Origin of the sequence: Comamonas sp. A23 (assembly GCF_004522605.1) — a bacterium.
GTDB classification, from domain to species: Bacteria; Pseudomonadota; Gammaproteobacteria; order Burkholderiales; family Burkholderiaceae_C; genus Comamonas; species Comamonas thiooxydans.
Genome location: NZ_RSDT01000007.1, coordinates 1 through 220,963, shown reverse-complemented (window position 1 = coordinate 220,963; position 220,963 = coordinate 1). Strand labels below are relative to the sequence as shown.

The window sequence follows — 220,963 nt, the reverse complement described above, 5'->3', positions numbered from 1 at the left end:
GATGAATGCAATGTACATGTTTATCAGTGCCTTGCCCGTGGCCACCGTCATCGCCGTCCTGCTGGCGGGCTGGCGCTCGCTGCATGCAGCAGCGCTGGGCGTGGCGGTGGCGCTGCTGGTGATTGCTGCAGCCTTTGCGCAGCCCGCTTCAGCATGGCTGGCCGCGGGCATGCACTGGGCGCCGGTGCTGCTGGAAGTGCTGCTGATCGTGGCAGGCGGGCTGCTGCTGTCCGAGGTGCTGCGCGAGTCGGGAGCGCAGAAGGCCCTGGCCGACTGGCTGCTGGCCAGGGCCGGCAGCGGCACGGGCGCCGTGCTGCTGGTGGTGCATGGCATCACGCCGTTTGCCGAGTCGGTCACCGGCTTTGGCGTGGGCGTGACCATAGGCATACCGCTGCTCGCGCACTTCGGCTTGCCGCCGCGCAAGGTGGTGCTCATCGGCCTGCTGGGCCTTTGTGCCGTGCCCTGGGGCTCCATGGGGCCGGGGACGCTGGTGGCGGCCACCATGGCGGGTCTGCCGTTCAAGGAGCTGGGTCAGGCTTCGGCCCTGGTCAGCGTGATTCCGTTTGTCATCTCCGGCATGGCGGCGGCGACTCTGGCGAGTGCGCCGGGCCGTCGCTGGCCGGCTCTGCTGCAGGGCCTGCTGTCGGGCTTGTCGCTGACGGCGGCCGTGGCTCTGATGAATACCCTGGCAGGCACGGCGCCAGCGGGGGCACTCGGTGCCTTGCTGGTGGTGGGCTGGCATCTGCTGCGCCTGCGCGTGTCGCGAGCGGACGCGGGCAAGCCGCCCCTGAGCGCACCGGGGCGGCGTGCGCTGGCGGCCTATGCGCTGCTGCTGGGTGGCGTGCTGGCGGCCGCAGCGCTGCTGCGTACCCTGGATCTGCCCGCTGCCTGGCATGGGCTGGCTTCGCCGGGACTGTGGCTGCTGGTGGCGGCGGTTTTTTTCACGCGAGGCCGGCCGGCGCGCCCATCGCTGGCAAAGGTCTGGCGCTCCTGGCTGCAGGTGGCGCCGGTCACGGCGCTGTTCATTGTGCTGGGCGTGCTGATGGCGGTTTCGGGCATGGCCGCGCAACTGGCCCAGGCGCTGGCCCGCAGCGGGCCGCTGTATCTGCTGGCCGCACCGTTTGTGGGAGCGCTGGGCGGCTTCGTGACCGGCTCCAATACCGGGGCGAATGCCATGTTCGCGGCCACGCAGGCCGAGATAGCCCATGCGCTGGGCGCGCCGCTGCTGCCATTCATGGCGGTGCACAACGTCAGTGCCTCGCTGCTGCTCATGGCTTCGCCCGGCAAGGTGGAGATGGCGGTGCAGTTGCTGGCGCAGGGGGCTGACCAGCGGCGCTGGGTGCAGCAAAGCGTGCTGATGCTGGACCTGGCCGCCGTGGCGCTGATGGGCGTGCTCAATTGGAGCTGGGCGCGGGCCTGACCGGATGCCGGCCCGCCCCCGGTGCCTGCCTCAGGTCACGGCGTGCACGGTATTGAACTCGGGCCGTTGCCATTCGCCCGATTCCAGCACCTGGCGCAGATGCTCGACGGCGTTCCAGACATCGGCAAAGCCCACATACAGCGGCGTGAAACCGAAACGCAGAATGTCCTTGTGCCTGCCCGTGCCGCCGTCGCCCTTGCGGAAGTCGCCGATCACGCCGCGTGCAATCAGCGCCTGGACAATGGCGTAAGCGCCGCTGCCCTGGCCATTCACGCCCAGGCCTTCTTCCCGGGTCAGGCAGACCTGGGAGCCGCGTGCCACATGCTCGCGCGGTGTCGCCAGACCCAGGCCGTGGCCCTGGCAGCGCTCTTCCACGAGCTGGATGAACAGATCGGTCAGCGCCAGCGATTTCTTGCGTAGCGCGGCCATGCCGCCGAAAGCCTCGGCCTCGGTGTAGATGTCGATGCCGCATTGCAGCACGCTCATGCTGATCATGGGCTGGGTGCCGCAGAGATAGCGCTGGATGCCCTGGGCGGGGTGGTAGTCGGGCACGAACTTGAAGGGCTCGGCGTGGCCGAACCAGCCCGACAGCGGTTGCCAGAAACGGTTGATCAGACGCGGATGCGCCCAGACAAAGGCCGGCGCGCCGGGGCCGCCGTTGAGGTATTTGTAGCTGCAGCCCACGGCGAAGTCGGCATCGGCGCCCTTGAGGTCCACGGGCACGGCACCTGCGCTGTGGCACAGATCCCAGACGCAGAGAATGCCTTTGGCATGGGCGGCGGCCGTGACGGCTGCCATATCGTGCATGGCACCCGTGCGGTAGTTGACATGGGTGAGCATCGAGATCGCCACATCGGTCTGCAGCGCGCCGGCGATTTCCTCGGGCTCGAGCAGCACCAGCTCCAGGCCGTATTCCTGGCAGACGGACTGGGCGATATAGAGATCGGTGGGGAAGTTGCTGCGCTCGCTGATCAGCTTTTTGCGGCCGGGCGCATCTTCGCGGGCGATGCGTGCAGCAGCGCTCAGCACCTTGTAGAGATTGATGGAGGTGGTGTCGGTGAACACCAGCTCGCCCTGGCCCACGCCCAGCCAGGGTGCGAACTGGTTGCCAAGGCGCTCGGGCAGCGTGATCCAGCCCGCCTTGTTCCAGGAGGTGATGAGGTCCTGGCCCCATTCCTGCGTCACCACTTCGGCCGCGCGCGCGGCGGCGGCCTTGGGCTGGGCGCCCAGGGAATTGCCGTCCAGGTAGATCATGCCCTGGGGCAGGGCAAAGCGTTCGCGCAGCGCGCGCAGCGGGTCCTGGGCGTCCAGAGCCTGGCAATCTTGCAAAGTGGTCATTGTCTTCCTTCTCTCATTTTGATAGCTACTGACGATGATTGTGTCTACGCCAGAGCCGGTTCTGATTCAAATATGGCTGGACTCGAATTCGCCCATTGTGTCCGAGACCGGGGCGGCCCCGCTGCCTCGCACCAAGCGCATCAGAGCAGGCTGCGCAACACGGCACGCACCGGCGAGGCATCGGCTTCCGTGAGCTTGAGCGGCAAGGCGATCAGCTCATAGTCGCCTTCGCTCACTGCATCGAGCACCAGGTTCTCGAGCACGCGCAGGCCGCGCTGGCGGATCACCATATGGCTGTCCAGGCTCTTGCTGCTGGCGGGGTCTATGCTGGCAGTGTCTATGCCGATCAGCTTGACGCCGAGGTCGGCCAGCTTTCGCACGGTTTCGGGGGCATAGGCGGCGAGGTCGGCGTCCCAGCCGGTGGGCGCTTTCTCGTAGGTGCGCACCAGCACGCGCGCGGGCAGGCCGGCATCGATGGCGTGCGCTATGTGACGCCATTCGATCAGCGGCCCGCAGCCCATGGCGTGGATCACGCGGCAGGGGCCGAGAAAGGCATCCAGATCGACAACGCCAATGGCCGCGCCCTGCGCATCGTAGTGCAGCGGCGCATCGGCATGCGCGCCCACATGGGGCGAGAGATGAATGGCGCTGACATTGACCGGGCAGCCCGGGCCAATGCTGGCCACCCATTCCTGGCTATAGGGCGTGTCGCCCGGAAACACCGGTGCGGCAGGATGAATGGCAGGAGAAATATCCCAGATCTGGCGTGTCATGGTGTGTATGAATGGGTTCGGTCGCTCTTGATCGATAACAGGCCCGAGTGCGGGACAGCCAGCAAGGGCCGCCCCGCAGCAAAGGCTGTCGTCCCCCTTTGGGGGAAGGCGCGCTAGCGCCTCAGGGGGACACCTTCTTCTTCCTATACCAAAGAGCATAGACCAGTACCAGCACGATCAGAAACGGCACGCCCACCAGCACGGTGGTGTGGAACTCCTTGGTAAACAGCGTGGTGACGATCACGCCCGCCATCAGCAAGGCGCCTACCAGGGTCAGCACGGGAAAGCCCCACATGCGGAACTCCAGCTTCTGGCCCGGATGCTCGCGCTGCCAGCGCGGGCGGAAGAACAGATGGGTCACGAACACCATGAACCAGGCAAACATGGCGCCGAACATGGCGATCGACATCATCAGCTCCAGCGACTGCTCGGGCTTGAGCACGTTGAGCACCATGGCCACGGCCATGCCCAGGCAGGAGACGGCAATCGCGCCCAGCGGCACGCCGCTTTTGCTGAGCTTGCTCAGGCCCTTGGGGGCATAGCCGCCGCGCGAGAGGCTGAACATCATGCGCGAGGTGACGTAGAGCTGGCTGTTCATGGCCGACAGCGAGGCCAGCAACACCACGAAGTTGAGGGCCGCGGCCGCGCCGGGGATCTGCAAAATCTCCATCACCTTGACGAACGGGCTCTTGTCCGTGCCCGCATGGCTCCAGGGTACGACGGCCAGCATCAGTGCCAGCGACAAGAGATAGAACAGCACCAGGCGCAGCACCGTGGTGCGGAAGGCGCGGGTCACGGCCTGCTTGGGGTTCTGGGCTTCGCCGGCCGCAATGGCAATGGATTCCAGGCTCAGATAGCTGAAGATGGCCACGATCACGCCCACCCAGGTGCCCCACCAGCCGTTGGGGAAGAAGCCGCCATCGACAAAGTAGTTGTCGAAACCCACGCCCTCGGGTCGGGTGCCGAAGACCACATAGGCAGCGATCAGGATGAAGGCCACGATGGCAATCACCTTGACCATGGAGAACCAGTACTCGACCTGGCCGAAGGCCTTGACGCTGGTGGCATTGACGGCGGCCAGCAGGACCGAGAACAGCGCCACCCAGATCCATGGGTCCACCGTGGGGAACCAGTAGGCCATGTACTTGCCCACGGCCGTGACCTCCATGCCCACGGCCAGCACCACGGCTCCCCAGTAGGCATAGCGCACCACAAAGCCGGCCAGCGGACTGATGTAGTGCTCGGCGTAGGCGCCGAAGGAGCCCGAGGTGGGGTGGGCCACGGTCATCTCGGCCAGGCATCCCATGAGCAGCAGGCCGATGAAGGCGCCGATGGCGTAGCTGATGAGCACGCTGGGACCGGCAAAGCCGATGGCAAAGGCGCTGCCCATGAAGAGACCGGTACCGATGGCGCCACCGATGGCGATCATGGTCATCTGGGCCGAGTTCAGGTGCTGCTGCAAGCCTGTCTCGCGTTGCTGAATACTGTCAAAGTTGGCCATTGCTGACTTGCGCGTGCGAAAAATCGAAGCGGCAAGTATCCCGCGAATGACCGGCTGCGGCGGCGTGGCGGCGAATGTCCCTGACCCAGCCGGCTTAGCGCTGCGTGCCGGCGTAGTTGCCGGGCGTCAGCGCATGATGGGCCTTGAAGGCGCGCTGCATATGGGCCTGATCGGCAAAGCCCATCTGGTGAGCGACCGAGGCCAGGGGCTCACCCTGGGCCAGCAGGTGGCGCACGCCATTGAGGCGCAGGTTGAGGCGGTAGGCCCCGGGCGTGACGCCGGTGACGGCCCTGAAGCGGCGGATGAAACGGCTGGGGCTCATGCCGCAGCGCAGGGCCAGGGCCTGGACGCTGGTTTCGTCTTCGGGGCTGCGGTGCATGTGTTGCAGCGCAGGCAGGACGGCATCGGGCGGCTGGGGCTCTGGGGCAGGGGAGTCGGCGGCACGGCCCAGCAGCTGCAGGAAATCCGTCAGCGATTGCTCGTGCTGCCGCAGCTGCGCATCCGTGGCGCTGCCGGCAAGCGGCTGGCAGAGACGGTCTGCCCAGCGCGAGATTTCTGGCTTGTGCAGCGCGCGCCGTGCAAAGCGCAGGCCGCCGACGCCGAGCCGCTCATGAACCCAGTCGGCCTGCACGAACAGCATGCGGTAAGACCAGGGCTGCAATGTCTCGGGGTTGCAGGCATGCCAGTGGCCGGGCTCGATCAGCACCACGCTGCCAGCACTCAATGCTTCGGGGCCATCGTCATGCAGAAACAGGGTCTCGCCCTCATCCACGATGCCTATGGAGTACTGCGCGTGCGCATGCAGCCGGTAGCTGTAGCAGGACTGGCGGCTGATGCGCAGCTCGGCCCAGGGCAGGGCCGGGTGGCGGTGGAAATGGTGGCTGGGGGCTGGCATGACGGCCTCATCATGCCAGCATGCTGACCACGCTTGCCACCAGCACCATGGCCAGGGCCTGGTTCAGCCGCCGCTGACGCAGGGGCGTGCTCAGCCATTGGGTCAGTGCATGGCCCAGCGCGGCCCAGCAGCCAACGCCGAGCAGGCAGGCCAGCAAGGAGACGGCGCAAAACAGCAACAATGCAGCAGACAGCGAGACCTGCTGCGCCGCCAGAGGGGCCACAAACATGCCGATGCCCGAAAGCGCCACCAACCAGGCCTTGGGGTTGAGGCTCTGAATGGCAATGCCTTGCACGAACGCTCCGCCTGGACCGGCCGGCAGTGACGAGGGCACGCTTTCCCTGGCTGCCCGGCCATGGGCCCCGGGGGCATTGGCCAGCTGCCAGGCCAGCCAGAGCAGATAGAGAGCACAGACACGCGGCGCCCAGCGCAGCAGCTCGGGCTGCTTGAGCAGCCATTGCCCGCTCTGGCCCATCAGCCAGACGATGACGGCGTAGCTGACGCTGGCTCCCAGTACATAGCAGAAGGCGGCGCCAGCGCGGCCGTTGCCATGGCGCAGGGCCAGCACGTTCACCGGCCCTGGCGTGATGGCGCCGGCGAGTGCAAATCCGGCCATGGCCAGAACAGAAGAAAGCATGGACAAACCTGAAACAAGAGATCGCCAGTCTGAGTCCTTGGCCTTTCCAGGTATTGAACAAAATTGCGCCTTTGCTTGGTTAACAAGTGCAAAACGGTGTCTTTTTCAGACAAGGAGCGAAGCTAACTTGCGTTACGCTTGAATGCTTTCGCGAACCTGACCCCGTCCCATCTTCCATGTCATCCGCAGCAGCTTCTAGCCCATCCCGAGTCTGGCCGGCCGTACGCATGGTGGGGCGTGCCGACATGGGTCGCCAGCGCAGCAATAACGAAGACTCGGTGGGGCTGGAGCCGCAGGCCAGGCCCTGGCCGGTTGCAGTGCTGGCCGACGGCATGGGCGGCTATAACGCGGGCGAGGTGGCCAGCGTCATGGCCGTGGAGCTGATCACGACCAGCGTGCAGCACGGTCCGGCCGCAGATGATTCCATGCTGGCAGCACAGTGCGAGCTGACGGACTCTCTGCACATGGCCAATACGGCCATCTATGCCGCCGCGCAGTCCACGCCCGGCTGCAGCGGCATGGGCACCACGGTGGTGGCCGCCCTGGTGCTGGCGAGCGAAGTGCTGATCGCCCATCTGGGCGACTCCAGGGCCTATGCCTGGCGTGCCGGCCGGCTGCAGCGCCTGACGCGCGACCATTCGCTGGTGCAGCAGGATATCGATGCCGGCCTGATCTCCGAGGCCGATGCCAGGACCTCGCGCTACGGCCATCTGGTGACAAGAGCGCTGGGCGTGATGCCCCAGGTGGAGCCGGAGCTGAGCCACTGGCCGCTGCAGCAGGGTGACCGCATCTTGCTGTGCTCGGACGGCCTGACCGATATGCTGAGCGACGCCAGCCTTGCCTCCCTGTTCGAGGAAAACCTGCCGCTGGAGCGGTTGCAGGAGGCCTTGATCGAGGCGGCCAATGCCGCAGGAGGCAAGGACAATATCGGCGTGGTGCTGATTGAGCAGGGCGCCTGATCCCCGGATCTGACCGGGACTCTTAGATCAGACCGCTTTCCAGCGGAGGCAGCTGATGGCGCTGGCGCACGCGGTTGCAGGCGTCCGAGCCCGCGGCGAACTCCCGGCAAGGGGAGGGGCGCCATTCATAAATGCCGCAGTACGCCTTCTCTCCCACCTTGCCCACCAGAGCTGCACAGCGTGGCCTGGCCCAGTCCGTGCCACGCATGCGGCACGTGTAGTCGGTGACTTCCTCAACCAGCCCTGCGGGGACACTGCCCCCATGCTCCTGGGACTCGTGCACGGAAAAATCGACACGAAAGGACGCACAGCAGGCGCCGCAGCTAAGGCAGGGATGGGTCATGGGAAGGCGGAGTTTTTCCGGTGGGGCGGCGATTTTCGCAGCTGTGCAAATCCTTTGGTTGTGCCGGGCCGCAGATTTGTCAACCGCGCCGTTCAATACCCGCCCAAAAGTCCATGCTGCTGGTGCCAATTCGCCACCGTTGTGCACCAATCGCCTACAGTAAATGGAAAATGAGAATCAAAATCAATTAATAATGCGCTATGAGTTCTTTGCAGTCCCCCTCGGCGAGGTCTGAGGCAGTGTCAGTTACTTCGTCCATGAATGCTCTTTCTGTTCAAGCGTCTGAATCCGGCGTGCCATCTTCCAGCGCTGCCGCCACGGCCACCGGGCCCATCATGGGCCTGGATCAGCTGGTGGTGAATCAGCCGGCCCGGGTGGTGGATCTGGCTTCCTCCGAAGGCGAGGATGAAAGCCTGTTGCTCAGACTCATGGAAATCGGCTTTCTGCCCGGCGAGTCCGTGCGCGTCGTTGCCACCGGCTTTCCCGGCCCCGACCCACTGGCCGTGCGCATAGGCCAGGCGACGTTTGCGCTGCGCCGCCACGAGGCGTCGCAGGTGCTGGTGCAGCTGGAGGCCGCAGCATGAACGCGCGCGAATCCCAGATCACCATGATGAGCCCTCAAGCTGCGGAGCAGGCGCCCCTGCGTGCCGCGCTGCTGGGCAACCCGAATTGCGGCAAGACGGCGCTGTTCAATCTGCTGACCGGCGCGCGCCAGAAGGTGGCCAACTACGCGGGCGTGACCGTGGAGCGCAAGGAAGGCTGGCTGAGCACGCCCGGCAAGCGCCGCGTGCGCGTGCTGGACCTGCCCGGCACCTACAGCCTCGATGCGCACAGCGAGGACGAGCGCATCACGCGCGACATCGTCAAGGGCCAGCATCCGCGCGAAGCGCCGCCCGAGCTGCTGGTCTGCGTGACCGATGCCACCCATCTGCGCCTGAACCTGCGTCTGGTGCTGGAAGCGCGCGCCCTGGGCCTACCCATGGTGGTGGTGCTCAATATGAGCGATATGGCGCGTCGCCAGGGCCTGGTCATCGACAAGGCCAGGCTCAGCGAGCTGCTGGGCGTGCCCGTGGTGGAGAGCGTGGGCGTGCATCTGTCCGGCGCCAAGGATTTGCTGGCCTGGCTGGACAGCGATCAGGCCAGGCAGCTCAAGGCGCCGACGCTCGAAGGCCAGTTCAAGCCCGTGACGGGCAGCAATTCGCGCGCCCAGCTGCTGGCCCTGCACCAGCAGGTAGCCGAGATCATGCGCCAGACCGTGCAGGAGCCCGCGGCTCCCACGCAGCGTGACGATCGCATCGACTCCGTGGTGCTGCACCCGCTGTGGGGCACGCTGCTGCTGGTGGTGACGCTGTTCCTGATGTTCCAGGCCGTGTTCAGCTGGGCCGAGCCCCTGATGGACGGCATCGAAGGCCTGGTCAGCGACTTCGGCCAGTGGGTGCATGGCGTGATGCCCGATGGCGTGCTGCGCAGCCTGCTGGTGGACGGCGTGATTGCCGGCACAGGCTCGGTGGTGGTCTTTTTGCCGCAGATCCTGATTCTGTTCTTCTTCATCCTGGTGCTGGAAGACTCGGGCTATCTGCCGCGCGCCGCCTTTTTGCTGGACCGTATCATGGGCAGCGTGGGCCTGTCCGGACGCTCCTTCATCCCGTTGCTGTCCAGCTTTGCCTGTGCCGTGCCCGGCATCATGGCCACGCGTTCGATCTCCAGCTGGCGCGACCGTCTGCTGACCATCATGATCGCGCCGCTGATGACCTGCTCGGCACGCCTGCCCGTCTACACGTTGCTGATCGGAGCCTTCATCCCAGAGCAGACCGTGGCCGGCTTCTTCAATCTGCAGGGCCTGGTGCTGTTTGCCCTCTATGTGGGCGGCATCGTCAGTGCCATGGCCGTGGCCTGGGTGGGCAAGCTGGCCACCAAGGTCAAGACCCGCACGCCGCTGCTGATGGAACTGCCTTCCTACCGCATCCCCAGCCTGCGCAGCCTGGTGCTGGGCCTGTACGAGCGGGCCATGATCTTCCTGCGTCGCGTCGGCGGCATCATCCTGACCGTCAGCATCGTGCTGTGGTTCCTCTCCAGCTACCCAGGTGCTCCCGAGGGCGTGACCGAAGGCGCGATTCGCTACAGCTTCGCGGGCCAGATCGGCCGTGCGCTGGAAGTGGTGCTGGCACCCATCGGCTTCAACTGGCAGATCGCCATTGCGCTGGTGCCCGGCATGGCCGCACGCGAGGTGGCCGTGGGGGCGCTCGGTACGGTGTATGCGCTGTCGGCCGTGGGCGATGACGCCATGGCCCAGCAGCTGAGCCCGCTGATCGCCAGCAGCTGGTCGATGGCGACCGCGCTGTCGCTGCTGGTCTGGTTTGTGTTTGCGCCCCAGTGCATCTCCACGCTGGCCATGGTCAAGCGCGAAACCAATGGCTGGCGCTATCCGCTGCTGATGGCCGGCTATCTGTTTGCTCTGGCCTATCTGGCCAGCTTTGTGACCTATCGCGTCGCCGTGGCCCTGGGCTGGGGCTGAGAAAGGATTGTCTATGTGGCAGGAACTGATAGTGGGCGCCATCGTGCTGGTGGCCGCCGTGTCGCTGGCCTGGCGTTTCATGCCCGCCGGTCTGCGCAGCAAGCTGACTCGGGTTCATCCTTCGCTGGCGCCGGCGGGCAAGAGCGGCAGCTGCGGCGGTTGCAGCGCCTGTGGTGGCGACAGCTGCTCGGATACCCGCAAGGCCTGAACACAGACGAAGCCAGACCGCATCAGCTAAAAATATAGCTGCCTGCGATTGTCATCTATGCATTTCAGATGCTTTTATATCTGAAGTCATTGATTGGCAAGCGCAGGCAGCTTTTTATTTGATAGCAATAGTGCTTTCCGGTTTGTCGAAAGCTCAGGCGGCTTCCAGCCAGGGCTGGACTTCTTCCTCGCTCAGTGCCGACAGGCCGAACTTCTCGCGTGTGTCATGGCAGCCGTAGGAGGCAAACGGAAAGTCGCGGCAGGGGCGCGAGCGCTGCTCGTAAATGCCGCAGCCTATGCAGCCAGCGCCGACCTCGGGCAGCTCGCGCAGCGCCACGCAGCGCACCGGGTGGCGCTCCGTGCCGTTCATGCGTGCGCGATTGCCTTTACCGGGCACTTCATGGGCAAGCTCATCGGGGACGGTGCCGCCCATGGATTGCAGCTCGTAAATGGAAAACTCAACGCGGTAGTTCTGGCAGCAGGCGCCACAGCTCAGGCAGGGGTGGACGGATTCGGACATCGGGTTTCTTCAAGGGTTCAGGCATCGGGGTCGCGCCGTCCTCCTTGGGCAAGGACGGCTTTTTGAGGTCTGGAGGAGAAGCCGGCACGCAGGGCGGCCTCCGGCTTCCGGTGCCTGGGCCACTAGGTATGGCCTTGAAGAAACTTCAGATAGAAGGTGTGGATGCGTACATAAAGCGCACGCACGCGCGCGGCAAAGGATTTGCGCGGGCCGAAGAAGGAAGGCACGCGCGTGTGGCGTGCCATATGCGGCTGGCGCAGCGCCAGCAGGCCGCCGCGCTGGCCGTAGCGGGCGTCGCCCTGGGTGGGGCGCAGCGGAAACAGAAACACCGCCAGCTGGCGCAGGGCCCGCTGGCGGTGTGGGGATGTGATGTGGCTCAGGTGCATGGGTGTGGTGGTATGCAGATGAGCCCGGACGTGCCGAATCAGCCTGGCTGGCGGCCCAGCAGCAGGTACTCCATGAGCGCCTTTTGCACATGCATGCGATTCTCCGCCTCGTCCCAGACCACGGATTGGGGACCGTCTATGACTTCGGCTTCCACTTCCTCGCCGCGGTGGGCGGGCAGGCAGTGCATGAACAGGGCATCGGCCTTGGCCGAGGCCATCATCTCGGCATCCACGCACCAGTCGGCAAAAGCCTTCTTGCGCGCTTCGTTCTCGGCCTCGTAGCCCATGCTGGTCCAGACATCGGTGGTGACCAGATCGGCGCCCTTGCAGGCTTCGAGAGGGTCCTTGAACACCTTGTAGCAGCCGGGGTTGACGGGCTTGCCGTTGAAGGCCAGCTGCTCGTCCACCTCGTAGCCGCCGGGTGTGCTGACATGGACTGTGAAGCCCAGCAGATCGGCGGCCTGCAGCCAGGTGTTGGCCATGTTGTTGCCGTCGCCCACCCAGGCCACTACCTTGCCCTTGATCGAGCCGCGGTGCTCGATGAAGGTGAAGATGTCGGCCAAGATCTGGCAGGGGTGGAACTCGTTGGTCAGTCCGTTGATGACGGGCACGCGCGAGTACTGGGCAAAGCGCTCGATCTTGTCCTGACCGAAGGTGCGGATCATGACCAGATCGGTCATGCGGCTGATGACGCGTGCGCTGTCCTCGATGGGCTCGGAGCGGCCCAGCTGGCTGTCGCCCGTGGTCAGATGCACCACGGAGCCGCCGAGCTGGTACATACCGGCCTCGAAGCTGACGCGGGTGCGCGTGCTGGCCTTCTCGAAGATCATGGCCATGGTGCGGTCGGTCAGCGTGTGGTGCTTTTCGTAGCCCTTGAACTTTTTCTTGATCAGGGCTGCACGTTCCAGCAGGTAGTCGTATTCATCTGCCGTGAAGTCGCTAAATTGCAGGTAATGCTTCATGCGGAATTCCTTGGAGGATCAGGCAGCCAGAATAGCTTGAACCAGGGGCTTGAGCCTGGCGACGATTTCGTCGGCTTCGGCCTTGCTCAGGATCAGCGGCGGCACCAGGCGAATCACGGTGTCGGCGGTCACGCTCAGCAGCAGGCCGGCTTCTGCGGCCTGGCCAATCAGCTCGCCACAGGGCTTGGTCAGCTCCACGCCAATCATCAGGCCCTGGCCGCGCACTTCGACGAAGCCTTCGAGGCTGCCCAGTTCAGCCTGCAGTTTAGCTTTCAGATATTCACCCACTTCAGTGGTATGAGTCAGCAGGCCGTCTTCCTCCATGATGCGGATGGTTTCCACCCCGGCGCGCATGGACAGAGGGTTGCCGCCAAAGGTGGAGCCATGGTTGCCTGCCTTGAGCACTTCGGCAGCTGCTTTGTGCGCCACTACGGCGCCCACGGGCACGCCAGAGCCCAGTCCCTTGGCCAGGGTCATCACATCGGGCGTAATGCCGGCCCACTGGTGGGCAAACCATTTGCCGGTGCGGCCCATGCCGGCCTGCACCTCGTCCATGATCAGCAGCCAGCCCTTGGCATCGCACAGCTCGCGCACCTTCTTGAGATAGTCGGCGCGCATGGGGTGCAGACCGCCTTCGCCCTGGATGGGCTCCATCATGATGGCGACGATGTTGGGATTGCCTTCGGTCGCGTCGATCAGGGCTTCGTAATCATTGGGTGCGATGCGGGTGAAGCCAGCGAGCAGATCGCCAAAGCCGTTGCGTACCTTGGGGTTGGCCGTGGCGCTCATGGTGGCGATGGAGCGGCCGTGGAAAGCATGGTCATAGACCACGATTTCGGGCTTGGCAATGCCCTTGTCCACGCCGTATTTGCGGGCGATCTTGATCGCGGCCTCGTTGGCTTCCAGGCCGGTGTTGCAGAAGAACACATTGGTCATGCCCGAGCGCTCGGTCAGCAGCTTGGCCAGGGTTTCCTGGCCGGGCACATGGTAGTAGTTGCTGGTGTGGATCAGCTTGGCCACCTGCTCTTGCAGGGCAGGCACCAGCTTGGGGTGGTTGTGCCCCAGGGTGTTGACGGCAATGCCGCCCAGCGCGTCCAGGTATTCCTTGCCGTTCACGTCCCAAACGCGGCAGCCCTGGCCGCGCTCCAGCGCGATGGGTACGCGGCCGTAAGTGGGCATAACGTGGGGCGAAGCTGCCTCGATGAAAGCGGTCATTGCAAGAATCTCCTGAGAAGGAAGGTCAACGGTGCACGGCGGCACCTGAAAAATGAGAGCTTTGATTCTAGAGTGCCCGGATAACCCCAACATTGCGGATTGCGCATCGCTGCCATGCAATCAACCTACGCCATTGTGGGGTTGACAGCATGGCTCTTATACAAGAGTTAGAATGCTTGTTTAGGCATGTTGGCGGGGATCCCGCCTGGTTGCCGGATCTTTTTGGCGAATATTTGATGGTTACCCCTTCCAGCAAAGAACTGTTCATCATGGGTATGACCCATGCCGGAAAAACCTTTCGACCCAGCGACTGGGCCGAGCGCTTGGCCGGGGTCATGAGTCAGTTTCGCCCTGGTGGTGCCTGCGCCGGGAGCCATCTGAGCTACTCTCCCTGGTGCGTGCCTACGGTGATGAACGGCACCAAATGCGTGGTCATCAACCGGGATCTGCGCGACTACGAACCCATGGCATGGGACTTCTGCCTGAATTTCGCCAAGGACAACGATCTGCAAGTTGCCGAGGCCTGCCTGCTGCCAGACGAGCTGCCAGCCGGCAAGAAGTGATTTTTCAGGTGCCCAGAGGCGCCGCGCAAACGACAAAGGCTTCCACGGGAAGCTTTTTTTGTATCTGTGCGCTGCGGGTCTAGCTCTGCGCTGTCGTGCTGTCCAGCAGCCGTGACCGGCGCCACGGGCCCCAGCGGTAGTAGGCGATGGACAGCAGCATGGATGCCAGCGCGCTGAGCGGAAAGCTCCACCACAGCGCATCCTGCCCCCACAGCGGCTGCAGACCCCAGGCCAGGGGCAGGCGCAGCCCCCACAGCGTCAGGGCCAGGATGGCCAGGGGCGCCAGCACCGCGCCCGTGGAGCGCACCACGCCGGCCAGCACGCTGCTCACGCCCAGCAGCATGAACGAGCCCAGCACGATGCGGTTGAGATGGCGTGCAGGCTCCAGGGCCGTGCTGCCCTCGGGCAGGAACAGGGCCAGCACGGATCGGTCGCAGGCCAGAATCAGGGCCACGCAGGCGCCGGTCAGCAACAGGTGGCAGGCTACGCCGGCACGCGCCGTACGCGCCACGCGCGGCCAGTGACCGGCGCCCACGTTCTGGGCGGCGATGGTGGTGCAGGCCGAGGCCACGGCAATGGCCGGCATCTGGACATAGGCCCACAGCTGCAGGGCTGCGCCGTAGGCGGCCGAAACCTGGGCGCCATGGGTGTTGATCAGGGCCAGCATCAGCACCAGGGAGAGTGAGACCAGCAGCATCTGCAGGCCCATGGGCAGGCCCTTGATGACCAGGCAGCGCAGCAGCTCAGGCACAGGCCGCCAATGGCGGCGCTGGCGCCAGCCTATCCACAGCGGCAGGCGCTGCCAGCGCAGCCAGGCCAGCAGGCCCGCAAGGCCGAGGCTGTTGGCCACCAGAGTGGCCAGGGCCGAGCCCGCCATGCCAAGGCCTGGCAGGGGGCCGGCGCCGAAAATGAACAAGGGGTTGAGCAGGGCATCGCCCAGGGCCACGCCCAGCAGGGCCACGAAAGGCGTGCGACTGTCGCCTGTGCCGCGCAGCACGGCGGCCACGAAGATCAGCAGCAGCATGGGCGGCAGCGCGAGAAAGAGCACGCGCAGATAGTCCACGGCCAGTGCGGCGGTGGCAGGCTCGGCCCCCATGATGCCCAGCATAGGGGCGGCCAGCGGCCAGCCCAGGGTGGCCATCAGCAGGGACATGCCCAGAAACAGGCTGGCACTGGTGCCTGTGATGCGGCGGGCCAGGGCCCAGCGGCCCGCGCCCACGGCCTGAGCCACCAGCAGATTGGCGGCCTGGCTGATGCCGAAGACCAGAGCAATCAGCGCAAACAGCAGATTGTTGGCATGCACGGCTGCAGACAGCGCACTCTCGCCCAGATGGCGTCCGATCCAGAAGGCATTGATCGAGGTATTGAGCGACTGCAGCACATAGCTGCCCCACAAAGGCAGGGAAAAACGCAGCAGGGCGCGGCCTATCGGTGCGTGAGTCAGTGGCTGGTGCATGGGGAAAAGGAAGTTGCAGAGCACCAAGCGGAGGGACTCTGCAAGAAAAAACCCCGCGCGGCACAGGCCGGCGGGGCGGGCACCAGCGGGGCCGGTGCGGGGAAGGCTGGGCTTAGAGCGCCTGCATTTCCTTGTTCAGCTGGGTGGGGTTCTGGGGAGCGGCAGCAGGCGCGGGAGCCGCTTCGACCTTTTTGCCCAGATCGGCAGGAACATCCACATAGGGCAGCTTCAGGGCCGAGCTGGTCATGCGGCGGATCTCGTTGGTATAGGCGGCATCCTCGTTGATCTTGCGGCCGTAGGAGGGCACGATCTGCTGGATGTGAGCCTTCCACTCGGTGCTGGCCATCTGCTCGGGGAAGGACTTCTTGAGCAGGTTCAGCATGATGTGGGGAGCGGTCGAGGCGCCGGGCGAGGCACCCAGCAGGGCGGCAATGCTGCCGTCTTCCGAGCCCACGATTTCGGTACCGAACTGCAGCACGGCGCCTTTTTCAGGGTCGCGCTTGATGATTTGCACGCGTTGGCCGGCGGTGACCAGCTTCCAGTCCTCGCGCTTGGCTTCGGGGAAGTACTGGGCCAGCACGGCCTGACGGTCGGCGTCGGTCAGCTCGGCCTGCTGCATCAGGTACTGGACCAGGTCCAGGTTGTGGATGCCCACGCGCAGCATGCCCATCAGATTGTCATGGGTGACCGAGGAGAACAGGTCCCACCAGGAGCCGTTCTTGAGGAACTTGGTGGTGGCCAGTGCAAAGGGGCCAAACAGCACCACGGGCTTGCCGTCGAGCTGGCGGGCGTCCAGATGGGGCACGGACATGGGAGGCGAGCCGGTGGAGGCAATGCCGTAGGCCTTGACGTCGTGGCGCTTGGCCAGCTCGGGGTTCTCGATGGCCAGGAACTGGCCGCCCACGGGGAAGCCGGCGTAGTTCTTGGATTCGGGGATGCCCGAGGCCTGCAGCAGCTTGAGTGCGGCACCGCCGGCACCGACGAAGACGAACTTGGCCTTGACAGTCTTTTCCTGGCCGCCCTTGGCCAGATCGGCCACGGTCACGTTCCAGGTCTTGTCGGCGTTCTGGCGCAGGGCCGTGACTTCGCTTTGCAGGTGCAGCTGGAAGTTGGGGCCCTTCTGGAGCGAGGCCATCAGCTGCTCGGTCCAGACGCCATGGTTCACGTCGGTGCCCAGGGGCATATAGGTGGCGGCGATCTTCTGGGCCGGGTCACGGCCTTCGATCATCAGCGGGGCCCACTTCTTGATCTGTGCCTGGTCTTCGGAGTACTCCATGCCGTAGAACAGGGGGTTCTGGACGAGGGCTTGCTGGCGCTTCTTGAGGAAGGCGATGTTGTCATCACCCCAGACGAAGCTCATATGGGGCGTGGCGTTCACGAAAGTCTCGGGCGACTGCAGGTGGCCGCGGCCGACCTGGTGGGCCCAGAACTGGCGCGTCACCTCGAACTGCTCGGCAATGCTCACGGCACGCTTTGTTTCCACGCTGCCGTCGGGCAGCTGGGGCGTGTAGTTGAGCTCGGCAAAGCCGGAGTGGCCGGTGCCGGCGTTGTTCCAGCCGTTGGAGCTTTCCAGGGCCACGCCGTCCAGGCGTTCGAAGACCTCGATCTTCCAGTCGGGCTGCAGTTCCTGCAGATAGGTGGCCAGCGTCGTGCTCATCACGCCGGCGCCTACCATCACCACATCGACGGGCTGCTCGTTCTCGGCCTTGGGCACGGAGCGAGGGAATATTGGCCAAAACAAAAATAACAGCGCGGCCAGGACCAGGGCCGCGACGGCTCCCAGTCCTGCTTTGATCGACTTTTTCATGACTTTTTCTAGACTTGACTATCAAAAAAGCCTGCGGGTAGGCGGCAGGCTTTTTGCGAAGATACGGGGCAAGTCCTATAAAAGACATGAGACTCCCCGACCTGGGGATTGTCCTAGGGAAGTCAAAATCTGACGCTAATCAATTCGTATTAGGGCGCTTTGTGCTAGGCGTGAGGCGCGTCTGTGGATGCCTTGATGAGGCAGCCATGTCGGGTACAGGCAACAAAAAAACCGCCCTGAGGCGGTTTTGATGTTTTTGCTGACAGCGCACCCGTTACAAACGGCAGATGACCGAAGTCATCCGTGCTTGAGGGAGGCTGGTATTAAGCAGCCAGAGCCAGGGTCTTGACCTTGGCGGACAGGCGGCTCTTGTCGCGAGCTGCCTTGTTCTTGTGGAAGATGCCCTTGTCAGCGATCGCGTCGATCACGGACTGAGCCTTGGCAAACAGTTCAGCTGCCTTGGTCTTGTCGCCGGCCACAACAGCCTTCTCGACATTCTTGACAGCAGTACGGTACTTGGAACGCAGCGAAGTGTTCGCAGCGTTCAGCTTGACGTTCTGGCGGGCGCGCTTGCGGCCAGAAGCCAGGCGGGGGTTCTTTTTGGCTTTAGTTGCCATGATTTATTTCCTTGTGTGTCTGAGGATGATGTCAGCAAAACAGTGGATTCTAGCATACCCCCTGAGCGGCTGCGCCGCTTCCCCCCCAAAGGGGGACGACAGCTTCGCTGCGAGGCGGCTCTTGCTCGCTGTCCTGGTGTGAGGGTGTGCCTGGTCGAAGAGTGTGGTTTGCTACAGAGTGCAAGGCACCGCGATCTGTGCAAGCAGCGGCTGGCGTGAACGCATACACTTCGCTGCGTGTCACTGTTCAAAGCCGCCTCCACCGTATCCCTGATGACGCTGGCCTCCCGTGTTTCGGGGCTGGTTCGCGATCTGCTCATGGCCTCCATGTTTGGAGCCAATGCCCTCACAGACGCGTTCAATGTCGCCTTCAGAATTCCCAACCTGTTCCGGCGCCTGTTCGCCGAAGGGGCTTTCAGCCAGGCCTTTGTGCCGGTGCTGGCCGCCAGCAAGACCCGGGATGGCGAGGAGGCCACGCGCCACCTGATCAGCCATGTCGCAACCATGCTGTTCTGGGCTCTGCTGGTGGTCTGCGTCTTGGGCGTGATCGGCGCGCCGCTGCTGGTCTGGCTGCTGGCCAGCGGCATGCGCCAGTCACCCGACGGCTATCACGCAGCCGTGGTGATGACGCGCTGGATGTTTCCCTATATCGGCTTTATGTCGCTGGTGGCTCTGTCGGCAGGCATTCTCAATACCTGGAAGAAGTTCGCGGTGTCGGCAGCCACGCCCGTGCTGCTCAATATCAGCATGATAGTGGCGGCTCTGCTGGGAGCCCCCTGGTTCGAGAAGCAGGGCATAGAACCCATCTATGCCATGGCTGGCGGCGTGATGCTGGGCGGCGTGCTGCAACTGGCGGTGCAGATTCCTGCGTTGCGCTCCATGGGGCTGATGCCGCGGATCGGCTTCTCGTACCCAGCCATTCGCGCAGCCTGGGACGAGGCGGGTGTGCGTCGCATCCTGGCACTGATGGGGCCGGCGCTGCTGGGGGTAGGGGTGGCCCAGGTCTCATTGATGATCAACACCCAGATAGCTTCCTATATGGCGCCCGGAAGCGTGACCTGGTTGTTCTATGCCGACCGTCTGATGGAGTTTCCCACGGCCTTGCTGGGCGTGGCTCTGGGGGTGGTGCTGACGCCGCAGCTGGCTTCAGCCAAGGCGGCAGGTGATGGCGAGCGCTATTCCAATATGCTGGACTGGGGTCTGCGCCTGGTTGTGCTGCTGGCCGTGCCCTGCGCCGTGGGGCTGCTGACCTTTGCCACGCCGCTGGTGGCCACGCTATTCCATCGCGGTGCCCTGCATGACAGCGATGTGGGGCAGATTGCCCTGGCGCTGATGGGCTACGGCGCCGGCCTGCTGGGCCTGGTGGCCATCAAGGTGCTGGCGCCCGGCTATTACGCCAGCCAGGACATCCGCACACCCGTGAAGATCGCAATCGTGGTGCTGGTGATTACGCAGTTGCTCAATCTGGTGCTGGTGCCCTGGCTCAAGCACACCGGGCTGGCCCTGTCCATCGGTCTGGCTGCACTGGTCAACGCGAGCTGGCTGCTCACGGGTTTGTTGCGTCGCGGTACCTACAAGCCCAGGCCGGGCTGGTTGAAGTTCATCGTGCAGGTGATTGCGGCCAGTGCCTTGCTGGCGGTGCTGTTGCTCTGGGGCAGTCAGCACTTCGACTGGGTGGGCTTGCGCAGCAATGGCTTGCTGCGCGCAGGTCTGCTGGCTGCCATGATGGTTGGTGCTGCCGTGCTTTACTTTGGCGTGCTGATGCTGTCGGGCCTGAATCTGCGTCAATTGCTGCGCCGTTAAAGCTTGAGCTGCTCATGGAAAAGTGAGCGGTCAGCGCAGGTTTTACAGGCGTATCAAGGGGATTTCGCTTGCATGACCTGCCAAGGCGGCTTACAAATCAGCCTATGAGCTGGACGATAGACGAGTACCCCACGGCCCTGCAGTATTTTGCGTCTTTGGTGCAGAGTGATGAAAACTTTGCCTTGATGGAAGCCGCCATCAGCATTGCTCAGGATGCAGAACCTGATCTTGACCTGCAGGCCGTGCTGGCCGAGCTGGACAGGCTGCAAGTGCGTTTGGTGCAGCGTCTGGCCGGCGAGGAGGACGGTTTGCGCAAGCTCGGTGCGCTCAACAAGTTCTTCTATGGCGAGCTGGGCTTTGCCGGCAACCTCAACAACTATTACGACCCTGCCAACAGCTACATCCACCATGTGCTGCAGACAAGGCGCGGCATTCCCATCAGCGTGGCACTGGTCTGGCTGGAGCTGGCTGCCGGCATCGGTCTGACGGTGGAGGGCATAGGCTTTCCAGGGCATTTTCTGGTCAAGGTCATGCTGCCGCAGGGGCAGGTGGTGCAGGATCCGTTGACAGGCGACTCCTACTCCGCAAGCGCCTTGGCAGAGCGCCTGCAGCCGTTTCTCGATCAGGCCGGCATTTCACCCGATGATGCGCCGCCGCTGGGGCTGTATCTGCAGGCCGCTCATCCGCGAGATGTCGTGGCGCGCATGCTGCGCAATCTGCAGGAGATTCATCAGGTCCAGAAAGACTGGCCCATGCTGGTGGCCGTGCTCAATCGCCTGATCCTGCTGCAGCCTGGCCGCGAGGAGCTGTTCCGGGACCGCGGCATGGCGTATGCCCAATGGGGAGTGATTGAAAGAGCGCTATCGGATCTGGAGCGTTATGCGCCTGCCGCACAAGGGCAGGAGGCCGATTACATCGCCAAAACCATTGCCCGGCTGCGCCGCGCAGGTTGAGCGTCTTGGTGGCAAGCAGCTTGCTTACACCAGTTGTGCGGCTTCCAGCTCTTTCTTGAGATAGGCATAGAACAGCGGCGCTGCCACCAGGCCTGCTGGGCCGAAGACGGACTCGGCCACAAACATCACGGCCAGCAGCTCCCATACGCCCATATGCGTGCGTGTTCCCACCACCTTGGCGTTGATCACGTATTCAGCCTTGTGAATCAGGATCAGAAAGCCCAGGCAGGCAGCAGCAGCTATGGGTGATACGGACAGGCCGACCAGTGTCAGCACGGCATTGCACAGCAAGTTGCCGACGATGGGGATCAGCCCGGCGATGAAAGTCAGCGTGATCAGCGCGGGGGTGTAAGGTAGTTGCAGCTTCCAGATCGGCAATATGGCCAACAGGAAGACGGACGTCAGCAGCGTGTTGAAGGCTGCAATCCAGAACTGGGCGGCCACGATCTGCTTGAAGGCCAGGGCAAAGTGACCGATGCGCTGCTGTAGGGCCTGCACCAGCGGCGGGTGACGCGTGGCGATGGGGCGAACGGCTGCCAGCGCGCCGATGATCAGGCCCACATAGGCATAGAGCAAGCCAGTGAGCCAGGCTCGGCCTGCAGTGGCTAGCACACCGGCCTTGGCGGCCAGATAGCCGGCCAGCTTGCTTTGAATTTCCTGAGCGCCGTCAGGCAATTGGTCGGCAATGTCCGAAGGCAGTTTTTCTCGCAGCTCAAGCACCGTGGCCGCCAGATAGTCCAGCAGTTCCTTGTACTGGGCGGGGGCTTCGGTGATATAGGTCCGGGTCTGGGAGAGTGCGCCGCTGAGCAGGGCCAGCGGTGCCAGAATCACGATGGTGGTGGCAACCACCTGGGCCCAGCGTGGCAGCTGGTTGCTGGCAAAGGCGCGAGGGTTGGCGCGTGACAGCAGGCGCGACAGCGAGCGAGTAAGCATGAAGCCTACGCACACACACAGCAGGCCGGGGAGTATTCCCTGATGCATGACGAGCAGCAATGCTGCTCCCATCAATATGTAACTGGCCAGTATGACCTTGGGCGAAGGGCCCGGTTGCGTAGTGATGGGGGCGGGCAAATGCTGCGTCATTCAGGCTCGGGGTAGAGGGGCTGTGATGAAGATCTGCTTAGCGCACTTCAACGGGCTTGCCGGAGCCGATTTCCGTGATGGCGCCGATGCTGTAGACCTTCTCGCCCAGCTCGGCCAGTGTGGCTGCCGTGGCTTCTGCGTCTTCAGCGGCAACCACCACCACCATGCCGATACCGTTGTTGAACGTGCGGTTCATCTCGATGTCGTCAATGCCGGCGGTCTTTTGCAGCCAGGCGAACAGCTCGGTCTGGGGCCAGCTGCCGGCCTTGAGATGGGCTGCGGTGCCTTCGGGCAGCACGCGGGGAATGTTCTCCAGCAGGCCGCCGCCCGTGATGTGGGCCAGGGCCTTGATGGGGTGCTTGTCCAGTGCGGCCAGCACGTTCTTCACATACAGACGGGTGGGCTCCATGATGGCTGCCTTGAAGGGCTTGCCGTCCAGAGTCGCGGGCACGCTGCCCTGGGCTTCGGCGCGCTCGATGCACTTGCGCACCAGCGAGAAACCGTTGGAGTGCACGCCGTGCGAGGCCAGACCCAGCACCACATCGCCGGGCTTGACGTTCTGACCGCTGAGGATCTTGGACTTTTCGACCGCACCGACGGCAAAGCCGGCCAGATCGTATTCGCCATCGGGGTACATGCCGGGCATTTCAGCGGTTTCTCCACCGATCAGTGCGCAGCCGGACAGCTCGCAACCCTTGGCGATACCGCCCACCACGGCAGCGGCCGTGTCCACATGCAGCTTGCCGCAGGCGAAATAGTCGAGGAAGAACAGGGGCTCGGCGCCCTGCACCAGCACATCGTTCACGCTCATGGCCACCAGGTCGATGCCCACGGTGTCGTGCATATTCCACTCGAAGGCCAGCTTGAGCTTGGTGCCCACGCCGTCGGTGCCGGACACCAGAACGGGTTCCTTGTAGCGCTTGGGCACTTCGAACAGGGCGCCGAAGCCGCCGATGCCGGCCATCACGCCTTCGCGCATGGTTTTCTTGGCCAGGGGCTTGATGCGTTCGACCAGGGCGTCGCCTGCGTCGATGTCAACACCGGCGTCTTTGTAGGAAATGGGGGTAGAGGAGGATGCGGAAGAGCTCATCGATGGATCCGGTGCGGGGGCGCCCTGCTGGGCGGAAACCCCGGGATTCTACGGCGCTTGCCCGTGCAGCGGGGGCGCCCGGACATGCGTCAAAGGGTTTTGCTGGAGCATTCATGGCCTGACTACAACAACGGCAGTAGGCAAAATCAGCCCGAAGCCGCTCGGGGGCTGCGAGTGCAGACTAAAATTGGTGCTTTTGTTACCGAGTGATCACGCTAGGGCATATTGCAGGGCCTGATCTAAGTGCGCGTCCGGGCCTTTGTATCTTCCACCATTGATGCTGATGAATCTCCTGCCAGATTTCGCCGCATGGGCTGTTGAATGCCCAGGAAAGGGGGCGCTGCGCGTATGTCGCAGATGAAGCAGCTGGCTCTGGATATCAGCATGGCGCCCGGCCCGACGCTCGCGCGTTTCTTCGTCGGCCCCAATGCTGCGTTGATCGATCACCTGCGTCACTGGGTGGGCGATGGCCAGCTGCAGCAGTCGCGCACGCCGGTGCCCACCTATCTCTGGGGAGAGGCCGGGTCCGGCAAGAGTCATTTGCTCAAGGCGGTGCGTGAAGCCCTGCGCGAGCAAGGAGCCATGGTGGGCTGGATGGATGCATCCACACCGTTCCCGCCTGAGTTCGACGAACGCTGGGCCGCCGTGCTAATGGACGATGTGGATATCTACACCCCGTTCCAGCAGGCGCGTGCCTTCAACTGGTTTGTGAATGCCACCAGCCCTGCCACCGGCCTGCCGCGCTGGGTGCTGGCTGCGGGCCAGCTGCCAGTCGCCGATCTCAAGATGCGCGAGGACTTGCGCACCCGCCTTGGCTGGGGTCATGTCTATCAGCTGCATCTGCTCGACGAGTCGGCACGGCGTGCCGTGCTGCGTCAGGAAGCCGATGCCCGTGGCGTGTTTCTGAGCGACGAAGTGATGGATTACATGCTCAGGCGCTTTTCGCGCGATCTGGGCTCGCTGATGCAGCTGCTGGACATGCTGGACGGTTTTGCCTTGCGCAACAAGCGCGCCATCACCATCCCGCTGCTCAAGACCATGCTGGAAACCGAGTGAGGCCTGTGCTCACGCTCCCCGCTTTGGCCATGCCACAGCACTTTTTGTTGGATTTGCATGTCGACTTCTGAATTGGCTATCAAGCCCAGGCTGGCCCTGTTTGACCTGGACCATACGCTGCTGCCGCTGGACTCCGACCATGGCTGGGGTGAGTTCTCCATTGCCATCGGCTGGTGCGACCGCGAGGAGTTCGGGCGCCAGAACGACGCCTTTTTTGACGACTATCTGGCCGGCCGTCTCAACATCCCCGACTATGTGCGCTTTGCCACGGCTGCCGTGGTTCAGCGCGGCGAGGCTGCAGCCACGGCTGCGCACCAGCGCTTTATGGACGAGGTGATTCGCCCGGCGATCAAGCCTGCCGCCCTGGCCCTGGTGCAGCAGCACCTGGATGCGGGCGACACCGTGGTCATCACCTCGGCCACCAACGAGTTTGTGACGCGCCCCATCGCCCAGGCCTTCGGCGTGCAGCATCTGCTGGCGACCGAGCTGGTGCGTGATGGCAGCGGCTGGTTCACGGGCGAGATTGACGGTATTCCCAATATGCGCGAGGGCAAGGTCGTGCGCATGACCGAATGGCTGACCCAGCGCGGCCTGCGCTGGGAGGACGTCGAGGCGACCTTCTACAGCGACTCCATGAACGATGTGCCCCTGCTTGAAAAAGTGGATCACCCGGTGGCCACCAACCCCGATGCGCGCTTGCGTGCCCTGGCCGAGGAACGCGGCTGGCGCATCGTGGACCTATTTAGCGAAGCACCATGATCAAGACCATTATTGACAAGCTGCTGGGCAAGGCGCCCGCAGCCCCCCGCTCGCGCAAGCCCAAGTTCGGCAAGCGTGAGGAAGTGCCGGTTCAGGTGCATGGCATAGACCCGAATCTGGTGGACCGTCGCGCCATCGATGTGGTGCAGACCCTCAAGCGCTCGGGCTACGAAGCCTATATCGTCGGCGGCGCCGTGCGCGACCTGTTGCTGGGCCTGCGTCCCAAGGACTTCGACGTGGCCACCGATGCCACGCCCGAGCAGGTCAAGAACCTGTTTCGCCGCGCCTTCATCATCGGCAAGCGTTTTCGCATCGTGCACGTGGTCTATGGCCGCGGCCGCGAAAACGAAGTCATCGAGGTTTCCACCTTCCGTGCCTTTCTGGACAACAGCGCGGCCGAGCAGGTCAGCGGCAATGAACGTACCAGCAAGAATCAGCTCGCAGGACTGAAGCATGCCGTGGATGCCAGCGGCCGCGTGCTGCGTGACAACGTCTGGGGCCCGCAGGACCAGGACGCCACGCGCCGCGACTTCACCATCAACGCCATGTACTACGACCCCGAGACACAGATCGTGGTCGACTATCACGGCGGCATTGCGGATGCCAAGAAGAAGGTGCTGCGCATGATCGGCGATCCGGCCACGCGCTACCGCGAAGACCCGGTGCGCATCATTCGGGCCGTGCGCTTTGCCGCCAAGCTCAGCGGCAAGGGCTTCAAGCTCGAAGCCAAGACTGCCAAGCCCCTGGTCGAGTGCGAGCCGCTGCTGCAGGAAGTGCCGCAAAGCCGCTTGTTCGACGAAATGCTCAAGCTGCTGCAGACCGGTCACGCGCTGGCCTCGGTGGCTCAGCTCAAGGAATTGGGTCTGTCGCGTGGCATCTATCCGCTGCTGGACGTGGTCATGGAGCGTGCCGACCATCCCTTCGTGCAGGCCGCACTGATGGATACCGACCGCCGTGTGGCCGAAGGCAAGCCCGTGGCGCCCAGTTTCTTGCTGGCCTGCGTGCTGTGGCAGGACGTCAAGCAGGGCTGGGAAAAGCGTCTGGCCAAGAGCTATCACCCTTTCCCTGCGCTGCAGGAGTCGATCGACGAGGTGTTCGATCAGCGCATCGGCGATGTCTCGGGCCGGGGCAAGCTGGCTGCCGATATGCGCGAGATCTGGGTCATGCAGCCGCGCTTTGACAAGCGCACCGGAGCCACCCCGCACTCCATGGTGGCGCAGCCGCGCTTCCGCGCCGGCTTTGACTTTATGCGCCTGCGTGCCGATATCGGCGAGGTCGAGGAAAGCCTGGCCAGCTGGTGGCAGGAGTTCCAGCAGGCCGATGATGCCCAGCGCGATGACCTGATTGCCCAGGCCCGCGACGAACAGCGCGCCCGTCAGCGTGCCCAGCAGCAGACGGCGCCCAAGGTGCATCGCGTGACCAAGAAAAAAGCTGAAGGCGAGCAGGACAGCCCGCTGGATCAGGTCGCCGCAGAAGGCGATGCCGCCGCTCCCAAAAAGCGCCGTCGCCGTCGCCGCAAACCATCCGCCGGTGCTGCTCCGGTCGCCGGTGGTAATGAATAAACCGGCCGCGCTGGCGTCCGACACGGTTGCGGTTGGTCTCGGGGCCAACCTCGGCGATGCACGCCGGACCCTGTCCTGGGCCGTGGCGGCGATGGCCGGGCTGGCCCGGACCGAGCTGTTGGCGGTGTCCTCGCTCTACAGCAGCAAACCCATTGACTCGTCCGGGCCTGACTATCTGAATGCGGTGGCGTTGCTGCGTACCGGGCAGGAGCCGCTGGATCTGCTGCATGCGCTGCAGGCGATCGAGCTGCAGGCCGGACGCGAGCGCCCCTACCGCAATGCACCGCGCACGCTGGATCTGGATATCGAGCTATGGGGCGACCGGCACTCGGATGCTACCGAGCTGACCCTTCCCCACCCGCGCATGTGGCAGCGTGCCTTTGTGCTGCTGCCGCTGGCCGAAATTGCGCCCGGCTGCGTGAGTGCCGAACAACTGCAGGCAGTGGCAGACCAGGGCATAGAGCGCAGCCTGGCCCAGGGCTGGTGGATAGAGCAGTCAGCGTAGTTTAGATTTGATAGCTTCTTGCGCTTGCCTGGCAAGCGATTGAGGCTGAAATTAACTAAAAAAGCCCCGGAGCCGTCAGGCTGCCGGGGCTTTTTTTATCAGTGCCAGGACTCGTCAGTCGACCTTGGCTCCGGAGGCCTTGACGATGGGCTGGTACTTGGCGCGCTCGGCGGCCATGAACTTGTCGAATTCGGCGGGCGTGGAGCCCACGGGTTCGGCCATCAGGGCGTTGAAGCGGGTCTTGGTTTCCGGTGCTTGCAGAGCATCATTGAAGGCCTTGCTCAGCTTGTCCAGCACGGGCTTGGGGGTGCCGGCCGGGGCAACCAGTCCCCACCAGGTGTCGATGGCAAAACCGGGGTAGCTCTTGGACAGCGCGGGCACGCCGGGCAGCAGTGGCGAGGCATTGAGCGAAGTCACAGCCAGAGCCACCAGCTTGCCGCTCTTGATATTGGGCGCGGCCGCAGCCAGGTTGTCGATATTGAAGTCCACCTCGCCGGACAGCAAGGCCAACTGGGCGGGGTTGGCGCCACGGTAGGGAACGTGCAGCGCAAAGATGCCGGCCTTTTGCTTGAGCATCTCGCCTGCCAGATGACCTGCGGAGCCATTGCCGCCGCTGCCGTAGTTGAGCTTGCCGGGATGGCTCTTGGCGTAGGCGATCAGATCGGCCACGCTATGGATCTTGAGTTGCTCGGCCTTGGCGGCATTCATCACCAGCACATTGGGCACGCGCACCATCTGGGTGATGCCGGCAAAGTCCTTGCCCGCGTCATAGGGCATCTTGGTGTAGAGCCAGGGGTTGACGGCATGGGTGGCCGTGGCGGCCAGGCCTATGGTCAGGCCGTCGGGTTGTGCCTTGGCAATGGCGTCGGCGCCGATGTTGCCGCCAGCGCCAGCCTTGTTGTCGATGATGACGACGCCCAGGGAATCGCGCACTCGCTCTGCCAGCGCGCGGGAGGTGATGTCCAGCGGACCACCGGGCGCATAGGGCACGATCAGACGGATGGGTTCTTGGGCCTGGGAGAGGGGAGAGGCCAAGGCAGCAACGGCCGCCATGACCGAGAGAAGGCTGTTTCTACGGTTCATAGAGCTCTATTGTGCAAAAAATTGCAGCGGCTCCGGAACTGGCGGTTACTTGTGCAAGAAAATTGCGCGTAAACCCTGATACGGCATGGAATGCATCGGGGTTTGCGCAAAACAGCGTTCTTACTTGTCCGCTTCGGAGGTAAAGGCGTCGGCGTAGAACTCTTCGGCAGGCAGCGCGCGTTCGCTGGTATAAGCGGCGCGGGCCGAGTCCACGACGATGGGAGCGCCGCAGGCATAGACCTGGTAGCCGGACAGGTCGGCAAAGTCGTCCAGCACGGCCTGGTGGACAAAACCGGTACGGCCCGTCCAGGCATCCTCGGCCAGGGCATCGGAGATCACGGGCACATACCTGAACTGGGGCATGGCGGCCGTGTGCTCGGCAATCCAGCTGGCGTCATACAGGTCGGTGGGGCGGCGGCCACCCCAGTACAGCGTGACGGGGCGGTTGATGCCCTTGTGGCGCATATGCTCGATCAGTGCCTTGATAGGGGCAAAGCCCGTGCCCGAGGCGAGCAGGATGATGGGCTTGTCCGAGTCCTCGCGCAGGAAGAAGCTGCCGAACGGGCCCTCCACACGCAGGATTTCCTTTTCCTTCATGCCACCGAAGACATGATCGGTGAACTTGCCGCCTTCCATGTGACGGATATGCAGCTCGATGCCGGGCGCCGTCTCCTGCACATGGGGCGCGGTGGCCATGGAATAGGCTCGGCGGGCACCGTCGCGCAGGATGAACTCCACATACTGGCCGGCGTGGTAGCGGAACTTTTCGCTGGCTGGCAACTGCAGGCGCACCTGCATCACGTCATGCGACTTCTTCTCGAGAGCGGCCACGCGCACGGGCATCTTCTTGATGGGGAAGGAGCTGGCGTCCGTGACCTGGCGCGACTCCAGCACCACATCGCTGTGGGGCGTGGCGCAGCAGGTCAGCACATAGCCGCCGGCTTCCTCTTCGGCTGTCAGAGCCTTGTCCGAGTGAGTACCGTGGCTGACTTCGCCGCTGAGCTTCTTGCACTTGCAGGAGCCGCAAGCACCGTCCTTGCAGCCATAGGGCAGGCCGACGCCGGTGCGAATGGCCGCGGCCAGAATGGTTTCAGCGCCCTGAGTGGCAAAAGCACGTCCGCTGGGCTGGACGGTAATTTCAAACGAAGCGTGGGCAATCTCGGTCATGACGTTTTGGTTATCCTTGAAGGCGTATCCGGCAGCCTTTTTTGTCGGCGCTGCTGCTGTCGCAGCAACGCCAGTGGCTCCTTAGATCTTGTACGCAGCAGGTCCCGATTTTGCCTTCAAACCAAAGCCCATTGGGCGCGCTGCCAGCGCGCTTTCGTCGTGAACGCTTATTGATCGTCGGCCACGGCGATGTGGGTCAGCGCGTGGCCCGATTGCTGGTCGCTTCAGGCCGTGGCAGGCACGGCATTCAGGTACTGGCCTTGAGCCGCAGCCCAGGTCGGGCCGAGCAACTGCATACCCATGCCGTGAGGCCTTTGTGGGGGGATCTGGATGATCCGGCAGGCCTGCGCAGGCTGGCAGGCATTGCGACGCGGGTGCTGCACCTGGCGCCGCCTCAGGCACCGGCTGCCGGGGATGAATGCTCGTGGCTGGACTCCCGCACCACGGCTCTCATGCGGGCACTGCGCCTGCGCAGCCTGCCGCGCAGTCTGGTCTATGCATCGACTTCGGGGGTCTATGGCGACTGCGAGGGGCAGTGGGTGGCCGAAACCCGGTCCGTCGCGCCGACGACTGCCAGAGCTCAGCGCCGCGTGAATGCCGAGCTTGCGGTGCGCTTTGCAGGGCGCTTGGGCCTGCGGGCCAGCATATTGCGCATTCCCGGCATCTACGCACCTGATCGTGAGGGCGGTACGCCCCGCGCCCGGCTGCAGCGTGGCACGGCCGTGCTGAAGCCCGAGGACGATGTCTATACCAATCATATTCATGCCGACGATCTGGCGCGTGCCTGCCTGCTTGCGCTGTGGCGCGGCAAGCCGCAGCGCATCTATCACGCCAGCGACGACACGCAGTTGAAGATGGGAGATTACTTCGATCTGGCGGCCGATCTCTACGGCCTGGGCAGGCCGCCGCGCATTTCGCGCGAGCAGGCGCAGACAGAACTGCCCGCAAGTCTGCTGAGTTTCATGAGCGAGTCGCGGCGGCTGTCGAATCAGCGGCTCAAGCACGAATTGCGGCTCAGGCTGCGCTATCCCACGGTGACCGAGGGCCTGCAAAGCTAGGCAAAGCACAGAGCACGATCCTCAAAAATTCACGTGGCCAGGCAATGGGCGGCAAGCAAGCGCCGCCGCGCAGCTAAGCTGTCGCCCCCTGGGGGAAGGCGCACAGCGCCTCAGGGGGATTACGGTATCGGATGCACGCCGCCGCGGTTGTCATAGCAGCGAAAGACATTGCAGTTGACGATCTTGGCGGGCGGCTGCGATGGCGTGGGACGTGCCGGCGGGTAGCGGTTGGGATAGCCATAGCCCCACTGCGGGCGGTTGATGGCATTGGGCTGCAGCGCCCGGCTTTGCTGCAACTGCTGGTAGGCGGCTGCGCCCAGGCAGCTCATCTCCATCTGGGCCTGAGCCGCCTGGCTGCGCTCACCCCAGGTGGCCGGGTCGGGGCTGGCTTCGGCCAGTATGGCGTTGTAGCGCTCGCGGGCCTGGCGGCAGGCGGGCGTGTTTTCCAGATTGGCTACGGCCCGGGCCTGGGCTTTCTCGGCGGCCTCGCGTTCCTTGCGCTCCTGCTCTTCACGCTGGCGGCGCTGGGCTTCGTCGCGCGCCATCTGGGCCTTGCTGCGTTCCCGCGCCTGGCTGGCATTGGCACGCTCGGCCGCAATTTCCTCGGCGCTTTGCGCCGCCTGAATCTGTGTGCTCATTTCGCCCGAGATGCAGCGGCCGTTGGTATAGGTCACCTCGCCGGTCTTGGCATCGACACAGCGCATGACCTGAGCCTGGGCCGTGCCTGCGATCAGCACCCAGCCCAGCAGCAAGCCCAGCGGCAGTTTGCGCATGGTGACGGCGGGAGATAGGGGCTCTGGCATGACCGCTCCTTCAAAGGCGTTTGAGTGCCTGCAAATTATGAAGTGGCGGCAAGAAAAGCAGAAGCGGCGCCGTGCCGCAGCATCCGGTCAGCGCCAGTCACCGCGAGGAGGAAAGCCTTGCTGCTGACCTTCGCGCTGGCGTTGCTGCTGGCGCTGATCGCGCTCACGTTCGCGGTCTTGCTGCTGGCGGTCGCGGGCCTGTTGCTGGCGATCACGTTCGGCCTGCATGCGGTCACGCTCGCGTTGCTGCGACTGCTGCTGTTGTTCGCGCTCCTGCTGGCGGCGCATCTGGTCCTGATCGCGGCGATTCTGGGATTGCTGACGATCCCATTCGCGGCGCTGCTGGTCCCGGTCGCGCTCCATCTGACGCTGCCATTGCTCGCGATCACGCATGTTCTGGGCGCGCTCGCGTTCCAGCTCGCGCTGGCGCTCCCATTGACGGCGCTCACGCTCGCGCCATGCCCAGTCATTGCGGTCCTGACCCTGGTAGACCGGGTAGGCGGGATAAGCGGGCTGGGTGCTGTAGATGGTGGTGGAGCCATAGCTGCCACCGTAGCCGCCGCCATAGCCGGAGTCGTACTCGCCGGGAACCGCGCAGGCAGTGCACAGCACAGCCAAAGCCCCCATGCTGGCCCAGCGCGTGGAGGTGGACATCATTGCCTGCAGGGATGGTTTCATGGCGTGTCTGGTGAGGTGTGGGTGGGCGTAATGCCCTGTGCTCTTAACGTCCGGCAATTGTTCCGGGTTGACTTCGCTACGTTGTATGCTCATTAAATGAGAGCTAGTTTCGCTTTGTGGCTGTGCGTTAAGAGTGGTTTTTTCTTGATTTTTCAGATTGACGCCATAGTGACCCTTTTGGCAAAAGCGCAGCCAAAGCCTCGCTAGAATGACTTCGTCTTGCGGTGAATTCCGGTTCACTGCAAAGCAGCGTTCTCAGGGCGGGGTGCAATTCCCCACCGGCGGTATCTGCGGCAATGCCTTGCATTGACTGCAGCAGCCCGCGAGCGCCTGCAGTCTCGCCAGAGCCTGCAGGGTCAGCAGATCTGGTGAGATGCCAGAGCCGACGGTCATAGTCCGGATGAAAGAGATCGCGCAGCATCGGTCCGTGATGCAGCTATCGCTGCCGCATGGGCGGGTGTATCAGCGCACGCCCTGATTCATTGGAATTTTCTGGAAATACCACCATGAATCAGACCCCCATCTCCATGAACTTTGCCACTCACGCGACTTCCGAGGGGACACCCTGGAAGGCTGTGGCCGGCCGCAGCCGCATTGCCATCATCAGCGCCAGCTGGCACACCGAAGTGGTCTATCAGGCCCGCGATGCCGCTCAGGCCGAACTCCTGGCACAGGGCGTGCAGGCCGGCAACATCACGCATTTCAGCGTGCCCGGTGCCTTTGAAATCCCGCTGCTGGCCAAGAAGCTGGCGCAAAGCGGTCGTTTCGATGCAGTGATCGCCACGGCACTGATCGTCAACGGCGGCATCTATCGTCATGAATTCGTGACCACGGCCGTGATCGACGGCCTGATGCGCGTGCAGATGGACTCCGAAGTGCCCGTGTTCTCCGCCGTGCTGACGCCGCGCGATTTTCACGAGCATGGTGATCATGTGGAGTTCTTCCGCCAGCACTTCGTGAAGAAGGGTGTGGAAGTGGCCCATGCCTGCCTGAGCACGCTGGACCAGCATGCCAAGGTGGATGCGCTCCTGCAGGCCAAGGCTGCCTGAGCGGCAGGTGTCAATGAAGGAACGCCCCAGTCTGGGGCGTTTTTCTTTGGCGCTGCTGCCATTTCGCGAGCAAGGGCTTGCGGCGGGTTTTTCCAGCACAGCCCGGGGCGCTTGCCGATCCCTGAAAACACTGATTGTTGTGCCGGTGTAGCACTCGCTGCACCTATGTGATTGCCTCATTGCCAATTGCCTGTCGCGGGGCATAAGGTTGCGTCTTGTCTCAACCGAGTGGAGTGCGCAATGAAGAATTTTGGCAAGTTGTGTATCGCGACAGTCGTAGCAGGTATGGCTGGGGGCGTGATGGCCCAGGAGCAGATCATCAAGATCGGTCATATCGGCCCGACCTCCGGCCCTCAGGCTCACTTCGGCAAGGACGATGAAAACGGCGTGCGCATGGCCATTGAGGACCTGAACGCCAAGGCCATGGAAATCGGAGGCAAGAAGGTCAAGTTCGTGCTGGTGGCCGAGGACGATGTGGCCGATCCCAAGCAGGGCACGGCGGCTTCGCAAAAACTGTGCGATGACAAGGTGGCCGGTGCAGTGGCCTTTGTGAACTCCGGTGTGGCGATTCCTTCTTCCAAGGTGTTCCAGGACTGCGGCATTCCCATGATCACGGGCGCTGCGACCAATCCCGATCTGACCAAGCCCGGCTGGAACACCACCTACCGCGTGATTGCCAACGACAACGCCCTGGGCGCGGCGCTGGCTAGCTATGCGGCCAAGAATCTCAAGCTCAAGAATGTGGCCGTGATCGACGACCGCACGGCCTATGGCCAGGGCCTGGCCAATGTGTTCAAGAAGGATGCCGCAAAGCATGGCATCAAGATCGTGGCCAACGAGTTCACCAACGACAAGGCCACGGACTTCATGGCCATTCTGACCTCCATCAAGGCCAAGAAGCCCGATGCCATCTTCTACGGCGGCATGTATGGTCAGGCCGGCCCCATGCTGCGTCAGATGGCCCAGCTGGGCATGAACGACGTCAAGATGTTTGGCGGTGACGGCATTTGCGTGACCGAGCTGGCCAAGGTGGCTGCCGGCGCCAAGCCGCTGGAGAACGTGGTCTGCGCCGATGGCGGAGCCTCCATTGCCAAGATGCCTGGCGGCACGGAGTGGAAGAAGCGCTATGACGCCAAGTATCCGGGCCAGTTCCAGGTCTACAGCCCTTACTTCTATGACGGCACCATGCTGCTGGCCGACGCCATGAAGCGTGCCAATTCATGGGACCCCAAGGTCTATATCCCCTTCCTGCAGAAGTCCGACTATTCGGGTGTGACCTCCAAGATCCAGTTCGAGAAGAATGGCGAGATGAAGAACCCCAGCTATACGCTGAGCCGCTATGTGAACGGCAACAAGACGCCTATCGACCTGAACTGAGTGCCTTGAGTGCACCAGGCCATGTGGTGTGGCCTGTTTTGCAAAGCCTGCGGATGCCTCGCATTTGCAGGCTTTTTTGCTTTCGGTCTTTGGGGGGCAGGCATGGATGGCTGCTGGCTGGGGCGTTGCACGCGAAAGGATTGCGCTAGTTCTGCATGCCCTCTAGCTGCGCGAAATACTGGCGCAGCACCTCGATGGCCTCGCGCACCTTGGCGGGCAGGCTGTCGCGGCTGGCGGTGACGGCCCAGATATCCAGCATGCCCATGTCCCAGTCAGGCAGCAGGCGCACCAGGCTGCCCGTCTCCAGACTTGCCGCCACGTCATGGGCCGAGAGCAATGCAAGTCCCAGGCCTGCTTCACAGAACTGCTGCACCGCGCTGCGATGGTTGCTGACCATGAGCGGCCGCACCTGCAGCCGGTACTCCTGCGCCGTGTCCTGCTGGCGCCATAGAAAGTCGGCCTGGGCGTCGTCGCTGCGGCTCATTTCCAGCCAGGGCAGCTGTGCCAGCTCGCTGGGGTGTCGAGGCGTGCTGCCGTGGGCCTTGATCCAATGCGGCGAGGCGCAGAGCAGGGTGGCGCTGCGTCCCAGATGACGGGCCACCCAGCTGGAGTCCTGCAGATTGCCGAAGCGCAGCGCCAGATCCACGCGCGCCTGGATCAGGTCTATGGGAGCGTCATCCATGAGCAGGCGCAGCCGCAGCTCAGGATGCATGGCCAGCCACCGGCCCAGCGCCGGGGCAGCATGCTGGGTGAAACCTGCCGGGGCAGCCAGACGCAGCTCGCCGCTGGGGCGCTGATGCTCGGCGGCCAGCTCGGCGCGCGCCCGGCTGGCGGCCTCGCACATGGCGGCGCACTGGATGTAGAAGCGCTGGCCGGCATCGGTCAGCGTGAGTTGGCGCGTGGAGCGGTGCAGCAGCGTCAGGCCGGCCTCCTGCTCCAGTTGACGGATATGCTGGCTGACGGCCGAGGGCGTCATGTCGAGCTGGCGGGCGGCCGCGCTCATGCTGCCGCGCTCCACCACGGCGGCAAAAATGGCCATGCGTCTGAAATCTTCCATGAGGCTATTTTGAAGTGCTGCTTCAAGGTCATGGTGGCTGAAAGGGGTTTTTCTCGCGATTAATGGCGATTAATCTTTAGCCCTGTTGAAGATACAAGGAGTTTTCCAATGAAAGTCGCATTGATTGGCGCCACGGGTTTTGTCGGTGCCGGATTGCTGGATGAGCTGCTGCGTCGCGGTCACGAAGTCGTGGCCCTGGTGCGCAAGCCCGAGGTCGCTGCAGCGCGCGAGCATGTGCAGTTCGTCAAGGCCGACGTGCTCAAGGCCGACGAGGTGCAGCGCGCCGTGACTGGCTGCGATGCGGTGGTCAGCGCCTATAACGCAGGTTGGAGCAATCCCAATATCTATGACGATTTCATGCGGGGCTCGCGTGCCATCGTGCAAGGTGTCAAGGCTGCGGGCATCAAGCGTTATCTGGTCGTTGGCGGAGCCGGCAGCCTGTATGTGAATGGCCAGCAACTAGTGGATTCGCCCGATTTTCCGGCCTTCATCAAGCCCGGCGCCTCGGCGGCGCGCGACATGTTTGCCGAGCTGCAAAAGGAAGCCGCTCTGGACTGGACCATGCTGAGCCCGGCCGTGGGTTTTCATGGCGGCTCCGATGCGCAGTCCAGGGGCCGTACCGGTCACTACCGTACAGGCAAGGACGAACCTTTGGTGCAGGCCGACGGCCAGCCCGGCGATATTTCGGTTCAGGACCTGGCCGTGGCATTGGTCGATGCCCTGGACAGGAACGAACACGTCAAGGCTCGTTTCACCGTCGCGTATTGATCAAGCCCTGCCGTCGCCCGGTCCGACCCCATTGATTGATGGGGAAAGGTCGGGCTGTCTGTCTGCTGTCATGCTGCAAGCGCACAATTTCGGGTTTTGCGGCGCCAGACGCCTGCACGCCTTGATTGCATGACAGAAACCTTGACTGCCCCTATCGAATCGACCCGATCTCCCGCCCAGGCCTGGCTCAGCGTGATTGCGCTGGCGCTGGGTGCTTTTGTCTTCAACACCAGCGAGTTTGTGCCGGTCGGTCTGCTCAGCAGCATTGGCGCCAGCTTTGACATGCAGGTGGAGCAGGTGGGGCTGATGCTCACCATCTATGCCTGGGTGGTGGCGCTGGCTTCGCTGCCCTTCATGCTGCTCACGCGCAAGGTGGAGCGGCGCAAGCTGCTGATGGGTGTGTTTGCGGTGTTCGTGCTCAGCCATCTGCTCTCGGGCGTGGCCTGGAGCTATGCATCCCTGGTCATCAGCCGCATCGGCATTGCGCTGTCGCATGCGGTGTTCTGGTCCATCACGGCCTCTCTGGCCGTGCGGGTGGCGCCTCCGGGCAAGAAGGCCATGGCGCTGAGCCTGCTGGCCACGGGTACTTCCGTGGCCATGGTGCTGGGCATTCCGCTGGGCCGCATCGTGGGTGAATGGCTGGGCTGGCGCATGACGTTTCTGGCCATCGGTGGGGTGGCGGCGGCGGTGATGCTGGTGCTGGGCAAGCTCTTGCCTCTGCTGCCCAGCGAGAACGCAGGCTCCCTGTCCAGTGTGCCCATGCTGTTCAGGCGCCCGGCCCTGGTCGGCATCTATGTGCTGCTGGTGGTGGTGATTACCGGCCAGTTCACGGCGTATAGCTATATCGAGCCCTTTGTGCAGGACATCGCCGGCCACGCCGGCGATGTGACCACAGCTGTGCTGCTGCTGTATGGCGGCATGGGCATTGTGGGCAGCGTGCTGTTCGGCTGGTTCGGTCTGCGCTTTCCGCGCGGCTTTCTGCTGGCATCCATCGGCGTGCTGGCGCTGAGCCTGTTGCTGCTGGTCATGAGCAGCACGCATGTCTGGAGCCTGTATCTGCAAAGCTCGGTCTGGGGCATCGCCATGATCTGCTTTGCGTTGTCCATGCAGTCCAAGGTGCTGAATCTGGCGCCCGATGCCACCGATGTGGCCATGTCCATGTTCTCGGGCATTTTCAATATCGGCATTGGCGGCGGCGCACTGCTGGGCAGCATCGTCAGCCAGCAATGGGGCATGACGCATATAGGCCTGGTGGGCGGCCTGCTGATTGCCATGGGCGGCGCGCTCTGGTTGTTCATGATGCTCAAGCTGGCCGACAGCTTCCGTTTGAAGTCCTAGTTTTGTATACAAAACTGGCCTGACTCTTGCATGGGTGGTTTGTCTCAAACTTTTTAGAGAGGAAACCACCCATGAAAGCGTTTGCCGCTACCTTCACCACCATCGCCCTGGCTGCGGCCAGCCTGTCGGCCCAGGCCCAGAGTTCCGTGCAGCTCACCGGCACCATCGATAGCTATGCGGGCTCCATGAAGCTGGCAGGGCAAGAACGCGTGGCCTCGGTCGGCTCCGGCGGTCTGACCACTTCCTGGTGGGGTGTGAAGGGCGTGGAGGATCTGGGCGGAGGTCTCAAGGCCGACTTCAATATCACCAGCTTTTTTCGTGCCGATACCGGTACCCCCGGCCGCTTTGATGCCGACCCCTTTTTCTCGCGTGATGCCAATGTGGGTCTGGCTGGCAGCTTTGGCCGTGTGAGCCTGGGTCGTGGCCTGGCGCCTAACTTCCTGCCCACGGTGCTGACCAATCCGTTTGGCGACTCCTTCACGGTCTCGCCGCTGGTGCTGCATGCCAATATGACGACCGCGGCCTGGGGAGCGGACAGCCTGACCACGGCCTCCAACACCGGCTGGAGCAACCAGATCCTGTATTCCACGCCCAGCTTCGGCGGTCTCAGGGCCAATGTGCATTACCAGTTCGGCGAGCAGACCACCAGCGGCAACAAGGGCAAGAAGAATGTGGGCCTGAACCTGATGTACTCGGGCGGACCGCTGAGCCTGACTGCGTTCTACGAGCGTGCGCAGATCAGCAATCCGGTATCGCTGGCGGTGATGCCGACCAAGAGCAACTGGATGGTGGGCGGCAGCTACGACTTCAGCGTGGCCAAGATCTATGCCACTTACGGCCAGGCCAGGATCGACGCCCAGGACCGCGAGAACACCACCTACTCGCTGGGTCTGGATATTCCTGTCAGCGGAACGCCTGGAACCTTCAAGGCTGCGGCGGCGCGTACCAAGTCGGAAGTGGGCAATGTCAGCGGCACACGCACCACCGTCAGCCTGGGCTACGACCATTTCCTGTCCAAGCGCACCGACGTCTATGCCGTGGCCATGTATGACCGCGTGAGCATGGACATTCCCAACAAGTCCGGCACCAGCGCCCTGGTGGGCATCCGTCACCGTTTCTGAGAACAGGTCTTGTACTGCACCAGTTTCATGCATGAGCACCTGGCTTGTGCATGAGGCGGGCAAAGAAAAAGCCCTCGCCGGTATGTGCCGGCGAGGGCTTTTTTCATGTGCAGCAGACGCTTATTCGTCCATCTTCAGATTCTGCTTTTGCACCACGTTCTTGTAGACGGCCAGCTCTTCGGCCATCTGCTTGGCAAAGGCTTCGGGGGTGTCGGCCATGATGATGGAGCCGCTTTCCTCGATGCGCTTTTTCACATTGGGGTCCTGCACGGCCTTGCGCACGGCGGCATTGATCTTGGCCACGACATCCTTGGGCAGGTTCTTGGGGCCGACGATGCCGTAGTACGCCATGCGGTTGACCTGGGGCAGACCGATTTCCTTGAAGGTGGGCACATCAGGCAGGGCGGCCACGCGCTGAGGGGCGGCGACGACCAGGGCCGTGAGGCGCTTTTCCTTCACAAAGGGCAGGGTGGAGGGCAGGTTGTCGAAAATCAGCGGCACCTGGCCGGCCACGGTGTCGTTCAGCGCAGGGCCGGAGCCACGGTAGGGAACGTGGGTCATCTCGGTCTTGGTTTCCAGCTTGAACATTTCCATCATCAGGTGGGTGATGGAGCCCAGGCCGGGCGATGCGTAGGAGTACTTGGCGGGATGGTTCTTGATCTCGGCCAGGAAGCTCTTGTAGTCCTTGCCGGCAAACTTGGGATTGGCCGCAATGATGTTGGGCGTGGCCGCAATGTTCACGATGGGCGTGAAGTCGGTGGCCACGTTGTAGGGAATCTTGGGATTGATGGCCGGGTTGGTTGCCGTGGTGGACACGGTGGCAATGCCGAGGTTGTAGCCATCGGGCGCAGCTCGGGCGGTTTCAGAGGCACCGATGCTGCCGCCGCCGCCGCCCTTGTTTTCCACCACCACGGACTGGCCCAGTTCGCGGCTCAGCGGCTCGGCAATGATGCGGGCGATCAGGTCGGTCGTGCCGCCAGCAGCAAAGGGAACCAGCAGGCGGATGGGCTTGTTGGGATAGGCGCTTTGTGCCTGTGCAGCGCCGCAAAAAGCCATGGCAGCCAGAACGGTGGCTGTGAACTTGAACATCAATGTCTCCTTGGAAAGTGTGATTGGCAGTGCATCTCTGGTGAAATTGCCTGCAGTTTTCGGGGCTGGGGCCCTCTTTTGTTGTCAGGAGTTTGCTTTGGCCGTGAAGGCTTCAAACCACTCCTTGCTCATGCAACGCAGCAATGGCGTTGTCATCAAGTCCGAATTCGCGCAGCACCTCATCGGTGTGCTGGCCGAGGGCTGGCGGGGCGTTGCGGTAAGTCACCGGCGTGGCCGACAGACGTATGGGGTTGGCGACGGTGGCGATATGGCCAATGCCGTCACTGGCGTTGCGCGGCAAGCTTTGCTGAATGCCGCGTGCCTTGACCTGAGGGTCTTCAAAGGCCTGGGCAATGGTGTTGATGGGGCCGCATGGCACGGCTTTGTCTTCCAGCAGCGCAATCCAGTCAGCCGTGCTGCGCTGAAGCATCTGTGGCTTCATCAACTCCAGCAGTGCCGCACGGTTCTGTACACGGGCGGTATTGGTGGCAAAGCGTGCATCCAGGGCCCAGCCGTCCTGGCCGATGGCTGCGCAAAAGCGCGCGAACTGACCGTCATTGCCTATGGCCAAGAGCACATTGCCGTCCAGCGTTGGAAAGTCCTGATACGGCGCCAAGCTGGGGTGGATATTGCCGGCGCGGCTCGGCGCCTGGCCGGTGGCCAGAAAGCCTGCAGCCTGGTTGGCCAGCACGGCCATGCCCACGTCCAGCAGCGCCATATCGATGTACTGGCCCTGGCCGGTGCCGTTTCTCGCATTGTCGCGGGCGTTGAGTGCAGCCAGGATGGCATTGCTGGCATAGAGCCCCGTGAACACGTCGATCACGGCCACGCCAACCTTGAGAGGGCCTCCGCCGGGTTCGCCATCTGCATGGCCGGTGATGCTCATCAGGCCGCACATGGCCTGCACCATGAGGTCATAGCCGGCGCGCTCGGCATAAGGGCCGTCCTGGCCAAAACCCGTGATGGAGCAGTACACCAGGCGCGGGTTCAGCGCCTTGAGACTCTTATAGTCCAGACCGTATTGAGCGAGCCCCCCGGTCTTGAAGTTCTCCACCACCACATCGGCCTCTTGCGCCATGCGCTGCAACAGGGCCCGGCCCTCGGGGTGTGCCATGTCCACGGTGAGGCTGCGCTTGTTGCGGTTGCAGGCCGTGAAGTAGCTGGCTTCGCGCGTGTCGTTGCCCGCATCGTCCCTGAGGAATGGAGGGCCCCAGTGGCGCGTATCGTCGCCGGCAACCGGGCGCTCCACCTTGACCACATCGGCCCCTAGATCGGCCAGCATCTGCGTGGCCCAGGGTCCCGCCAGCACGCGCGACAGATCCAGCACCTTGATACCTGCCAGTGCGCCCGTGGAAGTGCTTGTCGATGCGTTCATGTCGGAGGTGTCCAGAAACCGGGTAAGGGAACTATGAAAACAGAAGCGTCTTGCGCTTTATTGGTATGAGTTTTGATATAAAAACTATTCAAAACTCATACGAATCAAGCGGTGGAAGCTAATAAATAGATAGCGAAAAAGAGGCTCGAATCTCTGCCATCGCCCCACGTGAAGGGCAGCAAGCAAGAGCTGCCTCGCGGCGAAGCTGCCGTCCCCCTCCCATAGCGCAAAGCGCGTAGAGAGAGGGGGCGCCCGGCCAGGGGAAGCGGCGGGGCCGCCCAGGCGGGGCCGCCTAGGCACAGCGGCTCAGGGGGTGTCAGTTAAATGCAGCGATGCCGGTCTGGGCACGACCCAGAATCAGTGCGTGCACATCGTGAGTGCCTTCGTAGGTGTTCACCACTTCCAGGTTCACCAGGTGGCGAGCCACACCGAACTCGTCGCTGATGCCGTTGCCGCCCAGCATGTCGCGCGCCATGCGGGCGATGTCCAGCGACTTGCCGCAGTTGTTGCGCTTGACCAGAGAGGTGATCTCGATCACGTTCTGGTGTTCGTCCTTCATGCGGCCCACGCGCAGCGCGGCTTGCAGGCCCAGCGTGATTTCGGTCTGCATATCGGCCAGCTTCTTCTGGATCAGCTGGTTGGCGGCCAGGGGACGGCCGAACTGCTTGCGGTCCAGTGTGTACTGGCGGGCGGTGTGCCAGCAGTCTTCTGCCGCACCCAGCGCGCCCCAGGCAATGCCGAAGCGGGCGCTGTTCAGGCAGGTGAAAGGGCCCTTGAGGCCGCGCACGTCGGGGAAGGCGTTTTCTTCGGGGCAGAACACATCGTCCATCACGATTTCACCAGTGATGGAGGCGCGCAGACCCACCTTGCCGTGAATGGCAGGGGCGGACAGGCCCTTCATGCCCTTTTCCAGCACAAAGCCGCGGATCTGGCCCACAGTGCCGTCTTCGGAGACTTCCTTGGCCCAGACCACGAACACGTCGGCCACAGGGCTGTTGGTGATCCACATCTTGTTGCCCTTGAGGCGATAGCCGCCGTCGACCTTGTAGGCGCGTGTAGCCATGGAGCCGGGGTCGGAGCCGTGGTCGGGCTCGGTCAGGCCGAAGCAGCCGATGAACTCGCCCGAAGCCAGCTTGGGCAGGTATTTCATCTTCTGCGCTTCGGTGCCGAACTCGTTGATGGGCACCATCACCAGCGACGATTGCACGGAGGCCATGGAACGATAGCCCGAATCAACACGCTCGATCTCGCGCGCCACCAGGCCGTAGCTCACATAGTTCAGACCCGCGCCACCGTATTGCGTGGGGATGGTGGGGCCCAGCAGGCCCAGCTCGCCCATCTCGCGGAAGATGCTGACGTCCACGGACTCGTTGCGGAACATGGCTTGCACGCGAGGCTTGAGCTTGTCCTGGCAGTACTCGCGCGCTGCGTCGCGGATCATGCGCTCGTCTTCGGTCAGTTGCTGGTCGAGCTGGAAGCAGTCGTCCCACTGGTAGCCATTGGCCATGTTCATCTCCTGAATGCAAGGTGTCGGGTTGCAGGCGCATTTCCGCCTGAGTGCTTGCACACATATTAGATTTGCAGAACAGGGGCTGGCAAACGATGAATAATCATCTATGGATGAGTAAAACGCATGTATAAGCGAATTATTCAGGGTTTCCCCTTTGTTTTGAGATTGATTGATGCGTTCTAAGCACAAAAGATATGCGTAGAGTTCTCCCTTCCACCCAGGCCCTGGCCTGCTTTGAATCGGCCGCCCGCCATGTCAGCTACACCAAGGCTGCGCAGGAGCTGTCGCTGACGCAAAGTGCCGTCTCGCGCCAGATCATTGCGCTGGAGGAGTTTGTGGGCGTGGCGCTGTTCAAGCGCACACGCCACGGCGTGCTGCTCACCGATGCGGGGCTGCATTATGCCAAGCAGGTGGGACGCTGGCTGCAGGGGCTGGAGCGCGACACGCTGGATCTGATGAGCCATCAGGGTGAGGGCGGCCCCATCAATCTGGCGGCCGTGCCCACCTTTGCCACGCGCTGGCTGCTGCCACGCCTGCCGCAACTGGCACAGCAGCACCCCGACATCACTGTGCATATCGATGTGCAGACCCGGCCTTTCCTGTTTGCCGACACGGTGTTCGATGCCGCTCTCTACGCGGGCACGCCCGAGCAGGTGGCCCGCTGGCCCGGCGTGCAGGCGCAGTGGCTGATGGACGAGGAAGTCGTGCCCGTGTGCAGCCCGCAACTGCTGGCCACGGCCCAGCAGCGTGATCCAGGCCGTGCCTGGCTGCCGGTCGGCCCCGAGGTGATTGCGCGCCTGCCGTTGCTGCAGCAAAGCACGCGTCCCCAGGGCTGGCGCCAGTGGTTCGACGCGATGCATGTCGATGCACCGCGCGCGCTCGACGGCATGCGGCTTGAGCTGTTTTCCATGCTGGCCGTGGCTGCCAGCCAGGGTCTGGGCGTGGCGCTGATCCCGCCCATGCTGATCGAGCAGGAGATTGCGCGCGGCGATCTCATCGTCGCCTGTCCCCAGCCGCTGCGCGGCAACCGCGCCTACTATTTGGTCACGCCCGAGCTGGCGGCCGAGGCACAACCGTCGCCGGCGCTGCGGGTGTTCAGCCAGTGGTTGCAGCACAAGGCGCAGGAGGCTGCAGGTCGCAAGCCAGAGCGCCATCCTTGAAATACAGCTTTGACCGCATGGCCGCCGGGCTTTGGGCCTTCGATGCAGGTATCTAGGCAAGAATGATTGCTTGCCTGGCCAGTAAAACGCTGGCTGCTATGAATTCTTGCAGTGGAGAGTCGAATCATGTCATTCAGCCAAAGCCTGTGGAACGCCAACCAGGCACTGTTTCAAAGTACCCTGGAGCTGCCCTTCAACCAGGAGCTGGCGTCCGGCACGCTGAGCCGGGAGCGCTTTCGCCACTACATGATTCAGGATGCGCACTACCTTGTCGCCTATGGCCGAGCGCTGGCCGTGACGGCGGCCAAATCCGATAACGCCGAAGGCGTGGTGCAGTTTGCCAATGCCGCCAATGAGGCCGTGGTGGTGGAGCGCGCCCTGCATGGTGGCTTTATGCGCGATTTCGGCGTGACGCCCGAGCAGTTCGCGGCTACGCCGCTGACGCCGGCCTGTCATCACTACACCAGCTATCTGCTGGCCACGGCCTGGAGCACCACTTACCCGGTGGCCGTGGCCGCGCTGCTGCCCTGCTTCTGGATTTATGCCGAGGTGGGGCGCGACATTCACGCGCGCTCGGCCAAGGACAATCCGTATCAGGCCTGGGTGGACACCTATGCCAGCGAGGAGTTTCATGCGGCGGTGCGCGGCGTCTGCGCCACGGCGGATCGCCTGGCCGAGGAGGCCACCGAGGCCACGCGCGCGGCAATGCATGCGGCCTACAAGGATGCGGCCCGGCTGGAATGGATGTTCTGGGACAGTGCCTACCGCCTGGGAGATTGGCAAGGGCCGTTGCGCTGAGTCGCTGAGTTTTAGTGCATAAACGGGGTGCTGATTAAAAAATAATCAGCACCCCGTTTTCCCTAATGTGACAAGGAGTTAAGTCGCTTATTCAAGTGCTTGCTCCGGTTTGTCCACAAGCTTGTAATGATTTAGTGGGGAAAACTGGGCTACAGCCCAAGTTGAGTAGGCGTGAGCTGCTATGAAATGCGGAGTTTGTAGGCTTTAAGAGCCGTATAGTGTGATTTGCTTAAAAATTAAGCAGGCATTGAAAAGTCTTTGCAGAACAATGGCTTGATACGCTTATCCCGTTGAGTGGTTGGTATTGTCCACAAGCTTGTAGCGGGCGAATGGGGATATCCCGATACGATGCGCGGTAGAGCATCGAGGGAGAGGGAAGTGAAGAAATCAACATACCGGGCCATTGTTCTTGCCTCCATGCTCATCCCTGTGGCGGGCCTGTGCCTGGATTCCTTTTGTCCGCTGATCCCGGCGAGTCTGAAGTCGGTGTATGACAGCATGGTGCAGTTTGGCGGCATCAAGAGTTATCCGCCAGGGGTATGGCTGGCCATGGTGGTGGTTGTTGTGACTACGCTGGCTTCTTTTTACGGGCAACTGCGCTTCAGGAGCTGGGCGCCGAGTCTGGCTGTGAGCTCGACGCTAGCCGGCTTGCTGTTGTCCTGCTTTACGGGGCCGATTTTGCAATCGGGTGTGGGTGATGCTGCTGCTGGTGCGGGCGCCATGTTGAGCGGGATGGTGCTGATCCTGCCTTATGCCAGCGCCGAAGTGCGGGCTCTTTTCTGGCCGCAAACCGCCGCAGCGACTGTCGATACGGCTGGCCTTCAGGTTGCTGGAACTGAGCCGGTTTGAGTCATGGACTCAGCGCTTGCCGGCCTCGACCAGATGGTCGATCAGCGCCCGCACCTTGAGCGGCAGGTGGCGCGATGGCATATACAGTGCATAAGCGGTGCGCGGCGCGTAGTTGCCCGTCAGCAGCCAGTCGGGCAGTACCTGTACCAGTGCGCCGCTGCTCAGCACGGCCTGGGCGGCAAAGTCTGCCACCAGACCTATGCCCTGGTGCTGCAGCGCCAGATTGATGATGCCCGTGCTGCTGTCCATGGACAAAGGAGAGTGAACGGCGACTTCGGTCACGGCAGCCTCTGGGCTGCGGGTTTGGCCGTGCACCCATTGCAGCCGGCTCTGAAAGTCGCCATAGCCCAGCGTGATGCATGCCACGCCATGCTCGCGTCCCAGCTCCTGTGGATGCTCGGGAGGCTTGATCAGACCCCTGAGGTAGGCCGGCGAGGCCACGGCGATGTAGCGCACCTGGCGCAGCTCGCGCGCCACCATATGCGGTGGTAGCTGTTCTGGCCGGGTCAGGCGGATGGCCAGATCCAGACCTTGCTGCGCCAGGTCCTGCATCTGGTCGCTGAGGCTGACGGCGACCTCAAGCTCGGGCCATTGGCGGCGCAGCGCAGGCAGCTGTGCACTGAGCCATATTTCACCAAAGATGGTCGGTGCCGTCAGTCGCACCGTGCCGCGCGGCACGCCGCTGTAATGGCCGGCAATGGCGTGGATATCGCTGGCCGTCTGTGCCAGCTGGCTGCAGGCGGCATAGACCTCGGCGCCCAGCTCGGTCAGGGACAGGGAGCGGGTTGTGCGGTGCAGCAGCTGCACGCCCCAATGGGCTTCGAGCCGGCCCACGCTGCGGCTGACGGCCGAGGTGGTCAGATCCAGTTGCCGTGCGGCGGCGGCAAAGCTGCGCTGCTCCACCACCTTGGCGAAAACCAGCATTTCAGGAAGCAGGCCGGACTCTGTGCTCATGGTTCAGCTTGATTGTTGATCTTTGGGTAATAGTAAGTGGAATAGAGCTGTATTGATGCTTAGAAGTGATTGAAGGACCATGCCATCATGACTTCCCAGACATCTTCCTCTTTACAAGTGCTGGCTTCCAAGCCGGCTTTGGCCGCCACCTCGCCGCCCAAGGCTGCAGCCGGCGGTAGCTGGCGCATGGTGCTGGCCATGGCGCTTTCCGGAACCATCGGCCTGCTGGTGGTGGAGAGCGGCCTGCCCGTGCTGTGGGTCGTGTGGTTGCGTTGTTTGCTTGGCGGACTCGGGCTGGCGGCCTGGGTGCTTTGGTCGGGCCAGTGGTCCCGGCCGACCTGGCGCGAGAGCGGCTGGCTGCTGCTGGGGGCTGTGGCGCTCATCGTCAATTGGCTGTGCCTGTTTCGTGCCTATGAATACAGCGGCATTGCCATTGCCACGGTGGTCTATCACGTACAGCCCTTCTTGCTGTTGCTGCTGGCAGCTCTGCTGCAGGGCGAGCCTCTGCCGCTCAATCGGCTGCCCTGGCTGCTGCTGGCGCTGGTAGGCGTGGGCTTGAGCAGCGGCCTGGTAGGGCTGACTGATCAGCAGGCGTCGCAAGGGCAATCCTTGGGCATTGTGCTGGCACTGCTGGCAGCCAGTCTTTATGCCCTGGCCACCTTGGCCACTCAGCGGCTCAGGCGGCTTGCGCCGGCGCAGATCGCCATGCTGCAGATGCTGCTTGGTGCGCTGAGCTTGCTGCCCTGGGTGTGGGAGCTGCGCGCCCAGGCACTCTTCAGCCCCAAGGTCTGGGCTGCGGTGCTGGTGCTGGGCCTGGTGCACACGGCCTGGATGTACACACTGATGTACACGGCATTTCAAAGACTGCAGGCGCAGGCGATCGCCGGCTTGTCCTTTATCTACCCCGTCATGGCTTTGCTGGTGGATCTGCTCTGGTTTGGTGCCAAGCCGCAGCCGGCGCAGTGGCTGGGGATGGTGCTGATTCTGGGGGCGCTTGCAGCTTACCGGCGTAGCGAGCGCAAGCCTAATCAAAAATAGCTGCCAGCGGTTATGCATCAAGCGCCAGCAGCTATTGTTTTAAATCCAGGGGGTAATGGCCAGCACCAGTGGCATCAGCACCGCCGTGGCCACGCCGTTCAATCCCATGGCCAGAGCGGAGAACGCAGCGGCTGTGGGGTTGAGCTGGATGGCGCGTGCCGTGCCAATCGCATGGGCCGTAAGTCCGATGGCAAAGCCTTGAACCGCTGGATCCTTGAGACGCAGGACGCGGCACAGCAGCGGTGCCATCATGGTGCCGCTGATGCCGGTAATGGCCACGGCCACGGCGGCCAGCGAGGGTGTTCCTCCAAAACGCTCGGCCATGGGCAGGGCGATGGGAATGGTGGCCGACTTGGGTGCCACGGCGATCAGCGTAGCTTGCGAGCCGCCAAAGGCCCAGGCAATGCCCAGCGCCGAAAACAGAGCGACCAGACAGCCCACCAGCAGCGCCACGCTGATGGGCAGCCACAGCTGACGGATGCGCTCGCGTTGGGCGTAGAGCGGGATGGCCAGTGCCACGGTAGCCGGGCCTATCATCAGACCCAGCAGGGATACGCCGCTGCGATAGGTTTCATAAGGCGTGCCTGTGAGCAACAGAATCGCGACGATGACGACCACGCCGGTAAACACCGGAATCAGCATGGGGCGGTTACCGCTTTTCCTGTAGATGGCCATGGCCGCCAGATAGACCAGCATGGTCAGCACCAGCCAGGGCAGGGGCGAGCCTTGGGCCAGGCTCAGCCAGGCGGTGTGCAGGCGTTCAAGCAGGGGTGTGCTCATAAGCTCTGCTCCTGTCTTGCCGCGGGCTCGTCATCCGACTTGAGAGTGCGCTGGCGCTGCAGGCAGAAGCGGAAGGTGAGGGCGGTTGCGGTGAATGTGATGGCAGCTCCGGCAATGCAGGCCAGCACAAACGGCAGCCATTCGCGGCGCAGGTGGTCGAATTCCAGCATTACGCCTGCAATGACGGGGATGAAAAGCAGCATCATGTTCTGCAACAGAACCTGAGCAGTATCTTCCAGTGTCTTGGGTAGGCGTTTGTAAAACAGCAGGCCCAGCAGCAAAAGCAGGATGCCGATCAGCGCGCCGGGCAGAGGCAAGCCCGTGACGCGGGCCAGGAACTCTCCCAGTAGCTGAAAGGCAAAAAGTACGGCAAGCGCATACAGCATAAAGGTGGTCAGCTCCTGAATAATGAGTTGGCAGCCTGTTGTCAGGCTGCCAACTCTGTAAGGGTGGGGTATGGCTTGGGTGAATAAAGGTAAAGCAGGCGGGTAACTATTGCGTGTCGCGGATGACAGGTTTATCTTGGATCTCAGGCGCTTCGGAGCCGAAGCGGCCAGTCATCGCACGAGCTTAGGAGAAGTCACCATGCAAACCGCAGTCTATCGCGCACCTGTGTATGAACCTACGGTCGATGAATTGGAAACACTCAAGAAGCTGGAGCTGGGCGAGGATGTCTCCCTGTGGTCTGCCGCCAAGGAATATCTTTCCAAGCGCCTGCTGGAGCGGGGCCTCGTGGAGCAGGATGCAGAAAAGCACTGGCATATCACCGAGTCGGGGCGTATGGTGATCCGGCGCCAGCTCTGAAATGCTCGGGGTTAACCCTTGGATTGCAATTGCCTGATTTGGAGGCAACCTACCTTTCAACCCGCAAGTACAAGGGCTTGTGTGCTGTTATCACCAGGATTTCACTGGATATCCACAATTATGTCCACATGATCTGTGGAAAAAAGCGCTGTCATGGACAGCGCTTTTTTTGTGGCTTGACTCAAGCCAGGGTTGCTCGGATTGACAGCAAAGGCTCTCGTTGACAGTACAAGTGCAGCGATGCTCAAAAGGCATTTTCCAGAGAGAAATGTCCCATGTGACCTGCTGTGTGCTATGGGCTTGAAGCGAGTGGATGTTTGACAGATGGGCGATGCTGCCGGTGCCTGGCATGGTATTGCAAGGCATAGATCCGCACCAGATTGTGCAAAGTTATGCACAGTGACTGTGCAACTTCGAAAAGATGAGCGAGCAAGAGAGATCCTGCCTTATCCCGGCAAAGGAAAGGCATGGGGCTGTGGCGTAATTGATGCGCCGGCTTTTCGCGTGGAGAACGGAAGGCTGGATGGCAGCGAAGCCGCCTTTTCGGCTTGGGTATGTAGTGCCGGATTGGACCGGAACGCCCTGCTGCGGGGATTTCAATTCCCAGCACTCACCCTGGAGGGATGCGGATTGTATTCGATATTCAGGCGCAAAAAATTGTCGCAGCGTTCCTTTGGACAAAAACGCGTTGCGCCCATGATGCCGACATGAGGTCGAAGCTGGGTCGATTTGTCAGCAGGTACTTCGCTTGGTGTTGCTATCAGTGCTGAGTGGCTGCATATTTGCAGAGCACAAATCAACAAGGGCGGGTTGAAGCCCGCCCTTGTTAGGTGAGTTGCTGTCAGCACCAAAGAAGTGCTGCCGTCCTGTTATGCCTTTGACCAGTCTATTCGCTTGTAGGCACGAAAAACAGGTACTCACCTGGCCCCATCTGCGGGGTAATCACATAGCCTTCGCATTGTCTGTCCTTGCATTTCACAGGGATAGCGCGGGGCCAGATAGTTGCTGCAGTAGGGTAACCAGGCAGGTACTGCGGCACATGCCATACCCCATAGTCCCCCACTGGCTCTGCTTGCTGCGAGCCTGCTGCACCTTGCTCGCCACTTCCGAAGATCTGGCGTTGAATGCTCAACGGTTCATTGATGGCCCTGGAGTCGGGTGCAGCCAAAGACGAAGCGCTGCATAGTGCAATCGCTAAAAGAGCTAGAGTCTTGCCCATAGCGGCCTCCTAGATTAGGAATCACGCCCACTAATTGTCATACAGCTGTGCTGTACGTGGATCTTCCATCACAGATGTTACAAGCGAGGGGCGAGGGGCTTCAGGTGTCAAACTTGACTGAACCTCTGTGGGCGCTGAAGCGGGAGTGGGGCTACCTTGTGCCGAAGCATCCGGCCCGTAGTTGTTGCGGCGCTCGTCTGCAGTCATGGATTGCGGGCATTTAGAACCCGTGATCTCCAGTGCCACGCGAGCGGCGGGATCCATGCAGTCCATTGCCAGCGAGGCTGCCTTCATGCCCTTGTTCCAGAGCTCACGGCTCATTTTCAGGCGCTTGCAATGCTCGTCCGTCCAGGTTGTGCCGAAGCTCACGCCAAAGCCAGGTCCGTTGGCACTGCCGCTGCTGCTGCCCATGCAGGTGTCATTGCTGGTAGTGAGATTGGGGCCGTTCACGCTGGGAACGTTTTTCATGGTGTAAGTACCTGTGTACTCCACAATGTTCTTGGACGTCCCGGATACCGTGCTGTTCAGGTTCTGGGTGGTCGTGCCGTTCGTTGTGATGTTTTGATCGGAGGTTGAAGTGGATCTGCTGTCCATCGTGGATACAGATCGACTTTCCGCCGGGGCAACGACCGGATTGACAATGGTGACCGACTGATTCTGTTGCGCCCCCACGGAAGAGGAGCTAGAGGAGCTTTGCGCGCTGCTGTCGGCACTTTGCGCATAACTGCACAAAGGAACGCAAAGACTTAACAGAGCTATTGAGAATTTCATGCTTTGCTCCTACGTTGCCCGAGCCCGGCCAGGCAGCCAGGCCCGGGACAAACACAACTATCTTGGGACAGCTGCCTTAGTTGGCATTGGCAGCGGAGCCTGCACCGGCAGTACCGGAGGTGCCACCACCGTTGGAGAAGTAGCCAGCATTGCCAAATGCTCCAGCGTTCTGATGGACGGTACCCACCGAGGTTGCGCCCGATCCGGTGTTGGTCCATGCACCGCTAGGCCCAGAGATAGCAGCCGAAGTTGCGCCATAACCGGAAGTCGTGCCAGCATTGCTGTTCACATAGGACAGTCCGCCACCAGGGCCAGCGCCAGTGGCAACTTGGTTGGCTGTGTGCGAAGTGGCCACACCAGCTGCTCCGCCGCTGACGGGGCCTGCGCTGTAGCCAGCCAGGGCCGCAGAACCTGCGTTAGCGTTGGTCGCAGCACCGCCACCCGCAACAGCATTGCCCGAAGTTGCAGAAAGGCTCTTCACGTTACCGTAGGTAGTTGCGCCACCGCTGACCGCTGCACCACCGGCGCCGTAAGGGCCTACAGCAATGCCGCCACCAGCAGCATTGGCGTTGGAGGTTGCACCGGAGGTTGCACTATTCATGCTCAGCGCAGCACCGTTGCCCGAGCTGGCAGCACCCGACACCGTAGCTGAAGATGCGCTCGACGTCGTGTTTGTGGCAGCGATGCTTGAGCCGCTCACAGCAGCAGATGCAACACCAGCCAACGCAATAACCGCCATGGCAATCAGAGACTTTTTCATGATCATTCCTTTGAATAGCGAGTTCTCAGACAACTGAGAGTGTGTGAGCGAAAGACCGATGCAATTTCGCAAAGGCCAGTGTTAACCGTCAACAAGTTATGGAGTGCTTTGTTACGTTCCAAAACTGCTTTCGGTGAAGGCAGTTTCAGAAAACGACGGAGAAACAGTAATACCCCATTCAAAGATATTTTTTGAAGAATTTAAAATGATGAGAAAAATGAATGATTTGTTGTGGCTTGTGGATGTTGTGCTATTGAAAGAATAGTGCTTGTTGGAAATTTCTTACAATGCTAAAAAATGTAATCTGTATTTCTTTTTATTTTATATGTCCATTGTTTCAAAAATAAAGGGTTTACATCTATTTTTCTGATGAAAAGAAGTTAATACCTCGTATTCCAGTATTAATTTGTAAAAATTTAAACCTTATTTTTCTTTATTTGTTTTTTGTAGATTTTCAATGGAATGAATTCTATTTTTCGCGAGATTCCAAAGAAATCGACTCATCAAATGGAGTGTCACATGTATCTATCCGACGCATTTATGAGCTCACGGTTTGATGATGCTGGCAGTACAGAAGTCACATCTACTGTCTTTGGGCGCATGTGGCCGTCCGACATGAAGGGTCAGCAGAACCAGCCGGTGCGAGTCTTTCTGGTTGACGAAGACAGCCATGTCAGGAATGTGATCTCGCAGGAACTCATGCGTGATCCGCGCACTCTTCTGGTAGGGCAGGCCTCCAGCTATAGAGAGGCTCGTAAGAACATCTTTTTGCAAGATTTCGATGTGCTCCTCATTGACCTGTCTCTTGGTGAAGGCCAAGGAATCGAGTTGCTGGAATCGATCCAACTAAAGAGGCCTGACGTGCTGAGCATTGCAATTTCTGCAAGTGAAAACGACGACGCGGCCATGAATGCTCTTAAAAGAGGCGCTGTTGGGTACCTAGTGAAGAACTCATGGTTTGGAAGCTACTCGCAAGCTGTGCTGGAAGTTGCGAATGGTGGAGCCGCTATATCTCCAGTAGTGGCAAAGAAAATCATTCCAAAAATATTCAAGGCCAATTTTCATGAGGAAAGTATCTTCAAACACAAGAGCTTTGAGTCGCTGACTGAAAGAGAAGTGGAAATATTGAAATTGATAGCCCAAGGAAAAAACTCTCTAGAGGTCGCGTCCTACTTGCAAATAAGCCCTTTGACAGTGTCAACGCATATAAAAAATATTTACGGAAAGATGCAAGTAAGAACCAGGGCGCAAGCCGTCAGATGTGCAATATTGATAGGTATTATTTGAATACTGTTGTTAAGTGTGCTCTAGGTCTTAAAGGTGAAAATACTCCGTCTTAAATCTCATATTGAAATGATATTTGAGTCTGAAATATTTTTTGCAGATTTCTTTATAGAGAAATTTCTTTCATGAGGTGGAAGGAGCTTTTACCTGGTCACTTTCAAGCATGTGCTCCTTGTTGGGCAAAGCGTGCGTGCTGTTTTCACATGGCTGCGATCCAGCAGCTTTGATGCTTCATCGATGTCATGGATGGGCCGGCCGCGAAGTTGCGCATGTCGCACATAGGCATGGCGCGCATTCGTTTGCCAGCCTCTTTATTGCCGGTGACAAGAGTGAGGTTGCCCCGTTGCAAGAGCTGTTCGATACATTCAAAGAGTGGGCGGGACGGGAGGTTGTGAGGCAGCCTCCTTATGAAGCAAATATGAGCTGACCACTGCACTCTATTCGGCGGCACTGGGAGGGGGAGTCAATGAATGGGGATACCACTCCGAAATGACCGATGCTGCATGCGCATGTGCTGATCGCCAGAGGTCGTTCTGGCTGGAGCCAGGATGGTCTGGTAGTTCGATGTGTCTATCAGCCGCGCGAATAGCGAACCAAATGCCATGCTCCCAGTCCTGGTCTCGTTGCAGTTTCTTGAGGGCAGGTGCAGTAATCACGATCACTCTCTTATTGCCCGCTCTTGCATAGCCGATCTCAACCAGCGTTCCAAAAGCCTCCAGGTCTTCGAGATAGGCGACAACAACGTCGGCCCGTGAGATGCCTTGAAGAGCTCCGCGATAGGCAGCGCTTTGTGGATTGGAGGGAGAGTAAGAATTCGCGCCATGCATGTGTCCATGGCTGCCATTTTTCGCTTTCCATGGACCTGAATACATGAACCTCGTACGAGTTCCGTGAAATAGCATTTCTTCCGGCGGCGCGATCAGCACATCGGTATCTGAATTCTCGATCCCTAGATCACCAAGTGCCTTGGATCTGGATACGTCGAAGATTCGCCAACAGGAAAACTCTCTGCCCGGGTCCTCATTGTCTAAATCTGTCCCCATTTTTCCCGCCATGTAGACGACAGGTAGAGCCAGTTTCGCTTGGCGGATTGCTTTGCTCGCCTGCAGCCAGTTTTCGACATCCGTTTCAAACCAGCCAATGGCTCTGTTGCTCATCGGTGTGGGATGAGGAAACTTGTCCTTGCGCAACAGCTTGTAGAGCATCGATCTTGATAACCCAGTCCGTGTCAGAACCTCATCCATAGGGATGACATTCTTCGTGAAGCGTGACTTGCTATCCGTAGGCATGTGGTTTCTTGAGCTCGTGTGCTAGGTGGATGAGCTGGCGTTAATTAATGCAATAAGTATTAATTTCCGATAGCCATACCCAATGTAGGATTGGCTCTGACATTGTTGTCGAATACGAACGATTTGTATTAATTTTGTATTTTGATCTGCTTTCACTCTTCGGAGGGACATGACGTTACCGCCGAGCCTGCCTGCTTCGTGGAGGCAAATTACGAGCCGGTCGGCATGTCGCGAACCCGCAGCATGGGATGCAAGGTATTGGGGAGGGAAATTACGAGGCTTGTGGGGCGCCAGGCAGACTGAAGCCATCGCTGGATGGGGGCGCCTCTGTCCAAGGCGAGAGCTGCCATCTCGCCACGCAAGCGGGAGGACACTGGCGTGCTTTCGGATGTCGTCGCATGGTTTTTGCGCCAATCGTTTTTTTGAGATGCGCCAAATCGCAAATTGCGAGGGGACCATTGCGGCAAAGAAAAAAGCCGTTAAGTCTTTGAGACTTAACGGCTTTTTGTATGTGGTGCCCGGGGCCGGAATCGAACCGGCACGCCTTGCGGCGGGGGATTTTGAGTCCCCTGCGTCTACCAATTTCACCACCCGGGCTTCGCTTAGCGCAGACGCGAATTATGGCACAGTATTGGACATGAAAACTTATTCGACCATCGAACATGCTATCGGTCACACGCCGCTGGTGGCATTGCAACGCATCGGCGCGGATGCAAACCGTGAACGTGCAAACGTAGTGCTGGGCAAGCTCGAAGGCAACAACCCGGCTGGCTCCGTCAAGGACCGGCCTGCGCTGTCCATGATCCAGCGTGCTGAAGAGCGCGGCGAGATCAAGCCGGGCGACGCGCTGATCGAGGCAACGTCGGGCAACACCGGCATTGCCTTGGCCATGGCTGCAGCCATCAAGGGCTATCGCATGATTCTGATCATGCCCGAGGACCTGTCCATCGAACGCGCACAGACCATGAAGGCTTACGGCGCCGAACTGATTCTGACGCCCAAGAGCGGTGGCATGGAATATGCGCGCGATCTGGCCGACCAGATGGTGGCCCAGGGCAAGGGTGTGCTGCTGGATCAGTTTGCCAACCCCGACAATCCCAGGGCCCACTATGAAACCACAGGGCCGGAGCTGTGGGAGCAGACCGGTGGTGAGATCACCCACTTTGTGAGTGCCATGGGTACTACCGGAACCATTACCGGAGTGGCCAGGTTCCTCAAGGAAAAGAACCCGAACATCAAGATCATCGGCGCTCAGCCTTCCGAGGGATCGCGCATTCCTGGCATCCGCAAGTGGCCCGAGGAGTATCTGCCCAAGATCTATGACGCTTCGCTGGTCGACGAGCTGGTCTATGTGACGCAGGACGATGCCGAAGACATGGCCCGCCGCATGGCGCGCGAAGAGGGCATCTTCGCGGGTATCTCGGCTGCCGGTGCCCTGTGGGTGGCCCAGGAAATTGCCAAACGCGAGCAGAACGCCACCATCGTGTTTGTGGTGTGCGACCGTGGTGATCGCTACCTCTCTACAGGCGTGTTTCCGGCTTGAGCAATGTCTTTTGCGTGATAGCGCAAAAGAGAATCAACGCTCCAAATGACAGTCAGCGCTTATCCATCAAGCGCTGGCTGCTATCAATATCAAGAATAGGACTTACGCAAACAAGAATGCAACAGCGGCCTGCCTTCTGAGACAGACGCCTCGCCTGAACCCGTTTTGCGTAAGTCGTGAAGAATACGGAGAGCCTCATGGCTTATGAAGTCCGCTTTTGTTCCAACTGCGCGACTGAGCTGCAATGGATTGTGGCCAGCGAGGACAGCGGTGAGGTACAGCGTCTGCGCTGCCCGAGCTGCGGGTTTACGCATTGGGGCAATCCCACGCCGGTGCTGGCGGCCGTGGTGGAAGGTGATGACGGCCGGGTGCTGCTGGCGCGCAATGCGCTGTGGCAGGAGGGCGTTTTCGGTCTGATCACCGGCTTCATGGAGGCTGGTGAATCGCCTGAAGCCGGTATCTGTCGCGAGGTTCTAGAAGAGACGGGGCTGCGCGTGAAGGCACTGCGTCTGCTGTGCTGCTCGGAGTTTCTGCGCATGAATCAGGTGCTGATTGCCTACCATGTGCGCGTGCAAGGCCGGCCTGAGGATGTGAAGCTTTCTCCCGAGTTGCTGGAATACCGTTGGCAGACAGCCCAGGAGTCGCTGTGCTGGCCTGCGGGCACCGGCTATGCTCTGGCAGAGTGGATCAAGCAAAAAGGCTTCGAGCCACGTTTTGGTGCTTTTCGTCCCGGCCAGAATCCCGAGCCTGACCCTGCCAAATGGCCTGTGCGACGCTGGGCTGAGGACACTCGCTTTACGGTGGCACCGGCTCTGGATTGAGCAAAGACCGCGCTGGCGCTGCCAGCGCCCGGTTTTTCTACAATCGGTGCTGACGAGGAATCCACCCCATGTACGTAGACCAAGAAGTTGACACCCGCGGCCTGAACTGTCCGCTGCCCATTCTCAAGGCCAAGAAGGCGCTGGCTGCCATGCAAAGCGGCCAATTGCTCAAGGTCGTGGCCACGGATACCGGCTCCATCCGGGACTTTCAGGCCTTTGCCAAGCAGACCGGCAACGAGCTGGTCGAGCAGCAGACGGTGGGGGATGAGTTCATCCATATCCTGCGTCGGCGCTGAGCGCTGAATCGGTCTGAGAGCATTGGACGGACAAAAGGCCTGCAAGCGCAGGCCTTTTGTCATCAGAGCGGCTTTGGCCGATCTTGCTTATAGGCTCAAGCTCTTGAGGTATTCGCGAAAGCTGTCGCCCACATCGGGGTGCTGCAGCGCCAGCTCCACCGTGGCTTCCAGAAAGCCTTCCTTGCTACCACAGTCATAGCGCTTGCCTGCATACTGGAAGGCATAGACGGCTTCATGAGCCATCAGCCGTTCGATGGCATCGGTCAGCTGGATCTCGCCACCCACACCCTTTGGCTGGTTGCGGATCTCGTCGAAGATGGCGGGAGTCAGCACGTAACGGCCCGCCACACCCATGCGCGATGGCGCTTTCTCGGGAGCGGGCTTTTCCACGATCTCATCGATGCGCATCAGTGGGCCGCCCGCAGGCTCGCCCTTGACGATGCCGTAGCGCTTGGTGTGCTCGAGCGGAACTTCCTGAACGGCCAGCAGGGAGCGGCCCTGTTTCTGGAAAGCGGCCGTCATCTGCGCCATCACGCCGGGGCCGCCATTCTCTCCTGTCATCAGGTCGTCGGCCAGAATGACGGCAAAGGGTTCATTGCCGACCAGGGGTTGCGCGCACAGAACGGCATGGCCCAGGCCCAGGGAGCGGGGCTGGCGCACGAACAGGCAGTTCATATCGGCCGGGCTGACGCTGCGCACAAGGTCCAGCATGGCCTGCTTGCCGGCATTCTCCAGCTCGTTCTCGAGTTCGTATGAAGTGTCGAAATGGTCTTCAATGGCCCGCTTGCTGCGGCCGGTGACAAAGACCATGTCGCGGATGCCTGCCTCGTACGCCTCTTCCACGGCGTACTGGATCAGCGGCTTGTCCACCACAGGCAGCATTTCCTTGGGCGAAGCCTTGGTGGCGGGCAGAAAACGGGTGCCCAGGCCTGCAACTGGGAACACGGCTTTGCGGACGCGGGTTTGATTGCTCATGTGCTTGTCTTTTCTGGATGGAAAAAAGGCGCAGTTGCCTGCGCCTTGTTTTTGGAGGGAGTTTAGCGGGGTTTAGCCCAGACGAGCGAGCTGCTCGTTGATGCGTGTCAGTGTCGCGCCGAAGTCGGCCAGGCGCTTGCGCTCCTGTTCCAGCACTGCGGCTGGAGCCTTGGCGCAGAAGGCCTCGTTGCTCAGCTTGCCGTTGGCCTTGACGATCTCGCCTTCGAGGCGCTTGGCTTCCTTGGACAGGCGGGCCTTCTCGGCTGCAACGTCGATTTCGACAAACAAAGCCATGCGGATGTCGCCCAGGACGTTGACCGGAGCAGTCTGTGCGGCGGTGGCCCATGCGGCTTCGTCATCGAACACCTTGACTTCGCTGAGCTTGGCCAGGTTCTTGAGTACGTCGGCATTGGCGCGCATAAATGCCGAGTCCTCGGCATTGCCGGCCACGGTGAGCAGCGGCAGGCGTTGAGCGGGCGACACGCCCATCTCGCCACGCAGCGCGCGGCAGGCATCCACCATCTGCTTGATGCGGCCCACGTAGGCGATAGCGGCTTCGTCGATCTTCTCCGGCTGTGCTTCGGGGTAGCGTGCCACGGCGATGGAGTCGCCCTTGAGGCCGGCCACGGGCGCAACCTGCTGCCACAGTTCTTCCGTCACAAACGGAATGATGGGGTGGGCCAGGCGCAGAATCGCCTCCAGCGTACGGATCAGCGTGCGGCGCGTGGCGCGCTGCTGGGCCTCGTTGCCGGTCTGGATCTGCACCTTGGCGATTTCCAGATACCAGTCGCAGAACTCGTTCCAGACGAAGTCGTAAATCGTGTTGGCGACATTGTCCAGGCGGAACTCGGCAAAGCCCTTGGCCACTTCTGCCTCGACCTTTTGCAGCTGCGAGCTGATCCAGCGGTCGGGCTGGCTGAAGTGCATATAGCCGGCGAACTCGCCGCCCGGTTGGCACTGCTCCTTGGTGTGGGGTGCCAGACCGCAGTCATGGCCTTCGCAGTTCATCAGTACAAAGCGCGAAGCATTCCAGAGCTTGTTGCAGAAGTTGCGATAGCCCTCGCAGCGCTTGCTGTCGAAGTTGATGGAGCGGCCCAGTGACGCCAGGGCCGCAAAGGTGAAGCGCAGTGCGTCCGCTCCGTAGGCGGGGATGCCTTCGGGGAATTCCTTTTGCGTGTTCTTGCGCACCTGGGGCGCGGTCTCGGGCTTGCGCAGGCCGGTGGTGCGCTTTTCCAGCAGCGGCTCCAGCGAGATGCCGTCGATCAGATCCACGGGGTCCAGCACATTGCCTTCGGACTTGCTCATCTTCTTGCCTTGCGCATCGCGCACCAGGCCGTGGATGTAGACATGCTTGAACGGCACGCGACCCGTGAAGTGCGTGGTCATCATGATCATGCGGGCGACCCAGAAGAAGATGATGTCGTAGCCGGTCACCAGCACCGAGGAGGGCAGGTAGAGGTTGAAGTCGTCATCGGCCGCATGGCCCTGCTCGGGCCAGCCCATGGTGCTGAACGGCACCATGGCGGAGGAGTACCAGGTGTCCAGCACGTCGGCATCGCGGGTCAGCTTCTTGCCGGGGGAAACCTTGTCAGCTTGTGCCTGGGCTTCGGCTTCGTTCTTGGCAACGTAGATATTGCCTTCTTCGTCATACCAGGCAGGAATCTGGTGGCCCCACCAGAGCTGGCGCGAGATGCACCAGTCCTGGATGTTGTTCATCCACTGGTTGTAAGTGTTGACCCAGTTCTCGGGCACAAACTGAACTTCACCGGAAGCGACGGCGTCGATGGCCTTCTGGGCGATGGACTTGCCGCTCGGGTCCTGGTCGCTGACCTTGCTCATGGCAATGAACCACTGGTCGGTCAGCATGGGTTCGATCACCTGGCCGGTACGGTCGCAGATGGGCACCATCAGCTTGTGCTTCTTGATCTCGACCATCAGGCCCAGCTCTTCCAGGTCGGCCACGATGGCCTTGCGGGCCACGAAGCGGTCCATGCCGCGGTATTTCTCGGGCGCCTCGTCGTTGATCTTGGCGGTCAGCGTCAGCACGCAGATCATGGGCAACTTGTGGCGCTGGCCCACCTGATAGTCGTTCTGATCGTGGGCAGGCGTGACCTTGACCACGCCGGTGCCGAACTCTCGGTCCACGTATTCGTCGGCGATGATGGGGATCTGGCGGCCCACCAGGGGCAGGGTCACGGTCTGGCCGATCAGGTGCTTGTAACGCTCGTCTTCGGGGTGGACCATCACGGCCACGTCGCCCAGCATGGTTTCGGGGCGGGTGGTTGCGACCACCAGATTGCCTTCGCCGCTGGTCAGCGGGTAGGCGATATGCCACAGGCTGCCGTCCTTTTCCTGGTTCTCGACTTCCAGGTCGGAGACTGCAGACTGCAGCACCGGATCCCAGTTCACCAGGCGCTTGCCGCGGTAGATCAGGCCTTGCTGGTACAGCTTCACAAAGGTCTCGGTCACCACCTTGGACAGCTTGTCGTCCATGGTGAAGTACTCACGGCTCCAGTCCACGGTGTCGCCCATGCGGCGCATCTGGGTGGTGATGGTGTCGCCGGACTTTTCCTTCCACTCCCAGACCTTCTTGGTGAACTCGTCGCGGCCCAGGTCATAGCGGCTCACGCCCTGGGTCTGCAGCTGGCGTTCCACCACGATCTGGGTGGCGATGCCTGCGTGGTCGGTTCCGGGAATCCAGGCCGTGTTGTAGCCCTTCATGCGGTGGTAGCGTGTCAGCGAGTCCATGATGGTCTGGTTGAACGCGTGGCCCATGTGCAGCGTACCTGTCACATTGGGTGGGGGCAACTGGATGGAGAAGTTGTTGCCTGCAGCGGTAGCTTCGGTACCGGGCTTGCCTGTGCCGCGATAGCCGGCATTGCCGTAACCGCGCTTTTCCCACTCAGGGCCCCAATGGGCTTCGATGGAGGCAGGTTCAAAAGACTTGGAGAGGCTGTCGAGGCCGGGCTGTTGAATGGTGTCGCTCATGGCTGCGTTACAAGAACTCTGGAAATGAAAACGGCATCCTGAAAAGGGATGCCGTCTGCATGAAAGATAAGGACGGATTGCCAATGATTTTAGCGATCCGATCCAGTGATGAGCGCGGTAGGTCTTATTTCGTCCTCTTGCGCTTATTTATCAAGCGCTTGTAGCTATTGAATTAGCGAGACTGCGCTTGAACAAGCATGTACCACGCCAGAGACGTCGAGTAAGGCCTGGGCAGCCCCAACCGCCCCGCAGCGAGGGCGTCGTCCCTCTTGGGGGAAGCGGCGTAGCCGCTCAGGGGAGTTACTTACCAGGAACAAACTCCGGCCGGTCGTTGTTCTGCGGCTTGAGGGGAGCGCTGGACTTGCCCTCGGCACGTTCCTTGCGCCACTGCTCCTTGCGGGCCGTCCACTCGTCCAGGCGCGCATGGGCGGTCTTGCTTTCCTTGAGCATCTGCAGCTCGTCGGCCAGCTGGGCCGTCAGCTCCAGGCGGATGCCGTTGGGGTCGAAGAAGTAAATGCTCTTGAAGATGTGGTGATCTGTCACGCCCAGCACTTCCACGCCGCAGGCCTGCAGGCGGGCCTTGGTGTTTTCCAGCTCCTGGACGGAGTCCACTCGGAAGGAGATGTGATTGATCCAGATCGGAGTGTTGGGTGAGGGCAGGGCCGCTTCGTCGTCGCCAATGTCGAAGAAGGCAATGAAGGAGCCGTCCTTGAGGCGGAAGAAGAAATGGGTGTAGGGGCAGTATTCGCCCGTGGAAGGGACATAGTCGCTCTGGATGATGTGGTAGAGCGGCAGGCCGAGGATGTCCTCGTAGAAGTGACGAGTCTCTTCCGCATCCTTGGCCTTGTAGGCGTAGTGGTGCAACTGCTGCACGGCGGCAGGTGCGGGCAGCTGGCTCATGTCCGCACGCCGGGGCTGGGAGTAAACCGGGGTAGGGGCGGCTTGGCTCATGCGATGTCTCCTTCAATTGTGTGAGTGGATTGATTCTACTATTCGTAATTGATTAACCTAAAGTAAATTTTTTTGATGAAGGGGATTTGTGTCTGAAGCATGCCGCAGACGCAAAAAAGCCCGGACCGCTTGCACGGGCCGGGCCAAAGAGAGAGCCCGCAAGGGGCTTCACTCGAGAGTCTTTGCGGACCTGGATTACTGCTTCACAGCTTCGATCTGCAGGACCAGGCGCACTTCCTTGGGGAAGCCATAGGGGATGCCGTAGTTCACGCCCCACTGGGTGCGGTCGATGGTGGCCTCGAAGTCGCCGCCGCAGACTTCACGCTTTTGCAGCATGGGGCTTTCGTAGCAGGTGAACTTGTTGGCCTTGACGGTGATGGGGGCGGTCTTGCCCAGCAGGGTCAGCTGGCCGGTCACTTCCTTGAGCTTGTCGCCGTCAAACACGAACTTGTCGGAGACAAATTTGGCTTCGGGGAATTTTTCCACGTTGAAGATGTCGGCGCTTTGCAGATGCTTGTTGAAGGAGGGCGTGCCGGAGTTCACCGAAGTCATGTCCAGAGTCACTTCGACCTTGCCGGTCTTGGCTGCCTTGTCGAACTGAACGTTGCCGCTTTTCTTGTCGAAGCGGGCACGGTTGGTGGAGGCGCCAAAGTGGTCGATCTCGAAAGTCGCAAACGTGTGTGTGGGGTCGATGGCGTAAGTGGCTGGTGCCGCCTGGACAGCGGTGGCAAACAGGGACGCAGCGGCCAGAGCGAACAGAGTGGAACGCATGGTGAATACTCCTTCAGGGATTGGAACTATCAAAACATGAGCTTTCAGCGCTTGCCTATCAAGCACTGGAGCCGAAAAACGCTTAAAGCTTGCCGACGCCAGTCAGAGCCAGCTTGAATTGCACATTGACCTCGTCGGCCACCATGGAGGTGTCCTTCCAGTCGCCATCGCCGATCTTGAAGTTCAGACGCTTGAGCGCCAGCGTGCCGGCGGCCGTGGTGGTGGCGCCGGACTGGGTCAGCGTCACGGGCAGGCTCACCTTCTGTGCATTGCCCTTGATGGTCAGCGTGCCGTCCACCTGGAACTTGCCACCGCCCAGAGCCTTGACGGCGCTGGAGTCAAAAGTGGCCTGAGGGAATTTGGCAACGTTGAACCAATCTGCCTTGGGCAGTTCGGCATCGGTTTCCTTGGCGCCCATGGTGGCGCTGCCGGTATCGACCGTGAAATGGATCTTGCTGCTCTCGGGTTTGGCGGCGTCGAAGGCAATCTGGGCGTCGAACTTCTTGAAGTGGCCCTTGAGCGGCACGCCCATCTGCTTGGCTTCAAAGTTGACGGCGCTCTGTGCGGGCACCAGGGCTTGAGCGGCCTGTGCGGTGTTGCCCAGGAAAGCGGCTGCAATCAGTGCAGAGGAAAAAAGGACTTTCATCAAAAACTCCTTGTGATGAACATACAAAAAACTCAAAAGCCGGTACGGCTTGAAGGAGCGAGACAGCAAGCAAGCGCCGCCGCGCAGCAAAGCTGTTGTCCCCAGGGGGGAAGCGGCGGGGCCGCCCCGGCAACGCCGCTCAGGGGGACTATTGGCCAGGAACCATGCGTGACAGCAGTCCGTCGCGGTCAATGACCTGATGCTTGATGACGGCAGCGATATGCATCACCACCAGGGCTGCCAGCGCATAGGCCAGATAGCCATGCCAGGGCTTGAGCGATTCGGCCAGCTCGGGGCTCTTGCTCACCAGGTCAGGCAGGGGCAATTGTCCGAACAGCACGATGGGAAATCCTGCTGCCGAGCTGTACATCCAGCCCACCAGCGGGATGGCAAAGAACAGCGCATACATCAGGTGATGCACGCCATGGTGGGCCAGGCGCTGCCAGCCCGGCATGGTGCGGGTGACGGCTTCGGGCAGCTCCGGTGGTCGGTGGGTGATGCGCCAGACCAAGCGCAGCACGGACAGGATCAGAATCGTCATGCCGGCCCATTTGTGCCAGTTGAAGTACTTGAGGCGTGTGGGCGAGAAAGGCAGGCCTGTCATATAGAGGCCAAAGGCGAAGATGCCGGTCAGTGCCAAGGCCAGAACCCAGTGCAGGGCGATGGCGGTACCGGTGTAGCGGGAGCTTGAGTTCATGGAAACTGCAATCAGAAAGTGCGGGTCGCGGGCGCTGGGGACCCGCTGAAATTGATATGCAGTGTATGAAGCGGCGAATGCAAAAAGGTTCAGCAGGATTGAGGGCTCGATTCAAAAAAGCTGAATGTCCGAACCAAAAAGCGCTGGCTTCAGCAAGGTCGTCGAACATTCGATGCACAGCGAAGTGGGCGCATGCCGTTTTGCATGGCAAGCACTAATAAAGGAAGTTGGTATTGATGGGTATCAATTTTCCGAGTATTTAACTTGTGAATTTAGGTGGCAACAAATCATGCAGGCTGCTGTTTCTATACTCCGCGCCTCTTAGTCTTTTCAAAGACCAAAGCGTGGCGGACGGCCAAGGCTGGCGATATGTGGGTAGAAATGCCGACAACAACTGCAGCCGTTATCACCTGCTTTTTGACTCTCGGACGCATACAACGTTCGGGAATACATAGTCATCTAGCGATGTGCCCACGCCAGTCCTTGCTGTTGTTGTGCGCATTGCAGCAAGGAGTTGGAACCGTGTCCAAACTGGACTTGAATCGGCGCAGTTTTCTGAAGGCTGCCGCCGCCATGGGCGTGATTGCGAGTGTGCGCCCGGTCAAAGACGCACTTGCGGAATTGATAACGCCCGCCAGCGGTCAGGAGACCCACTGGATCAATGGCAACACGCTCAACTACCGCCGCGACGGCATGGCCAAGGTCACCGGGCAGAAGGTCTTTGCCATCGACCTGCGCGCCAGGGACATGCAGGGCTGGCCTGCGCAGCAGTCGCATGCGCTGACCATCCATATCCCGCGCGCCGACCGCATCTACGAAGGCCTGGATCTGTCGGTGCTGGGCAGCGACTACCAGCCTGATGTGCTGATCGACGCCGAGTCCATCGCCGCCGACGGCGTTGGAATGCCCGAGCCGGGCTTCTATGGCGAGTTCTTCGTCAAAAAGGGCCAGGTCTCTCCCATGCTGGGCCACCCCGTGGCCGTGGCCATCTGGCACGACTACGAGAAGTTCCGCGTGGCCAACCAGCGCCTGCGCTTCAATGACGCGATCTTCCGCTTCGGAGCCGAGGCTGCCCAGCCGCCACGCGCACCCTATGTGGCCGCGCGCTACGTACGCGTGCAAGGCGAGGACGGCTATGGCGAGGACAGGTTCTCGCCCATGAAGAACACCGTCATCTGGCCGCAGCTCGATGAAAAAGGCGTGCACTGGCCCGACAGCAGCCATCCCGCCTTCGGCGCGCTGATGGGCGAGTCGGCACGCATCCAGGCCGAGATGAAACAGCCTAGGGACGGCTTGCGCGCGTTTGCACGCAAGTACTACAGCCAGTCCATCGAGCATGTGGCCATGGAAATGGAAAACGGCCTGGCCTGGTATGAGCGCGATAGCGGTGCGCTGCATATGGTTGCCGCGAGCCAGGCGCCCTACGGAACGGCCGAGCATGTGATGCACATGCTCAAGGACAGCAAGCTGCCGCTGAACCAGCTCGACTACATCAGCTCCTACACCGTGGGCTACGGCCAGAAGGAGCACCATCCCTTCCCGTTCTACGTGGCACTGGCGTCGCTGTATGCCCAGGGCCGCCCGGTGCGGCTGGCGCTGGACCGCTGGAAGCACTTCCAGTTCGCTCTCAAGCGCCACCCCTTCGACGTGGAGACAGCGATCTCGGTGGACAAGGACGGCAAGTTCCATGCGCTGACCTGCCATATGGTGGGCGACGGCGGCGGCGTGACCAACTTCAGCCCCTCGGTGGGCACGGTGGCAGTGACGGCGGCGCAATCCATTTACTACTTCCCCGAGAGCGACCTGTCGACCGAGGTGTACCCCTCCATCGGCGTCACGGCCGGCTCCATGCGCGGCTACGGCACGGTGCAGTCCATGGCCTACACCGAGATGCTGGTCGACGAGATCGCCCAGGAGATCGGCCTCGATGCCATCGAGCTGCGCCGACGCAATGTGCTCAAGAGCAGCATGAAGAACACCCAGGGCGCCTCGCCCTCGGGTCATTTGCGTATCGGCGAGATCCTCGACATGGCCGCGAAGGACCCGATGTGGACCGAGCGCGCCAAGCGCAAGGCCGACTTCGAGGCAGCCAACCCCGGCCTGCGCTACGGCATAGGCTTCGGTGCCGTGCAAAAGGACTTCGGCACGGGGGCAGAAGCCTCGATCGCGCAGCTCGAGATCACGCCCGAGGGCCGCATCAAGATGCGCCACATCGCCACCGAGATCGGCACCGGCAGCACCACGGCACAGCTGGTGGCGGTCGAGCCCTTCCTGGGGCGCCCGGCGGACGACGTGGACTTCGCGGTGAACCACTGGGACAACCTGCCGCTGCACACCAAGGACGAGCCCTACACCACGCCCCAGGCCAAGGAAGACGAGCTGGCGCGGGACCCGACCTGGACACCGCGCCTGGTCTCGCCGGTATCGGCCTCGAACTCGGCCTACTACTTCCGCCACGCCACGCAACAGGCGGCGCAACTGCTGCTCAAGCTCTGCCTGTGGCCTGCTGCCCAGTCAATCTGGTCCGGCAAGGAGGGTGGGGGGCAGATGCTGCCCAGCACCGTCACCGAAGACATGCTGGAGTGGCGCGATCGCATGCTCGTGGCCGAGGGCCTGGAGCCGTTGAGCCTGGAGCGCCTGGCCGAGCGCGCACACGAGCTGGGCATCGTGACCGGCGTCTGCGTGCACGCCTTCAATCGCTGGGCCTGGGCCAAGGCCGACTTCACGGTCGAGGGCAGGAAGTTCCAGGCCATGATCGACGCCCTGTCCGTGCAGTACGGCAAGGGAGCTAGCGAGGCCAAGAAGGCCGCGATGAAATCCGGTGGCTATGCCTTCATCGCACGCGACAAGGTCTATTACCCGCCGGTGCAGCGCACCAATGCGGGCACAGTGTACTACGCGCCCTGCGCCACCATGGTGGAGCTGTCCGTGTCCCCGGGCACGGGCAAGGTGAACCTCCTCTCGCACAAGACCTGGCTGGAATGCGGCACGCAAATCGTGCCCGAGCTGGTCTCCGGCCAGATCCAGGGCGGTGTGGCCATGGGCATTGGCCATGCGCTGTACGAAGACCTGCCGCGCCATGAGAGCGGCCCCGGCAACGGCCAGTGGAACCTGAACCGCTACCACGTGCCGCGTGCCAGCGAAGTGGCCGTGTGGAAGGCCGAGGGCGTGGTGCTGCCGCCGCTGTCGCGCACCGATCCGCCCAAGGGCATGGCCGAGGTGGTGATGATCCCGGTGGTTGCCGCCTGCGTCAACGCCATCGCCCATGCTACGGGCAAGCGCTTCCATGCGACCCCCGAGACCCCCGACAAAATCAAAGAGGCACTGTGATGCAGGACCGTATTCAATTTTCCGCCACTATCAATCGCAAACAGGTAGGCCCCGTCGACGTTCCCAAGGACTTGATGATGATCGAGTTCCTGCAGGAGTACGCGGGCATGAACGGCACGCGCCTGGGCTGCGGCCAGGGCGTGTGCCGCGCCTGCACCATCATCGTCGACGATCCGGAAAAAGGCTCGATCACCGTGCCCGCCTGTGTGACCGGCGTGACCTGGCTCAACGGCAAGACCATTCGTACCGTGGAAGGCATTGCCTCCGTGGACGACAAGGGCGTGGTCCATCCCTCGCCGGTGCAAAAGGCTTTTCTCGAGCATTACTCCTTCCAGTGCGGCTACTGCACGCCCGGTTTTGTGAACTCGGCCACCGTGCTGGTGGAAAAGCTCCAGAAGCAGCCCGTGCCAGCCGATGAGGTGGAAAAAGCCATCGAGGAACAACTGGAGCCCCATATCTGCCGCTGCACCGGCTATGTGCGCTACTACAACGCCGTGCGCGACGTGATCCTGAAGACGCCGGGCCTGACCACAGGCAAGCGCAGCAAGGAGGTCGTGAACAATGGCTAAGACCTGGATCAAGGGCCTGGGCGCAGCCGCCGTGCTGGGTGTGCTCGTGGCCGGAGGCATGTATCTGTACGGCAGCGCAAGCGGCGACGTCCCGCCGGCCACGGTGGACTTTGCCAAGCTGGGCCCGCAGGAGTTCGATGCGCTCTACAAGCGCGGCGAGCAGGTGTTTCGCGGCGGCGACTGCGCGGCCTGTCACAGCTCGCCCGCCACGGGGGCGGAGCTGGCGGGCGGTGTGCCCATGGTCACTCCCATGGGCACGCTTTACGGTAGCAATATCTCGCCTTCCAAGGAGCACGGCATCGGCGGCTGGACGGCCGACGATCTGTACCGCGCAGTGGCCGCCGGCATGGCGCCAGGGCGCAAGAACCTGTATCCGGCCATGCCTTATGCCAGCTACCACCAGATCACGCGTGCCGATGTCGATGCACTCTGGGTGTGGCTGATGAAGCAGCCGGCCGTGGAAGTCGCCAACAAGCCCAGCGAGATGAACTTCCCGTTCAGCATCCGTCCTGCCGTGGCCATGTGGAATGCGCTCAATCGCCCCGCAGCCAAGGAGTTCGACATGTCGGTGGACGAACTGGTGCGCGGCAAGTATCTGGTGGATGTGCTGGGTCACTGTGCCGAATGCCACAGCCCGCGCACCAAGGCCACCTTCGCCATGGATGGCTCGCGCTATCTCGAGGGCAATACCATCGAGGGTTCCTACGCTCCGGCGCTGACCCCCGATGCCCTGAGCGAGCGCGGCTGGACCAAGGACGATCTGGTCAAGTTCTTCCGCACCGGCCTGTCGCCGCAAGGGGTGATGACTTTCCGCATGTCATCGGTGCTCGAGCATTCCACCTCGCGCATGGCGGAGGCCGATGTGCGCGCCATGGCCGCCTATCTGACCCAGAACCGCGAGATGCCCGGGCCGAAGGTCAAGTCTGCCGAGGGGCAGACCAGCGTCAAGGGCGAAAATCTGTACCTGGGCTTGTGCGCGGGCTGCCACGGTGCGCAGGGCCAAGGCCAGCCGCATTCGTCGGTGCCCATGAGCACCAACACCACGGCCATGTTCCCCACGCCCATCAACCTGATTCGAGTGATCCGCGAAGGCGTGCACGAGCGTGACCTGGCCCATGGCGAACGCATGCAGACCATGCCCGGCTATGCCGACAAGCTCAGCAACGAGGAGATGGCCGACCTGGTCAACTACATGCGTCAGACCTGGGGCGGCCGCCCTGGCGACGTGACCGCCGCGCAGGTGGCAGAGCATGTGAAGACCATAGAGCACAGCAAGTAAGTCCAGACCTGGCTTGAGGCCACGGTCGCTCGCGGCTTGCCGCGGCGGCCGTGGCCTTTTGCTTTGCGCTCGGCGAGAGCAGGGTAGTTGGCCGCACAGCGTCCGCGCAACTCAGTGCCGCAGTAGCGGCTGGCCTGTTGCTTGTAAGCCGTGTCGGAGCGCGCCTATTCGTCCTGCGCCGGATTGTCCGGCAGCACCACCATGGCCTGGGCTGCGAGCTTCCAGGCGATGGCCGAGGCCTCCATATCGCCACGGTGCTCGGCCATCAGCGCCAGGCGCTGCCAGGCGCGCGTGCGCAACTGGGGGTCTTGCAGCAGCGGTGCGGCGCGGGTCAGCAACTGCTGGGCCTTGCCCCATAGCTCACGCTGCACGCAGGCCACGCCGGCCAGGTATTGCAGGCGCGATTCGCGCGGGTTGGCATTGGCTGCGGCTTCCATGCGAGCCAGCCAGGCTCCATCCAGCTTGCCCAGGCTTGACTGCAACACTTCCACCAGCTTGGGTAGATGGGTTTCCGTGCGTGGTCCGGGCTGAGTCAGCAAATGCTCCCACACGGGCAGCAGCCAGGCGCGTGCCTGCTGGGCTTCGCCACCCAGCTCGATCAGGCGTTCCGTGGCAGGGATGGCCACTTCGGGCATGGCACGCTCGTCTTCGTCCAGCGACAGCCAGAACTGCTGCAGCGACGAAGTGTCACGTGCGTCGCGAATGCTGGCAAGCAGCAGGCCGCGCACCACGCTGGCCGAGGCCGCGGGAGAGAAGGCGCGGTGCTTGGCCAGCAGGCGGGCGGTGTCGAGCGCAGCCTGCGTGTCGCCGGACAGGCGTGCGGCCTTGAGCTTGATGCGCAGGGCAATCGTGCGGCGGCCTGCGCCCAGCGGCAACTCGCCCAGGCGGCGAATCGATTCGGCGGCATCGCGGTCATCCAGTGCCCAGCGGGCCGCGCGCATCTGGGCGCCTTCGCGAATTTCCATGTCCTGGGTGTTGCCGGGGATGGGCAGCACGTCCAGAGCCTGTTGCCAGTGCTTGTCGCGCAAGGAGGCATCCTGCAGGGCGTGGGACGCATCGGCGGCGATCAGATGGGCCGTGGCGTTCAGGCGTTCGCCATAAGGCAGGCCGGCCTTTGCTTCGCGCAGCGATTGCTCGGTGGACAAGGCGGCCAAAGCCGATTTGCGGGCGCGCAAAAAGCGGCCGGCCTGCAGATGCGAGAGCGCTTCGAGCAGGCTCTGGTTCATGCCGCGCTCTTTTTGCTGCATGCGCCAGCGGCGTGCCTGATGCGGCATCTGCAGCAGCACTGCCAGGGCACGCAGCGCGGCATAAAGCAGCACAAATGCCAGAAAGAGCAGAACCAGGGCCAGGTTCAGCGACATGTCCACCCGGTAGGGCGACCAGAACCAGGTGACCGAGCTCTGGTTATTGCCGGCAAACAGTGCCATGGCCACGGCCACGGCAAACAGACCCATCAACCACAAGGCGGCGCGCATCTCTGTGTCCTCCTCGATTAGCGGCCGGCGGCCGCTGTGGTCAGAGCGTTCAGCGTGTCTTCAAGTTCCACGCGTCCGCCCGAATGCAGATTGGCCTGAATCTGCTGCAACTGCGCCTGGGCGATCTGGGTACGCCGCGAGCGTGCGTCAAAGTATTTGTTGAGCAAGGTGCCTGCAGCGCTCAGGTCGGCGCGCGCCGATTCCCACTGGCGCGACAGCAGGGCCAGACGGGCATTGAGCAGTTGCAGCTTGAGGTTCTCGCGCAGGAAATAGCCTTGCTCGGGGGCCAGCAGGGCCACCTCGGGGTGATCGATGCGGCGCACGCGCACCAGATCGGCCGCGCCATCCTTGAAGGAGTCCCAGACCCGCTGACCCTGGCCCTGCCACCAGGCCAATTGAGTGAGGGAGAGGCTGGCGTCCTCGGGAGTGTCATGAGCGGCCGCCGTCTTGCGGGGCTGAGCATCGCGCGCACGCGGGCGACCCACATCGTTGATGAGAGCCAGGTCGTCCACCTGACGGATCAGGTCTTCGATACGGCTGAGTACCCCTGTGGTGTCCGTCACGCTCATGCGTGAGAGCTTGTCCAGATCCAGATCAATGGCGCGCACGACGGGCGCCAGACGCGGCTGGGACGTGCTTTCCACGCGCTTTCTGGCTGATTTGAGGCTCGCCACCAATGGCTGCAGGCTGCCCGAGAGTTCCGCCTGTTGCTGGGCCATGCGTATCGAGGATTCGATATCGGCCACGAGGTTTTCATCGCGCGAGCGCGACATGCTTTGCATCAGTTCTTCAAGCTGGTTGCGCTGCAGGCTGAGTTCTGCCACACGCGCTTCCATCACGGAGACACGTGCTGCACTGTCGCGAGCCAGATCCTGAGCATCCTTGGCCAGGGTGCGAGCCTCCACCGACTGAGCGCCCGACTGCGCCGACTGGCGGGCCAGCTGCTCCTGCATATTGCCCACGCGCTGCCACAGCATGCCGCAGGCGACCAGGGCTGCGGCAGCCACCGCTCCCAGCGTCAGCACCAGAGCCGTGGGGGCACCACGCCCGGTCTGAGCGGGCGCGGAAGGGTCCTGGCTGGGGGGGGAGGCTGAGGGTTGGTTGTCGGAGGTGGGGATGGCATCGGAGCTCATAGAGCCGATTCTATAGACGCCACCACATCATCCAGACTTGGGCGACTGTGCAAAACCCGACCGAAACCTGCTGAAAGTGCTTTGCTGGCAATGCGTTCATGGGTGGTGAGCGCTAACCCCGAGTGCCATTGCTGCTGGGGCAGCAGCTGTTGCAGGTTGGCAACAGCTTCCGAGCTGCTGAACAGCCACAGGCTGCTGTCGCTGGCGGCTTGCCGGGCCAGATCCAGCTGTTGCGCCGTCCATACGGGAAGCTGGCGCTCATACACGGCCAGCAGTTCCACCTCGGCTCCGGCTTCGCGCAGCCGGGTTGCCAGCCAGTCACGGCCTGCGCCTTGTGTGGACGGGATTGGCATGCCGGCATTGTCGGCGACGGGGGCGGTCGCAGGGCTGGTGCCGCGCACGATCAGCACGCGGTCGCCAGGGCGAACCTGGCCGTGGACGTTCTGCCAAAGCGCTTCGGACTCGAACTGAGTCGCGTCAGGCGAAGGACCGTCCATCTGGAGAGAGGCCAGTCCTGCTTCGAGCAGGGCGCGCTCTGTGCCCGGGCCGGGGGTCCACGCCCTGGTATCCGGCGCTAGCAACGCTTCAGCATCGAACGCTGGAGTTTGACCCCGGGCAAAAAAATACTGCACCGCATTGCCGCTGACAAACATCACGGCCCGGTAGTGACCGGGCTTCAGCGCCAACTGGCGCGCCCTCAGCAGAGCCTGGTGTGCAGCCGGGTCTGTGCAGGGCCCTATGCCTATCAGCGGCAAGGCCTCGGCCTGCAGGCCGCGGGCGCGAAACGCATCGACCCAGGGTTTCGCATCATGCAAGGGGCGGGTGACCAGAATGCGGCGCATGGGCAGGCGCGGCTCAGTCCTGCTTGGGCGCCGCAGGCACGGCACCCGCGGCTTGCAGCTGCGTGGCCAGTTGCTCGCCCAGGGCGTTGGCGCTGGCAAAGTCCGTCACGCTGGCGCTGGCCTGCACGCGCACCAGGCCCTTGCTGCCCTCCATATCGCCCCAGGCTGCATCCATGTGCAGGGTGTCGCCTTCAAAGCGGCCGTAGGCGGCCAGCGGCATGGAGCAGCTGCCGCCCATGCAGCGGCTGACGGCTCGCTCGGCAGTCACGGTCAGCCAGGTGGGCATATGGGCCAGCGGAGCCAGAGCGTCGATGATGTCCTGGCGATCCGCGCGCACCTCGATGCCCAATGCGCCCTGACCGGCAGCGGGCAGCATCTGTGCCGGGTCGAACTTGGCGCGGATGCGCTCGCTCATCTCCAGGCGCATCAGGCCGGCGGCTGCCAGCACGATGGCGTCGTACTGACCTTCGTCGAGCTTGCGCAGGCGGGTGTTGACATTGCCGCGCAGGGCCTCGATCTTGAGATCGGGGCGCAGCGCCTGCAGCAGGGCCTGGCGACGCAGGCTGGAGGTGCCGACCACGGCCCCCTGGGGCAGCTCGTCCAGCGACGCATATCGGTTGGAGACAAAGGCGTCGCGCGGGTCTTCGCGCGTCATCACGCAGGCCAGCACAAAGCCCTCGGGTAGTTCCATGGGCACATCCTTCAAGGAATGCACGGCCAGATCGGCGCGCCCTTCCTCGAGAGCCACTTCGAGCTCCTTGACGAACAGACCCTTGCCGCCCACCTTGGACAGGGCTCGGTCCAGAATCTGGTCGCCCTTGGTCGTCATCCCCAGCAGATCGACGCTGTGGCCGCGGCCGCGCAAGATCGCCTGCACATGCTCGGCCTGCCACATGGCCAGCTGGCTCTCACGTGTGGCAATGACGATGGATGTGGGTGAGGATGCAGAAAATTTCATGACGGCGCGGTCTCAAGCGGGTAACGGGGAATGCTAGCATGGCAAGTTGCCCTACACCGTGCCCAAGGAGAATAGTTCATGCCTTCCGCCCGCCCCAAGAGCGCCGCACATACAGACAAACATGGCGACAAGCCGGTGCGCAAGACCGACAAGGATTTGCCGCTGATCGAGGACATACGGCTGCTGGGGCGCATTCTGGGCGATGTGATTCGCGAGCAGGAAGGCGGGCCGGCCTACGAGCTGGTCGAGCAGGTGCGCCAGCTATCGGTGGCCTTCAGGCGCGATGCCGACGAGGCGGCCGACAAGGCGCTCAAGAAGCTGCTCAAGGGACTGTCCAGCGATCAGACGGTGAGCGTGATTCGCGCCTTCACCTACTTCTCGCACCTGGCCAATCTGGCCGAAGACCGCCACCACATCCGCCGCCGCGCCGTGCACGAGCGCGCCGGCAACACGCAGGAAGGCAGCATCGAGGTGGCACTGGCGCGCCTGCGCTGGGCGGGCATCTCGACTGCCACCGTGGTCGATACGCTGGCCAAGAGTTTCATCTCGCCCGTGCTGACTGCCCACCCCACCGAGGTGCAGCGCCAGAGCATTCTGACGGCCGAGCGCCGCATCGCCCAGTTGCTGGCCGAGCGCGACGATATCCTGATGCGCGCCCAGCTCTACAACAGCGCCAAGGACGCGCTGACCCCACGCGAGCTGACGCGGGTGGAGGCGCAGCTGCGAGCCTGCGTGGCCCAGCTGTGGCAGACGCGGCTGCTGCGTCATTCCAAGCTGACGGTGGCCGACGAGATCGAGAACGCTCTGTCCTATTACGAGGCCACGTTCCTGCAGGAGATCCCCAAGATCTATGAGCAGCTGGAGCAGGAGCTGGGCGAGAAGCTGCCCGAGCAGAGCTTTTTGCGCATGGGCCAATGGATTGGCGGTGATCGCGACGGCAACCCCTTTGTGACGGCCGAGAGTCTGGAACTGGCCCTGTCGCGCCAGGCCGATGTGGCACTGCGCCACTATCTGCGCGAGGTGCACTATCTGGGCGGCGAGCTGTCGCTGTCGGCCAATCTGGTGGACATCACGCCCGAGATGCAGGCACTGGCCGATGCTTCGCCCGACCACAATGTGCACCGCAGCGACGAGCCTTATCGCCGGGCGCTGACGGGCATTTATGCGCGGCTGGCCGCGACGCTCAGGCAGCTGACGGGCGGCGAGGCGGCACGCCATGCCGTGGCGCCCCAGAATGCCTATGCATCGGCCGACGCCTTTCTGGCCGATCTGCAGATCATCGACGACTCGCTGTCGCGCTATCACGGCGATGCCCTGGCGCCGCAGCGCCTGCGCCCGCTGATGCGTGCGGTGCGGGTCTTCGGCTTCTATCTGTCCACGGTGGACCTGCGCCAAAGCTCGGACAAGCATGAGGAAGTGGTGCGCGAGCTGCTCTCGGTCGCCAAGGTCGAGTTCGATTACAGCCTGCTCGAAGAAGACGCCAAATGCGCGCTGCTGGTGCGCCTGCTCGAAGACGCACGACCCTTGCGCGTGATGGGCGCCGACTACGGCGACCACACCCGCAGCGAGCTGGCCATCTTCGAGACCGCCAGACGCCTGCGCGAGCGCCTGGGCAGCGAGGCGATTCGCCACTGCATCATCAGCCACACCGAGACCGTCAGCGATCTGCTCGAGGTGCTGCTGCTGCAAAAGGAAGTGGGTTTGCTGCGCGGCACGCTGCAGGACGGTGCGCAATGTGATCTCATCGTGGTGCCGCTGTTCGAGACCATCGAGGACCTGCGCAATGCCGCGCCCATCATGCGCCGCTACTACCAGCTGCCCGGCATTGCCGAGTTGGTCCGAAAAAGCGGTGGCGAGCAGGACATCATGCTGGGCTACAGCGACAGCAACAAGGACGGCGGCATCTTCACCAGCAACTGGGAGCTGTACCGGGCCGAGATTGCGCTGGTCGATCTGTTTGACGATCTGGCCGATCACTACGGCATCCGGCTGCGCATGTTCCACGGCCGCGGCGGCACCGTGGGACGTGGAGGCGGCCCCAGCTACCAGGCCATTCTGGCGCAGCCGCCAGGCACGGTGCGCGGTCAGATCCGCTTGACCGAGCAGGGCGAGGTCATCGCCTCCAAATACGCCAACCCCGAGATCGGACGCCGCAATCTGGAGACCCTGGTGGCCGCTACGCTGGAGGCCACGCTGCTGCAGCCGACCAAGCCGGCGACCAAGGCCTTCCTGGAGGCTGCGGCGTTTCTGTCCGAAGCCAGCATGGCGGCCTATCGCGCCCTGGTCTACGAGACTCCGGGCTTTACCAATTACTTCTTCAGCAGCACGCCGATTCGCGAGATCGCCGAACTCAATATTGGCTCGCGCCCCGCATCGCGCAAGGCGACCCAGGCCATCGAGGACTTGCGCGCCATTCCCTGGGGCTTCAGCTGGGGCCAGTGCCGCCTGACGCTGCCGGGCTGGTATGGCTTCGGCTCGGCGATCCAGGCCTTCATCCACCGTCCGGGCAAGGATGCCAAGGCGCAGCTGGCGCTGCTGCAGAAGATGTACCGCCAGTGGCCGTTCTTCCGCACCTTGCTCTCGAACATGGACATGGTGCTGGCCAAGAGCGACCTGAACCTGGCCTCGCGCTACAGCGAGCTGGTGACCGACACGCGCTTGCGCCGCCGCATCTTCGGTGCGATCGAGGCCGAGTGGCAGAGCACGGTGGAAGCGCTCAACCAGATCACGGGCGACAAGCAGCGCCTGGAGCACAACTCCGCGCTGGCGCGTTCCATCCGCCACCGCTTCCCCTATATCGACCCGCTGAACCACCTGCAGGTGGAGCTGGTGCGCCGCTGGCGTGCGGGACAGACCGACGACAGGGTCAAGAACGGCATCCATCTGTCCATCAACGGCATCGCCGCCGGAGTGCGCAACACGGGTTGAGGTCGCTGATGGATGCTCCTGAATTAGGAGCTTATGTCGCTAATGAATAAAGGGTTTGAAGCAGATAAATGCTTCAAACCCTTTGTTGTTTGGCGCTGTCAGCTATGGAAGTTGAAGAGCCCTCAAGCAAGCGCGCTTGCACAGCGAGCCATCCAGCAAGCGCTGTCGCAGTTTCTCGGCCATCAAGGCCGGACACGTTGAAGCCGCCGCAGCAGATCACGGAAGATAAGCAGCAACTTTAGTAGCTGCATGCGCCAACGCATAAAGGGCTTGAAGCAGATAAATACTTCAAACCCTTTGTTGCATGGCGCTAGCAGCTATGAAAGTTGAAAAGCCTTCAAGCACTCATGCTCCAAAAGCGAGACATTAAGCAAGCGCCGCCGCGCAGCGAGGATGTCGTCCCCCTCAGGGGGAAGCCGCAAAGCGGCTCAGGGGAGTCAACCCCTCAGTGAAGCATTAAGGACCCGGCGGCCTTGCTCTTGCCGGCGCGCGCGGGAGGATTGCACAGGCCGCACTGGTAGTGGCGCGCATTCTCGTAAGGCTCGGTCACGAACTGGCCCTTGCAGACCGAGCACTGGGTGCGCGTCAGCATCTGCGCATCGACGAACTTCACCAGGCGCCAGGCGCGGGTAAAGGACAGCAGCACCTCGAGTTCGGCGGCCTGAATCTGTTCGGTATAGAGGCGGTAGGCCTTGGTCAGCTGCTCGGCCGAGTCCAGCTCCACGCCCTTGGACAGGTATTCGTAGATGTTGAGGAACAGCGAGCTGTGGATGTTTTCCTGCCAGGTCAGAAACCAGTCCGTGGAAAACGGCAACTGGCCCTTGGACGGAGACTTGCCCGAGATTTCCTTGTACAGCCGGATCAGGCGTTCATAAGACAGCGTGGTCTCGGACTCCAGCACCTGCATGCGGGCGCCCATCTCGATGAGCATGGCGGCGCGCTCGATTTGCTTGGATTCGTTCAGAACGCTTTTGGTGGCAGTCTTGGCGGCGGGCATCAATCTCTCCTTAAAACCAGGTAGTCGCTAGCGGGTGCTCAGAGCACTTCGGAGACACGGCTGGCCATCAGGATGTTGGCGTGCAGCGTATTGGTGGCGGCATTGCCGATCTTGTTGCTGCTGTGGTTGGTCAGCAGGCTCCAGACCATTTCGTCGTCGGCGCGGAAGCTGGCCAGCAAGGTGTTGCGCGATGCCAGCTTGAGCACCTGGGCCGAAGACAGCGAGCCCAGCAGGTCGCAGGACTCTTCGTTCAGACCCAGACGGAACACGGCCTCGGCCTTGTCCTGGCGGATCAGGGTCTGGGCCAGCATCAGATAGGTGAGGTTGGCTTCGCGGATCTCGGCAAGCAGTTGTTCGTTGTTCATGGGTCCAGTCCTTTCAATCTCGACAGACCGTCACGGCGCACACAAACAAGACGTTAAAAGTGTTTCGATCTGTTGAAATGAATTGTGTTTCAAGCCCTGATCGAACTGAAGTCGGGGAGCGTCGGTATCGCCGGTCTGGTTTCACAGGCAGGCATGTAGGATTTCCCTTACTGCTTTGCCGTCCTTCGGGATGACTCGGAGTGCCGGGTGGGGGCTGACATTGCGTCAGGCCGGATTCCGCTGGTGCATGTATTGTGAATCTGTCCGAAAGATGACAAACGAGCAAATAGGCGGCTTTTTATTCGGTATCTGATCGCCTATGAAAAAGGCCGCTGGGATTTCCTGTGATAGCGGCTCGAATCCGGGTTGCCAAGCTGCATCGACATGCGATTGCGGACATGGGCATCGGCCATTTCGCCAAGGCCCGGAGCACCGAGAAGGAGCGGGCTTGGTCTGGCCTGGCTTGGCACTGATCAAGCGCGCCGCACCGCGCTTGCGCCTGTCCACGGTGATCACGGGGCGCTCCGGCCGTGGCCCAGGGAGTGAACCCGGCAAGCGCGGGGGCGCGTACCTGTTCAAAGCCGGTGCCTGACGCGACACCGACATGCTGAAGCTCAGCCCCGCTCGGCTGGCCGGGAAGGCTGGCTGCACCACTCGCTCCAGCTTCCGGCAAACAAGGCCGTTGGCGCAAGGCCGGCAATGCGCATGGCCAGCACATTGGGGGTGGCGCTGACGCCGCTGCCGCACTGGTGCACCACGCTGGCGGGATCGCGTCCGGCCAGCAACTGCTCGAACTCGGCCTTGAGCAGCGCTGCGGGCTTGAAGCGTCCATCGGCGGCGATATTGCTGCTGAACGGCCGATTCAGCGCGCCCGGGATATGGCCTGCCACGGGGTCCAGGGGCTCGACCTCGCCGCGGTAGCGGGCCGGGGCCCGGGCATCGATGAGGGTCTGGGTGGCCTGACCCAGATCGGCCTCGACCTGATCTACGGTCTTGAGCGTCTCCAGCGGCTGGCCCAGTTCAAAGTTGGACTGGAAATGGCGGGGCTCTTCCCCGCTGCCCACCGCCTGGCCGGCCGTCTGCCAGGCCTGCAGTCCACCATCGAGCACCGCCACGGCATCGTGGCCGGCCCAGCGCAGCATCCACCACAGGCGACCGCAGTAATTGGCAGCGTTGCGGTCATAGACCACGGCTTGCATATCGTTGGCAAAGCCTATGGACGACAGCCAGGCGGAAAAGCGCTCGCGCGTGGGCAGGGGGTGGCGGCCGCCGGAGGCCGACTGCACGCTGGTGGCGACCTGGCCGTCTTCGCCGGGGGCTCCGTGCGGTGCGCTGAGGTCTTTGTCCAGATTGGCGAACAGGGCGCCATCGATATGGACCTGCAGATATTGCTCGTGGCCGGCGGGCGGATTCATGAGGTCAAAGCTGCAGTCAAACACCATCAAGGGCTTGCCGCTGGCCTTGAGTCTGGCCAGCTCTTCGACGGAAATCAAGGTGTTGTAGTGCTCGGGCGTCGAGTGGTTCATGGCTTGCTGCTCCAAAGATTGAACGGCTGCAGACGGCATGGCGTGCAGTCTTGCGGCATGCAGAGCATTATGCGATCGGGCCGTAGCGCCGGTGCCCCGCCGCTTCATTGTTTGGATATGGCAAGCCGCGCAGATCCGGCGTGGACTGCGCGGCAGGCTGGGGCTGCTGACGTGCATGGCGAAGGCGCAGGGCGCCCCCTGCCATGGCTAGCCCCTGGAGCGCAAGGCGGTTGCTGCGGCTCCGCTGGCGACGATGAGCACAATGCCGACCCAGCCGATCAGAGGGATGCTTTCGCCAAACAGCACCAGGCTGAGCAGGGCGGCAAACACAATGCCCGAGTACTGCAGATTGGCGACGACCAGGGTGTTGCTCTTGCTGCCGGCCGAGGCATAGGCCTTGGTCATGCAGACCTGGGCCACGGCGGCCAGCACGCCCACGGGCAGCAGCCACAGAGCGCTCCAACCGGGGAAGGGCGAGATGCCGGTGAACAGCATGGTGATGCCGCCGGCAATGGCCGAGCCCACCGAGAAATAGAATACCACGCGAGTTTCAGGCTCGCCCAGGCGCGACAGGGTGGTCACCTGCATATAGGCCATGGCCGCAAACATGCCGCCAAACAGGCCGCCAAGCGCCGCCACCCATTCGCTGGCCGGTGCGCTGCTTGGGCGCAGCACCAGCAGCACGCCGACAAAGCCCGCCACCACCGTGGACACCAGGCCCCAGGGGAAGGGCGGAATGGCGCGGCGGGTTTCGGGTTCGGCCGCATAGGATTTGCGCAGCGTGTGGCGCATCCACAGGCCCTGGGCGATCAGAAACACCGCCATCCAGATGCTGCTCATGGAGTTGAGCGTGGTGGCCGTGGCCAGCGGCAGATGGCCGATGGCATAGAACCAGGCTCCCATGGAGATCACGCCGACGAAGCTGCGCCATGCATGTTCGCGCGAGTACTGGGTGGTCAGCGTCACGCCGCTGCGTCTGGCCAGCCAGACCAGCAGCGCCATGCTGACCAGGCCGCGGTAGAACACGATCTCCGCCGCATTGAAGTCCTGGGAGGCAAACTTCACACACACACTCATGACCGCAAAAATCAAGGCGGCCAACACCATCCACAGGGCTTGCATATCTCACTCAATTCAGCATAAAAAATAGCTGCTGTGCTAAGAACGTGTTTACGATCTCCTCGCGCCGCGACAGAGGCTTTGCGGGATGGGATGCAAGGCGCGATACCACAGCAATAGCCGCGCTATTGCGAGGATTCGCAACGTCGCAGACCGCTCGCAAAGCCCCTGTCCCGAAGGGTTGGAGCGAAATCGGGCGATTTCTGTGCGCTGTCTCTTGCTTGCACCCCGGTGCAAGCAGCGAGCCATCGCTTCGAACTCATCCCGATTGCGCTCCAACGCGGCTGCGTAGAGATCCTAAACACGTTCTTGGAGGGTAAGCGATAGCAGCTATCAGTCTTGAGGCTTACCTCATTCAGCGTTGGGGGACGCTGTCGCCCATGATGCGGCGATACCACTCGTGGAAATGCTGCATGCCGTCTTCCATGGGGCTCTGATAGGGGCCGACCTCGTTGTCGCCGCGTTCATAAAGCGCCCTGCGGCCGCCGTCCATGCGCTCGGCGATCTCGTCGTCCTCGATGCAGGTTTCCATGTAGGCGGCCTTCTGGGCCTGGACGAACTCGGGCTCGAAGGCGGCGATTTCCTCGGGGTAGAAGAACTCCACCACATTCAGCGTCCGGTCCACGGCCAGCGGGTGCAAGGTCGAAACGGTCAGCACATGCGGATACCACTCCACCATGATGTGGGGGTAGTAGGTCAGCCAGATGGCGCCGCGATCGGGCAGCTCGCCGTTGCGGTAGGCCAGCAGCACCTCGTGCCACTTCTTGTAGATGTCCGAGCCCGGATTGCCGAAGCCCGGGGCCACGCCCACAGTCTGCACCGAGTACTCGCTGGCGAATTCCCACTTCAGATCGTCGCAGGTGACGAAGTTGCCCAGACCGGGGTGGAAGGGGCCGACGTGATAGTCCTCCAGATAGACCTCGATAAAGGTCTTCCAGTTGTAGTTGCACTCGTGCATCTCGACATGGTCGAGCACGAAGCCGTCGAACTGGAGCTGCTCGCGCAGCTTCATGCCGGCCAGATCGGCCTCGATGTCGCGGCCGTTGTCCTCGAACAGCAGTCCGTTCCACTCACGCAGCTTGTAGTTGTTGAGGTTCAGGCAGGGGTCGTGGCTGAAATGCGGGGCGCCCAGCAGCTCGCCGCTGGTACTGTAGGTCCAGCGGTGCAGCGGGCAGACGATGTTGCCTCCGGCATGGCCCTTGCCTTCGGACAGCAGATTGCCGCGTCCCTTGAGCATCACGGCCTGGCGGTGGCGGCAGACGTTGGAGATCAGCTCGATCTCGCCTTTGGCATTGCGTACCAGCGCCCGCCCCTCTTTTTCCTGAGGCAGGGCGTAGTAGTCGCCTATCTCGGGAACGGCCAGCTGGTGGCCCACGTAGCGCGGGCCGCGCTTGAAAATCGTTTCCAACTCGCGCTGGAACAGCGCCTCGTCGAAATAACTTGAAACTGGTAGTTGGCTTGCGGCCTGCTGCAGTTGAAGACTTAAATCAGTCATGGATGACCTGACCTAAAGACTCCCCACAGGGAGGGTGCACGTGCGCACACGGTAAAAAACGAAACCGGCCTTGTCTGGACACGGGCCTCAGGCAATGGGCGGTGGCGCATGGCCAGCCGACTCGTTTGCCCGACCGGATGACCAGGCACGTGGCCGGCTTGACGGGAATGGGATTATAGGCTGTGGGGTTATTTCCGTTTTTCTGGTACGTGTATTGACGTTATTTCGACGCTGTAGCGATTGATCCTGTCAGCAAGCTGCCAGCCGTCCGCAAACCGTGGCAGGTCGTCAAAAGGGCCGGCGCGGACGGCATCGACCTGGCCGGAAGTCACAGCCAAGACATCTCCCGCCTGCCGGCTTTGCGGGCATTGCACGCCAATGGTGCAGGGACGCCTAAAATCGTCGTTTTCGTCCAACATCGCCCACACCATCCATGCCCAAGGCCGCTGCCGCCAAAAAATCCGAACAGCCTGTCAGCTATGAAGCTGCTTTGCAGGAGCTGGAACAACTGATTGCGCAGATCGAATCGGGTCAGCTTCCGCTGGAGCAGATGCTCAGCGGCTACCAGCGTGCGGCCGAGCTGCTGGGCTTTTGCCGCAGCCAGCTCGAAGCCGTGCAGGAGCAGGTCAAGGTACTGGACGAAGGCAAGCTGTCTGCCTGGACCCAGGACTGATCCCGGTGTCCGCGCTTTGTGCTCTGAAGATGCAGCCCATGAATGAATCAATGATTGCCGAACCATCGACGCCTTTGAACGAGGGCAAGCCTGCCCTGGATTTTTCCGTCTGGATGCAGGAGAGACTGGCGCGCACCGAAGATGCGCTGTCGCGCTGGGTGGGCATCAATGCACCTGCGGGCCTGGGCGAGGCCATGCGCTACGCCGTGCTCGATGGTGGCAAGCGCTTGCGACCGCTGCTGGTCTGGGCGGCCGCCGAGGCGGTGGGCGGTCTGGCTGCGGCCACACTGCGCGCAGGTTGTGCCGTAGAACTGATTCACGCTTATTCCCTGGTGCACGACGACATGCCATGCATGGACAATGACACCATGCGCCGTGGCAAGCCCACCGTGCATGTGCAGTTTGGCGAAGCCTCGGCCCTGCTGGCCGGCGATGCCCTGCAGGCTCTGGCGTTCGAGCTATTGCTGCCTGAAGACGACGGCATTCCCTGTTCCATGCAGGCCAAGCTGTGCCGCCTGCTGGGCGCAGCGGCGGGCAGCCAGGGCATGGCCGGCGGCCAGGCCATCGACCTGGCCAGCGTGGGCAAGCAACTGAGCGAGGCGCAACTGCGCGAAATGCACCGCCTCAAGACCGGTGCGCTGCTGCTGGGCAGCGTGCTCATGGGGGCTGCCTGCAATGCACAGACCGATGCCCGGGCGCTGGCCGCGCTGACCGACTATGGCCAGGCACTGGGCGTGGCCTTCCAGGTGGTGGACGACATTCTGGATGTGGTGGCCGACTCCGCAACGCTGGGCAAGACGGCCGGCAAGGATGCGGCCAATGACAAGCCCACTTTCGTGTCGCTGCTGGGGCTGGAGGCTGCGAGAGCCCATGCCGAGCAGCTGCGCCAGCAGGCCCATGCAGCCTTGACGCGCAGTGGTCTGGCCGACACGCAGGCCCTGGGTGCACTGGCCGATATGGTTGTGCAGCGCACCCACTGAGATTTAATAGAGAAGCCCTGTAATCCAGTATTGGTAAACACTAGCAGCTATTAAAAATATAGAACATGTCCACGAATACCTCTTCCCTGCTGCACAACATCAACGATCCCGCAGATATGCGCGGTCTCTCGCGCTCCCAGCTCAAGAGCCTGGCCGCAGAGCTGCGCACCTATGTGATCGACAGCGTTTCCAGGACCGGCGGGCACCTCAGCTCCAATCTGGGGACGGTGGAGTTGACCGTGGCGCTGCACTCGGTGTTCAACACGCCCTATGACCGCATCGTCTGGGATGTGGGCCATCAGACTTATCCGCACAAGATATTGACCGGTCGCCGCGATCGCATGGGCACGCTGCGCCAGTTCGGCGGCCTGTCCGGCTTTCCCCAGCGGGCCGAGAGCGAATACGACACCTTTGGCACGGCGCACTCGTCCACCAGCATCTCTGCGGCGCTGGGCATGGCTTTGGCCGCCAAGCAAAAAGGCGAAGACCGGCGGGCCATTGCCGTGATCGGTGACGGCGCGATGACGGCAGGTATGGCTTTCGAAGCGCTGAACAACGGCGGCGTGCATGACGCCAACCTGCTGGTCATCCTCAATGACAACGATATGAGCATCAGCCCGCCCGTGGGCGCGCTCAATCGCTATCTGGCCCAGCTGATGAGCGGCCAGTTCTATGCCAAGGCCCGCGATGTGGGCAAGAGCGTCCTGAAGCAGGTGCCGCCCTTGCTGGAGCTGGCCAAGCGTCTGGAACAACAGGCCAAGGGCATGGTCGTGCCTGCCACCATGTTCGAGCAATTCGGCTTCAACTACATCGGTCCCATCGATGGCCATGATCTCGATTCGCTGATTCCCACGTTGGAGAACATCAAGGGTCTCAAGGGGCCTCAGTTCCTGCATGTGGTCACCAAGAAAGGCCAGGGCTACAAGCTGGCCGAGGCCGACCCCGTGGCCTATCACGGCCCCGGGAAATTCGACCCGGCGGTCGGTCTGGTCAAGCCAGCCACGCCTGCCAAGCAGACCTTCACCCAGGTGTTTGGTCACTGGCTCTGCGATATGGCTGCCAAGGACCAGCGTCTGGTCGGCATCACACCCGCCATGCGTGAAGGCTCGGGCATGGTGGAGTTCCACAAGCGCTTTCCCGGCCGCTACTACGACGTGGGCATCGCCGAGCAGCATGCAGTCACTTTCGCCGGCGGTATGGCCTGCGAAGGCGTCAAGCCCGTGGTGGCCATCTATTCCACTTTCTTGCAGCGTGCCTACGACCAACTGATCCACGACGTTGCGCTGCAGAACCTGCCCGTGGTGTTTGCGCTGGACCGCGCCGGTCTGGTGGGCGCCGACGGTGCCACGCACGCCGGCGCTTACGACATCGCCTTTGTGCGCTGCATTCCCAATATGAGCATGGCCTGCCCGGCGGACGAACGCGAAACGCGCCAGTTGCTGACCACGGCCTATGAGCAGGATCACCCTGTCTGCGTGCGCTACCCGCGCGGCGCCGGTGTTGGCGTGACTCCGCTGGAAAGCCTGGAAGGCCTGCCCTTTGGCAAGGGCGAGATGCGCCGTGAATCAGCTTCCAAAAAGGTGGCGATTCTGGCCTTTGGCAGCTTGCTGTACCCTGCCTTGCAGGCAGCCGAAGCCTTGGATGCCAGTGTTGCCAATATGCGCTGGGCCAAGCCTCTCGATGAAGAGCTGTTGCTCCAGATCGCTGCAGATCATGAGCTCATCGTCACGCTGGAAGAAGGCTGCGTCATGGGCGGCGCTGGCAGTGCCGTCATGGAGAGCCTTGCCGCCCATGGCCTGAGCAAGAGCGTGCTGCAGCTGGGTCTGCCCGACGAGTTCATCGAGCATGGCGACCCCGCCAAGCTGCTTGCGCTGCAGGGGCTGGATGCCGCAGGCATCGAGGCCTCCATCCGAAAGCGTCTGGCTGCGGGCTGATGCGATAGGGACATCGTTTACGCAAAACGGGTTCAGGCAGATGCCCGCTCCAGGGAGGCAGGCCGTTGCTGCATCCTTGTTTGCGTAAGTCATGATGGACTGAAACCAGGCCCTTCATCGAAGGGCCTTTTTCTTTGCTTGCCGTCAAGAAAACTGACGGCAACCGCGAATCGCCACACGGCCGGCGTCTGCGTTCCTAGAATGCCTGTGGCTGCCGGCCTGCGATCAGGCTGCTGCAGCCGGCTTTGCAATGGACAACTACTAGCGGAGAAATATTCATGGATCGTCGCTCACTCGTCAAACATGTGGGCATGGCCGGTGTGCTGGCAGCGGGCGTGGCTCCTGCGGTGCGCAGCCAGGAGCTGCTGCGCTGGCGCTTGGTGACGAGTTTTCCCAAAGTCCTCGACGCCATCTCTGGCGGGGCCGAGAAATTTGCCCAGTCGCTGCGGCTTATGTCGGGCGGCCAGATCGAGGTCAGCGTGCACTCTGCAGGCGAGCTGATGCCTGCCTTTGGCGTGATGGAGGGGGTGCAGAACGGCTCAGTCGAAATGGCTTTGACCGCTCCCTACTACTTCACCGACAAGGACTACTGCTTTGCACTGGGTTGTGCCGTGCCCTTCGGTCTGACGGCGCGGCAGATGGATGCCTGGATGGAGTATGGCGGTGGGCGCAAGCTCATGGATGATTTCTACGCCCAGTACAACATCAAGAGTCTGAGTGCCGGCAATACCGGCACGCAGATGGGGGGCTGGTACCGCAAGGACATCAAGACCGTGCAGGATCTGCACGGGCTGCGCATGCGCGCCGGCGGCGGCTTGCTGGGCGATGCGCTGCAAAAGCTGGGAGTGCAGGCCGTCAACATGCCTATTGGCGACGCACAGCAGGCGCTGGAAAAAGGTCGTCTCGATGCTGTGGAGTTTGTCGGCCCCTATGACGACCAGAAGCTGGGCTTCGGCAAGATCGCACCTTACTACTACTATCCGGGCTGGTGGGAGGGAGGCGCCGAGCTGGCCTATTTCATCAATGCCAAGGCCTTTGCGGCCCTGACGCCCGAGCTGCGCGCCATGGTGGAGGCAGCAGCGGCGCTGGCCGCCAAGGATCTGACTGCCAAGTACCTGGCGTACAACCCCGCTGCGCTCAAGAAGCTGCTCAGCGAACGCGTGCAACTGCGAGCCTTTCCGCGCGAGCTCATGGATGCTGGGTTCAAGGCCGTGATGGCCACCATGGCCGAGCATGAAGGCAAGTCGGCACAGTTCAAGAAAATTCACAGAAGCATGCGCGGATTTCAGCACGACCAGTTGCTCTGGGATCGTTTCTCCGAGTTCCGCTATGCCAGCTATATGAGTGCGGTACGGCTGTAGTGAGTGATTGTTTTCAATTGGGTGCCAGACTTGATGCGCATCACTAGGTAGAACTTCTTAAGCGAACGGTCACTTTTTAGCGCTTGTGAAACGGTTGGCTCGTGTACATTTTGTGCCTGTTGCATAAAACAAGCTGGCATAGATCAGTGGTCTGTATCAGCTCAATTCGTTCCTCAAGGAGACTAAAGTGGATCGTCGTTCCATTCTGAAAAATGCCGGTATCGCCGGCGTGCTGGCCGCGGGTGCAGCACCTGCTGTTCACGCCCAGGCCGCTGTGCGCTGGCGCCTGGCCTCCAGCTTCCCCAAGTCGCTGGACACCATTTTCGGCAGTGCTGAAAAGCTGTCGCAACTGGTCAAGGCCATGTCGGGCGGCAAGTTCGAGATTTCGGTGCACCCCGCTGGCGAGCTGATGCCCGCTTTCGGTGTGGTGGATGCGCTGCAGGGCGATACCATTGACATGGCACAGACCGCTGCCTACTACTTCACCGGCAAGGATCCCATCTTCGCCTTCAGCTGCGCCGTGCCCTTCGGCCTGACCGCACTGCAGATGAACGGCTGGAAGGATCATGGCAACGGCCGCAAGCTCCTTGACGCCTTCTTTGCCAAGTACAACTTCAAGACCGCATCGGCCGGCAACACCACGACCCAGATGGGCGGCTGGTACCGCAAGGAAATCAAGACCGTGGAAGACCTCAAGGGTCTGAAGATGCGTCTGGGCGGCGGCGTGTTCGGCGAGGCCATGGCCAAGCTGGGCGTGGTGGCGCAGAACATGCCCGCTGGCGATGTTTACCAGGCTCTGGAAAAGGGTACGCTGGACGCCGTGGAATTCGTCGGTCCCTACGACGATGAGAAGCTGGGCTTCAACAAGGTTGCGCCTTACTACTATTACCCCGGCTGGTGGGAAGGCTCTGCCGAGCTGGAGTTCTTCATCAACATCAAGAAGTACAACGCGCTGTCGCCCGAGAACAAGGCGATCCTGGACGCGGCAACCCGCGTGGCTGCCGCCGACATGACCAGCAAGTACCAGGTGCTGAATCCTCAGGCCATCAAGCGCCTGGTGGCCAACAAGACCCAGCTCAAGATGTTCCCCAAGCCTTTGATGGACGCAGGTTTCAAGGCCTCCATGGAAGTGTTTGCCGAGCACGAAGCCAAGTCGCCAGAATTCAAGAAGATCCACCAGGACATGCGTGCCTTCCAGCGCGACCAGATTCTGTGGAACCGCTTCTCCGAGTATCCCTTCAATCAGTACATGGCGACTGCCAAGATCTGATTTCGGTCAGACTCAAGACTGCCGGCGCCATGCGCTGGCTGCAAAAAAACCGCAGCTTGCTGCGGTTTTTTCATGCGCCCGAAATTATGCGAGCCTGAGTTGGGCGGCTCCTGCATCGGACAGCGCAAACAGCAAATCCTCCAGGGCTTCGACAGGTGCAGAGCCAAGATCTATGGTCGCTTTCACTCCTCCTGCCAGGACTTGCGGGTCCGACATGAAGTGAACGACTTGCTGCAGCCCCGCTGCATCCGGCTCGTTTTCATCATCCCCATCAAACCAATCGTTGAACCAGTCTATGAGCGCCTTGGAGGCCTTCTCTTCTGTCAGACCTTGCACTTCCAGCGACAGCCAGTCCCAGACAAAGGGCTGCAGCTCCACTGCGGAATCACCGATGCGGAAATGAATGGGTTCGAAATCGAGCCGCGTCTGTGAATCCACTTGTACAGGTTCTGCGCTGTCTTCCGATACGGGGATGGCATCGACCCTGCAGGGCAGATTCCATGCACCTTCGGTGGCCAGCGTTCCATCGCTGTTGCGATAGGCCGGCTCTACATAAGAGTCCTGAGCATTGGCTGCCTGTGACAGCAGGTCTGCGTATGGTTGACGGATGGCCGTCAGCAATTCGGCGATGGTCATTGCGGTTTCCTGGGAAAGCAGCAAATCTATCACTCAGCAATCTCTGCTCAATGAAAAAGCCCCGGCTCTGGTGAGCCGGGGCTGTATCAGCGGAGGGGCGAAGATTTACTTGCTCGCAGGAGCTGCGTTCAGTGAATCCTGCAAGGCCTTGGCAGGGTCATCCGAGCCATAGCCGCCTGCATCGGGTGCGGCCGGGGTAGGCTGGTTGCCTTCGGCAGGGGCCGCTGGCACTGCAGAGCCTTCTTCGCCGCCCTCAGGGGCCCCGAAGGGGTTGTCTGCGCCATAGCCTCCGCCAGCATCGTTGAGCTGGTTGAGCATCTCGTCGCCCACCTTGTTCATGTCCACGACCACCGGTTTGTCGAGCGCGCCGGTCACGATGCCGGGGAAGGCGATCAGCACACCCACCATCACCAGCTGAATCAGCACAAAAGGCACGGCACCCTTGTAGATCTGCATGGTGGTGACGGGCTCGATGACCTTGTGCGTGACCTTGTCGACGTACTGCTTGTCCGGAGCGACCGAGCGCAGGAAGAACAGTGCAAAACCGAAGGGCGGATGCATGAACGAGGTCTGCATGTTCACGGCCAGCAGCACGCCGAACCAGATCAGGTCGATGCCCATCTTCTCGGCCACGGGGCCTAGCAGCGGCACCACGATGAACGAGAGTTCAAAGTAGTCCAGGAAGAAGGCCAGGAAGAAGATCATGATGTTGACCACGATCAGGAAGCCCACCTGGCCGCCGGGCAGGCTGGTCAGCAGATGCTCCACCCACTTGGGGCCGTCGGCGGCCTGGAACACCAGGCTGAAGGTGGTGGCGCCGATCATGATGAACATCACGAAGCTTGCCAGCTTGGTGGTCGAGGCCAGGGCCTGCTTGAGCAGATCCATGTTCAGGCGACGGCGGGCAAAACCCATGATGAGGGCAGCCATGGCTCCCATGGCGCCGCCTTCTGTCGGAGTCGCAATGCCCAGGAAGATGGTGCCCAGCACCAGGAAGATCAGCAGCAGAGGGGGGATCAGCACAAAGGTCACGCGCTCGGCCAGCTTGGACAGCAGGCCCAGCTTGAGGACCCGGTTGAGCGAGGCGATCACAAAGGCGATGAACGTGCCGCCGCACATGGCGGTGACGATCTTCTCGTCAGTGGGTACATCCAGCACTTCCTTGCCCTGCCACCAGGTGTGCAGGTCGGCCATGTGATTGGCCAGGAAGATGGCCACGATGGTCGAGATGCCCATGACCACGGCCAGCGAGGTATAGCCACCGTTGCCATTGGCCTCGCGGTAGATGCGTGCCTCCACAGGCAGGGCAGGCACCATCTTGGGCTTGAAGATGGCGAGAATCACCACCCACAACACATACAGACCCATGAGCATGAAGCCGGGAATGAAGGCGCCCTTGTACATATCGCCCACGCTCTTGCCCAACTGGTCGGCCATCAGAATCAGCACCAGCGAGGGAGGAATGATCTGTGCCAGCGTACCCGAGGCTGCAATCACGCCCGATGACAGACGACGGTCATAGCCATAGCGCAACATGATGGGCAGAGAGATCAGGCCCATGGAGATCACCGAAGCGGCAACCACACCGGTGGTGGCGGCCAGCAGCGCGCCCACAAAGATCACGGCCAGCGCCAGACCGCCGCGGATGGGGCCGAACACCTGACCGACTGTGTCGAGCAGGTCCTCTGCCATGCCTGAGCGTTCGAGAATCAGGCCCATCAAGGTGAAGAAAGGCACGGCCAGCAAGGTGTCGTTGGCCATGATGCCGATCAGGCGCTGGGGTAGCCAGGCCATCACGGAGGAGGGGAAGACGCCCAGTTCGATGCCCAGGAAGCCGAAGGCCAGGCCTGCTGCACCCAGGCTGAAGGCCACGGGAAATCCCAGCAGCAAAAAGCAGATCAGCCCCGCGAACATGATGGGGGCGTAGTTGGTAGCGATAAATTCCATCGATTGTCTCCCGCTACCGTTAGGCCTTGGCCTGGGCGGCCAGCGCCTCAGCCTGCTTGCGATCGGCTTCGGCACGCAGGGCCTCGGCCAGCTCTTCCTCGGCGCTCTTGTCGCTGAGCTTGCCCATGGGGTCGGGGCCGTCACCGGTCAGGAAGGCAATGCGCTTGATCAGCTCGGAGATGCCCTGCAGCAGCAGCAAGGTGATGCCCACAGGAATCGCCGTCCATACGGGCCAGCGGATCAGCCCGCCGGGGTTGCCCGACATTTCGCCGGACTGGTACATCTGAATCACCACCGGCATGCTCAGCCACAGAATGGTCAGGCATAGCGGGGTGAGAAAGAAGGCAAAGCCGATGATGTCGATCCAGACCTGGGCCTTTTTGGACAGGCGGCTGTTGATCACGTCGATGCGCACATGCTCGCGATGCAGCAGGGTGTAGCCCGCAGCAATCAGAAATGACCATGCGAACAGATACCACTGGACTTCCAGAAAGGCATTGGAGCTGGTGTCAAAGGCCTTGCGAACAATGGCGTTGGCGGCGCTGATGAAGGTGGCGGCAAATATCAGCCAGATGGAATATTTGCCGACAAAGGCGTTGAGCCTGTCGATAGCCCTGGACAGGGCGAGTAAAGCCTGCATGGTGTCTCCAAAAAGTAGGCTGTGTATGCGTCGCGCTGTTGGGGCTGGTAAGCCTCAGGGCGATCTGAGTTTTTGAACCAAACTGGAGATTCTACGGACGCAGGTATGGTGTTTTTTACAAATACGCACGCAAATGTGGCGTCCGAGCGTCAGTTGTGCCTGCTATGTGTACGATAGCTGGATATGCATGGCTGGTGCGGCTTAGATGATTGTTTTATTGAGGTATTTTGTATTTGTCATGGGCTTGCTTGCTAGTGTGCGCCTGCTGTCGTGGAGGGCGTTTTCGCGCTGAAACTAGGGCAAATCCGTAGAGAGCCAAACTGCATCAGATCCGGTTCAAGACCTCTTATTTGCTGGCCAGCCGGCGATAGAGCGTGGCCCGGCTCAATCCCAGGTTGCGGGCTGCGACGGTTACATTCCCGTGAGCCTCCTGCATGGCTTGCTGAATCAGCAGCAACTCGCTGGTGCGCAGCGGCGTGGTCATGGCATTGGCAGATGTTGCCCGACAGGCTGCGCCGGACCCCGGCATGATGGGCGCGCGCAGCAAGGGACCGGCCTGTGCCAGCGCCAGAAGGCGCAGGCCGGACCACAGCGGCAGTTGCAGTGGCGCCTCGGGCCGCTGGCGCGCATGTTCGATCAGATGACTCCAGGGCAGGGCCAGCAGCTCATGGCTCTGGATGAGCGAGTCCTCCCCAGGGGCTTGCAGAGGACGCGGCACCAGTTGCCTGGCCATGGTATTGCTGCCCAGCAATCGGCCTTCGGCATCAAATACCATCAGGCCTTCGCCTTCCTGGCCGAGAGGTCCGCCGGGCCAGTTCACGCGCAGCAGCAGGGTATGAGGCAGGGCCCGCAGCAATCGATCTTCGATGGCGCGTGCGCAGCGCAGTGCCAGCAGCAGCAGTTCGGGGCGCTCTGGTACATCAATGCCGGTGATGTCCAGCATGCCCAGGCACTCGCCCTGAGGGCCGAATACCGGAGCGCCTGCGCAGCTGTAGTCGCGCAGGTCGTCAAAGAAATGCTCCTGCCTGTGCAGCCATACCGGGCTGAGTTCGGCCAGTGTCGCGCCTATGGCTGAGGTGCCCACGCCGCGCTCGGACAGATCCACGCCGACACGGCCTACGGCCAGTGCGCGCAGATCGCTGTGGTCGACGGGGCCTTGCACTTCAAGTGCCAGTCCCTGGGCATCGGTCAGCAGGCAGAAGTAGCGCATGGCACCCACGGCCGCGACCAGCTGCGTCATGACCGGACGTGCGGCCTGTAGCAGCAACTGGTGCTTGTCCTGGGCGTGGCGCAGCGCGTGAGGTCCGACGGCCTCGAACTCCACTTTTTGCGCGGGATGACGGCCCTGCGCCACGCAGCGCTGCCACGAGCGCCAGAGCCAGGGAGCCAGGCCAGACGGTGCCAGCGCATGGGATGAGTCCATCGCCAGCAACTGCTGCCTGGCTAGTACAAGCAGTGAATCGCGTGCACCTGGATGGGCTGCGGCTTGCGCAGAAAGGGCGGGGCTGGCGGGCGACATGCGGACTCCGGACAGTGTTTCATTTTGAGAATATCTGTGCGTGTTTCGCCTGGCTTGGGGGTCAACCCTAGCGCCTTGCATCGCGGTAACTGCCCACCATAGAGAGTGCGGTTGTGCTTTGTTACCCAATTCTTCGGATAAAGGCAGGAGGCATCACGATGAATGTTCAGTTCCTGGTCAATGGCCGCGCGGCCAGCATTGACGTCCCCCCCAATACCTTGCTGGTGCAGGCGCTGCGTGAACAGCTGCGCCTGACGGGCACCCATGTGGGCTGCGATACCAGCCAGTGCGGAGCCTGCACGGTGCTGGTCAATGGCAAGGCCATCAAGTCCTGCACCATGCTAGCCGTGCAGGCTCAGGGTGCGGAGGTGCAGACCATAGAGGGCATGGCCGCTGCCGATGGAACCATGCATCCCATGCAGGCGGCCTTCAAGCAGTGTCATGGCCTGCAGTGCGGCTTCTGCACGCCCGGCATGGTGATGAGTGCGGTGGATCTGTGCCGCCAAAAGCCTCAGGCCACCGATGCCGAAATCCGCGAACTGCTCGAAGGCAATATCTGCCGCTGCACGGGCTACCAGAACATCGTCGCCGCTGTCAAAGTGGGTCGCGACGGCATGAGCGCCAGCTGAGCAGCGCATCACAACTAGAAGAGGAGACACACCATGGGTGCATCTGACTTTTCCAAGCTGCCGCATATCGGCGAAGCCGTTCTGCGCCGCGAGGATGATCGCTTTCTGACCGGCTCAGGCCAGTACACGGACGACATCACGCTGGGCGCGCAGGCCTATGCGGTATTTGTGCGCTCGCCCCATGCCCATGCCAGATTGCGCAGCGTCAACGTGGATGCCGCCAAGGCAGCGCCAGGCGTGGTCGGCGTGCTCACGGGTGCCGATGTGGCGGCCGCCGGCATCAACGGCCTGCCCTGCGGCTGGCTGATCACCAGCACCAATGGCGAGCCCATGAAGGAGCCGCCGCACCCGATTCTGGCCCTCGATACCGTGCGCTATGTGGGCGACCAGGTGGCCATGGTGGTTGCCGAGACCCTGCAGCAGGCACGCGATGCGGCCGAGCTGGTGGAGGTCGATTACGCGGTGCTGCCTGCGGTCGTGAACGTGGCCGATGCGGCGGGTGGCAAAAAGCCCGGCGCCGTGGTTCACGATATCGCCCCCGACAACCGCTGCTACCAGTGGGCGATAGGCGACAAGGCAGCCGTGGATGCCGTGTTTGCGGGCGCGGCCCATGTGACGCGGCTGGACCTGGTCAACAACCGCCTGATTCCCAATGCCATGGAGCCGCGCGTGGCCATCGGCAGCTACAACCGCGCCATGGATGAGTACACGCTGTACGTGGCCAACCAGAACCCGCATGTGGAGCGGCTGCTGATGACGGCTTTCGTTATGGGCCTGCCCGAGAGCAAGGTGCGCGTGATTGCTCCCGATGTGGGCGGCGGCTTCGGCTCCAAGATCTTTCTGTATGCCGAGGATGTCTGCCTGACCTGGGCGGCCAAGAAGCTCAACCGCAATATCAAGTGGACGGCCGATCGCAGCGAGTCCTTCCTGACCGATGCGCATGGCCGCGACCATGTCAGCCATGCCGAGATGGCCATGGACGCCGATGGCAAGTTCCTCGCCATGCGTGTGCACACCGATGCGAATCTGGGCGCCTATCTGTCCACTTTCGCTAGCGCCGTGCCCACCATTCTTTATGCAACCTTGCTGGCGGGTCAGTACACCACGCCGCAAATCCATATTGAGGTCGATGCCTGGTTCACCAACACTTCGCCCGTGGATGCCTACCGGGGTGCAGGCCGCCCCGAGGCCACTTATCTGCTTGAGCGCCTGGTTAGCCGCTGTGCCTGGGAGATGAATCTGTCCCAGGCCGAGATCCGGCGTCGCAACTTCATCACCAGCTTTCCCTATCAGACGCCAGTGGCGCTGCAGTACGACACCGGCGACTACAAGGCCTGCATGGATCAGGCCGAGCAACTGGCCGATGTGGCGGGCTTTGCGACCCGGCGCGCAGCCAGCGAGGCCAGAGGCCTCAAGCGCGGCCTGGGCTACAGCAGCTACATCGAGGCCTGTGGCCTTGCTCCCAGCAATATTGCCGGGGCGCTAGGCGCACGTGCCGGTCTGTTCGAGTGCGGCGAGGTGCGCGTTCATCCCACGGGCAGCGTGACGGTGTTTACGGGCTCGCACAGTCATGGTCAGGGGCATGAGACCACTTTTGCCCAGGTGGTGGCGGCCCGACTGGGCATTCCCGTCGAGCATGTGGAGATCGTCCATGGCGATACGGGCCGCGTGCCCTTTGGCATGGGCACCTATGGCTCGCGCTCCATCAGCGTCGGAGGTGCGGCCATCATGAAGGCGCTGGACAAGATCGAGGCCAAGGCCAAGAAGATTGCCGCCCACCTGATGGAGGCCAGCGATGCCGACATCGACTTCGCAGGAGGCGAGTTCACGGTACGCGGCACCGACAGAAAGCTGCCGTTCGCCCAGATTGCGCTGACGGCCTATGTGCCGCACAACTATCCGCTGGACAAGCTGGAGCCGGGGTTGGACGAGACCGCTTTTTACGATCCCACCAACTTCACTTTCCCGGCCGGCACCTATATCTGCGAGGTCGAGGTGGACCCTGCCACGGGCGTGGTGCGTGTCGACCGCTTCAGTGCCGTGGACGATTTCGGCACCATCATCAACCCCATGATCGTGGAGGGGCAGGTCCATGGCGGACTGGCCCAGGGCATAGGCCAGGCGCTGCTGGAAAACTGCGTCTACGACCGTGACTCGGGTCAGTTGCTGACCGGCAGCTTCATGGACTACGCCATGCCCCGCGCCGACGATCTGCCCGATTTCAAGCTGGGTACGGTCTGCACGCCATGCACCCATAACCCGCTGGGTACCAAGGGCTGCGGCGAGGCCGGGGCCATAGGCTCGCCGCCAGCCGTCATCAATGCCGTGCTCGATGCTCTGCATTCGCTGGGTGTCAAGGATCTGGACATGCCTGCCAGCCCGCACCGCGTGTGGGAAGCCATCGATGCTGCACGCCCCTGAGGCACCCGACTGAGAGGAAGAGAGGACAACACATATGTATGCCTTCAGTTACTCCAATCCCCGGACGCTGGATGAGGTGAGCGCTGCCAGCGGTCAGTTTCTGGCCGGCGGCCAGAGCCTGATTCCTTCCATGAAGCTGCGCCTGGCCCAGCCTGGTGCGATCGTGGACCTCAACCAGGTCGATGGTCTGGCGGGAATCCGCGTCAGCGGCGATCAGGTCGAGATCGGTGCCATGACCCGTCATGCCGATGTGGCTGCCAGCCGCGAGGTGCAGCACGCCATTCCTGCGCTGGCCGAGTTGGCGGGCGGTATTGGCGATCGCCAGGTGCGGGCGCGAGGCACGATGGGCGGATCGCTGGCCAACAACGACCCCGCGGCATGCTATCCCAGTGCGGTGCTGGGTCTGGGCGCCACCGTGCTCACCCAGCGGCGCGAGATTGCGGCCGAGGACTTCTTCCAGGGCATGTACACCACGGCTCTCGAAGAGGGCGAGCTGATCAAGGCCGTGCGCTTTCCGGTGCCCAGAAGGGCCGCCTATATCAAGTTCAAGCAGCCCGCTTCGCGCTTTGCGCTGGTGGGCGTGTTTGTGGCGCAGACGGCGCAGGGCGTGCATGTGGCCGTGACCGGCGCGGGACTATCGGTCTTCCGCCACGCAGGCCTGGAAGCGGCGCTCAACCAGAGTCTCACGGCCGCTGCGGCGGCTGCAGTGCCTATCGACGACAGCGAGCTCAACAGCGATCTGCACGCGAGTGCGCGTTACCGGGCGCAGCTGATCAGCGTCCTGACGCAGCGGGCGGTTGATCAACTGCTCTCAGTCTGAGCGGCTTGGCCGCTTTCCCCTCTCTCGCTTCGCGGGAGGGGGCAACAGCCTCGCTGCGGGGCGGCCCTGGCTTGCTGTCTCGTTCTTGTATTTTGAAGAAAAGTGGCTCTGGTCTATATGGATAAAGCGCAGGCAGCTATGAATACTGATGTGAACAGCGCTTTGGAGTCGGTGGATGGGCTGCTGGCCGCCTTGCAGGAGGTGGGCTATTTCGCGGACCGGCGTCTGGCTACGGCCGTGTTTCTGGCGCTCAGGCTCCAACGCCCCCTGCTGCTGGAGGGGGAGCCGGGCGTCGGCAAGACCTCGCTGGCTCAGGCGCTGTCCCAGGTGCTGGCGCGGCAACTGATCCGGCTGCAGTGCTATGACGGCCTGGAGCAGCGTGAAGCGCTGTATGAGTGGAATTACGCCGCGCAGCTGCTGCATCTGCGCGCGGCCGAGCTGCGTGGTGCGGCGGAACTGGAGGCTGTCGAGCAGGAGGTCTATCAGCCTCGCTATCTGGTACGCCGGCCTTTGCTGCAGGCCCTGCAGGCGCCCGCGCCCGGCGCGGTGCTGCTGATTGACGAGGTGGACCGGGCCGACGAGCCTTTCGAGGCCTTTTTGCTCGAGTATCTGGGGGAGTACCAGGTCAGCATTCCCGAGCTCGGGGTCATCAGGGCCCAACTGCCGCCGGTCACCATTCTTACCAGCAATCGCACGCGTGATCTGCATGACGCGGTCAAGCGCCGCTGTCTCTATCACTGGCTGGACTATCCCGAGCGCGAGCGCGAGCTGGCCATTGTCCAGTCCAAGGTGCCTGAGGCCGCAGCGGCCTTGACCGAGCAGATCGCGCGCTTTGTGGACCGGCTGCGCAGCCGCCCGTTTGCCGATGCCTTCGAGCGCACGCCCGGCATTGCCGAAAGCGTGGAGTGGGCCAAGGCGCTGGTGGCGCTCGACACCCTGGTCATAGACCCCGAGCTGGTGCACGAGACGGCGGGCATTCTGTTCAAGCAGCGCGAGGACGTGACCGCGCTCACGCCAGAGCGTCTGCAGCAATTGCTGGAGCCCGATGCCACAGCTTGAGCTGCAGGCGCAGGCGCAGTCGCCAGCCCGTTCCGCAAGCGCGAGCTGGTGGGGGGACGCGCGCAGCGGCAAGCTGCCCATCAATCTGCTGGGGTTTGGCCGAGCCCTGCGCCGCGCGGGGCTGGCGGTGGATGCCGAGCGCCTGGCGCTGGCCCAGCAAGGCCTGATGCTGGTGGGCATGAACCGCGAGGACGTGGCCGCTGCGCTGGAGGCCGTGCTGGTTTCGCGCGAACAGGATCTGGCGGTCTTTCGCGAGCTGTTTGCGGCCTACTTTCGCAACCCCGAGGTGGCCCAGCAGCTTCTGAGCCAATTGCTGCCGGGCGCGCCTGAGGCTGCCAGGCCGCGTCACAGGCCGCGTGTGCAAGAGGCCTTGTCGGCGATTCGCGCCGCACGGCAAAAGACCGCGAGCGAGGAGCTGACGCTGGATGCCGCCATGTCGGCCAGCGACCGGCGCAGGCTGCAACACGCGGATTTCAACCAACTCAGTGCCAGCGAGTACCGCCTGGTGCAGCAGCTGGCGCGCGATATCCGCTTGCCGCTGCCAAGCTATCGCAGTCGCAGAAGCGAGCTGCGCGCCTCGGGGCTGCGCGTGCACTGGCCCGCCAGTCTGAAGGCGGCGGCAGCCACGGGCGGCGAGCTGGCAAGTCTCAAATGGCGCAGGCGCAAGCGGCTGCCCATGCCCTGGCTGGCACTGGTCGATGTGTCGGGCTCCATGGAGCGCTATGTGCGTCTGCTGCTGGCATTTCTGCACCAGGCCACCAGCCCCAGGCGATATCCGCAGCTGCACCGCCATGTCTACAGCATGGGAACCGGCCTGCAGGAGCTGAACCGGGCTTTTGCCCACAGCGACCCCGATGCCATGCTGGCCCAGCTCAATCGCGACATTGACGATTTCGGCGGCGGTACCTGCCTGGGGGAATGCCTGGCGCAGCTGCGCCGGCAGCAGGCGCGCCATCTGGTGGGCAGGCGTACCCTGGTGCTGCTGGTCAGCGACGGGCTGGATACCGGCGACAGTGCGCTGCTGGAGCGGGAGCTGCAATGGCTGGCCCGACACAGCGCGCGCATTGTCTGGCTCAACCCCTTGTTGCGTTTTGACGGGTATGCCCCGCTGGCCAAAGGCGCGCAGGTACTGCATCGTCACAGCCATGCCATGCTGGCCGTGCACAACCTGCAGTCGTTGCAGCAACTGGCTGTCCACCTGGCGAAGCTGCTGCAACTGCCTCACCGAGATTGAAAAGGAGAACACCATGGAAATGCATGCCAGCCGTCTTCTTGCCGTGAGCCAGCAGCAGGCCTGGGAGGCGCTCAACGATCCGCAAACCTTGCAGCAATGTCTGGCCGGCTGCGAGAAGTTCGAGGATGCAGGCGATGGCTCCTATGCGGTGACCATGTCCGTGAAGATCGGTCCGGTATCGGCCAAGTTCAACGGCCGGGTCACGCTGTCGGACGTGCAGCCGCCCAAGAGCTACACGATTGCCTTTGAAGGTCAGGGCGGTGTGGCCGGCTTTGGCAAGGGCCAGGCCAAGGTCGATCTGACGCCCACCGATGCAGGGCATTGCGAGCTGCTGTACGAGGTGCAGGCTCAGGTGGGCGGCAAGATTGCCCAGTTGGGCCAGCGCCTGATCGACGGCGCAGCCAAGAGCATGGCCGAGGACTTCTTTGCGCGCTTCGAAGCCTTGATGCAGCAGTGCCACCCTAGCGAGCAGTCCGAAGACGAAGGCGGTGCAGAAGAGCTGGATACACGCTCCTGGGAGCACGACGCGGCCTCCACCAGCTACGCGCCGCTGGACGCCACGCCCTCGGCGCCGCCGCGCGAATCGTCAGGCATCCCCGTCTGGGCCTGGGGCCTTGGGGCTGTCATCGTGCTGGGCGCGCTCTGGCTGCTGACCCGTTGACCAGCGCATGAATAAAAAAGCCCCTGAGCCTGAGGCCAGGGGCTGGATGGAGATGGCCAAACCTTACTGAGGCTGGGCGTGGAAAGCCTTGTTGGCAATCTTCCAGCCCTGCTCGGTCTTGAGCAGCACAAAGTAGTCGGTGAAGGTCACGGCACCGTGGTAGAGCGTGACCTTGGCCATGGCGGCCGTGCCCACGATGTCCAGGGAGTCGATGACGCGGCGACGCGTGGCTTCGTCGGCGGCGGGCGTGTTCTTGAAGCGCTGGCAGTAGAAGTCCAGGTCCCAGGAGGTCAGCGGGCCTTCGCGCACCGATTCGAGGCGGGCCGTGGGCATGAAGGCTGCGCGCATATGCTCGGCATTGTCTTCGGCATGGCCGCGCATATACAGCTCCAGCGGCACGCGCACGGCGGCTTCTTCGGGGTGATTGGTCAGGCGTTCGGTGGTCATATGGGTTTCTCCTTGGAGCCGGATTCCCTGCGCCGCATGGCGGACGCAGCAAGGGGCAGTGTCAGCCGCCAAGCATGAGGCCTGAAAACGCCGTCATTGCTGCTATGAAAGTCAGCACTGTTTAAGTCTCCGAATACGGAACTTCAGCAGGTAAACCCAAGGTAAAGCGGGGGTAAATGCTGGCAAAGCCGGCGCTGCCTGACCCGGGGTTTGATTGCAACTGGATACCATTGGCGCCAATTCAGGCTCGAAATTCCTGCGCTCAACCATGTCCAGCTCATCCAAATTGCACCCCAATCGTCATTCTTTACAGCAGGGCAAGGTCCGGCCCGTCTTGCTTGCCACGGTGGTGCTCGCCCTGGCAGCCGCTGGCGGTGGCTATTGGTGGTATGCGCAAAAACAGGGTGCAAGCGGCGATACGTCTGCGTCTGCAGCTCCTAAGCAGGGAGCGGGCGGGCCCGGTGCACGCGCAGGGCGCAATGGTCGCGCAGGGCCGGGCGGCCCCGGCGGCCCTGGCGGCATGAGCCAGGCTCAGCCCGTGAGCGTCGGAGTGGTGGAGCAGCGTGACATGCGCGTGCTCGTGAGCGCCATCGGCACCATGAATGCACGTGCCACGGCCGTGGTGCGCGCCAAGGTTTCGGGCGAGCTGCTCAAGCTGCACTTCAAGGAGGGGGACGAGGTCAAGGCCGGCCAGTTGCTGGCCGAGATCGACCCGCGCAGCTTTGCTGCCTCGCTGGCGCAGGTGCAGGGCTCTCTGGCACGCGATCAGGCCCAGCTCAAGAATGCGCAGCTCGATCTGCAGCGCTACAAGGAACTGCAGGCCCAGGACTCGATTGCCCGCCAGCAGGTCGATACCCAGGCCGCGCTGGTGCGCCAGCTGCAGGGTACGGTGGCGGCCGATCAGGGGCAGGTCGATGCGGCCAAGCTGCAGCTGAGCTATACCAGGATCACGGCCCCCATCTCGGGTCGCCTGGGCCTGCGCCAGGCCGACCTCGGCAACGTGGTCAACCCTTCCGATACCAACGGGCTGGTGACAATCTCCCAGATTCGCCCCATCGATGCCGTTTTCTCCATTCCCGAAACCCATGTCGGCACGCTGGCCCAGCAACTGCGCGAGGGCAAGCTCATGCCCGTAGAGCTCTGGGACCGCGAGCAAAAGCAGATGCTGGCCAAGGGCCAGCTCAATGCGCTGGACAACACCATCGACACGACCACGGGCACGGTCAAAGCCAAGGCCTCGTTCGACAACGCGGAGCGCAAGCTGTTCGCGAATCAGTTCGTCAACGTCAAGCTGCAGCTGCGCCAGATCGATCAGGCGCTGGTCGTGCCCGCGAATGCGGTGCAGAACAATTTCGTCTATCTGGTCAAGCCCGACAACACGGTCACCCAGCGCAAGATCACTGTGGGCGTGACGGACGGTGACTATGTCAGCGTGCGCGGCGAGCTGGAGCCCGGCGACAAGGTGGTGACCGACGGCATCGACCGCCTGCGCGAAGGCGCGCAGGTGACGGTGGTGGACTCCGAAAAGGTCAAGAAGGTCGACCAGGCCGTGCAGGATGCCGCCAACCAGCCGCGCGGCATGATGCGCAACCTCAGTCCCGAGCAGCGTGAAAAAGTCTCCAAGATGACGCCCGAGGAACGCAAGGAGTTCTTCCAGAAGCTGCGCGCCGAGCGCGGTGCCAATGGCGGCAATGCAGGTCCCGGCCAGGGACCGCGTGGCACGGACGCCCGTGGCGATCAGCCGCGCGAGGCGCAGGGCAGTCCCTCCAAGCCGGACCCCAAGGCAGAAGCCAAGCCGGATGCCAAGCCTGCGGCTGCGAACGAGGCCAGGCCCCAGGCCGGCGCCGAGCGTGGTGAAGGCGGCGAGGGCCGCACGGAAAGATCCGAGGGCCGGGGGGACCGTCCCCAGCTGACTCCCGAGCAGCGCGCCAAGCTGGAGGCCCTGTCGCCCGAAGAGCGCCGCGCTTTCTTCCAGAAGCTGCGCGCTGAGCGCGAAGCAGGCGGCAAGGCTGAGACCAGCGGCGCGGCGCGCTGAGCATAGCCAGAGCCTGCGGCCATCATGAATCTCTCGCGCCTCTTCATTCTTCGGCCCATCGCCACCAGCTTGCTGATGGTGGCGGTGCTGATCTCGGGCATTCTTGCCTACCGCCTGCTGCCTATCTCGGCCCTGCCCGAGGTGGACTACCCCACCATACAGGTCACCACGCTCTACCCCGGGGCCAGCCCCGATGTGATGACCTCCAACGTCACGGCACCGCTGGAGCGCCAGTTCGGCCAGATGCCAGGGCTGGACCAGATGTCCTCGACCAGTTCGGGCGGCGCATCGGTGATCAGCCTGCGCTTTGCGCTCGATATGTCCATGGACGTGGCCGAGCAGCAGGTGCAGGCCGCCATCAACGCGGGCACCAATCTGCTGCCCAGCGACCTGCCCATGCCCCCGCTCTACAGCAAGGTCAACCCGGCCGATGCGCCGGTGCTGACACTGGCCATCAGCTCGCCTTCGCTGCCCGTCATCAAGATCAACGATCTGGTGGAGAACCGCCTTGCGCCCAAGCTCTCCCAGGTCAAGGGCGTGGGCCTGGTGGCCATTGCCGGCGCGCGCCGCCCGGCCGTGCGCATCCAGGCCAACCCCGCAGCGCTGGCCAGCTTCGGCATGACGCTGGACGATGTGCGCACCGCCATCTCTGCGGCCAACGTCAAGACCGCCAAGGGCAGCTTTGATGGCCCCAACCGCGCATCGACCATCGATGCCAACGACCAGATGCAGTCGGCGGCCGAGTACCGCAACCTGATCATCGCCTTCAAGAACGGCAACCCCGTGCGCCTGTCCGATGTGGCGCAGACCGTGGACGACGCCGAGAACACGCGTCTGGCAGCCTGGTCGGGCACGCCCGAGACTGGCTCCAAGTCGGCCGTGATCCTCAATATCCGCCGCCAGCCCGGCGCGAACGTGATCGACACCGTCGATGCCATCAAGAACCTGCTGCCCCAGCTCAAGGAGACGCTGCCGGCCTCTATCGACGTGCAGGTGCTGACCGACCGCACCGTGACCATTCGCGCCTCGGTCAAGGACATGCAGTTCGAACTGGCCCTGGCCATCGCCCTGGTGGTGATGGTGATCTTCCTGTTCCTGCGCAGCGCATCGGCCACGCTGATTCCCAGCGTGGCGGTGCCGCTGTCGCTGGTAGGCACTTTCGGCGTCATGTATCTGGCGGGTTTTTCCATCAACAACCTCACGCTGATGGCACTGACCATTGCCACGGGCTTTGTGGTGGACGATGCCATCGTGATGATCGAGAACATCGCCCGCTATGTGGAAAAGGGCGAGCCGCCCATGCAGGCCGCGCTCAAGGGTGCCAAGCAGATCGGCTTCACCATCATCTCGCTGACCATCTCCCTGGTCGCGGTGCTGATTCCGCTGCTGTTCATGGGGGATGTAGTGGGCCGTCTGTTTCACGAATTCGCGATCACCATGACGGTGGCGATCCTGATCTCGGCCGTGGTTTCGCTCACGCTCACCCCCATGCTGTGCGCGCGCCTGCTGCGCCACCAACCCGAGGGCGAGAAGAAAAAGGCCGAGTCCAAGGGCTTCGGAGCTGCGGTCGCGCGCTTTTTCGACAAGGTGATTGCCGAATACGGCCGCATGCTGACCTGGGTGCTGGATCACAGCAAGCTGACCTGGCTGGTGTTCATCGCCACGCTGGTGGTCACGGTGCTGCTGTATTTCGTCGTGCCCAAGGGCTTTTTCCCCGAACAGGATACGGGCACGATTGCCGCGACCACCGAGGCCGACCAGTCCATCTCCTTTGCCGCCATGGCCGAGCGCCAGCAGGCGCTGGCCGAGCATTTGCTCAAGGACCCGGCCGTGGCATCCATCTCCTCGTTTATCGGTGTGGATGGCACCAACACCACGCTCAATACCGGCCGCCTCCAGATCGACCTCAAGCCCCATGCCCAGCGCGACCGTCTGCCCGTGGTGCTCAATCGCCTGGCCGAGGATTCCCGCGCCGTGCCCGGCATCCGCCTCTATGCCCAGCCCGTGCAGGACCTGACCATAGAGGATCGCCAGGCCCGCACCCAGTACCAGTTGCTGCTTTCCTCGCCGGACATGAGTCAGCTCACGGCCAGCACCAGGATGTTGGTCGAGCGTCTGCAGCAACTGCCCCAGCTGCTCGATGTGAGCAGCGATCTGCAGAACCAGGGCCGTCAGGCCTATGTGCAGATCGACCGGGCCCAGGCCAGCCGCCTGGGCGTGACGGTCTCGTCGGTGGACTCGGCGCTCTACAACGCTTTCGGCCAGCGCCTGATCTCCACCATCTTCACGCAGTCCAACCAGTACCGCGTGGTGCTGGAGGTGGCGCCGCAGTTCAAGATCGGGCCCGAGGCCCTGCAGAACATCTATGCCGCATCGAGCAACGGTGCGCCGGTGCCGCTGTCCTCGATTGCCACGGTGAGCGAGCGCCCGATGGCGCTGGCCGTCAACCATGTGGGGCAGCTGCCTGCGGCCACCATTTCGTTCAACACCGCATCCGGCGTGTCGCTGGGTCATGCGGTGGAGGCGGCGCAAACCATCATTGCGCAGTTGCGCGACGAGGGGCAGATCCCGCTGTCGGTGGACACGCAGTTCCAGGGCGCGGCGCTGGCTTTCCAGGCCTCGCTCTCCAATACCCTGCTGCTGGTGCTGGCCGCCATCATCACCATGTACATCGTGCTGGGCGTGCTCTACGAGAGCACGATTCACCCGATCACGATTCTCTCCACCCTGCCGTCGGCGGGTGTGGGGGCGCTGCTGGCGCTGCTGGTGTCTGGGCTGGATCTGGACATCATCGCCATCATCGGCATCATCTTGCTGATCGGCATCGTCAAGAAGAATGCCATCATGATGATCGACTTCGCGCTGGACGCCCAGCGCGAGGAAGGCATGAATGCGCGCGACGCGATCTACCAGGCCTGTCTGCTGCGCTTCCGCCCGATTCTCATGACCACGCTGGCGGCCTTGCTGAGCGCGTTGCCCATGATGCTGGGAACCGGCGTGGGCAGCGAGCTGCGCCAGCCCTTGGGCGTGACCCTGGTGGGCGGTCTGCTGCTGAGCCAGCTGCTGACGCTGTTCACCACGCCGGTGATCTATCTGACTTTTGAAAACTGGGCCGAGGGCTGGCGCACCAGGCGCGGCCTGCCGGCCGTCAAGCATGTGCCGCATTCCGAAGCCGAGGTCATGGGCGAGGCAGGCGATGGCGGCCGGGACGGGGCGCGTCCATGAGCATCTCCACGCCCTTCATCTTCCGGCCCATTGCGACCCTGCTGCTGACCATAGGCATGGCTCTGGTGGGCGGCGTGGCCTATTTCCAGCTGCCGGTGGCGCCGCTGCCGCAGGTGGACTATCCGACGATTTCGGTGACCGCCAGCCTGCCCGGCGCGGCGCCGGACACCATGGCGGCCATCGTGGCCACTCCGCTGGAGCGCGCCCTGGGCGCGATTGCGGGCGTCAACGAGATGACGTCCAGCTCCAGCATGGGCAGCACGCGCATCACGCTGCAGTTCGATCTGACGCGCACGGTGGACAGCGCTGCCCACGACGTGCAGGCCGCCATCAATGCGGCGCGCACGCTGCTGCCTTCGGGCATGCCGGGCAACCCGACCTATCGCAAGGTCAACCCGGCCGACGCGCCCATCATGATTCTGGCGCTGACATCCCAGTCCCTCACACGAGGCCAGATGTATGACGCGGCCTCCACGGTGCTGGCGCAGAAGCTGGCCCAGGTGGAAGGCGTGGGCCAGGCATCGATCAACGGCGGCGCGCTGCCGGCCGTGCGCGTGGAGCTGGACCCGGTGCGGCTGGCCGCCAATGGCGTATCTCTGGATTCCGTGCGCACGGCCATCACCGCCACCAATGCCAACCGCCCCCTGGGCGCCGTGGAGCGCGAAGACCACTACTGGCAGGTGGCCACCAACGACCAGGCACGCACTGCCGCCGAATACGCGCCCCTGGTGCTGCGCTGGAACAACGGCAATGCCGTGCGGCTGTCCGATGTGGCCGATGTCACCGACTCCGTGCAGGACATACGCAACTACGGCGTGATGAACGGCAAGCCTGCCGTGCTGCTGCAGGTGTTCAAGCAGCCCGACGCCAACATCCTGCAGGCCGTGGACAAGGTGCGCGCCATGCTGCCCCAGCTCAGGGCTTCCATCAATCCGGCCATCGATGTCACGGTGATCTCGGACCGCACGCCCACGCTGCGCGCCTCGGTCAAGGAGGTGCAGAACGCGCTGCTGATCTCGATAGCGCTGGTCATCATGGTGGTGTTCGTCTTTCTGCGCCGCCTGCGTGCCACGCTGATTCCGGCCGTGGCCGTGCCTGCCTCGCTGATGGGCACCTTCGGCGTCATGTATCTGTGCGGCTACACGCTGGACAACCTCTCGCTGATGGCGCTGACGGTAGCCGCAGGCTTTGTGGTGGACGATGCCATCGTGGTGCTGGAGAACGTGATGCGCCACATGGAGCGCGGCAAGACCGCGATGCAGGCTGCCATCGAAGGCGCGCGCGAGATCGGTTTCACCGTGGTCTCCATGAGCCTGTCGCTGATTGCGGTGTTCGTGCCCATTCTGTTCATGGCCGGCATCGTGGGGCGGTTCTTCCGTGAGTTTGCCGTGGTCATGTCGGCGGCGATTCTGGTCTCCATGATCATCTCGCTGACCACCACGCCCATGATGTGTGCGGCTCTGCTGCGCACACCGGCAGAGGAGGAGCGCCGCCGTGCCGAACGCGCCAGGCGCCCCTTCACACGCCGCTGGGATGCGTTCTGGCTGCGCATCTCGCAGGCCATGGATCGCTTCGAGCTGCGCGTGACGGCGCTTTACCGCCGCACCCTGGCTTGGGGACTGCGCCACCAGCCTGTGGTGCTGCTGAGTCTGGTCGCGGTCATAGGCCTCAACATCCATCTCTACCAGACCATAGACAAGGGCTTCATGCCCAGCGAGGACACGGGTCGCGTCATGGGCTTCATCCGTGCCGATCAGTCCACGTCCTTTCAGGCCATGGAGCGCCGCATCAAGCGTTTTCTCGATGTGGTGCAACAAGACCCGGCCGTGGAGTATGTGACCGGCTTCACCGGCGGCGGGCAGGCCAATGCGGCGAATATGTTCATGTCGCTCAAGCCCATGGCCGAGCGCAAGGTGTCTAGCGACGAGGTCATCAACCGCCTGCGTGAAAAGCTCAAGGACGAACCTGGCGCGCGGCTGTTCATGATGACCCAGAGCGATGTGCGCATCGGCGGGCGCCAGAGCATGTCCTCCTATCAGTACACGCTGCAGGCCGACGATACGGCCGAGCTGCGCCTTTGGGAGCCGCGCATCCGCCAGGTGCTGTCCACCCTGCCGGAACTGACCGATGTCAACAGCGATGTCCAGGACAACGGCATGCAGACCAAGCTGGTCATAGACCGCGACCAGGCCACGCGCCTGGGCCTGACAGTGGCGCAGATCGACAACACGCTCAACGATGCCTTCGGCCAGCGCCAGGTGGGCGTGATCTACAACCCGCTCAACCAGTACCGCGTGGTGATGACGGCCTCGTCCCAGTATCTACAGAGCCCTGAGACGCTGCGCGGCTTCTTCTTCGTCAACAGCGCGGGCCAGCAGATTCCGCTGACGGCCTTTGCCAAGATCACCACCTCGACCACGCCGCTGTCCGTGCAGCACCAGAGCGGCACGCCCGCCAGCACCGTGAGCTACAACCTGGCGCCCAATGTCTCGCTGTCGCAGGCCAATGACGCGATCCGCAATGCCATGCTGGAGCTGGGCGTTCCGGTGTCCATTCGCGGCAGCTTCAGCGGCTCGGCCGGAGCCTTCCAGCAGGCGCTGGCGGGCCAGCCCCTGCTGATTCTTGCGGCCATCCTCACTATCTATCTGGTGCTGGGCATCCTCTACGAGAACCTGGTCCATCCGCTGACGATTCTGTCCACCTTGCCCTCGGCCGGCGTGGGGGCGCTGCTGGCGCTGATGTGGTTCAAGACCGAGTTCTCGCTGATCGCCTTCATCGGTGTGATCCTGCTGATCGGACTGGTCAAGAAGAACGCCATCATGATGATCGACTTCGCGCTGGAGCGCGAGAAAGGCGGTCATGCCACGGCGGCCCAGGCCATCTATCGGGCCTGCCATCTGCGCCTGCGCCCCATACTGATGACCACCATGGCGGCCCTGTTCGGCGCGCTGCCCCTGGCCCTGGGCCGGGGCGACGGTGCCGAGCTGCGCCAGCCCCTGGGCATTGCGATCGTGGGCGGCCTGCTGCTGAGCCAGTTGCTCACGCTCTACACCACGCCCGTGGTCTATGTGCTGCTGGACCGTGTGCGCCGCAGTGTGCTGCGCCTCTGGGCGCGCCGTCCGGCCAGAAGGCGCGGCGCTCAGGCCTCTGCCATGGCTGAGGCGAAGTGAGATGTATATGCCAGCACATTTTTTGAATCAAATCGGCTTTAAATCCAATCAGGATAAGCGCAAGCAGCTCACTTTTATGAAGAATTCTCCCCGGTCGCTGCCCCGCTGGATGCCGCGTCTGCTGCCGCTTGCTGCGGCGCTGGCGCTGGCGGCCTGTTCCACCCAGCCCGCCTATCAGCCTCCCCGGCTCGATGTGCCGGCCCGCTTCAAGGAGGCCACGCCCGAGGCTGCGCAGTTCGGCGTCTGGCAACCGGCGCAGAGCTCGGCGGCCAGCCCGGCCGCCGCAGTGCCCGACCAGTGGTGGACGGTGTATGGCGACAGCACGCTGGATGATCTGCAGCAGGCGGCAGCCGCAGGCAATCCCGGCGTGGAGCAGGCCGTGGCCCGTCTGCGCTCGGCCCAGGCCGCCGTCGCCAGCAGCCGCGCCGCGCAATTGCCCACGCTCAGCACCACGGGCAGCGGCTCGCGTGCCTTGACCGGCGGCGGCACCTACAGCAATACCAACGGCGAGAACGTGGCGCGCAGCGGCAGCATCAACAACAACTTCTCACTGGGCCTGAGCGCCAGCTGGGAGCTGGACCTCTGGGGCAAGCTTTCTGGCGCGGTGGATGCCAGCCGCGCTTCGGCCCAGGCCAGTGCCGACGATCTGGCGGCAGCGCGCCTCTCGGCCCAGGCATCGGTGGCCCAGACCTATTTCTCGCTGCGTGCCGCCGAGGCGCAGATGAAGTATCTGCAGGAGAGTCTGGAGGCCTACGAGCAAAGTCTGAAGCTCACGCAGAATCGCTACCAGGCGGGCGTGGTGTCTTCGGCCGATGTGGCCCAGGCCCAGTCCCAGTACAAGAGCACTCAGGCCAGCCTGCTGGAAGCCCGCATCACGCGCGCCCAGTACGAGCATGCGCTGGCGGCCTTGCTGGGCAAGGCTCCGGCCAACTTCAGCCTGCCGGTGACCGGCCACCTGCCGACGCCGCCTGCCGTGCCCGAGATGCTGGCCTCCACCTTGCTGGAGAGGCGCCCCGACATTGCTGCTGCCGAGCGCCGCGTGGCCATGGCCAATGCGCAGATCGGCGTGGCGCGTGCGGCCTATTTCCCCTCGCTGACCCTGTCGGCATCGGCCGGCTATCGCAACTCCGTGCTCTCCGATCTGCTCAATGCGCCGAATCTGTTCTGGTCGCTGGGACCGGCGCTGGCCATGAGTCTGTTTGACGGTGGAGCGCGTTCGGCGGCCGTGGAGTCGGCCCGTGCCACGCTGGACCTGAATGCCGCCACCTACAAGCAGACCGTGCTGACGGCGCTGCAGGAGGTGGAGGGCAATCTGGTCGCTGCAGTCAACCTGGCGCAGGAGGAGCAGGTGCAGACCGAGGCCCTGGCCGCAGCGCAGAAGTCGCTGACCGTGGCCAACAACCAGTACCAGGCCGGCATCGTGGCCTATCTGAACGTGCTCTCGGCCCAGACGACGGTGCTCGGCGCCCAGAACAGCCTCAACAGCGTCAGAAACCGCAGGCTGACGGCCGTGAACACCTTGCTCAAGAATGTGGCAGGGCGCTGGGAGCCGCTGGATGCGGGCCAGCGCAAAGAGTGAGCGCGCCGTGCAGGCTTGTGCTCTGGGTTACAACCGTGGCTCTGTTGTTGTGAAGATCAAACCATGAGCATTGCTGTTTTCTACCTGCGCAATTTCGAGCCCGAGGGCCAGACACCAGTCTGGCTGCCGCAATGCCGGGCCTTCTCCGATGCGCAGATGAGCGAGGCGCTGGCCCTGTGCCAGCAACTGCGCAAGGACGAGCGCCATGCCCATGTGGTGATTTCGTCGGAGTTGCGCGATATGGTCGGGCCTGTGGGCGTGTCTGCGGTCGAGGATGGCAAGACGCCCGATGGAGTGGACTATCAGTGGAGCAAGGCCGGGCGTGCCGGAGCCAGTCGCAGAAATGCGGCCGAGCCACCCAGGCAGCGCCAGGATATGGATCGCTAGGCCGGAAACGGCTGACTAGGCCGCCTGTATCCTGGCCAGATAGCCGGCCAGCAACTGCATGCTGCCGCTCCAGCCCATGTTCATGCTGGCGTGCGAGCTGTCGAACACCGCTTCTTCCACGGCACTGGCGTTAAGGGCACGCCATTCCAGATGCAGGCGCGTGCCGCCGGATTCCTCGCTGAGCGTGGTGGTCGACAGGGTATAGAGCGGCCATTGCGGGGCCATCGGGTGGCGCGTGACGCCGCCTGCGGCATCGCTGAACTGCACCACGACGACGATGCGCTCGGGCGCTTTCAGCTCCCTGAAGCTCCATTTGCCCCACATGGCGGGCGCCTGGGGCATGGCCTCGGCGCGCATGCCGTAATGAAAGCTGCCGCCTTCGCGTGCATCCACTTCGCATTGCGTCATCACCATGCCCGGCGGGCGCATCCAGTGGCTCAGGTGCTCGCCTTGCGTGAAGGCCGCGTAGACCAGCTCGCGCGGTGCCTTGATGAATTGCTCGATGACAAACGGGGCAGAGAGTCGCTCGGTCATGGACATGCCTTTGCAGATCGCTTGGAGCCATCCATTGTGCACAGCGCGCACCTGACTTCAAGCGCCGTGACTGCAGGCCCGGATGTCAGGCTTCGAGATCAAAGGCCTGGCGCAGTGCATCGCCGAACTGCGTGGAGCCGGAAAGGCAAAGGCTGACCGTGGTGCGGCCCGTGGCGGAGGCCTGCAGCTCCAGCTTGCCTGCTGCCCTGTCGAAGCGGGCGCTCAGGGGCTGGCCGTCATCGTCCTGCACCTGCAGGTCATAGTCCCATTCATTGCCATCTTCCAGGGCACCCTGGCGGCCCTCAAACTTCTGGCTGGCCCAGCGCAGCAGGGCTTCTATTTCGCCGGCCAAAGCTGGCACGCGCTCGGCCTTGACGCTGGCCATGGCGTCCCAGGTGCCAGTGCCTTCTTCATCTTCGCTGTAATCGAATTCCAGATAATCCAGAGCCATGGCATATTGCGCGCTGTTGAGGGGGACGCCATTGTGCCTGTGCCTTGCTTTGCGCATGGCCGTGGGTTCTTTGGCCACAATCAGCCGTGGACATATATATACAAGGCGTTGTCAGCTATGAATTCTGAACTTGATGAAGGCTGCGAGTCGCTGTGCATGGTGCAGGCTCTGCAGGTGAGTTTTGGCTACCCGGGCCGAACCGTGGCCCATGAGGCCTCGCATTGCTGGCATGCCGGACTGTGCCTGCTGCAAGGCGACGAGGGCACGGGCAAAACCAGCTGGCTCAAGGCATTGGCCGGGCAACTGCCGCTGCGCATGGGCTTGCTGCACTATCCGTTCGCCGACAACGGCCGCCTGGCTGCAAGCTCCTGCTTCTGGCAGGACCCACGCCAGCCGCTCAACGATGTCTACAGCCAGATGCCGGCCGAGAGCTGGGTGGCTTTGCAGCGCACGCTGTATCCGCATTGGTCGCAGCAGCAGTTCGAGCAGCATGTGCAGGGCTTCGGGCTGGAGCCGCATCTGCACAAGCCGCTGCTGGCCCTGTCATCGGGCACGCAGCGCAAGCTGTGGATAGCCGCTGGCTGGGCCAGCGCCGCCGAGCTGGTACTGATCGACGAGCCGCTCGCGGCGCTGGACAAACCGTCCGAGCGTTATGTGCAGCATGCGCTGGCTGCCATGGCAGCCGAGCTCAAGAATCCGGCGCGACCCCGCAGCGTCATCGTGGCGCATTGGGATGCCATGCAGGGTGTGGACTGGGAGGATGTGATGGAGCTGGCTACATCGCCTTGAACCGTGCTGCGTAGAGACGGCTGACGGCCAGCTTTTCGGGACGCTCGCGCAGCAGCAGGCTCAGGCGCCCGGACTCGCCACGCTGGGCGCTGGCAATGGCTTGCGCCCGCACCACGGTGCCGCGATGGATTTGCCAGAACTCGCGCGCATCGAGCTGCGGCAGCAAATCCTTGAGCGGGGTACGGATCAGATACTCCTGAGCGGCCGTCAGCACGCGCAGATATTTGTCGGCGGCTTCGAGGTAGACGATGTCCTGCACCCTCACCATATGGATCTGGTTGCCGGCGCTGGCCTGAATGATCTGCAGCGCGGTGGGGACCTGCCCCAGCAGTTGCTGCTGCAGCCCGAGCAACTGTTCGAGCTGACGGTGATTGTGCACGGCAAGGTCCGTGCCCTGTACCGGCTGGCGCTGCTGCCACCACTGCTGCAGGCGCTGCACGGTCTGGCCAAGGCGCGCCGCCTGCACCGGCTTGAGCACATAGTCCATGGCGCAGGCCTCGAAGGCCGCCAGGGCGTACTGGTCGTAGGCGGTGACAAAGACAATCGCCGGCAGCGCCTGCTCTTCGGGCCAGGCATCGGCGATTTCGGCGGCGGCTTCCAGCCCCGTCTGGCCGGGCATGCGAATGTCCAGGAACAGCAGATCGGGCAGCAGGGTCAGCGCCTGCTGCACGGCGCTGATGCCGTCGGCCACCCTGGCCTCGATCTGCAACTGGGGCCAGAGCTGGCCCAGCAACTGCTGCAATGCCAGGGCCAGCAGCGGTTCGTCTTCGGCAATCAGGGCGCGCGGCGGACTGGTGTTCATGGCTGGGACTTCAGGGGTAATACGATGCAGGCCCTGGTTCCGCCTGCGCTGTCTGCTGTCAGATCGAAGCGGGCAGCGCCGCCGTAGCGGCTGGCCAGGCGTTCGCGAATCTGCTGCAGGCCAAAGCCGGATCCGGAGCCGGAAGGCGGCTGGCCAGGCAGCATGGGCAGGCCCAGGCCATTGTCATGCACGCTGAGCAGAAGGCGGTTGTCATCCAGCATGCTTGCGTGAACGGCGATGTGGCCGCCGGCCAGTTGGGGCTCCAGTCCATGGCGAATGCTGTTCTCCACCAGCGGCTGCAGCAGCAGGGTTGGCACGGGCAGTTCGGCCAGTTCAGCGGGCAGATGCAGGCCATAGCTGAGCCGCTCGCCCATGCGGATCTGCATCAGGGCCAGATAGTCGGCCAGCAAGGCAAATTCGCAGGCAAGACTGTGGGTGCCGTGGCGTGAACCGGCCAGCGTGGCACGCAGGTAGGCAATCAGATGATCGAGCATCTGCTCGGCGCGTGGCGCATCGGTGGCGATCAGCACGCGAAGATTGGCCAGGGTGTTGAACAGCATATGCGGCTCCAGCTGCGCCTGCAGCAGGCTGAGCCGGGCTTCGGCGGCCTGGCGCTGGGCCTGCTCTGCCTGCATTTGCAGATGGCGCGACTTGCCCACCACATAAAAGCCCCAGGACATGGCCATGCTGGTCGCCATGGTGATGGCAAGCGGCAGCCATAGCGAGGGACGGGCTGTGGCCGACAGCTCGGGATGGAACTGCTGAACATAGAGACTACCGAGTGGATTGCCCAGAATCAGGCCTGCTGCAATTCCCAGCGGTACCACGGCCATGCCGCGCATGCCGCGTGGCCAGGGAATGTCGTCGGACTCGCGCCAGCGCAGCCTGAGCAGATCGATGCTCAGCCAGCTGATCAGGCCTATGGCCAGCGAATAGGCGAGATTGACATCCCACAGGCCCTGGCCGAGAGCGGTCAAGGCAGCAGCGATCAGCAGACAGGCAGCCACGGTGATGCCGGCGTGACGAAGCAGGGGCGTGGGCGCAAACATGGACATGACGGGCATGGTAGGTGATGGGCGGTCCGGCATCTAGCGCTTTTCGCTGCGCTGCAGCGTTTTCAGCTCGTGCTCCAGCAGTTGTTGAAAGAGCGGACTGCCGGGTGCCAGCAGCCATACCACTGCGCCATGAATCAGCAGGCCCAGACCCCAGCCCAGAGCCGGGTAGATGGCCCAGTGCCGTCCCTGGCTCAAAGCCAGGGCCATCAGGCCCAGATTCACCGCGGCATAGACCGCAGCATGGATATACCAGCCCAGCTTCATGCCGGCGCGGCGGCGTGCCTGCTGGCGCAGAGCGTCTTCAGAGATCGAGTTCATGTTTTTTCCTTGTCGAGCGTCGGATGAGGGCGGGGATCAGGCCAATCGCTGCCACAGCAGATTGCCGAGCAGGCGGCCCGGAAGCAGCGTGAACAGCCCTGCGAGGACGCAGCTGCCGAAGTACAGCTTGCGCATGACGCTGCGGTGCTGGGCGATGCGCCGATGCGCCAGATGCCAGAAGGACAGTGCGAGGCCACCCAGCGTCACGGGGATCAGCAGATGGATGGGCGTGAAGCCTGCCCAGTTGGGCAGCTTGAAGTCGCGTATGAACAAGGCGGAGATGGCGGTGGCCAGCATGAGCAGCACAAAGCCACGGCCTGCGATTCTGTGCAGCCAGGGCAGCGGGCCGGCATGGCGCCTGGCCCAGAGTGCAATGGCTCCGGTCAGAGTGGCCGCGATGGCGGAACTCATGTGAAAGGCAATCAATGGCGTGAGTTGCATGGCTGGCTCCTGGTGCTTGCACATGACTGTGCAAGCCGGGCCTGCTGCCGGCCAGCGCTTTGCGACGAAGTGAGCGGACAAGGGAGTCAGTTGCACCTCGGCAGGTGTGAGTGGTGTATTGGTTCTGCTTGTGCTTGTTTGTGCGCGCACACATATCACGCAGCAGCTTCAGGACTTGCGGCCTGCCCTGGATCCCGTTGAGATTTCAGGGTGTTTGGTATCGGCAAGAAGATTGATTATTAGAATTAACGATTCTGAAAATCATTCTCAATAACTTTAATAATGTTCCTGCTGCGACCGATTTCCCTGGCTACCCTCGCACTGTGCAGCCAGCAGAGTGTTTTTGCCCAGACTTCCAGCACTGAATCAGAAGCTGCCCTGCAGACCGTGACCGTGGAGGCCAGCGCCGATGCTTCGGCCCAGGGTCTGGCCAAGTCTTTTGCGGGTGGGCAGGTAGCTACCGGAGCACGCAACGGCATTCTGGGAACGCGGGACTGGAAGGAGTCCTCGTTTTCGTCGACGGCCTATACCAGTCAGCTAATCGAAGACACTCAGTCCAAGAGTGTGGGTGATGTGCTACTGAGCGATCCGTCGGTGCGGCAGGCGCGCGGCTATGGCAACTTCCAGGAGCTGTACATGCTGCGAGGCATGCCGGTCTATTCCGACGACATTGCCTACAACGGCCTTTATGGCTTGCTGCCGCGCCAGTATGTGGCATCTGAATTCTTCGAGCGTGTGGAGGTGCTGCGCGGTGCGAATGCCTTCCTCAACGGTGCGGCTCCTGGCGGCAGCGGCGTGGGGGGCGTGATCAGCCTGTTGCCTAAGCGCGCAGGCAGCGAGCCACTGACTCAGGTGAGCACGGGAATACAAACGGGCGGTCAGGCTTATGCCTCTGCAGATCTGTCGCGCCGTTTCGGCCCGGACCAGAGCACGGGCGTACGCCTGAATGCCGTGCGCCGCGACGGCGGTACAGGAGTCAAGGGCGAGGACCGTACATTGACCGCTTTGGGTCTGGGCCTGGACTGGCGCAGCCGCGACGTGCGTCTGTCGGCCGATGTGGGCTATCAGCGCAACAGCTATCGCGGTGGGCGACCCAGCGTCACACCTTCTGACTTTATCCCTGTCGTGCCGGACAACAAGACTAATTACGCTCAGAATTGGGCCTTCTCCACCGAACGTGACGTTTTCGCCACCCTGCGCGGAGAGTGGGACATCAACTCCACGACCACAGCCTGGGCTGCCGGTGGTCTACGCCGCAGCAAGGAAGACAACATCAATAGCAATGTGACCGTGCTCAATGCTCAGGGCGATACCACGGGCACGCGTTTCGACAACCTGCGCAAGGACCGCGTGGGCACGGCAGAGGCCGGCATTCGCACCCGTCTGCAGACAGGTAGCGTTGGTCATGAACTGGTGGCCTCGGCCAGCACCTATTCCGCCTCGGAGACCGGTGCCTGGGCCATGGCTTCGGGCGTGAGCAACAACCTCTACAACCCCTATGCCAGCCTCATGCCGCAGAACACCTTCTTCGGTGGCTCCATGGCCAATCCTTACAAGGTGGGCGAAACCCGCTTCGACAGTCTGGCACTGAGCGACACACTGTCGATGTACGAAGACCGCCTGCAGGTGACTCTGGGACTGCGTCGTCAGCGCATAGACCAGAGCAGCTACGACTACAACACCGGCTTGCAGACCGACAGCTACCGCAAATCCGCCACTACGCCTGCTCTGGGCGTGGTGTTCAAGGCCACCGACGATGTCTCCGTTTACGCCAACTACATCGAGGCCCTGACCAAGGGCGCCGTGGCACCCGCCATGGCCAATAGCCTGCCTGTACTGAATGCCGGTCAGGTGTTCTCGCCATATAAGTCCAAGCAAAAAGAGCTGGGCGTCAAATGGCAGCGCGGCACGCTGGGCGCGACGGCGGCCCTGTACACCACCGATGTGCCCAGCAGCTATGTGGTCAACCAGATGTACGGCCAGTACGGCAAGCAGCGCAACCAGGGCATGGAATTCACGGTCTTCGGCGAAGCCGCCAAGGGGTTGCGCGTGCTCGGCGGTCTGACGCTGACTCAGGCCAAGATCAAGCAGGCGGCTGACGCCTCCCAGGTCGACCGTTACGCCATCGGCGTGCCCAAGACGCAGGCCACGCTGGGTGTGGATTGGGACGTGCCTGGGGTATCCGGTCTGGCACTCAATGCGCGTGTGACGCATACCTCAAGCCAGTACGCCAATGCCGCGAACACCTTGAAAGTCGCCAGCTGGACGCGCACCGACATCGGTGCGCGCTACCTGGTCGATCTGGGCAATGACCGCATGTTGACGCTGCGGGCACGTCTGGACAATGTGTTCGACAAGAACTACTGGGCTTCGGTGGGCGGCTATCCAGGGGCCAACTATCTGGTGCAGTCGGCTCCGCGCACCCTGTCGGTCAGCGCCACGGTCAACTTCTGAGGCTGAGCGGATATGCGTGCTCTGTGGACCGTGGTTCATCGCTGGGTCGGCCTGTTTCTCGCGGCTTTCCTGGTCATGACCGGGCTCACGGGAGCCGTGCTCTCGTGGGATCATGAAATCGACGACTGGCTCAACGCCGACATGCTGCACACGCAGGGACGCGGCCCGCTGCAGACGCCGCTGCAACTGGCCCAGGCCGTGCAGACAGCCGATGCGCGCGTCGAGATCTCCTATATGAGCCTGGGCCTGCGCGAGGGCGAGGCGGCTTCCTTTCTGGTGCGCCCGCTGGTGGACCAGGCAACGGGCAAGCCCCATGTGCTGGGCTACAACACGGTGTTCGTGGACCCGGTGACGGGTGCCATCACCGGCCACCGCGACTCCAAGAGCCTGGCCCTGAGCTGGCGCAATCTCATGCCCTGGCTGCGCCATCTGCATGAAAGCCTGCTCAGTCCCACGTTTGCGGGCAGCAACCGCTGGGGCTATTGGTTCATGGGCGGTCTCGCGCTGCTGTGGCTGGCCGACAGCTTCTGGGCACTGGTGCTGACCCTGCCGGTGAAGAAGAAGGCGGCTGTGGCCGGGGCGCAGGATGCCCCCGCCAAGGCTGGCGGCAAATCCTGGTGGGCGCGCTGGATGCCGTCCTGGCGCGTACGCTGGGGCGCCGGTACCTACAAGCTCAATTTCGATCTGCACCGCGCGGGTGCGCTGTGGATCTGGGGCGTGATAGTCATCGTGGCCTTTACCTCGTTCTCGATCAATCTCTACCGCGAGGTGTTCTACCCCGTGATGAGCAAGGTATCGACCACCACGCCCGGCCCCTACGAGACGCTCAAGCCGGCACCTTTGGGCAGCTTTATCGAGCCTAAGATCGGCTTTGCCACGGCCATCGAGATCGCGCGCAAGGAGGCGTTGCAGCTGGGCATCAAGACCGAGGCCGGCGGCATCTGGTATGGCGGGGATTTCCCGTTCTACAACGTGTCCTTCTTCGATCCCGATGACGAAACCGGGGCCATGGGCATGGGGCTGTCCAATGTCTATGTGAGCTCGGAAAGCGGCGAGGTGTTGGGCAGCTATCGTCCCTGGCACGGCACGGGAGCCGATGTCTTCGTGCAGCTGCAGCTGCCGCTGCACAGCGGTCGCATCCTGGGCACCTTCGGACGTGTGCTGATATCGTTGGTCGGCGTGATGGTGGCCATGCTGTCCATCACCGGGGTCATCATCTGGTGGAGAAAACGCCGTGCCCGGCGAACGGCCCTGGCAACTGCTTCAGCCTGAAACCACAAAGCCACCTTGCGGTGGCTTTGTGCATTGCGCGCTGCGCGGAGGCGGCAAAGCCGCTCAGTCCTTCTTCAGGCATTCGCTCATGAAGGCCTTGCGCTCGTCGCCCTTTTTGCCGGCAGCGTCGGCATTGCAGCTCTTCATGCGTTCCTGCTGGCGCTTTTTGCCGTCGGACAGGCAGGACTTCATGAACTCCTTGCGTTCATCGCCCTTCTTGCCCGTGGCTTCGGTGTTGCAGGTGCCCATGAGCTGCTGCTGGGCGGTTTTGGGTTTGTCGCCGGCAGCCATGCTCATGCTGCAGGCCAGGGAGACAACAGCCAGGACCACAAATTTTTTCATGATGGTGTGATTTTTGAAAAAACGCCGACAACCGGCGCGCAGCTATTGCAGCACAAGCGCGTGACTTTGCCCAGAAGCGCCGACCGTGTCTTGTAAAAGTTTGCGATTGTCTGTCGATAGGCGGCCGGAAAAGGTCTTGTGAGCGCGAACGGGAAAATGGCGAGCGGATAATGGGCGGCTTTGCTTCAACCCTGCATCCAAAGGACGATTCGCGTGGATACTTTATTGCTGGTCAAGGCCGCCATCATGGGCATTGTGGAAGGGCTGACCGAGTTCTTGCCGATTTCCTCAACCGGCCACCTGATCCTGGCGGGGTCGCTGATGGGTTTTGTCGGCGGCAAGGCCAAGGTGTTTGAGATCGCGATCCAGACCGGAGCCATCTTTGCCGTGATGCTGGTGTACTGGCAGAAGATCCGGGACACGCTGGTGGAGCTGCCCAGCAGCCGCCAGGCGCAGAAGTTTGCGCTCAACGTCATCATCGGCTTCCTGCCCGCCGTGGTGCTGGCGCTGCTGTTCGGCAAATATGTGCAGGAGCATCTGTTCACGCCGGTCATCGTGGCGACCACCTTCATCCTCGGCGGTTTCGTGATTCTCTGGGCCGAGAACCGCCCCGCCGCCGCCACCCGCGTGCAGTCGGTGGACGATATGACCGCTCTCGATGCGCTCAAGGTCGGCCTGGTGCAGTGCTTTGCCCTGGTGCCCGGCACCAGCCGCAGCGGCTCCACCATCATCGGCGGCATGCTCATGGGCCTGTCGCGCAAGGCCGCCACGGACTTCTCGTTCTTCCTGGCCATGCCCACGCTGATCGGCGCGGGCGTCTACAGCCTCTACAAGGAGCGCGCGCTGCTGTCCATGGCGGATGTGCCTCTGTTTGCCGTGGGCCTGATCTTCTCGTTCATCAGTGCCTGGCTGTGCGTGCGCTGGCTGCTGCGCTTTATCTCCACCAACAGCTTTGTGCCGTTTGCCTGGTACCGCATCGTTTTCGGCATCATCGTGCTGGTGACGGCCTATACCGGCATCGTGGACTGGCACCATTGAGCGTTTGGTGCTGCCCACAAAAAAGCCGCTTGCGTGATAGCAAGCGGCTTTTTTAATAGCTTGCAGCGCTTGTTCTGATTGAATTTCAGGTTGTTTTGATGCTGAAATCGTTAGCTGAAAAGCGCAAGAAGCTATTTATTTGTGAGTGCTGCCAGCAGATTTCTGCAAAATAGTCTGCTCCATATTGAGCAGCGAAGCCTCGATGGCGGCGGCAGTGGCCTCGGGCCGCTCCATGGGAAACAGATGGCCGCCGTCCAGCATGGTGATGCGCCCGCGGGTGATGCGCTGCGTCATCTCCATGCCCACCTGGCGCATCTCCACCGATGAACGACCGCCGATGAAGGCCACCGGGCAGCGCACGGGGTGACGCCGGAGCTGGTTGTTGAGATTGCTGGGCAGTGTGTTGTAGATGGCGGTCTCCACCTCGCGCCTGAACAGCAGGCTGCGCTTGTCCTGGTCGTCCTCCAGGCCGTGCTGCACATAGTCCTGCAGCACCTGCGGGTGCCACTGGGCAAAGGCCTTCTTGCCACGGAAATACTCCAGCGCCTCTTCGTTGCTGGCCCAGGTGGTGCGCCGGCGCTGGCTGATCTTGCCGGGAGAGACCGAGGCCACGATCTGCGTTTGCTTGGCCAGGCCCACGGCGTTCGCCTTCCAGCCGCCCAGCAGGGGCGAGTCGATGAGCAGCACGCCGCGCGCCAGATCGGGGCGTTTGGAGGCGGCCTGAAAACTCAGAATGCCGCCCAGCGAGTGGCCCACCAGATAGACCGGCTGGCCGTGCCGCCCGACCTGCTGCTCTATGTATTCGATCAGCTCGTCCACCAGATGCGGCCAGTGGTTGGTGACCGGGCGCTTGGGATCATGGCCGAAGCGCTGCACGCCGCCGGCTTCGATGCCGCGCTGGCGCAGCAGAGAAAACAGCAGGCGATAGGTACCGATGGGAAAGCTGTTGGCGTGCGCGAAGACCACGGGCAGGGTGTTGGGCTTGCCGGTTGTTGCAGTGGGCTGGGACATGAGAGGCGGACTGGATATGAAAAACGCCCCCAAAGGGGCGTCGGAGCGTCGATCAGTTTAGCGCCTTGAAAGGCCTGCCTGTCTTTGCATGCGCGCCTGCTCCTCTGCCGTCTGCAGGCGCTGGTATTCATTGGCCATGCTCAGGCCCGCCTGAGCCGGCACCACGGGCTGGCGCAGCGCGGCGGGCGGGCAGTTGCCCGCACCCAGGCCATGGGCCGAGCGCGAGGCGGTCGGAGCTCCCACTTTGACCAGAGGATGGGCACGCGGGCTGTGAATGCGAATCGGCGTATCGGTCTGGCCGCCGTCCCAGGCCGGGTCGTCGATGCTGTCGAAGACATGGCGCAGGCGCTCGCCCCAGCTGTCGTGCAGCATACGCAGATAGGGGTTGTCGGCATCCAGGCAGACAATGCGGTCCGTGGCGAAGCGGTTGTTCTCGTAGACGATCAGATCCAGCGGCAGGCCCACCGAGAGGTTGGACTTGAGTGTGCTGTCCATGGACACCAGAGCGCACTTGGCGGCCTCGTCCAGCGGGGTCTCGGAGGTGATGACGCGGTCCAGCACGGGCTTGCCGTACTTGGATTCGCCGATCTGGAAGTAGGGCGTCTCACCCGTGGCCTCGATGAAGTTGCCCGCCGAATAGACCTGGAACAGGCGCATGCGCTCGCCCTGGATCTGGCCGCCGAAAATCATGGAGACATTGAAGTCCACCCCGGCGCGCTGCAGGGCCGTGGCTTCGCGCTCATGCACATGGCGCACGGCCGCGCCCAACACGCGCGCGGCATCGAACATGCTGCGCACATTCCAGATGGTCAGCATCTCGTCCGTGGTCGTGTCGTGCAGCTGAAAGCTCTCCAGCAGCTCGCGCACCGACTGGGTGATGGACAGATTGCCGGCCGATTGCAGCACCATGAAGCGCTCGCCCGGTTGCTCGTACAGCATGACCTTGCGGAAGGTGCTGATCTGGTCGAGTCCGGCATTGGTGCGGGAGTCGGACAGAAACACCAGGCCGGCGTTGAGCTTGAGGGCGACGCAGTATGTCATGGGTGATAAAGACAATAATGAAAAACGTATGAATGTCAGGCGCAGCAAGCGCTGAGTGCTTCTAAATGTATAGCTTCAAACACAGGCTGCTACGCGATTCTAGAAGGGTTTTAATAATGCCGGTTATGGCTCTGTAACTGCTGCCGGTGCCGCGCCCATGCCTGGGTGTGAGAACGGGCTGAGGAAGTCCCTGAGATGCAGCGCCTGTATGCGTGAGAAGATGCCGCCCCTTGATCGAACACTTGCTTACAGCTGGTTAGAAGAGGGAATCCCATGCACGCATTTCGCAACCTGTCGATACGGACCAAGCTCATGTCCAGCATGGTGAGCTGCCTGCTGCTGTTCGTGGCGATTTCCACGACGCTGGGCTTTGTGCTGACGGGGGCCAGCCTGCGCGAGCGTGTGGTGGGTCAGGAGCTGCCGGCCGTGGTGGGGGAGATCCGCAACGACATACTGCGCCAGATCGGTACGCCGCTGGCCATGGCCAGGTCGGTGGCCGGCAACAGCTTTGTGCTGGACTGGGAAGCCGCGGGCGAGCCCGAGGATGGCAATGCGGCCTGGGCAAGGTATGCCCAGGCCGTCAAGCAGCAGGCCGGGGCCTCATCGGTGTTCTGGGTGTCGGGCAGCACGGGCCAGTATTTCGGCGAGCAGGGACCGATGCGCAAGCTGGCGCCCAAGGGCCAGGGTGACCAATGGTTCTATGAGCTACTGGCCGGGGACAAGTCGCAGGTGCTGGAGATCGACAAGGACGTGAGCTCCAACGCCTATATGCTGTTCATCAATGTCCGTTTCGATGCCGGCCAGGGCAGGCAGGGCATTGCGGGCCTGGGCCTGTCGGTGGATGAGCTGGCGCAGGCCGTGCGCGCCTACCAGGTGGGCGAGTCCGGCTCGGTCTCCCTGGTGCGCGGCAACGGCAGCATTCTCGTGCACCGCGACCCGGCGCTGGTGGATGGCAAGCACTGGCTCAAGGACCGGCCCGGTTTCAGCGCCGAGCTCAGCGCTGCGCTGTTGAACCGCGAGCGCTTTGCCCATGCCATGTACGAGGCGCCCTCGGGCCGCCAATTGATTGCTTCCTCCTATGTGCCCGAGCTGGACCTGTACGTGGTTGCCGAGCTGCCCGAGGCTCAGGTGCTGGGCGGCGTGCGACGAACCATTGCGCTGACCTCGGCCGTGGCCGGCCTGGTGGGCGGCGGCATCGGCCTGCTGGTGATCTGGCTGGTGAGCCGGGCGATTGCGGCGCCCGTGGGGCGCGCGGCGCGCATGCTGGAGGAGATTGCCGACGGCCATGGCGATCTGAGCCGTCGTATGCCGGTGGAGAGCAATGACGAGGTGGGGGCGCTGGCCTCGGCCTTCAACCGCTTTGTCTCGTCGCTGGAGCGCATGGTGGGGGCCGTACGCCAGGCCGCCGATTCGATTTCCGTGGCCAGCTCCGAAGTGGCCCAGGGCAACCAGGACCTGAGCCAGCGCACCGAACAGGCGGCCAGTGCCTTGCAGCAGACGGCGGCATCGCTGTCGGTGCTGACGGACAGCGTGCAGGCCAATACCGAAGCCACGCGCAGCGCAGGTGACCTGGCTCAGTCGGCGCGCGGCGTGGCCGAGCGTGGCGGAACGGCCTTCCAGCAGGTGGTGGTGACCATGGAGGGCATCAACCACTCGTCGCGCAAGATTGCCGACATCATCGGCGTGATCGACTCCATCGCCTTTCAGACGAATATCCTGGCGCTGAATGCGGCGGTGGAGGCTGCGCGTGCCGGCGAGCAGGGCCGGGGCTTCGCCGTGGTGGCGGCCGAGGTGCGCAGCCTGGCCCAGCGCTCGGCCGAAGCTGCCAAGGAAGTGCGCCAACTCATCACTGACTCCGTGACCCAGGTGGGCAGCGGATCGCAGCAGGTGGCGCATGCGGGGGCCACCATGCAGGAGTTGCTGGACGCCGTGGCCAGGGTGACGCGAATCATCGAGGAGATCAGCGATGCTTCGCAGACCCAGGGGCGCGGCATCGCCGAGATCAACCAGTCCGTGGCCGGGCTGGACGATGCCACGCAGCAGAACTCAGCTCTGGTCGAGCAGTCGGCCGCTGCAGCGACCAGCCTGCGCGAGCAGGCCGCACGTCTGATGGGCGAGGTGTCTGCCTTCAAGCTGGGCGAAGTACCGCAGCGCAGCCTGTCCGTGCAGGAGCAGCAGCCGCAACTGCTGGAGGCCTGAACAGGCCGGGCCTGAAGGGATCAGGCCCGAGCTTGAGTCCGCAAGGCTTGGAGCGTGTTCTTAGGCGGTGCCGGCGCTCAGTTTCTTGAGCTGGTAGAGCACTTCCAGCGCTTCGCGCGGGCTCAGCGCATCGGGGTTGACGTCGGCCATGGCCTGATCCAGCGGGCTGGGCGCGGCGCTTGCGTCCACCAGCTCCGGCGCATCGAACAGATTGACCTGCAGTTCGTTCTCGCCGGCCTGGGATTCGAGTGCCTCCAGCGCATGGCGCGCATGGTTGAGAACGCCTGCGGGCATACCGGCCAGCTTGGCGACCTGGATACCGTAGCTGCGACTGGCGGGGCCGGCCTGAATCTCGTGCAGAAACACGATGTCGCTGCCCGACTCCGCTGCGCTGACATGCACGTTGACGGCGGCCTTGGCCTTGGCGGGCAGCTCGGTCAGCTCGAAGTAGTGCGTGGCAAACAGCGTGAAGGCCTTGGTCTTGTCGTGCAGCTGGCTGGCAATGCCGCTGGCCAGGGCCAGTCCGTCGAAGGTGCTGGTGCCGCGGCCGATCTCGTCCATCAGCACCAGGGAGTGGGGCGTGGCCGAATGCAGAATCTGCGCTGCCTCGGTCATCTCCATCATGAAGGTGGACTGGGCATTGGCCAGATCGTCGGCGGCGCCGATACGCGTGTGGATGGCATCGATGGGCCCCAGGCGGCAGGCGCCGGCGGGCACATAGCTGCCCATGCTGGCCAGCAGCACGATCAAGGCCACCTGGCGCATATAGGTCGATTTACCGCCCATGTTCGGGCCGGTGATGATCTGCATGCGCGTGTTGAGATTCATGCGCGTGTGGTTGGCGATGAAGCTGCCGCTGGAGGTCTCTGCCATGCGTGCTTCCACCACGGGGTGGCGGCCAGCCTCGATCTCTATGCAGGGCTGGCTGACGAACTGCGGCTCGGCCCAGTTCAGCGTCAGCGAGCGCTCGGCCAGCGTGCACAGAACGTCCAGTGCGGCAATCGCCTGGGCCACGCGCGTGAGCTGGGGCACATGGGGCTGAAGCTGGTCGAGCAGCTGCTCGAACAGGAACTTCTCGCGCTGCAGCGCTCGCTCCTGGGCCGACAAGGCCTTGTCCTCGAAAGCCTTGAGCTCGGGCGTGATGTAACGCTCGGCGTTCTTGAGCGTCTGGCGGCGGCGAAAACGCTCGGGTACCGCATCCTTGTAGCTGTTGGTGACCTCGATATAGAAGCCATGCACCTTGTTGAACTGCACGCGCAGGTTGGGAATGCCGGTGAGCAGCTTTTCCTTGGCCTCCAGCTCCAGCAGAAACTCGTCGCAGTTGTTCTGGATGGCGCGCAGCTCGTCGAGTTCGGCGTCAAAGCCCGTGGCGATCACGCCGCCGTCACGCACCAGGGCGGCGGGCTCTTCATGAATAGCGCGCGCCAGCAGCTCGGCGCAGCCTTCGGGTGGTATCAGGTCGCTGAAAATCTGCGTCAGATAGGCGGATGGAGCCTGTCCGGACTGCGCCAGCAGCTTCGCTTTTTCCAGTGTTTTGGACAGGCCCACCAGCTCGCGCGGGCGCACCTGGCGCAGGGCGATGCGGGCGGTAATGCGCTCCACATCGCTCACGCCCTTGAGCTCGGCGCGCAGGGCTTGCCAGGGGGCCATGCCTGCCCCGGTGCCGCGCAGCACGCCAATTGCTTCCAGGCGCTGCATGGCTGCCTTGCGATTGCGTTCGGGCTCCAGCAGCCAGGTCTTGAGCAGGCGGCTGCCCATGCCGGTCATGCAGCTGTCCAGCAGCGAAAACAGCGTGGGCGCATCTTCGCCGCGCAGCGTCTTGACCAGCTCCAGATTGCGGCGCGTGGCCAGCGGCAGGGCAATCAGCTCGTCGTCACGCTGTACCTGGATGGCGTGGATATGGGTGAGATTGCGGCCCTGGGTATGTTCGGCATAGGACAGCAGGGCGGCACCGGCACCATGGGCCAGCGGCAGACCTTCGGCCTCCCAGGCCTTGAGGCTGGCCGCGCCCAGCAGCTCCAGCAGCTTGCGCTCGCCGAGGCCCGAGTCAAACTGCCAGTCAGGGCGGGGTGACAGAGGGCAACTGATGGCGCCGCTGTGCTTGACGGCAAACAGGGCTTGCTCGAAGCGCTCGGTGACTCCGGCGCTGTAGATCACTTCGCTGGGTGAGATGCGCGACAGCCAGGCGCCCAGTTCATCGGCCGCGCATTCGGCCATGTGAATGCGGCCCTGGGTCATGGCCATCCAGGCCAGTCCCACGCGCTGGCGGCCGGCGGTGTGCAGGGCCAGCAGAATGGCTTCGCTCTTGTCGGAAAGCAGCTCGCTGTCCGTCAGTGTGCCGGGCGTGACCACGCGCACGACCTTGCGCTCCACCGGACCTTTGCCCACGCCGATTTCGCCGACCTGCTCGCAGATCGCCACCGACTCGCCCATCTTGATCAGGCGGCCCAGATAGTTTTCCAGGGCGTGGAAAGGTACGCCGGCCATGGGAATGGGCTGGCCTGCGGTCTGGCCGCGCGTGGTCAGCGTGATGTCCAGCAGGCGCGTGACTTTTTCGGCATCGCCAAAGAACAGCTCGTAAAAGTCTCCCATGCGGTAGAAAACCAGCGTGTCGGGGTGGTCGGCTTTGAGCTTGAAGTACTGCTGCATCATAGGTGTATGTGCAGAGATATCGCCGCCGTTAAGTGCTTGATTTAACCAGGAATCACTCATAACAATAATTTAAATCAATCACTTAGTATTGCTTGCTGTTTTTATATACAGTATGTCAACGTCATGCCGAAACACATCTAAACTTCGCACTTTGGCGTAGGTTTTTGGCGTTGATCTTTATGAATCTACGCCGAGCTGGTTGGGGTCCTCTCGGGAAACCTACGCCGATCAGGAACTGCGGCATGGGGTTCGATGCGAAGAAGGCCAAGGCTCTGGCGGCTGGGGAGCACATTATTGTCGATGATGCTCCGGGCCTGCGACTTGTGGCTACTGCCACGCGAAAGACTTGGACGTACAGATATAAAAGCCCCATCGATGGACGCATGCGCCAGGTGGCCATGGGGCAGTGGCCTGCCATGACCTACGCTGCGGCGCTGGGTGTATGGGATGAATTGCGCACCAGGCGTGATGCCGGCGAAGACTTGGCCAAGGAAAAGAAGCGTGCCGGCGCGGTGGCCAAGGCCAAGGCCCATCTCCAAGAGGCGCAGGGTATCTATACCGTCGAGCGCCTGATCGAGGACTATCTGCAGGGCCATGTGGAACGGCACCGAAAGCTCAAAGGGCAGAAGGAGACGCGGCGTCTGATGTTGGGCTATAGCGATTTTCTGCTGCCCATGAAGCCAGAGGATGTGAAGCGCACGCACGCGTTTGCGCTGCTGGAGAAGGTCGGTGCGAGCACGCCTGTCCTGGCCAACAATTTGCGCACGGAGCTAGGCGCGGCCTGGGACTATGCCCTCGATGCAGGCCGGATCTCAGAAGAGACCCCTAATTGGTGGCGGCTGATACTCAAGGGAAAGCTGCGCAGCCGGGGAAAGATCGTCGATGGCGAGCACCAGGGGGTAAACCTTCGCGCACTACAAGGCGCTGAGGTTGTGGCTCTGATCCGATTTTTGCCGAACTTGTCTAGCCTGCTGGATGATCTATTTACGCTGTACCTGTGGACGGGCTGCCGTGGCTCCGAGCTGGTTCAGATGATGGGCCAGGAGGTCACGCAAGAGTCGGATGGCTGGTGGTGGACCATCCCGCGTGGCAAGCTGAAGATGGCTCGCAATGACTTGGCAACTGATTTGCGTGTGCCTTTGGTGGGCCGTGCCCTGGTGCTGGTGCGCCGGCGTATTGCGGCATATGGGGCTGGCCATCTCTTCCCTTCGCAGCCTGGTTCGGCTCTGCCTCATGTCGAGCAGAAGGTGCTAGGTGTCGCAGCGTGGTGCAGCCGGCCAGGAACCAACGGCCGACTGGGTGCTAATGGAAAGATGAAGCTGGATATTGAGCCATGGGCACCACACGACCTGCGCCGAACGGTACGAACGACGCTGGCCATGCTGGGGTGCCCGGACGGTGTGGCCGAAGCGGTGCTGGGGCACTTGCCCAGTGGAATCGTCGGAGTCTACAACCGCCATAGCTATGACAAAGAGCGGCGGGAGTGGCTAGCTAGGCTGGCTGAATATTGGGAGCAGCTTGTTCTGCAGTAGCTTCCTGTCATTGCTGATGTTCTTTTAATTGCAAAGTCAGGCCAAGTGAAAACTATGGTGAGTTCTTCGGTTGTGAGTCCTGAAATGAATTCCATTGCGGTGAGATGCAAGGCTAGAGCCTATAGCGCAATTACGCTAGCACATCAAAAGTTGTCGCTTCGATAGCTGGCGTTCAAGCGGTCTTTGTGATGTTTAGGACGGGTGGTGATAACGCATAATCTAATTTTCCTGCATGAAAAATTTTGACGAGAGCGCGTGTAGGGTAATTTTCGAAGTCTTGCTTAAAAGATCTAGATAAGGAGAGAGGGCGGCGTGGCTTTACAAATCCAAAACAAAAAAGATGCAAAGCGTAATCTTGCAGAATGCGATGTTTCGACCTTTTTGAACCCCGGGTCAAGCTTCACCTGGTTCGTAAGATCGATTCAAGTCGATCGATTTCGACACATTTCAAATCTATCTCTAGAGTTCGATCATCCAGTTACTGCAATAGCGGGAGCGAACCGTTCCGGAAAAACAAGCATATTGTTGCTTATGGCATGTAGTCATGAGCGGTTCCAGCGTCCAGATGCCACATCCTCCAGCATCGGCGTTCGGGATCATGGCTGGAACGACGTGCTTTCCTTCACGTCACATGAAACCTTCAACGCAACCTACCAATACAGCATGAGTTGGCGGCGTGCAGGTCAGACATTCGGGGGGGTAGGAAAACGCCTTCACACCTCTCGTGCTTGGAGCGGGCTTGGAAAAAAGAGCGCTGACCCAAATCGTGTTAACGCGAAGATCCGACAGCGTGAGGTGCGTTTAGTTGACTTGGAGCGCTTGCTGCCAGCCCGTGCGTTCTCGGACTCTTTGTTTCGTAAGGCAAATGCAGCCGCGACCGCACCTCTGCATCCAGACATAGCTCAAGCTTTCGCCTACATATTTGACACGCCAGTCACATCAATCGAAGAGGCGGGATGGCATCTGAATCGGCGCTGCTTTGTCATAAGGCGAGCTGGAGCGGTGTATTCAACCTACAACGCTGCTTCTGGAGAGGAAGCTGTAATCTACTTGCTAAAAGATCTGATCGAAAGTCCGAAGAACAGCCTCATTTTGATCGAAGAGATTGAGGCCGGAATTCATCCGTCAGTTCTGAGGAAGGTCTTGGACATCGTTCATGTAGTTGCGTGGCAAGATAAGAAGCAAGTGATTTTTACGACCCATTCACCGACTGCGCTTTCGGCGGTCGATGCTAGGTCGCGGCGCTTCATAGAGGCTGTGAACGGTGTTTGGCGATGCTCTCCGGGGATATCAATGCAAGCGGCGAGCAGCAAGATGGACTCGGTAGCACATCCTCTGGTTCAACTGTATTGTGAAGACGATCTTGCTCAGTTCCTGATCACTCAGCAGCTCGTTTTACTCTCGGCTCAAGAGTCACACATACAGCGTATGGTGAATGTAATCCCCTCAGGGCCTGTGGATCAGGTCAAGAATGATTACGTGAGACATCAGCGAAATTTCCCCTTCCTTCGAGCTAAGCTGGGTTACTGCGCCGTTTTTGATGGCGATTACAGGCACGACGCTCGGTTCTCCTTCTATCATCAAAACCAACAAGAGTTTGCAGACTTTATCTATCCTTTTGATAAGCCGGAGAAATTTCTAGTTCGTGCTTACTTGGCGACAGCCCCACACGAAGCTTTGGAGGCATCTCTTCAACATGATGACCACCATACGCTCTTCAGAAAAATGGCCGAACTTGGGCTTGCGACGGATGTAAGTGATGCGAGAAACATTTGTTATACGGCCTTCCGTCTTTCAGCTGACTATCAGCAGCACTCGGAGGCGCTGCAGGCACTGATTCTCAGGGCGATAGCACATTTCACTGCTCAGCCTGACTAGGGGTAAGAACTTCAAGGTGGTGTTGATTGAAAATGCCCTCAGCCTTAATGAGGCGTTTTCATGTGTGAGTGCGACACCGTGCACTCTTGGTGCACTAACTCTTTGTTCCGCGCGGCTTCCTTGCTCCAGTGTTATCTGGCGGCAGCAGGTCAGACAGAGGCAGACCTGCAAGCCAGGCATCGAGCTCTGAGCGCAGCCACGCAACGCGGCGGCGACCGGGGAAACGGCGGGCTTTCGGAGCAGTTCCATCCTGGACCATTTGCTCAAACATGGTGATGCCTACCGAGCAGTAGGCCGCAGCCATTTCTTTGTCCAGCGCGGCGGGAGTGCAGTTGAATGCGATGGTGGCCATGATCAGGCTCGCTTTCTTTCTTGTTGTTGGCTGGTGTTGACCAGGTTGTGAAAAACTCTTTGCAGGGCTACTGCAGCAGAGCACTCAACAGGCATGGCCAGGAGCTTCTTGCTGCGGCGCGAAGGCGTGTGGTAGCGCTCCTGGTAGCAGGCGTGGCACACGTTGAGCAGGTTGACGTTGCCACGACCGCGATGGAAGAACTCCGCATCGTTTGGCCATAGCTCATTGCATTCGATGCAGGCCTTCTCTTCGGTAGTCATTCCGAGACCTCCAGCTCAGACTTATGAAAGCAGACGCGCAGGGGCTTGCAGCGCGGGGCACGCTCGATGTCTACGTCCCACGCTTCGGGGCCGAGCTGTGCGGCGATGGTTCCGCTATAGCCAATCCAGGGCTTTTGCTTTTTGCCGGTGGCTGATTCATTGACTTGCACACGTGAGCCAATTGCCAGTGTTGCCCCTGTCTTCGCGTCTGCATTGCCTTGAACACCGTTAGCGGCCGCAGCCTGCGTGTCAGCAGGCTGCTGTGCGCCATCGCTCGGGTACTCAAAGTCGTCCTCGATCTCGGGGGAGGGCGGCAGACCATGAGCCGCCTTGGCGGCTACAGGGGCTGCTTTGTCGCCTTGCGCTTTAGCGCCTGATATGGGTGCCTGGGCGACAGCCACAGGCGCCCCCTCGATGCCCTGCGCGGCTGCGGCCGCGCCTGATCCTTCCAACTCCTGCAACGCCTCAGCGATCTGGGCAGATGCATGCGCAGCGCTGGTTTTCGGCTTTTCGCTGGCCTGCGCAGCGGGCTTCTTACCTTTTTTGGCCTTGCCTTGCCCGCCATCACCGCCAGCGCGCGCAGCGGGGTGTTGGGGTAGATCGGCCTTCGGGGCGGCAGATTTGGCGGGTTCAGGCTTGGGTAGGTGCTCATCCTCTGCTGCTGCTTTGACTTCCTTGATGACTGTCTGCAGCTGGTCCTTCAACACCCCGCCAGATACCAGCATCAGCCCTTCGTTAGCAATGCGGTCGCCATAGCTATGGTCATTCACGCGGCTGTCTGTCTGCATGATGCAGAGCATGTGCAGCTGGTCCGGGGCGCTTGTTTCCTTTGCGTGCTGAATCAATGCGTTGTGTGCGCCGACGCGGTCCAGACCCAGCACATCGGCCACGGCCGCAGCATCGTCGCTGGACAGGCTTCGGACAGTGCGCAGCATCAGATAGCGGTGCAGATCGGTGGTGAACCTCACGCCCGTGTTGCTGGTGATTTCAGTCCAGGTGCGATCAATCAAGCCATCGCGCCAAGCACGTTCAAATTTGGCTTCGGCTTTGGCTTTCGCCTTGGCCTTTTTGTCGTCAGCGAAGGCGCGGACTTCCTTGGCCACCTCCTTGGATGCCTGGGCCTGGTTGTCCACGATCTTGAGTAGACGCAACACGGTTTCATTGGGCAGCACGTCGATTAGCTCGCCCTTTTTGCGCGGGTGCTCAATCTTGGTGGGCTGGATGCCTTCGGCTTCCATCTGCGCGCCAATGATCTTGCGCAGAGGCTCGTTGGTTGGGCTGTCTTCAGCGGAATCTAGGCGGCGATAGCCCTTTAGCTTTGTGTTGCCCCAGTGATCCATGGCCAGCTCTGCAGCTTCCGGGCCGGTGATGACGTTGTGTCCCTTGTCCTGGGCTTCGCGTACCAGCAGCGTGGTCTGTGCGTCTGACTTTTCGTGAAAGCACTTGGGGTCTGTGCACACGTCTGCACTGTCGATATCGCTGAATAGTTCTGGCTCCGCGCCTGTCCGCTTTTTGCAGTCCAAGCAGCTGCCGGCTGCGGGAACAAGGCTGGCGTCAGCGATCTTGAATCGGGCGGTGTCCAGGCGCAGCATGAACTCTTTTTGCACATGCTTGGCGCATTCGCGGTAGCCGGGCAGATCGCCTTGCCAGTCTTCATGGGTCATGAAGTCAACGGCTTTGATCTGTAGCTGCTCATTGGGAATGCGCGCAGCCAGCAGAGCGCGGCTGAAATCAATCTTTCCTTCGCGCAATGCCTCGCGTGCCTGCTGGCACAGGTCCAGCAGCTTCAGTCGGCTGTAGACATAGCCCCGGCTCTTTCCGATTTTTGCGCCGACTTGATCAGCGTTGAGCTTGCTGTGCTTCATCAGCGACTCATAGCCCTCGGCCTCCTCGAGCTCGGTCACATCCTCGCGCTGCAGGTTCTCAATGACCTGGGCTTCCAGGGCCTGCTCGTCCGTCATCGGGCGAATCATGGCCGGGATCTGCGCAACCTTGGCTAGTTGGCAGGCACGCCAGCGGCGCTCGCCGGCCACCAGCTCATACTCGGGCGCCGGCTGCTTGAGTGCGCGGGCTTCGCGGTGCGTATCTTCCAGGCGATGCGGGGGCAGCGGTCGCAGCAAGATGGGCTGATGCACGCCACTGGCCGCGATGCTGTCTGCCAGCTCCTGCAGCTTGGCCGGGTCGAAGTGCTTGCGCGGGTTGGTCAGGCTGCGGGCAATGCTGACGATTGCCACATGGTCCATGCGCTCGCCAGCGCCTGGCGTGGGCAGGGCCTGGGTGACAGTGTCTTGGGTGTCGGTCATGCTGCACCTCCCTTGGCTTCTTCAATAGCTCGGTCGATGCGTTCGATTTCGGCCAAGATCAGCGCGGCAGCTTTTTCGAGATTGCGACGCGAGCTTTCGGACGGCTTCCACCATGCGTCATCCCAAGGCCATCCCTCAGGTACTTCCTTAAAACGGCGCGGGTCGAAGGCGTGCAGCGCGTAAATGCCTCCGGCCTCAGCCAGAACGCCACGGTTGTAAGCATCGTCATGCTCAGGCGTCCAGCCCTCGGCGTTGATCTGGCGGTGGCGTTCGGAAAGCACATCGCGAGCTGCTGGTGTCAGCGCTGGCAGATATCCATTGGCGGCATTGGCCACAGCGTCACAAATGCGAGTCAGCTTCTTCATCAGCGCGTCAGGCCGGCCAATGGCCGTGTCAACCGCATTGGCCTCGCGCCACACGTCTTGCAGGTCTTCGTGAAGCCGCAGCACGCTGTAGGCCTGATCTGCGAGCACGTAACCTGTGTGCGCGCCTGCTGTCCGGGCAGCTGTGCGCTTTGGCGCGCTAGCTTGGGCTCTTTGGAAATGCTCTGTCGCATCAACATTCAGGACGGCTCCATTCCAGCCAGCAAGGAAGAAATGCATTTCGCGCGAGTGGGATGCTTCGGCGTGCTGTGTTTGTGGTGCTGTGGTCATGCTGCCTCCTGGGCTTTGCCGAGCTTGGCCAGCAGCGCATACGCCTGCTTGTGCAGGTGGGTGATGCTGTGGTTGTTGACCAGCTGGTAGTCGGGGGCGAACTCAGCGCCGGTGGTTTCGCTGCTGTGAGAGCCTGGCTGGGGGGCAAAGCCGGGGCGGGTGATCTGCCACAGGCTGGCGCACAGCTCGCGCAACAGCTCGGCCTCGTTGGCATTGCGTACATCAGTCACCACAAAGCGGTTCTGGCCGTCTCGGTGCGCCCTGACGAATCGCGTCGTGAAGGCATCGAGCCAGTAATGCGGATCGTTGGCGCGGCGGTATTCGGTGCCCCACCATTGCATGATCTGGCGCGGGCTGCGGGGCGCGCTCAGGTCCAGTTTGTCGAGATGGACCCAGATCCGATTCACAAACTCGTTGTCTATGCAGCGGCGTAGGGCCAGTGCTGACATGGGGTGCTCTTTGGTCTCGCGCTGGATGAGCAGCTGGATCGACACGTCAAAGGCACGGCCAATTTCATCGCGCAGCGCATCGGCAAAGGCCAGCTTTGTGTAGCCGTGGTGTCCAGCTAGGTAGTCGGCTACGGTGTCCTTGCCCGCGCCGGCGGGTCCAGTCAGGGCGACGATGATGGGGTCAAGCATGGGCATGTGTTGCCTCCTTGGGTGGGGTTGCATTGGCCTTCGTGGCACGGCCGTGGACTTGGATGCGGCTGGACATGCCCAGCGTGGTGCGCAGCTGGGCGATGGGTGCCCAGACCGTGACGCGCATGCCTTTTTTCATGCTCTTGGCGGCGCGGTCTGCATCGCCACGCATTGCGGCGGGGTAGACCTGCTCGGCGCGCACAGGGGCGGTGCAGCTGCCGTCTGTCTGCATGACCAGGCAGAGCACTGGCATGGCGGTGTTGTCGTCGCCCATGGGGCGGGTGCGGACCTCGGCGTCCTGCAACAGCACGCCGCTCAGTTCGATCTGGGTTTCGGTCAATGCGTTGGGCATCACGGTTCCCTTCTTTGCAGGCCGTAGGTGCGCTCGAATGCCGCAGCTAGGTGCCCGCCGGAGTTGAGGGAGCGAATGCATGCCTCAACGGAACTACTGGGGGTAGCTACATATCCGCCTTCTGCAAAGCCGGCCAGCCCGAAGCGGCGAGAGTCATCGTCGAGCGCGGTCATCTCGCAAAGGTGCATGTCCGCGCTCTGTTCGATCTGTGCTTGGATGCGTTGCTTGGCTGCCTCGCACATGGCGTCCAGATCGAAGGGCTGGCTTTCATCGATGCCGGGCTGAGCGCCTTCGGCGTAGTCAATGCCGATCAATCGGAACTGCGCCACTTCATGCCGTTCGGGCGTGCCGCGCGGAATGATGGCGGCGGTTACACGTGGGAGTTCACCGATCCGACAAGCGATGTCCAGGCTGGTGATGAGCAGACCTTGAAGGCCCAGCAGCTGCATCAGTTTTTGATTGGTTAGGTGTGCTGCGCTCATGCTGCAGCCCTCCGTGCGCTGATGGGGTGGGCGTTGCCGAAACGGGCCATAGCGCGAGCGATGGCGTCGCAGCTGCCGGTCGCAAGGGTGGTGCGGCGCTTGCCGCCGCTGGTGACGATGTAGCGGGTCAGCATTCGGGCACCTCCACCAGCCAGCCGTGGTCGTCCATTACGCACAAGGCTGTGCGCTTCCATATGCGGCCTGCTTCGTCAGCACGCTCCAGCAGAGCGACCCATTTGCCGGCTCGCTCAGGGCAGTGTTCTAGCTCGTATGCCGCGCGATGCCGATCTATGCATACCAAGCCTCCGCTATGCAGATACGACAGTTGGCAGTTGTCCCTGGGAACAAATCTAGGCGCGGATACCGGAGATGTTTCAGGCAGAAGCACCTCATCAAGCTGCAATGCATTCGGCGGCGGGATGTCGGACGGTGGGCGGGGATCGACAACCCAGAAGCGGCGCTCTCCGGCTTCTGCATTTGCAAATCCCACGAATCCTGTGACCGGGATCAATCTTTTCTGGTTGACTGTGCACACGTGTGCACAGGCTTGTGTGGTGCTCATCCTCTGCTCCTTGGGCAAGAAAAAGCCCGCCTGGTCGGGGCGGGCTGGTCCTGCTGAGCACATACAGTGGCTAATGAGTAGTCTGGAACTAGCGAGGAGACCGGACCACTTCTAGATTGATGATGGTGTCTCCTGGCTCGGTCGGGAAGGGCTTGCCTGGTGCGTGTTCGATAAAGATCACATCCGCATTCGGCCATTGCGTGAGGGCTTCGGCGCGGTCTGTGATGAACTCGCTTTTGGGGTCATCAACTCCAGCGCATTGCAGGCCTTGCGCCTCGAAATACTTGCTCAAAGCCTTGGCTTGCATAGACTTGCCACTGCCTTGACCACCGACGATATGAAAGACTCTTGCCATGGCTATCTCCATTACAGAAAAATCAAAGCTGCCGTACTCGTTGCTGATTGATCCGCAATCGAAGCGAGCAGCTGCTTACACGAACAATCACCGGCTCATCACTGAGCTGGCTTCTGAAGAGCTGGTGCAATTTGCGTTGGCGAACACTGCGCATGAGGCTGCGTTTGACCGCAAAGCGCACCAGCCGGACTCGGAATGGCGCCCCCTGCCTGCATGGGCAACGGACGACCTGCTGGACCGTTTGAAGATCGTGTGGATCAAGCGACCAGATGGTGAGTCGCCAGACGCTGACTGGCTGGCGATACCAAAGAGCTAACCCATGCAACCCGCTTCGGCGGGTTTTTTATTGGGTGCAATAAAAGGCCGCATAGCCCGTGGCAAGTAAGAGAGGGAGGGAGGAGAAGAACCACGGGCGCGGCACAAACCTAAGCGCATTGGCGTGGGCAGCAATGCGCTTAGGTTTGCCCTGCGTGGTGCAGGGCAAGGCACCAAGGGGTGCCGTATGTGCTCAGCAGGTTGTTAACGACCAGGGCTGGCCCGGTCGATGCCGTGGAGCCCATCACATTGCTGCGATGGTTTGGAATGTACCGATATCGGTATGAAAGATCAATACCGAAATCGGTACGAATGCGACATTTATTTTGTGTGTCAGCATGTGCTTCGGTACAAAGGCAACAAAAAAGGGCCTTGCGGCCCTTGCTGGTGGTAATTGGATCAGAGTTTTGAGCCTACCCAAATCGCTCTGCCCTGGATGAGGGTTTCAGCCTTGCCATCAATGATGATGTCTGGGTACTCGCTCTTGTCAGCGTTGTCCGAGACCGCGCGCCACTGGCCTCCAACAAGCTGGAATCGTTTCACTAGCATTTCTCCATCCCAAGAAAATGCATAGATTTGTCCTGCACGTGGTTCGCGGTCGGCGCGGTTTAGTAGCAGCACGGAGCCGTCGCGGATGGTCGGTTCCATGCTCATTCCCTTAACAGTGACAACGGCGGAATTTATGGGGCTGACTCCAGCTGATCGTAGAAAGTCTCTACGGAACTGGAGAAGGCCTAGCTCTGTCACCACATCAACTGGCCGGCCGTTGCCAGCGCCGACCTGGACGCTGAGGCGGGCCACGGGAACAAAATCGTTCTCGCCTTCTTCGATGGGCTCATGGAGTAGTGAACCAGTGCTGATCTGAAAGAAGTCAGCGAATTTTTGGATTGACTCCATGCGAACGCCTGTATCGCCCGCAATGATTCGAGCAAGCGTTCCCTGTCCGATTGCATAGCCTGCAGCCTTCATCTCATCACGCAGGCGTCCAATCGCTTTGCCTTTGATGAGCAAGGCCACGTTGTCCACAAGTGTCTGATTGGCTGGTTTGTTCATGTCAAACATTGTTTGACCTTGTTGTACCGATATCGGTATGGCATACTCATACCGAAATCGGTCTATGGGTTTATTAATGAACGTCCCAATCACTGAATATCTCCATCAAAAGCTGACCGAAGTCGGTACGGCTGGCTTTGAGCAGCTGGCCCTTGATACAGGGGTCAAGGTGAGCTTCATTCGCAAATTCTTCTATGGCGGCCGGCCAGATCCGCGCGTGAACACGATCCAGCCGCTGCTTGATCACTTCCATGCGCGTGACATGGAGCAGGTGGCTGAAGCCAACGGCCAACAGTGTTCTTCGCAGGAGTCGGCCCATGGCTGACGGCCTGACTTTCACCCACCGCCCAGATCGGAGCTGTACAGCTGCCGGGCGTCTTGTCTCTTCGCTCTATCAAGGTGCTGCACACGCGGGCAGGTGTGTGCGGCTTGTTGTGCTGCGGGCGGTGGGCTTCTTTATTCATGGGGGCAGTGTCGCTGGCGGCATTTCCCTGATCAACGCTGAAATCTCAGCCATTCAAGGGGAAGGCCAATGACGCGGCGTTACTCCAGCATCGACTGGCGCGATGTTTTCTACAACTCGGTGCGCAAGGCCAATGGCGGCGTCGCGGCTGCAGCTGCATACCTTACTGACAGGCGTGAGAAGTCAATCCATCGTGAAGATCTTCGCCGCCGGCTGCGTGCTGCTGATGGAGAGAGCCTGACCATGGAGATGGCCGAGCTGCTGACCGAATGGATGCAGGAAATCCGTGAGCCTGGTTGGAGAGACTGGCTCAAGGCGCTGAATAGCCAGTTCGGCTTGGTCACGATGGAACTCCCTCCGCCTCCTGCTGGCGGTTGGGCATGCGAGGCATCGGCCATCCGCGAAAAGGCGCTGCAGTTGAACGTGCAGGGCGGCCAGTTGACTGAGCTGGTCATGAAAGCCACTGACGACAAGCGGATCTCGAAGTCCGAGGCTGAGGCTATCGAGCAGCAGGCCATGGCAGAGATCGAGCTGCTGTATCGCACTGTGCGCAATGCCCGCCGTGCTGCGGGCCTGGAGGTGCAGCCATGAGACCCGCAGGAGAAATCAGCCTGGCCTTGCTGCAGGCCGTTGAGCATCTGGCGGCTGCAGGGCGCGGTGCAACGTTGCGTGAGATCGCAGCACAGGCGCAGGTGGGCCTGGATGCAGCTCGCACTTTGGTGCCAAAGATGAAGCGCTATGGCCGTCTTGTGATTTGTGGGCAGCGCAAGGTGCCTGGACGTAATCGACCGGCAGCCGAGTACGCACTGCCACATCAAGTTAATGCCGCCAATGAGGCGGATTTCGTCGGCCTGTCACAGGCCATGCAGCTCTGGGGGTAAGGGATGGTTGTAGTGCACGTCGCTGGTGTTAGGGACGCCGGCGTGTCGATGTTCTATCAGGGATGGCAAGGGGGTGCTGCATGAACCAGCACCGTGAACCTTTGCCACCCATTCAGTTTGGTGCTTTGGCAGCAGCGCTGTTGCCAATGGCTGAGACGTTGCTGCTTAAATGGTTGGAGCACGGGCGTCGTGAGCGTAATGAGTGGGTGTGCGGCAGCCTGGCTGGTGAGGCCGGGAATAGCTGCAGCATCAATATCAAGACCGGTAAGTGGAAAGACTTTGCCACCGGTGAAGAGGGCCATGACTTGCTCAGCCTGTATGCGGCTATTCATGACTTGAGCATGGCCAAGGCCGCAGTGCAACTGGCGCGAGAAGAGGGGCTGGAGAGCGTGGCAGGGCTGGTGAAGCAGGCCAGCGGCGCACCTGTGGTGCCTGCCACAACCCCCCGTCCGGCCCCTGCACCCAAGCCCGATGCAACCCGTGAACAAGAGCAGTGGAGCACGTTGCGCCCAGTGCCCGATAACGCCCAGCAGCCGACCTTTGCGCATTACGACCGCAAGCCGGAAGACCTGCAGCACACGGCAGAGTACCGTGTGGGTGACGAGTTGCATGGCTATGTGATGCGCTATCGCAAGAGCACCGGCGACAAGATCACGCTTCCTTATACCTTCTGTCAGAGCGCACGTGATAACAGCCGGGCCTGGAAGTGGAAGACCTGGGCCGAACCTCGGCCGCTGTATTTCCCCAGCCACGCGCTGCCCAATGGGCGCACGGTCATTCTGGTTGAGGGGGAACTCAAAGCAGATGTGCTGCAGCTCTTGCTGGATACGGTCGCACCTGGAATTTATTGCGTGGCTAGTTGGCCCGGCGGCAGCAATGCCTGGAAGAAGTCGGGCTGGGATTGGCTCGCCGGGGCTACGGTGCTGCTGTGGCCAGACTGCGATGGTCATCGGGAAAAGTTGACCAAGGCTGAGTTGGCTACCGTAAAGGATGACGCAGAAGCAAAGGCGGCGCTGCAGGCCACCAAGCCGATCCTTCCTGAGAAGAGGCAGCCCAGCATGGGAGCGATGCTGGGCATTGGCGCGCATCTGCAGGCTGAACATGGCTGCGCGGTGCATCTTTTGCCCATTCCTGCGCCAGGCGAGAAGCCCAGCGGGTGGGACTGCAAGGACGCCATCAAGGATGAAGGCTGGACGGGTGAGGAAGTGCTGGCCTTCTTCGGCCGCGCGCAGCCTTTGCCTGCCGTTGATGCGTCTGCAGACGCGCCTGCTCAGGCTGATGCCCCTGCGGCAGCTGCTGGCAGCGGCGGTAAGCCCCCAAAACGCGATTCCCCCGTTGGCACGGACGGCGGCGGGTCTAGTCCGCCCTCGGGTGACCCTGACGACCTGGACTGGCTGTGGCAGTTCTACGACCGCAAGAAGTACCGCTGGGATCTGCGCCGCAGCCTGGTGGTGGCGGCCTTGCAGAACGATCCCAAGCTCAAGGGCTGCGTTGCATTCAATGAGCTGAGCAAGAGCACCAGTGTGCGCAAGGCATGGCCATGGCCGCATGCCAAGACGGGCGGGCTTGAGGCCGATAGCACTTTGCTGCTGGGCATGTATCTGAATGATGTGTATCGCGTGGGCGATGTCTCTACGCAGAACATCAAGGACGGCATTGCCACGGTGGCCTATACGGAGCGCTATCACCCGGTGCGTGAATGGCTGGCTGGCCTGGAGTGGGACGGCAAGCCGCGCCTGGACAAGTGGCTGATCCATGTGTTGGGTGAGTCTCCCGAGACGCTGAAGGCGCCGATGGACGAATACCTGGCGCTTGTTGGCCGCTACTGGGTGATGGGCATGGTGTGGCGGGTGATGGAGCCCGGCTGCAAGTTTGACTATATGCCAGTGCTAGAGGGCAAGGGCGGCCTGCGCAAGTCCACGCTGGGACGCTTGCTGGCGGGCCGGCCTGAATGGTTCAGTGACACCAAGTTTGACCTGAGCAGGGGCAAGGAAGCCTATGAACAGGTGCGCGGCAAGTGGCTGTATGAGATCCAGGAAATGTCCAGCTTCTCCAAGGCGGACGTGAATGACATCAAGGCCTTTGTGTCGTCGATGGTGGACAACTACCGGGTGGCCTATGGCGACCAGGCGCAGGAGTTCCCGCGGCAGTGTGTGCTGGTGGGATCGACCAACGATAAGAAGTATCTGCGCGACCGCACGGGTAATCGGCGCTTCTGGCCTGTGCCGGTGCGCCACAAGATCAAGACCGAATGGATTGAGAAGTGGCGTGACCAGCTGATGGCCGAGGCCTATGCGCTGTATCAGCAGGGAGGCGTTCGCTACACGCCGACCGAAGAGGAAGAAGAGCGCCTGTTTGTGCCTATGCAGGAAAGCCGTCAGCAAGAGTCTGCCGTCGATGCCGAGCTGTTTAAGCTGCTGACCCGTCCTGCCACTGCAGATGCGCGATTCATCAACAGCGATGCCGAACGTATCGCCATCAACACCTTGATCAAGGCCTTGGGCGTTGACATTGGCAAGGCTACCTCTGTCCTGAAGGGGCAGATCGAGGCCTGGCTTGAAAGCAATGGCTGGCAGTTCAAAGGCCGCCAGCGCGTCAACGGCCAGTTGGAGTCGGGTGTGTACTTCCGGCCCGATGTGTGGCCGCCGGCAGAAGAGGACTCCGCATCTGCGTCATGGACGCAGCAATCGGACGTGACTGCTTCGCCAGAAGCCGCGCCTGGCAGCGCAACAACCACCTTTGAGGCCCCACCTCTACCTGCTGGCATTGGCGCAGCGGGTGGCGGCGGCTATGGGCCTATGGACGGAGACGATGAGCCGTTCTAACCCCTTTTCTATTGACATGGTGGCAGCGCCTGAATCGCGCTGCACTGCCCACGTGGCTGGAGGCGAGATTCGCGTCCACGTGGTGGCCTGGGCGATGGTGCACCCGGCCTGCGGTGCAGTGGCGGGGATGGGCTGCCATGCGCCTATGAGTTGATTCTGTTCAGTTGTTCAGGCTGTTCAGGCGTTTGCCTAGTGCCATATAGCAATCACTACCCCTCTCTTTTGGGGTTGAAGCTGCTGCATTGCCTAGTTGATGACTGTTCACCCTGGATGACTGAGACAAGCGCATGCCGGGGCGCATAGGCACAGGCGCGCGTGCGCTCGGGCAAATCCGCAATTCCCTCTTATCAATTAACTGAACAGGGTGAACAGATGAACAAAGATGTTAGGGCATCAGTCAAAGTGGGTGGTCAGGGCCAGTGGTCTGATCATGAGAAGTGGTTGATTGAGCAGGGGCAGCAGCGCATCAAGAATTCGATGCCCGAGGTTTACAAGACCATTTGCCGGTATGCAGAGAAGGACTCGAATGTGTGGCGCATCGTGCGCTTGGGCTTGATTGGCCTGCCCGATCAGTTCTGGGCCTGCGAGGCTGGGCATGTGGCGGGTGCACCGTTCACACAGTTCAAGCGAGCGGTTGAGGTATCGCGCCTGATGTCCCGATTCGGTTGTGCACACGTGTGCATGATCGCCGGCCACGGTGATCTGGGGGGCTCCTGACCATGGCGCGGATCGAGCACATCAAGCGCCGCCTGGACAACTGGGCGCTGTGGCGGGCACGGCGTGACAACAATGGACTGGGCTTTCCGTCGCAGAACATCCTGGCCCTGTGGGGCGCCAGCGTGGAGCAACCGCAGAAGAACCGCGAGTCCGTCATGCCAGTGCTGCACCTGGAAGCCGAAGAGACGGACAAGGCGGTGGAGTCGTTGAAGGGTGGCAAGTCCCATCTGTATCAGACGCTGCACTGCATCTATGTCCTAGACCTGGGTGTGACGGGCACCGCCCGCCAGATTGGCCGCGCTCCGTCAACAGTGCATGCGCAGCTGGATGCTGCAGACCGTGCCATTGATGCCTGGTTCGTGGCCTTGGCCCAAGAGAAAGAGCGGAAACGGCCCCACGCGCAGCAGCAGGGGAGTTTTTCCACATAGAGAGTTGCAGTACATTTGCGGCAAGCTAGTGCTCAGTGCCCCTAACCGCTGAGTCCTTGCCCGGAAACCCCGCCAGTTTGCGCTGTGCGGGGTTTTCTTTTGCCTTGACCCTGGAGAGATCCACATGCCATCAGCTGCCCCGCGTCCCTGCTCACATCCTGGCTGTGGCGTGTTGGTCCGCGATGGCACGGGCCGATGTGCAAAGCACCCGAAGCAGTCCTGGGTGAAGAAGCCCAATGCTGCAAAGCGCATCACGGGCAGGCCGCTGCAACGTCTGCGTGCCGAGCTGTTCGCACGCGAGCCGCTGTGCCGCGAGTGTCGGGGCAAAGGTGTGGTCAAGCTGGCAACCCAGCGCGACCACATCCAGTCGCTCGAAGAGGGCGGCACCGACACCGAGGACAACGTGCAGCCCCTATGTGACGACTGCCACGACATCAAGTCCAAGGCCGAGCGGGCACGCGGCGTCAAACGGTCATGGGCCGGATATCGAGGCGAATGAGAGGGATTCTCATTTGAAAACACGGGCAGGGGGAGGGGGGTGAAAAAAGTCTGACCCAGGCCGACCGGAAACCGAGCCCCCAGCCGAACTTTTATGGGAATCAATAACTACCCCCCGGGGGTTTAGTGGAGTAGTCATGGCAGATAACGCTGACGAGTTCGCGGTCCAGCCCCCAGCTGTAGGTGCTGGGTTCGTGGCTGGCCAGCCAGGAAAAATCGAATCTCCTGCTGCGCCGGAGCTGATCAGGCTCAGCGAGGACGAGCAGCAGCTTTATGAGTACATCTGCGAGTCGCTCCGCCGTGCCGGCATCGAGCACCTGACCGCAGGACTTCCCATCGCGGTCATTGTTCGCACCTTCGCCAACTGGCTGAAAGCCTGTGCGCTGTGTGAAGAGAGGGGCAGGACACAGACCTCGAAGACCGGATGGGTGACAGAGATGCCCTGGGCCAAGGACGAGGCCCGCTTGAAAATGGAGCTCGGCCAGTGGCTACCCAAGGCATGTTTGACAATCCCGTCGCTGGCGCGCGTGCGCAAGGACGTGGGTCCGGGAGTGCAGCAGGACGATCTGTTCGGCGCGCTCGTAAGCCACGCTACCAACTTACCCGGCGACAAGTCGATGCACTGATCCCGGAGCAGCTGCAGCAGTGGGACGTGGACTATGGCTTGCCGGTCCTACGCAATGAAATTGCGACCGGCAAATACACCTACCTGGCTGTGCTGCGGCACTACCGTGACCTGAAAGAGGCGGGCGCGCGTGGACTGGTGTTTCGGCCTGACTTCGGGTGGCATGCCATCCAGTACATCGAGAAATTCTTTGTTCACATCAAGGGGCCACTGGCGGGCAAGCCTATCCTGCTGGACCCATGGCAGAAGTTCTGGACGGCTGTGCTGTACGGCTGGCGGCGCGCGGGATCTCTGCTGCGCAGGTTCACGCGGGCCTATGAGGAGGTGGCGCGCAAGAATGGCAAGAGCACCTGGAAGGGGCCGCAAGGCGCTTACCTGTTCTCGATGGCAGGCCAGGGTGGTGCGGAGGTCTATGCGGTAGCAACCACACGCGCCCAGGCCATGACAGTGTTCAAGCCTGCGTTCGACAACATCAAACGCTGGTGCCGTCGCAGTCCTGGCGCGAAACGTTCCTTCAAGGTCTTCGAGGGCCTGAACCAAGAGAAGGTGCAGTGTGGCGACAGCAATGTCTTTGCCCCTCTGCCTGCGAATGCCGAGCACCTGGACGGTCTGAACCCTTACGCCATCCTGTATGACGAGCTGCACGCTGCGGCCACGCGCGAGGTGTGGGACGTGATGGAGTCCGCGCTGGGTGCACGGGAAGATCCTCTGCTGTCGGCGATCACCACGGCAGGGTTCATTCTCAACGGCATCTGCGTGGAGATCCGCACCTACCTGGTGGGCGTGCTGGAAGGGCGCCGGCTGGACGACTCCATGTTCGGCTACATCTACACGCTGGACGCGGGAGACGACTACTACGACGAGCGCAACTGGCCGAAGGCGAATCCTGGTCTGGGTCGCAGCAAGATGTGGGACTACATGCGCACGCAGGCTCGCAAGGCCAAGGCGCTGCCCGGTGCCCGCGCCAACTTCCTGACCAAGGACTTGAACATCTGGTGCAACAACGCCGAGGGCTGGTTTGACATCCAGGTATGGGACAAGGGCGGCAAGCCCTTCAATCGCGAAATGCTCAAGGGCCGGCGCTGCTTCGGTGGCTTGGACCTTGCCAGCGTGCGCGACCTGACTGCGTTCGTGCTGGTGTTCCCGCCTCTCGAAGGCGAAACCACGGTGCACATCCTGGCGTGGTTCTGGGTTCCAGAGTCCAAGCTGGAGCATGAAGAAGAGGACGAGGCCGCGTACAAGCAGTGGGCTGAAGAAGGTTGGCTCACTGTGACGCCCGGCAACGTCACCGACTACGACGCGGTGCATGACGTGGTCGTGCAGGCCGGCAAGGACTACGAGATAGAGCAGCTCGGCTTTGACGATTGGAACGCCCAACAGCTGGTCAACGATCTGCTGGCTGAAGACCTTCCCATGGTCAACATCCCGCAGAACACAGGCGGCATGGGGCCGGGTAGCAAAGAGCTTGAGCGTCTGGTCTATGGCGGTCTGCTCGCCCATGGCGGTAATCCGGTGCTGCGCTACTGCGCGGGCAATGTATCGCTGCTGTTCGATACCAACGGCAACTACCGGCCTAACAAAAAGGCCAGCAAGGAAAACGGCCGCATTGACGGCATCGTGGCCGCAGTGATGGCCCTTGGGCGCATGGCTGCACCTGACGACAGCGGGGACGAGGAAGGCTTCTTCTCCAGCCCAACAACGAAATGAGCGATCAATGAAATCACAACTGCATCAGCGGCGGCATGGCCGCGTTCGCGCTGCTGTCGATGCGCTGCTGGGCAAGTCCGTGAGCATCAGCGACGCACCAGGCACGGCGGCCATCTTCGGCGTGGATCTCGATACAGGCATGACTGTCAGCCCGCGCACGATGCTGCAGCTCTCGGCTGTCTGGTCCTGCGTGCGGCTGATTGCCGAGACGATTGCCACGCTGCCACTCAGCATCTATGAGAAGGACAGCAAGGGAAAGCGTGTCGCTCCCCAGCATCCGCTGCACCTGATCGTGCACGACATGCCGAACCCGGATGCGACGGCGGCCGTTTTCTGGGAAGCCATGGTGGCCGCCATGCTGCTGCGCGGTGCTGGCCGGGCCGAGCGCCTTGAGTTCAACGGCCGCCTGGTTGGTCTGGTGTACCTCGACCCTGACCGCCTAGCGCCAAACCGAAAGGATGGGAACGTCGTCACCGAATGGCGCTACAGGGACAAGAGGAACCGGCAGCGGCTGATTCCAGCCAGCAAGGTGTGGACGGTGCCTGGTTTCTCGCTGGACGGTGAAAACGGCGTCAGCGTGGTGCACTACGGCTCAGCGGTGTTCGGCCAGGCAGGCGCTGCAGAGCGCGCAGCCAGTCGGGCGTTTCGCAATGGTGCCCTGCAGAACCTCTACTACTCCATCAAGGAGTGGCTCAATGAGAAGAAGCGGGAGGAGTTCCGCGAGAACGTCATGGGTCTGATAGACCAGGGCAAGACGCCACTTCTGGAGGGCGGCATCGAAGCCAAGGCGCTGAGTATCAGTCCCAAGGATGTCCAGCTGCTGGAGTCTCGGGGCTGGAGTGTTGAGGAAATCTGCCGATGGTTCCGCGTGCCTCCCTGGATGGTCGGTCATACCGAAAAGACGACCAGCTGGGGCAGTGGCATCGAGCAGCAAATGATTGCCTTCCTGGTCTTCACGCTGGCGCCCTGGTTGCGCCGCATCGAGCAGTCGATCAGCAAGGACCTACTCAACCCCGCTGAGCGCTTGCGCTACTACGCCAAGTTTGCCGTGGAGGGCTTGCTGCGCGGCGACAGTGCGGCGCGTGCTGCCTTCTACACGGCCATGGTCAACAACGGCATCCTGACCCGCGATGAGGTCCGGGCGCTGGAGGACCGTGAGCCGATGGGCGGCAATGCCGCCGTGCTGACCGTGCAGTCAGCCATGACGACCCTGGACGGCCTTGGCCAAGTCAACCCTGATGCGCAGGCGGTGGCGCTGCTACGGCAGCTGCTGGCTGCTGAACCTGAGCCCCTGAAAGGCTAAACACCATGAGCATGAAATCCCTTCCGGGCGCCCCAACGGGCCGCCCGAGCGCCGGCGTGCGCAGCGAAATCCTTCCCCGTGCATTCGACCGCTGGAATCCTGGCGTGCAGGCTGCGGTTGATGAAGGTGAGGATCGCAGCATCAGCATCTATGACGTCATCGGATATGACTACTGGACGGGCGATGGCGTGACAGCACGGCGAATCGCCGGGGCGCTCCGCTCCCTTGGTGCTGGCCCTGTCACCGTGAACGTCAACAGCCCCGGCGGCGATGTCTTCGAGGGCTTGGCCATCTACAACCTGCTGCGCGAGCACCAGGGCGAAGTGACGGTCAAGGTGCTGGGCCTGGCCGCGTCGGCCGCCAGCATCATCGCCATGGCCGGCGACACCGTGCAGATTGCACGGGCCGGCTTCTTCATGGTGCACAACGTCTGGACCGTGGCGGCAGGCAATCGCAACGATTACCGAGAACTGGCCGACTGGCTGGAGCCATTCGATTCGGCCCTGGCCGATATCTATGCGGCACGCACCGGCGCTGATGTGAAAGCCATGGGCAAGCTCATGGACGCGGAGTCCTGGATCGGTGGCAGCAGCGCCATAGACCAGGGCTTTGCCGATGAGCTGCTGCCATCCGACCAGGTCAGCCAGGGCGGTGCCAAGGCTCAAGCCAATGCCGCCCGCCGGCTGGAGGCAGCTCTGCGCGCCAGCGGCCTGCCCAAGTCTGAGGCCATGCGCCTCATCAGCGAGTTCAAGTCCGGCGTGGGTGACCCCGCCGGCAGCGGTGAGGGAGATCCCACCGAGCGCGGCTCCCCAACAGCTGCTTTTGCCACCGGTGGAGCGTCCGCACTGTCGGGTTCTCTTGCCAATTGCTTCGCTTCACTCTGAAAGGTACTACCGTGAAAAAGTCTCGTTTTATCTCCGTCGCGGTCCTCGCCGCACTCACCGTCGCATCTGTGGCCGCTCAGGCTGCTGGCGTGGATGTTCCCGGCTTCATCGCTGCTCACCCCGATGTCTTCGCAGGCCTGTCGATGCTCGGCTTTGCCGGCTCGGTCAGCGTGGAGCAGGAATACAAGCAGGTCCAGGCGGACCTGAAAAGCGTGGGCGACCAGCTCAAGGCCTACGCGGAAACAACCCAGAAGGAGCTGAAAAATCACGGCACCATGACGGCCGAAACCAAGGCCAGCGTGGACAAGATGCTGGTGGAGCAGGGCTCTTTGCAAGCCCGACTGCAGGCCGCTGAGCAAGCGCTTGCCAGTCTGGAAAATGGTGGCGGCGGTGCTGGCCGCCCTCAGACTCTGGGCGAGAAGGTCGTCAACAACGAAGCGTTGATGAGCTTCAACCCCGAGTTTCGCGGTGCTGTTGCGGTCAAGATCGGCTCTATCCATAACGCGGTGTCTGGTGCTCCAGACTCTGCGGGTAGCCTGATTCAGCCTACTCGCGTGCCTGGCATCGTGGCTCCTCCTCAGCAGCGACTGTTTGTTCGCGATCTGCTGAACTGGGGTACTACAGCCTCTCCCGATGTTGAATATGTTCGTGAAACAGGCTTCACGAACAACGCCGATGTCGTTGCCGAGAACCCGACCAATCCGAAGCCTCAGTCTGATATTGTTTTCGAGATGGATTCGTCCAAGGTGGCGACCATCGCTCACTGGATCAAGGCTTCCAAGCAGGTCCTGTCTGACGTGCCCATGCTCCAGGCCTATATCGATGGGCGCCTGATCTACGGCCTGAAGCTGAAAGAAGAGGCTCAACTGCTCAAGGGCTCCGGTGTCGGCCTGAACATCAATGGCATCTGGACCCAGGCTTCGGCTTACTCGAATCCGGGCGTCGTCGTGCAGGATGAAACCATGCTGGACCGTCTGCGCATCGCGATGCTGCAGGCGGAGCTGGCCGAGTACACCGCCGACGGTATCGTGCTCAACCCCATCGACTGGACCCAGATCGAGCTGACCAAGACCAAGGACAACGCCTACCTGTTCGCTACGCCGCACGGTCTGGCCGTGCCTGGTCTGTGGGGCCGCCCCGTGGTCTCCTCGCAGAGCATGACCAAGAACGAATTCCTGACCGGGGCTTTTGCACTGGGCGCTCAGGGCTGGGACCGTGAAGACGCGAACGTCTCTGTGAGCAACCAGGACGGCGACAACTTCGTCAAGAACATGGTCACCGTCCTGGCCGAAGAGCGCGTCGGCCTGACGGTCTTCCGCCCCGAGGCTTTCATCAAGGGCAACTTCACGGGCGTTGGTCCCACTCCCACCCCCTGATTGAAGCGGTAGAGCAGTGCACACGTGTGCACTGCTCACAAGTACAGGAGAGTTTCATGAAACAAGTAACTGTGAAGGCTGTGGCGGGCTTTGAGCACAACGGCAGCAAAAAGCCTGGTGATGTGTTTTCGGTCAGCGAAATGCATGCCGCTCAGCTCCAGGCCAAGGGCTTGATCGAGATTGAAGGTGAGGGCGGCACAGGCCAATCTGCAGGTACGCTGAAGCCCGAAGCGCCCGAAGCGCCCGAAGCGCCCGAAGCGCCCGAAGCGCCCGAAGCGCCCGAAGCGCCCGCTGCAGCTGATGCGCCTGAATCCACAGCCCCGGCTGTCCAGGCCGAGAAGCCTGCAGGCGGTAAGAGGGGCAACAAGTAGCATGGCCGCAGAACTCGTCACCATGGAGCAGGCAAAGCTCCATCTGCGCGTGATCGGTAATGACGAGGATGCGGGCATCCAACTCAAGCTGAATGCTGCAACTGAGATGGCCGTGTCCTTCTTGGACCGAGCTGTGTATGCAACCAAGGCTGATATGGATGCAGCGGTCGCAGCTGGCGATCCAGGACCTTGCCCGATGGTGGCCACCGATATGGTGCGGGCCGGAATCCTTCTGCTCCTTGGCGATCTGTACGCCAACCGTGAGGAGGTCATCACGGGAACCATTGCGACCCAATTGCCGACTGGCGCCAAGGCGTGCTTACTCCCGCTGCGGCGCATGGGGGCCTGACCATGGCCTGCAGTTCCTGCGAAGAGCGCCGCCTGTGGCTGCAAACAATGAAGGAGCTGGCTTATGAGCGAGCGAAGAAAATCCTCGGACATGCACCGTCTGATCCAGAGCAACCTGGCAGTGGCCGAGGCCCTGAATCGACAGACTCAGGCGATGCAGGAGCTGACCGAGGGCATAGCCTGCCTGCTGGATCAGATGGCTGATGATGCGCAAGAGGATGCCCAGCCGCGCATGCTGGACGGGAGCTTGCTGTGATCGCCGCCGGAAAACTGCGTCACCTGGTCAGCTTGCAGTCTCGTCAGACGGGCCGCGATCCTGACTCGGGCGCTGTGATTGATCTGGGCTGGGTGGAGGTGACCAAGCTCTGGGCGAGTGTAGAGCCGCTCTCTGCCCGGGAGTTCATCGCAGCTGCCACCAGTCAGTCCAAAGTCACGGCGCGCATCGTCACGCGACGGGATTCCCGTGTCACCGCAGCCATGCGTTTCGTGCACGTCAATCGTATCTACAACATCGAGGGCGTGCTGCCAGACCCGGTCAGCGGCCTTGAGTACCAGACACATCCAGTAAGCGAGGGAGTCAACGATGGCTGATATCCAGTTCAAGCTGACCGGATTTGATGAGGTCTCCAAGCGCTTGCAGGCCTTGCCTGTGGAGCTGCGAAAGAAGCCCGCGCGTTCGGCATTGGGCAAGGCCGCCACTCTTGTGCGCGGCCAGGCTCAGACGAATGCGATCTGGCTGGATGACAAAGCCACAGGGCGAAAGATTGCGGACAACATCATTCAGCGCTTTCGCTCCCGCTACTCCAAGCGCACCGGGGACGTGATGATCTCGGTCGGCGTGGGGACGGAAAAGGGGCGCATTCCCAAGGGCAACCCTGATGAAGGCCCCAAGGGCAACACGCCGCACTGGCACCTGTTGGAGCTGGGCACGGAGCAAGCGAAGCCGCAGCCGTTCTTGCGGCCGGCGGCAGAGCAGCAGGCAGAGGCGGCCATTGCCTTGTTTGGCACCGAGCTGGACAAGGCCATCACCAGGCTGGTGAGGCGTATGAAATGAGTGCGCCGCCGCTCTACCGCCTGGCCAAGCTCTCGCCCTCTGTGCTGGCCGTGCTGGGCTCGCCAGAGCCCCGCATCTACCCTTGGGGTGAGAACAGCGATCAGCCTGTTGTCTATCCCTATGTGACCTGGATCGAGGTCAGCGGTGCTCCATACAACCACCTGGCCGGACGGCCCACGGTTGATCGCACCACAACGCAGATTGATGTCTGGGCGAAAGCCGCAGACAGCGCCCAGGCGCAAAGGATGGTCGAGGAGGCCGCCACGGCGTTGCGGGATGCGATTGAGCTGGACTGCTACATCACGGCCTGGCGTCGGCATCCTCGTGATTCCGACACCAAGATTTATCGCATCAGCTTTGACGCCGACTGGCAGTTAAGCCGCTGATGCACTGATCACCCATATGGGCCGCCTAGAGCGGCCCTCTCTGTTTCTTGAAAGGACTTGCCATGGACCGCATCCTCCCGCAGGGCTCCGAGCTATTTGCGCTTGCGCCCAAAAAAGACGCGCCGACCGAATTTGAGGTCATCAAAGTGGATTGCGCGATCTCCGTTGATTTTGGCGAAGACGAGCGTGACGATCTGGAGGACACATGCCTCGAAGAGCGTGACAACCACACCACCATTCCCGGGCTGAACACTCCTGGTGAGTCCGCTGTTACCGTCCGCATCAATCCTCAGAATCCTGGCCACGTGCGCCTGCACCAGCTGTCTGACACTGGTGAGCGTCTGCTGTGGGCATTGGGCTGGTCTGACGGCACAGCGCCTGCCACGCTCAAGTCCGGCGGCACGATGGAGTTTGAGCTGCCCACGTCCCGGACCTGGAACGTATTCCAGGGGCACATCAAGCGCTTCAACTTCGCGGGCTTTGAAGTCGGTGGTGAACCTATTCAGGGGGCCATCACCATCAAGCGCGCCACCAAGCCCGTGTGGGTCGTGAAGGTGCCCACGCCATGAAGCTCGCTGACCTGCAAAAGAACGGCGGCTTTGTGGATGCCGCACCGGTGAAAAAGCCCATCAAGTGGAAAGCGCCTGATGGCTCTGAGCAGGCGGGCGACATCTGGATCGTCCGTCAGCCCTTTGGTGTGATCGAGCAGGAGATCGGCAATGCTGCTCCTGACCGCAGCAAGGGTGCAAAGATGATCAGCCTCAGCGTGCGCCTCGATGGCGGCAAAGAGCAACTGACCTATGACCAGGCGTACAGCCTCACCCCGGCCCTGGCTTGGGCCATGGTGATGGCCATCAATGAGGTCAATGCTCCAAAAAACTCACAGCCGCCGATGAGTTCTGGCACGAGCTCGTCCTCGCCGGCATCGGCGGCAAAACCATCGCGGAGGCAAAAGACCGCTTGAGCTTTGATGAGGTGCAGTCGTGGCTGGCGTTTCGTGAGAAATACGGTTCGCTGCATCTCCAAACTCATATCGAGCGCGCGGCCGCAACTGTCGCCCACACCGTCAGCCAGACGGTGGCGCGCAAGAAAAGCAGCCAGGCCCCCCGGTTTGAGGACTTCTTGCCTCAACGAAAGGGAGCGCAGGCGGCAGTCATCACCCTTGAGGAAGCAATGCGCGAGTGGCAATGATCAGCAATTCCCGTTTAATAGGTTTGCTACCATCCTTGGCAAATATCAGGAGGGAATATGAAGTTGGCTCTTGCCTTGGCTGGTGCGGTCGTTTTAGCGGGATGTGCGACCAATGAGGTTTCTCAACAATTGGCTTCCGTACCGGGGGTGCAGATTGAAAGAGATACCAGTGGGAATGCCTTTGTCGCAAGTTATCAGGAAAAGCTCAGCCTCAAGAGCGATGCAAAGGCTGAGTCTCTTTCCAGGTGTGTTTCCCAGGTGGTTGTGAATCATGGGGTGACGCTCACTGGCACGGCTACAACGATTGGTCCTTACACCGGTCGAATGTATGCGACGCCAACAGCGCAGACCGGTGCCGGTGGATCGGTTATCAAGTTCGTCTCAGACGATAAGCGTTCAGTGGTTGCCGAAGGCTCCGAGACCTATCAAGGTAGCGGGATGGCCGCCATGACGCAAAGAAATATCAGGTTCACGCTATCTGCGGATCTGGTTGGGAATGCTCTGCAGGTTAAGTTTGACAACCTCAACACAGTTCAGCTTGACACCGGTGTGGCCGCAAATACCGGATACCACAAGCTGGGAGCATGGTCTTCTGCAAAGCCAGAAGAGGCGATTGATGCAATGAGAGCAGTCGCTCGAAAATTGCGAGACTGCCTGTAAATAGCCATATTCGATAGAGAACCGCCGCAAGGCGGTTTTTTTGTGTCCGTAATTCAGCGGATTTTTTTGAGGCGATTCAGAAATGGCACGTCAACTTGGCACACTCACTATCGATCTGATTGCCAAGATCGGCGGATTTACCGAAGGCATGACCAAAGCCGAGCGGGTGGCAGATCAGAAGTCCCGCGAGATGGAGCGCAAGATGAAAGAGCGCTCCGAAGCTGTAGAAAAGGCCTGGACCGGTATCGGTGCTGCTATCACTGCGGGCATTGCGGGCATCACAGTCGGTAGCGTCTTCAGCAAAGTACTGACGGAATCCAGGAATGCCGAGCAAGAGCAGGCTTTGCTGGCCGCAGCGCTCAAGGCAACAGGAAACCAGGCTGGTTATTCTCAGGATCGGCTGAATGAGATGGCTGGCGCGATGGAGAGCATCACCACCAAGTCGGCTGGAGAATTCAACCAGGCGCAAACGGTGCTGCTTGGCTTCACCAACATCGTGGGCGATCAACTGCCTCAGGCGCTCAAGCAGGCGGCGAATTTTTCCGTCCGCACCGGTGCTGACATGAAGTCCGCGGCTGAGACGGTTGGCCGTGCTTTGGACATTCCAAGCGTGGGCATGGCCAGCCTGGCGCGTCAGGGCTTCAAGTTCTCCGAGTCGCAGATCGAGGCTGCCGAGAAGCTGGAGCAAACCGGCCGCATCGCTGAAGCCCAGCAGATTGTATTGAATGCGCTTGAGGAAACTTACGGGGGTGCGGCAGAGGCTGCTCGCGATACCTTCGGTGGCGCTGTCGATGGTTTGAGAAATGCCCTCAACGGACTCATGACTGGTGAAGGCGGAAGTCTTGATGGGGCGAAGAAATCTCTCAACGAGCTGACAAATACGCTCGGCTCCAACACCACCAAGGCGGCCTTTGAGGCCATCGTCGGTTGGGTTGTGTCTCTGACCAATATGGTGATCCAAGCCACGGCAAACATCGTGGCCTTCATTAATACAGCCGACAAAATAGGTGCTCTGACAGGCACCGACGTGTTCGGCAAGATGAAGTCGGAGGCCGAAGCGGCCGGGGCAGAAGTAAAGCGCCTGGGCGACCAGCTTGAAAGGCACCAGGAGGCACTGAAGCGGGATCCATCCAATGTAATTCTGCAGCGTTCGGTCGCCAATACACGCAAGCTTGTCGATGCGGCAATGAAGCGGGCAGCGGGAGCATCTGACACTCTTAAGAGTTGGGCTAATACCGCTGCGACTGTGGCAGCAGTTGATCCGCTGGTGGCGCCGGACCTGAAGCCCCGAACGCAAGGACCTGTCAATCTCAAGGATGGTTCTGGCGGTAAGAAGTCGGGAAACGGGCGCGCGGACAAGGACGCCGAAGCAGCTGAGCGATATCTGCGCAAGCTCCAGGAGCAAGCCTCGCAAGTCAAAGAGATGACGGCGTTGGAGAAGCTGTTGTATGACGTACGTGAAGGAAATGTGCGCTTCAGCTCTCAGGCGCAGGCAGATGAGGCGGAGCGCCTGGCTGTCATTGCCGACTTTGCGAAATCCGGCATCGAGGCTGAAAAGGAGCGCAAGCAACTGCAGCAAGAGGGCCTGCAGCTCACGGAGCAGGTACGCACACCGCTGGAGCAACTGCAGGATGACTATGCCCGCATCAACAAGCTGATGGAGGGTGGCGTCATCAATGCCCAGACGTATGAGCGTGCCATGAAGCAGGCGCGTGAGAATGTCTTTGGCATGTCCGGAGATGTTGACAAATGGATTCGTGGCGACGTGCGGCCCTTGGCGGGCGGCATGTTTGACTTTCAGCCTGATCGATACATTGCCGAGGAGAAGTCTGAGAACGAGCGGTATGCGGCGCAGATGCTACGTTTGCAGGAGGCCTATAGCGGTCGCCTGGAGTACGTCGCTGAGCAGTACCTTCTTGAGGAGGATCTGGCCCGTGAGCATGCGGCGCGAATGAACCAGATTGACACAGCTCGCAACCTGCTCATGCTCAGCACCGCAGAGACTGGTTTTGCCTCGTTGGCGGAGTCGATGAAGGGCGCGCAGGGAGAAGCGACAGGGGCATACAAGGCCTTGTTCGCTGTGTCTAAAGCGTTTGCCATTGCTCAAGCCAGCATAGGGCTCAGCAATGCCATCAGCAACGCAATGGCGCTCCCGTTCCCAGCAAACCTTGCGGCTGCGGCATCTGCTGCGGGCTACATGGGCACGATTCTGTCCAACATCAAATCGGTCACGGCGGGCTTCTGGGACGGCGGCTACACCGGCCCGGGTGGCAAGTATCAGCCGGCTGGCATCGTGCACGCGGGCGAGGGTGTGCTGTCCCAAGAGGACATGCGCGCGCTGGGTGGTCCTGGAGCTTTCGAGGCATTCCGCCGCTCTCTGCACACTGGCTATTCGGCTGGTGGCGTGGTTGGCTCTGCAGCGCCTCCGGCAGTGCGTCGCGACTATGCAACCGAGCTGCGCGGCCAGGCACCCATCGTGAATGTGATCGAGGACTCCAGCAAGGCCGGCCAGATCGAGCAGACGCAAAACGCTGATGGAAGCTACAGCACGAATGTGTTTGTTCGCAATATCCGCAACGGCGGCGAGGAAGCAACTGCGCTGGAGACAACTTACGGGCTTACGCGCCGAGGACGATAGATGGCAATCACTTCAAACATTGACTGGCCGCAGGGCTTCCCCTGCGTGCTGCGGGAGGGGCACACAACCCGGCACGCCAGCCCGCTGTTGCGCACCAGCATGGCATCGGGCCGGTCGCGTCAGCGCCGCAAATTCACCAGCGTGCCCAGTGTGCACACGTGTGCATGGCTGATGACGCAGGCGCAGGCGCAGGCCTTTGAGTCATGGTTTGCTGAAACACTGGTCGATGGTGTGCAGTGGTTCAACATGCCGCTCAGGACGCCCATGGGTTCGGGAAAGCTGCTGTGCCGATTCATGGACATGTATGAAGGCCCCGACCTGGTGGGCATCGACCGCTGGCAGATCTCCGCTCCAATCGAGGTGTGGGCGCGGCCGCTGCTGCCGCCTGGCTGGGGTTTGCTGCCGGAGCTGGTGATCGGCTCCAGCATCATTGACCGCGCTGTCAATCAAGAATGGCCGGAGGGATAGCGATGGCAACCAGTACAGCCTTGAAGCTGCTCTATGCCGGCGACGATGTGGCGACCGTGCGCATCTGTACGCTGGACATCGAGCTTCCGGGTGGCGAGCACATACGCCTTGCCCACAGCTATGAAGACCTCACGCTGGGGGTGGATGGTGTGCCGCAACTCTTCGAGGCTTGCGGCCTGGAGATATCCCTGCCGGAGCGCAGCACCATCGGGAACCAGTCCTTGCGCTTCGGTCTGGGGGTGGTCGATGGCCGGGCGCATCGCTTGATTAGTGACGCGCTCGACTCTGGCCAGCCTTCGTATGTGGTCTACCGCGAGTATCTGTCGACCGACACGTCTGCGCCGGCGAAGGCTCCAAAGCGCATGTTGATCCAAGGGGGCGATATGAATAGCAACGTCCTGCAGGTCGAGGGCAGCTACTTCGATCTGCTCAATCTGACGCTGCAGCGTGATCGCTACACGGCGGACAAGGCGCCTGGCGTCAAGTATCAATGAGGCAATTCCTGCGGACGCGCTATGTGCGCGGTGGGCGTGGCCCTGTGGACTACGACTGCTGGGGCCTGGTGCGCGATGCGCGCTCGGCCCTGTTCGGCCGGGCCTTGCTGCCGACCCTGCAGGATGCCCGGCCGGGTGAGTTGCGCGGCATCACACGGGCGGTCGACCAGGTCATAGCCCTGCATGGCTTTGCACAGTGCAGCCCTCGGGCGGGCGCGGTTGCCACGGCCTGGAGGGCCAGCCTGTGCGTGCATGTGGGGCTGGTGGTCGAGGTGGACGGCCAGTTGCGAATACTCGAAACCGATGAGCCCGATGGGCCATGTCTGACTGCTCTCAACCGATTTCAGGCCCGCTACACGCGGGTTTTGTTTTATGACGATCAAGATTTACCCCGGCCAGATGCCGAGCCAGCCTGTGGAGTCGCACCCGTGGGCGGGCACGATTGCGGGCTGGTTTGCGGCGGTCGGTATTGACTATGCGGCGCGCGAGATCCAGCCCATCACGCTGCACCTGAATGGCGTGCTGCTGCCGGTGGATGCTTGGGCTGAGGCGGTGATCAGCAATGAAGACCAGGTTGATATCCGCCCCATCCCTCACGGCGGCGTTTTCAAGCTGGTGGGCAGCATCTTCAACTTCTTCTTCGGCTGGTTACTCCCATCGACCAGCAACCAGCGCTATGACACGCCGCAGGGCAAGCAGCTGAGCTCGGCCGAGGGCAAGGCCAACACGGCAAAGCTCAATGGTGTGGTGCCGGAGCTGCTGGGCCAGTTCATCCGTTACCCGGACTATCTGACCCCACCGCGCCGCTACTTCAGTACGCCGCGTGAGCAATGGCTGGAGATGCTGCTCTGTGTCGGCCCCGGCCAGTACCAGATCGACCCGGCCACGGTCAAGATTGGCAACACGCCGCTGAGCACGCTGGAGGGTGCTGAGTTCACCGTGCATGGCCCGGGCGCCGATATCGGCGGCATCACCCAGCATGAAAACTGGTACAGCTGCCCGGAGGTGGGCGGCACCAGCGCCGGCACGGCGGGGCTTGAGCTGAGCGCCATTGACTCGGGTAATGTCAATCCCACGGCAGGCAGCTATGCGCTCAACGGCGCGCAGATCACTGCCGATGTGGACTGGCCCAATGCCTGGGGCTCTGGCACCGCCATGTCGCTGATGTTTGAGCAGGACGTGACGGTGGCCCTAGAGCTTGAGCCTGGAGAGGGCAGCAACTACTACAACACATTTACCGCCGACTGGCGCGAGATTGCGCCATCGCTGTGGATGCTGCTCACCGCATCCGGTGCGCTTACTGGTTCGCTGCGTGTGGAGTCCGTCGACGGCAACACGATTACCTTGGCTGAAGCGGTCAGTGATGGCGACGGGGGCTTTACTTATAGGCGCATCAGTCACCTGCCCGCTGGGGTCATATCGTTGGCGGTGTGCCGGGCTGGGCGTACCTACACGGCTGCGTCAGTGGCCGGTCAGGTGCTGACGCTTGCACCCAGCGAGGGCGGCAGCTGGGCGGGCTTTGCGCCGCGCACAGTGCCGGCGGCTAAGGCAAGCTTTACCGTGCAGGCAGATACCGTCTACGGTGAGCAGGCCGGCCCCTTTGTAAGCTGCCCGGCCGCTGAGGTCAGCAGCACGCTGGAGGTGGATATCTTTTTCAGCCAGGGCCTCTGCTATGTCTCCGACAAGGGGGAGGTGCAGGGCAGATCCGTGGGGGTGGAGATCCAGTACCGGGACTACGCCGCCGGCGGCGCCTGGCAGAGCGTGGTCAAGTGGTACACCGATGCCACCATGGACCAGATCGGTTTCACCGAGCGCATTGCCTTGCCCTATGCCATGCGGCCGCAGGTACGGGTGCGGCGCCGGGGTGCCAAGAGCACCAGCACGCAGGTGCACGATGAGGTGCAGTGGTACGCCATGCGCACGCGGCTGCCAACGCGCACCAGCTACCCGGACTGGACCACGCTGAGCGTGCGCGTGCGGGGCCTGGGGCAGATCGCAGCCAGGTCAGAGAACCAGCTCAACCTGGTGGCCACGCGCATGCTGCCTGTGCTGCAAGGGGATGGCTCCTGGAGCGCGCCACAGCCTACGCGGGATATCTCGGCCGCTCTGCGGCACATCTGCAGCACGGTGGGCTATGGGCTGGACAGCATCGACATGGCCGAGCTGCAGCGCCTGCATGGCATCTGGACGGCTCGCGGTGAAACGGCAGACCATGTGTTTGACGAAACCACGGTGCTTGCCGCCCTGCAGGCTGTGTTGGCCGCAGGCATGGCCGAGCTGACGATTGATGACGGCCTGCTGCGCCCGGTGCGCGCTGGTGTGCGCACGGTCGAAGACGGCCACGCCTACAGCGCGCAGAACACCACCGAGGGCATTGCTCGGTCATTCAGCGGCATTCGGCCTGACGACAACGATGGCGTGGAGGTGGAGTTCAGCGACGCCGGCGACAACTGGAACACCAAGACGGTGAACTGTCTGCTGCCTGGCTCGCTGGGCATCAAGCTTGAAAAGCTCAAGGTACTGGGGGTTACAGACCGCACGCGCGCCTGGCGCATCGGCATGCGCCGAGCCCGGCAGCTGCGCTATGAGCGCTGGACGTACAGCTTCACCACGGAGCTGGACGCGCTGAACAACAGCTATGGCGACTTTGTCAGCCTGGTGGATGACATCCCCGGCTTCGGCCAATCGGCCCTGCTCACCGGCATCAGCAATGCCGGCGGCCAGGCCCGGCTGGAGGTGACAGAGCCGCTGCGCTGGGATGGTGCAGATCCGTATGTCGTGGCGTTTCGCAGGCCTGACGGCTCGCTGGCTGGGCCATGGCCGGCAGCTCAAGGAGCCAGCGCCTATGAAGTGCTGGCCCCGATCCCGGTCGGGGAGTGGCCGCAGATCAAGCTGCCAGAGCCGCCCCATGTGTATTTCGGGCCTGTCACCCGCTGGAGCTTTCCGGCCATCGTCAAGAAGGTCAGCCCCAGCGGCACCGATGGTGCCAGCGTGCAGTGCGTGAACTACGACGCACGCCTGTTCGATGACGACAACAACGCGCCACCGCCACTTTGAGTAGCCGGCCACCTGGCCACAGAGATCTTCAACACCCGCCCGCATGGTTCGCCCAGCGGGCTTTTTGTTTTGTGCGAGGACACATGACTAGCTATCACACAGGCAATCCACCGGGCAGCCAGGACCCGCGCGACCTATTTGACAACTCCAGCAACTTGGACCAGTTCATGCTGAGCCCAGAGCGCACATATCCAGATCGCCTGGGGGTGGAGCGCCTGACCCTGACCGCGCTTGAGAATGCAACGCCTGATGCGATTGCAGCGCGTGACGTGGCTAATTCAGCGGCTGATGTCGCTGTCTTGGCTCGTGACGCTTCAATTGCTGCTGCCGGCCCGCTGTATGCGACAGAGGCCATCGGGCGGGCTGCGGTGGCAGATGGCGAGACCTTCAATGTTCAGGGCAGCGGTGATATCGCGGCCTACCAGTACCGCCGCGTCAACAGCACCACAAGCACGCTGCTGTCGACCTATCCTGCATCGTCTGCAGTGCAGAAGACTTCGGATGCGCTGTCCGTCGAGCGATATGGCGCGGGGTACAGCGATGCGCTTCCCATCCCTGTTGGCACGTCGAATGCCTCGGGATTGATCTTGCTGGATTGGCCCCAGATCGCTGGCCGCATCTCCAAGATGTACATCAACAGTGCCGCTGCGGGCACAGTCGATGTGTACGTCTACAGCAAAGTCGGGGATACGTTCACGCTGCAACGCCAGCAGACGCTCACGATCCCGGCCGCCGGGTATCAGATCGTCCCCGTATCCATGCCCATCACGGCAGGCGAATACATCGCGGTTCGGGGTAGCGGTGGCTCCCTGACCTACTCCGCAGGCCGCTCGGATGGCAACGGCATCCGCTCCGGCACGGTGGGGCCGTCATTCACACAGGCGACGGTCAGTACAACGTCCCGGATGATGGTCCGCTTCGAGGTCTCGGCATTCACGGGGTTTGACCAAGCTACGCCGCAGATCGAGGGAAGCCTTGATCATGTAATCCGCCAGACCCTTACCGAGACACGTGATCAGCAAATCAACAACTTGGCGCCGTTTGCAGCGCCAACGGGAAGCCTGAGCGCGACGGCAACTTTCATTCTGAAGACGCCGGCGGATGACAACGGCGACCTGACCTTCGAGTGCAATGCAACGGCCGCGGGCGTCGTGAAGCTGTTGTTGATGACCAAGATCAGTGAGACGCGCTTTGAGCAGCGTGCCGTTGAAGCGGTCACTGTTGCCGTGGGAACAAACAGCATCCCGCTCACGATGAAGGCGAAGAAAGGCGACTACTTCGCTATCAAGGGCTCTGCTGTCGGCTACCGCACTGAGACCTCATTGGGGACAGCTTCTTTCTTTACCCAGAACTTTGCTGATGGGGTGGCATGGGTCTACACCGTCAACATCATGGCGGGCTTCAAGGTTCGCAGCGCGGTTGCTCCGGCCCCTGGTGCGTTGGATCGGCCGTCAGTGGTGGATCTGCCATGGGAGTACATGCTTCTGCCAGTCTTGGGCCACAGTCTGATGGAGGGCTCACAGACGCCCACCAGCGGGACGACGCCGATCACTGTCGCTCAGGAGTTTGATAGCTTGGCGTTCCCAGCTTATCCGGCAGCGCCCAGCTCTCTGTTGCCAGCGACTGTAGCAAACAGCCAGCGCAATGAGTGGACCCCTCGTGGAGAGTGGCCTGGCCTGGGGGCAGCAGCAGCCCTGCGGCTTGCCCTGGAGAGCCAGAACAACTTGCGGTATACGGATGTCAAGTCCACCATCGTTGTAGCGAATAACGGCTTTGGCGGTGCAAAGATCGCTGGCATAGCCAAGGGCACTGCGCAGTACAACTCTGTGATCGCGCAGGCTGCGGCATTGGCTGGGGTGAGTGGAGGCACTGCAGGTGTCCTGGCGGTCCCGCTGGGAATCGGGGAGAACGACACGGATGCGGCGGCATATCGTGAGGCTCTGCCGATCTTGGTCAAAAACTTAGACGCTGATACCAGGGCGCAGACGGGACAGACAAAGACTGTGCACACCGTCATGTACCAAATGAGCACGCAGCAGCGTGCGATTTCTCTGGCGCAGTTGGACGCGGCTCGATCTATCTCCTTGATTGCACTCGCATGTCCGGGCTACATGCTGAGCTACTACGACAGCATCCATATCGACAGCGTGTCTGAGCGCATCTTGGGCGCCTATTTTGCGGAAGCAATCAAGACGGTGGGTTTGGATGGCGGCAAGTGGGAACCTCTGTGGCCCATAGCCTGCAATGTTTCTGGCAACTATGTGACGCTGACTTTCAATAAGTCGGGCCTGGTAATCGACACAACCTCAATGCCAGCGCAGACGTATATGGGGTTCGCTGTCTCAGGCACGACCGTGAGCAACGTATCGGTCATCAACGGCCGCCAGGTGCGATTGCAGTGTGCTGCCGCCCCTGTGGTTGGTGCCATGGTGTCTTACGGCAATGCAGCAGTTGGCAAGGGGCCCTACGTCGGCCGGGCCGGCAACTTGCGCGACAGCCGAGGCGAGACTCTGAAGTTTGATGACTTTCCGCTGCACAACTGGTGTGTGGAGTTTGATTGGATCGTTTGACCTGACCCGCTTCGGCGGGCTTTTTTATGCCCGAGGGAGGGCAACACATGGCAGAACCAACAACGACAGCGGCAGCGACTGTCGCCGGCGCCGCTGTTTCCACGTCTGCACTCACGGCATTCGGGATGCCGCTCGGGCTGCAGGCTGATTTGCTACTGGCGGGCTTCTCTGGCGCGCTGGTGGCCATCATCTTGCTCAACACGGTGCCCGGCGGTAGCGATACCTGGCAGGACATGCTGCGGCTATCTGTGCGGCGCCTGGCGGTGGCCTGGGCCAGCTCGATCACAGCGGGCTATCTCACGCCGTTGGCCGCGCTGATCTCGGCCGTGCCCCCTGAGCTGTTGCTATCCATGGCTTTCCTGGTCGGTGTCGGTGCGCAGCGCGCATTGATCGCGCTCATGGCCAAGTACTGGCCAGAGCACCCGGCAGGAAAGCGCAACCAGGAGGCAGACACATGACACAGACCTCAATCCTGCTCGCCGCACTGGCGTTCATCGTGCTGGCCGAGGCCATCAACAAGCTGTTTCGCACACGGCCGTGCCTGCCTGGCATTACGCACCATGAGCGCTTGCTGGAGTGGCTGAAGGCCCTCGCCTGGGGCTTGTTGGCCGTGGGCGCATTCCTGGCCTGGCTGGACGTTTTCCTTCACCCGACAAACCTGTCCGCACTGCGCGAGCTGTGCACCACGGGCGGTTTTGTCGTTCTCATCATTCGCACCCGTTTTAAGGAGGGTTGATCCATGAAATTGACAGAACATTTCACACTCAAGGAGCTGACAGACAGCAATAAAGCAAGGGAGCTTGGCGTGGACAACACGCCGGGGCCTGATGCCCTGCAGCAACTCCACCGCACGGCGCAGATGCTGGAGCGAGTGCGTGCGCACCTCGGCGGACATCCCATGACGCCTACCAGTGGATTCCGCAATCGTCGCGTCAATGAGGCGGTCGGGGGAACCACGACCAGCGACCATATGCAAGGTATGGCTGCTGATGTGGTGGTGCCTGGATTCGGTACTCCATATGAGGTGGCCAAGGCGCTTGCACCCCATGTAGCCGCACTTGGCATCGGGCAACTTATCTACGAGGTCAGCTCTAAGGGCTCCCGCTGGGTCCATCTGTCCACCCGTATTCCGGCACAAGCCGTCAATCGTGTGATCACGCAGCATGGAAAAACCTTCATGGTGGGGGTTCAGCGAGTATGACGGCCGCAGCAAAGATTGCGGCAGCGCTTGTCATGGCGCTGCTGTTGAGCTTGGCGGGCAATGTGGGTCTGGCCTGGATGTACGTGGGGCAGCGTGACGCTGCAACCCTGGCTAGATCCGATGCCGATCACGCCGGCGAAAAGGAGTCGCTGGCGCGTGGGAGTGCAGACGTGTGCACAAAAGCCGTCGAGGCCTTGCAGCTGGTCGGTGAAGGTCTCAAGCGCGAGCGCGACCAGGCCCGCGCCCAGGCGGCTGCGGTAGCTGCTGGGCATAAGGCCCGCGCGGACAAGATCCTGAGCACACCGGCGGCAGTGCCTGGCGATGCATGCGCAAGCGCACAGGCCCGAGTGGCTGAACTGCTGGCGTCCCGGAAATCTGGAGGAGGTCAGTAATGCGCCGTCTACCCCTACTCTCGGCTGCGCTGGCGGCCGCTGTCCTCCTGGCTGGTTGCGGTGCTGCGCCGCCGGCGAGGGTCGAGATTCAGCAGGTCAAGGTCGCCGTGCCTGTGCCTTGCGATGAGCCTGAGCCTGAACGGCCCAATATGCCGACCGAGCACCTGTCTGGCGGAGCTGACGTGGACATGTACGTCCAGGCCGCCGGCGCCGAGCTGGAGCGCCGCGAGGGCTATGAGGTTGAGCTGCGTGCGGCCTTGGCCAGCTGCAAGCGGCCGATCAAGTCTGTGGAAAAATGAAAGCCTCCCCTGGTGCTTCGGCACTGGGGGAGGCTTTTCCTTTTTGGCAATGAATTATGCTGTAGCTTGTAACCCCCCCCCTGCCCTAGGAGATTGGATAATGCGTCTTATTAAAATGGTTAATTGCGCAGAAGTGCATATTTCAAATTGCAGTGGAGAATTTTCCACTGTAATTGATGCAGAGAACTCTAGTGGTATTTATATTAGGGATAGCTATTTTGTTGCTGACACTGTACTTCGTGGACATAATTTGCATCATGTATCTGTTGATAACGTGAGGCACATTGAGCGCAAGGATGCACTCTACAGATATCCGCTAGAATTTGTGGGTGGAGGTCTGAAACCAATATCCATGGCAATTTCTCAGTACTTAAGGGGGTGATATGGCATTGCTTGATCTGGAAGATAGCAGCGACATCAAAGTAAACAACTCTCACACTAGTGCTGAAACACTTTTGAAGGGCAGGCGAGTAAAGCGTGTGGAGCTGAACGACTCGACCGCAGGGATCAATCCATTAATAAGCAATGAGGCTGTAAAGCCTGAAAGTGGAAAAGAGGATTCTGCAGGTGCACCCCCTTCTGGTAAGTCGGATGGTGGTCAACTTTGGAAGCTATTTGGCAAGGCTCTTTGGGCAATAATTCCTTCTCTAGTTGTCGCTTATCTTGTGTATAGGTTTGGGTGGAATTAAAGAATATTGCGGTATCTGTGTTTAGTCTAAATCACAGACGGAAAAGCCTCCCTGGTGCTTCGGCATCGGGGAGGCTTTCTTTTGTGCTGCGTAGCTCTATGGCTCGTTGTCTTCTGCAATCCACAACCTCATTTCGAGGTATGGCGAGTAACTAGCGAAGTCCAAGACTTCGGGGTGTCGCGCCTGCATGTATTCATAGAACAGGTGCATGGCGGTACCGGGGTGCGGGTGCATGTCGGCGTTGGACAGTTGGTCCTGCCAGTTGACCCAGTGGCCCAGAATGGCCTGTTGTGCATCGGTTCGTCTCATCAGGCCCTCGCAATTGGTATGTCGTCAATCTTGGTGGTGTAGCGTGGCGTGCGGAGCTCTTGGCGCATGCGCCAGCCGCTCTCGTCCTGCTCGGGCACGCCGGTGCTGGCGACATGCACCGTGCCCTTGCCGAAGCGCTTGTTGACCTTGTCCATGGCTTCCATCAGCTTGCTCTGGTCGCGGCCCGGTTCCTGAAAGAGCAAATCGCCTTGCTGCACTTCTGCAGGGCACAGGTCTTGCAGCATCACGCCGGCCTTTGAGAGCTGGTAGCCGGGCTCGTAAATCATGCGCAAGCCGCGCACTGCTGCGTTCACGAGGACTTTGGTGTCGGATGAGGGGGGCTGCAGCTGAATCACGGCCGTTTCGTAGAACCTGCGGCCTGGTCTGAATGGCGATGTGTGCGCGAAAACATGCAGGGCACCAGCGCGCAAACCGCCAGCTCGCAGTTTTTCTGCGGCCCTGGTTGCAAATTCGCTCACGGCTTCAATCAATGGGGGTAGGGTGGTGATGGGGTGGCCGAAGCTGCGGGTACACGCAATCTGCTTTTTGGCGGCAGGGGCTGTCTCCAAGCTCATGCAGCTCACGCCCTGCAGCTCGCGCACGGTGCGCTCCAGCACGACGCTCCAGCCATCGCGCGCGGCTTGGGCAGGCAGCCTGGCCAGGTCAAGCGCAGTCAGCACGCCCTGCTCGGCCAGTTGGGCAGAGATGCGCCGGCCCACGCCCCAGACCTCGCCGGCGGCGGTGCGGCCGAGAATGTCGGTGCGTTGCTGTTCGGACAGCTCTGCCCAGTTGCAGACCCGCTGCAGCTCGGCGGGATAGCTGCCAGGCTTGCGCTCCGAGTCTTTGGCGACATGGTTGCAGAGCTTGGCCAGGGTCTTGGTGGGAGCCAGGCCCACGCATGTGGGGATGCCTGTCCATCTCAGGATTCGTGCGCGAATGGCAAAGGCGCGGCGCGTCAGATCCCGCACGCCGTCCAGATCCCCGATGAATGATTCATCGATGCTATAAATTTCCTGGGTGGGGCCCAGGCCGGCAGCCAGCGACATCATGCGGTCACTCATGTCGCCGTACAGCTCAAAGTTTGGTGAGAGGCAGACGAGCCCCTTGTGCTCGACTAGGTCGCGCAATTGAAAAAACGGCTGCCCCATCTTCACGCCCAGGGCCTTGGCCTCGTCGGAGCGTGAGATGGCGCAGCCGTCGTTATTGCTCAGGACGACAACAGGAGTGCCTTGCAGGGAGGGCCTGAAAGCCCGCTCGCAGCTGACATAGAAGTTGTTGCCGTCGATGAGCGCGAACATACATGCTCATGCAAAGCGCTTGATGCAGGACTTGACCACGCCCCAGATCTCAAGCTCTTGGTTTTCTTTAGGGACGATGTCGGGATAGGTAGGGTTGCCAGCCCTAAGCTTGAAGCAGCCACCAGCGTTGTGCAGCACCTTGACGGTGAAGTCATTGTCAAGAACGGCCACGACGATGCTGCCATGGCGTGCGCGCAGCGCCCGGTCGACCACGATGATGTCGCCGTCGTCGATGCCGTACTCGCGCATGGATGGCCCGGCCACGCGCAGCAGGAAAGTGGCCTGCGGGTGCTCGACCAGCAACTCGGCAATATCAAGCCGCTTGCCAGAGAAGTCCTCGGCTGGAGAGGGAAAGCCCGCGCGCACGCTGCAATCCGCCAGAGGCAAAGCAACTGGGGAGGCAGTGAGTTGGACGGGCATGCCGCTCAATAATCGATGACTGTACATGCATACAGTATATCGACTGATGAAAATCAAGCTCTATGAGTCCACATTGGCGCCGTATTTATTGTTCGGTTCCGAAAGGAAGCCGACATAAAAAAACCTCCTGAATAGGAGGTTGGTCGGCGTAGGTTTTGGCGTAAGTTTTGCGTTGAAATCAAATTTCTCAGAGATATTAACGCTGATGCATCATCGGCGTATGCGCCGAGAGGTCAGTCATGTCTGGGGAGTAGGGCAGCGACGGGGATTCTGTGCTTGTCTGGGTCATCGCTTCAGCGGTATGCAAAACAGGGGGCGCCGCGCCGGTGCTGGGCGGGCGCCGAATGCTGCATTATCCGTGATGCCCAATAGCAGGGGGCATGGCTGTTTTTTGGCTATTTGGCAGAGGCCGTCTGCACGCCTTGCTCGGATTGAGAGCCAGAGCCTTGATCGTCGTCATGAATGGGGCGGTAGCCCGGGCCGAAGGACACATCGCCCAGCCTCCAGCCCGCGCGGCAACTGAAGGCTCCCCAGAAGCGCTTCAAGGTGTACCACTGCATGGCGATCAGGCCGCGCTCGTTGTCGGCATCGACCTCGGGGTCGCTCACGCCCGTGGGGCGTAGTTCCTCGTCGTGATAGAGGGCGGTGCCGAACAACTGATCCCACCAGGGCAGAACCTGGCCGAAGTTGCAGTTGTGGCGCTCGGGGCGCTCGGCATCGCGCAGCATATGGTGGTTGCGGTGAAAGCGTGGGCCGACCAGCAGGCGCTCGCCCATTTGGCCCAGCCAGCCCAGACGCAGCGCTACGTTGGCATGGGAGAAGTTCTGCACCAGCTCGCTGAGCAAGCCCAGCATGGCGAACTCGGAGGGCTCCACGCCCATGGCCAGACCTACGCTGGCCAGCACAAAGCTTTGCAGCATGCCGTCCAGATAGTTGCTGCGATCATTGCTCCAGCAGCTCATCTGGCGCTGGCTGTGGTGCATGCTGTGCATGGCCCACCACCAGGGAATGACGTGCTGGGCGCGGTGCATCCAGTAATACGTGAAGTCGTAGACCACGTAGTACACGGCAAACAATATATAGGGGTGGCCTTCAAACCAGGGCAGCCAGGCCTTGAGGCCGCTGGCCTCCTCGGTGGCAGGCCCGCCGCCCAGCATATGGGCGACCGGCATGAGGATCAAAAAGCTGAACAGCGGAAACAGGCCCAGCAGCATGAGCAGGGTGTAGTTGCGGTCCACCGTGGTGTGGCGGCGGTCGGCCCAGCGTTCGGCGGGAAGCAGACTCTCCAGCGGCCGCATCACACAGCCGATCAGAAACAGCTGCAGCAGCGCGATCAGGATGCCGGCGGCTATCTCGCGCGGATCGCCTGCTGCCTCTGCAATATGGAGTGCGTTGACCACGGGAGTCACCGCATGCACGGAAACCCAGTCAATGGCCAGCGCCCAATGCTGGCTGAAGAAGTCCATCATATTGTTCTGCCCATTTGTCGTCGGGCAGATTTTGGAGCGGGAGTTTGTGGATTCTGTGGAGAGACGTACACCTCCAGCGCTTGTCCACTGCTTGTGGACTCGGCCCCCAAGGAGTGTTTATTGCCTGGGGGGCGGCCTGGCGGCATAAAAAAAGGGCCCGGTCCACCGGACCAGGCCCTTTCCGCAGTCGTGGGGCGACCGCCTTTTTTATTCCGCGTTCTTCTGGCCTTCTTCGGCCACCGCCTCTGCACCTTCTTCGGCGGGGGCTTCGAATTCGCCAGTCTTGACAGCCTGACGCACAGCCGCTTTTTCGCCAGCGGTGGCGAACTTGCTGAACTTGCCCAGCACGGGAATCAGCGAACCATAGATGCGTGGGTTGGCGGCCAGGATTTCGCGTTGTTCCAGGAAGTCGGCTTCACCCGTGAAGTTGCCCACCAGACCACCGGCTTCGCTGACCAGCAGAGAACCGGCAGCCACGTCCCAGATGGACAGGCCGGACTCAAAGAAGCCGTCGGCAAAGCCGGCAGCCACATAGGCCAGGTCCAGGGCGGCGGAGCCGGGGCGACGCACGCCGGCGGTGCGCTGCATGACTTCGCCCAGCATCAGCATGTATTGCTTGAAGTTGTCGCCACGGCGGAAGGGGAAGCCCGTGGAGATCAGGCAATCACGCAGCTGGGTGCGCTTGGAGACGCGGATGCGGCGCTCGTTCAGATAGGCTCCACGGCCCTTGGTTGCCGTGAACAGGTCGTTGCGACTGGGGTCATAGATCACGGCGTGCTCGATCTTGCCCTTGTAGGCCAGGGCGATGCTCACGCAGTACACGGGGAAGCCGTGGATGAAGTTGGTGGTGCCGTCCAGGGGATCGATGATCCAGACATGGTCGGAGTTCTTGGCACCATGCTCGCTGCCCGATTCTTCGGCCAGGATGGAATGCTGGGGGTAGGCGTTGAGCAGCGTCTCAATGATGATGCGCTCGGCCGCCTGGTCTACCTCGGTCACAAAGTCGTTCACCTGCTTTTGCGCAACGCGCACCGATTCCACATCCAGTGCGGCACGGTTGATGAGGGCGCCAGCGGCGCGAGCAGCCTTGATGGCCACGTTGAGCATGGGGTGCAGGGAGTTCGACATAAATTGTGAGTGCGTTGGCGATGCAGCCCGGAGCAAAACTGGGCTGAACTACGCGGGTAAGAACGTAAAAGCCGCGACCGGCGATGCGGGGCGGCGACAATGGGTGCAATTCTACCCAGGCTGCGCTTTTTTTGCTTGTTCGTCCCGGCGACCCGAGGGTCTTCTCTGCGGCGCTTGCGGATGCCAGAGAGAGCTGGCCGCGTAGTCTGCTGTCTTATCAAGGCCACAAGTGGGGCCTTTTGCATTGTTCTGCGTTGATGAAAACCCGATTCGTACTGATTGAAACCAGCCATGCCGGCAATGTGGGCGCGGCTGCCCGAGCGCTCAAGACCATGGGCTTCGACGACCTGGTGCTGGTGCGCCCACGCTACAAGAACGTGCTGCGCAAGGAAGAAACCATTCAGCGTGCCAGTGGCGCACTGGATGTGCTGGACAAGGCCCGCGTGGTCGACACCCTGGAGGAAGCCCTGGACGGCATCAGCCATATGTGCGCGACGGCGATGACGCCACGCGACTTCGGCCCGCCTACACGCACTCCGCGCGAGCATTTCGAGTTGCTCCTGAAAGGAGAGCTCGATACACGCTCTGTGTCTGAAGTGGACGCAGGTCTGACCGATAACCTACCCACATCCGGTGCGGCCTGCAACCAGAAGGGCGTGGCCTTTCTGTTCGGTTGCGAGCGCTTTGGCATGAGCAACGACGATGTCTACCGCTGCGATGTGGCGCTGTCGATTCCGTCCAATCCGCAGTTCGGCTCGCTCAATCTGGGCTCGGCCATTCAGGTCGTTGCCTATGACTGGCGCGTGGCACTGGGTGGTTTTCCCGTGGTGGAGCACACGCCCGAGGCGCATCGCGCCGACATGGCCCAGGTGCAGGGCATGCTGGGCCACTGGGAACAGGCCCTGGCCCATATCGGCTTTCTGGACCCGGCAGCGCCCAAGAAGCTCATGCCCAGGCTTAACCAGCTTTTCAACCGCGCGCAGCTGACCCAGGAAGAAATCCATATTCTTCGCGGTGTTGCCAAAGCCATGCTGCAGAGCCAGCCACCAACCCGCTAGACTTCACAAGCTAAACATTCCTCACGTTGTTATTTGATGCTTGATCGCCTGCGCTCCGACATCCAGTGCATTCTTGACCGCGACCCCGCGGCCCGCAGCACCTGGGAGGTCATCACCTGTTATCCGGGGCTGCACGCCATCTGGCTGCAGCGCCCTGCGCACTGGTGCTGGACGCATGGCTTCAAATGGCTGGGGCGCTTCATCTCGCACATGGGGCGCTGGTTCACCGGCATTGAAATCCACCCCGGTGCCGTCATTGGTCGCGAGGTCTTCATCGATCACGGCATGGGTGTCGTGATCGGCGAAACCGCCGTGGTGGGCGATGGCTGCACCATCTATCACGGTGTCACCTTGGGCGGTACCTCGCTCTACAAGGGGGCCAAGCGCCACCCTACGCTGGGCAAGAACGTGGTGGTCAGTGCCGGCGCCAAGGTGCTGGGCGGCTTCGAGGTAGGCGATGGTGCCAAGATAGGCAGCAATGCCGTGGTCATCAAGCCCGTGCCTGCAGGTGCCACGGCCGTGGGTATTCCGGCGCGCATCATTCCCAGCAAGACCGGGCATAGCGCCGATGTGACCGAGCATGAGTCGGCACCCAAGGTCGAGGCCAAGGCGCAAACGGCTGCCGTGATTGACGAGGATTGCGGCAAGAGCGGCTTCACCGCCTATGGCGTGACGGCCGAAGTCGACCCCGTGGCCCAGGCCATGCGCTCTCTGTCCGAAGGCGCTGCCGGCCATGAAAAGCAGATTGCACTGCTGTGGGCCGCCATCGAGAAGCTCTCGATTCAAGGCCATGTCAAGGACTGTATGCCCTGCGAGTCCGAACGACCCGAGGCATTCCAGAAGGACAAGATCGATCAGATTCTGGGTAAGTAAACCCAAGCCTTGTCCATGGATCGCTGACGCTTCTGTTCTGCCAGTTAAAGCCAACGCCTGTCGTTGGCTTTTCTCATGGTGCTTGCCCGTAGTTGATTTGAGGGGTGAAAGCCCTGCCTGTCCGGCCGAGACTGCTTGCCAATTCAAACCCGAGGCAAGCAATGATGAATGTGGAACAGGCCATGCAGCAGCGCCATTCGGTGCGTGCTTTTTTGCCAAGGACGGTGGATGCTGCGCTGGTCAGGGATTTGCTGGCGCAGGCCGGACAGGCGGCTTCCGGCGGCAACCTCCAGCCCTGGCGAGTGATGGCGCTGACGGGGGACAGCCTTCAAGCCTTGCGCCAGGCCATGCCTGCGGCGACGCCCAACTCCGATCCGGCCCTGGTCTATCCGGCTCAGCTGTGGGAGCCCTATCGCAGCCGCCGCTTTGACAATGGCGAGGACCTCTATCGTTCCATAGGCATGGGGCGTGAGGACAGGAGTGGGCGGCTGCTGCAGCTAGCCCGGAACACCCATATGTTTGGCGCACCTGTAGGCGTATTCGTCGCGGTCGAGAGCCGCATGCTGCATGCGCAGTGGGTGGATCTGGGCATCTATCTGCAATCGCTGATGCTGCTGGCGACCGGAAAGGGACTGGCCACCTGCGCCCAGGGCTTCTGGCGCAATTACAGCGATTTTGTGAGCCGGCATCTGGCGCTGCCGCAGGGCTACCAGATCGCTTTTGGCATGGCTCTGGGCTATGAGGACAGCGCGGCACCCATCAACCAGTGGCGCTCCACCAGGGCAGAGCCCGGGGAATGGTGCGAGATGCGCGGGTTCGAATGAGCCTTGTCTTGATGCCGGTGCGGGCAGTCGCTTGACGCTTCTTCTTGCGTGGCAAGAAGGAGAGGACGAAGCGCAAGGCATCAAGCCGGGTGCCATGCAGGCAGCCCGGCTGCTTCTTCAATGCCGACCGGCTACTTCCACAGAGCGCACTTGCTCTCTTCCTTGGTGGTGAAGACCTGGTCGCCGGGCAGGGTCTTGAGCACCTTGAAGTAATCCCAGGCCTTCTTCGATTCGGCCGGCGTCTTGACCTGCAGCAGATACATGTCGTGAGCGTAGCGGCCGTCGGGGCGGATCACGCCCTTGGCATAGAAGTCCGACAGCGGCGTGGCCTTGAAGCCGGCCATGATCTTGTCGGCGTCCGTCGTGCCCAGCTTCTCGGCCAGCTTCAGATACTGCATGGCGGCCGAGTAGTTGGCTGCCTGCAGCGAGGTGGGCATCTTCTTGAACTTGGCAAAGAAGCGATCCGAGAACTTGCGGCTTTCGGGATTCAGGTCCCAATGCCAGCTGTCGGTGAACATCAGGCCTTCCGTGGCTTTGAGGCCCAGGCTGTGGATGTCGGAGCTGAACAGCAGCAGGCCGGCCAGCTTCATGGTCTTGGTCAGGCCGAACTCGCGTGCCGACTTGATGGCATTGATGGTGTCGCCGCCTGCATTGGCCAGGCCCAGAATCTGGGCCTTGGAGTTCTGGGCCTGCAGCAGGAAGGAAGAGAAGTCGGCTGTGTTCAGCGGGTGCCTGACGTTGCCCAGTACCTTGCCGCCAGCGGCATTGACCACGCGGGTGGTGTCGGCCTCCAGCGCCTGGCCAAAGGCATAGTCGGCCGTCAGAAAGAACCAGCTCTTGCCGCCCAGCTCCACCACTGCCTTGCCCGTGCCCTTGGCCAGCGCCACGGTGTCATAAGCATAGTGCACGAAATAGGGACTGCACTGATCGTTGGTCAGTGCCGAAGTGCCCGCGCCGTTGATGATGTAGACCTTTTTCTTCTCGTCGGCCACCTTGCCCATGGCCAGGCCGGCACTGGAGGTGGTGCCGCCGATCAGCATGTTCATGCCCTGGGTGTCGAACCACTCGCGTGCCTTGCTGGCCGCGATATCGGCCTTGTTTTGGTGGTCGGCCGTCAATACTTCGATGGGCTTGCCCAGCAGCTTGCCGCCAAAGTCGTCCACAGCCATCTGCACGGCCAGAGCACCACCCTTGCCGTCCACATCTGCATAGAGGCCCGACATATCGGTGATGAAGCCGATGCGAATCTTGTCCTGCGCCTGAGCGCCTGCAGCGGTCAGCAGGCATCCCAGTGCCAGCGTCAATGTTCTTGGGGAAAAAACGGTAGCGGAGCAAACAGAGCGAGGCTTCATCAGAGTCATCTCCTGAGGTGGTGAGTACCCGGTCACTGCGACGGGCAGCCAGCATGGTCGCAGTTGGAGCAGGGCGCGCCATCAGGGCAAGCACCGGGGCGGCTGCGACAAGGTATCCACGGCGACTCGGGAAAATGCCGCAAGCTCCTACACTGCACACCAGTGATTTAGGAAAGTAGAAGAGATGGATATTCGTCAAGCATTGCAGCAGCGTCGTTCGGTGCGCGCTTTTCTGCCGCAGGCCGTGGCTGCTGCCACGGTGCGGGACTTGCTGGAGACCGCAGCGCAGGCGCCGTCCGGCGGCAATATGCAGCCCTGGCGTGTGACCGCAGTGGGCGGACAGGCGCTCAAGGATCTGTGCGCCAGGGCCAGGGAGACCGAGGCCGTGCAGCGCCCCGGCCTGTCCTATCCACCCGGTTTGTGGGAGCCCTACCGCAGTCGCCGCTTTGAAAACGGCGAAGATCTGTATCGCTCACTCAATATCGGTCGCGAGGACAAGGCAGCACGTCTGGCCCAGCTGGCCAAGAACGGCCAGATGTTCGGTGCGCCCGTGGGTATTTTCGTGGCCGTGGAGGAGCGCATGGGCTATGCGCAATGGGTGGATCTGGGCATCTATCTGCAGTCCTTCATGCTGCTGGCGGTGGAGAAAGGTCTGGCCACCTGTGCCCAGGGCTTCTGGCGCATGTACAACGACATGCTGATCGAACAGCTGGCATTGCCGGATGGCTACCAGATTGCCTTTGGCATTGCCCTGGGCTACGAGGATGTCAGCGCGCCCATCAACCAGTGGCGCGCAAGCCGTGCTGCCAGCAATGAATGGCTGGCGCTGCAGGGGCTGGATTGAACGGCGGATTAGACGCTTGAGGGTCAGGATAGTTAAACAGCTTCAAGAGTGCGCAAATTGTGGCAAAACCAGCCTATACTGCGTGCAGCTCCGGGGTGTGCGAAAGCGCTGAGATGCCAGTCACTGTGAAAACAGTGCAGGCGAACCCGACGAACTTGATCCGGTTCATACCGGCGGAAGAAGAGCGGGACCCTGACGCAGGGCCGATGGATTGACAGGGCAACTGGCACGAGTGCCAGCCCTGAAAGTCATAGGCACAGCAAACCCCAGGCGCCTCGCGCACTGGGGTTTTGTCTTTTCTGGACAGCCGGTGCGTGAAGAACCAGGCCGAAATTGCAGAATTTCGGCGGCACAGGCCGGATACCCATAGCGGGCCGGGCCAGTGCAGGGCAAGATCAGAGCAGGGCCGCACTCCACGGAGCGTTTGATGCACTTCAACCGCTTTGAGGAGACTGCGATGAACGCCCCTGATTCCATTTTTACGCCTGCTGCAGGTCATGCCCCCGATGCCGCCCGTTTTGCCGAGCTGCTGGCTCAGTCGCGCCAGCCGTTTCCCGCATCGACCAAGAGCTATCTGAGTGGCGCGCTGCATCCGCAGCTGCGTGTGCCGGTGCGCGATATTGCGCTCACCAATGGAGAGCAGGTCAGCGTCTACGACACCTCGGGCCCCTATACCGATCCCGCCGTACAGATCGACGTGCGCCAGGGCTTGCCCAGCGTGCGAGGTGCCTGGATCGAAGCGCGCGGCGACAGCGAATACTACGTGGGTCGCCTGCGTGTGGCGCTGGACGACGGCGGCAAGCGCGGCGAGGAAGATGCGCGCGTGGCCCAGCTGCGCGCCGAGGCGGCCGCGCTGCAGCGCCAGCCGCGCCGTGCCAAATCTGGGCAGAACGTGACCCAGATGCACTATGCCAAGCGCGGCATCATCACGCCCGAAATGGAGTATGTGGCCCTGCGTGAAAACGGTCGCCGTGAATGGATGGCGCAGTACCAGCAGGACGCGGCGCGCGAGCTGCGCCTGGCCGGCAACAGCCTGGGCGCGGCGATCCCGAAGATCATCACACCCGAATTCGTGCGCGACGAAGTGGCGCGCGGCCGCGCCATCATTCCGGCCAATATCAACCACCCTGAAATCGAGCCCATGGCCATCGGCCGCAATTTCAAGGTCAAGATCAACGCCAACATCGGCAATTCGGCCGTGACTTCCAGCATCGAGGAAGAGGTGGAAAAGCTGGTCTGGGCCATTCGCTGGGGCGCGGACAATGTCATGGACCTGTCCACCGGCAAGAACATCCACACCACGCGCGACTGGATTGTGCGCAACTCGCCCGTGCCCATCGGCACCGTGCCCATCTATCAGGCGCTGGAAAAGGTCGGCGGCATTGCCGAGGATCTGACCTGGGAGATCTTTCGCGACACGCTGGTCGAGCAGGCCGAGCAGGGCGTGGACTACTTCACCATCCACGCCGGCGTGCGCCTGGCCTACATCCACCTCACGGCCCAGCGCCGCACCGGCATCGTCTCGCGCGGCGGCTCCATCATGGCCAAGTGGTGCATGGCTCATCACCGCGAGAGCTTCCTCTACGAACATTTCGAGGACATCTGCGACATCATGAAGCAGTATGACGTGAGCTTCTCGCTGGGCGATGGCCTGCGTCCCGGCTGCGCGTCGGATGCCAACGACGATGCCCAGTTTGCCGAGCTGGCCACGCTGGGCGAGCTGACGCAGATCGCCTGGAAGCACGATGTGCAGACCATGATCGAAGGCCCTGGCCATGTGCCCATGCACATGATCCAGCAGAACATGACCGAGCAGCTCAAGCACTGCCACGAGGCGCCGTTCTACACCCTGGGCCCGCTGACCATAGACATCGCCCCCGGCTACGACCATATCGCTTCGGCCATCGGCGCGGCCATGATCGGCTGGTTCGGCACGGCCATGCTGTGCTATGTCACGCCCAAGGAGCATCTGGGTCTGCCCGACCGCGACGACGTCAAGCAGGGCATCATCGCCTACAAGATTGCGGCCCATGCGGCCGATGTCGCCAAGGGCCATCCGGGCGCGCGTTCGCGTGACGATGCGCTCTCCCAGGCGCGCTTCGACTTCCGTTGGCAGGACCAGTTCAATCTGGGACTGGATCCCGATACGGCCCAGGCCTACCACGACGAAACCCTGCCCAAGGACAGCGCCAAGGTGGCTCACTTCTGCTCCATGTGCGGACCCAAGTTCTGCTCCATGAAGATCACCCAGGAAGTGCGCGACTTTGCCAAGCAGCAAGGCGTGAGCGCCGAGAACAGCATTGCCGTGGGCATGCAGGCCAAGGCGGCGGAGTTCAATCAGGCGGGCGGCGATTTCTACATTCCCATCGTCAATGCCTCGACCGACACCACGGCACGTTGACCTGAACTGAAGCCGGGCTGCGGCACTTGTGCATCAAGCGCTTTTGCCCGTCGCCATGAAAAAGGCAGGCCGCAGGGCCTGCTTTTTTGCCGAGTGATGCCGCAGGGGCTGCGGCGTTCGGCTTGGAAAGGGGCGCTGGGGATGCCGCCCGTCAGGTCCATCTCGATAAGGCGCAAATATCGCGATGTAAGTTTGTTGCGGATTGACGCTTGGAGCTGTCGGAACTGCTGCCATGAAAAAACGGACAGCTGCCGCGGCTTGCTGTCCGTTGTGCCGATGCGGGGCGTATGCCTCGCGGGTTCACGTCACCGCCAGTACTGGCATTTGCTTTCCGCCTTGGTGGTCCAGATCTGCTCGGCAGGCAGCTTCTTGATGATCTTGTAATAGTCCCAGGTGCCCTTGGATTCGGCCGGCGACTTGACCTGCATCAGGTACATATCGTGCACATAGCGGCCGTCTTCGCGGATATAGCCCTGGCCGAAGAAGTCGTCGATCTTGGTGCTTTTCAAGGTGGCCATGACCTTGTCGGCATCGAGCGTGCCGGCTTTTTCCACGGCCTTGAGGTAGTTCATGGTGGCCGAGTAGTCGGCAGCCTGGATCTCGCTGGGGCGGCGCTGGGTCTTGGCCATGAAGGCGTCGGCAAACTTGCGCGAGCCGTCGTTCATGTCCCAGTACCAGGGGGCGGTGAACTGCATGCCTTCGGTGTTCTTAAGTCCCAGGCTGTGGATGTCGCTGAAGAAGACCAGCAGGCCGGCCAGCTTCATGTTCTTGGTGACGCCGAACTCCTTGGCCGCCTTGATGGAGTTGATGGTGTCTCCGCCGGCATTGGCCAGGCCCAGGATCTGCGCCTTGCTGTTCTGGGCCTGCAGCATGAAGCTAGAGAAGTCGCTGGCGTTGAGCGGCGTCTTGACCGAGCCCAGCACCTTGCCGCCACGCGCTTCGATGATCTTGCTGGTGTCGGCTTCCAGTGCATGGCCGAAGGCATAGTCGGCCGTCACGAAGAACCAGCTCTTGCCGCCCGTGTCCACCACGGCACCGCCCGTGCCCTTGGCCAGGGCCACGGTATCGAAGGCGTAGTGCACGGTATAGGGGCTGCATTGCTCGTTGGTCAGAGCCGAGCTGCCCGCGCCATTGTCGATGAAGACGCGCTTTTTCTCCTGGGCGACCTTGGCCATGGCCAGGGCCGTGGCGGAGTTGGTGCCGCCGAACACCAGGCTGATGCCTTGCGTGTCTATCCACTCGCGGGCCTTGCTGGCCGCGATATCTGCCTTGTTCTGGTGGTCGGCTGTCAGCAGCTCGATGGGCTTGCCCAGTACCTTGCCGCCAAAGTCGTCAATCGCCATCTGTATGGCAACGGCACCGTTTTTGCCTTCCACATCGGCATAGAGGCTGGACATGTCGGTGATGAAGCCGATCTTGACTTTTTCCTGTGCCATGGCGGGAGCCGCGAAGGCCGCCGTCAGGGCGAGAGCCAGCAGGGAAGCAGTGGGCGCAGACTGGGACAAGCGATGCATGGAGTCTCCTGAAAATTATGAGAAATGTGGAGAGAGCGTGCAGCGTCCGGTTGGCGGGTGGCCGCCGTCGCTGCATCGCAGCAAACATGCTAGGGGTGGCTATTGCGTCTGGCATCGGGGCAAGCACTTGCGGGAAATCCCAAGGGATACACCATCTTTGATAGCTGCTAGCGCTTTTTGTTCATAGGTTTCAGATGGATTTATTGCTGAAGTCCATGGATGAAAGGCGCAAATTGCTTTTATTCTGATAGCGGTTGCAGCGAGATACCCGCAGCAGCCATGCCACGTGAGCACCAAGAAAAAAGCAGCCCGTAGGCTGCTTTGGTAGATGTTTTGGCAGGGATTGCACCTGGTGCTGCAGGCTATGCCGTGCGAGGCGCGCGAATCGCGGTCTTGGGGCGAAAGGCCTTGCAGATCTCGTCATGGGTCTCGAGATAGGGGCCGCCGATCAGGTCGATGCAGTAGGGCACGGCAGCAAAGATGCCGTTGACCTTGGATTTGCCGTCGGCGTCCTTGAGGCCTTCCAGCGTCTCGGCAATCGCCTTGGGCTGTCCCGGCAGATTGATGATCAGGCTGCTGCCGCGTATCACCGCCACCTGGCGCGAGAGTATGGCCGTGGGCACAAAAGCCAGGCTGATCTGGCGCATCTGCTCGCCAAAGCCCGGCATTTCCTTGTGGGCCACGGCCAAAGTGGCCTCGGGCGTCACATCGCGCAGCGCGGGGCCGGTGCCGCCGGTGGTCAGCACCAGGCTGCAGCTTGCATCGACCAGCTCAATCAGCGCCGCGCTGATGCCGGCCTGCTCGTCGGGAATCAGGCGCGGCTCGAACTGGATGGGGTTCTTGAGCGCGCGGCTCAGCCATTCCTGCAGCGCGGGCAGGCCCTTGTCTTCATAGACGCCGCTGCTGGCGCGGTCGCTGATGGAGACGATGCCGATCTTCACGGCATCGTGAAGATATATGGGCGCATCACTCATCGCCGTCATCCTCGGCGCTCGCACCGGCCTTGCCGGCGCTGGCCAGTTGCTCGCGCACCAGCTGGAACAGGTCGCGGTAGGCACGGCCCTTGCTGACTTCCTTGGGCTCGGCATCGGGGCCGGCGGCAGCGGCCGCTGCGGCGGCTTGCTCCTTGGCTTTCTCGATGTCCTTGCGCGACTGACGGATCAGCGAGCGCAGCTGCTGCACATCGGTGCCGGGGAAATGCTCCAGCCAGATGGACAGGGCCGCTTCCTCGACGATCAGGCGGTCGCGCCATTGCTCGGCCACCTGCAGTGACATTTTTTCGCTGGCCGAGCCATTGCGCTGCTCGTCCAGCGCCTGCTTCACGGCCGCGACCTGTTCAGGCGTCAGCTTGCGCATGAGCTTGCCGACATATTGCATCTGGCGGCGCTTGCCTTCGAAGTTGGTGATGCGCTTGGCCTCGGCCAGCGCGTCGATCAGTTGGTCGGACAACTGCAGGCGCTTGAAGAGGTCGCTGCGCAGCGTCATCAGCTCCTTGCCCAGATCCTGCAGCGCATCACTTTCGCGCTTGAGGTCGGTCTTGGTGGAGTCGTAAGTGCCTTTGAGTTCGGCCTTCAGCTCAAGGTCCAGCTCGCTGCCTTCGGCAACGAACTTTCCGCGAACAAAATAGCCTTTGGTGGGTTTGCGTGACATGGTAAGGGGGCAATATCGGTGGCAGCGCAGAGGGCGCCGCAGTGGCGGCTATCATATCCGCCGCTATGAAAAAACCTCGCTCCAGCAATACAAGCACTTCCAGTGCACAGGCCCAATCCGCACCGCAAGCCGGTTTCAGCTTCAGCCAAGCCTTTTTCGAGGGGCTGGTGGACCAGGCTTTGCAGCATGCCAAAAAGCTGGGTGCGACGGACGCCGGCGCCGAGGCTTCCGAGGGCTGCGGCCTGTCGGTCAGCGTGCGCAAGGGCCAGCTGGAGACCGTGGAGCGCAACCGCGACAAGTCGCTGGGCGTGACCGTCTATATGGGTCAGCGCCGGGGCAATGCCAGCACCTCGGACTTCTCCGAAGCCGCCATCAAGCAGACCGTGCAGGCCGCCTATGACATCGCGCGCTTCACCGCAGAAGACCCGTTTGCCCGCCTGCCCGACAGCGCAGATATCGCGCTGCCCGGCACGCATCGCGATCTGGATCTGTTCCATCCCTGGGATATCACCAGCGAAGCCGCTGCGGAGATGGCGCTGCGCTGCGAGGAGGCCGCCTTCAAGACCCACCGTCGCGTGAGCAACAGCGAAGGTGCGGGCGTCTCGGCCCAGCAAAGCCATTTCTTCACGGCCCATACCAACGGTTTTCGCGGCGGCTACGCCAGCTCGCGCCACAGCATGTCGGTGGCGCCCATTGCCAAGCTGCCCGGCAAGAATGGCGAGATGCAGCGCGACTACTGGTACAGCTCCATGCGCAATGCTGCAGATCTGGCCTCGCCAGAAGCCGTGGGCCGCTACGCCGCAGAGCGCACGCTGAGCCGTCTGGGCAGCCGCAAGATCCCGACCACCGAATGCCCGGTGTTGTTCGAGTCTCCGCTGGCCGCCGGCCTGCTGGGCAGCTTTGTGCAGGCCGTCAGCGGCAGCGCCCTCTATCGCAAGAGCACGTTCTTGCTCGACTCCATGGGCAAGCCCATCTTCCCCAAGCACATCGATGTCGAGGAAGACCCCTTTGTCCTGGGCGGCAAGGGCAGCTCGCCCTTTGACGAAGAGGGCGTGCGCGTGCAGGCTCGCAAGGTGGTCGATGCCGGCCGCGTGGAAGGCTATTTCCTGTCCAGCTACTCGGCGCGCAAGCTGGGCATGAAGACCACGGGCAATGCCGGCGGCTCGCACAATCTGGTCATGACTTCGCGCCGCACCAAGGCGGGCGACGATCTGGATGCCATGCTCAAGAAGCTGGGCACGGGCCTGTTTGTGGTCGAGCTGATGGGCCAGGGCGTGAACTATGTGACCGGCGACTATTCGCGCGGCGCCAGCGGCTTCTGGGTGGAGAACGGCGAGATCGCTTTCCCCGTGGACGAAATCACGATCGCGGGCAACCTCAAGACCATGTTCAAGGGCATTGAGGCCATCGGAGCCGATGCCTACAACTACGGTGCCAAGACCGTGGGCTCCATGCTGATCAATCGCATGAAGGTGGCCGGCAGCTGATCGCTGTTGGTCGCTCCATGAAAAAAGCAGCCCGGCGGCTGCTTTTTCATTTCTGCATCAGCTCTCGGCTGCGGCCTGAACTATGCAGTGCGAGAGTTTCTCGAAATGCTTGTGGGCATCGGCACTGAGCTCGATCTGCTTGCGTCTGGCATCCTCGGTATCGGCCAGCAGGATCCAGCCTTTCTGGCGCATGGACTTCAGACGGGTGTGAATCGTGGCCGGAGACCCGAGTTCACGCTGGGCCATCAGATCCCGGACGCAAAGACGCTCCTGGCGCGTGCCGGCATTGGCGATTTGCTCCAGCAGGCGTTCCTCCAGTGGATCCAGTGCGGGCAGCACTGGCAGGTTGCGGATGGTCGCTGCCAGGTGCAAAAAGCGTAAATAGATATCGGCAGACAGGGACTTTGGCATGAGAAGGCAAAAACAGGCGACGCGCCGCTAACGAAGAGCGAATAAACGGCACTCATAATACTGTGCAGACAGTGAACAAGCTCGGCGGCAGCGCATGAAGAACATTTGGACGCAATTTTCGGTGGCGGTTATCACGGCTTTGCTGTTCCTGGCGATGCTGGCTCTTAATCAGTGGATTTTCTCCGAACTGGAATTTGTCAGGGGCGTCAACTGGATTTACCTGCCTGCAGGCGCTCGTCTGCTTTGTACCCTGCTTTTTGCGGAGGCGGGCGTGGCCGGGCTTTTCGTCGTGTCATGGCTGGTCTGCAACTTCTACTTTTTCCCGGATGACTGGCTGCGGGCATTTGCGGGCGGCATCATGGCCACGCTTGCCCCTTATGGCACCTATTGCGCAGCTCGTAAATGGATGGGGCTCGGGCGATCTCTCAGTGATCTCACGCCGCGTCGCCTGCTGTGGCTCAGTGTCATTTACGGACTGAGCAATGCCTTGCTGCACCAGGCCTGGTCCGTGGTCATAGGGGATGGTTTTCAGATGGACCAGCTTCTGGTGATGATTCTGGGCGACTTCAGCGGCACCTTGATCGTCCTGTATGTATTCAAGGCCTTGCTCATGCTGCCGATCAAAGTGGACCGGTATCTGCTCAAGTAAGACCGTTTGCAGTCCCGGTACTCGATTTGACCGCTTTCGCAGCCAGTCATGACTGATGGCAAGTCATACTAGGGGGCTTGATCTAGAAAATCCAATATCAGTTGTCAGTGTCATGAGTTCTGCATCCTCACCCACCTCCGGCATGAGCCGTCCGGACTGGCTCAGCGCCATCATCGTCATCGTGGTCTGGGGTCTTAATTTCGTGGTCATGAAGTGGGGGCTGGCCAAGCTCTCGCCCCTGCTGCTGTGCGCGCTGCGCTTTGCCGCGGCATCGCTGCCGTTTCTGCTGTTCGTGCGTCCGCCCAAAAATCTTTCCTGGGGTCTGCTGGCCGCCTACGGCCTGGTGCAAGGGGTCGGGCAGTTCGGCCTGCTGTTCACCGGCATGAAGCTGGGCATGCCTGCCGGCATGGCATCCGTGGTGCTTCAGACCCAGGCCTTTATCACCATGCTGCTGGCGGCTGCGTTTTTGCACGAGAAACCGCAGCGCTGGCAATGGCTGGGCCTGCTCATCGCTCTTGCCGGACTGCTGCTGATCGGTGCAGCCCATGGTGAGGGGACATCGGATATGACGCTGATCGGTTTTGTGCTGACCGTGGGCGCCGCTGCCATGTGGGCCGGCTCGAACCTGCTGACGCGGATGGCGGCCAAGCAAGGCTCGTATGAGCCGGTGTCCTTCATCGTCTGGACCAGCGTCTTCCCCATGCTGCCGCTGCTGTTGCTGTCCCTGTGGGTGGATGGCGCGGATTCGGTGGCTTCGCAGCTGCAGTCCATAAGCTGGAGCGAGCTTGGGGTGATCGCCTATCTGGCTTTTTTGTCCACCTTGCTGGGCTATGGTCTGTGGACGCGGTTGCTGCAGCGCTATGCAGCCAGCACCGTGGCCCCTTTGTCGCTGCTGGTGCCGGTGATCGGTCTGCTGTCGGCCATGCTGCTGCTGGGAGAAGCTCCCAATGGCCTGCAATGGCTGGGCACGCTGGGCGTTCTGCTGGGCATGGTGGTCAACCAATTTGGCGGCAAATGGCGACGCTGAGACACCGGCTGGCTGATAGCCGGGCACACCGCTGCTCTGCCGCAACGGCCTGTGACTGCCCGGCAGAGTACTTTGCCAGCGCAGCACGGGCTCGCAAGTCAATAGCTGTTGTCGATCAAAGTTTTTTTGAACACTTGGACTGAATCACGAATATTGAATCTCGTTTTCGTCATTATTATTGCCTGCATCCAGATAAAAGCATGACTTTTCCATTCCGGATTCGAGCCGGCCTGGGATGCGAATATGCAAAGGAATAATGATGCGAGAGGGAGATATTGGCGCGATGCCTCCTGAGCTGCAGCTGGCCCAGCTGCAGGCCTTGGACAGGGTCATGGCCATGGCTGAATTTGGCCTGGATGGGTCGTTGCACCGTGCCAATGACAACTATCTGCAGCTCATGGGCTTTACGCGTGAGCAGTCTCTGGGCCGCCCACATCGCAGCTTTTGCTCTGCGCGTCTGGCCGACAGTGCCAGGTATCGGGAAATCTGGACGCATCTGTGCGCTGGCAATGCCTACTCCGGAGTGGTGGAGCGACTACGCAGCGATGGCAGCAGTTGCTGGCTGGAGGCTACCTATTCACCGGTGATGGATGCCCAGGGCAGGGTGATTCATATTCTGAAGATCGCTACCGACGTCACGCAGCGGCGAGCCCGGGAGCAGGCGCAGCAGGAGCACTTGCGTCGCTTGTCCCTGGTGGCCGATGCCTCCGACACGGCAGTGGTCATCAGTGATGGAAGCTCACGCATCGTGCATGTCAACGGCGGCTTTACGCGCATGTTCGGCTGGCGCACCGAGGAGGTCGCGGGGCTCATGCCGATTGCCTTGCTGGCTCCTCAGGCGTCCGAGGCCTTTGTGGACCACTATCGCGCAGAATTGCGCGCCGGCCAGCCTGTGGGGCGTGAGGAAATCGTGGTCGGCAAGCATGGACAGCGCTACTGGGCCAAGGTCATCAGCAACCCCATCCTCGACGCGGACGGGCGCTGGCAATATACGGTTTCGATGCTGACCGATATCACGCGCTCCAAGATGCATGAGGCCTTGCAGCACCGCGTGCTGGAAGCCATGGCGCGCGAGCGGCCGCTGGTGGAGGTGCTGGAGATGGTGTGCCAGGAGGTCGAGAGGATTGCTCCGGAGGTGACGGCATCGATTCTCGAGGTGGATGCCCAGGGGCTGCTTCACCCGCTGGCCGGACCAAGCCTGCCGCATTCTTATTCAGCGCTGCTAGACGGGGTGGCCATAGGGCCGAATGTGGGCTCCTGCGGAACGGCGGCCTGGCGCAACGCGCCGGTGCTGGTGGACGATATTGCACATGATCCGTTGTGGACGGATTTCAAGCACCTGATCCTGCCGCTGGGGTTCAAAGCCTGCTGGTCCACTCCCATCTGCAACAGCGGCGGCAAGCCGATCGGTACTTTCGCGTTCTATTACCGGGAGCAGCTGACCGGGGATGCCTCGGCTTTTCACCAGCAACTGGTGGATGCCTGCATCCATCTATGCGCCCTGGCGCTGGAGCGTGAGCTGTCGCGCGCGCGCATTCGTCAGCTGGCTTTCTACGACGGACTGACCGGATTGCCCAATCGAAGCCTGCTGCAGGCCAAGGCCGATCAGGCGATTGCATCAGCTGCCGGCAATGACGAGCAGTTGGCGGTGCTGTTCATCGACCTGGACCGGTTCAAGCAGGTCAATGATTCTCTGGGTCATCCTGTGGGGGATGAATTGCTGCGCAATGTCGCGACGCGATTACAGCGCGTGCTGCGCAGCTCCGATATTGCCGGGCGTTTGTCGGGTGACGAGTTTGTTGCCGTGCTGCCGCAATGCGATGCGGAGCATGTGGCCAATACCATCGAACGCCTGCAGGAGCTGCTGGCAGAGCCCCTGAATATTGCCGACACCTCGCTGTCCATATCCGCCAGCGTGGGCATTGCAATGTTTCCCATGGACGGCCGGGATATGGAGACCCTGGTGCACCGCGCCGACATGGCCATGTACCAGGCCAAGAGCAAGGGGCGCGGCCGTTTCTGTTTCTTCAGCAGCGAAATGAACCGCTTGGCCCAGGAGCGCCTGGCATTGGAGACTGCACTGCGCAAGGCGCTCAAAAGCGGCGGCCTGCGCCTGCACTATCAGCCTCAGATCGAAATGGCCACCGGCCGTCTGTATGGCGTGGAGGCCCTGGCGCGCTGGACCCATGCCGAGCTGGGCGAGATTTCGCCTGCCCGCTTTATCCCGCTGGCAGAAGAGTGCGGGCTGATCGCCGATCTGGGAAGCTGGGCACTGGAAGAGGCCTGTCGCCAGCTGTCGCAGTGGAGGGCCAAGGGGATGGAAGTCCCCGCGGTGTCGGTCAATCTGTCGCCATCGAGCTTTCACAATCTGGATTTGCCACGAATGATCGCCGACACGCTGGACCGAAACGATCTGGTGCCGCAGGACCTGACCCTGGAGCTGACGGAAAGCATTTTGCTGGACACCAACCCCAGCACCATGAAGACCATCAACGAGGTGCATGCGCATGGAGTGCGCCTGTCCATGGATGATTTTGGCACCGGCTACTCCAGCCTCAGCTATCTGCGCCGGCTGCCGGTCAGCGAACTCAAGCTGGATCGCAGCTTCGTGGCCGATCTTGAGCATGACGAGGCGGCTCGGGCGTTGAGCAGTGCTATTTTGGGCATTGGCAAGAGTCTGCACCTGACAGTAGTGGCGGAAGGCGTGGAGACGCCAACGCAGAGCGTGATGCTGTGCGAACAGGGCTACCCGGTGGCGCAAGGCTTTCTGTTCGCCCGGCCGCTGACACCGAAGGAGTTTGAGCATTGGCTGGCTGCCAACCCGGCTTCCCCGGTGCCAACCGTGCCAGGCGCCGTCGCTGCATGAACTTGTCGTGCGGAGGTTCGGAACGGATCGCTCCGGCAGCGATGAAGTGATGTGCAGATGCGGCTGAGAGGCCACGCGCATTGTCATGCTGCCCGGGCTTTGGCGGCTGTTCGGCATCTTCGTCAGGATATGCGGGCATGGTTGCAACTTCAACGTTGTGCCTCAAGGCTTCAGTAGGCGGCTCCTGGCAGTGCCGGGGCCGCCACCGTGGCGCCGGCAAACTGGGTACGCAGCTTGCGCGCGGCATTCACGAACATCAACACATCCACACCCACGGCCACAAAGCTGCAGCCGAGTTGAAGGTAGCGCTGTGCCAGCGCGGGGTCCGAGGTCAGCGTACCTGCAGCCTTGCCGCTGGCAACAATGGTCTGCATCGCTGCCTCGATGGCGGCCTGCACCTCGGGGTGGCCGGGGTTGCCGCGGTGGCCCATGGATGCCGCGAGGTCGGCAGGACCTATGAAGACGCCATGCACGCCGTCCACGGCGCAGATGGCTTCGAGATTTTTCAGGGCCGTGGTGGTCTCGGCCTGCACCAGCAGACAGACCTCGTCGTCGGCCACATTCAGATAGTCGGCGCGGCTGCTCCACTGAGAGGCTCGTCCCACGGCACTGCCGACGCCGCGCACGCCCAGGGGAGGGTATTGCGTGGCGGCCACGATGGTCTGGGCCTGGTCTGCCGTGTCCACCATGGGCACGAGCAGCGTCTTGACGCCGATGTCCAGCATCTGCTTGATCAGGGCTGTGCTGCCTTCCACGACTCGCACCACCGGCTGAGCCGGGTGCGGGGCCACGGCCTGCAGGGCGGCCAGGGTGCTGCGCAGATCGTTGGGCGCATGCTCGCCGTCGATCAGCAGCCAGTCATAGCCTGTGGTGGCGGCAGCTTCGGCCAGGTAGGGGGCGGCCATGGACAGCCACAGCCCGATCTGGGGCTGGCGTGCGGCGATGGCGGTCTTGAAGGGATTCAGTGCGGGCATGGGGGTCTCGATTCAGTGAAAGGGCTGAGTGCAGGTGAATAGGCGCGGCGCCTGTAACTGGCGCGGCCCAAGCCAGAGACGCCAAGCAAGAGCCAGGGCTGGCCGCGCAGCTCTTCAGGGTGGTGTCCTGCATTCAATCCAACCCACCTTGGCAGACGTATTTGATGTGCAGGTAATCGTCGAGCCCGTGGGTCGAGCCTTCGCGGCCGTAGCCTGACTCCTTGACACCGCCAAAGGGGGCGGCCTCGGCGGCCAGTGCGCCTTCGTTGATCCCCACGATGCCCGATTCCAGGGCATCGGCGACGCGCCAGATGCGGCGTAGGTCCTGGCTGTAGAAATAGGCGGCCAGACCGAACGGCGTGTCGTTGGCTGCGGCGATGACCTCGGCCTCGTCGTCGAACAGGGTCAGCGGGGCCACGGGGCCGAAGGTCTCTTCGCAGGCGCAGGCCATGGCCGCAGTGGCACCCGAGAGCACGGTGGGGGCGTAGTAGGTGGGACCCAGCTCGGGCAGGCGACGGCCGCCCGTGAGCACCTTGGCGCCCTTGGCCACCGCGTCCTCCACATGGCGGGTGATTTTCTCGACCGAGCGGTCGTTGATCATGGGGCCGATCTGCGAGGCCGGGTCGCTGGCCGGGCCCACGTGCAGGGCCGCCACACGGGCGCTGAGTTGCTGGGCAAAGGTCTCGTGCACCGAGCGGTGCACAAAGACGCGGTTGGGGCAGACGCAGGTCTGGCCGCCGTTGCGGAACTTGGCGGCCATGAAGCCGTCCACGGCGGCTGCCACATCGGCGTCCTCGAAAACGATGAAAGGTGCATTGCCGCCCAGTTCGAGCGAGAGCTTTTTGAGGGTGTCGGCGCTGCGGCGCGCCAAGTGCTTGCCCACGGGCGTGGAGCCGGTGAAGGTGATCTTGCGCACGCGGCTGTCATCCAGCCATTGATCGACCACCTCGGGCGTGCGCTCGCGCGAGGCCGTGACGATATTGAGCACGCCGGCAGGCACGCCGGCTTCATGTGCCAGCAGCACCAGGGCCAGCGAGGTCAGCGGTGTGTCCTCGGCCGGCTTGCAGACCACGGTGCAGCCCGCAGCCAGGGCCGGCGCGATCTTGCGCGCAATCATGGCGGCCGGGAAATTCCAGGGCGTGATGGCGGCGACCACGCCCACGGGTTCGAGCAGGGCGAACATGCGCCGGCCCGGCACGGGCGCGGGAATGACTTCGCCATTCATGCGCGTGGCGGCCTCGCCGAACCATTCGATATAGCTGGCGGCATAGGCGACTTCGCCCTTGCCTTCGGCCAGGGGCTTGCCCTGCTCCAGCGAGATCAGCGTGCCCAGATCGTCCTGATGGGCCAGCACCAGATCGTTCCAGCGCTTGATGATGGCAGCGCGCTGCTTGGCCGGCAGCTTGCGCCAGGCAGGCAGGGCCGCCTGGGCTGCGTCCACTGCGGCGCGCGCATCGGCCGCACCGGAATCTGGCACGCTGGTGATGGTGTTGCTCGTGGCCGGATCGGTCACGGCAAAGCTGGCGCCGCTGGCAGCAGGCGTCCAGGCGCCGGCGATGAAGTTGGCGCTGCGCTGCAGTTCGGTGCGTTGCAGTCTGAGTGGCGTGGCGTTCATGGTGAAAATCGCAGAAAGTGAAGATCGGATAAGGGCGCAAAGCTCTGGAAGATGCGTTTTCTTCAGCTCACGATGCCCAGATGCCAGGGCACGAATTCGTGGTCGCCCAGTCCCAAGGCTTCGCTCTTGGTTGGTTCGCCGCTGGCATGGCGCAGGATCTGCTCGAAGATCTGCTGGCCCAGCTCGGGCACGCTCAGCTCTCCGTCGACGACCACGCCGCAGTTGATGTCCATGTCTTCCTGCAGGCGCTGGTACATGGGCGTGTTGCTGGCCAGCTTGATGGTGGGTGCAGGCTTGCTGCCGAACATGGAGCCGCGGCCCGTGGTGAAGCAGATCAGCTGGGCGCCGCTTGCGATCTGGCCCGTAGAGGCCACGGGGTCGTAGCCAGGCGAGTCCATGAAGACGAAGCCGTGCTCGGTGATGGGCTCGGCGTATTCATAGACGGCGCGCAGCGGCGTGGTGCCGCCCTTCATGGCGCTGCCCAGGGATTTTTCAAAGATGTTGGCCAGGCCGCCGGCCTGGTTGCCATGGCCGACCACGCCGTTAAACTGGGCGTTCTGGCCGGCTGCATAGCGTTCCCACCAGGCCAGGCGGTCCAGCAGCTTCTGGCCGACTTCGGGACTGATGGCGCGGCGCGTGAGCATGAACTCCACGCCGTGGATCTCGGGCGTCTCGGACAGAATGGCCGTGCCGCCGTGGCGCACCAGAATGTCCATGGCCGCGCCCAGGCCGGGGTTGGCCGTGATGCCCGAAAAACCGTCCGAGCCGCCGCATTCCAGGCCGATCTTGAGGTGGCTGGCAGCGACGGTGCTGCGCTGGGCCTGGTTGGCGATGGGCAGCATTTCTTCGATGGCGGCAATACCGGCCGCTATGGTGGCGCGCGTGCCGCCCACTTCCTGCATCACCAGGGTGCGCAGCAACTGGCCTTCCTTGAGGCCTTGCGAATCCACCAATGCATCGACCTGGTTGCGTTCGCAGCCCAGACCCACGATGAGCACGCCCGCCAGGTTGGGGTGGCGCGCATAGCCGGCCAGGGTGCGGCGCAGCACGTCGAAGTGCTCGCTGGGCGAGGACATGCCGCAGCCGCTGTTCTGGGCAAAGGCGGCCACGCCATCCACATTGGGAAAGGCTGCCAGCCGCTCGGGCGTGAAGTGGGCGGCGATGCGCTTGATCACGGTGGCCGAGCAGTTGACCGAGGACAGGATGCCGATGAAGTTGCGCGTGCCCACGCCGCCGCCCGCTCGCTCAAACCCCTGGAAAGTGGCGCGCTGTTCTTCGGGCACGTAGTCCACGGGCCGTACGTCGGCACCGAACGACGGGTCGCGGTAGTAGTCCACCAGCTTGAGGTTGTGGCTGTGCACATAGTCGCCAGGCTCCAGGTCGCGTGTGGCGACGCCGATCACCGTGTCGTACTTCTTGACCTGCTCGCCCTCGGCGATGCGGCGTGCCGCGATCTTGTGGCCGGCCGGCACCTGGGCGCGCGTGCGCACTCCCAGCTCGGGAATGTCCTGGCCCAGGGCCAGGGCGGTCTTGGCCACCAGCACATTGTCGTTGGGGTGCAGGTGCAGCAGGGAAGAAGAGGAGGAGAGCATCTTGGAGTCCGGGGATGGCGGGCCTGAGGCGGTGAGGATGCGGCGGGGACGCGGCGCGTCAGCGCATCAGCTCGCGCAGTTTGAGTTTGTCGATGAGCACGGTTTCCTTCTGGTAGATCGTGTTCACATACTTGGCGTAGTCGGGGCCGTCCAGGTAGAGCAAGGGGGCGTCCAGCCTGTCGGCCACGGACTTGAACTCTGGGCTGGCCACGGCCTGGCGGAAGGCATCGCGCAGCTTGGCTTCGACTGCGGGCGGCAGGCCCTTGGGCGCGCCGATGCCGTTGGGCGCATCGATGACCACGTTGTAGCCCAGGTCCTTGAGCGTGGGCACGTCCTTGAAGCGCGGCGTGCGTTGCTCGCCCCAGGTGGCCAGCAGGCGCAGCTTGCCGGCTTCCACATGCGGAGCCCAGGAGCTGGAGTCGGCCAGCGCGTCCACATGGCCGCCCAGCACGCCCTGCAGCGCCTCGGCGCCGCCCTTGTAGGGAACATGGCTGAGCTGTATGCCGGCTGCAGCCGCAAACTCCTCCATGCCCACATGGGTGGCGCCGCCCACGCCGGCGTGGGCGTAGGTGATGCTGCCGGGCTTGGCCTTGGCAGCGGCGACGAAGTCCTGCAGGGTCTTGAAGCGCGAGTTGGCCGGTACGGCGATGCCGAAGGTCTGGCCCGAGGTACGCGCGATATAGGTGTAGTCCTTGCGCGGATCGGCCTGCAGCGTGCCAAGCTGGGAGAAGCGCGTGACCGAGATCGGGATCTGGCCGATGGTGTAGCCGTCGGGTTTGGCCGAGGCCAGGGCCTTGGAGCCGATCATGCCGGAGGCTCCGGCGCGGTTTTCCACCGCAATCGCCTGGCCCAGGATGCGGCTGGCCACGGTGCACAGCGCGCGCATGGACTGGTCGGCCGTGCCGCCGGCAGGCCAGGGGCAGATGAAGGTGATGGGGCGCTCGGGCCAGGTCTGGGCCAGCAGGCGGGTGGAACTGCTGAGCGTGGCTGCGCCGAGGGCGCCGAGCACAAAACTGCGTCGGCTGCTGCGTGGGGGGATCATCGCTTGTCTCCTGTCGTTATTTGAACTGCCAGCCCCGATTGTTCAAAACTGCTCCATGACAATCCAATGAAAAGATAGACTCTCTTCATAACTGTTAGGTAATGAAGCCCCATGAGCAAGATCGATCGTGTGCTGCGCTCCAACCTCAAGCTGCGCCATTTGCAGCTGTTGGTGGCGCTGGATCAGTTCCGTCACCTGGGCCGTGCGGCCGAGTTTCTGGCAGTGACCCAGCCCGCCGTCTCCAAGACCCTGGCCGAGGTCGAGCGCATGCTGGGCATGGCGCTGTTCGAGCGCTCCACGCGCGGTACCGAACCCACGGCAGCTGGTGTCAGCATGGTGCGGTTTGCGCGCTCGGTGCTGGCCGGTTTCGAACGCACGCGCGACGAGATGGCTGCCGAGGCCAGCGGTGCCCGCGGGCGCACCAGTGTGGGCGCCATGGTGGTGGCCACGCCCGTGCTGCTGGCGCGCGCTGTGGAGCGGTTAAAAGCGCGTTCGGACCAGACCACGGTGATGGTGGAGGAGGGGGATCTGACGCGCTTGCTGCCCAAGCTGCGCCTGGGTGAGCTGGATCTGTTCGTGGGACGGCTGGAGCCCGGCTATGCCGCGCCCGACCTGGAGACCGAGGCGCTGTACGACGATCCCATGGTGGCCGTTGTGCGGCCCGGTCATGCGCTGCTGGCGCCGGGCGCGGCCAGCTGGCAGGCCCTGGCGGACCAGCCCTGCGTGTTGCCACCGCCCTGGGCCTCGCTGCGTGTGAAGCTGGAGCAGCAGTTCTATGCCCACGGCTTGCATCCGCCGGCCGACATCGTGGAAACCGCGTCCTTTCTCTCGCAGCTGACCTTTGTGCACCAGCGCGGTGCCGTGGCCTTCATGGCGCGTGGCGTGGCCCGCTGCCATGCCGCCCTGGGTACATTGGCCATGCTGGATCTGGTCGTGCCCATAGATCTGCCGCCCGTGGGACTGATCACCTTGCGCGGCCAGCCGCTGACGCCGACCACGGGCTTGCTGGTCGAATGCCTGCGCGAAGTTGCGGGGGAGCTGGGCTGAGCCTGGAATGAGCCTGATATAGGGCGGGCTGGCCCTCTGGAGCCGCTCTGCTCTGGCGTGCTACCGTGGAGCAATCCTTGTCCCATGTCTTGAGCCCTGTGCCCTGTACCTTGTGCCGGACATGGTTCCAGGTCCAACCATGGAGACCCATCTATGACTGCCTTGCCGCCCATGCCTGCACCTCCGGCCGAGCCTGTCAGCGGCCCCGAGGCTTCGGCTCTGATCGATGCCAGAATTGCCAGCCTGGACGACTGGCGCGGCGCCATGCTGGCCCGCGTGCGCGCGCTGATCCATGAGGCCTTGCCCGCCGTGGTGGAAGAACTCAAATGGCGCGGAACGCCCGTATGGTCGCAGGACGGCATCCTGTGCACGGGCGAGACCTACAAGGCCGTGGTCAAGCTGACCTTCGCGCATGGCGCGGCCCTGGCTGATCCGGCCGGCCTGTTCAATGCCAGTCTTGAAGGCGCCACGCGCCGGGCCATAGACCTGCATCTGGGCGATGCGCTTGACGCCGCAGCGTTCCAGGCACTGGTGCAGGCCGCTGCGCAGCGCAATGCCCAGGCCCGGTCGGCCAGAAAACCGGCTTCGCAAGCCAAAGCCAAACCGCGGCCTGCAGCCTAGCTCGCCGCAGCCGATGGCCCTGGGCGTGCAGGCGTGCAAAAGCACCCGGTGCAGGCTCAGCCTGTGCGGGGTGCGTCTTGAATCGGGCCGACTGCAGCCAGCCCGGAGTCATCAGGCCTTGGCGATAGCCGCGGCGATGGCCTCACCCACCTCGGTGGTGTTGGCCTTGCCGCCCAGATCGGGCGTCAGCGGACCGGCCTTGATCGTGTGCTCGATGGCGGCCACGATGGTGTCGTGGGCCTGGCGCCAGGCACCTTCGCTGCGGCCCAGGAAGTCCAGCATCAGCGCGCCCGACCAGACCATGGCGATGGGGTTGGCGATGTTCTTGCCGTAGATGTCGGGTGCCGAGCCGTGCACGGGCTCGAACAGCGAGGGGAAGTTGCGGTCTGGGTTGAGGTTGGCCGATGGTGCCAGGCCGATGGTGCCCGTGGTGGCAGGGCCCAGGTCGGACAGGATGTCGCCAAACAGATTGGTGGCGGCCACCACGTCGAAGCGGCCGGGCTGAAGCACGAAGCGGGCGGTCAGGATGTCGATGTGCTGTTTGTCCAGCGTGACTTCGGGGTAGTCCTTGGCCACATCGTCGGCGCGCTTGTCCCACCAGGGCATGCTGATGGCGATGCCGTTGCTCTTGGTGGCCAGCGTCACGTGCTTCTTGGCGCGGCTCTGGGCCAGAGCGAAGGCGTACTTGAGCAGGCGATCGGCGCCCTTGCGCGAGTAGACCGATTCCTGGATGCAGATCTCGCGGTCCGTGCCTTCGAACATCACGCCGCCCAGCGAGGTGTATTCGCCTTCGGTGTTTTCGCGCACCACGTAGTAGTCGATGTCGCCGGGCTTGCGGCCGGCCAGGGGGCAGGGCACGCCTTCGAACAGGCGCACCGGACGCAGGTTGATGTACTGGTCGAATTCGCGGCGGAACTTGAGCAGCGAGCCCCACAGCGAGACATGGTCTGGCACGGTGGCGGGCCAGCCCACGGCGCCGAAGAAGATGGCGTCCATGCCCGAGAGCTGGGCCTTCCAGTCGTCGGGCATCATCTGGCCGTGTTCGGCGTAGTAGTCGCAGTGGGCCCAGTCGAAATGGTGGAACTCCAGCGGCAGGTCGAAGCGCTTGGCTGCGGCTTCCAGCGCGCGCAGGCCTTCGGGCATGACTTCCTTGCCGATGCCGTCGCCGGCGATGACTGCAATCTTTTTGGGAGTGGACATGGTGCTCTCTCGTGAATGTGTTGGGTGGCGAGGCAGCGGCTCAGCCTGTGCCTGGCGGTATTCTGCACCTTGCATAACTGAATACAATTGACTGATCGTGGCCTGATTGTTTACAGATCGTGCAGAAAATGCCCTCGCCCGAAGACCTGCGTGTCTTCACCACCGTGGTGCGCAAAGCCAGCTTTGCCGAGGCTGCGGCCGCGCACAATGCTTCGCCGGCCTTTGTCAGCAAGCGCATCCGCCTGCTGGAGCAGGAGTTGGGCGTAAAGCTGCTGCATCGCACCACACGGCGGGTCGCTGTCACGGAGCAGGGCGAGCGCGTCTACCACTGGGCGCAACGCATTCTGGACGAGGTCGAGCATCTGCTGCAGGAGGTGGACGTGACGCGGCGCCAGCCGCGCGGCCTGCTGCGGGTGTCCACCAGCTTCGGCTTTGGCCGCAATGTGGTGGCGCCCGCGCTGTCGCAGCTGATTGCGCAATATCCGGCGTTGCAGCTGCGCCTGGAAGTGTTTGACCGCATCGTCGATGTCGCGGCCGAGGGCTTCGATCTCGATGTGCGCGTGGGCGACGAGATCGCCCCGCACCTGATTGCCCGGCATCTGGCCGACAACCACCGCGTGCTGTGCGCGGCCCCGGCCTATATTCAGCGGCGCGGCAGTCCGCGCACGCTCGACGAGCTGGCTGCGCATGACTGCCTGGTCATCAAGGAGCGTGACCATCCCTTCGGTTTCTGGAAACTGCGCTCGGGCAGTCAGGAGCGCAGCGTGAAAGTGACCGGGCCGCTGTCCACCAATCATGGCGAGATGGCCGTGCAATGGGCGCGCGACGGTCATGGCATCGTGCTGCGCTCGCTCTGGGATGTGGCGGCCGATCTGCAGGCCGGCAGCCTGCTGCAGTTGCTGCCCGAGTGGCAGCAGCAGGCGAATATCTGGGCCGTCTATCCGACCCGGCTGGAGCGCTCGGCCAAGGTGCGCGTCTGCGTCGAGTTCCTGCAGGAGTTCTTTAGCAAACAGGCTCCCACGGGACTTCGGAATGCTATTAAAAAAGAAGCTGCTATCGAATGATATACATGAATTTCAGAGTCTTTTGAATCTGAAAGATATGTACGGCAAGCGCAAGCAGCTTCTGTTTTTGAGCCTGATGCCGCGTGGCGGCTCAGGCCGGTGGCCAATTACTTTGTCAGCGCGGCCTTCACGGCAGCGGACACCAGGCCCATATCGGCCTTGCCGGCCAGCTGGGTCTTGACGGCGCCCATCACCTTGCCCATGTCGCCGGGGCCGGAGGCGCCCAGCTCGGTCACGATGGCTTGCACGGCCGAGGTGATCTCGGCTTCGCCCATGCGTTCGGGCAGATAGACCTTGAGCACTTCCATTTCGGCCTTTTCCACATCGGCCAGATCGGCGCGGTTGGCGGCTTCGAAGGCGGCGATGGAGTCCTTGCGCTGCTTGATCAGCTTGTCGACGATGGCGATGACGGCGGCGTCGTCGAGCTCGATGCGCTCGTCCACTTCCTTTTGCTTCATCGCGGCCTGCAGCAGGCGGATGGTGCCCAGGCGTGCGCTGTCCTTGGCACGCATGGCGGTCTTCATGTCTTCGGTAATCTGGGCTTTCAGGCTCATGGCTTTCTCCTTGGGGTGGGCGAATGGTGGTGCGCCGTGTGAACGGCGTTGACTATCCATGCGCTGGGAGGTCACTGCGCGGCCGGGCAGGCTTGGCAGTGGCCAGAAAACAAAAAACCCGCGCCTGGCGTCCCGAGCGCGGGTTTGCGGCTGTTTTAAGGCCGACTGGTCCTAATCAACGATTAGTACAGCTTCTTAGGCAGTTGCATGCTGCGAACGCGCTTGTAGTGACGCTTCACGGCAGCAGCCTTCTTGCGCTTGCGCTCGGCTGTGGGCTTTTCGTAGAACTCGCGAGCACGCAGATCGGTCAGCAGACCCAGCTTTTCGATGGTGCGCTTGAAGCGGCGCAGGGCAACTTCATAGGGCTCGTTTTCTTTGACGCGGATGGTAGTCATTTAATTTCCAGATATATCTGTGCTGACAGAGGGTTCTCGGGAAGATCGGGCCTGAGAGCCATGAACAGCGGTTTCCCCGCCACTTTTTAACTAGTATGGCCGACGGGGTAATGCCAGCAAAGTCGAGCATTATAGACCAAGACTTGGGCTGCGTCTTCAATGGGGCGTGAAGCAATCCGGCGTCGGTCGCGCGCGCATGATTTTTGCGGCAGCAGGCAGGGCGTTGTCGCAGACCAGATCCAGGCGCCGCCATTGTGCCTTTTGGACTATCGGCGCGTTCAAGTCGCGTGTGTTGTGGAGCGAGGCCGGATGCGCAATGCAAGAGCACGGTGCTGCCCAGGCGCCAGGACAGCCGAGCTCGGCTCTGGGGTTTCTTGGGAGTATTGTGTGCACGAAAATTGCATACAGTTTGGAGGCTTTATTTCATGACCGAGGTCAAGGAATAAGTGGGTTTCGTGCTTGTGCGCGTCGCTGTTTTTCTGTGTTCAAGGAGCTTCCATCTTGTCCAGCGCTTCTCATTCCTCATTTATTTCGCGTCGCCAATGGATGGCTTCGGCCGTAGCCGTGCCGGGCTTGCTGGCATTGACGGCCTGTGCCGGCAGGGCCGGAGTTTCCGGGCCTGCCGCATCCGGCGGTTCCCTGGTGGTGGGTGGTCTGTTTGCGGGCTCGCGCAGCGACAAGGGCTTTATGGAGGCTGGCTGGCGCGGCCTGGAAAAAGCGCGCCAGGAGTTGGGCGTGCAGACCCGCTTTCTCGACGGCATGGCGCCCAGGAAGGAGTTGCTGGTGCCGGCTCTTGCACAGCTTGCGGAGCAGGGTGCGCAGCTGGTGATTGCCCATGGCGGGCAGAACAATCAGGCCGCAGCCGAAGTTGCGGCGCGCTTTCCCAGGACCCAGTTCGTCGTGACCCAGGGCGCGGTACAAGGAAGCAATCTTTGCAGCTATGACGTGCTGCAGGAGGAGTCGGCCTATCTGGCCGGCGTGCTGGCGGCGCTGACCACCAAAACCGGGGTGGTCGGCCATATGTCGGGCATTCGCGTGCCCCCGGGGCTCAAGGGGCGTGCTGCCTATGCGGCCGGTGTGCGCGATACCGACCCCAGGGTCAAGCTGCTGACGAACTTCTCGGGCGATCAGGACGACAACGCCTTGTCGCACCGCATTGCCAAGGCCCAGATGGCTGCCGGTGCCGATGTGATCTTCACCATGCTCAACTCCGGCCGCGATGGCGTGACCCAGGCCTGCCGCGAGGCGGGCACGCGCCAGATCGGCAATGTGATCGACTGGACCACGGTGGACCCGCAGGTGTTCGTCGCTTCCGCCTGGGCCGATGTGGGCATTGGCGCGTTCTTGGCCGTCAAGGATATGCAGGAGCGCGGTGCGCCCGGCCCGGGCATTCGCAAGATCGGTTTGAGCGACCCGGCTGCCGTACGCCTGACCATGGGTCAGGGCGTGGCCGGCGCTGTGCGCGAGCGCGTGGCCAAGGCGTCGGCTGCCATCGCCTCGGGGCAGCTCAAGGTTCCTGAACACTATGAAGGCAAGGAGTTTTCTGCCTGACCGGATGGTGCGCCGAAGGTGCAGGCAGCAAAAAAGGATGGCTCAGCCATCCTTTTTTTCATGGCGGCAGGCGCTTTGGTTCCAGTCGCTCAAACCATGACTGACTGCTTTTCCGTCATGGCCTGGGCGCAGGCGGCGGCACTGGCCCAGGCCCACTGGAAGTTGTAGCCGCCCAGCCAGCCGGTGATGTCCACCACCTCGCCGATAAAGTACAGGCCCGGCCGGGTCTTGCATTCCATGGTTTGCTGGGACAGCACCTTGGTGTCCACGCCGCCCAGCGTGACCTCGGCTTTTTTATAGCCCTCGGTGCCCGTGGGAGTGATCTCCCAGCGCGACAGCTGCTCGGCCAGTCTGGCCAGGGCCTTGTCACCGGCCTCGTTGATGGGGCGCTGCAACTCGGGCATGCGGCCGACCCAGGCATCGGCCAGGCGCGCGGGCAGATGGGCGGCCAGTTCGTTGGCCACCAGCTTGCGCGAGTGGAGCTTGGCCTGGGCCAGCACCTCGGCCAGATCCACACCAGGCAGCAGATTGATCTGCAGCGGGGTGCCGGGCTTCCAGTAGCTGGAGATCTGCAACACGGCGGGACCCGAGAGGCCGCGGTGGGTGAACAGCAAATCCTCGTGGAAGCTCATGCGCTCCTTTTTGCTGCCGGTGCTGATTTCCACGGGCAGGGCCAGACCGGCCAGGCCCGCGTAGGGTTGCCAGCCTTCGCCGTCGAAGGTCATGGGCACCAGGCCGGGCGTGCGCTCGATCAGCGGCAGATCGAACTGCTGGGCCAGACGGTAGCCGAAGTCGGTGGCGCCTATCTTGGGAATGCTCAGGCCGCCGGTGGCAATGACCAGATTGGCGGCCTGTACCAGGCCACGATCGGTTTCAATCTGATAGCTGAAATCGCTTTCTGTGTCTTGGTTTGACGGCGAAAGCACTACTTTCTTGACCTGGCAAGGCTGCCAGCGCTGCACGCCGCCCGCGCTGCACTCGGCCAGCAGCATGGCGATGATGTCCTCGGCCGAATGGTCGGCAAACAACTGGCCCTTGTGCTTTTCGTGGTGGGCAATGCCGTGTCTGTCCATCAACGTGATGAAGTCGGCGGGTGTGAAGCGCGAGAGGGCCGAGCGGCAAAACTGAGGGTTCTGCCCCACAAAATGCTTGTGCGGCGCACGCACGTCCAGATCGCGGTTGGTGAAGTTGCAGCGCCCGCCGCCCGAGATGCGGATCTTCTCGGCCACCTTGGGCGCATGATCGATCAGCAGCACTTTCAGGCCCTGCTGGCCGGCCTGGGCCGCGCAGAACAGGCCGGCGGCACCGGCGCCGATGATGATGGCGTCAAAAATCTGGAAGGGGACCTGTGAAGAGGAGGACACGGCGGGCAGGGCGATGGAGCACGAACAAGGCCGCGATTGTCCCAGATGCCTCAGATTTTGGGATCGTCCACCACAAAGCCCCAGAAATCGTCGTCGCAGTGAATGCAGCGGACCGTAAAGTGATTCAGGTCACGGGCGTGAAGCCAGATCAGGCCCAGCTTGGAGTCGCACAGTGCGTCGGCCTGATCGGCGAGGCTGAGTGTCGCAATATGATCCAGCTCCATATTGCCGAAGAACTCCTGCAGATCGCTGGCTCCCAGAAAAAGGTCGTGGTCCAGACTGCCGATCTTTCCTTTGTGCCGACCATGCAGAACTTCCACAAATGGGTTGCCACCCTGGTCGTGGCCAATGACTACGAACCAGCGGGCCAGCAGAAATTCGGACTGCACGGTTTTCAGGTCTTCCTGATGCTGTTGCGCGCCAAAGCTGAAGAGGCCGGCAAAGTTGGCGTGGCTTTCGCTGGCAATCTCGGTGCTGTCATGAAGATAGCTGGCGTGGTCTGACGCTTGCTCCAGCGCATACATGGAAAAGCCGTTCTGCGTGATCAGAAACTGCGCATAAGCATCTGAGAAGCCAATGCGCGCCTGCAGCGCTGCAACTTCCTGTGCGCTGGCTGCGGGCTGGCCGAAGGGGTTGGGAAACAGAACTTGCAAGGCGCACTCCTGAAACTGGCATCATGGTGCAAGTGGATACTTGTTTATACCTGCAGCCCGTTGTCCCATTGGGGTATGCGCAAGGGCTCAGCGTGCGTCCTGGATCACTTCTAGAATCGCGCCCCATGAATACACCATCCCACCAGCTGAGCATGACCGTGCTCATGTCGCCTGACATGGCCAACTTCTCCGGCAATGTGCACGGGGGCGCCATCTTGAAATTGCTGGACCAGGTTGCCTATGCCTGCGCCAGCCGCTATGCGGGCCGCTATGTCGTTACGCTGAGCGTGGATCAGGTGATGTTTCTGCAGCCTATCCACGTAGGTGAGCTGGTGACTTTTCTGGCCAGCGTGAACCACACCGGCAAGTCCTCCATGGAAATCGGCATCAAGGTGATTGCCGAGGAGATTCGCAGCCAGGTGGTGCGCCACGTGAACAGCTGCTTCTTCACCATGGTGGCCGTGGACGATGACAAAAAGCCTGCCCCCGTGCCCCCGCTGCAGCTCGAAACCGACGAGGAAAAGCGCCGCTGGGACGCCGCCATCATCCGCAAGGAACTGCGCAAGGAGCTGGCCGAGCGCTTTGCCGAGACTCGTACTCCCTGAGTCGCATCGCCGCTTCTGCGTGGACGTAGTCTCGCAGCGAGGCGGCGCTTGCCGCTCGCCCGGCTTGCAGGACAGCCCGGGGATGGTCCTGGATCAGGCTGCCGCTGATTGCGGCAAGGCTTGGGACTGGTTCTGCCAGGCGGCAATGCCCTGGACCACATCGCCGACGACGATGATGCTGGGGCTGCCCAGCTGGTGGTCGGCAATGCTTTGCGGCAAATCCTTGAGAAAGGTCAGTGCATGGCGCTGCTGCGGCAGGCTGGCATGCTGGATCACGGCCACGGGCGTGCTGCCGGGCAGGCCGCTGAGCAGCTCGCTGCTGATGCGCTCGACGCTGCTCACTCCCATATAGATCACCAGCGTCAGCTTGGCCGCATGGGCCGTGGCGGCGATCTGGCGCCAGTCGGGGCCGCTGTCGCCGGGCTTGGCATGGCCGGTCATGAAAAGCACGCCGTGCGCGCGGTCGCGGTGGGTCAGCGGGGCGCCCAGGTTGGTCAGGCCCGCGAGACCGGAGGTGATGCCGTTGATGACATCCACCTCGATACCGGCCTGACGCAGATGTTCGACCTCTTCGCCGCCACGGCCAAAGATGAAGGGGTCCCCGCCCTTGAGGCGCACCACGCGTTCGCCGTCCTGCACGGCGGCAATCATGAGCTTTTCGATAAAGGCCTGGGGGGTGCTCTTGCAGCCGCCGCGCTTGCCCACATAGACCACGCGGGCACTGGGCGAGGCGTGGCTCATCACATCATCGCTGACCAGATCGTCGACAAACAGCACGCTGGCTGCGGCAATGGCCTTGGCGGCCTTGATGGTCAGCAGCTCGGGATCGCCGGGGCCGGCACCCACCAGGGTGCACGAGCCGCGCTGATTGGGGTTGTGGGAAATGGCAGTCATTGTGGGGTCTCAGTCGGGGCTGCGGCAGTCGGGGCTGCGGTTATAGGCTTGCAGTGCGGCGCGGCTGGCGGCAGCGTCGGCATCGGTGACCTGCATGGCCTGGTGCAGGGCTTGTATCTGTTCCAATTGTTGCGCGATCGGCGCCGGCACAGGCAACTGGCCGTTCAGAATGTCCAGCGTCAGCCGGGCTGTCTGCTCGGCATTCAGATCTTGTTCCGGGGCACTGCTCTCGGTGCCGGATGCGAGCTGGCTGCTGTGCAGGGAAGAGCGCTCAAAGCAGATTTCTCCGGCAATCACACCCGTGCTCACGGGTTCGCGGTGAGGGGCGGCCACGGCCTCGCCTTCCGTGCCGCGCACCAGCAGCGCACTGGTCGCACGCAGGGCCAGGGTCTGGAGCATGGGCTGGGCATAGGCCGGGTGGGTATAGCTGGCCAGCACCAGCCCGGACTGCGCGGTGCTGCTGCCATGGATAGGGTCCAGCAGTTTGACGATGCTGTGCGAGGGGTTGCGCAGGCCCATCTGGCGGCGAATCTGCAGCAGCCGATCCAGCGGCGCCAGCAGGTGACGGGTCTGCATCCAGACCTTGTCACCAGGCTCCAGAGCGATGGGACGCTCTATGACCGTCCAGCCCAGTTGCCGCCATACCTCGGCCGTGCCCAGGCGCTTGTCCTCGGTATGGCTGCCGTGTACCAGCACCGGCAGTCCTTTCTGCGCCAGCAGACCTGCCAGCAGCGGCGTGAGATTGGCCAGCTTGCGCGAGCCGTTGTAGCTGGGGATGACGACCACGGGCAGGGCTTTGTGAGCCTGCGGCCACACGGGCAGACGTTGCTGGGTGGCGTCGAGAAAGCCTGCCAGCTCTTCAGCGCTTTCGCCCTTGAAGCGCATGGCAATGCAAAAGCCGCCCAGCTCCAGGTCGCTGACCTTGCCATCCAGCACCTGCCCCATCAGATCGCAGGCCTGGGCCCGCGAAAGAGAGCGCGCGCCCTTGGTGCCGCGACCGATTTCCTTGATGTAGTGGCTGATGCTCATGATTAACGCAATTGTCGCTATAAAAACCATGAGTTGTCAGACGATTTGGTTATATAAATCAAACCGGCTGTGCTCGAGACTCCGTCGCTCCCTGTTGCGCCAGCTGTGCAGCCAGGGCCTGCAGCTGCGATTGCGCGAGCTGGGCGACAAGGTCCAGCATGGGGTTGCTCTTGAGCGCATCGGCAGACGCCAGGACGGCGAGCCGGCTGACCTGGCGCGAAGCCCGAAGCGGCCTGAACACGATCTGCTCGCGGTGAAACATCGCGAAGGATGCCGGCACGATGGCCACGCCGAGACCGCAGGCCACGAGCGCCAGCACATTCACCAGCTGACCGGCTTCGTGGCGTATCAGCGGAGTGAAGCCGGCCTCGGCGCACAGCGCGACCGTGCGGTCGAAGTAGTCGGTGTCCTGATAGCGGGTGAAGCCCACAAAGGGCTGATGCACGGCAGCTTGAAGATCCAGCATTCCACTGCCTCCGGCCAGAGGGTGGGAGGACGGAACAGCCAGGCAATAGGGGTCGTCAATGCTGGCCAGCTCAAGCTCGTCGGCCTCCCTGTGCCCGGGGCGGGCAAAGCCGAGTTCCAGCTCGCCCTGGCGCAAGGCCCGCTGTTGCTGAGAGGAAATCATTTCACGGGCTTCGATCTGCACCTCCCAGCCGCCCTGTGCCAAAGCCTGCAGCAGGCCGGGCAGCAGGGACTGCATGGCCGAGGGCACCAGCCCCAGACGCAGCACGGTCTGGCTGCTGCGCTCGCGTTCACGCGCGCGCAAGGGGGCTTGCTCGGCACGCGCCAATATGACGCGCGCATCTTCCAGCAGTGACTCGCCCGCAGCGGTGAGCTGCATGCCGCGCGGCAGGCGGGTGAAGAGCTGCGTGCCGACCTCATCCTCGAGTTGCTTGAGTTGCTGTGACAGCGGCGGCTGGGCGATGAATAGCTTGCGGGCGGCCCTGCTGACGTTGCCCTGCTCGGCAACCGCCACGAAATAGCGCAGATGTCTCAGTTCCATGCCTGAATGAATCCATATTTCAAAAGTATGAGTTTCATATTAAATCAGTGTTGGACATATGAATGAAGGGCGGCAACACTGCCGATCCTGTTCGTTCTGAGATGCATGTCCACGCATGCATTGCCTCTCTCATGCAAGCCTTGCAAAAAACCGAGTCCGCCAAGGGACTGAAGCTCAACGAGGTCGACATGCCGTCGCCTGCCGCAGGTGAAGTGCTGCTGCGGGTTCATTCCACCGGTGTCTGTGGCACGGATCTGCATATCGATGCCTGGACGGCGAGCTATCACTTTTTGCAGGCCGCGCTGCCGGTGACCGTGGGTCACGAGTTCAGCGGCGAGATCGTGGCCAGAGGCGAGGGGGCCGAGCATCTGCCCCTGGGCCAGTTGGTGGCCGTGCGGCCTTCGGTCACCTGCGGCAGATGCCCCAGTTGCAGTGCCGGCGACTTCGATGCCTGCTCCACGCGTCGCGGCATCGGTGTCATGCGCCATGGCGGCTTTGCCGAGTATGTGGCCGTGCCCCTGCGCAATTGCGTGCCGATTCCACACGGCGTGGACCCCGAGGTTGCTGCATTGGCCGAGCCGCTGTCGGTGAGCTTCGAAGCCGTGCGCACGGGCAATGTCCAGCCCGGCGATCGCGTACTGATCCTGGGGCCCGGCAATATCGGCCAGGGCATTGCGCTGTTTGCGCGTGCCGCAGGGGCGGCCCAGGTGGTGGTTGCCGGCCATGGTGATGCCGCGCGGCTGGAGGTCCTGCGCTCCATGGGGTTCGAGGATTTGCTGGACTTCGAGGGGCAGGACATCGACGAGGCCCTTGCCGCGTATACGCAGCAAGCTCTCTTTGACGTGGTGATCGAAGCCACCGGGGCGGCGGCAGTGCTGGCGCCGGCCCTGCGTGCACTCAAGACCCATGGCGTGCTGGTGATTGCCGGCATTCATTCCGCTCCCGTGCCGCTGGATCTGACGGCCTTGGTGCGACGTCATCAGCAGCTGCGCGGCTCCTATCGCACGCCGGAGCGCTGCTGGCTGGAGGTCGTTGAATTCATGCAGACCCATCAGGATCAGCTGCGCCTCATGATCACCCACCGCGTGCCGCTTGCACAGGCCGGGCAGGGTTTTGACCTGGCGCGTGCGCGGCTGGCGAGCAAGGTACTGATTCAACCCGGCGCGGGTTCTGCATCATGAGCAGCGCCTTCCTGGCCTTGTGGAACGACATCGACCGGCCCGAGGCTCGCGCAGAATACGAGGCTTGGCATGCCCTCGAGCATGTTCCCGAACGCGTGGGCTTGCCAGGCTTTGTCTACGGCCATCGCTATGTCGGCGCCTGTGGATACTTCACGCTCTACGGTCTGGAGTCTCTGGCGGCCCTGGATTCAGCCGAGTATGCGGATGTGATCGCCAATCCCACGCCCTGGTCGGCACGCATGAGGCCGCGCCTGAGTGCTTTCATGCGCAGGCCCTGCCTATTGCAGGTCCAGGCTGGAGCATCCAGCGGTGCGGCGCTGACGACGCTCAAGGCCGTCACCACCGATGCGCAGGCCTGGGCCGCGCAGGCAGCCCGCTGGGCCGAGCAGGCGGTGCAGCAAGGGCGTCTGCTGCGGGTCATGGCGGGTGTGGTGCCTGTGGAGCGTTCCTTGCACTACCCCGTTGGCGGGGAACGCATTGCCGAGCAGGTCCAGGGGGAAGTCACGGTGGTCATGCTGGCCGAGCATCTCGACGGACCAGCATGCACCCAAGGCGCCCAATGGTGGGCCGACCAAATGCAGGCACATCACCTCGAAACGCCTGCACAGCAGGCTTTTGGCCTGCAAACCCGGGTGTACCGTTCGCAGCTGGCCCTGCCCGCCAGCGGACGCCTGCCGCCCTTGATGGAACTGATGGCTGGATACGCCGATTGTTGATCCGAGACTGAGTCCGAGATTCTGGAGACATAAAGATGACAAGAAAATCGATGCCCGTGCGCAGGGCTGCCCTGCTGCTGTGCGCCGCTGCCTGCCTGCCCTTGGTGGCTCAGGCCCAGGGCAAGGCTGGCTGGCCCACCCGGCCCATACGTCTGATCGTCGGCTATGCCAGCGGCTCTTCGCCCGATGTGCAGGCCCGATTGCTGGCCGAGCCTCTGACCAAGGCCCTGGGGCAGCCTGTGGTGGTGGAGAACAAGGGTGGGGCTAGCGGCAATATCGGTGCTGATGCCGTGGCCAAAGCCAGCGACGGCTACACCATAGGCGTGATCGGCAACGGCCCGCTGACCAGCTCCAAGTTTCTCTACAGCAAGCTGCCCTACGATCCGATCAAGGATCTCGCACCGCTGGCCATGATCGGATCGGCGCCTCTGGTGCTGGTGGCTCCCAAGTCCATGGCAGCGAATGCAGGGGCTTATTTCAAGGCGCTCAAGACCGGGACCCAGGGCAACTACGGCTCGGTGGGCACGGGGTCCGGCGGCCACCTGGGCGTGGAGCTGATCAAGGAAGCCATGGGCCTGAATCTGCAGCATGTGCCCTATAACGGCGGTCCGGCCGTGGTCAACGCCTTGATGGGCGATCAGGTGCAGATGGCCTTGCTGCCGGCCTCCACCGTCATGCCGCTGGTCCAGTCCGGCAAGCTGGCCGCCCTGGCCGTGAGTTCCAGCAAGCGCAGCCCACTGGCACCTGGTGTCTCCGCCATGCCCGAGATCGGTGCCGGCAATGTGGACATCGAAGTCTGGAATGCGGTCATGGCGCCGTCCTCCATGCCCGCCGAGCATCGTGCCAAGCTGGCTGCGGCCCTGGAAAAGATTCTTCATGCTCCCGAGATCCGCAGCAAGCTGCTGGCTCAGGGCTGGCGGATCGACGATACCAGCGCCACCTCGCTGGCCAGGCGCATCGAAAACGATGCACGCATCTACGGCAGCCTGATCACGCAAAAGAACATCCGCCTCGAATGAGTGCGGCCGGCGCCATCTGAGGCGCCGGACTCCCACACGGCATCCACGCAACTGCGGCGGATGCTGCTGTCAGCGGCTCGACAGCGGCAGGACTCTGCTGCGAGCCCCATCCATTATTAAAAAGAGAGACTTCATGACATCCTTGCAATCGGGAGGCTTGGCCGTGGCCGCTGCCTTCATCTCCACATGTTCGCTGGCTCAGGCTCAGACCGCTGGGCCTGCCACATCCCAGCTCACGCTGTACGGCGTAGTGGACATGGCCGCCGAGTCGGTGTCCACCGGCGCGGGTCGCACCCTGCGTGCGGAAAGCGGTGTTCTGGCGGGCTCGCGCTGGGGCGTTCGCGGAACCGAGGATCTGGGCGGCGGCCTGCGTGCGCTGTACGTGATGGAAGCCGGGCTGAATGCCGATACCGGCGAGCGCGCTCAGGGCGGACTCGCCTTTGGTCGGCAGATCTTTGTCGGCATGGGCGGCGACTGGGGTCAGCTGACGCTGGGCCGCCACTACACCACATTTCATACCTCGCTGGCTTCCTATGCCCTGACGGGCCTGATCTGGGGCAATGCTGCCAACTATTTCCGTGACGGCACGGTGCTGCGCGCCGACAACTCGCTGCGCTTTCAGTCGGCTTCCATGGCGGGACTGGTGATGCGGGGCATGTACTCGTTCGGGGAGAACGCCGGCACCAATGTGGGGCGCCAGTTCGGCGGCTCGCTGGACTACACGCGCGGTCCCTGGAGCCTGGGTGCCTCGCTGTGGGAGCGTCGCACCACGGCCCAGAACACCGACCGCTATCGCTTGCTGGGCGGCTCCTATGACTTCAAGCTGGCCCGGGCTGCCTTGCTGCTGTCCACCCGGGAGGATGATTTGCCGGATGCCGCCAGCAAACGCGGACGCTTCTTTGAAGCCAGCATGACCATACCGGTCAGCACGGCAGGGCAGTTGCTGCTGTCCTATGGACAGTTCCAGGGACGTGCGCGCGCGAACAGCGATGCGCGAGCCCTGAGCGTGCGCTATGACCATGCGCTGTCCAAGCGCACCAAGCTGTATGCGGGTGTCTCCGCAATCCGCAACGAGGCCGACGCAGCGTTCACCATCAACAGCGCCAGCAATGCCGGGCCTTCGGTTCCCAAGGGCAGCAAGCCGCGCTCGCTGCTGGTGGGCATCTCGCACTCCTTCTGAGCCAAGCCGTCACAGGACGCAGCGGCCTGCAGGAGGCCCTGTCCAGGGCGCAGGCCGCCTCAATGGTCTATAGCCCGGGAGGGGCTTGCGTAGTGAATGAACATTGATCACATTTCGGGACACAGGGCGCGCGTAATATGTGCGCTGTTTTTGAGGAGTGTTGAAATGACCGCTAACGCATCTTTGACCGACGAACTCATGGGCCAGTTGCAGGGCGCTCCCATGCAGGGTCTGGCTCAGCAACTGGGCATCGACTCCGTGCAGGCCGAGCAGGCCGTGGGCGTGGCGCTGCCCATGCTGTTTGGTGCGCTGGGCCAGAACACGGCCCAGCCTCAGGGAGCTGCCGATCTGTTCGGTGCGCTGCAGCGCGATCACAGCAGTGCCAATGGCGCGATGGATATGGGCGGTCTGCTGGGCGGGCTCGGTGGCCTGCTCGGCGGTGGCGCCGGTGCGGCTGGCGGCCTGGGTGGGCTGGGCAGCATTCTGGGCTCGGTGCTGGGAGGCGGCTCCGGTGCCGGAAGCTCGCAGCTGGATGCAGGCGCCATCCTGGGCAATATCTTTGGCGGTCAGCAGCAGCAGGCCGAGTCCCGGCTGGGTCAGGCCACGGGCCTGGGTGGCAATGCAGGTCAGTTGCTTGCCCTGCTGGCTCCGCTGGTGATGTCTTTTCTGGCCAATCGAGTCCAGTCGCAGGGCATGGGGGCCGGCGACCTGGGCAATGCCCTGGATCAGGAGCGCGGCCAGATCCAGTCGCAAGGCGGTGCGGCAGGAGGCATCCTCGGCAGCCTGCTCGATCAGAATGGCGACGGCAAGCTTGATGCCGGAGATCTGTTCAAGCTGGGCGCGGGACTGCTGGGCGGTCGGCGCTGAGCCCGGATTGAGTGACAGTATCAAGGCAGCTTTGGCTGCCTTTTTTGTTTTTGTATACGGGCATAGCCTGATTGCCGCAATGCAGCAGGATTCTCACACTGGTCATGTCGTCATGCGTTTTGCATGACCGGCCGATCCAGAAAGGAGAACCAGATGACGACCGTCGCCGAAATTCTGCGCGCCAAGGGCAACAGCACTATCTACAGCGTTTCTCCCTCCGACACCATGCTGGCTGCGCTGCAGCTCATGGCGGAAAAAAGCATTGGCGCGCTGCTGGTGCTGGAAGGTGGCGATATCGCGGGTATCGTGACCGAGCGCGACTACGCGCGCAAGATCGCGCTGCAGGGCCGAAGCTCGGCCAGCACCCGCGTGGACGAGGTCATGACGCGCAAGGTGCATTGCGTGCTGCCGCGCCAGACCAGCGAGGAGTGCATGTCGCTGATGACCAGCAATCGCATGCGCCATCTGCCCGTGATCAGCGAGACCCGCGAGCTGCAGGGGCTGATTTCGATTGGCGACATCGTCAAGGAAATCATCTCGGCCCAGCAGTTCACGATTCATCAGCTGGAACACTATATTTCCGGGACACCCAATGTGAATCAACCGTAGGTTGCTATTAATTGAATAGCGAAGGCGGGCAGGGCTAATGTCCGCCTTTTCTGCATCTGGAGGGCGCAAGTCCTACACTTGCGGCCATGAGTTTGCTGATCCTGGGAATCGAATCCTCTTGTGATGAAACCGGTGTGGCCCTGGTGCGCATGCCGGACGGCCAAGGTGTGCCCACCTTGCTGAGTCATGCGCTGCACAGCCAGATTGAAATGCACCGCGCTTATGGCGGCGTGGTGCCCGAGCTGGCCAGCCGTGACCATATTCGCCGTGTGCTGCCGCTGACCGAGAAGGTGCTGGCCGAATCCGGGGTGCAACTCGACAATGTCGATGTGATTGCCTTTACGCGCGGCCCAGGCCTTGCCGGTGCTTTGCTGGTCGGCTCCGGTGCGGCCTGCGCCATGGCAGCCGCGCTGGACAAGCCTGTGCTGGGCGTGCACCACCTCGAAGGTCATTTGCTCTCGCCTTTCCTGAGTGCCGACCCGCCTGAGTTCCCGTTCATTGCCTTGCTGGTCTCGGGTGGCCACACCCAGCTCATGCGTGTGGACGGTGTGGGCGAATACGAAATCCTCGGTGAAACCATCGACGATGCGGCAGGCGAGGCTTTCGACAAATCGGCCAAGCTCATGGGCTTGCCCTATCCGGGCGGTCCCGTGCTCTCGAAGCTGGCGGAGGGCGGCGATCCTCTGGCCTTCAAGCTGCCTCGCCCCCTGCTGCATTCGGGTGACCTGGACTTCTCGTTTGCCGGCCTCAAGACGGCTGTGCTGACCCAGGCCAAGAAGCTGGGTGACGAGCTGGAAGCGCGCAAGGCCGATCTGGCCGCCAGCACCCAGGCCGCGATTGTGGACGTGCTGGTCAAGAAAACCATGACCGCACTCAAGCAGACCGGCATGAAGCGCGTGGTGGTGGCGGGAGGTGTGGGGGCCAACAAGCAGCTGCGCGAGCAGCTCAATGAAGCCTGCGCCAAGCACAAGATTCGCGTGCATTACCCCGAGCTGCATCTGTGCACCGACAACGGCGCCATGATTGCCATGGCTGCTGCCATGCGGATACAGGCGGGACGCGAGCAGGCCCTGCATGAATACGCGTTTGATGTGAAGCCGCGCTGGCCGCTGGATTCGCTCAGGTGAGTTTGTGCAGCAAAAAAGCAGCCCAGGTGGCTGCTTTTTTCATGGCTGCCTGCGCTTATCGGGCAAGCTTTACGGCCAGTTTCGCTACGTTCTGGCCCTGGTAGCGGGCAATGCTCAGCTCGTCGGGATGAGGCTGGCGCGAACCGTCGGCGCCCGCAATCGTCGAGGCCCCATAGGGCGAATTGCCGCCCTTGACCGCGCTCAGATTGGTCTGTTCGGGCAACGGATAGCCCAGCGGCACGATGATCATGCCGTGATGGGCCAGCGTCGCCCAGGTGGTAGTGGCCGTCATTTCCTGGCCGCCGCCGGTGCCGGTCGAGGTGAAGACACTGCCGATCTTGTTGATCAAGGCCCCTTTGACCCAGAGACCGCCGGTCTGGTCGAGAAAGCTGCGCATCTGGCCCGGCATATTGCCAAAGCGCGTGGGCACGCCAAACAGGATGGCATCGTAGCCGGCCAGTTCGGCTGGGCTGGCGACCTCTGCGCTCTGATTGGCCTTGCCGCCTGCGTTCTTGAAGACATCCTCGGGCATGGTTTCGGGCACGCGCTTGACGGTGACCTCGGCACCGCTGACGCTGCGGGCGCCTTCGGCCACGGCCTGCGCCATGGTTTCGATATGACCGTACATGGAGTAGTAGAGAACCAGCACTTTCGCCATGGGTGAATTCCTCAAACGGGGTTGGAAAGCGGTGCAGCAATGGTGCACCCGACTGAACTCACAGTGTAGGAATTCAAGATGGCAGCGCGACACGCATCGGCAGTCTGCGCCTGTAGGCCAAGGCGCCGAATCAGCTCAACTCCCGGAATCGGCCATGGCATTGGCATGAAAAAAGCCCGCAACGCCAAGGCATTGCGGGCTTTGTGCTTTCCGGCCGACCTCTTGCTAAGAGGAGATGGAAGAAAGGATGAGGCTGGCCGGTCGGCGTAAACAGCGCTTATTCGATGCTCAGCGTCACGGCTTTGCTCTGGGGCTCGAGCTTGGCCAGGCTCAGCGTGAGCACTCCATGCTCGAGTTTGGCCTTGCTGTTGGCAGCATCGATTTCATGACCCAGATCCCAGGTGTATCTGACTTGGCGGGCTGCGCCTTCCACGCTTTCGAGCTTGGCGACAGAGCCTTCCAGCGAGAGTTTGAGCTGCTCGCGTGCCAGGCCTGGCACATCCAGGGTCAGGGTCGTGAATTGGTCATCGCGGCTGACTTGAACCTGGCGTTGTACGGGGCTTGCAGCGCCCAGGGTTTCCTGCAGAAAGCGTTGCAGGGCCAAGTCGGCGGCGCGAGGGGATACAAAGGTATTACGGCTCATCACAGGGGCGAAGAACATGGTGTTTAACTCCTTTAAACTGCGCGGCTTGCGTTGTTGCCGCTTGATTCATAGGTAGGTGGTGGCAGGCGCATTTCAAGAGGTTTTTTTGATGAATAAATTGCGCCGTGATGTCTTGAAATACCTGCAGTTGCCACTACTGTGCGCGCCGTTCGGCATTGCTGGCGCTGCTGTGGCTGCAGCCAATGCCAAGCTTGCGCAACCCATCAAGCTGGCACTGGTGGAGAGTCTTTCGGGCCCGTTTGCAAACACGGGCGAGGCCGTGTTCCGCAATCTGCTGTGGGCGACCGAGCGGGTGAACGCGCGCGGCGGCGTGCGCCTGGCCGACGGTCCGCATGAGCTGGTGATAGAGCGCTATGACAGCAAGGGCCAGAACGAAGAGGCACTGTCGGCGCTGCGCGCGGCCATAGACAGCGGTGCACGCATCATCATGCAGGGCAACTCGTCGGCCACAGCGGCGGCGCTTCTCGACGCCATCGACAAGCACAACAGCCGGGACCCTTCGCGCCGCGTGCTGTATCTGAACTATTCGGCCGTGGACCCGGCGCTGACCAACGAGCGCTGCAGCTTCTGGCATTTCCGCTTCGATGCCCATGCCGATATGCGCATGGCTGCGCTGATGGAGGTCATCAAGGAAGACCGGGCTGTGCATAGCGCTTATCTGATCGGGCAGGACTACAGCTTTGGCCAGGCCGTGCTGCGCGAAGCAAGGCGCCAGCTTGGCGTGCAACGGCCCGATGTGCGCATCGTGGGCGACGAGTTGCACCCCGTGGGCCGCGTCAAGGACTTTGCGCCCTATGCGGTCAAGATCAAGCAAAGCGGTGCCCAGGCCGTGATCACCGGCAACTGGGGCAATGATCTGATGCTGCTCGTCAAGGCTGCGCGCGAGGCAGGCTATGAAGGGCGTTTCTACACCTTCTACGGCAATGCACTGGGCGCGCCGGCGGCCTTGGGCGATGCAGGCGTGGGCAAGGTGCTGGCAGTGGCCGACTGGCTGCCCAATGTGTCAACGGCCGAGAGCCGCGCCTTCTACCAGTCCTTCCGTCAGCGCTATCCCAGGCCGCAGGACGACTATGTGCATATGCGCATGCAGCTCATGATCGAGGCTCTTGCGCAGAGCCTCGAAAAAGCCGGCAGCACGGACACCGTCGCCGTGGCCCACGCCATGGAGCATGCCAGGGTCCAGATGGCGGGCCGCTCGGGCAGCATGCGGGCGGCAGACCACCAGTTTCAGCAATCGCTGGTGGTCGGCATGATGGAAAAAAGAGGCAGCGCAGGCGTGGACTTCGATGTGGAAGGCTCGGGCTACGGCTTCAAGGTAGTGCGCGAGATTGCTGCGGCCAGGGCAGAGATGCCTGGTCAGTGCCAGATGAAGCGCTTTTGAGTGGCTGGAGAACTATCAAATCAATAGCTGCCAGCGCTTGTTGGAAATGCGCTGCAGCTCGAATGAATCTAGTTGCGTGTGGCAGAGACGGTCTGGCTGGCCAGATAGGCTTCATGTACCTCGCGCCCCAGCTCGATCACCGACAGCGCATAGAACGCTGACCAGTTGTAGCGTGTGATGGCGTAGAAGTTCTCGGTACCCGCGATGTACTCCGTGGGGCCGGAGCTGCCGTTTTTCAGCTCGATCAGTGCCAGCGGACGCTCATAGCTGTCGGCGCCCAGCACCTGTACTTCGCGTTCTGCCATCTGCGCGGCAGTGAATGTGGGGTTGATATCGGGTGCGAGCAGGGTTGCCAGATTCTCACCCTGGGCGCGCATGTCCACGGCAAAGGCCGTGGGCAGGCCCGGCTTCCAGCCATGGCCGACGAAGTAGTTGGCGACCGAGCCGATGGCGTCGGTAGCGCTGTTGAACAGGTCTATGCGACCGTCGCCGTCAAAGTCGACAGCGTACTTGTCCCAGCTGGTGGGCATGAACTGACCAAGGCCCATGGCGCCGGCATAGCTGCCGCGTAGCGCAAACGGGTCGCTGCCCGTGCGGCTGGCCGTGACCAGCACCTGCTCGAGCTCGCCACGGAAGTAGTCGGTGCGGGCCTGGGCGCGGGGGTGGGATTGCGGAAAGTCCAGTGCCAGCGTGGCCAGAGCATCCATCACGCGAAAGTTGCCCATGTTGCGGCCGTAAATGGTTTCCACGCCGATGATGCCGACGATGATCTCTGCGGGCACGCCGAACTGCTGCTCGGCACGCGCGAGCGCCTGGTGGTTGACCTGCCAGAACTTCACGCCGGCGCGTATGCGCACGGGGTCGATAAAGCGGCTGCGGTATACCGTCCAGTTCTTCACAAAGGTCTTGCCGGCCGGCGTCATCAGGCGTGTGACCACAGGCAGGTTGCGCGCTTCGCTCAACTGCGTACGCACCCAGTCGACAGGCAGGTCGCGGCGGACTGCGATTTCTTCGGCCAGTTGCATGGCGTCGCCCCGACCGGCATAGGCCACGGCCGTGGCGGCTGCAGCCGTGGCTACGGCAGCCGGTGCTGCCTTGCGGACGGCTTTTTTGGCCGGTGCGGCGATGACGCTCGCAGTCAGCAGGCACAGGGCCAGAGTACTCAGTGTTTTAGCTTTGAGGTGCTTGCTGTTATTGAGGGTGATGCTCATGTTTTATTTCTTGAGGGATAGGGCCAGCGTTGCTTCCGGATGGACAGCCAGCGTCGGCGCAAGGACTTCAATTCGGTGGCTTCGGTATTGGAGGATGGCGCATAGCGTAGCCTTTCCATGTCCAGCAGCCAGTCGGATAAGGCCGCAGCCAGGGGCGCGGATGCAGACTCCTTGGCCCAGCTCTCCTGCACGAGGCGCGACAGGCTGCGCGTGGAGTCGCTGGCACCGCTCGCTATGCCTGCGCGCTGCAGCCGCAGTCTGGCAGCGTGCATGAGCTGGCTCCAGCCGTCGCGCTGCGGACGTGTGGCGCGGGCCCAGATCAGCCACAGCAGCGCCAGAGCGCTCAAGCTGCACGCCAGCAGGCGCAGCAGATCCGTCCAGCTTGGCGATTCGAAGCCCAGGCTCTGCAGCAGATTGAGCTGACGGCTTTGCGTGTAGTTGATCACCCACTGGTTCCAGCGGTTGTTGACGGCCTCCCAGACAGCGCGCAGCTTCTCCAGAGTGCCGGTATCGACGAAGTTGCCAACGGCGCTGGCAAAGGCACCGGGGGGCGCACTCAGGCGCTGGAACTGGCCGACCCGGCTGGGTGCGACAGCGCCCGTGGGGTCCACACGAACCCAGCCCCGGCCGGCAATCCAGACCTCGGTCCAGGCATAGGCATCGCTGTTGCGCACGGTCCAGTAGTTGTCCACGCTGTTGCGGTCGCCGCCCTGGTAGCCGGTCACGATGCGCGCGGGCACTCCCATGCTGCGCATGAGCACGGCAAAGGCGGAGGCGATGTGCTCGCAAAAGCCTTCCTTGCTGTCAAACCAGAAGTCATCGGCGGTATGGTCGCTGTCGACTACGCCGGGCTCCAGTGTGTAGGTGTAGCCGCCGGTTTTCAGGTGCTGCAGGGCGGAGGCGATCAGCCTGTCCGTATCCGCGCCGGCGCCCGGCTGGGCGCGCAATTCGGCCTGCAAATGTTCGCCCAAAGCCCGTGTGCGCGGGTTGCTGCCGGCCGGCAGCTGCAGATAGCGCTTGAGCTCTGGAGTGAGCTGCAGCGGTCCATGACTGAAGTCGAGATGGCTTTGGGCATCGACACGCAGCACATCGGTAATCGGGCGCCAGCTCAGCCACTGGAGGCTGGAGCTCATGCGCAGCCTGCCTACCGAGGCGCCCGGCGGAATCTGCGGTTCGGTCTTGGCGGCATCCAGCAGGGTCAGCCAGCGGCGCTTGCTGGGTTCGATCAGCATCTGGTAGCGAATGGGTTCACCGCTCACGCGCAGCTGAGGCACGGCCATAGCGTCAAGCACAGGGTCGGCTTGCCAGTTGCGGCCATCGAACTGGCTGAGCACGGGGCCGCGAAAGTACAGGGTGTTGGCGGGTGGCTCCTGGCCCCCGGGAGTATCGAAGCGGATCCGCAGGGCCACGCTATCGTCGAGTGCCAGTGCGGCGACTTCGCCCACGCGCATGTTCTCGGACAGGCCCGAGCGGCCGGCCATATCGTCGGATGGCACTCCCCACAGCGGTGCCATGCGCGGAAAGAACAGAAACAGCGACACCATCACGGGCGCGCCCCAGAGCGCGAGCCAGCCCGCAGTGCGCAGAGCCTGTGTCAATGGAGGCTTGCCGGCCGTCATATGGGCGTTGACCAGGGCTGTGAGCAGGCCCATCAGCCCGAGCACCATGGCCATGGCTGTGGGCAGGGACTGCGAATAGAAAAAGTTGCTGAGCAGTACAAAAAATCCCAGAAAGAACACCACCATGGCATCGCGCCGCGCGCGCAACTCCAGTGTCTTGAGCGCCAGCAGCATGACGACCAGGGTCACGCCGGCATCGCGGCCCACAATCGTTTTGTGCGTGGCCCAGGTAGCTCCAATGGCGATGGCTAGTGCGCCCGCCAGCACCCAGCGGTTGGGCAGGGGGGCGCTGGTCAGTGCCAGGCGTGCGCGCCACAGCAACAGGGCTGCGGCAAAGGCGCTGGTCCACCAAGGTGTGTGCTGAATCTGAGGCAGCATGATCCAGGCGATGACGGCGAGCAGAAACAGCGTGTCCCGTGCATCGCGCGGCAGGGCAGTCAGGCGCTGCAGCCAGTTGCCGCCGGGGGAAGAGGCGGTTGCTTTCATGGACAGGCGGCCAATGCTTCGAGGCAGCGCGCGGTGTGCTGTACACCGCTGGCCGGTGCGATTTCCTGGCCTCCGGGCAGGCGCAGGCCCCAGGTACGGCCTTGCTGCTGAGCCATCAGCACCCAGGCGGCAAGGCGCGACAACCGCGCCTCATGGTCGGCCAGGCCGGTATGGCGCGCATCGAGCCAGAGACGGTGATGGTGGGCCATGGGCCGGTCGCGGCTGACCAGTTGGTGGCTGCCTGCGGCAAAGGACTGAGCCGCTTTCTTCCACACCACCAGCTTGAGCGGGTCGCCAGTCTGATAGCTGCGCACGCCATCGAATTCTTCACCGCTGCGTACTTGGGCGCTGCTGCGGCCGCCGGCTTCGGGGCTGGCGGCTGGCAGCGGCGGGGCATGGATTTCAGGTGCGGGATAGACCCAGACCAGGGTTTGGGGCCGCCACAGAGCCCAGACGCGAAATGCGCCCAGCGGGTAGCGCGTGAGTATGGAGATGGCGGGCAGCTCCTGCCGGCCGCGGCGCGTGGGCATGAAGCTCAGCTGCACGGAGGTGCTGCCCTGCTCGGGGATATCGACCCAGGTCCAGGCATCAGAGTGATCGGTGTTGTGCCGGGTCTTGTGGAATGCGAGGCCTATGCCCCAGCGGCGCGAGCGGCGGGCATTGTGCAGGCTGATATGCATGGGGCAGGGCGCATGGGCAAAGCAGCCGCCCGATGTGCTGCCTTGCGTACCTGCGCCACCGAGACTCAGCTGCAGACCGCGCAGATTGCCATGGCCTACAACCATGCTGGCGGCCGCGCTGCCTGCCAGCAGGAACGTGAGCAGGTAGCCCAGGTTGAGCTGGTAGTTGATGGCAGCAATCAACAGCACGATCAGCGTGGCCAGCATGGCCCAGCCCGCGCGCGAGGGCAGGATGTAGACATTGCCCTGGGTCAGCGTGAGCTGGTCGCTGCGCGGCAGACGTGCAAACATCCACTCGCGCACCCTGGCGCGGGGTGAGAGCCGCTGGAAGATATTGGAAGTCTCTGGCTGCTCGCCCTTTGATGCCGAGCGCTTCATGCTATGAAATTCATGACGAAATACATCGGCAGCATCAAGATAGCGGTACGGCTTGCATCATGGCGCGCACCTGCTCCACGGCACCACGGCCTGCATGGCCCACGGGAATCAGACGGTGGGCAATCACCTGGGGAAGTATGGCCTGCACATCGTCGGGTGCCACATAGTCGCGGCCTTCCATCAGCGCGATGGTCTTGGCCGCACGCAGCAGCGCGATGCCTGCACGTGGCGACAGGCCCTGAGCAAACCACTGGCCGTTGCGTGTGGCGGCAATCAGGTCCTGCACATAGTCGAGCAGGGCGTCGCTGGCATGCACGGCCAGGGCAGCGGCCTGCAGTTGCTGCAGCTGCTGCTGGGAGATGACGGGCAGCAGTGCATCGGCAGCGGCGCGGCGGCCGTTGCCCGCGAGCAGCTTGCGCTCGGCATCGCGCGAGGGATAGCCCAGGCTGATGCGCATGAGAAAACGGTCCAGCTGGCTTTCGGGCAACGGGAAGGTGCCCAGCTGCTCCAGAGGGTTCTGGGTGGCAATCACAAAGAAGGGGGTGGGCAGGCTGTGGGTCTTGCCTTCGGTCGTGACCTGGCGCTCCTCCATGGCTTCGAGCAGCGCACTCTGGGTCTTGGGGCTGGCACGGTTGATTTCGTCGGCCAGCAATACCTGGGCAAACACCGGCCCGGGGTGGAACACAAAAGCCTCTTGGCCGCGATCGTAGATGGAGACCCCCGTGAGGTCGCTGGGCATGAGATCGGCGGTGAACTGCACACGTGAGAACTGCAGGCCGAAACTGCGTGCCAGCGCATGGGCCAGGGTGGTCTTGCCTACACCAGGAACGTCTTCGATCAGCAGGTGACCGCCTGCCAGCAAACAGGCGACACCGTCTCTGACCTGATCCGGCTTGCCCTCCATCACCGTGTTAAGCTGACTCAAAAGCGCATTAATTGTGTTCTGTGCATGCATGGCAGAAACATATCCTAAATAAGCGATAGCGGAGACATGACTGTGGGCAAGACAGGTTATTTCACCCACCGGGATTGCTGGTTGCATGAGATGGGCCCGGGCCACCCTGAATGCCCGGCGCGGCTGGACGCGATAGAAGACAGGCTGCTGGTCAGCGGCGTGGGCGATGCGCTGGAGCGCTGCAATGTGCCGCTGGCATCATTGGCCGAGATCGAGCTGGCGCATGACCCCATGCATATTGCCGCCCTGCAGGGCCTGACCGACCGGCTGGAGCAGGAGCTGGCAGCTGGCGGGCCCGAGTACAAGCAGCTCGACACCGATACCTCCATCAACCGTCACACCTTCAAGGCCGCACTGCGTGCTGCAGGGGCCACACTGGCTGCTACCGATGCCGTGCTGGCCGGAGAACTGGAAAATGCCTTTTGCAGCGTGCGCCCGCCTGGTCACCATGCCACGCGCAACCAGGCCATGGGTTTTTGCTTTTTCAACAATGTGGCCGTGGGCGTCAAGTATGCGCTGGAGCGCCACCATCTCAAGCGCGTGGCCGTGATCGACTTTGATGTACATCACGGCAACGGCACGGAAGACATCCTGGCCGGTGATCCGCGCGTGCTGATGTGCGGCATCTTTCAGCATCCCTTCTACCCGTTCAGCGGCGACAAGGACCCGGCCTCCAATATGCTCAACGTGCCCGTGGCTGCTTATACAAAAGGCATGGACATTCGAGAGATCATCGAGATGATGTGGATTCCGCGCCTCGAAGCATTCAAGCCCGAGATGATCTTCATCAGCGCCGGCTTTGATGCGCATCGCGAAGACGATATGGGCCAGCTCGGCATGACGGAAAACGACTTTGCCTGGATCACCACTCGCATCAAGGACATCGCACGGCGTTTTTCCAAGAGCCGCATTGTTTCCTGTCTCGAAGGCGGTTACGTAATGGACCCGCTGGCGCGCAGCGTGGAAGCACATCTGCGCGTATTGGCCGATATCTAGTCCGAAAGCAGGGTGACAGCAATGAGCGATTCCTTGGTGCAACTGAGTCAGGACGAGCGCGGCGTGGCACGCATCACGTTGAGCGACGCGCAGCGTTTCAACGCCTTGAGCAGTGAAATGCTCATGGCCCTGCAGTCGGCGCTGGATGCCGTGGCCAAAAGCGAGCAGGCGCGTGTAGTGGTGCTTGCCGCCCAGGGCAAGGCCTTTTGCGCCGGACATAACCTCAAGGACATGGCAGCCCATACGGAGCTGGCTTACTACCAGCAGCTGTTTGCCCAGTGCAGCCGCATGATGCTCTCGATTCAGAAGCTGCCCGTTCCGGTCATTGCAAGAGTACAGGGCATTGCAACGGCTGCAGGTTGCCAACTGGTGGCGCAGTGTGATCTGGCCGTGGCCAGCAGCGAGGCTCGCTTTGCCACCAGCGGCATTCAATACGGCTTGTTCTGCTCCACGCCCAGCGTGCCCCTGGTGCGCAACATGCCGATCAAACAGTCCATGGAAATGCTGCTGACGGGGGAGTTCATCGATGCGCAGACGGCTCTGCACTACGGTCTGCTCAATCGCGTGGTCGAGCCGGAGCGACTCGATGCTGCCGTGGAAGAGCTGGTGTCTGCCATCGTGAGCAAGCCCCGGGTAGCCATCAGAATGGGCAAGGAGCTGGTCTATCGCCAGCGTGAAATGGGCCTGGAGTCGGCTTATCAGCTGGCGGGTCAGACCATGGCCACCAATATGCTGGATGCCGACGCGCAGGAAGGCGCTCAGGCTTTTGCGCAAAAGCGCAGGCCTCGCTGGCGCTAAACCCTGGATTTGCGCTCCCCAGCCTTCGTTGTTGGGCAGGCAGAGCTGCGTGGATGGCGTCGTTCGCAGCGCGGAGTCTTGTGTTTTCGGCCCGTCCATTTGAACGACGAGGCGGCCTTCCGGCAGTGTTACCGTGAGGCCTATCTGGATGCAGGCATGGCACTGATGGACTCAATTCCTAGGTTTTACCCTGATTTGACCCATCTGAGACCCATGATTTCGCAAGGCTTGTGCATAAAATTGAACGGTCGTTCTTTTTTATGCCATTCCACCTGCGAAGGCTGCTGCACAGATCTCCGGGCAGATTGTCCGGAAAATTGTGCAGAGAGTGTTGCAGTGCCGCATAAAATGAATCCAGTTTACGTAAACGTCAATGCAGTAATCATTAAGGAGCCGCAGCAATGAAGGTATTGGTCCCTGTCAAGCGCGTGGTGGACTACAACGTCAAGGTCCGCGTGAAGTCGGACGGCACGGGTGTGGACATCGCCAACGTCAAGATGAGCATGAACCCCTTTGACGAAATCGCCGTCGAAGAAGCCGTGCGCCTGAAGGAAAAAG

The 220,963-nt window shown here is 62.2% G+C and carries 215 protein-coding genes, 1 tRNA gene, 1 pseudogene and 2 riboswitches; of the genes and pseudogenes, 117 read left to right on the top strand and 100 right to left on the bottom strand.

Annotation, left to right across the window (positions count from 1 at the left end):
- The first annotated feature begins 10 nt into the window (after positions 1-10).
- A complete protein-coding gene (locus EIC84_RS17050; RefSeq protein ID WP_034362454.1) occupies positions 11-1,420 on the top strand; it encodes an SLC13 family permease in 1,410 nt (469 codons plus the stop codon).
- 30 nt (positions 1,421-1,450) lie between these two features.
- Here EIC84_RS17050 and kynU read toward each other — a convergent pair whose 3' ends face one another.
- From kynU to EIC84_RS17025, 5 genes are all read right to left on the bottom strand, one after another.
- A complete protein-coding gene (kynU, locus tag EIC84_RS17045) occupies positions 1,451-2,758 on the bottom strand; it encodes a kynureninase (RefSeq protein ID WP_003067183.1) in 1,308 nt (435 codons plus the stop codon).
- Between the two features lie 140 nt (positions 2,759-2,898).
- Positions 2,899-3,531 carry an arylformamidase gene (kynB, locus tag EIC84_RS17040; protein ID WP_003067185.1) on the bottom strand — a complete coding sequence of 211 codons (633 nt, stop codon included), beginning with the start codon at positions 3,529-3,531 and terminating at the stop codon, positions 2,899-2,901.
- Between the two features lie 121 nt (positions 3,532-3,652).
- Positions 3,653-5,032 (bottom strand): amino acid permease, encoded by a 1,380-nt coding sequence (locus tag EIC84_RS17035; RefSeq protein WP_134737331.1) that lies wholly within the window; start codon positions 5,030-5,032, stop codon positions 3,653-3,655.
- 94 nt (positions 5,033-5,126) lie between these two features.
- On the bottom strand, positions 5,127-5,927 hold the full coding sequence (locus EIC84_RS17030) for an AraC family transcriptional regulator (RefSeq protein WP_003067091.1): 801 nt from the start codon (positions 5,925-5,927) through the stop codon (positions 5,127-5,129).
- 10 nt (positions 5,928-5,937) lie between these two features.
- Positions 5,938-6,564, bottom strand: a complete 627-nt coding sequence (locus EIC84_RS17025) for a LysE family translocator (protein ID WP_003067092.1) — start codon at positions 6,562-6,564, stop codon at positions 5,938-5,940.
- Positions 6,565-6,791: 227 nt separating this feature from the next.
- Between EIC84_RS17025 and EIC84_RS17020 the strand changes: the two genes are divergently transcribed.
- Entirely contained in the window at positions 6,792-7,523 is a 732-nt protein-coding gene (locus tag EIC84_RS17020) for a Stp1/IreP family PP2C-type Ser/Thr phosphatase (RefSeq protein WP_003067093.1), read from the top strand.
- A gap of 22 nt (positions 7,524-7,545) precedes the next feature.
- On the opposite strand, the gene EIC84_RS17015 is transcribed toward EIC84_RS17020, so the two are convergent.
- Complete coding sequence (locus EIC84_RS17015) at positions 7,546-7,866, bottom strand: YkgJ family cysteine cluster protein (RefSeq protein ID WP_034353576.1); 321 nt, start codon at positions 7,864-7,866, stop codon at positions 7,546-7,548.
- Positions 7,867-8,123: 257 nt separating this feature from the next.
- On the opposite strand from EIC84_RS17015, the gene EIC84_RS17010 reads away from it, so the two are divergent.
- From EIC84_RS17010 to EIC84_RS17000, 3 genes are read left to right on the top strand one after another with little or no spacing between them, the layout of a single operon-like run.
- A complete protein-coding gene (locus tag EIC84_RS17010; RefSeq protein ID WP_003067096.1) occupies positions 8,124-8,450 on the top strand; it encodes a FeoA family protein in 327 nt (108 codons plus the stop codon).
- A complete protein-coding gene (gene feoB / locus EIC84_RS17005) occupies positions 8,447-10,381 on the top strand; it encodes a ferrous iron transport protein B (protein ID WP_003067098.1) in 1,935 nt (644 codons plus the stop codon). The genes EIC84_RS17010 and feoB overlap by 4 nt, the downstream gene beginning before the upstream one ends.
- Before the next feature lie 13 nt (positions 10,382-10,394).
- On the top strand, positions 10,395-10,589 hold the full coding sequence (locus tag EIC84_RS17000; protein ID WP_003067100.1) for a hypothetical protein: 195 nt from the start codon (positions 10,395-10,397) through the stop codon (positions 10,587-10,589).
- A 153-nt stretch (positions 10,590-10,742) separates the two neighbouring features.
- Here EIC84_RS17000 and EIC84_RS16995 read toward each other — a convergent pair whose 3' ends face one another.
- From EIC84_RS16995 to EIC84_RS16980, 4 genes are all read right to left on the bottom strand, one after another.
- Positions 10,743-11,108, bottom strand: a complete 366-nt coding sequence (locus EIC84_RS16995) for a YkgJ family cysteine cluster protein (protein WP_003067102.1) — start codon at positions 11,106-11,108, stop codon at positions 10,743-10,745.
- A gap of 122 nt (positions 11,109-11,230) precedes the next feature.
- The gene (locus EIC84_RS16990; RefSeq protein WP_003067103.1) at positions 11,231-11,494 is read right to left on the bottom strand and encodes a hypothetical protein; all 264 of its coding nucleotides are present in this window, start codon (positions 11,492-11,494) and stop codon (positions 11,231-11,233) included.
- Between the two features lie 38 nt (positions 11,495-11,532).
- Positions 11,533-12,456 (bottom strand): ornithine carbamoyltransferase, encoded by a 924-nt coding sequence (gene argF, locus EIC84_RS16985; RefSeq protein WP_003067104.1) that lies wholly within the window; start codon positions 12,454-12,456, stop codon positions 11,533-11,535.
- A gap of 18 nt (positions 12,457-12,474) precedes the next feature.
- Complete coding sequence (locus EIC84_RS16980; protein ID WP_003067105.1) at positions 12,475-13,671, bottom strand: aspartate aminotransferase family protein; 1,197 nt, start codon at positions 13,669-13,671, stop codon at positions 12,475-12,477.
- Between the two features lie 236 nt (positions 13,672-13,907).
- Between EIC84_RS16980 and EIC84_RS16975 the strand changes: the two genes are divergently transcribed.
- Positions 13,908-14,234 carry a DUF3579 domain-containing protein gene (locus EIC84_RS16975; protein WP_003067106.1) on the top strand — a complete coding sequence of 109 codons (327 nt, stop codon included), beginning with the start codon at positions 13,908-13,910 and terminating at the stop codon, positions 14,232-14,234.
- 79 nt (positions 14,235-14,313) lie between these two features.
- Here EIC84_RS16975 and EIC84_RS16970 read toward each other — a convergent pair whose 3' ends face one another.
- From EIC84_RS16970 to rpsT, 3 genes are all read right to left on the bottom strand, one after another.
- Positions 14,314-15,690: an MATE family efflux transporter gene (locus tag EIC84_RS16970; protein WP_034362429.1), complete on the bottom strand. Its 1,377-nt coding sequence runs from the start codon at positions 15,688-15,690 to the stop codon at positions 14,314-14,316.
- 112 nt (positions 15,691-15,802) lie between these two features.
- Entirely contained in the window at positions 15,803-17,497 is a 1,695-nt protein-coding gene (gene mqo / locus EIC84_RS16965) for a malate dehydrogenase (quinone) (RefSeq protein ID WP_003067110.1), read from the bottom strand.
- 323 nt (positions 17,498-17,820) lie between these two features.
- Positions 17,821-18,114 carry a 30S ribosomal protein S20 gene (gene rpsT / locus EIC84_RS16960; RefSeq protein ID WP_003052598.1) on the bottom strand — a complete coding sequence of 98 codons (294 nt, stop codon included), beginning with the start codon at positions 18,112-18,114 and terminating at the stop codon, positions 17,821-17,823.
- 237 nt (positions 18,115-18,351) lie between these two features.
- On the opposite strand from rpsT, the gene murJ reads away from it, so the two are divergent.
- Positions 18,352-19,917 (top strand): murein biosynthesis integral membrane protein MurJ, encoded by a 1,566-nt coding sequence (gene murJ / locus EIC84_RS16955; protein WP_034363492.1) that lies wholly within the window; start codon positions 18,352-18,354, stop codon positions 19,915-19,917.
- 104 nt (positions 19,918-20,021) lie between these two features.
- The gene (locus tag EIC84_RS16950) at positions 20,022-20,870 is read left to right on the top strand and encodes a SirB1 family protein (RefSeq protein ID WP_003070846.1); all 849 of its coding nucleotides are present in this window, start codon (positions 20,022-20,024) and stop codon (positions 20,868-20,870) included.
- A gap of 24 nt (positions 20,871-20,894) precedes the next feature.
- Here EIC84_RS16950 and EIC84_RS16945 read toward each other — a convergent pair whose 3' ends face one another.
- On the bottom strand, positions 20,895-21,953 hold the full coding sequence (locus EIC84_RS16945; protein WP_003070847.1) for an AI-2E family transporter: 1,059 nt from the start codon (positions 21,951-21,953) through the stop codon (positions 20,895-20,897).
- 37 nt (positions 21,954-21,990) lie between these two features.
- Positions 21,991-23,043 (bottom strand): phosphoribosylformylglycinamidine cyclo-ligase, encoded by a 1,053-nt coding sequence (gene purM, locus EIC84_RS16940; protein WP_003070848.1) that lies wholly within the window; start codon positions 23,041-23,043, stop codon positions 21,991-21,993.
- A 357-nt stretch (positions 23,044-23,400) separates the two neighbouring features.
- Between purM and hda the strand changes: the two genes are divergently transcribed.
- From hda to folK, 4 genes are read left to right on the top strand one after another with little or no spacing between them, the layout of a single operon-like run.
- On the top strand, positions 23,401-24,099 hold the full coding sequence (gene hda, locus EIC84_RS16935) for a DnaA regulatory inactivator Hda (protein ID WP_003070849.1): 699 nt from the start codon (positions 23,401-23,403) through the stop codon (positions 24,097-24,099).
- Positions 24,100-24,156: 57 nt separating this feature from the next.
- A complete protein-coding gene (locus EIC84_RS16930; protein ID WP_012839452.1) occupies positions 24,157-24,858 on the top strand; it encodes an HAD family phosphatase in 702 nt (233 codons plus the stop codon).
- Positions 24,855-26,420: a polynucleotide adenylyltransferase PcnB gene (gene pcnB, locus EIC84_RS16925; RefSeq protein ID WP_003070851.1), complete on the top strand. Its 1,566-nt coding sequence runs from the start codon at positions 24,855-24,857 to the stop codon at positions 26,418-26,420. Before EIC84_RS16930 ends, pcnB begins: the two co-directional genes overlap by 4 nt.
- The gene (gene folK, locus EIC84_RS16920) at positions 26,413-26,925 is read left to right on the top strand and encodes a 2-amino-4-hydroxy-6-hydroxymethyldihydropteridine diphosphokinase (RefSeq protein ID WP_003070852.1); all 513 of its coding nucleotides are present in this window, start codon (positions 26,413-26,415) and stop codon (positions 26,923-26,925) included. The genes pcnB and folK overlap by 8 nt, the downstream gene beginning before the upstream one ends.
- Before the next feature lie 114 nt (positions 26,926-27,039).
- Here the strand turns inward: folK and EIC84_RS16915 are convergent, their stop codons facing one another.
- Together EIC84_RS16915 and EIC84_RS16910 are read right to left on the bottom strand one after the other, a co-directional pair.
- A complete protein-coding gene (locus tag EIC84_RS16915) occupies positions 27,040-28,008 on the bottom strand; it encodes a tripartite tricarboxylate transporter substrate binding protein (protein WP_012839449.1) in 969 nt (322 codons plus the stop codon).
- A 120-nt stretch (positions 28,009-28,128) separates the two neighbouring features.
- Positions 28,129-29,175 (bottom strand): CDP-6-deoxy-delta-3,4-glucoseen reductase, encoded by a 1,047-nt coding sequence (locus EIC84_RS16910; RefSeq protein WP_012839448.1) that lies wholly within the window; start codon positions 29,173-29,175, stop codon positions 28,129-28,131.
- A gap of 110 nt (positions 29,176-29,285) precedes the next feature.
- On the opposite strand from EIC84_RS16910, the gene EIC84_RS16905 reads away from it, so the two are divergent.
- Positions 29,286-30,233, top strand: a complete 948-nt coding sequence (locus EIC84_RS16905; protein WP_034362978.1) for an SDR family oxidoreductase — start codon at positions 29,286-29,288, stop codon at positions 30,231-30,233.
- 119 nt (positions 30,234-30,352) lie between these two features.
- Here EIC84_RS16905 and EIC84_RS16900 read toward each other — a convergent pair whose 3' ends face one another.
- Complete coding sequence (locus tag EIC84_RS16900; RefSeq protein ID WP_003069066.1) at positions 30,353-31,036, bottom strand: DUF4124 domain-containing protein; 684 nt, start codon at positions 31,034-31,036, stop codon at positions 30,353-30,355.
- A gap of 87 nt (positions 31,037-31,123) precedes the next feature.
- Positions 31,124-31,714, bottom strand: coding sequence for a hypothetical protein (locus tag EIC84_RS16895; RefSeq protein ID WP_046461560.1), 591 nt, complete (start codon positions 31,712-31,714; stop codon positions 31,124-31,126).
- A 247-nt stretch (positions 31,715-31,961) separates the two neighbouring features.
- A riboswitch (FMN riboswitch) is annotated at positions 31,962-32,130 on the top strand.
- A gap of 90 nt (positions 32,131-32,220) precedes the next feature.
- Between EIC84_RS16895 and EIC84_RS16890 the strand changes: the two genes are divergently transcribed.
- Complete coding sequence (locus EIC84_RS16890; protein ID WP_003069072.1) at positions 32,221-32,763, top strand: 6,7-dimethyl-8-ribityllumazine synthase; 543 nt, start codon at positions 32,221-32,223, stop codon at positions 32,761-32,763.
- Positions 32,764-33,003: 240 nt separating this feature from the next.
- Positions 33,004-34,140: a branched-chain amino acid ABC transporter substrate-binding protein gene (locus EIC84_RS16885; RefSeq protein ID WP_003069075.1), complete on the top strand. Its 1,137-nt coding sequence runs from the start codon at positions 33,004-33,006 to the stop codon at positions 34,138-34,140.
- Positions 34,141-34,285: 145 nt separating this feature from the next.
- On the opposite strand, the gene EIC84_RS16880 is transcribed toward EIC84_RS16885, so the two are convergent.
- Positions 34,286-35,197, bottom strand: a complete 912-nt coding sequence (locus EIC84_RS16880; RefSeq protein ID WP_003069076.1) for a LysR family transcriptional regulator — start codon at positions 35,195-35,197, stop codon at positions 34,286-34,288.
- 108 nt (positions 35,198-35,305) lie between these two features.
- On the opposite strand from EIC84_RS16880, the gene EIC84_RS16875 reads away from it, so the two are divergent.
- From EIC84_RS16875 to EIC84_RS16865, 3 genes are all read left to right on the top strand, one after another.
- Positions 35,306-35,965: an NAD(P)-dependent oxidoreductase gene (locus EIC84_RS16875; RefSeq protein ID WP_003069078.1), complete on the top strand. Its 660-nt coding sequence runs from the start codon at positions 35,306-35,308 to the stop codon at positions 35,963-35,965.
- A gap of 129 nt (positions 35,966-36,094) precedes the next feature.
- A complete protein-coding gene (locus EIC84_RS16870) occupies positions 36,095-37,303 on the top strand; it encodes a sugar transporter (protein ID WP_003069081.1) in 1,209 nt (402 codons plus the stop codon).
- A 71-nt stretch (positions 37,304-37,374) separates the two neighbouring features.
- Positions 37,375-38,424 carry a porin gene (locus EIC84_RS16865; protein ID WP_003069082.1) on the top strand — a complete coding sequence of 350 codons (1,050 nt, stop codon included), beginning with the start codon at positions 37,375-37,377 and terminating at the stop codon, positions 38,422-38,424.
- A 120-nt stretch (positions 38,425-38,544) separates the two neighbouring features.
- Here EIC84_RS16865 and EIC84_RS16860 read toward each other — a convergent pair whose 3' ends face one another.
- From EIC84_RS16860 to EIC84_RS16850, 3 genes are all read right to left on the bottom strand, one after another.
- Entirely contained in the window at positions 38,545-39,513 is a 969-nt protein-coding gene (locus EIC84_RS16860) for a tripartite tricarboxylate transporter substrate binding protein BugE (RefSeq protein WP_003069084.1), read from the bottom strand.
- 112 nt (positions 39,514-39,625) lie between these two features.
- The gene (locus EIC84_RS16855) at positions 39,626-40,888 is read right to left on the bottom strand and encodes a CaiB/BaiF CoA-transferase family protein (protein ID WP_003069085.1); all 1,263 of its coding nucleotides are present in this window, start codon (positions 40,886-40,888) and stop codon (positions 39,626-39,628) included.
- A 316-nt stretch (positions 40,889-41,204) separates the two neighbouring features.
- Positions 41,205-42,395, bottom strand: coding sequence for an acyl-CoA dehydrogenase (locus EIC84_RS16850; RefSeq protein ID WP_003069087.1), 1,191 nt, complete (start codon positions 42,393-42,395; stop codon positions 41,205-41,207).
- A gap of 197 nt (positions 42,396-42,592) precedes the next feature.
- On the opposite strand from EIC84_RS16850, the gene EIC84_RS16845 reads away from it, so the two are divergent.
- The 3 genes from EIC84_RS16845 to EIC84_RS16835 all read left to right on the top strand — a co-directional run bounded on the left by EIC84_RS16845 (position 42,593) and on the right by EIC84_RS16835 (position 45,205).
- On the top strand, positions 42,593-43,558 hold the full coding sequence (locus EIC84_RS16845) for a LysR family transcriptional regulator (protein ID WP_003069089.1): 966 nt from the start codon (positions 42,593-42,595) through the stop codon (positions 43,556-43,558).
- Between the two features lie 126 nt (positions 43,559-43,684).
- A complete protein-coding gene (tenA, locus tag EIC84_RS16840; RefSeq protein WP_003069091.1) occupies positions 43,685-44,356 on the top strand; it encodes a thiaminase II in 672 nt (223 codons plus the stop codon).
- Positions 44,357-44,773: 417 nt separating this feature from the next.
- The gene (locus tag EIC84_RS16835; protein WP_237704506.1) at positions 44,774-45,205 is read left to right on the top strand and encodes a hypothetical protein; all 432 of its coding nucleotides are present in this window, start codon (positions 44,774-44,776) and stop codon (positions 45,203-45,205) included.
- A 9-nt stretch (positions 45,206-45,214) separates the two neighbouring features.
- Here EIC84_RS16835 and EIC84_RS16830 read toward each other — a convergent pair whose 3' ends face one another.
- A complete protein-coding gene (locus EIC84_RS16830) occupies positions 45,215-46,159 on the bottom strand; it encodes a LysR family transcriptional regulator (RefSeq protein ID WP_003069096.1) in 945 nt (314 codons plus the stop codon).
- An 87-nt stretch (positions 46,160-46,246) separates the two neighbouring features.
- Between EIC84_RS16830 and EIC84_RS16825 the strand changes: the two genes are divergently transcribed.
- Positions 46,247-47,197, top strand: a complete 951-nt coding sequence (locus EIC84_RS16825; RefSeq protein WP_085960385.1) for a DMT family transporter — start codon at positions 46,247-46,249, stop codon at positions 47,195-47,197.
- Positions 47,198-47,236: 39 nt separating this feature from the next.
- Here the strand turns inward: EIC84_RS16825 and EIC84_RS16820 are convergent, their stop codons facing one another.
- Positions 47,237-47,977: an LrgB family protein gene (locus EIC84_RS16820; RefSeq protein ID WP_003069102.1), complete on the bottom strand. Its 741-nt coding sequence runs from the start codon at positions 47,975-47,977 to the stop codon at positions 47,237-47,239.
- Positions 47,974-48,363 (bottom strand): CidA/LrgA family protein, encoded by a 390-nt coding sequence (locus tag EIC84_RS16815; protein WP_003069103.1) that lies wholly within the window; start codon positions 48,361-48,363, stop codon positions 47,974-47,976. The genes EIC84_RS16820 and EIC84_RS16815 overlap by 4 nt, the downstream gene beginning before the upstream one ends.
- 199 nt (positions 48,364-48,562) lie before the next feature.
- Between EIC84_RS16815 and EIC84_RS16810 the strand changes: the two genes are divergently transcribed.
- Entirely contained in the window at positions 48,563-48,781 is a 219-nt protein-coding gene (locus EIC84_RS16810; protein ID WP_003069105.1) for a hypothetical protein, read from the top strand.
- 1,249 nt (positions 48,782-50,030) lie between these two features.
- On the opposite strand, the gene EIC84_RS26205 is transcribed toward EIC84_RS16810, so the two are convergent.
- Positions 50,031-50,771, bottom strand: a complete 741-nt coding sequence (locus EIC84_RS26205) for a hypothetical protein (RefSeq protein WP_171832543.1) — start codon at positions 50,769-50,771, stop codon at positions 50,031-50,033.
- A 76-nt stretch (positions 50,772-50,847) separates the two neighbouring features.
- Entirely contained in the window at positions 50,848-51,471 is a 624-nt protein-coding gene (locus EIC84_RS26355; protein ID WP_223305646.1) for a hypothetical protein, read from the bottom strand.
- On the opposite strand from EIC84_RS26355, the gene EIC84_RS16790 reads away from it, so the two are divergent.
- The gene (locus EIC84_RS16790; protein WP_223305645.1) at positions 51,389-51,568 is read left to right on the top strand and encodes a hypothetical protein; all 180 of its coding nucleotides are present in this window, start codon (positions 51,389-51,391) and stop codon (positions 51,566-51,568) included. The genes EIC84_RS26355 and EIC84_RS16790 overlap by 83 nt on opposite strands.
- Positions 51,569-52,050: 482 nt before the next feature.
- On the top strand, positions 52,051-52,818 hold the full coding sequence (locus EIC84_RS16785) for a response regulator transcription factor (RefSeq protein WP_003069110.1): 768 nt from the start codon (positions 52,051-52,053) through the stop codon (positions 52,816-52,818).
- A gap of 434 nt (positions 52,819-53,252) precedes the next feature.
- On the opposite strand, the gene EIC84_RS16780 is transcribed toward EIC84_RS16785, so the two are convergent.
- Positions 53,253-54,104, bottom strand: a complete 852-nt coding sequence (locus EIC84_RS16780) for an AlpA family phage regulatory protein (RefSeq protein ID WP_003069111.1) — start codon at positions 54,102-54,104, stop codon at positions 53,253-53,255.
- Between the two features lie 512 nt (positions 54,105-54,616).
- Positions 54,617-54,701: transfer RNA gene (locus EIC84_RS16775), tRNA-Leu, on the bottom strand.
- A gap of 40 nt (positions 54,702-54,741) precedes the next feature.
- Between EIC84_RS16775 and cysM the strand changes: the two genes are divergently transcribed.
- From cysM to EIC84_RS16760, 3 genes are all read left to right on the top strand, one after another.
- A complete protein-coding gene (gene cysM, locus EIC84_RS16770) occupies positions 54,742-55,647 on the top strand; it encodes a cysteine synthase CysM (RefSeq protein ID WP_003069113.1) in 906 nt (301 codons plus the stop codon).
- A 197-nt stretch (positions 55,648-55,844) separates the two neighbouring features.
- On the top strand, positions 55,845-56,468 hold the full coding sequence (locus EIC84_RS16765; protein WP_003069116.1) for an NUDIX domain-containing protein: 624 nt from the start codon (positions 55,845-55,847) through the stop codon (positions 56,466-56,468).
- A 68-nt stretch (positions 56,469-56,536) separates the two neighbouring features.
- A complete protein-coding gene (locus EIC84_RS16760; protein WP_003069118.1) occupies positions 56,537-56,764 on the top strand; it encodes a sulfurtransferase TusA family protein in 228 nt (75 codons plus the stop codon).
- Between the two features lie 87 nt (positions 56,765-56,851).
- Here EIC84_RS16760 and galU read toward each other — a convergent pair whose 3' ends face one another.
- The 6 genes from galU to EIC84_RS16730 all read right to left on the bottom strand — a co-directional run bounded on the left by galU (position 56,852) and on the right by EIC84_RS16730 (position 63,792).
- Positions 56,852-57,739 carry a UTP--glucose-1-phosphate uridylyltransferase GalU gene (gene galU / locus EIC84_RS16755; protein ID WP_003069120.1) on the bottom strand — a complete coding sequence of 296 codons (888 nt, stop codon included), beginning with the start codon at positions 57,737-57,739 and terminating at the stop codon, positions 56,852-56,854.
- A 72-nt stretch (positions 57,740-57,811) separates the two neighbouring features.
- Positions 57,812-60,727: a valine--tRNA ligase gene (locus tag EIC84_RS16750; protein WP_003069121.1), complete on the bottom strand. Its 2,916-nt coding sequence runs from the start codon at positions 60,725-60,727 to the stop codon at positions 57,812-57,814.
- A gap of 300 nt (positions 60,728-61,027) precedes the next feature.
- Positions 61,028-61,678 (bottom strand): VOC family protein, encoded by a 651-nt coding sequence (locus EIC84_RS16745; RefSeq protein WP_003069123.1) that lies wholly within the window; start codon positions 61,676-61,678, stop codon positions 61,028-61,030.
- 195 nt (positions 61,679-61,873) lie between these two features.
- Complete coding sequence (locus EIC84_RS16740; protein ID WP_003069125.1) at positions 61,874-62,449, bottom strand: YceI family protein; 576 nt, start codon at positions 62,447-62,449, stop codon at positions 61,874-61,876.
- Positions 62,450-62,531: 82 nt separating this feature from the next.
- Complete coding sequence (locus EIC84_RS16735) at positions 62,532-63,095, bottom strand: YceI family protein (RefSeq protein ID WP_003069127.1); 564 nt, start codon at positions 63,093-63,095, stop codon at positions 62,532-62,534.
- Positions 63,096-63,243: 148 nt separating this feature from the next.
- Positions 63,244-63,792 carry a cytochrome b gene (locus EIC84_RS16730; protein ID WP_003069128.1) on the bottom strand — a complete coding sequence of 183 codons (549 nt, stop codon included), beginning with the start codon at positions 63,790-63,792 and terminating at the stop codon, positions 63,244-63,246.
- Positions 63,793-63,916: 124 nt separating this feature from the next.
- On the opposite strand from EIC84_RS16730, the gene EIC84_RS16725 reads away from it, so the two are divergent.
- The 4 genes from EIC84_RS16725 to EIC84_RS16710 all read left to right on the top strand — a co-directional run bounded on the left by EIC84_RS16725 (position 63,917) and on the right by EIC84_RS16710 (position 68,970).
- Positions 63,917-64,117 (top strand): hypothetical protein, encoded by a 201-nt coding sequence (locus EIC84_RS16725; protein ID WP_123975029.1) that lies wholly within the window; start codon positions 63,917-63,919, stop codon positions 64,115-64,117.
- A gap of 197 nt (positions 64,118-64,314) precedes the next feature.
- A complete protein-coding gene (locus tag EIC84_RS16720) occupies positions 64,315-67,122 on the top strand; it encodes a xanthine dehydrogenase family protein molybdopterin-binding subunit (RefSeq protein ID WP_003069130.1) in 2,808 nt (935 codons plus the stop codon).
- Positions 67,122-67,691, top strand: a complete 570-nt coding sequence (locus tag EIC84_RS16715; protein WP_003069132.1) for a (2Fe-2S)-binding protein — start codon at positions 67,122-67,124, stop codon at positions 67,689-67,691. The genes EIC84_RS16720 and EIC84_RS16715 overlap by 1 nt, the downstream gene beginning before the upstream one ends.
- Positions 67,684-68,970, top strand: coding sequence for a cytochrome c (locus tag EIC84_RS16710; protein WP_003069134.1), 1,287 nt, complete (start codon positions 67,684-67,686; stop codon positions 68,968-68,970). The genes EIC84_RS16715 and EIC84_RS16710 overlap by 8 nt, the downstream gene beginning before the upstream one ends.
- 164 nt (positions 68,971-69,134) lie before the next feature.
- Here the strand turns inward: EIC84_RS16710 and EIC84_RS16705 are convergent, their stop codons facing one another.
- The 4 genes from EIC84_RS16705 to hemC are packed head-to-tail and all read right to left on the bottom strand — an operon-like array spanning position 69,135 to position 73,378.
- Positions 69,135-70,445, bottom strand: a complete 1,311-nt coding sequence (locus EIC84_RS16705; protein WP_003069135.1) for a heme biosynthesis protein HemY — start codon at positions 70,443-70,445, stop codon at positions 69,135-69,137.
- Between the two features lie 17 nt (positions 70,446-70,462).
- A complete protein-coding gene (locus EIC84_RS16700) occupies positions 70,463-71,578 on the bottom strand; it encodes a uroporphyrinogen-III C-methyltransferase (RefSeq protein ID WP_003069137.1) in 1,116 nt (371 codons plus the stop codon).
- Positions 71,575-72,420 carry a uroporphyrinogen-III synthase gene (locus EIC84_RS16695; RefSeq protein WP_003069139.1) on the bottom strand — a complete coding sequence of 282 codons (846 nt, stop codon included), beginning with the start codon at positions 72,418-72,420 and terminating at the stop codon, positions 71,575-71,577. Before EIC84_RS16695 ends, EIC84_RS16700 begins: the two co-directional genes overlap by 4 nt.
- A gap of 13 nt (positions 72,421-72,433) precedes the next feature.
- Positions 72,434-73,378, bottom strand: a complete 945-nt coding sequence (hemC, locus tag EIC84_RS16690) for a hydroxymethylbilane synthase (protein WP_003069141.1) — start codon at positions 73,376-73,378, stop codon at positions 72,434-72,436.
- A gap of 78 nt (positions 73,379-73,456) precedes the next feature.
- On the opposite strand from hemC, the gene ppc reads away from it, so the two are divergent.
- Positions 73,457-76,306 (top strand): phosphoenolpyruvate carboxylase, encoded by a 2,850-nt coding sequence (ppc, locus tag EIC84_RS16685; RefSeq protein ID WP_003069143.1) that lies wholly within the window; start codon positions 73,457-73,459, stop codon positions 76,304-76,306.
- 445 nt (positions 76,307-76,751) lie between these two features.
- Here the strand turns inward: ppc and flhC are convergent, their stop codons facing one another.
- From flhC to EIC84_RS16655, 6 genes are all read right to left on the bottom strand, one after another.
- The gene (gene flhC / locus EIC84_RS16680; protein WP_003052834.1) at positions 76,752-77,303 is read right to left on the bottom strand and encodes a flagellar transcriptional regulator FlhC; all 552 of its coding nucleotides are present in this window, start codon (positions 77,301-77,303) and stop codon (positions 76,752-76,754) included.
- A 38-nt stretch (positions 77,304-77,341) separates the two neighbouring features.
- Positions 77,342-77,668, bottom strand: coding sequence for a flagellar transcriptional regulator FlhD (gene flhD / locus EIC84_RS16675; RefSeq protein ID WP_003069145.1), 327 nt, complete (start codon positions 77,666-77,668; stop codon positions 77,342-77,344).
- A 614-nt stretch (positions 77,669-78,282) separates the two neighbouring features.
- Positions 78,283-79,194 carry a sulfurtransferase gene (locus EIC84_RS16670; protein ID WP_003069148.1) on the bottom strand — a complete coding sequence of 304 codons (912 nt, stop codon included), beginning with the start codon at positions 79,192-79,194 and terminating at the stop codon, positions 78,283-78,285.
- Between the two features lie 207 nt (positions 79,195-79,401).
- Positions 79,402-80,316 (bottom strand): DMT family transporter, encoded by a 915-nt coding sequence (locus tag EIC84_RS16665; protein ID WP_003069151.1) that lies wholly within the window; start codon positions 80,314-80,316, stop codon positions 79,402-79,404.
- Between the two features lie 352 nt (positions 80,317-80,668).
- Positions 80,669-81,808 (bottom strand): aromatic ring-hydroxylating dioxygenase subunit alpha, encoded by a 1,140-nt coding sequence (locus tag EIC84_RS16660; RefSeq protein WP_003069154.1) that lies wholly within the window; start codon positions 81,806-81,808, stop codon positions 80,669-80,671.
- 188 nt (positions 81,809-81,996) lie between these two features.
- Positions 81,997-82,227, bottom strand: a complete 231-nt coding sequence (locus EIC84_RS16655) for a hypothetical protein (protein ID WP_100086428.1) — start codon at positions 82,225-82,227, stop codon at positions 81,997-81,999.
- Positions 82,228-82,241: 14 nt separating this feature from the next.
- Between EIC84_RS16655 and xseB the strand changes: the two genes are divergently transcribed.
- From xseB to EIC84_RS16630, 5 genes are all read left to right on the top strand, one after another.
- Complete coding sequence (gene xseB, locus EIC84_RS16650) at positions 82,242-82,481, top strand: exodeoxyribonuclease VII small subunit (RefSeq protein WP_003069159.1); 240 nt, start codon at positions 82,242-82,244, stop codon at positions 82,479-82,481.
- Positions 82,482-82,519: 38 nt separating this feature from the next.
- A complete protein-coding gene (locus tag EIC84_RS16645) occupies positions 82,520-83,461 on the top strand; it encodes a polyprenyl synthetase family protein (RefSeq protein ID WP_003069162.1) in 942 nt (313 codons plus the stop codon).
- 65 nt (positions 83,462-83,526) lie between these two features.
- Positions 83,527-85,395 (top strand): 1-deoxy-D-xylulose-5-phosphate synthase, encoded by a 1,869-nt coding sequence (dxs, locus tag EIC84_RS16640; RefSeq protein ID WP_003069165.1) that lies wholly within the window; start codon positions 83,527-83,529, stop codon positions 85,393-85,395.
- A gap of 278 nt (positions 85,396-85,673) precedes the next feature.
- Complete coding sequence (locus tag EIC84_RS16635) at positions 85,674-86,756, top strand: ABC transporter substrate-binding protein (RefSeq protein WP_003069173.1); 1,083 nt, start codon at positions 85,674-85,676, stop codon at positions 86,754-86,756.
- Between the two features lie 187 nt (positions 86,757-86,943).
- Positions 86,944-88,026, top strand: coding sequence for a TRAP transporter substrate-binding protein (locus EIC84_RS16630; protein WP_003069176.1), 1,083 nt, complete (start codon positions 86,944-86,946; stop codon positions 88,024-88,026).
- A gap of 84 nt (positions 88,027-88,110) precedes the next feature.
- Here EIC84_RS16630 and EIC84_RS16625 read toward each other — a convergent pair whose 3' ends face one another.
- From EIC84_RS16625 to EIC84_RS16610, 4 genes are all read right to left on the bottom strand, one after another.
- Entirely contained in the window at positions 88,111-88,662 is a 552-nt protein-coding gene (locus tag EIC84_RS16625) for a hypothetical protein (protein ID WP_003069178.1), read from the bottom strand.
- A 105-nt stretch (positions 88,663-88,767) separates the two neighbouring features.
- Positions 88,768-90,609: a TRAP transporter large permease subunit gene (locus EIC84_RS16620; protein WP_003069179.1), complete on the bottom strand. Its 1,842-nt coding sequence runs from the start codon at positions 90,607-90,609 to the stop codon at positions 88,768-88,770.
- Between the two features lie 19 nt (positions 90,610-90,628).
- Entirely contained in the window at positions 90,629-91,249 is a 621-nt protein-coding gene (locus tag EIC84_RS16615) for a TRAP transporter small permease subunit (RefSeq protein ID WP_003069181.1), read from the bottom strand.
- Between the two features lie 346 nt (positions 91,250-91,595).
- On the bottom strand, positions 91,596-92,768 hold the full coding sequence (locus EIC84_RS16610) for a helix-turn-helix domain-containing protein (protein ID WP_034362991.1): 1,173 nt from the start codon (positions 92,766-92,768) through the stop codon (positions 91,596-91,598).
- Between the two features lie 158 nt (positions 92,769-92,926).
- Between EIC84_RS16610 and EIC84_RS16605 the strand changes: the two genes are divergently transcribed.
- The 6 genes from EIC84_RS16605 to EIC84_RS16580 all read left to right on the top strand — a co-directional run bounded on the left by EIC84_RS16605 (position 92,927) and on the right by EIC84_RS16580 (position 99,592).
- A complete protein-coding gene (locus EIC84_RS16605; protein WP_003069186.1) occupies positions 92,927-93,397 on the top strand; it encodes a (2Fe-2S)-binding protein in 471 nt (156 codons plus the stop codon).
- Between the two features lie 33 nt (positions 93,398-93,430).
- Complete coding sequence (locus EIC84_RS16600) at positions 93,431-95,818, top strand: xanthine dehydrogenase family protein molybdopterin-binding subunit (RefSeq protein ID WP_003069188.1); 2,388 nt, start codon at positions 93,431-93,433, stop codon at positions 95,816-95,818.
- 34 nt (positions 95,819-95,852) lie between these two features.
- The gene (locus EIC84_RS16595; protein ID WP_003069190.1) at positions 95,853-96,638 is read left to right on the top strand and encodes a xanthine dehydrogenase family protein subunit M; all 786 of its coding nucleotides are present in this window, start codon (positions 95,853-95,855) and stop codon (positions 96,636-96,638) included.
- 138 nt (positions 96,639-96,776) lie between these two features.
- A complete protein-coding gene (locus tag EIC84_RS16590; protein WP_003069191.1) occupies positions 96,777-97,697 on the top strand; it encodes a MoxR family ATPase in 921 nt (306 codons plus the stop codon).
- A complete protein-coding gene (locus EIC84_RS16585; protein ID WP_003069192.1) occupies positions 97,684-98,931 on the top strand; it encodes a VWA domain-containing protein in 1,248 nt (415 codons plus the stop codon). The genes EIC84_RS16590 and EIC84_RS16585 overlap by 14 nt, the downstream gene beginning before the upstream one ends.
- Before the next feature lie 13 nt (positions 98,932-98,944).
- Positions 98,945-99,592, top strand: coding sequence for a CoxG family protein (locus EIC84_RS16580; RefSeq protein ID WP_003069194.1), 648 nt, complete (start codon positions 98,945-98,947; stop codon positions 99,590-99,592).
- Between the two features lie 63 nt (positions 99,593-99,655).
- Here the strand turns inward: EIC84_RS16580 and EIC84_RS16575 are convergent, their stop codons facing one another.
- Positions 99,656-100,039, bottom strand: a complete 384-nt coding sequence (locus tag EIC84_RS16575; RefSeq protein WP_003069196.1) for a nuclear transport factor 2 family protein — start codon at positions 100,037-100,039, stop codon at positions 99,656-99,658.
- A gap of 268 nt (positions 100,040-100,307) precedes the next feature.
- Between EIC84_RS16575 and EIC84_RS16570 the strand changes: the two genes are divergently transcribed.
- The 5 genes from EIC84_RS16570 (at position 100,308) to EIC84_RS16550 (ending at position 110,435) form a co-directional block, all read left to right on the top strand.
- Positions 100,308-102,074, top strand: a complete 1,767-nt coding sequence (locus tag EIC84_RS16570) for an MdtA/MuxA family multidrug efflux RND transporter periplasmic adaptor subunit (RefSeq protein ID WP_046460909.1) — start codon at positions 100,308-100,310, stop codon at positions 102,072-102,074.
- Positions 102,075-102,098: 24 nt separating this feature from the next.
- Complete coding sequence (locus EIC84_RS16565; protein WP_003069200.1) at positions 102,099-105,299, top strand: MdtB/MuxB family multidrug efflux RND transporter permease subunit; 3,201 nt, start codon at positions 102,099-102,101, stop codon at positions 105,297-105,299.
- A complete protein-coding gene (locus EIC84_RS16560; RefSeq protein ID WP_003069203.1) occupies positions 105,296-108,469 on the top strand; it encodes an efflux RND transporter permease subunit in 3,174 nt (1,057 codons plus the stop codon). The genes EIC84_RS16565 and EIC84_RS16560 overlap by 4 nt, the downstream gene beginning before the upstream one ends.
- A 1-nt stretch (position 108,470) precedes the next feature.
- On the top strand, positions 108,471-110,048 hold the full coding sequence (locus EIC84_RS16555; RefSeq protein WP_003069204.1) for an efflux transporter outer membrane subunit: 1,578 nt from the start codon (positions 108,471-108,473) through the stop codon (positions 110,046-110,048).
- Positions 110,049-110,111: 63 nt separating this feature from the next.
- Complete coding sequence (locus tag EIC84_RS16550; protein WP_003069206.1) at positions 110,112-110,435, top strand: hypothetical protein; 324 nt, start codon at positions 110,112-110,114, stop codon at positions 110,433-110,435.
- A 15-nt stretch (positions 110,436-110,450) separates the two neighbouring features.
- Here the strand turns inward: EIC84_RS16550 and EIC84_RS16545 are convergent, their stop codons facing one another.
- Positions 110,451-110,969, bottom strand: a complete 519-nt coding sequence (locus EIC84_RS16545; RefSeq protein WP_003069209.1) for an SRPBCC domain-containing protein — start codon at positions 110,967-110,969, stop codon at positions 110,451-110,453.
- Between the two features lie 85 nt (positions 110,970-111,054).
- Positions 111,055-111,420, bottom strand: coding sequence for a hypothetical protein (locus tag EIC84_RS16540; protein ID WP_034362996.1), 366 nt, complete (start codon positions 111,418-111,420; stop codon positions 111,055-111,057).
- A gap of 117 nt (positions 111,421-111,537) precedes the next feature.
- Between EIC84_RS16540 and EIC84_RS16535 the strand changes: the two genes are divergently transcribed.
- Positions 111,538-112,209 (top strand): ATP-binding cassette domain-containing protein, encoded by a 672-nt coding sequence (locus EIC84_RS16535; RefSeq protein WP_003069213.1) that lies wholly within the window; start codon positions 111,538-111,540, stop codon positions 112,207-112,209.
- Here the strand turns inward: EIC84_RS16535 and EIC84_RS16530 are convergent.
- Genes EIC84_RS16530 through EIC84_RS16515 form a run of 4 tightly spaced genes read right to left on the bottom strand, consistent with a single transcriptional unit; the run spans position 112,196 to position 114,825 of the window.
- Positions 112,196-113,011, bottom strand: a complete 816-nt coding sequence (locus EIC84_RS16530) for a LytTR family DNA-binding domain-containing protein (protein WP_003069215.1) — start codon at positions 113,009-113,011, stop codon at positions 112,196-112,198. The two genes, EIC84_RS16535 and EIC84_RS16530, sit on opposite strands and share 14 nt — an antisense overlap.
- Entirely contained in the window at positions 113,008-114,075 is a 1,068-nt protein-coding gene (locus EIC84_RS16525; protein WP_034362998.1) for a sensor histidine kinase, read from the bottom strand. Before EIC84_RS16525 ends, EIC84_RS16530 begins: the two co-directional genes overlap by 4 nt.
- A gap of 24 nt (positions 114,076-114,099) precedes the next feature.
- On the bottom strand, positions 114,100-114,384 hold the full coding sequence (locus tag EIC84_RS16520) for a 2TM domain-containing protein (RefSeq protein WP_003069220.1): 285 nt from the start codon (positions 114,382-114,384) through the stop codon (positions 114,100-114,102).
- A gap of 36 nt (positions 114,385-114,420) precedes the next feature.
- A complete protein-coding gene (locus EIC84_RS16515) occupies positions 114,421-114,825 on the bottom strand; it encodes a DUF2306 domain-containing protein (protein WP_003069222.1) in 405 nt (134 codons plus the stop codon).
- Between the two features lie 282 nt (positions 114,826-115,107).
- On the opposite strand from EIC84_RS16515, the gene EIC84_RS16510 reads away from it, so the two are divergent.
- Together EIC84_RS16510 and EIC84_RS16505 are read left to right on the top strand one after the other, a co-directional pair.
- Positions 115,108-117,279, top strand: coding sequence for a TonB-dependent siderophore receptor (locus EIC84_RS16510; RefSeq protein ID WP_003069224.1), 2,172 nt, complete (start codon positions 115,108-115,110; stop codon positions 117,277-117,279).
- 12 nt (positions 117,280-117,291) lie between these two features.
- Positions 117,292-118,551 (top strand): PepSY domain-containing protein, encoded by a 1,260-nt coding sequence (locus EIC84_RS16505; RefSeq protein WP_003069226.1) that lies wholly within the window; start codon positions 117,292-117,294, stop codon positions 118,549-118,551.
- 63 nt (positions 118,552-118,614) lie between these two features.
- Here the strand turns inward: EIC84_RS16505 and EIC84_RS16500 are convergent, their stop codons facing one another.
- Positions 118,615-118,893, bottom strand: coding sequence for a PsiF family protein (locus EIC84_RS16500; protein ID WP_003052901.1), 279 nt, complete (start codon positions 118,891-118,893; stop codon positions 118,615-118,617).
- A gap of 213 nt (positions 118,894-119,106) precedes the next feature.
- Here EIC84_RS16500 and EIC84_RS16495 point away from each other — a divergent pair, with 213 nt between their 5' ends.
- Complete coding sequence (locus EIC84_RS16495) at positions 119,107-119,931, top strand: undecaprenyl-diphosphate phosphatase (protein ID WP_003069230.1); 825 nt, start codon at positions 119,107-119,109, stop codon at positions 119,929-119,931.
- A 135-nt stretch (positions 119,932-120,066) separates the two neighbouring features.
- On the opposite strand, the gene EIC84_RS16490 is transcribed toward EIC84_RS16495, so the two are convergent.
- Positions 120,067-120,942, bottom strand: a complete 876-nt coding sequence (locus EIC84_RS16490; protein WP_003069232.1) for an alpha/beta fold hydrolase — start codon at positions 120,940-120,942, stop codon at positions 120,067-120,069.
- Positions 120,943-120,999: 57 nt separating this feature from the next.
- A complete protein-coding gene (locus EIC84_RS16485) occupies positions 121,000-121,983 on the bottom strand; it encodes a proteasome-type protease (RefSeq protein ID WP_003069234.1) in 984 nt (327 codons plus the stop codon).
- A gap of 273 nt (positions 121,984-122,256) precedes the next feature.
- Between EIC84_RS16485 and EIC84_RS16480 the strand changes: the two genes are divergently transcribed.
- The gene (locus EIC84_RS16480; protein WP_003069236.1) at positions 122,257-124,182 is read left to right on the top strand and encodes a methyl-accepting chemotaxis protein; all 1,926 of its coding nucleotides are present in this window, start codon (positions 122,257-122,259) and stop codon (positions 124,180-124,182) included.
- Positions 124,183-124,242: 60 nt separating this feature from the next.
- Here EIC84_RS16480 and mutS read toward each other — a convergent pair whose 3' ends face one another.
- Complete coding sequence (gene mutS, locus EIC84_RS16475) at positions 124,243-126,834, bottom strand: DNA mismatch repair protein MutS (RefSeq protein WP_003069240.1); 2,592 nt, start codon at positions 126,832-126,834, stop codon at positions 124,243-124,245.
- 242 nt (positions 126,835-127,076) lie between these two features.
- On the opposite strand from mutS, the gene EIC84_RS16470 reads away from it, so the two are divergent.
- Entirely contained in the window at positions 127,077-128,366 is a 1,290-nt protein-coding gene (locus EIC84_RS16470) for an integrase arm-type DNA-binding domain-containing protein (RefSeq protein ID WP_003069241.1), read from the top strand.
- Positions 128,367-128,678: 312 nt separating this feature from the next.
- Entirely contained in the window at positions 128,679-130,244 is a 1,566-nt protein-coding gene (locus EIC84_RS16465) for an ATP-dependent endonuclease (RefSeq protein WP_160162819.1), read from the top strand.
- A gap of 94 nt (positions 130,245-130,338) precedes the next feature.
- Here the strand turns inward: EIC84_RS16465 and EIC84_RS16460 are convergent, their stop codons facing one another.
- The 10 genes from EIC84_RS16460 to EIC84_RS16420 form a co-directional block, all read right to left on the bottom strand.
- A complete protein-coding gene (locus EIC84_RS16460) occupies positions 130,339-130,596 on the bottom strand; it encodes an AlpA family transcriptional regulator (RefSeq protein WP_003069244.1) in 258 nt (85 codons plus the stop codon).
- Positions 130,597-130,598: 2 nt separating this feature from the next.
- Positions 130,599-130,856, bottom strand: coding sequence for a hypothetical protein (locus tag EIC84_RS16455; protein ID WP_003069245.1), 258 nt, complete (start codon positions 130,854-130,856; stop codon positions 130,599-130,601).
- Positions 130,853-133,159 carry a ParB/RepB/Spo0J family partition protein gene (locus tag EIC84_RS16450; RefSeq protein ID WP_003069247.1) on the bottom strand — a complete coding sequence of 769 codons (2,307 nt, stop codon included), beginning with the start codon at positions 133,157-133,159 and terminating at the stop codon, positions 130,853-130,855. The genes EIC84_RS16455 and EIC84_RS16450 overlap by 4 nt, the downstream gene beginning before the upstream one ends.
- Positions 133,156-133,632 carry a hypothetical protein gene (locus tag EIC84_RS16445; RefSeq protein WP_003069248.1) on the bottom strand — a complete coding sequence of 159 codons (477 nt, stop codon included), beginning with the start codon at positions 133,630-133,632 and terminating at the stop codon, positions 133,156-133,158. Before EIC84_RS16445 ends, EIC84_RS16450 begins: the two co-directional genes overlap by 4 nt.
- A gap of 176 nt (positions 133,633-133,808) precedes the next feature.
- Positions 133,809-134,456, bottom strand: a complete 648-nt coding sequence (locus tag EIC84_RS16440) for a hypothetical protein (RefSeq protein WP_003069250.1) — start codon at positions 134,454-134,456, stop codon at positions 133,809-133,811.
- Positions 134,443-134,802 (bottom strand): hypothetical protein, encoded by a 360-nt coding sequence (locus EIC84_RS16435; protein ID WP_003069252.1) that lies wholly within the window; start codon positions 134,800-134,802, stop codon positions 134,443-134,445. The genes EIC84_RS16440 and EIC84_RS16435 overlap by 14 nt, the downstream gene beginning before the upstream one ends.
- Complete coding sequence (locus EIC84_RS16430; RefSeq protein WP_003069253.1) at positions 134,802-135,284, bottom strand: hypothetical protein; 483 nt, start codon at positions 135,282-135,284, stop codon at positions 134,802-134,804. The genes EIC84_RS16435 and EIC84_RS16430 overlap by 1 nt, the downstream gene beginning before the upstream one ends.
- Entirely contained in the window at positions 135,281-135,418 is a 138-nt protein-coding gene (locus EIC84_RS26015; protein WP_003069255.1) for a hypothetical protein, read from the bottom strand. Before EIC84_RS26015 ends, EIC84_RS16430 begins: the two co-directional genes overlap by 4 nt.
- Positions 135,412-135,846 (bottom strand): hypothetical protein, encoded by a 435-nt coding sequence (locus EIC84_RS16425; protein ID WP_131361378.1) that lies wholly within the window; start codon positions 135,844-135,846, stop codon positions 135,412-135,414. Before EIC84_RS16425 ends, EIC84_RS26015 begins: the two co-directional genes overlap by 7 nt.
- Positions 135,847-135,934: 88 nt before the next feature.
- Complete coding sequence (locus EIC84_RS16420) at positions 135,935-136,201, bottom strand: hypothetical protein (protein WP_003069257.1); 267 nt, start codon at positions 136,199-136,201, stop codon at positions 135,935-135,937.
- On the opposite strand from EIC84_RS16420, the gene EIC84_RS16415 reads away from it, so the two are divergent.
- Positions 136,200-136,517, top strand: coding sequence for a hypothetical protein (locus EIC84_RS16415; RefSeq protein WP_003069259.1), 318 nt, complete (start codon positions 136,200-136,202; stop codon positions 136,515-136,517). The genes EIC84_RS16420 and EIC84_RS16415 overlap by 2 nt on opposite strands.
- 398 nt (positions 136,518-136,915) lie before the next feature.
- Here the strand turns inward: EIC84_RS16415 and EIC84_RS16410 are convergent, their stop codons facing one another.
- Entirely contained in the window at positions 136,916-137,578 is a 663-nt protein-coding gene (locus tag EIC84_RS16410) for a S24 family peptidase (RefSeq protein ID WP_003069262.1), read from the bottom strand.
- 55 nt (positions 137,579-137,633) lie between these two features.
- Here EIC84_RS16410 and EIC84_RS16405 point away from each other — a divergent pair, with 55 nt between their 5' ends.
- The 35 genes from EIC84_RS16405 (at position 137,634) to EIC84_RS16245 (ending at position 165,094) form a co-directional block, all read left to right on the top strand.
- Entirely contained in the window at positions 137,634-137,894 is a 261-nt protein-coding gene (locus tag EIC84_RS16405; protein ID WP_205699878.1) for a hypothetical protein, read from the top strand.
- Complete coding sequence (locus tag EIC84_RS16400) at positions 137,887-138,105, top strand: hypothetical protein (RefSeq protein WP_003069267.1); 219 nt, start codon at positions 137,887-137,889, stop codon at positions 138,103-138,105. The genes EIC84_RS16405 and EIC84_RS16400 overlap by 8 nt, the downstream gene beginning before the upstream one ends.
- Positions 138,102-138,623 (top strand): phage regulatory CII family protein, encoded by a 522-nt coding sequence (locus tag EIC84_RS16395; protein ID WP_003069270.1) that lies wholly within the window; start codon positions 138,102-138,104, stop codon positions 138,621-138,623. The genes EIC84_RS16400 and EIC84_RS16395 overlap by 4 nt, the downstream gene beginning before the upstream one ends.
- Positions 138,620-138,913, top strand: a complete 294-nt coding sequence (locus EIC84_RS16390) for a hypothetical protein (RefSeq protein WP_003069273.1) — start codon at positions 138,620-138,622, stop codon at positions 138,911-138,913. Before EIC84_RS16395 ends, EIC84_RS16390 begins: the two co-directional genes overlap by 4 nt.
- Before the next feature lie 146 nt (positions 138,914-139,059).
- Positions 139,060-141,738 carry a VapE domain-containing protein gene (locus EIC84_RS16385; RefSeq protein ID WP_237704508.1) on the top strand — a complete coding sequence of 893 codons (2,679 nt, stop codon included), beginning with the start codon at positions 139,060-139,062 and terminating at the stop codon, positions 141,736-141,738.
- A gap of 372 nt (positions 141,739-142,110) precedes the next feature.
- Entirely contained in the window at positions 142,111-142,455 is a 345-nt protein-coding gene (locus tag EIC84_RS16380; RefSeq protein ID WP_003069279.1) for a hypothetical protein, read from the top strand.
- A gap of 2 nt (positions 142,456-142,457) precedes the next feature.
- Positions 142,458-142,883 (top strand): hypothetical protein, encoded by a 426-nt coding sequence (locus tag EIC84_RS16375; protein ID WP_003069281.1) that lies wholly within the window; start codon positions 142,458-142,460, stop codon positions 142,881-142,883.
- Between the two features lie 223 nt (positions 142,884-143,106).
- Positions 143,107-143,382, top strand: coding sequence for an HNH endonuclease (locus EIC84_RS26010; protein ID WP_003069283.1), 276 nt, complete (start codon positions 143,107-143,109; stop codon positions 143,380-143,382).
- Between the two features lie 136 nt (positions 143,383-143,518).
- On the top strand, positions 143,519-144,007 hold the full coding sequence (locus tag EIC84_RS26350) for a hypothetical protein (RefSeq protein ID WP_003069284.1): 489 nt from the start codon (positions 143,519-143,521) through the stop codon (positions 144,005-144,007).
- A 26-nt stretch (positions 144,008-144,033) separates the two neighbouring features.
- Positions 144,034-145,713 (top strand): terminase large subunit, encoded by a 1,680-nt coding sequence (locus EIC84_RS16365; RefSeq protein ID WP_003069286.1) that lies wholly within the window; start codon positions 144,034-144,036, stop codon positions 145,711-145,713.
- A 7-nt stretch (positions 145,714-145,720) separates the two neighbouring features.
- The gene (locus EIC84_RS16360) at positions 145,721-147,016 is read left to right on the top strand and encodes a phage portal protein (protein ID WP_003069288.1); all 1,296 of its coding nucleotides are present in this window, start codon (positions 145,721-145,723) and stop codon (positions 147,014-147,016) included.
- 5 nt (positions 147,017-147,021) lie between these two features.
- The gene (locus EIC84_RS16355) at positions 147,022-147,900 is read left to right on the top strand and encodes a head maturation protease, ClpP-related (protein WP_003069290.1); all 879 of its coding nucleotides are present in this window, start codon (positions 147,022-147,024) and stop codon (positions 147,898-147,900) included.
- Positions 147,901-147,911: 11 nt separating this feature from the next.
- Entirely contained in the window at positions 147,912-149,276 is a 1,365-nt protein-coding gene (locus EIC84_RS16350) for a phage major capsid protein (protein ID WP_003069292.1), read from the top strand.
- A 56-nt stretch (positions 149,277-149,332) separates the two neighbouring features.
- Positions 149,333-149,647, top strand: a complete 315-nt coding sequence (locus EIC84_RS26005) for a hypothetical protein (protein WP_167599008.1) — start codon at positions 149,333-149,335, stop codon at positions 149,645-149,647.
- Position 149,648: 1 nt separating this feature from the next.
- The gene (locus EIC84_RS16345) at positions 149,649-149,996 is read left to right on the top strand and encodes a head-tail connector protein (RefSeq protein ID WP_003069296.1); all 348 of its coding nucleotides are present in this window, start codon (positions 149,649-149,651) and stop codon (positions 149,994-149,996) included.
- 63 nt (positions 149,997-150,059) lie between these two features.
- Positions 150,060-150,251 carry a hypothetical protein gene (locus tag EIC84_RS16340; RefSeq protein WP_131361380.1) on the top strand — a complete coding sequence of 64 codons (192 nt, stop codon included), beginning with the start codon at positions 150,060-150,062 and terminating at the stop codon, positions 150,249-150,251.
- Entirely contained in the window at positions 150,248-150,586 is a 339-nt protein-coding gene (locus EIC84_RS16335) for a phage head closure protein (RefSeq protein ID WP_003069300.1), read from the top strand. The genes EIC84_RS16340 and EIC84_RS16335 overlap by 4 nt, the downstream gene beginning before the upstream one ends.
- Complete coding sequence (locus EIC84_RS16330; protein ID WP_003069302.1) at positions 150,579-151,049, top strand: HK97-gp10 family putative phage morphogenesis protein; 471 nt, start codon at positions 150,579-150,581, stop codon at positions 151,047-151,049. The genes EIC84_RS16335 and EIC84_RS16330 overlap by 8 nt, the downstream gene beginning before the upstream one ends.
- Positions 151,046-151,435, top strand: a complete 390-nt coding sequence (locus tag EIC84_RS16325; protein ID WP_003069304.1) for a DUF3168 domain-containing protein — start codon at positions 151,046-151,048, stop codon at positions 151,433-151,435. The genes EIC84_RS16330 and EIC84_RS16325 overlap by 4 nt, the downstream gene beginning before the upstream one ends.
- A 62-nt stretch (positions 151,436-151,497) precedes the next feature.
- Positions 151,498-152,004 carry a phage tail tube protein gene (locus tag EIC84_RS16320; RefSeq protein WP_003069305.1) on the top strand — a complete coding sequence of 169 codons (507 nt, stop codon included), beginning with the start codon at positions 151,498-151,500 and terminating at the stop codon, positions 152,002-152,004.
- On the top strand, positions 152,001-152,399 hold the full coding sequence (locus EIC84_RS16315) for a phage tail assembly chaperone family protein, TAC (RefSeq protein WP_003069307.1): 399 nt from the start codon (positions 152,001-152,003) through the stop codon (positions 152,397-152,399). Before EIC84_RS16320 ends, EIC84_RS16315 begins: the two co-directional genes overlap by 4 nt.
- Positions 152,396-152,626, top strand: a complete 231-nt coding sequence (locus tag EIC84_RS16310; RefSeq protein ID WP_003069310.1) for a hypothetical protein — start codon at positions 152,396-152,398, stop codon at positions 152,624-152,626. Before EIC84_RS16315 ends, EIC84_RS16310 begins: the two co-directional genes overlap by 4 nt.
- 57 nt (positions 152,627-152,683) lie before the next feature.
- On the top strand, positions 152,684-153,286 hold the full coding sequence (locus tag EIC84_RS16305) for a hypothetical protein (protein WP_003069312.1): 603 nt from the start codon (positions 152,684-152,686) through the stop codon (positions 153,284-153,286).
- A gap of 82 nt (positions 153,287-153,368) precedes the next feature.
- Complete coding sequence (locus EIC84_RS16300; protein WP_003069314.1) at positions 153,369-155,924, top strand: phage tail length tape measure family protein; 2,556 nt, start codon at positions 153,369-153,371, stop codon at positions 155,922-155,924.
- Positions 155,925-156,392, top strand: a complete 468-nt coding sequence (locus EIC84_RS16295; RefSeq protein WP_003069316.1) for a hypothetical protein — start codon at positions 155,925-155,927, stop codon at positions 156,390-156,392.
- Positions 156,393-156,394: 2 nt separating this feature from the next.
- A complete protein-coding gene (locus tag EIC84_RS16290; RefSeq protein ID WP_003069319.1) occupies positions 156,395-156,886 on the top strand; it encodes a DUF1833 family protein in 492 nt (163 codons plus the stop codon).
- On the top strand, positions 156,883-157,359 hold the full coding sequence (locus EIC84_RS16285) for a hypothetical protein (RefSeq protein WP_080554235.1): 477 nt from the start codon (positions 156,883-156,885) through the stop codon (positions 157,357-157,359). Before EIC84_RS16290 ends, EIC84_RS16285 begins: the two co-directional genes overlap by 4 nt.
- On the top strand, positions 157,259-159,943 hold the full coding sequence (locus EIC84_RS16280; RefSeq protein WP_003069322.1) for a host specificity factor TipJ family phage tail protein: 2,685 nt from the start codon (positions 157,259-157,261) through the stop codon (positions 159,941-159,943). The genes EIC84_RS16285 and EIC84_RS16280 overlap by 101 nt, the downstream gene beginning before the upstream one ends.
- A gap of 83 nt (positions 159,944-160,026) precedes the next feature.
- Positions 160,027-162,513, top strand: coding sequence for a hypothetical protein (locus tag EIC84_RS16275; RefSeq protein WP_003069324.1), 2,487 nt, complete (start codon positions 160,027-160,029; stop codon positions 162,511-162,513).
- 47 nt (positions 162,514-162,560) lie between these two features.
- Positions 162,561-162,971 carry a hypothetical protein gene (locus EIC84_RS16270; protein ID WP_050789003.1) on the top strand — a complete coding sequence of 137 codons (411 nt, stop codon included), beginning with the start codon at positions 162,561-162,563 and terminating at the stop codon, positions 162,969-162,971.
- Positions 162,968-163,249, top strand: coding sequence for a hypothetical protein (locus EIC84_RS16265; protein WP_003069328.1), 282 nt, complete (start codon positions 162,968-162,970; stop codon positions 163,247-163,249). Before EIC84_RS16270 ends, EIC84_RS16265 begins: the two co-directional genes overlap by 4 nt.
- 3 nt (positions 163,250-163,252) lie before the next feature.
- Positions 163,253-163,714, top strand: coding sequence for a D-Ala-D-Ala carboxypeptidase family metallohydrolase (locus EIC84_RS16260; protein ID WP_003069330.1), 462 nt, complete (start codon positions 163,253-163,255; stop codon positions 163,712-163,714).
- Positions 163,711-164,106 carry a hypothetical protein gene (locus tag EIC84_RS16255; RefSeq protein ID WP_003069332.1) on the top strand — a complete coding sequence of 132 codons (396 nt, stop codon included), beginning with the start codon at positions 163,711-163,713 and terminating at the stop codon, positions 164,104-164,106. Before EIC84_RS16260 ends, EIC84_RS16255 begins: the two co-directional genes overlap by 4 nt.
- A complete protein-coding gene (locus EIC84_RS16250; RefSeq protein ID WP_003069333.1) occupies positions 164,106-164,405 on the top strand; it encodes a hypothetical protein in 300 nt (99 codons plus the stop codon). Before EIC84_RS16255 ends, EIC84_RS16250 begins: the two co-directional genes overlap by 1 nt.
- A gap of 383 nt (positions 164,406-164,788) precedes the next feature.
- A complete protein-coding gene (locus EIC84_RS16245) occupies positions 164,789-165,094 on the top strand; it encodes a hypothetical protein (protein WP_131361382.1) in 306 nt (101 codons plus the stop codon).
- 96 nt (positions 165,095-165,190) lie between these two features.
- On the opposite strand, the gene EIC84_RS16240 is transcribed toward EIC84_RS16245, so the two are convergent.
- From EIC84_RS16240 to EIC84_RS16220, 5 genes are all read right to left on the bottom strand, one after another.
- Positions 165,191-165,403 carry a hypothetical protein gene (locus EIC84_RS16240; protein WP_003069336.1) on the bottom strand — a complete coding sequence of 71 codons (213 nt, stop codon included), beginning with the start codon at positions 165,401-165,403 and terminating at the stop codon, positions 165,191-165,193.
- Positions 165,403-166,701: a Y-family DNA polymerase gene (locus EIC84_RS16235; RefSeq protein WP_003069338.1), complete on the bottom strand. Its 1,299-nt coding sequence runs from the start codon at positions 166,699-166,701 to the stop codon at positions 165,403-165,405. The genes EIC84_RS16240 and EIC84_RS16235 overlap by 1 nt, the downstream gene beginning before the upstream one ends.
- A gap of 6 nt (positions 166,702-166,707) precedes the next feature.
- The gene (locus EIC84_RS16230; protein ID WP_192810462.1) at positions 166,708-167,121 is read right to left on the bottom strand and encodes a LexA family transcriptional regulator; all 414 of its coding nucleotides are present in this window, start codon (positions 167,119-167,121) and stop codon (positions 166,708-166,710) included.
- A gap of 395 nt (positions 167,122-167,516) precedes the next feature.
- A complete protein-coding gene (locus tag EIC84_RS16225; protein WP_003069342.1) occupies positions 167,517-168,590 on the bottom strand; it encodes a sterol desaturase family protein in 1,074 nt (357 codons plus the stop codon).
- Positions 168,591-168,797: 207 nt separating this feature from the next.
- Positions 168,798-169,718, bottom strand: a complete 921-nt coding sequence (locus tag EIC84_RS16220; protein WP_003069344.1) for an inositol monophosphatase family protein — start codon at positions 169,716-169,718, stop codon at positions 168,798-168,800.
- A 257-nt stretch (positions 169,719-169,975) separates the two neighbouring features.
- On the opposite strand from EIC84_RS16220, the gene EIC84_RS16215 reads away from it, so the two are divergent.
- The 3 genes from EIC84_RS16215 (at position 169,976) to EIC84_RS16205 (ending at position 172,473) form a co-directional block, all read left to right on the top strand.
- A complete protein-coding gene (locus EIC84_RS16215; protein ID WP_003069345.1) occupies positions 169,976-170,776 on the top strand; it encodes an RNA methyltransferase in 801 nt (266 codons plus the stop codon).
- 36 nt (positions 170,777-170,812) lie between these two features.
- Positions 170,813-171,649: a serine O-acetyltransferase gene (gene cysE / locus EIC84_RS16210; RefSeq protein WP_003069347.1), complete on the top strand. Its 837-nt coding sequence runs from the start codon at positions 170,813-170,815 to the stop codon at positions 171,647-171,649.
- A gap of 164 nt (positions 171,650-171,813) precedes the next feature.
- Positions 171,814-172,473 carry a nitroreductase gene (locus EIC84_RS16205; protein WP_003069349.1) on the top strand — a complete coding sequence of 220 codons (660 nt, stop codon included), beginning with the start codon at positions 171,814-171,816 and terminating at the stop codon, positions 172,471-172,473.
- 131 nt (positions 172,474-172,604) lie between these two features.
- Here EIC84_RS16205 and EIC84_RS16200 read toward each other — a convergent pair whose 3' ends face one another.
- Positions 172,605-173,825, bottom strand: coding sequence for an ABC transporter substrate-binding protein (locus EIC84_RS16200; protein WP_034363015.1), 1,221 nt, complete (start codon positions 173,823-173,825; stop codon positions 172,605-172,607).
- 184 nt (positions 173,826-174,009) lie between these two features.
- Here EIC84_RS16200 and EIC84_RS16195 point away from each other — a divergent pair, with 184 nt between their 5' ends.
- Positions 174,010-174,669, top strand: coding sequence for a nitroreductase (locus EIC84_RS16195; RefSeq protein ID WP_003069352.1), 660 nt, complete (start codon positions 174,010-174,012; stop codon positions 174,667-174,669).
- Between the two features lie 81 nt (positions 174,670-174,750).
- Positions 174,751-174,868: riboswitch (TPP riboswitch) on the top strand.
- A gap of 258 nt (positions 174,869-175,126) precedes the next feature.
- Positions 175,127-177,070 carry a phosphomethylpyrimidine synthase ThiC gene (gene thiC / locus EIC84_RS16190; RefSeq protein WP_003069354.1) on the top strand — a complete coding sequence of 648 codons (1,944 nt, stop codon included), beginning with the start codon at positions 175,127-175,129 and terminating at the stop codon, positions 177,068-177,070.
- A gap of 305 nt (positions 177,071-177,375) precedes the next feature.
- On the opposite strand, the gene EIC84_RS16185 is transcribed toward thiC, so the two are convergent.
- The 3 genes from EIC84_RS16185 to yjgA all read right to left on the bottom strand — a co-directional run bounded on the left by EIC84_RS16185 (position 177,376) and on the right by yjgA (position 180,234).
- Positions 177,376-178,584, bottom strand: a complete 1,209-nt coding sequence (locus tag EIC84_RS16185; RefSeq protein WP_003069356.1) for an ABC transporter substrate-binding protein — start codon at positions 178,582-178,584, stop codon at positions 177,376-177,378.
- A gap of 362 nt (positions 178,585-178,946) precedes the next feature.
- Positions 178,947-179,558 carry a molybdopterin adenylyltransferase gene (gene mog, locus EIC84_RS16180; RefSeq protein ID WP_003069358.1) on the bottom strand — a complete coding sequence of 204 codons (612 nt, stop codon included), beginning with the start codon at positions 179,556-179,558 and terminating at the stop codon, positions 178,947-178,949.
- Positions 179,551-180,234 (bottom strand): ribosome biogenesis factor YjgA, encoded by a 684-nt coding sequence (yjgA, locus tag EIC84_RS16175; RefSeq protein WP_003069361.1) that lies wholly within the window; start codon positions 180,232-180,234, stop codon positions 179,551-179,553. The genes mog and yjgA overlap by 8 nt, the downstream gene beginning before the upstream one ends.
- 65 nt (positions 180,235-180,299) lie before the next feature.
- Between yjgA and pmbA the strand changes: the two genes are divergently transcribed.
- The gene (gene pmbA / locus EIC84_RS16170; RefSeq protein WP_003069363.1) at positions 180,300-181,721 is read left to right on the top strand and encodes a metalloprotease PmbA; all 1,422 of its coding nucleotides are present in this window, start codon (positions 180,300-180,302) and stop codon (positions 181,719-181,721) included.
- A gap of 57 nt (positions 181,722-181,778) precedes the next feature.
- On the opposite strand, the gene EIC84_RS16165 is transcribed toward pmbA, so the two are convergent.
- Positions 181,779-182,132: a hypothetical protein gene (locus tag EIC84_RS16165; protein WP_003069365.1), complete on the bottom strand. Its 354-nt coding sequence runs from the start codon at positions 182,130-182,132 to the stop codon at positions 181,779-181,781.
- A gap of 94 nt (positions 182,133-182,226) precedes the next feature.
- Between EIC84_RS16165 and EIC84_RS16160 the strand changes: the two genes are divergently transcribed.
- From EIC84_RS16160 to EIC84_RS16150, 3 genes are all read left to right on the top strand, one after another.
- The gene (locus EIC84_RS16160) at positions 182,227-182,781 is read left to right on the top strand and encodes a hypothetical protein (protein WP_003069368.1); all 555 of its coding nucleotides are present in this window, start codon (positions 182,227-182,229) and stop codon (positions 182,779-182,781) included.
- Between the two features lie 112 nt (positions 182,782-182,893).
- A complete protein-coding gene (locus tag EIC84_RS16155; protein WP_003069372.1) occupies positions 182,894-183,808 on the top strand; it encodes an O-acetylserine/cysteine exporter in 915 nt (304 codons plus the stop codon).
- Positions 183,809-184,067: 259 nt separating this feature from the next.
- On the top strand, positions 184,068-186,674 hold the full coding sequence (locus tag EIC84_RS16150; RefSeq protein WP_034363075.1) for an EAL domain-containing protein: 2,607 nt from the start codon (positions 184,068-184,070) through the stop codon (positions 186,672-186,674).
- A gap of 170 nt (positions 186,675-186,844) precedes the next feature.
- On the opposite strand, the gene hpaI is transcribed toward EIC84_RS16150, so the two are convergent.
- The 4 genes from hpaI to EIC84_RS16130 all read right to left on the bottom strand — a co-directional run bounded on the left by hpaI (position 186,845) and on the right by EIC84_RS16130 (position 191,897).
- On the bottom strand, positions 186,845-187,648 hold the full coding sequence (gene hpaI, locus EIC84_RS16145; protein ID WP_003069380.1) for a 4-hydroxy-2-oxoheptanedioate aldolase: 804 nt from the start codon (positions 187,646-187,648) through the stop codon (positions 186,845-186,847).
- Positions 187,649-187,781: 133 nt separating this feature from the next.
- A complete protein-coding gene (locus tag EIC84_RS16140; RefSeq protein WP_003069382.1) occupies positions 187,782-189,263 on the bottom strand; it encodes an NAD-dependent succinate-semialdehyde dehydrogenase in 1,482 nt (493 codons plus the stop codon).
- Between the two features lie 62 nt (positions 189,264-189,325).
- The gene (locus tag EIC84_RS16135; RefSeq protein WP_003069384.1) at positions 189,326-190,855 is read right to left on the bottom strand and encodes a UxaA family hydrolase; all 1,530 of its coding nucleotides are present in this window, start codon (positions 190,853-190,855) and stop codon (positions 189,326-189,328) included.
- A gap of 58 nt (positions 190,856-190,913) precedes the next feature.
- Entirely contained in the window at positions 190,914-191,897 is a 984-nt protein-coding gene (locus tag EIC84_RS16130; protein ID WP_003069387.1) for a tripartite tricarboxylate transporter substrate binding protein, read from the bottom strand.
- 111 nt (positions 191,898-192,008) lie between these two features.
- On the opposite strand from EIC84_RS16130, the gene EIC84_RS16125 reads away from it, so the two are divergent.
- Positions 192,009-192,944, top strand: coding sequence for a LysR substrate-binding domain-containing protein (locus tag EIC84_RS16125; protein ID WP_003069390.1), 936 nt, complete (start codon positions 192,009-192,011; stop codon positions 192,942-192,944).
- 153 nt (positions 192,945-193,097) lie between these two features.
- A complete protein-coding gene (locus EIC84_RS16120; RefSeq protein WP_003069393.1) occupies positions 193,098-193,565 on the top strand; it encodes a DUF1801 domain-containing protein in 468 nt (155 codons plus the stop codon).
- A gap of 111 nt (positions 193,566-193,676) precedes the next feature.
- Here the strand turns inward: EIC84_RS16120 and EIC84_RS16115 are convergent, their stop codons facing one another.
- On the bottom strand, positions 193,677-194,765 hold the full coding sequence (locus EIC84_RS16115; RefSeq protein ID WP_003069395.1) for a tartrate dehydrogenase: 1,089 nt from the start codon (positions 194,763-194,765) through the stop codon (positions 193,677-193,679).
- Positions 194,766-194,893: 128 nt separating this feature from the next.
- On the opposite strand from EIC84_RS16115, the gene EIC84_RS16110 reads away from it, so the two are divergent.
- Complete coding sequence (locus EIC84_RS16110; RefSeq protein WP_003069397.1) at positions 194,894-195,829, top strand: LysR substrate-binding domain-containing protein; 936 nt, start codon at positions 194,894-194,896, stop codon at positions 195,827-195,829.
- Between the two features lie 107 nt (positions 195,830-195,936).
- Here the strand turns inward: EIC84_RS16110 and EIC84_RS16105 are convergent, their stop codons facing one another.
- A complete protein-coding gene (locus tag EIC84_RS16105; RefSeq protein ID WP_003069400.1) occupies positions 195,937-196,383 on the bottom strand; it encodes a GatB/YqeY domain-containing protein in 447 nt (148 codons plus the stop codon).
- A gap of 182 nt (positions 196,384-196,565) precedes the next feature.
- Entirely contained in the window at positions 196,566-196,778 is a 213-nt protein-coding gene (gene rpsU / locus EIC84_RS16100; RefSeq protein WP_003052999.1) for a 30S ribosomal protein S21, read from the bottom strand.
- Positions 196,779-197,279: 501 nt separating this feature from the next.
- Here rpsU and EIC84_RS16095 point away from each other — a divergent pair.
- The gene (locus tag EIC84_RS16095; RefSeq protein WP_237704510.1) at positions 197,280-198,329 is read left to right on the top strand and encodes a BMP family protein; all 1,050 of its coding nucleotides are present in this window, start codon (positions 197,280-197,282) and stop codon (positions 198,327-198,329) included.
- Positions 198,330-198,418: 89 nt separating this feature from the next.
- On the opposite strand, the gene EIC84_RS16090 is transcribed toward EIC84_RS16095, so the two are convergent.
- Together EIC84_RS16090 and EIC84_RS16085 are read right to left on the bottom strand one after the other, a co-directional pair.
- Positions 198,419-199,693 (bottom strand): NAD(P)/FAD-dependent oxidoreductase, encoded by a 1,275-nt coding sequence (locus tag EIC84_RS16090; protein WP_034363018.1) that lies wholly within the window; start codon positions 199,691-199,693, stop codon positions 198,419-198,421.
- Positions 199,694-199,743: 50 nt separating this feature from the next.
- Positions 199,744-200,346, bottom strand: a complete 603-nt coding sequence (locus tag EIC84_RS16085; protein ID WP_003069409.1) for an SMI1/KNR4 family protein — start codon at positions 200,344-200,346, stop codon at positions 199,744-199,746.
- A 125-nt stretch (positions 200,347-200,471) separates the two neighbouring features.
- Here EIC84_RS16085 and EIC84_RS16080 point away from each other — a divergent pair, with 125 nt between their 5' ends.
- Positions 200,472-200,951: an acyl-CoA thioesterase gene (locus EIC84_RS16080; protein WP_003069412.1), complete on the top strand. Its 480-nt coding sequence runs from the start codon at positions 200,472-200,474 to the stop codon at positions 200,949-200,951.
- 93 nt (positions 200,952-201,044) lie between these two features.
- Here EIC84_RS16080 and cobA read toward each other — a convergent pair whose 3' ends face one another.
- Genes cobA through EIC84_RS16065 form a run of 3 tightly spaced genes read right to left on the bottom strand, consistent with a single transcriptional unit; the run spans position 201,045 to position 203,880 of the window.
- Complete coding sequence (gene cobA / locus EIC84_RS16075; RefSeq protein ID WP_003069414.1) at positions 201,045-201,845, bottom strand: uroporphyrinogen-III C-methyltransferase; 801 nt, start codon at positions 201,843-201,845, stop codon at positions 201,045-201,047.
- Between the two features lie 9 nt (positions 201,846-201,854).
- Positions 201,855-202,874: a DNA-binding protein YbiB gene (gene ybiB, locus EIC84_RS16070; protein WP_003069415.1), complete on the bottom strand. Its 1,020-nt coding sequence runs from the start codon at positions 202,872-202,874 to the stop codon at positions 201,855-201,857.
- Positions 202,875-202,932: 58 nt separating this feature from the next.
- Complete coding sequence (locus EIC84_RS16065; RefSeq protein WP_003069417.1) at positions 202,933-203,880, bottom strand: LysR substrate-binding domain-containing protein; 948 nt, start codon at positions 203,878-203,880, stop codon at positions 202,933-202,935.
- 131 nt (positions 203,881-204,011) lie between these two features.
- Between EIC84_RS16065 and EIC84_RS16060 the strand changes: the two genes are divergently transcribed.
- From EIC84_RS16060 to tsaD, 7 genes are all read left to right on the top strand, one after another.
- Positions 204,012-205,061 carry a zinc-binding dehydrogenase gene (locus EIC84_RS16060; RefSeq protein WP_237704511.1) on the top strand — a complete coding sequence of 350 codons (1,050 nt, stop codon included), beginning with the start codon at positions 204,012-204,014 and terminating at the stop codon, positions 205,059-205,061.
- On the top strand, positions 205,058-205,777 hold the full coding sequence (locus EIC84_RS16055; protein ID WP_003069421.1) for a hypothetical protein: 720 nt from the start codon (positions 205,058-205,060) through the stop codon (positions 205,775-205,777). The genes EIC84_RS16060 and EIC84_RS16055 overlap by 4 nt, the downstream gene beginning before the upstream one ends.
- A 50-nt stretch (positions 205,778-205,827) precedes the next feature.
- Positions 205,828-206,796 carry a tripartite tricarboxylate transporter substrate binding protein gene (locus EIC84_RS16050; RefSeq protein ID WP_003069423.1) on the top strand — a complete coding sequence of 323 codons (969 nt, stop codon included), beginning with the start codon at positions 205,828-205,830 and terminating at the stop codon, positions 206,794-206,796.
- 133 nt (positions 206,797-206,929) lie between these two features.
- On the top strand, positions 206,930-207,976 hold the full coding sequence (locus EIC84_RS16045) for a porin (RefSeq protein ID WP_003069425.1): 1,047 nt from the start codon (positions 206,930-206,932) through the stop codon (positions 207,974-207,976).
- A 165-nt stretch (positions 207,977-208,141) separates the two neighbouring features.
- Complete coding sequence (locus EIC84_RS16040; RefSeq protein ID WP_003069427.1) at positions 208,142-208,843, top strand: DUF937 domain-containing protein; 702 nt, start codon at positions 208,142-208,144, stop codon at positions 208,841-208,843.
- A gap of 153 nt (positions 208,844-208,996) precedes the next feature.
- Positions 208,997-209,452 (top strand): CBS domain-containing protein, encoded by a 456-nt coding sequence (locus tag EIC84_RS16035; RefSeq protein WP_003069429.1) that lies wholly within the window; start codon positions 208,997-208,999, stop codon positions 209,450-209,452.
- Between the two features lie 86 nt (positions 209,453-209,538).
- Positions 209,539-210,579, top strand: coding sequence for a tRNA (adenosine(37)-N6)-threonylcarbamoyltransferase complex transferase subunit TsaD (gene tsaD, locus EIC84_RS16030; RefSeq protein WP_003069432.1), 1,041 nt, complete (start codon positions 209,539-209,541; stop codon positions 210,577-210,579).
- 55 nt (positions 210,580-210,634) lie between these two features.
- On the opposite strand, the gene wrbA is transcribed toward tsaD, so the two are convergent.
- Entirely contained in the window at positions 210,635-211,237 is a 603-nt protein-coding gene (wrbA, locus tag EIC84_RS16025; protein WP_003069434.1) for an NAD(P)H:quinone oxidoreductase, read from the bottom strand.
- Between the two features lie 277 nt (positions 211,238-211,514).
- Positions 211,515-211,898, bottom strand: coding sequence for an Hsp20/alpha crystallin family protein (locus EIC84_RS16020; protein ID WP_003069435.1), 384 nt, complete (start codon positions 211,896-211,898; stop codon positions 211,515-211,517).
- A gap of 91 nt (positions 211,899-211,989) precedes the next feature.
- On the opposite strand from EIC84_RS16020, the gene EIC84_RS16015 reads away from it, so the two are divergent.
- Entirely contained in the window at positions 211,990-213,282 is a 1,293-nt protein-coding gene (locus EIC84_RS16015) for a branched-chain amino acid ABC transporter substrate-binding protein (protein ID WP_003069437.1), read from the top strand.
- 68 nt (positions 213,283-213,350) lie between these two features.
- Here EIC84_RS16015 and mltB read toward each other — a convergent pair whose 3' ends face one another.
- The 4 genes from mltB to EIC84_RS15995 are packed head-to-tail and all read right to left on the bottom strand — an operon-like array spanning position 213,351 to position 218,611.
- A complete protein-coding gene (gene mltB / locus EIC84_RS16010; protein WP_003069440.1) occupies positions 213,351-214,493 on the bottom strand; it encodes a lytic murein transglycosylase B in 1,143 nt (380 codons plus the stop codon).
- Entirely contained in the window at positions 214,490-216,598 is a 2,109-nt protein-coding gene (locus EIC84_RS16005; RefSeq protein WP_134737330.1) for a DUF3488 and transglutaminase-like domain-containing protein, read from the bottom strand. Before EIC84_RS16005 ends, mltB begins: the two co-directional genes overlap by 4 nt.
- Positions 216,595-217,656, bottom strand: a complete 1,062-nt coding sequence (locus EIC84_RS16000) for a DUF58 domain-containing protein (RefSeq protein WP_003069442.1) — start codon at positions 217,654-217,656, stop codon at positions 216,595-216,597. The genes EIC84_RS16005 and EIC84_RS16000 overlap by 4 nt, the downstream gene beginning before the upstream one ends.
- A gap of 34 nt (positions 217,657-217,690) precedes the next feature.
- Positions 217,691-218,611: a MoxR family ATPase gene (locus EIC84_RS15995; protein ID WP_034363025.1), complete on the bottom strand. Its 921-nt coding sequence runs from the start codon at positions 218,609-218,611 to the stop codon at positions 217,691-217,693.
- Between the two features lie 36 nt (positions 218,612-218,647).
- Here EIC84_RS15995 and EIC84_RS15990 point away from each other — a divergent pair, with 36 nt between their 5' ends.
- The 3 genes and pseudogenes from EIC84_RS15990 to EIC84_RS15980 all read left to right on the top strand — a co-directional run.
- Positions 218,648-219,607 carry a histone deacetylase family protein gene (locus EIC84_RS15990; RefSeq protein WP_034363027.1) on the top strand — a complete coding sequence of 320 codons (960 nt, stop codon included), beginning with the start codon at positions 218,648-218,650 and terminating at the stop codon, positions 219,605-219,607.
- A gap of 21 nt (positions 219,608-219,628) precedes the next feature.
- On the top strand, positions 219,629-220,405 hold the full coding sequence (locus EIC84_RS15985; protein ID WP_003069448.1) for an enoyl-CoA hydratase: 777 nt from the start codon (positions 219,629-219,631) through the stop codon (positions 220,403-220,405).
- A 401-nt stretch (positions 220,406-220,806) separates the two neighbouring features.
- Positions 220,807-220,963: pseudogene (locus EIC84_RS15980) on the top strand (electron transfer flavoprotein subunit beta/FixA family protein); the annotation flags it as partial.

Excerpts from the sequence above, each read along its gene's own strand:
- EIC84_RS16125 (WP_003069390.1), top strand. The coding sequence starts at position 192,009 with ATGAGCAAGATCGATCGTGTGCTGCGCTCCAACCTCAAGCTGCGCCAT.
- EIC84_RS16585 (WP_003069192.1), top strand. The coding sequence starts at position 97,684 with ATGCCACAGCTTGAGCTGCAGGCGCAGGCGCAGTCGCCAGCCCGTTCC.
- EIC84_RS16325 (WP_003069304.1), top strand. The coding sequence starts at position 151,046 with ATGAGTGCGCCGCCGCTCTACCGCCTGGCCAAGCTCTCGCCCTCTGTG.
- EIC84_RS16485 (WP_003069234.1), bottom strand. The coding sequence starts at position 121,983 with ATGACATACTGCGTCGCCCTCAAGCTCAACGCCGGCCTGGTGTTTCTG.
- EIC84_RS26205 (WP_171832543.1), bottom strand. The coding sequence starts at position 50,771 with ATGAAATTCTCAATAGCTCTGTTAAGTCTTTGCGTTCCTTTGTGCAGT.
- EIC84_RS16185 (WP_003069356.1), bottom strand. The coding sequence starts at position 178,584 with ATGCATCGCTTGTCCCAGTCTGCGCCCACTGCTTCCCTGCTGGCTCTC.
- EIC84_RS16880 (WP_003069076.1), bottom strand. The coding sequence starts at position 35,197 with ATGGAAGATTTCAGACGCATGGCCATTTTTGCCGCCGTGGTGGAGCGC.
- EIC84_RS16395 (WP_003069270.1), top strand. The coding sequence starts at position 138,102 with ATGACGCGGCGTTACTCCAGCATCGACTGGCGCGATGTTTTCTACAAC.
- EIC84_RS16285 (WP_080554235.1), top strand. The coding sequence starts at position 156,883 with ATGAGGCAATTCCTGCGGACGCGCTATGTGCGCGGTGGGCGTGGCCCT.
- EIC84_RS17000 (WP_003067100.1), top strand. The coding sequence starts at position 10,395 with ATGTGGCAGGAACTGATAGTGGGCGCCATCGTGCTGGTGGCCGCCGTG.
- EIC84_RS16055 (WP_003069421.1), top strand. The coding sequence starts at position 205,058 with ATGAGCAGCGCCTTCCTGGCCTTGTGGAACGACATCGACCGGCCCGAG.
- EIC84_RS16255 (WP_003069332.1), top strand. The coding sequence starts at position 163,711 with ATGACGGCCGCAGCAAAGATTGCGGCAGCGCTTGTCATGGCGCTGCTG.
- xseB (WP_003069159.1), top strand. The coding sequence starts at position 82,242 with ATGCCCAAGGCCGCTGCCGCCAAAAAATCCGAACAGCCTGTCAGCTAT.
- EIC84_RS16530 (WP_003069215.1), bottom strand. The coding sequence starts at position 113,011 with ATGAACACCAGTCCGCCGCGCGCCCTGATTGCCGAAGACGAACCGCTG.
- EIC84_RS16515 (WP_003069222.1), bottom strand. The coding sequence starts at position 114,825 with ATGCAACTCACGCCATTGATTGCCTTTCACATGAGTTCCGCCATCGCG.
- EIC84_RS16860 (WP_003069084.1), bottom strand. The coding sequence starts at position 39,513 with ATGTTCAAGTTCACAGCCACCGTTCTGGCTGCCATGGCTTTTTGCGGC.
- EIC84_RS17025 (WP_003067092.1), bottom strand. The coding sequence starts at position 6,564 with ATGCTTTCTTCTGTTCTGGCCATGGCCGGATTTGCACTCGCCGGCGCC.
- EIC84_RS16400 (WP_003069267.1), top strand. The coding sequence starts at position 137,887 with ATGGCTGACGGCCTGACTTTCACCCACCGCCCAGATCGGAGCTGTACA.
- EIC84_RS16150 (WP_034363075.1), top strand. The coding sequence starts at position 184,068 with ATGCGAGAGGGAGATATTGGCGCGATGCCTCCTGAGCTGCAGCTGGCC.
- EIC84_RS16360 (WP_003069288.1), top strand. The coding sequence starts at position 145,721 with ATGAAATCACAACTGCATCAGCGGCGGCATGGCCGCGTTCGCGCTGCT.
- EIC84_RS16700 (WP_003069137.1), bottom strand. The coding sequence starts at position 71,578 with ATGAGCTCCGATGCCATCCCCACCTCCGACAACCAACCCTCAGCCTCC.
- EIC84_RS16330 (WP_003069302.1), top strand. The coding sequence starts at position 150,579 with ATGGCTGATATCCAGTTCAAGCTGACCGGATTTGATGAGGTCTCCAAG.
- EIC84_RS26015 (WP_003069255.1), bottom strand. The coding sequence starts at position 135,418 with ATGCTGACCCGCTACATCGTCACCAGCGGCGGCAAGCGCCGCACCACC.
- EIC84_RS16745 (WP_003069123.1), bottom strand. The coding sequence starts at position 61,678 with ATGAGCCAAGCCGCCCCTACCCCGGTTTACTCCCAGCCCCGGCGTGCG.
- EIC84_RS16620 (WP_003069179.1), bottom strand. The coding sequence starts at position 90,609 with ATGGAATTTATCGCTACCAACTACGCCCCCATCATGTTCGCGGGGCTG.
- EIC84_RS16195 (WP_003069352.1), top strand. The coding sequence starts at position 174,010 with ATGGATATTCGTCAAGCATTGCAGCAGCGTCGTTCGGTGCGCGCTTTT.
- EIC84_RS16945 (WP_003070847.1), bottom strand. The coding sequence starts at position 21,953 with ATGACGCAGCATTTGCCCGCCCCCATCACTACGCAACCGGGCCCTTCG.
- EIC84_RS26005 (WP_167599008.1), top strand. The coding sequence starts at position 149,333 with ATGAAACAAGTAACTGTGAAGGCTGTGGCGGGCTTTGAGCACAACGGC.
- EIC84_RS16480 (WP_003069236.1), top strand. The coding sequence starts at position 122,257 with ATGCACGCATTTCGCAACCTGTCGATACGGACCAAGCTCATGTCCAGC.
- EIC84_RS16410 (WP_003069262.1), bottom strand. The coding sequence starts at position 137,578 with ATGTTTGACATGAACAAACCAGCCAATCAGACACTTGTGGACAACGTG.
- EIC84_RS16670 (WP_003069148.1), bottom strand. The coding sequence starts at position 79,194 with ATGAACCACTCGACGCCCGAGCACTACAACACCTTGATTTCCGTCGAA.
- EIC84_RS16440 (WP_003069250.1), bottom strand. The coding sequence starts at position 134,456 with ATGCCCATGCTTGACCCCATCATCGTCGCCCTGACTGGACCCGCCGGC.
- EIC84_RS16455 (WP_003069245.1), bottom strand. The coding sequence starts at position 130,856 with ATGACTACCGAAGAGAAGGCCTGCATCGAATGCAATGAGCTATGGCCA.
- EIC84_RS16460 (WP_003069244.1), bottom strand. The coding sequence starts at position 130,596 with ATGGCCACCATCGCATTCAACTGCACTCCCGCCGCGCTGGACAAAGAA.
- EIC84_RS16565 (WP_003069200.1), top strand. The coding sequence starts at position 102,099 with ATGAATCTCTCGCGCCTCTTCATTCTTCGGCCCATCGCCACCAGCTTG.
- EIC84_RS16260 (WP_003069330.1), top strand. The coding sequence starts at position 163,253 with ATGAAATTGACAGAACATTTCACACTCAAGGAGCTGACAGACAGCAAT.
- EIC84_RS16820 (WP_003069102.1), bottom strand. The coding sequence starts at position 47,977 with ATGAGCACACCCCTGCTTGAACGCCTGCACACCGCCTGGCTGAGCCTG.
- EIC84_RS16235 (WP_003069338.1), bottom strand. The coding sequence starts at position 166,701 with ATGTTCGCGCTCATCGACGGCAACAACTTCTATGTCAGCTGCGAGCGG.
- EIC84_RS16535 (WP_003069213.1), top strand. The coding sequence starts at position 111,538 with ATGAATTCTGAACTTGATGAAGGCTGCGAGTCGCTGTGCATGGTGCAG.
- EIC84_RS16115 (WP_003069395.1), bottom strand. The coding sequence starts at position 194,765 with ATGTCCACTCCCAAAAAGATTGCAGTCATCGCCGGCGACGGCATCGGC.
- rpsT (WP_003052598.1), bottom strand. The coding sequence starts at position 18,114 with ATGGCAACTAAAGCCAAAAAGAACCCCCGCCTGGCTTCTGGCCGCAAG.
- EIC84_RS16080 (WP_003069412.1), top strand. The coding sequence starts at position 200,472 with ATGAATACACCATCCCACCAGCTGAGCATGACCGTGCTCATGTCGCCT.
- mutS (WP_003069240.1), bottom strand. The coding sequence starts at position 126,834 with ATGATGCAGCAGTACTTCAAGCTCAAAGCCGACCACCCCGACACGCTG.
- EIC84_RS16435 (WP_003069252.1), bottom strand. The coding sequence starts at position 134,802 with ATGCCCAACGCATTGACCGAAACCCAGATCGAACTGAGCGGCGTGCTG.
- EIC84_RS16845 (WP_003069089.1), top strand. The coding sequence starts at position 42,593 with ATGCGTAGAGTTCTCCCTTCCACCCAGGCCCTGGCCTGCTTTGAATCG.
- EIC84_RS16660 (WP_003069154.1), bottom strand. The coding sequence starts at position 81,808 with ATGACTGATTTAAGTCTTCAACTGCAGCAGGCCGCAAGCCAACTACCA.
- EIC84_RS16870 (WP_003069081.1), top strand. The coding sequence starts at position 36,095 with ATGACAGAAACCTTGACTGCCCCTATCGAATCGACCCGATCTCCCGCC.
- EIC84_RS15995 (WP_034363025.1), bottom strand. The coding sequence starts at position 218,611 with ATGCATGCACAGAACACAATTAATGCGCTTTTGAGTCAGCTTAACACG.
- EIC84_RS16740 (WP_003069125.1), bottom strand. The coding sequence starts at position 62,449 with ATGCGTTCCACTCTGTTCGCTCTGGCCGCTGCGTCCCTGTTTGCCACC.
- ppc (WP_003069143.1), top strand. The coding sequence starts at position 73,457 with ATGCCTTCCGCCCGCCCCAAGAGCGCCGCACATACAGACAAACATGGC.
- folK (WP_003070852.1), top strand. The coding sequence starts at position 26,413 with ATGAATAAACCGGCCGCGCTGGCGTCCGACACGGTTGCGGTTGGTCTC.
- EIC84_RS16380 (WP_003069279.1), top strand. The coding sequence starts at position 142,111 with ATGAACAAAGATGTTAGGGCATCAGTCAAAGTGGGTGGTCAGGGCCAG.
- mltB (WP_003069440.1), bottom strand. The coding sequence starts at position 214,493 with ATGAGCATCACCCTCAATAACAGCAAGCACCTCAAAGCTAAAACACTG.
- EIC84_RS16780 (WP_003069111.1), bottom strand. The coding sequence starts at position 54,104 with ATGCCTACGGATAGCAAGTCACGCTTCACGAAGAATGTCATCCCTATG.
- EIC84_RS16545 (WP_003069209.1), bottom strand. The coding sequence starts at position 110,969 with ATGACCGAGCGACTCTCTGCCCCGTTTGTCATCGAGCAATTCATCAAG.
- EIC84_RS16130 (WP_003069387.1), bottom strand. The coding sequence starts at position 191,897 with ATGATCCCCCCACGCAGCAGCCGACGCAGTTTTGTGCTCGGCGCCCTC.
- EIC84_RS16315 (WP_003069307.1), top strand. The coding sequence starts at position 152,001 with ATGAAGCTCGCTGACCTGCAAAAGAACGGCGGCTTTGTGGATGCCGCA.
- cysE (WP_003069347.1), top strand. The coding sequence starts at position 170,813 with ATGCTTGATCGCCTGCGCTCCGACATCCAGTGCATTCTTGACCGCGAC.
- EIC84_RS16040 (WP_003069427.1), top strand. The coding sequence starts at position 208,142 with ATGACCGCTAACGCATCTTTGACCGACGAACTCATGGGCCAGTTGCAG.
- pmbA (WP_003069363.1), top strand. The coding sequence starts at position 180,300 with ATGAAAAAACCTCGCTCCAGCAATACAAGCACTTCCAGTGCACAGGCC.
- EIC84_RS16560 (WP_003069203.1), top strand. The coding sequence starts at position 105,296 with ATGAGCATCTCCACGCCCTTCATCTTCCGGCCCATTGCGACCCTGCTG.
- EIC84_RS16035 (WP_003069429.1), top strand. The coding sequence starts at position 208,997 with ATGACGACCGTCGCCGAAATTCTGCGCGCCAAGGGCAACAGCACTATC.
- EIC84_RS16300 (WP_003069314.1), top strand. The coding sequence starts at position 153,369 with ATGGCACGTCAACTTGGCACACTCACTATCGATCTGATTGCCAAGATC.
- EIC84_RS16855 (WP_003069085.1), bottom strand. The coding sequence starts at position 40,888 with ATGAACGCATCGACAAGCACTTCCACGGGCGCACTGGCAGGTATCAAG.
- kynB (WP_003067185.1), bottom strand. The coding sequence starts at position 3,531 with ATGACACGCCAGATCTGGGATATTTCTCCTGCCATTCATCCTGCCGCA.
- EIC84_RS16550 (WP_003069206.1), top strand. The coding sequence starts at position 110,112 with ATGAGCATTGCTGTTTTCTACCTGCGCAATTTCGAGCCCGAGGGCCAG.
- EIC84_RS16555 (WP_003069204.1), top strand. The coding sequence starts at position 108,471 with ATGTATATGCCAGCACATTTTTTGAATCAAATCGGCTTTAAATCCAAT.
- EIC84_RS16105 (WP_003069400.1), bottom strand. The coding sequence starts at position 196,383 with ATGAGCCTGAAAGCCCAGATTACCGAAGACATGAAGACCGCCATGCGT.
- mog (WP_003069358.1), bottom strand. The coding sequence starts at position 179,558 with ATGAGTGATGCGCCCATATATCTTCACGATGCCGTGAAGATCGGCATC.
- EIC84_RS16140 (WP_003069382.1), bottom strand. The coding sequence starts at position 189,263 with ATGAACGCCACGCCACTCAGACTGCAACGCACCGAACTGCAGCGCAGC.
- EIC84_RS15985 (WP_003069448.1), top strand. The coding sequence starts at position 219,629 with ATGAGCGATTCCTTGGTGCAACTGAGTCAGGACGAGCGCGGCGTGGCA.
- kynU (WP_003067183.1), bottom strand. The coding sequence starts at position 2,758 with ATGACCACTTTGCAAGATTGCCAGGCTCTGGACGCCCAGGACCCGCTG.
- EIC84_RS16975 (WP_003067106.1), top strand. The coding sequence starts at position 13,908 with ATGGTTACCCCTTCCAGCAAAGAACTGTTCATCATGGGTATGACCCAT.
- EIC84_RS16575 (WP_003069196.1), bottom strand. The coding sequence starts at position 100,039 with ATGACCACCGAACGCCTGACCAATCACCCCGAAGAAGCCGCCGTGCGC.
- EIC84_RS16835 (WP_237704506.1), top strand. The coding sequence starts at position 44,774 with ATGCTCATCCCTGTGGCGGGCCTGTGCCTGGATTCCTTTTGTCCGCTG.
- EIC84_RS16385 (WP_237704508.1), top strand. The coding sequence starts at position 139,060 with ATGGCTGAGACGTTGCTGCTTAAATGGTTGGAGCACGGGCGTCGTGAG.
- EIC84_RS16160 (WP_003069368.1), top strand. The coding sequence starts at position 182,227 with ATGAAGAACATTTGGACGCAATTTTCGGTGGCGGTTATCACGGCTTTG.
- EIC84_RS16110 (WP_003069397.1), top strand. The coding sequence starts at position 194,894 with ATGCCCTCGCCCGAAGACCTGCGTGTCTTCACCACCGTGGTGCGCAAA.
- EIC84_RS16245 (WP_131361382.1), top strand. The coding sequence starts at position 164,789 with ATGGCATTGCTTGATCTGGAAGATAGCAGCGACATCAAAGTAAACAAC.
- EIC84_RS16420 (WP_003069257.1), bottom strand. The coding sequence starts at position 136,201 with ATGGCAAGAGTCTTTCATATCGTCGGTGGTCAAGGCAGTGGCAAGTCT.
- EIC84_RS16615 (WP_003069181.1), bottom strand. The coding sequence starts at position 91,249 with ATGCAGGCTTTACTCGCCCTGTCCAGGGCTATCGACAGGCTCAACGCC.
- EIC84_RS16120 (WP_003069393.1), top strand. The coding sequence starts at position 193,098 with ATGACTGCCTTGCCGCCCATGCCTGCACCTCCGGCCGAGCCTGTCAGC.
- EIC84_RS16470 (WP_003069241.1), top strand. The coding sequence starts at position 127,077 with ATGGGGTTCGATGCGAAGAAGGCCAAGGCTCTGGCGGCTGGGGAGCAC.
- EIC84_RS16390 (WP_003069273.1), top strand. The coding sequence starts at position 138,620 with ATGAGACCCGCAGGAGAAATCAGCCTGGCCTTGCTGCAGGCCGTTGAG.
- EIC84_RS16295 (WP_003069316.1), top strand. The coding sequence starts at position 155,925 with ATGGCAATCACTTCAAACATTGACTGGCCGCAGGGCTTCCCCTGCGTG.
- EIC84_RS16225 (WP_003069342.1), bottom strand. The coding sequence starts at position 168,590 with ATGATGGACTTCTTCAGCCAGCATTGGGCGCTGGCCATTGACTGGGTT.
- EIC84_RS16810 (WP_003069105.1), top strand. The coding sequence starts at position 48,563 with ATGCAAACCGCAGTCTATCGCGCACCTGTGTATGAACCTACGGTCGAT.
- flhD (WP_003069145.1), bottom strand. The coding sequence starts at position 77,668 with ATGAACAACGAACAACTGCTTGCCGAGATCCGCGAAGCCAACCTCACC.
- yjgA (WP_003069361.1), bottom strand. The coding sequence starts at position 180,234 with ATGTCACGCAAACCCACCAAAGGCTATTTTGTTCGCGGAAAGTTCGTT.
- EIC84_RS16450 (WP_003069247.1), bottom strand. The coding sequence starts at position 133,159 with ATGACCGACACCCAAGACACTGTCACCCAGGCCCTGCCCACGCCAGGC.
- tsaD (WP_003069432.1), top strand. The coding sequence starts at position 209,539 with ATGAGTTTGCTGATCCTGGGAATCGAATCCTCTTGTGATGAAACCGGT.
- EIC84_RS16000 (WP_003069442.1), bottom strand. The coding sequence starts at position 217,656 with ATGAAGCGCTCGGCATCAAAGGGCGAGCAGCCAGAGACTTCCAATATC.
- pcnB (WP_003070851.1), top strand. The coding sequence starts at position 24,855 with ATGATCAAGACCATTATTGACAAGCTGCTGGGCAAGGCGCCCGCAGCC.
- EIC84_RS16200 (WP_034363015.1), bottom strand. The coding sequence starts at position 173,825 with ATGAAGCCTCGCTCTGTTTGCTCCGCTACCGTTTTTTCCCCAAGAACA.
- EIC84_RS16375 (WP_003069281.1), top strand. The coding sequence starts at position 142,458 with ATGGCGCGGATCGAGCACATCAAGCGCCGCCTGGACAACTGGGCGCTG.
- EIC84_RS16425 (WP_131361378.1), bottom strand. The coding sequence starts at position 135,846 with ATGAGCACCACACAAGCCTGTGCACACGTGTGCACAGTCAACCAGAAA.
- EIC84_RS16570 (WP_046460909.1), top strand. The coding sequence starts at position 100,308 with ATGTCCAGCTCATCCAAATTGCACCCCAATCGTCATTCTTTACAGCAG.
- EIC84_RS16275 (WP_003069324.1), top strand. The coding sequence starts at position 160,027 with ATGACTAGCTATCACACAGGCAATCCACCGGGCAGCCAGGACCCGCGC.
- EIC84_RS16155 (WP_003069372.1), top strand. The coding sequence starts at position 182,894 with ATGAGTTCTGCATCCTCACCCACCTCCGGCATGAGCCGTCCGGACTGG.
- EIC84_RS16710 (WP_003069134.1), top strand. The coding sequence starts at position 67,684 with ATGGCTAAGACCTGGATCAAGGGCCTGGGCGCAGCCGCCGTGCTGGGT.
- EIC84_RS16065 (WP_003069417.1), bottom strand. The coding sequence starts at position 203,880 with ATGGAACTGAGACATCTGCGCTATTTCGTGGCGGTTGCCGAGCAGGGC.
- EIC84_RS16280 (WP_003069322.1), top strand. The coding sequence starts at position 157,259 with ATGACGATCAAGATTTACCCCGGCCAGATGCCGAGCCAGCCTGTGGAG.
- EIC84_RS16240 (WP_003069336.1), bottom strand. The coding sequence starts at position 165,403 with ATGAGACGAACCGATGCACAACAGGCCATTCTGGGCCACTGGGTCAAC.
- EIC84_RS16815 (WP_003069103.1), bottom strand. The coding sequence starts at position 48,363 with ATGCTGTATGCGCTTGCCGTACTTTTTGCCTTTCAGCTACTGGGAGAG.
- EIC84_RS16045 (WP_003069425.1), top strand. The coding sequence starts at position 206,930 with ATGACATCCTTGCAATCGGGAGGCTTGGCCGTGGCCGCTGCCTTCATC.
- EIC84_RS16220 (WP_003069344.1), bottom strand. The coding sequence starts at position 169,718 with ATGTCGAACTCCCTGCACCCCATGCTCAACGTGGCCATCAAGGCTGCT.
- EIC84_RS16865 (WP_003069082.1), top strand. The coding sequence starts at position 37,375 with ATGAAAGCGTTTGCCGCTACCTTCACCACCATCGCCCTGGCTGCGGCC.
- EIC84_RS16205 (WP_003069349.1), top strand. The coding sequence starts at position 171,814 with ATGAATGTGGAACAGGCCATGCAGCAGCGCCATTCGGTGCGTGCTTTT.
- EIC84_RS16215 (WP_003069345.1), top strand. The coding sequence starts at position 169,976 with ATGAAAACCCGATTCGTACTGATTGAAACCAGCCATGCCGGCAATGTG.
- EIC84_RS16890 (WP_003069072.1), top strand. The coding sequence starts at position 32,221 with ATGAATCAGACCCCCATCTCCATGAACTTTGCCACTCACGCGACTTCC.
- EIC84_RS16430 (WP_003069253.1), bottom strand. The coding sequence starts at position 135,284 with ATGAGCGCAGCACACCTAACCAATCAAAAACTGATGCAGCTGCTGGGC.
- EIC84_RS16015 (WP_003069437.1), top strand. The coding sequence starts at position 211,990 with ATGAATAAATTGCGCCGTGATGTCTTGAAATACCTGCAGTTGCCACTA.
- EIC84_RS16500 (WP_003052901.1), bottom strand. The coding sequence starts at position 118,893 with ATGAAAAAATTTGTGGTCCTGGCTGTTGTCTCCCTGGCCTGCAGCATG.
- EIC84_RS16990 (WP_003067103.1), bottom strand. The coding sequence starts at position 11,494 with ATGCACCTGAGCCACATCACATCCCCACACCGCCAGCGGGCCCTGCGC.
- mqo (WP_003067110.1), bottom strand. The coding sequence starts at position 17,497 with ATGAAAAAGTCGATCAAAGCAGGACTGGGAGCCGTCGCGGCCCTGGTC.
- EIC84_RS17030 (WP_003067091.1), bottom strand. The coding sequence starts at position 5,927 with ATGCCAGCCCCCAGCCACCATTTCCACCGCCACCCGGCCCTGCCCTGG.
- EIC84_RS16635 (WP_003069173.1), top strand. The coding sequence starts at position 85,674 with ATGGATCGTCGCTCACTCGTCAAACATGTGGGCATGGCCGGTGTGCTG.
- rpsU (WP_003052999.1), bottom strand. The coding sequence starts at position 196,778 with ATGACTACCATCCGCGTCAAAGAAAACGAGCCCTATGAAGTTGCCCTG.
- EIC84_RS16510 (WP_003069224.1), top strand. The coding sequence starts at position 115,108 with ATGTTCCTGCTGCGACCGATTTCCCTGGCTACCCTCGCACTGTGCAGC.
- thiC (WP_003069354.1), top strand. The coding sequence starts at position 175,127 with ATGAACGCCCCTGATTCCATTTTTACGCCTGCTGCAGGTCATGCCCCC.
- EIC84_RS16525 (WP_034362998.1), bottom strand. The coding sequence starts at position 114,075 with ATGCCCGTCATGTCCATGTTTGCGCCCACGCCCCTGCTTCGTCACGCC.
- EIC84_RS16830 (WP_003069096.1), bottom strand. The coding sequence starts at position 46,159 with ATGAGCACAGAGTCCGGCCTGCTTCCTGAAATGCTGGTTTTCGCCAAG.
- hda (WP_003070849.1), top strand. The coding sequence starts at position 23,401 with ATGAAGCAGCTGGCTCTGGATATCAGCATGGCGCCCGGCCCGACGCTC.
- EIC84_RS16695 (WP_003069139.1), bottom strand. The coding sequence starts at position 72,420 with ATGCGCCGCATTCTGGTCACCCGCCCCTTGCATGATGCGAAACCCTGG.
- hemC (WP_003069141.1), bottom strand. The coding sequence starts at position 73,378 with ATGAAATTTTCTGCATCCTCACCCACATCCATCGTCATTGCCACACGT.
- feoB (WP_003067098.1), top strand. The coding sequence starts at position 8,447 with ATGAACGCGCGCGAATCCCAGATCACCATGATGAGCCCTCAAGCTGCG.
- EIC84_RS16340 (WP_131361380.1), top strand. The coding sequence starts at position 150,060 with ATGAGCGAGCGAAGAAAATCCTCGGACATGCACCGTCTGATCCAGAGC.
- EIC84_RS16715 (WP_003069132.1), top strand. The coding sequence starts at position 67,122 with ATGCAGGACCGTATTCAATTTTCCGCCACTATCAATCGCAAACAGGTA.
- EIC84_RS16610 (WP_034362991.1), bottom strand. The coding sequence starts at position 92,768 with ATGTCGCCCGCCAGCCCCGCCCTTTCTGCGCAAGCCGCAGCCCATCCA.
- EIC84_RS16230 (WP_192810462.1), bottom strand. The coding sequence starts at position 167,121 with ATGCCCGTCCAACTCACTGCCTCCCCAGTTGCTTTGCCTCTGGCGGAT.
- EIC84_RS16995 (WP_003067102.1), bottom strand. The coding sequence starts at position 11,108 with ATGTCCGAATCCGTCCACCCCTGCCTGAGCTGTGGCGCCTGCTGCCAG.
- EIC84_RS16305 (WP_003069312.1), top strand. The coding sequence starts at position 152,684 with ATGAAGTTGGCTCTTGCCTTGGCTGGTGCGGTCGTTTTAGCGGGATGT.
- EIC84_RS17015 (WP_034353576.1), bottom strand. The coding sequence starts at position 7,866 with ATGACCCATCCCTGCCTTAGCTGCGGCGCCTGCTGTGCGTCCTTTCGT.
- EIC84_RS16270 (WP_050789003.1), top strand. The coding sequence starts at position 162,561 with ATGGCAGAACCAACAACGACAGCGGCAGCGACTGTCGCCGGCGCCGCT.
- EIC84_RS16915 (WP_012839449.1), bottom strand. The coding sequence starts at position 28,008 with ATGAACCGTAGAAACAGCCTTCTCTCGGTCATGGCGGCCGTTGCTGCC.
- EIC84_RS17050 (WP_034362454.1), top strand. The coding sequence starts at position 11 with ATGTACATGTTTATCAGTGCCTTGCCCGTGGCCACCGTCATCGCCGTC.
- EIC84_RS16415 (WP_003069259.1), top strand. The coding sequence starts at position 136,200 with ATGGCTATCTCCATTACAGAAAAATCAAAGCTGCCGTACTCGTTGCTG.
- EIC84_RS17010 (WP_003067096.1), top strand. The coding sequence starts at position 8,124 with ATGAATGCTCTTTCTGTTCAAGCGTCTGAATCCGGCGTGCCATCTTCC.
- ybiB (WP_003069415.1), bottom strand. The coding sequence starts at position 202,874 with ATGAGCATCAGCCACTACATCAAGGAAATCGGTCGCGGCACCAAGGGC.
- wrbA (WP_003069434.1), bottom strand. The coding sequence starts at position 211,237 with ATGGCGAAAGTGCTGGTTCTCTACTACTCCATGTACGGTCATATCGAA.
- EIC84_RS16900 (WP_003069066.1), bottom strand. The coding sequence starts at position 31,036 with ATGCCAGAGCCCCTATCTCCCGCCGTCACCATGCGCAAACTGCCGCTG.
- EIC84_RS16730 (WP_003069128.1), bottom strand. The coding sequence starts at position 63,792 with ATGAACTCAAGCTCCCGCTACACCGGTACCGCCATCGCCCTGCACTGG.
- EIC84_RS16580 (WP_003069194.1), top strand. The coding sequence starts at position 98,945 with ATGGAAATGCATGCCAGCCGTCTTCTTGCCGTGAGCCAGCAGCAGGCC.
- EIC84_RS16595 (WP_003069190.1), top strand. The coding sequence starts at position 95,853 with ATGTATGCCTTCAGTTACTCCAATCCCCGGACGCTGGATGAGGTGAGC.
- purM (WP_003070848.1), bottom strand. The coding sequence starts at position 23,043 with ATGAGCTCTTCCGCATCCTCCTCTACCCCCATTTCCTACAAAGACGCC.
- EIC84_RS16645 (WP_003069162.1), top strand. The coding sequence starts at position 82,520 with ATGAATGAATCAATGATTGCCGAACCATCGACGCCTTTGAACGAGGGC.
- EIC84_RS16005 (WP_134737330.1), bottom strand. The coding sequence starts at position 216,598 with ATGAAAGCAACCGCCTCTTCCCCCGGCGGCAACTGGCTGCAGCGCCTG.
- EIC84_RS16825 (WP_085960385.1), top strand. The coding sequence starts at position 46,247 with ATGACTTCCCAGACATCTTCCTCTTTACAAGTGCTGGCTTCCAAGCCG.
- EIC84_RS16050 (WP_003069423.1), top strand. The coding sequence starts at position 205,828 with ATGCCCGTGCGCAGGGCTGCCCTGCTGCTGTGCGCCGCTGCCTGCCTG.
- EIC84_RS16760 (WP_003069118.1), top strand. The coding sequence starts at position 56,537 with ATGTACGTAGACCAAGAAGTTGACACCCGCGGCCTGAACTGTCCGCTG.
- EIC84_RS16735 (WP_003069127.1), bottom strand. The coding sequence starts at position 63,095 with ATGAAAGTCCTTTTTTCCTCTGCACTGATTGCAGCCGCTTTCCTGGGC.
- EIC84_RS15990 (WP_034363027.1), top strand. The coding sequence starts at position 218,648 with ATGACTGTGGGCAAGACAGGTTATTTCACCCACCGGGATTGCTGGTTG.
- EIC84_RS16250 (WP_003069333.1), top strand. The coding sequence starts at position 164,106 with ATGCGCCGTCTACCCCTACTCTCGGCTGCGCTGGCGGCCGCTGTCCTC.
- EIC84_RS16910 (WP_012839448.1), bottom strand. The coding sequence starts at position 29,175 with ATGACCGAGATTGCCCACGCTTCGTTTGAAATTACCGTCCAGCCCAGC.
- EIC84_RS16705 (WP_003069135.1), bottom strand. The coding sequence starts at position 70,445 with ATGCGCGCCGCCTTGTGGTTGATGGGTCTGTTTGCCGTGGCCGTGGCC.
- EIC84_RS16320 (WP_003069305.1), top strand. The coding sequence starts at position 151,498 with ATGGACCGCATCCTCCCGCAGGGCTCCGAGCTATTTGCGCTTGCGCCC.
- EIC84_RS16355 (WP_003069290.1), top strand. The coding sequence starts at position 147,022 with ATGAGCATGAAATCCCTTCCGGGCGCCCCAACGGGCCGCCCGAGCGCC.
- EIC84_RS16980 (WP_003067105.1), bottom strand. The coding sequence starts at position 13,671 with ATGACCGCTTTCATCGAGGCAGCTTCGCCCCACGTTATGCCCACTTAC.
- EIC84_RS16520 (WP_003069220.1), bottom strand. The coding sequence starts at position 114,384 with ATGAACTCGATCTCTGAAGACGCTCTGCGCCAGCAGGCACGCCGCCGC.
- EIC84_RS16540 (WP_034362996.1), bottom strand. The coding sequence starts at position 111,420 with ATGGCTCTGGATTATCTGGAATTCGATTACAGCGAAGATGAAGAAGGC.
- EIC84_RS16850 (WP_003069087.1), bottom strand. The coding sequence starts at position 42,395 with ATGGCCAATGGCTACCAGTGGGACGACTGCTTCCAGCTCGACCAGCAA.
- EIC84_RS16490 (WP_003069232.1), bottom strand. The coding sequence starts at position 120,942 with ATGTCCCAGCCCACTGCAACAACCGGCAAGCCCAACACCCTGCCCGTG.
- EIC84_RS16265 (WP_003069328.1), top strand. The coding sequence starts at position 162,968 with ATGACACAGACCTCAATCCTGCTCGCCGCACTGGCGTTCATCGTGCTG.
- EIC84_RS16655 (WP_100086428.1), bottom strand. The coding sequence starts at position 82,227 with ATGTTGGACGAAAACGACGATTTTAGGCGTCCCTGCACCATTGGCGTG.
- EIC84_RS16165 (WP_003069365.1), bottom strand. The coding sequence starts at position 182,132 with ATGCCAAAGTCCCTGTCTGCCGATATCTATTTACGCTTTTTGCACCTG.
- EIC84_RS16020 (WP_003069435.1), bottom strand. The coding sequence starts at position 211,898 with ATGTTCTTCGCCCCTGTGATGAGCCGTAATACCTTTGTATCCCCTCGC.
- EIC84_RS16665 (WP_003069151.1), bottom strand. The coding sequence starts at position 80,316 with ATGCAAGCCCTGTGGATGGTGTTGGCCGCCTTGATTTTTGCGGTCATG.
- EIC84_RS17020 (WP_003067093.1), top strand. The coding sequence starts at position 6,792 with ATGGTGGGGCGTGCCGACATGGGTCGCCAGCGCAGCAATAACGAAGAC.
- argF (WP_003067104.1), bottom strand. The coding sequence starts at position 12,456 with ATGAAGCATTACCTGCAATTTAGCGACTTCACGGCAGATGAATACGAC.
- EIC84_RS16950 (WP_003070846.1), top strand. The coding sequence starts at position 20,022 with ATGAGCTGGACGATAGACGAGTACCCCACGGCCCTGCAGTATTTTGCG.
- EIC84_RS26350 (WP_003069284.1), top strand. The coding sequence starts at position 143,519 with ATGGCAGATAACGCTGACGAGTTCGCGGTCCAGCCCCCAGCTGTAGGT.
- EIC84_RS16785 (WP_003069110.1), top strand. The coding sequence starts at position 52,051 with ATGTATCTATCCGACGCATTTATGAGCTCACGGTTTGATGATGCTGGC.
- EIC84_RS16405 (WP_205699878.1), top strand. The coding sequence starts at position 137,634 with ATGGGTTTATTAATGAACGTCCCAATCACTGAATATCTCCATCAAAAG.
- cysM (WP_003069113.1), top strand. The coding sequence starts at position 54,742 with ATGAAAACTTATTCGACCATCGAACATGCTATCGGTCACACGCCGCTG.
- EIC84_RS16605 (WP_003069186.1), top strand. The coding sequence starts at position 92,927 with ATGAATGTTCAGTTCCTGGTCAATGGCCGCGCGGCCAGCATTGACGTC.
- EIC84_RS16505 (WP_003069226.1), top strand. The coding sequence starts at position 117,292 with ATGCGTGCTCTGTGGACCGTGGTTCATCGCTGGGTCGGCCTGTTTCTC.
- EIC84_RS16590 (WP_003069191.1), top strand. The coding sequence starts at position 96,777 with ATGAATACTGATGTGAACAGCGCTTTGGAGTCGGTGGATGGGCTGCTG.
- EIC84_RS16970 (WP_034362429.1), bottom strand. The coding sequence starts at position 15,690 with ATGCACCAGCCACTGACTCACGCACCGATAGGCCGCGCCCTGCTGCGT.
- EIC84_RS17035 (WP_134737331.1), bottom strand. The coding sequence starts at position 5,032 with ATGGCCAACTTTGACAGTATTCAGCAACGCGAGACAGGCTTGCAGCAG.
- EIC84_RS16765 (WP_003069116.1), top strand. The coding sequence starts at position 55,845 with ATGGCTTATGAAGTCCGCTTTTGTTCCAACTGCGCGACTGAGCTGCAA.
- EIC84_RS16885 (WP_003069075.1), top strand. The coding sequence starts at position 33,004 with ATGAAGAATTTTGGCAAGTTGTGTATCGCGACAGTCGTAGCAGGTATG.
- EIC84_RS16060 (WP_237704511.1), top strand. The coding sequence starts at position 204,012 with ATGCAAGCCTTGCAAAAAACCGAGTCCGCCAAGGGACTGAAGCTCAAC.
- EIC84_RS16345 (WP_003069296.1), top strand. The coding sequence starts at position 149,649 with ATGGCCGCAGAACTCGTCACCATGGAGCAGGCAAAGCTCCATCTGCGC.
- EIC84_RS16750 (WP_003069121.1), bottom strand. The coding sequence starts at position 60,727 with ATGAGCGACACCATTCAACAGCCCGGCCTCGACAGCCTCTCCAAGTCT.
- EIC84_RS16895 (WP_046461560.1), bottom strand. The coding sequence starts at position 31,714 with ATGAAACCATCCCTGCAGGCAATGATGTCCACCTCCACGCGCTGGGCC.
- tenA (WP_003069091.1), top strand. The coding sequence starts at position 43,685 with ATGTCATTCAGCCAAAGCCTGTGGAACGCCAACCAGGCACTGTTTCAA.
- EIC84_RS16135 (WP_003069384.1), bottom strand. The coding sequence starts at position 190,855 with ATGCTCTCCTCCTCTTCTTCCCTGCTGCACCTGCACCCCAACGACAAT.
- EIC84_RS16290 (WP_003069319.1), top strand. The coding sequence starts at position 156,395 with ATGGCAACCAGTACAGCCTTGAAGCTGCTCTATGCCGGCGACGATGTG.
- EIC84_RS16930 (WP_012839452.1), top strand. The coding sequence starts at position 24,157 with ATGTCGACTTCTGAATTGGCTATCAAGCCCAGGCTGGCCCTGTTTGAC.
- EIC84_RS16875 (WP_003069078.1), top strand. The coding sequence starts at position 35,306 with ATGAAAGTCGCATTGATTGGCGCCACGGGTTTTGTCGGTGCCGGATTG.
- EIC84_RS16625 (WP_003069178.1), bottom strand. The coding sequence starts at position 88,662 with ATGACCATCGCCGAATTGCTGACGGCCATCCGTCAACCATACGCAGAC.
- flhC (WP_003052834.1), bottom strand. The coding sequence starts at position 77,303 with ATGCCCGCCGCCAAGACTGCCACCAAAAGCGTTCTGAACGAATCCAAG.
- dxs (WP_003069165.1), top strand. The coding sequence starts at position 83,527 with ATGTCCACGAATACCTCTTCCCTGCTGCACAACATCAACGATCCCGCA.
- cobA (WP_003069414.1), bottom strand. The coding sequence starts at position 201,845 with ATGACTGCCATTTCCCACAACCCCAATCAGCGCGGCTCGTGCACCCTG.
- EIC84_RS16600 (WP_003069188.1), top strand. The coding sequence starts at position 93,431 with ATGGGTGCATCTGACTTTTCCAAGCTGCCGCATATCGGCGAAGCCGTT.
- hpaI (WP_003069380.1), bottom strand. The coding sequence starts at position 187,648 with ATGCCCGCACTGAATCCCTTCAAGACCGCCATCGCCGCACGCCAGCCC.
- galU (WP_003069120.1), bottom strand. The coding sequence starts at position 57,739 with ATGAGCAATCAAACCCGCGTCCGCAAAGCCGTGTTCCCAGTTGCAGGC.
- EIC84_RS16725 (WP_123975029.1), top strand. The coding sequence starts at position 63,917 with ATGTCCGAACCAAAAAGCGCTGGCTTCAGCAAGGTCGTCGAACATTCG.